Source organism: Devosia sp. Soil_C_22, from assembly GCF_057657195.1.
Genome location: NZ_JBDGIY010000001.1, coordinates 2,662,758 through 2,887,255, shown reverse-complemented (window position 1 = coordinate 2,887,255; position 224,498 = coordinate 2,662,758). Strand labels below are relative to the sequence as shown.

207 protein-coding genes, 1 tRNA gene and 2 pseudogenes (1 of these 210 only partly in view) are annotated in these 224,498 nt (G+C 65.1%); 125 read left to right on the top strand and 85 right to left on the bottom strand.

Translation table 11 applies throughout. The features are described from left to right. Together AC3A6I_RS14065 and AC3A6I_RS14060 are read right to left on the bottom strand one after the other, a co-directional pair. On the bottom strand, positions 1 to 4 hold the 5' end (the start) of the coding sequence (locus AC3A6I_RS14065) for a putative quinol monooxygenase (RefSeq protein ID WP_487544339.1). Its footprint begins 281 nt before the window's first position; only the first 4 of its 285 coding nucleotides appear in the window; the start codon lies at positions 2 to 4; its stop codon lies off the left edge, out of view. A gap of 23 nt (positions 5 to 27) precedes the next feature. Then, complete coding sequence (locus AC3A6I_RS14060; RefSeq protein WP_487544338.1) at positions 28 to 408, bottom strand: nuclear transport factor 2 family protein; 381 nt, start codon at positions 406 to 408, stop codon at positions 28 to 30. A gap of 78 nt (positions 409 to 486) precedes the next feature. On the opposite strand from AC3A6I_RS14060, the pseudogene AC3A6I_RS14055 reads away from it, so the two are divergent. Continuing rightward, a pseudogene (locus AC3A6I_RS14055) lies at positions 487 to 618 on the top strand (TetR family transcriptional regulator); the annotation flags it as partial. Between the two features lie 235 nt (positions 619 to 853). After that, complete coding sequence (locus AC3A6I_RS14050; protein ID WP_487545055.1) at positions 854 to 1,063, top strand: hypothetical protein; 210 nt, start codon at positions 854 to 856, stop codon at positions 1,061 to 1,063. A gap of 329 nt (positions 1,064 to 1,392) precedes the next feature. Here AC3A6I_RS14050 and AC3A6I_RS14045 read toward each other — a convergent pair whose 3' ends face one another. Genes AC3A6I_RS14045 through AC3A6I_RS14035 form a run of 3 tightly spaced genes read right to left on the bottom strand, consistent with a single transcriptional unit; the run spans position 1,393 to position 4,392 of the window. Then, entirely contained in the window at positions 1,393 to 2,280 is an 888-nt protein-coding gene (locus tag AC3A6I_RS14045) for a dienelactone hydrolase family protein (RefSeq protein ID WP_487544337.1), read from the bottom strand. A 2-nt stretch (positions 2,281 to 2,282) separates the two neighbouring features. Next, the gene (locus AC3A6I_RS14040) at positions 2,283 to 3,368 is read right to left on the bottom strand and encodes a Gfo/Idh/MocA family protein (protein WP_487544336.1); all 1,086 of its coding nucleotides are present in this window, start codon (positions 3,366 to 3,368) and stop codon (positions 2,283 to 2,285) included. Between the two features lies 1 nt (position 3,369). Continuing rightward, positions 3,370 to 4,392 (bottom strand): Gfo/Idh/MocA family protein, encoded by a 1,023-nt coding sequence (locus AC3A6I_RS14035; RefSeq protein ID WP_487544335.1) that lies wholly within the window; start codon positions 4,390 to 4,392, stop codon positions 3,370 to 3,372. Positions 4,393 to 4,639: 247 nt separating this feature from the next. Here AC3A6I_RS14035 and AC3A6I_RS14030 point away from each other — a divergent pair, with 247 nt between their 5' ends. The 5 genes from AC3A6I_RS14030 (at position 4,640) to AC3A6I_RS14010 (ending at position 10,335) form a co-directional block, all read left to right on the top strand. Continuing rightward, positions 4,640 to 5,914 carry an ABC transporter substrate-binding protein gene (locus tag AC3A6I_RS14030; RefSeq protein ID WP_487544334.1) on the top strand — a complete coding sequence of 425 codons (1,275 nt, stop codon included), beginning with the start codon at positions 4,640 to 4,642 and terminating at the stop codon, positions 5,912 to 5,914. Between the two features lie 96 nt (positions 5,915 to 6,010). Beyond that, positions 6,011 to 6,976 (top strand): carbohydrate ABC transporter permease, encoded by a 966-nt coding sequence (locus tag AC3A6I_RS14025; RefSeq protein WP_487545032.1) that lies wholly within the window; start codon positions 6,011 to 6,013, stop codon positions 6,974 to 6,976. After that, positions 6,966 to 8,042 (top strand): carbohydrate ABC transporter permease, encoded by a 1,077-nt coding sequence (locus AC3A6I_RS14020; protein ID WP_487544333.1) that lies wholly within the window; start codon positions 6,966 to 6,968, stop codon positions 8,040 to 8,042. Before AC3A6I_RS14025 ends, AC3A6I_RS14020 begins: the two co-directional genes overlap by 11 nt. Further along, entirely contained in the window at positions 8,042 to 9,142 is a 1,101-nt protein-coding gene (locus AC3A6I_RS14015; RefSeq protein ID WP_487544332.1) for an ABC transporter ATP-binding protein, read from the top strand. The genes AC3A6I_RS14020 and AC3A6I_RS14015 overlap by 1 nt, the downstream gene beginning before the upstream one ends. A gap of 2 nt (positions 9,143 to 9,144) precedes the next feature. Further along, positions 9,145 to 10,335, top strand: a complete 1,191-nt coding sequence (locus tag AC3A6I_RS14010; RefSeq protein WP_487544331.1) for a glucuronyl esterase domain-containing protein — start codon at positions 9,145 to 9,147, stop codon at positions 10,333 to 10,335. Between the two features lie 3 nt (positions 10,336 to 10,338). Here the strand turns inward: AC3A6I_RS14010 and AC3A6I_RS14005 are convergent, their stop codons facing one another. From AC3A6I_RS14005 to AC3A6I_RS13995, 3 genes are all read right to left on the bottom strand, one after another. Next, entirely contained in the window at positions 10,339 to 10,734 is a 396-nt protein-coding gene (locus tag AC3A6I_RS14005) for a VOC family protein (RefSeq protein WP_487544330.1), read from the bottom strand. Between the two features lie 7 nt (positions 10,735 to 10,741). Then, positions 10,742 to 11,500, bottom strand: coding sequence for an FCD domain-containing protein (locus AC3A6I_RS14000; protein WP_487544329.1), 759 nt, complete (start codon positions 11,498 to 11,500; stop codon positions 10,742 to 10,744). 68 nt (positions 11,501 to 11,568) lie between these two features. Further along, complete coding sequence (locus AC3A6I_RS13995) at positions 11,569 to 12,660, bottom strand: LacI family DNA-binding transcriptional regulator (RefSeq protein WP_487544328.1); 1,092 nt, start codon at positions 12,658 to 12,660, stop codon at positions 11,569 to 11,571. 395 nt (positions 12,661 to 13,055) lie between these two features. Here AC3A6I_RS13995 and AC3A6I_RS13990 point away from each other — a divergent pair, with 395 nt between their 5' ends. The 17 genes from AC3A6I_RS13990 (at position 13,056) to AC3A6I_RS13910 (ending at position 26,492) form a co-directional block, all read left to right on the top strand. After that, complete coding sequence (locus AC3A6I_RS13990; RefSeq protein WP_487544327.1) at positions 13,056 to 14,306, top strand: ABC transporter substrate-binding protein; 1,251 nt, start codon at positions 13,056 to 13,058, stop codon at positions 14,304 to 14,306. 121 nt (positions 14,307 to 14,427) lie between these two features. Next, positions 14,428 to 15,330, top strand: coding sequence for a carbohydrate ABC transporter permease (locus tag AC3A6I_RS13985; RefSeq protein ID WP_487544326.1), 903 nt, complete (start codon positions 14,428 to 14,430; stop codon positions 15,328 to 15,330). Between the two features lies 1 nt (position 15,331). Then, positions 15,332 to 16,156 carry a carbohydrate ABC transporter permease gene (locus tag AC3A6I_RS13980; RefSeq protein ID WP_487544325.1) on the top strand — a complete coding sequence of 275 codons (825 nt, stop codon included), beginning with the start codon at positions 15,332 to 15,334 and terminating at the stop codon, positions 16,154 to 16,156. A gap of 20 nt (positions 16,157 to 16,176) precedes the next feature. Then, positions 16,177 to 16,563 carry a hypothetical protein gene (locus AC3A6I_RS13975; protein ID WP_487544324.1) on the top strand — a complete coding sequence of 129 codons (387 nt, stop codon included), beginning with the start codon at positions 16,177 to 16,179 and terminating at the stop codon, positions 16,561 to 16,563. A gap of 18 nt (positions 16,564 to 16,581) precedes the next feature. Continuing rightward, a complete protein-coding gene (locus AC3A6I_RS13970) occupies positions 16,582 to 17,331 on the top strand; it encodes an SDR family oxidoreductase (RefSeq protein WP_487544323.1) in 750 nt (249 codons plus the stop codon). Then, positions 17,331 to 18,065 (top strand): RraA family protein, encoded by a 735-nt coding sequence (locus AC3A6I_RS13965; protein WP_487544322.1) that lies wholly within the window; start codon positions 17,331 to 17,333, stop codon positions 18,063 to 18,065. The genes AC3A6I_RS13970 and AC3A6I_RS13965 overlap by 1 nt, the downstream gene beginning before the upstream one ends. Before the next feature lie 10 nt (positions 18,066 to 18,075). After that, positions 18,076 to 19,281 carry a mandelate racemase/muconate lactonizing enzyme family protein gene (locus AC3A6I_RS13960; RefSeq protein ID WP_487544321.1) on the top strand — a complete coding sequence of 402 codons (1,206 nt, stop codon included), beginning with the start codon at positions 18,076 to 18,078 and terminating at the stop codon, positions 19,279 to 19,281. Positions 19,282 to 19,320: 39 nt separating this feature from the next. Then, positions 19,321 to 20,355 (top strand): Gfo/Idh/MocA family protein, encoded by a 1,035-nt coding sequence (locus tag AC3A6I_RS13955; RefSeq protein ID WP_487544320.1) that lies wholly within the window; start codon positions 19,321 to 19,323, stop codon positions 20,353 to 20,355. Positions 20,356 to 20,381: 26 nt separating this feature from the next. Continuing rightward, positions 20,382 to 21,215: a substrate-binding periplasmic protein gene (locus AC3A6I_RS13950; RefSeq protein WP_487544319.1), complete on the top strand. Its 834-nt coding sequence runs from the start codon at positions 20,382 to 20,384 to the stop codon at positions 21,213 to 21,215. A gap of 75 nt (positions 21,216 to 21,290) precedes the next feature. Continuing rightward, positions 21,291 to 21,953, top strand: a complete 663-nt coding sequence (locus AC3A6I_RS13945; RefSeq protein ID WP_487544318.1) for an amino acid ABC transporter permease — start codon at positions 21,291 to 21,293, stop codon at positions 21,951 to 21,953. After that, the gene (locus tag AC3A6I_RS13940; protein ID WP_487544317.1) at positions 21,950 to 22,609 is read left to right on the top strand and encodes an amino acid ABC transporter permease; all 660 of its coding nucleotides are present in this window, start codon (positions 21,950 to 21,952) and stop codon (positions 22,607 to 22,609) included. Before AC3A6I_RS13945 ends, AC3A6I_RS13940 begins: the two co-directional genes overlap by 4 nt. A gap of 53 nt (positions 22,610 to 22,662) precedes the next feature. After that, entirely contained in the window at positions 22,663 to 23,394 is a 732-nt protein-coding gene (locus AC3A6I_RS13935; protein ID WP_487545031.1) for an amino acid ABC transporter ATP-binding protein, read from the top strand. Between the two features lie 26 nt (positions 23,395 to 23,420). Further along, positions 23,421 to 24,446, top strand: a complete 1,026-nt coding sequence (locus tag AC3A6I_RS13930) for a Gfo/Idh/MocA family protein (protein ID WP_487544316.1) — start codon at positions 23,421 to 23,423, stop codon at positions 24,444 to 24,446. An 11-nt stretch (positions 24,447 to 24,457) separates the two neighbouring features. Then, a complete protein-coding gene (locus AC3A6I_RS13925; protein WP_487544315.1) occupies positions 24,458 to 24,865 on the top strand; it encodes a VOC family protein in 408 nt (135 codons plus the stop codon). A 258-nt stretch (positions 24,866 to 25,123) separates the two neighbouring features. Then, on the top strand, positions 25,124 to 25,531 hold the full coding sequence (locus AC3A6I_RS13920) for an XRE family transcriptional regulator (RefSeq protein WP_487544314.1): 408 nt from the start codon (positions 25,124 to 25,126) through the stop codon (positions 25,529 to 25,531). Further along, positions 25,528 to 25,719, top strand: coding sequence for a hypothetical protein (locus tag AC3A6I_RS13915; RefSeq protein WP_487544313.1), 192 nt, complete (start codon positions 25,528 to 25,530; stop codon positions 25,717 to 25,719). Before AC3A6I_RS13920 ends, AC3A6I_RS13915 begins: the two co-directional genes overlap by 4 nt. Continuing rightward, the gene (locus AC3A6I_RS13910; protein WP_487544312.1) at positions 25,719 to 26,492 is read left to right on the top strand and encodes an NYN domain-containing protein; all 774 of its coding nucleotides are present in this window, start codon (positions 25,719 to 25,721) and stop codon (positions 26,490 to 26,492) included. The genes AC3A6I_RS13915 and AC3A6I_RS13910 overlap by 1 nt, the downstream gene beginning before the upstream one ends. 48 nt (positions 26,493 to 26,540) lie before the next feature. Here AC3A6I_RS13910 and AC3A6I_RS13905 read toward each other — a convergent pair whose 3' ends face one another. Continuing rightward, positions 26,541 to 27,458, bottom strand: a complete 918-nt coding sequence (locus tag AC3A6I_RS13905; RefSeq protein ID WP_487544311.1) for a hypothetical protein — start codon at positions 27,456 to 27,458, stop codon at positions 26,541 to 26,543. Positions 27,459 to 28,565: 1,107 nt separating this feature from the next. Between AC3A6I_RS13905 and AC3A6I_RS13900 the strand changes: the two genes are divergently transcribed. From AC3A6I_RS13900 to AC3A6I_RS13865, 8 genes and pseudogenes are all read left to right on the top strand, one after another. Continuing rightward, complete coding sequence (locus AC3A6I_RS13900; RefSeq protein WP_487544310.1) at positions 28,566 to 29,771, top strand: hypothetical protein; 1,206 nt, start codon at positions 28,566 to 28,568, stop codon at positions 29,769 to 29,771. A gap of 242 nt (positions 29,772 to 30,013) precedes the next feature. Then, positions 30,014 to 30,520, top strand: coding sequence for a hypothetical protein (locus tag AC3A6I_RS13895; RefSeq protein ID WP_487544309.1), 507 nt, complete (start codon positions 30,014 to 30,016; stop codon positions 30,518 to 30,520). A gap of 214 nt (positions 30,521 to 30,734) precedes the next feature. After that, positions 30,735 to 31,736, top strand: a complete 1,002-nt coding sequence (locus AC3A6I_RS13890) for a hypothetical protein (protein WP_487544308.1) — start codon at positions 30,735 to 30,737, stop codon at positions 31,734 to 31,736. Between the two features lie 200 nt (positions 31,737 to 31,936). Next, positions 31,937 to 32,368, top strand: coding sequence for a hypothetical protein (locus tag AC3A6I_RS13885; protein ID WP_487544307.1), 432 nt, complete (start codon positions 31,937 to 31,939; stop codon positions 32,366 to 32,368). Next, positions 32,365 to 32,580 (top strand): hypothetical protein, encoded by a 216-nt coding sequence (locus tag AC3A6I_RS13880; protein ID WP_487544306.1) that lies wholly within the window; start codon positions 32,365 to 32,367, stop codon positions 32,578 to 32,580. Before AC3A6I_RS13885 ends, AC3A6I_RS13880 begins: the two co-directional genes overlap by 4 nt. Before the next feature lie 179 nt (positions 32,581 to 32,759). Beyond that, a pseudogene (locus AC3A6I_RS13875) lies at positions 32,760 to 33,515 on the top strand (hypothetical protein); the annotation flags it as partial. Continuing rightward, a complete protein-coding gene (locus tag AC3A6I_RS13870) occupies positions 33,512 to 35,296 on the top strand; it encodes a DNA cytosine methyltransferase (protein ID WP_487544305.1) in 1,785 nt (594 codons plus the stop codon). The pseudogene AC3A6I_RS13875 and the gene AC3A6I_RS13870, both read left to right, overlap by 4 nt. 31 nt (positions 35,297 to 35,327) lie before the next feature. Then, complete coding sequence (locus tag AC3A6I_RS13865; RefSeq protein ID WP_487545030.1) at positions 35,328 to 35,720, top strand: very short patch repair endonuclease; 393 nt, start codon at positions 35,328 to 35,330, stop codon at positions 35,718 to 35,720. A gap of 9 nt (positions 35,721 to 35,729) precedes the next feature. On the opposite strand, the gene AC3A6I_RS13860 is transcribed toward AC3A6I_RS13865, so the two are convergent. From AC3A6I_RS13860 to AC3A6I_RS13840, 5 genes are all read right to left on the bottom strand, one after another. Further along, positions 35,730 to 36,779 carry a DUF6339 family protein gene (locus AC3A6I_RS13860; protein ID WP_487544304.1) on the bottom strand — a complete coding sequence of 350 codons (1,050 nt, stop codon included), beginning with the start codon at positions 36,777 to 36,779 and terminating at the stop codon, positions 35,730 to 35,732. Between the two features lies 1 nt (position 36,780). Next, complete coding sequence (locus tag AC3A6I_RS13855) at positions 36,781 to 37,680, bottom strand: hypothetical protein (RefSeq protein ID WP_487544303.1); 900 nt, start codon at positions 37,678 to 37,680, stop codon at positions 36,781 to 36,783. Further along, a complete protein-coding gene (locus AC3A6I_RS13850; RefSeq protein WP_487544302.1) occupies positions 37,677 to 39,521 on the bottom strand; it encodes a hypothetical protein in 1,845 nt (614 codons plus the stop codon). The genes AC3A6I_RS13855 and AC3A6I_RS13850 overlap by 4 nt, the downstream gene beginning before the upstream one ends. After that, positions 39,512 to 40,438: a PD-(D/E)XK motif protein gene (locus AC3A6I_RS13845; protein ID WP_487545029.1), complete on the bottom strand. Its 927-nt coding sequence runs from the start codon at positions 40,436 to 40,438 to the stop codon at positions 39,512 to 39,514. The genes AC3A6I_RS13850 and AC3A6I_RS13845 overlap by 10 nt, the downstream gene beginning before the upstream one ends. Before the next feature lie 82 nt (positions 40,439 to 40,520). After that, the gene (locus AC3A6I_RS13840; RefSeq protein ID WP_487544301.1) at positions 40,521 to 43,142 is read right to left on the bottom strand and encodes a Z1 domain-containing protein; all 2,622 of its coding nucleotides are present in this window, start codon (positions 43,140 to 43,142) and stop codon (positions 40,521 to 40,523) included. Positions 43,143 to 43,233: 91 nt separating this feature from the next. Between AC3A6I_RS13840 and AC3A6I_RS13835 the strand changes: the two genes are divergently transcribed. From AC3A6I_RS13835 to AC3A6I_RS13820, 4 genes are all read left to right on the top strand, one after another. After that, complete coding sequence (locus AC3A6I_RS13835; RefSeq protein ID WP_487544300.1) at positions 43,234 to 44,958, top strand: SIR2 family protein; 1,725 nt, start codon at positions 43,234 to 43,236, stop codon at positions 44,956 to 44,958. Further along, positions 44,955 to 45,542, top strand: coding sequence for a hypothetical protein (locus AC3A6I_RS13830; RefSeq protein WP_487544299.1), 588 nt, complete (start codon positions 44,955 to 44,957; stop codon positions 45,540 to 45,542). Before AC3A6I_RS13835 ends, AC3A6I_RS13830 begins: the two co-directional genes overlap by 4 nt. After that, complete coding sequence (locus AC3A6I_RS13825) at positions 45,539 to 47,977, top strand: AAA family ATPase (RefSeq protein WP_487544298.1); 2,439 nt, start codon at positions 45,539 to 45,541, stop codon at positions 47,975 to 47,977. Before AC3A6I_RS13830 ends, AC3A6I_RS13825 begins: the two co-directional genes overlap by 4 nt. Positions 47,978 to 48,483: 506 nt before the next feature. Continuing rightward, a complete protein-coding gene (locus AC3A6I_RS13820; protein WP_487545028.1) occupies positions 48,484 to 50,094 on the top strand; it encodes a recombinase family protein in 1,611 nt (536 codons plus the stop codon). Here the strand turns inward: AC3A6I_RS13820 and AC3A6I_RS13815 are convergent. Beyond that, positions 50,051 to 50,127 (bottom strand) — tRNA-Met (locus AC3A6I_RS13815). The two genes, AC3A6I_RS13820 and AC3A6I_RS13815, sit on opposite strands and share 44 nt — an antisense overlap. Before the next feature lie 52 nt (positions 50,128 to 50,179). Then, complete coding sequence (locus tag AC3A6I_RS13810) at positions 50,180 to 52,120, bottom strand: heparinase II/III family protein (RefSeq protein WP_487544297.1); 1,941 nt, start codon at positions 52,118 to 52,120, stop codon at positions 50,180 to 50,182. Between the two features lie 108 nt (positions 52,121 to 52,228). Here AC3A6I_RS13810 and AC3A6I_RS13805 point away from each other — a divergent pair, with 108 nt between their 5' ends. Further along, positions 52,229 to 53,470, top strand: a complete 1,242-nt coding sequence (locus AC3A6I_RS13805) for a glycoside hydrolase family 5 protein (protein ID WP_487544296.1) — start codon at positions 52,229 to 52,231, stop codon at positions 53,468 to 53,470. Between the two features lie 216 nt (positions 53,471 to 53,686). Here AC3A6I_RS13805 and AC3A6I_RS13800 read toward each other — a convergent pair whose 3' ends face one another. The 3 genes from AC3A6I_RS13800 to AC3A6I_RS13790 form a co-directional block, all read right to left on the bottom strand. Continuing rightward, on the bottom strand, positions 53,687 to 55,102 hold the full coding sequence (locus tag AC3A6I_RS13800; protein WP_487544295.1) for a phenylacetate--CoA ligase family protein: 1,416 nt from the start codon (positions 55,100 to 55,102) through the stop codon (positions 53,687 to 53,689). Between the two features lie 11 nt (positions 55,103 to 55,113). Continuing rightward, a complete protein-coding gene (locus AC3A6I_RS13795) occupies positions 55,114 to 56,106 on the bottom strand; it encodes a lipid II:glycine glycyltransferase FemX (RefSeq protein WP_487544294.1) in 993 nt (330 codons plus the stop codon). Between the two features lie 95 nt (positions 56,107 to 56,201). Beyond that, positions 56,202 to 57,299 carry a glycosyltransferase family 4 protein gene (locus AC3A6I_RS13790; RefSeq protein WP_487544293.1) on the bottom strand — a complete coding sequence of 366 codons (1,098 nt, stop codon included), beginning with the start codon at positions 57,297 to 57,299 and terminating at the stop codon, positions 56,202 to 56,204. A 172-nt stretch (positions 57,300 to 57,471) separates the two neighbouring features. On the opposite strand from AC3A6I_RS13790, the gene AC3A6I_RS13785 reads away from it, so the two are divergent. Further along, on the top strand, positions 57,472 to 58,911 hold the full coding sequence (locus AC3A6I_RS13785; RefSeq protein ID WP_487544292.1) for a lipopolysaccharide biosynthesis protein: 1,440 nt from the start codon (positions 57,472 to 57,474) through the stop codon (positions 58,909 to 58,911). 298 nt (positions 58,912 to 59,209) lie between these two features. Here AC3A6I_RS13785 and AC3A6I_RS13780 read toward each other — a convergent pair whose 3' ends face one another. Genes AC3A6I_RS13780 through wecB form a run of 3 tightly spaced genes read right to left on the bottom strand, consistent with a single transcriptional unit; the run spans position 59,210 to position 62,485 of the window. After that, positions 59,210 to 59,989 carry a WecB/TagA/CpsF family glycosyltransferase gene (locus AC3A6I_RS13780; protein ID WP_487544291.1) on the bottom strand — a complete coding sequence of 260 codons (780 nt, stop codon included), beginning with the start codon at positions 59,987 to 59,989 and terminating at the stop codon, positions 59,210 to 59,212. After that, positions 59,989 to 61,338: a UDP-N-acetyl-D-mannosamine dehydrogenase gene (wecC, locus tag AC3A6I_RS13775; RefSeq protein WP_487544290.1), complete on the bottom strand. Its 1,350-nt coding sequence runs from the start codon at positions 61,336 to 61,338 to the stop codon at positions 59,989 to 59,991. The genes AC3A6I_RS13780 and wecC overlap by 1 nt, the downstream gene beginning before the upstream one ends. Continuing rightward, complete coding sequence (wecB, locus tag AC3A6I_RS13770; RefSeq protein WP_487544289.1) at positions 61,331 to 62,485, bottom strand: non-hydrolyzing UDP-N-acetylglucosamine 2-epimerase; 1,155 nt, start codon at positions 62,483 to 62,485, stop codon at positions 61,331 to 61,333. The genes wecC and wecB overlap by 8 nt, the downstream gene beginning before the upstream one ends. Before the next feature lie 273 nt (positions 62,486 to 62,758). Between wecB and AC3A6I_RS13765 the strand changes: the two genes are divergently transcribed. Further along, positions 62,759 to 64,204, top strand: a complete 1,446-nt coding sequence (locus tag AC3A6I_RS13765) for a glucosamine inositolphosphorylceramide transferase family protein (RefSeq protein WP_487544288.1) — start codon at positions 62,759 to 62,761, stop codon at positions 64,202 to 64,204. Here AC3A6I_RS13765 and AC3A6I_RS13760 read toward each other — a convergent pair. Beyond that, on the bottom strand, positions 64,141 to 65,427 hold the full coding sequence (locus AC3A6I_RS13760) for a VpsF family polysaccharide biosynthesis protein (RefSeq protein ID WP_487544287.1): 1,287 nt from the start codon (positions 65,425 to 65,427) through the stop codon (positions 64,141 to 64,143). The genes AC3A6I_RS13765 and AC3A6I_RS13760 overlap by 64 nt on opposite strands. Before the next feature lie 120 nt (positions 65,428 to 65,547). Here AC3A6I_RS13760 and AC3A6I_RS13755 point away from each other — a divergent pair, with 120 nt between their 5' ends. Then, positions 65,548 to 67,104, top strand: coding sequence for a GumC family protein (locus AC3A6I_RS13755; RefSeq protein ID WP_487544286.1), 1,557 nt, complete (start codon positions 65,548 to 65,550; stop codon positions 67,102 to 67,104). A gap of 6 nt (positions 67,105 to 67,110) precedes the next feature. Next, entirely contained in the window at positions 67,111 to 68,229 is a 1,119-nt protein-coding gene (locus tag AC3A6I_RS13750; RefSeq protein ID WP_487544285.1) for a glycosyltransferase, read from the top strand. Positions 68,230 to 68,375: 146 nt separating this feature from the next. On the opposite strand, the gene AC3A6I_RS13745 is transcribed toward AC3A6I_RS13750, so the two are convergent. Beyond that, positions 68,376 to 68,855: a response regulator gene (locus AC3A6I_RS13745; protein ID WP_487544284.1), complete on the bottom strand. Its 480-nt coding sequence runs from the start codon at positions 68,853 to 68,855 to the stop codon at positions 68,376 to 68,378. Between the two features lie 198 nt (positions 68,856 to 69,053). Between AC3A6I_RS13745 and AC3A6I_RS13740 the strand changes: the two genes are divergently transcribed. From AC3A6I_RS13740 to AC3A6I_RS13730, 3 genes are read left to right on the top strand one after another with little or no spacing between them, the layout of a single operon-like run. Next, positions 69,054 to 70,508 carry an exopolysaccharide biosynthesis polyprenyl glycosylphosphotransferase gene (locus AC3A6I_RS13740; RefSeq protein WP_487544283.1) on the top strand — a complete coding sequence of 485 codons (1,455 nt, stop codon included), beginning with the start codon at positions 69,054 to 69,056 and terminating at the stop codon, positions 70,506 to 70,508. A 58-nt stretch (positions 70,509 to 70,566) separates the two neighbouring features. Beyond that, positions 70,567 to 70,824: a type II toxin-antitoxin system prevent-host-death family antitoxin gene (locus tag AC3A6I_RS13735; RefSeq protein WP_487544282.1), complete on the top strand. Its 258-nt coding sequence runs from the start codon at positions 70,567 to 70,569 to the stop codon at positions 70,822 to 70,824. Further along, on the top strand, positions 70,824 to 71,249 hold the full coding sequence (locus AC3A6I_RS13730; protein WP_487544281.1) for a hypothetical protein: 426 nt from the start codon (positions 70,824 to 70,826) through the stop codon (positions 71,247 to 71,249). Before AC3A6I_RS13735 ends, AC3A6I_RS13730 begins: the two co-directional genes overlap by 1 nt. Positions 71,250 to 71,252: 3 nt before the next feature. Here AC3A6I_RS13730 and AC3A6I_RS13725 read toward each other — a convergent pair whose 3' ends face one another. Further along, positions 71,253 to 71,438 carry a DUF2934 domain-containing protein gene (locus AC3A6I_RS13725; protein WP_487544280.1) on the bottom strand — a complete coding sequence of 62 codons (186 nt, stop codon included), beginning with the start codon at positions 71,436 to 71,438 and terminating at the stop codon, positions 71,253 to 71,255. Between the two features lie 229 nt (positions 71,439 to 71,667). On the opposite strand from AC3A6I_RS13725, the gene AC3A6I_RS13720 reads away from it, so the two are divergent. The 3 genes from AC3A6I_RS13720 (at position 71,668) to AC3A6I_RS13710 (ending at position 76,395) form a co-directional block, all read left to right on the top strand. Then, a complete protein-coding gene (locus tag AC3A6I_RS13720) occupies positions 71,668 to 73,518 on the top strand; it encodes an ABC transporter ATP-binding protein (protein WP_487544279.1) in 1,851 nt (616 codons plus the stop codon). After that, positions 73,515 to 75,422 (top strand): ABC transporter ATP-binding protein, encoded by a 1,908-nt coding sequence (locus tag AC3A6I_RS13715; RefSeq protein ID WP_487544278.1) that lies wholly within the window; start codon positions 73,515 to 73,517, stop codon positions 75,420 to 75,422. The genes AC3A6I_RS13720 and AC3A6I_RS13715 overlap by 4 nt, the downstream gene beginning before the upstream one ends. A 136-nt stretch (positions 75,423 to 75,558) precedes the next feature. Then, positions 75,559 to 76,395, top strand: coding sequence for an aldo/keto reductase (locus AC3A6I_RS13710; RefSeq protein WP_487544277.1), 837 nt, complete (start codon positions 75,559 to 75,561; stop codon positions 76,393 to 76,395). Between the two features lie 30 nt (positions 76,396 to 76,425). Here AC3A6I_RS13710 and AC3A6I_RS13705 read toward each other — a convergent pair whose 3' ends face one another. Together AC3A6I_RS13705 and AC3A6I_RS13700 are read right to left on the bottom strand one after the other, a co-directional pair. After that, on the bottom strand, positions 76,426 to 77,526 hold the full coding sequence (locus AC3A6I_RS13705; RefSeq protein WP_487544276.1) for a hypothetical protein: 1,101 nt from the start codon (positions 77,524 to 77,526) through the stop codon (positions 76,426 to 76,428). A 75-nt stretch (positions 77,527 to 77,601) separates the two neighbouring features. Continuing rightward, positions 77,602 to 78,366, bottom strand: a complete 765-nt coding sequence (locus AC3A6I_RS13700; RefSeq protein WP_487544275.1) for a bestrophin-like domain — start codon at positions 78,364 to 78,366, stop codon at positions 77,602 to 77,604. Between the two features lie 299 nt (positions 78,367 to 78,665). On the opposite strand from AC3A6I_RS13700, the gene putA reads away from it, so the two are divergent. Beyond that, positions 78,666 to 82,214: a bifunctional proline dehydrogenase/L-glutamate gamma-semialdehyde dehydrogenase PutA gene (gene putA / locus AC3A6I_RS13695; RefSeq protein WP_487544274.1), complete on the top strand. Its 3,549-nt coding sequence runs from the start codon at positions 78,666 to 78,668 to the stop codon at positions 82,212 to 82,214. On the opposite strand, the gene AC3A6I_RS13690 is transcribed toward putA, so the two are convergent. From AC3A6I_RS13690 to AC3A6I_RS13655, 8 genes are all read right to left on the bottom strand, one after another. Further along, positions 82,211 to 83,284 (bottom strand): ABC transporter ATP-binding protein, encoded by a 1,074-nt coding sequence (locus tag AC3A6I_RS13690; protein WP_487544273.1) that lies wholly within the window; start codon positions 83,282 to 83,284, stop codon positions 82,211 to 82,213. The two genes, putA and AC3A6I_RS13690, sit on opposite strands and share 4 nt — an antisense overlap. A 145-nt stretch (positions 83,285 to 83,429) precedes the next feature. After that, positions 83,430 to 84,509: a Gfo/Idh/MocA family protein gene (locus AC3A6I_RS13685; RefSeq protein ID WP_487544272.1), complete on the bottom strand. Its 1,080-nt coding sequence runs from the start codon at positions 84,507 to 84,509 to the stop codon at positions 83,430 to 83,432. Next, the gene (locus AC3A6I_RS13680; protein WP_487544271.1) at positions 84,506 to 85,525 is read right to left on the bottom strand and encodes a Gfo/Idh/MocA family protein; all 1,020 of its coding nucleotides are present in this window, start codon (positions 85,523 to 85,525) and stop codon (positions 84,506 to 84,508) included. Before AC3A6I_RS13680 ends, AC3A6I_RS13685 begins: the two co-directional genes overlap by 4 nt. Further along, on the bottom strand, positions 85,525 to 85,977 hold the full coding sequence (locus tag AC3A6I_RS13675) for an endonuclease domain-containing protein (protein ID WP_487544270.1): 453 nt from the start codon (positions 85,975 to 85,977) through the stop codon (positions 85,525 to 85,527). Before AC3A6I_RS13675 ends, AC3A6I_RS13680 begins: the two co-directional genes overlap by 1 nt. Positions 85,978 to 86,131: 154 nt before the next feature. Next, positions 86,132 to 86,905 (bottom strand): carbohydrate ABC transporter permease, encoded by a 774-nt coding sequence (locus AC3A6I_RS13670; RefSeq protein WP_487545027.1) that lies wholly within the window; start codon positions 86,903 to 86,905, stop codon positions 86,132 to 86,134. 279 nt (positions 86,906 to 87,184) lie between these two features. Then, a complete protein-coding gene (locus AC3A6I_RS13665) occupies positions 87,185 to 88,132 on the bottom strand; it encodes a carbohydrate ABC transporter permease (RefSeq protein ID WP_487544269.1) in 948 nt (315 codons plus the stop codon). Positions 88,133 to 88,135: 3 nt separating this feature from the next. Beyond that, complete coding sequence (locus AC3A6I_RS13660; RefSeq protein ID WP_487544268.1) at positions 88,136 to 89,422, bottom strand: ABC transporter substrate-binding protein; 1,287 nt, start codon at positions 89,420 to 89,422, stop codon at positions 88,136 to 88,138. Positions 89,423 to 89,698: 276 nt separating this feature from the next. Beyond that, complete coding sequence (locus tag AC3A6I_RS13655) at positions 89,699 to 90,379, bottom strand: TetR/AcrR family transcriptional regulator (RefSeq protein ID WP_487544267.1); 681 nt, start codon at positions 90,377 to 90,379, stop codon at positions 89,699 to 89,701. A gap of 199 nt (positions 90,380 to 90,578) precedes the next feature. Between AC3A6I_RS13655 and AC3A6I_RS13650 the strand changes: the two genes are divergently transcribed. From AC3A6I_RS13650 to denD, 5 genes are all read left to right on the top strand, one after another. Further along, positions 90,579 to 91,733 (top strand): Gfo/Idh/MocA family protein, encoded by a 1,155-nt coding sequence (locus tag AC3A6I_RS13650; RefSeq protein WP_487544266.1) that lies wholly within the window; start codon positions 90,579 to 90,581, stop codon positions 91,731 to 91,733. Between the two features lie 153 nt (positions 91,734 to 91,886). After that, the gene (locus tag AC3A6I_RS13645; RefSeq protein ID WP_487544265.1) at positions 91,887 to 93,056 is read left to right on the top strand and encodes a dihydrodipicolinate synthase family protein; all 1,170 of its coding nucleotides are present in this window, start codon (positions 91,887 to 91,889) and stop codon (positions 93,054 to 93,056) included. 151 nt (positions 93,057 to 93,207) lie between these two features. Further along, on the top strand, positions 93,208 to 94,032 hold the full coding sequence (locus AC3A6I_RS13640) for a sugar phosphate isomerase/epimerase family protein (protein WP_487544264.1): 825 nt from the start codon (positions 93,208 to 93,210) through the stop codon (positions 94,030 to 94,032). An 85-nt stretch (positions 94,033 to 94,117) separates the two neighbouring features. Beyond that, on the top strand, positions 94,118 to 94,873 hold the full coding sequence (locus tag AC3A6I_RS13635; RefSeq protein WP_487544263.1) for an SDR family NAD(P)-dependent oxidoreductase: 756 nt from the start codon (positions 94,118 to 94,120) through the stop codon (positions 94,871 to 94,873). Positions 94,874 to 94,944: 71 nt separating this feature from the next. Beyond that, a complete protein-coding gene (gene denD / locus AC3A6I_RS13630; RefSeq protein ID WP_487544262.1) occupies positions 94,945 to 95,931 on the top strand; it encodes a D-erythronate dehydrogenase in 987 nt (328 codons plus the stop codon). Positions 95,932 to 95,933: 2 nt separating this feature from the next. Here the strand turns inward: denD and AC3A6I_RS13625 are convergent, their stop codons facing one another. From AC3A6I_RS13625 to AC3A6I_RS13615, 3 genes are all read right to left on the bottom strand, one after another. Next, on the bottom strand, positions 95,934 to 96,296 hold the full coding sequence (locus AC3A6I_RS13625) for a hypothetical protein (RefSeq protein ID WP_487544261.1): 363 nt from the start codon (positions 96,294 to 96,296) through the stop codon (positions 95,934 to 95,936). Positions 96,297 to 96,529: 233 nt separating this feature from the next. Beyond that, positions 96,530 to 97,441, bottom strand: coding sequence for an acetamidase/formamidase family protein (locus tag AC3A6I_RS13620; protein WP_487544260.1), 912 nt, complete (start codon positions 97,439 to 97,441; stop codon positions 96,530 to 96,532). A 74-nt stretch (positions 97,442 to 97,515) separates the two neighbouring features. Next, a complete protein-coding gene (locus tag AC3A6I_RS13615) occupies positions 97,516 to 98,139 on the bottom strand; it encodes a hypothetical protein (RefSeq protein ID WP_487544259.1) in 624 nt (207 codons plus the stop codon). An 81-nt stretch (positions 98,140 to 98,220) separates the two neighbouring features. Here AC3A6I_RS13615 and AC3A6I_RS13610 point away from each other — a divergent pair, with 81 nt between their 5' ends. Genes AC3A6I_RS13610 through AC3A6I_RS13595 form a run of 4 tightly spaced genes read left to right on the top strand, consistent with a single transcriptional unit; the run spans position 98,221 to position 100,832 of the window. Next, entirely contained in the window at positions 98,221 to 98,670 is a 450-nt protein-coding gene (locus AC3A6I_RS13610; protein WP_487544258.1) for a hypothetical protein, read from the top strand. Between the two features lie 54 nt (positions 98,671 to 98,724). After that, on the top strand, positions 98,725 to 99,342 hold the full coding sequence (locus tag AC3A6I_RS13605) for a trimeric intracellular cation channel family protein (RefSeq protein ID WP_487544257.1): 618 nt from the start codon (positions 98,725 to 98,727) through the stop codon (positions 99,340 to 99,342). Next, positions 99,342 to 99,701 (top strand): DUF4326 domain-containing protein, encoded by a 360-nt coding sequence (locus tag AC3A6I_RS13600; RefSeq protein ID WP_487544256.1) that lies wholly within the window; start codon positions 99,342 to 99,344, stop codon positions 99,699 to 99,701. Before AC3A6I_RS13605 ends, AC3A6I_RS13600 begins: the two co-directional genes overlap by 1 nt. Before the next feature lie 3 nt (positions 99,702 to 99,704). Continuing rightward, positions 99,705 to 100,832: an iron-containing alcohol dehydrogenase gene (locus AC3A6I_RS13595; protein WP_487544255.1), complete on the top strand. Its 1,128-nt coding sequence runs from the start codon at positions 99,705 to 99,707 to the stop codon at positions 100,830 to 100,832. 138 nt (positions 100,833 to 100,970) lie between these two features. Here the strand turns inward: AC3A6I_RS13595 and AC3A6I_RS13590 are convergent, their stop codons facing one another. Then, positions 100,971 to 101,678, bottom strand: coding sequence for a GntR family transcriptional regulator (locus AC3A6I_RS13590; RefSeq protein ID WP_487544254.1), 708 nt, complete (start codon positions 101,676 to 101,678; stop codon positions 100,971 to 100,973). 67 nt (positions 101,679 to 101,745) lie between these two features. Between AC3A6I_RS13590 and uxuA the strand changes: the two genes are divergently transcribed. Then, the gene (gene uxuA, locus AC3A6I_RS13585) at positions 101,746 to 102,963 is read left to right on the top strand and encodes a mannonate dehydratase (RefSeq protein WP_487544253.1); all 1,218 of its coding nucleotides are present in this window, start codon (positions 101,746 to 101,748) and stop codon (positions 102,961 to 102,963) included. 264 nt (positions 102,964 to 103,227) lie between these two features. On the opposite strand, the gene AC3A6I_RS13580 is transcribed toward uxuA, so the two are convergent. The 6 genes from AC3A6I_RS13580 to AC3A6I_RS13555 form a co-directional block, all read right to left on the bottom strand. Next, the gene (locus AC3A6I_RS13580; protein ID WP_487544252.1) at positions 103,228 to 104,370 is read right to left on the bottom strand and encodes a succinylglutamate desuccinylase/aspartoacylase family protein; all 1,143 of its coding nucleotides are present in this window, start codon (positions 104,368 to 104,370) and stop codon (positions 103,228 to 103,230) included. Positions 104,371 to 104,384: 14 nt separating this feature from the next. Continuing rightward, on the bottom strand, positions 104,385 to 105,122 hold the full coding sequence (locus tag AC3A6I_RS13575) for an ABC transporter permease subunit (protein ID WP_487544251.1): 738 nt from the start codon (positions 105,120 to 105,122) through the stop codon (positions 104,385 to 104,387). Continuing rightward, a complete protein-coding gene (locus AC3A6I_RS13570; RefSeq protein ID WP_487544250.1) occupies positions 105,119 to 105,925 on the bottom strand; it encodes an ABC transporter permease subunit in 807 nt (268 codons plus the stop codon). The genes AC3A6I_RS13575 and AC3A6I_RS13570 overlap by 4 nt, the downstream gene beginning before the upstream one ends. A gap of 59 nt (positions 105,926 to 105,984) precedes the next feature. Further along, complete coding sequence (locus AC3A6I_RS13565; protein ID WP_487544249.1) at positions 105,985 to 106,740, bottom strand: transporter substrate-binding domain-containing protein; 756 nt, start codon at positions 106,738 to 106,740, stop codon at positions 105,985 to 105,987. 85 nt (positions 106,741 to 106,825) lie between these two features. Continuing rightward, the gene (prmB, locus tag AC3A6I_RS13560) at positions 106,826 to 107,752 is read right to left on the bottom strand and encodes a 50S ribosomal protein L3 N(5)-glutamine methyltransferase (RefSeq protein WP_487544248.1); all 927 of its coding nucleotides are present in this window, start codon (positions 107,750 to 107,752) and stop codon (positions 106,826 to 106,828) included. After that, complete coding sequence (locus tag AC3A6I_RS13555; protein ID WP_487544247.1) at positions 107,752 to 108,534, bottom strand: ABC transporter ATP-binding protein; 783 nt, start codon at positions 108,532 to 108,534, stop codon at positions 107,752 to 107,754. Before AC3A6I_RS13555 ends, prmB begins: the two co-directional genes overlap by 1 nt. A gap of 124 nt (positions 108,535 to 108,658) precedes the next feature. Between AC3A6I_RS13555 and AC3A6I_RS13550 the strand changes: the two genes are divergently transcribed. Beyond that, positions 108,659 to 108,859 carry a CsbD family protein gene (locus AC3A6I_RS13550; RefSeq protein ID WP_487544246.1) on the top strand — a complete coding sequence of 67 codons (201 nt, stop codon included), beginning with the start codon at positions 108,659 to 108,661 and terminating at the stop codon, positions 108,857 to 108,859. A 187-nt stretch (positions 108,860 to 109,046) separates the two neighbouring features. Here AC3A6I_RS13550 and AC3A6I_RS13545 read toward each other — a convergent pair whose 3' ends face one another. After that, positions 109,047 to 109,214, bottom strand: coding sequence for a DUF1328 domain-containing protein (locus AC3A6I_RS13545; protein ID WP_487544245.1), 168 nt, complete (start codon positions 109,212 to 109,214; stop codon positions 109,047 to 109,049). Positions 109,215 to 109,347: 133 nt separating this feature from the next. Further along, entirely contained in the window at positions 109,348 to 110,142 is a 795-nt protein-coding gene (locus tag AC3A6I_RS13540; RefSeq protein WP_487544244.1) for a response regulator, read from the bottom strand. 173 nt (positions 110,143 to 110,315) lie between these two features. Here AC3A6I_RS13540 and AC3A6I_RS13535 point away from each other — a divergent pair, with 173 nt between their 5' ends. Both AC3A6I_RS13535 and AC3A6I_RS13530 read left to right on the top strand, forming a co-directional pair. Next, a complete protein-coding gene (locus AC3A6I_RS13535) occupies positions 110,316 to 110,501 on the top strand; it encodes a NepR family anti-sigma factor (RefSeq protein ID WP_487544243.1) in 186 nt (61 codons plus the stop codon). A gap of 4 nt (positions 110,502 to 110,505) precedes the next feature. After that, positions 110,506 to 111,060, top strand: coding sequence for an RNA polymerase sigma factor (locus AC3A6I_RS13530; RefSeq protein ID WP_487544242.1), 555 nt, complete (start codon positions 110,506 to 110,508; stop codon positions 111,058 to 111,060). Here the strand turns inward: AC3A6I_RS13530 and AC3A6I_RS13525 are convergent. Beyond that, the gene (locus AC3A6I_RS13525; RefSeq protein WP_487544241.1) at positions 111,053 to 111,424 is read right to left on the bottom strand and encodes a response regulator; all 372 of its coding nucleotides are present in this window, start codon (positions 111,422 to 111,424) and stop codon (positions 111,053 to 111,055) included. The genes AC3A6I_RS13530 and AC3A6I_RS13525 overlap by 8 nt on opposite strands. Positions 111,425 to 111,594: 170 nt before the next feature. On the opposite strand from AC3A6I_RS13525, the gene AC3A6I_RS13520 reads away from it, so the two are divergent. From AC3A6I_RS13520 to AC3A6I_RS13510, 3 genes are all read left to right on the top strand, one after another. Continuing rightward, positions 111,595 to 112,329 (top strand): Crp/Fnr family transcriptional regulator, encoded by a 735-nt coding sequence (locus tag AC3A6I_RS13520; RefSeq protein ID WP_487545026.1) that lies wholly within the window; start codon positions 111,595 to 111,597, stop codon positions 112,327 to 112,329. Positions 112,330 to 112,417: 88 nt separating this feature from the next. After that, complete coding sequence (locus tag AC3A6I_RS13515; RefSeq protein WP_487544240.1) at positions 112,418 to 113,812, top strand: sensor histidine kinase; 1,395 nt, start codon at positions 112,418 to 112,420, stop codon at positions 113,810 to 113,812. A gap of 54 nt (positions 113,813 to 113,866) precedes the next feature. Continuing rightward, positions 113,867 to 114,805: a diacylglycerol/lipid kinase family protein gene (locus AC3A6I_RS13510; protein ID WP_487544239.1), complete on the top strand. Its 939-nt coding sequence runs from the start codon at positions 113,867 to 113,869 to the stop codon at positions 114,803 to 114,805. A gap of 62 nt (positions 114,806 to 114,867) precedes the next feature. Here AC3A6I_RS13510 and AC3A6I_RS13505 read toward each other — a convergent pair whose 3' ends face one another. The 9 genes from AC3A6I_RS13505 to AC3A6I_RS13465 all read right to left on the bottom strand — a co-directional run bounded on the left by AC3A6I_RS13505 (position 114,868) and on the right by AC3A6I_RS13465 (position 121,953). Beyond that, positions 114,868 to 115,101 carry a hypothetical protein gene (locus tag AC3A6I_RS13505; RefSeq protein WP_487544238.1) on the bottom strand — a complete coding sequence of 78 codons (234 nt, stop codon included), beginning with the start codon at positions 115,099 to 115,101 and terminating at the stop codon, positions 114,868 to 114,870. A gap of 115 nt (positions 115,102 to 115,216) precedes the next feature. After that, the gene (locus AC3A6I_RS13500) at positions 115,217 to 115,672 is read right to left on the bottom strand and encodes a hypothetical protein (protein ID WP_487544237.1); all 456 of its coding nucleotides are present in this window, start codon (positions 115,670 to 115,672) and stop codon (positions 115,217 to 115,219) included. Positions 115,673 to 115,676: 4 nt separating this feature from the next. After that, complete coding sequence (locus AC3A6I_RS13495; RefSeq protein WP_487544236.1) at positions 115,677 to 116,081, bottom strand: ElaB/YgaM/YqjD family protein; 405 nt, start codon at positions 116,079 to 116,081, stop codon at positions 115,677 to 115,679. Positions 116,082 to 116,242: 161 nt separating this feature from the next. Continuing rightward, positions 116,243 to 116,401: a DUF3309 family protein gene (locus tag AC3A6I_RS13490; RefSeq protein WP_487544235.1), complete on the bottom strand. Its 159-nt coding sequence runs from the start codon at positions 116,399 to 116,401 to the stop codon at positions 116,243 to 116,245. Between the two features lie 9 nt (positions 116,402 to 116,410). Then, positions 116,411 to 116,578 (bottom strand): hypothetical protein, encoded by a 168-nt coding sequence (locus AC3A6I_RS13485; RefSeq protein WP_487544234.1) that lies wholly within the window; start codon positions 116,576 to 116,578, stop codon positions 116,411 to 116,413. Positions 116,579 to 116,693: 115 nt separating this feature from the next. Then, positions 116,694 to 117,572 carry a transglutaminase family protein gene (locus tag AC3A6I_RS13480; protein WP_487544233.1) on the bottom strand — a complete coding sequence of 293 codons (879 nt, stop codon included), beginning with the start codon at positions 117,570 to 117,572 and terminating at the stop codon, positions 116,694 to 116,696. A gap of 12 nt (positions 117,573 to 117,584) precedes the next feature. Next, on the bottom strand, positions 117,585 to 119,999 hold the full coding sequence (locus AC3A6I_RS13475) for a circularly permuted type 2 ATP-grasp protein (protein ID WP_487544232.1): 2,415 nt from the start codon (positions 119,997 to 119,999) through the stop codon (positions 117,585 to 117,587). Between the two features lie 170 nt (positions 120,000 to 120,169). Beyond that, the gene (locus AC3A6I_RS13470) at positions 120,170 to 121,267 is read right to left on the bottom strand and encodes an ATP-dependent DNA helicase (RefSeq protein ID WP_487544231.1); all 1,098 of its coding nucleotides are present in this window, start codon (positions 121,265 to 121,267) and stop codon (positions 120,170 to 120,172) included. Continuing rightward, entirely contained in the window at positions 121,267 to 121,953 is a 687-nt protein-coding gene (locus tag AC3A6I_RS13465; RefSeq protein WP_487544230.1) for a fumarylacetoacetate hydrolase family protein, read from the bottom strand. The genes AC3A6I_RS13470 and AC3A6I_RS13465 overlap by 1 nt, the downstream gene beginning before the upstream one ends. A 199-nt stretch (positions 121,954 to 122,152) precedes the next feature. Here AC3A6I_RS13465 and AC3A6I_RS13460 point away from each other — a divergent pair, with 199 nt between their 5' ends. After that, positions 122,153 to 122,341, top strand: coding sequence for a DUF4089 domain-containing protein (locus tag AC3A6I_RS13460; RefSeq protein ID WP_487544229.1), 189 nt, complete (start codon positions 122,153 to 122,155; stop codon positions 122,339 to 122,341). Further along, the gene (locus tag AC3A6I_RS13455; protein WP_487544228.1) at positions 122,338 to 123,735 is read left to right on the top strand and encodes an AtzE family amidohydrolase; all 1,398 of its coding nucleotides are present in this window, start codon (positions 122,338 to 122,340) and stop codon (positions 123,733 to 123,735) included. The genes AC3A6I_RS13460 and AC3A6I_RS13455 overlap by 4 nt, the downstream gene beginning before the upstream one ends. 139 nt (positions 123,736 to 123,874) lie before the next feature. On the opposite strand, the gene AC3A6I_RS13450 is transcribed toward AC3A6I_RS13455, so the two are convergent. Next, positions 123,875 to 124,606, bottom strand: a complete 732-nt coding sequence (locus AC3A6I_RS13450) for an SDR family oxidoreductase (RefSeq protein WP_487544227.1) — start codon at positions 124,604 to 124,606, stop codon at positions 123,875 to 123,877. A gap of 145 nt (positions 124,607 to 124,751) precedes the next feature. Here AC3A6I_RS13450 and AC3A6I_RS13445 point away from each other — a divergent pair, with 145 nt between their 5' ends. The 4 genes from AC3A6I_RS13445 (at position 124,752) to arfA (ending at position 130,104) form a co-directional block, all read left to right on the top strand. Beyond that, complete coding sequence (locus AC3A6I_RS13445; protein ID WP_487544226.1) at positions 124,752 to 125,771, top strand: hydroxyacid dehydrogenase; 1,020 nt, start codon at positions 124,752 to 124,754, stop codon at positions 125,769 to 125,771. Positions 125,772 to 125,911: 140 nt separating this feature from the next. Then, the gene (locus AC3A6I_RS13440) at positions 125,912 to 127,357 is read left to right on the top strand and encodes an aldehyde dehydrogenase family protein (RefSeq protein ID WP_487545025.1); all 1,446 of its coding nucleotides are present in this window, start codon (positions 125,912 to 125,914) and stop codon (positions 127,355 to 127,357) included. Positions 127,358 to 127,431: 74 nt separating this feature from the next. Then, positions 127,432 to 128,358 carry an ArsR/SmtB family transcription factor gene (locus AC3A6I_RS13435; RefSeq protein ID WP_487544225.1) on the top strand — a complete coding sequence of 309 codons (927 nt, stop codon included), beginning with the start codon at positions 127,432 to 127,434 and terminating at the stop codon, positions 128,356 to 128,358. 189 nt (positions 128,359 to 128,547) lie between these two features. Then, entirely contained in the window at positions 128,548 to 130,104 is a 1,557-nt protein-coding gene (gene arfA, locus AC3A6I_RS13430; RefSeq protein WP_487544224.1) for an arabinosylfuranosidase ArfA, read from the top strand. Positions 130,105 to 130,485: 381 nt separating this feature from the next. Here arfA and AC3A6I_RS13425 read toward each other — a convergent pair whose 3' ends face one another. Then, the gene (locus AC3A6I_RS13425; RefSeq protein ID WP_487544223.1) at positions 130,486 to 131,496 is read right to left on the bottom strand and encodes a LacI family DNA-binding transcriptional regulator; all 1,011 of its coding nucleotides are present in this window, start codon (positions 131,494 to 131,496) and stop codon (positions 130,486 to 130,488) included. Between the two features lie 270 nt (positions 131,497 to 131,766). Here AC3A6I_RS13425 and AC3A6I_RS13420 point away from each other — a divergent pair, with 270 nt between their 5' ends. From AC3A6I_RS13420 to AC3A6I_RS13375, 10 genes are all read left to right on the top strand, one after another. After that, positions 131,767 to 133,704 carry an ABC transporter substrate-binding protein gene (locus AC3A6I_RS13420; RefSeq protein ID WP_487544222.1) on the top strand — a complete coding sequence of 646 codons (1,938 nt, stop codon included), beginning with the start codon at positions 131,767 to 131,769 and terminating at the stop codon, positions 133,702 to 133,704. 233 nt (positions 133,705 to 133,937) lie between these two features. Next, complete coding sequence (locus AC3A6I_RS13415; protein ID WP_487544221.1) at positions 133,938 to 136,046, top strand: family 10 glycosylhydrolase; 2,109 nt, start codon at positions 133,938 to 133,940, stop codon at positions 136,044 to 136,046. A 6-nt stretch (positions 136,047 to 136,052) separates the two neighbouring features. Next, on the top strand, positions 136,053 to 137,039 hold the full coding sequence (locus AC3A6I_RS13410; RefSeq protein ID WP_487544220.1) for an ABC transporter permease: 987 nt from the start codon (positions 136,053 to 136,055) through the stop codon (positions 137,037 to 137,039). After that, positions 137,036 to 138,214 carry an ABC transporter permease gene (locus AC3A6I_RS13405; RefSeq protein ID WP_487544219.1) on the top strand — a complete coding sequence of 393 codons (1,179 nt, stop codon included), beginning with the start codon at positions 137,036 to 137,038 and terminating at the stop codon, positions 138,212 to 138,214. Before AC3A6I_RS13410 ends, AC3A6I_RS13405 begins: the two co-directional genes overlap by 4 nt. A gap of 4 nt (positions 138,215 to 138,218) precedes the next feature. Beyond that, the gene (locus AC3A6I_RS13400) at positions 138,219 to 139,967 is read left to right on the top strand and encodes an ABC transporter ATP-binding protein (protein WP_487544218.1); all 1,749 of its coding nucleotides are present in this window, start codon (positions 138,219 to 138,221) and stop codon (positions 139,965 to 139,967) included. A 256-nt stretch (positions 139,968 to 140,223) separates the two neighbouring features. Beyond that, on the top strand, positions 140,224 to 141,000 hold the full coding sequence (gene hyi, locus AC3A6I_RS13395) for a hydroxypyruvate isomerase (protein WP_487544217.1): 777 nt from the start codon (positions 140,224 to 140,226) through the stop codon (positions 140,998 to 141,000). A 248-nt stretch (positions 141,001 to 141,248) separates the two neighbouring features. Continuing rightward, on the top strand, positions 141,249 to 143,354 hold the full coding sequence (locus tag AC3A6I_RS13390) for a beta-galactosidase (protein WP_487544216.1): 2,106 nt from the start codon (positions 141,249 to 141,251) through the stop codon (positions 143,352 to 143,354). A gap of 115 nt (positions 143,355 to 143,469) precedes the next feature. Further along, positions 143,470 to 146,124 (top strand): autotransporter outer membrane beta-barrel domain-containing protein, encoded by a 2,655-nt coding sequence (locus AC3A6I_RS13385; RefSeq protein WP_487544215.1) that lies wholly within the window; start codon positions 143,470 to 143,472, stop codon positions 146,122 to 146,124. Positions 146,125 to 146,452: 328 nt separating this feature from the next. Continuing rightward, on the top strand, positions 146,453 to 147,715 hold the full coding sequence (locus tag AC3A6I_RS13380) for a DUF763 domain-containing protein (RefSeq protein WP_487544214.1): 1,263 nt from the start codon (positions 146,453 to 146,455) through the stop codon (positions 147,713 to 147,715). A gap of 203 nt (positions 147,716 to 147,918) precedes the next feature. Further along, a complete protein-coding gene (locus tag AC3A6I_RS13375; protein WP_487544213.1) occupies positions 147,919 to 148,299 on the top strand; it encodes a DUF2200 domain-containing protein in 381 nt (126 codons plus the stop codon). 296 nt (positions 148,300 to 148,595) lie between these two features. Here AC3A6I_RS13375 and AC3A6I_RS13370 read toward each other — a convergent pair whose 3' ends face one another. Further along, positions 148,596 to 149,798, bottom strand: a complete 1,203-nt coding sequence (locus tag AC3A6I_RS13370; RefSeq protein ID WP_487544212.1) for a mandelate racemase/muconate lactonizing enzyme family protein — start codon at positions 149,796 to 149,798, stop codon at positions 148,596 to 148,598. Positions 149,799 to 149,855: 57 nt separating this feature from the next. After that, positions 149,856 to 150,554, bottom strand: a complete 699-nt coding sequence (locus AC3A6I_RS13365) for a GntR family transcriptional regulator (protein ID WP_487544211.1) — start codon at positions 150,552 to 150,554, stop codon at positions 149,856 to 149,858. Positions 150,555 to 150,790: 236 nt separating this feature from the next. Here AC3A6I_RS13365 and AC3A6I_RS13360 point away from each other — a divergent pair, with 236 nt between their 5' ends. The 9 genes from AC3A6I_RS13360 (at position 150,791) to AC3A6I_RS13320 (ending at position 160,849) form a co-directional block, all read left to right on the top strand. Next, entirely contained in the window at positions 150,791 to 152,251 is a 1,461-nt protein-coding gene (locus tag AC3A6I_RS13360) for an ABC transporter substrate-binding protein (RefSeq protein WP_487544210.1), read from the top strand. Between the two features lie 105 nt (positions 152,252 to 152,356). Then, positions 152,357 to 153,292, top strand: a complete 936-nt coding sequence (locus tag AC3A6I_RS13355) for a carbohydrate ABC transporter permease (RefSeq protein WP_487545024.1) — start codon at positions 152,357 to 152,359, stop codon at positions 153,290 to 153,292. 2 nt (positions 153,293 to 153,294) lie between these two features. Next, positions 153,295 to 154,164 carry a carbohydrate ABC transporter permease gene (locus AC3A6I_RS13350; RefSeq protein WP_487544209.1) on the top strand — a complete coding sequence of 290 codons (870 nt, stop codon included), beginning with the start codon at positions 153,295 to 153,297 and terminating at the stop codon, positions 154,162 to 154,164. A gap of 24 nt (positions 154,165 to 154,188) precedes the next feature. Further along, positions 154,189 to 155,283, top strand: coding sequence for an ABC transporter ATP-binding protein (locus tag AC3A6I_RS13345; protein WP_487544208.1), 1,095 nt, complete (start codon positions 154,189 to 154,191; stop codon positions 155,281 to 155,283). Positions 155,284 to 155,388: 105 nt separating this feature from the next. After that, positions 155,389 to 156,741: a mandelate racemase/muconate lactonizing enzyme family protein gene (locus AC3A6I_RS13340; RefSeq protein WP_487544207.1), complete on the top strand. Its 1,353-nt coding sequence runs from the start codon at positions 155,389 to 155,391 to the stop codon at positions 156,739 to 156,741. Between the two features lie 177 nt (positions 156,742 to 156,918). Next, positions 156,919 to 158,130, top strand: a complete 1,212-nt coding sequence (gene manD, locus AC3A6I_RS13335; protein ID WP_487544206.1) for a D-mannonate dehydratase ManD — start codon at positions 156,919 to 156,921, stop codon at positions 158,128 to 158,130. Positions 158,131 to 158,140: 10 nt separating this feature from the next. Continuing rightward, positions 158,141 to 159,304, top strand: coding sequence for a mandelate racemase/muconate lactonizing enzyme family protein (locus tag AC3A6I_RS13330; RefSeq protein ID WP_487544205.1), 1,164 nt, complete (start codon positions 158,141 to 158,143; stop codon positions 159,302 to 159,304). Between the two features lie 25 nt (positions 159,305 to 159,329). Beyond that, positions 159,330 to 160,100, top strand: coding sequence for a ribonuclease activity regulator RraA (locus AC3A6I_RS13325; RefSeq protein ID WP_487544204.1), 771 nt, complete (start codon positions 159,330 to 159,332; stop codon positions 160,098 to 160,100). A gap of 194 nt (positions 160,101 to 160,294) precedes the next feature. Further along, positions 160,295 to 160,849, top strand: coding sequence for an acyloxyacyl hydrolase (locus AC3A6I_RS13320; RefSeq protein ID WP_487544203.1), 555 nt, complete (start codon positions 160,295 to 160,297; stop codon positions 160,847 to 160,849). Positions 160,850 to 161,181: 332 nt separating this feature from the next. On the opposite strand, the gene AC3A6I_RS13315 is transcribed toward AC3A6I_RS13320, so the two are convergent. Both AC3A6I_RS13315 and AC3A6I_RS13310 read right to left on the bottom strand, forming a co-directional pair. Continuing rightward, positions 161,182 to 164,520 carry a transglutaminase family protein gene (locus AC3A6I_RS13315; protein ID WP_487544202.1) on the bottom strand — a complete coding sequence of 1,113 codons (3,339 nt, stop codon included), beginning with the start codon at positions 164,518 to 164,520 and terminating at the stop codon, positions 161,182 to 161,184. Between the two features lie 365 nt (positions 164,521 to 164,885). Continuing rightward, positions 164,886 to 165,149 carry a hypothetical protein gene (locus AC3A6I_RS13310; protein WP_487544201.1) on the bottom strand — a complete coding sequence of 88 codons (264 nt, stop codon included), beginning with the start codon at positions 165,147 to 165,149 and terminating at the stop codon, positions 164,886 to 164,888. A gap of 149 nt (positions 165,150 to 165,298) precedes the next feature. Here AC3A6I_RS13310 and AC3A6I_RS13305 point away from each other — a divergent pair, with 149 nt between their 5' ends. Next, positions 165,299 to 168,340, top strand: coding sequence for an alpha-mannosidase (locus AC3A6I_RS13305; protein ID WP_487544200.1), 3,042 nt, complete (start codon positions 165,299 to 165,301; stop codon positions 168,338 to 168,340). A 257-nt stretch (positions 168,341 to 168,597) separates the two neighbouring features. On the opposite strand, the gene sseA is transcribed toward AC3A6I_RS13305, so the two are convergent. From sseA to AC3A6I_RS13280, 5 genes are all read right to left on the bottom strand, one after another. Beyond that, on the bottom strand, positions 168,598 to 169,422 hold the full coding sequence (sseA, locus tag AC3A6I_RS13300) for a 3-mercaptopyruvate sulfurtransferase (RefSeq protein ID WP_487544199.1): 825 nt from the start codon (positions 169,420 to 169,422) through the stop codon (positions 168,598 to 168,600). A gap of 332 nt (positions 169,423 to 169,754) precedes the next feature. After that, positions 169,755 to 170,822 carry an ABC transporter ATP-binding protein gene (locus AC3A6I_RS13295; protein ID WP_487544198.1) on the bottom strand — a complete coding sequence of 356 codons (1,068 nt, stop codon included), beginning with the start codon at positions 170,820 to 170,822 and terminating at the stop codon, positions 169,755 to 169,757. A gap of 4 nt (positions 170,823 to 170,826) precedes the next feature. Next, the gene (locus tag AC3A6I_RS13290; protein WP_487544197.1) at positions 170,827 to 171,615 is read right to left on the bottom strand and encodes an ABC transporter permease; all 789 of its coding nucleotides are present in this window, start codon (positions 171,613 to 171,615) and stop codon (positions 170,827 to 170,829) included. Beyond that, entirely contained in the window at positions 171,612 to 172,532 is a 921-nt protein-coding gene (locus tag AC3A6I_RS13285; RefSeq protein WP_487544196.1) for an ABC transporter permease, read from the bottom strand. The genes AC3A6I_RS13290 and AC3A6I_RS13285 overlap by 4 nt, the downstream gene beginning before the upstream one ends. Next, positions 172,522 to 173,628 carry an ABC transporter substrate-binding protein gene (locus tag AC3A6I_RS13280; protein ID WP_487544195.1) on the bottom strand — a complete coding sequence of 369 codons (1,107 nt, stop codon included), beginning with the start codon at positions 173,626 to 173,628 and terminating at the stop codon, positions 172,522 to 172,524. The genes AC3A6I_RS13285 and AC3A6I_RS13280 overlap by 11 nt, the downstream gene beginning before the upstream one ends. A 357-nt stretch (positions 173,629 to 173,985) precedes the next feature. Between AC3A6I_RS13280 and AC3A6I_RS13275 the strand changes: the two genes are divergently transcribed. The 4 genes from AC3A6I_RS13275 (at position 173,986) to AC3A6I_RS13260 (ending at position 179,017) form a co-directional block, all read left to right on the top strand. Then, positions 173,986 to 175,239, top strand: a complete 1,254-nt coding sequence (locus AC3A6I_RS13275) for an imelysin family protein (protein ID WP_487544194.1) — start codon at positions 173,986 to 173,988, stop codon at positions 175,237 to 175,239. Positions 175,240 to 175,338: 99 nt separating this feature from the next. After that, positions 175,339 to 176,844, top strand: coding sequence for a di-heme oxidoreductase family protein (locus AC3A6I_RS13270; RefSeq protein ID WP_487544193.1), 1,506 nt, complete (start codon positions 175,339 to 175,341; stop codon positions 176,842 to 176,844). Continuing rightward, positions 176,844 to 177,917 carry an imelysin family protein gene (locus AC3A6I_RS13265; protein WP_487544192.1) on the top strand — a complete coding sequence of 358 codons (1,074 nt, stop codon included), beginning with the start codon at positions 176,844 to 176,846 and terminating at the stop codon, positions 177,915 to 177,917. The genes AC3A6I_RS13270 and AC3A6I_RS13265 overlap by 1 nt, the downstream gene beginning before the upstream one ends. A gap of 2 nt (positions 177,918 to 177,919) precedes the next feature. Continuing rightward, positions 177,920 to 179,017 (top strand): DUF1513 domain-containing protein, encoded by a 1,098-nt coding sequence (locus AC3A6I_RS13260; protein WP_487544191.1) that lies wholly within the window; start codon positions 177,920 to 177,922, stop codon positions 179,015 to 179,017. Positions 179,018 to 179,195: 178 nt separating this feature from the next. On the opposite strand, the gene AC3A6I_RS13255 is transcribed toward AC3A6I_RS13260, so the two are convergent. Next, positions 179,196 to 179,600, bottom strand: coding sequence for a hypothetical protein (locus AC3A6I_RS13255; protein ID WP_487544190.1), 405 nt, complete (start codon positions 179,598 to 179,600; stop codon positions 179,196 to 179,198). Between the two features lie 385 nt (positions 179,601 to 179,985). Further along, positions 179,986 to 181,008, bottom strand: a complete 1,023-nt coding sequence (locus AC3A6I_RS13250; RefSeq protein ID WP_487544189.1) for a LacI family DNA-binding transcriptional regulator — start codon at positions 181,006 to 181,008, stop codon at positions 179,986 to 179,988. A gap of 470 nt (positions 181,009 to 181,478) precedes the next feature. Between AC3A6I_RS13250 and AC3A6I_RS13245 the strand changes: the two genes are divergently transcribed. The 10 genes from AC3A6I_RS13245 to AC3A6I_RS13200 all read left to right on the top strand — a co-directional run bounded on the left by AC3A6I_RS13245 (position 181,479) and on the right by AC3A6I_RS13200 (position 190,449). Then, positions 181,479 to 182,741 carry an ABC transporter substrate-binding protein gene (locus tag AC3A6I_RS13245; RefSeq protein ID WP_487544188.1) on the top strand — a complete coding sequence of 421 codons (1,263 nt, stop codon included), beginning with the start codon at positions 181,479 to 181,481 and terminating at the stop codon, positions 182,739 to 182,741. A 90-nt stretch (positions 182,742 to 182,831) separates the two neighbouring features. Then, positions 182,832 to 183,812 (top strand): carbohydrate ABC transporter permease, encoded by a 981-nt coding sequence (locus AC3A6I_RS13240; RefSeq protein WP_487544187.1) that lies wholly within the window; start codon positions 182,832 to 182,834, stop codon positions 183,810 to 183,812. Beyond that, positions 183,809 to 184,642: a carbohydrate ABC transporter permease gene (locus tag AC3A6I_RS13235; RefSeq protein WP_487544186.1), complete on the top strand. Its 834-nt coding sequence runs from the start codon at positions 183,809 to 183,811 to the stop codon at positions 184,640 to 184,642. Before AC3A6I_RS13240 ends, AC3A6I_RS13235 begins: the two co-directional genes overlap by 4 nt. 4 nt (positions 184,643 to 184,646) lie before the next feature. Further along, positions 184,647 to 185,654, top strand: coding sequence for an ABC transporter ATP-binding protein (locus AC3A6I_RS13230; protein ID WP_487544185.1), 1,008 nt, complete (start codon positions 184,647 to 184,649; stop codon positions 185,652 to 185,654). Positions 185,655 to 185,820: 166 nt separating this feature from the next. Continuing rightward, positions 185,821 to 186,591: a ThuA domain-containing protein gene (locus AC3A6I_RS13225; RefSeq protein WP_487544184.1), complete on the top strand. Its 771-nt coding sequence runs from the start codon at positions 185,821 to 185,823 to the stop codon at positions 186,589 to 186,591. Positions 186,592 to 186,653: 62 nt separating this feature from the next. Next, positions 186,654 to 187,730, top strand: a complete 1,077-nt coding sequence (locus AC3A6I_RS13220) for a Gfo/Idh/MocA family protein (RefSeq protein WP_487544183.1) — start codon at positions 186,654 to 186,656, stop codon at positions 187,728 to 187,730. Between the two features lie 13 nt (positions 187,731 to 187,743). Further along, positions 187,744 to 188,790, top strand: coding sequence for a Gfo/Idh/MocA family protein (locus AC3A6I_RS13215; protein WP_487544182.1), 1,047 nt, complete (start codon positions 187,744 to 187,746; stop codon positions 188,788 to 188,790). Positions 188,791 to 188,948: 158 nt separating this feature from the next. Next, the gene (locus AC3A6I_RS13210) at positions 188,949 to 189,572 is read left to right on the top strand and encodes a cyclic nucleotide-binding domain-containing protein (RefSeq protein ID WP_487544181.1); all 624 of its coding nucleotides are present in this window, start codon (positions 188,949 to 188,951) and stop codon (positions 189,570 to 189,572) included. Between the two features lie 102 nt (positions 189,573 to 189,674). Continuing rightward, positions 189,675 to 189,926, top strand: coding sequence for a GlsB/YeaQ/YmgE family stress response membrane protein (locus tag AC3A6I_RS13205; protein WP_487544180.1), 252 nt, complete (start codon positions 189,675 to 189,677; stop codon positions 189,924 to 189,926). Positions 189,927 to 189,930: 4 nt separating this feature from the next. Further along, entirely contained in the window at positions 189,931 to 190,449 is a 519-nt protein-coding gene (locus tag AC3A6I_RS13200; protein ID WP_487544179.1) for a GNAT family N-acetyltransferase, read from the top strand. A gap of 201 nt (positions 190,450 to 190,650) precedes the next feature. On the opposite strand, the gene AC3A6I_RS13195 is transcribed toward AC3A6I_RS13200, so the two are convergent. Continuing rightward, entirely contained in the window at positions 190,651 to 192,516 is a 1,866-nt protein-coding gene (locus tag AC3A6I_RS13195) for a bifunctional metallophosphatase/5'-nucleotidase (RefSeq protein WP_487544178.1), read from the bottom strand. 237 nt (positions 192,517 to 192,753) lie between these two features. Between AC3A6I_RS13195 and AC3A6I_RS13190 the strand changes: the two genes are divergently transcribed. Next, positions 192,754 to 193,407 carry a ThuA domain-containing protein gene (locus AC3A6I_RS13190; RefSeq protein ID WP_487544177.1) on the top strand — a complete coding sequence of 218 codons (654 nt, stop codon included), beginning with the start codon at positions 192,754 to 192,756 and terminating at the stop codon, positions 193,405 to 193,407. Here AC3A6I_RS13190 and AC3A6I_RS13185 read toward each other — a convergent pair whose 3' ends face one another. Beyond that, positions 193,408 to 194,046, bottom strand: a complete 639-nt coding sequence (locus tag AC3A6I_RS13185) for an NrsF family protein (RefSeq protein ID WP_487544176.1) — start codon at positions 194,044 to 194,046, stop codon at positions 193,408 to 193,410. Continuing rightward, positions 194,039 to 194,596: a sigma-70 family RNA polymerase sigma factor gene (locus tag AC3A6I_RS13180; protein WP_487544175.1), complete on the bottom strand. Its 558-nt coding sequence runs from the start codon at positions 194,594 to 194,596 to the stop codon at positions 194,039 to 194,041. Before AC3A6I_RS13180 ends, AC3A6I_RS13185 begins: the two co-directional genes overlap by 8 nt. A gap of 152 nt (positions 194,597 to 194,748) precedes the next feature. Between AC3A6I_RS13180 and AC3A6I_RS13175 the strand changes: the two genes are divergently transcribed. From AC3A6I_RS13175 to AC3A6I_RS13150, 6 genes are all read left to right on the top strand, one after another. Continuing rightward, the gene (locus AC3A6I_RS13175) at positions 194,749 to 195,069 is read left to right on the top strand and encodes a hypothetical protein (protein ID WP_487544174.1); all 321 of its coding nucleotides are present in this window, start codon (positions 194,749 to 194,751) and stop codon (positions 195,067 to 195,069) included. Between the two features lie 78 nt (positions 195,070 to 195,147). Beyond that, positions 195,148 to 196,017: a cytochrome b/b6 domain-containing protein gene (locus AC3A6I_RS13170; protein ID WP_487544173.1), complete on the top strand. Its 870-nt coding sequence runs from the start codon at positions 195,148 to 195,150 to the stop codon at positions 196,015 to 196,017. After that, positions 196,014 to 196,811: a molybdopterin-dependent oxidoreductase gene (locus AC3A6I_RS13165; RefSeq protein ID WP_487544172.1), complete on the top strand. Its 798-nt coding sequence runs from the start codon at positions 196,014 to 196,016 to the stop codon at positions 196,809 to 196,811. The genes AC3A6I_RS13170 and AC3A6I_RS13165 overlap by 4 nt, the downstream gene beginning before the upstream one ends. A gap of 495 nt (positions 196,812 to 197,306) precedes the next feature. Next, a complete protein-coding gene (locus AC3A6I_RS13160) occupies positions 197,307 to 198,854 on the top strand; it encodes a DEAD/DEAH box helicase (RefSeq protein ID WP_487544171.1) in 1,548 nt (515 codons plus the stop codon). Between the two features lie 63 nt (positions 198,855 to 198,917). Then, positions 198,918 to 199,115: a hypothetical protein gene (locus AC3A6I_RS13155; protein ID WP_487544170.1), complete on the top strand. Its 198-nt coding sequence runs from the start codon at positions 198,918 to 198,920 to the stop codon at positions 199,113 to 199,115. A gap of 254 nt (positions 199,116 to 199,369) precedes the next feature. Continuing rightward, positions 199,370 to 199,498, top strand: a complete 129-nt coding sequence (locus AC3A6I_RS13150) for a hypothetical protein (protein ID WP_487544169.1) — start codon at positions 199,370 to 199,372, stop codon at positions 199,496 to 199,498. On the opposite strand, the gene AC3A6I_RS13145 is transcribed toward AC3A6I_RS13150, so the two are convergent. The 6 genes from AC3A6I_RS13145 to AC3A6I_RS13120 form a co-directional block, all read right to left on the bottom strand. After that, entirely contained in the window at positions 199,485 to 199,667 is a 183-nt protein-coding gene (locus tag AC3A6I_RS13145; protein WP_487544168.1) for a hypothetical protein, read from the bottom strand. The two genes, AC3A6I_RS13150 and AC3A6I_RS13145, sit on opposite strands and share 14 nt — an antisense overlap. 87 nt (positions 199,668 to 199,754) lie before the next feature. Further along, on the bottom strand, positions 199,755 to 200,378 hold the full coding sequence (locus AC3A6I_RS13140; RefSeq protein ID WP_487544167.1) for a nucleoside deaminase: 624 nt from the start codon (positions 200,376 to 200,378) through the stop codon (positions 199,755 to 199,757). 53 nt (positions 200,379 to 200,431) lie between these two features. Beyond that, complete coding sequence (locus AC3A6I_RS13135; RefSeq protein WP_487544166.1) at positions 200,432 to 201,256, bottom strand: META domain-containing protein; 825 nt, start codon at positions 201,254 to 201,256, stop codon at positions 200,432 to 200,434. A 99-nt stretch (positions 201,257 to 201,355) separates the two neighbouring features. Then, complete coding sequence (locus tag AC3A6I_RS13130) at positions 201,356 to 201,850, bottom strand: ureidoglycolate lyase (RefSeq protein WP_487544165.1); 495 nt, start codon at positions 201,848 to 201,850, stop codon at positions 201,356 to 201,358. Between the two features lie 2 nt (positions 201,851 to 201,852). Continuing rightward, positions 201,853 to 202,674 (bottom strand): bifunctional allantoicase/(S)-ureidoglycine aminohydrolase, encoded by an 822-nt coding sequence (locus tag AC3A6I_RS13125; RefSeq protein WP_487544164.1) that lies wholly within the window; start codon positions 202,672 to 202,674, stop codon positions 201,853 to 201,855. Positions 202,675 to 202,898: 224 nt separating this feature from the next. Then, positions 202,899 to 203,222, bottom strand: a complete 324-nt coding sequence (locus tag AC3A6I_RS13120) for an ArsR/SmtB family transcription factor (RefSeq protein ID WP_487544163.1) — start codon at positions 203,220 to 203,222, stop codon at positions 202,899 to 202,901. A 45-nt stretch (positions 203,223 to 203,267) separates the two neighbouring features. Between AC3A6I_RS13120 and AC3A6I_RS13115 the strand changes: the two genes are divergently transcribed. The 3 genes from AC3A6I_RS13115 to AC3A6I_RS13105 are packed head-to-tail and all read left to right on the top strand — an operon-like array spanning position 203,268 to position 204,207. Further along, the gene (locus AC3A6I_RS13115) at positions 203,268 to 203,726 is read left to right on the top strand and encodes an SRPBCC family protein (RefSeq protein WP_487544162.1); all 459 of its coding nucleotides are present in this window, start codon (positions 203,268 to 203,270) and stop codon (positions 203,724 to 203,726) included. Positions 203,727 to 203,785: 59 nt separating this feature from the next. Further along, a complete protein-coding gene (locus AC3A6I_RS13110) occupies positions 203,786 to 203,977 on the top strand; it encodes a hypothetical protein (protein WP_487544161.1) in 192 nt (63 codons plus the stop codon). Beyond that, on the top strand, positions 203,977 to 204,207 hold the full coding sequence (locus AC3A6I_RS13105; RefSeq protein ID WP_487544160.1) for a hypothetical protein: 231 nt from the start codon (positions 203,977 to 203,979) through the stop codon (positions 204,205 to 204,207). The genes AC3A6I_RS13110 and AC3A6I_RS13105 overlap by 1 nt, the downstream gene beginning before the upstream one ends. On the opposite strand, the gene AC3A6I_RS13100 is transcribed toward AC3A6I_RS13105, so the two are convergent. The 6 genes from AC3A6I_RS13100 to puuE form a co-directional block, all read right to left on the bottom strand. Then, on the bottom strand, positions 204,204 to 204,920 hold the full coding sequence (locus AC3A6I_RS13100; protein WP_487544159.1) for a DNA alkylation repair protein: 717 nt from the start codon (positions 204,918 to 204,920) through the stop codon (positions 204,204 to 204,206). The genes AC3A6I_RS13105 and AC3A6I_RS13100 overlap by 4 nt on opposite strands. Positions 204,921 to 204,924: 4 nt before the next feature. Next, the gene (locus tag AC3A6I_RS13095; protein ID WP_487544158.1) at positions 204,925 to 205,392 is read right to left on the bottom strand and encodes a VOC family protein; all 468 of its coding nucleotides are present in this window, start codon (positions 205,390 to 205,392) and stop codon (positions 204,925 to 204,927) included. Between the two features lie 97 nt (positions 205,393 to 205,489). Continuing rightward, positions 205,490 to 205,972 (bottom strand): SRPBCC family protein, encoded by a 483-nt coding sequence (locus tag AC3A6I_RS13090; RefSeq protein ID WP_487544157.1) that lies wholly within the window; start codon positions 205,970 to 205,972, stop codon positions 205,490 to 205,492. Between the two features lie 11 nt (positions 205,973 to 205,983). After that, positions 205,984 to 206,340 carry an ArsR/SmtB family transcription factor gene (locus AC3A6I_RS13085; protein WP_487544156.1) on the bottom strand — a complete coding sequence of 119 codons (357 nt, stop codon included), beginning with the start codon at positions 206,338 to 206,340 and terminating at the stop codon, positions 205,984 to 205,986. A 98-nt stretch (positions 206,341 to 206,438) separates the two neighbouring features. Next, positions 206,439 to 207,620 carry a hypothetical protein gene (locus AC3A6I_RS13080; RefSeq protein WP_487544155.1) on the bottom strand — a complete coding sequence of 394 codons (1,182 nt, stop codon included), beginning with the start codon at positions 207,618 to 207,620 and terminating at the stop codon, positions 206,439 to 206,441. A 33-nt stretch (positions 207,621 to 207,653) separates the two neighbouring features. After that, the gene (gene puuE / locus AC3A6I_RS13075) at positions 207,654 to 209,072 is read right to left on the bottom strand and encodes an allantoinase PuuE (RefSeq protein ID WP_487544154.1); all 1,419 of its coding nucleotides are present in this window, start codon (positions 209,070 to 209,072) and stop codon (positions 207,654 to 207,656) included. A gap of 209 nt (positions 209,073 to 209,281) precedes the next feature. Between puuE and uraH the strand changes: the two genes are divergently transcribed. The 11 genes from uraH to AC3A6I_RS13020 all read left to right on the top strand — a co-directional run bounded on the left by uraH (position 209,282) and on the right by AC3A6I_RS13020 (position 224,376). After that, entirely contained in the window at positions 209,282 to 209,638 is a 357-nt protein-coding gene (gene uraH, locus AC3A6I_RS13070) for a hydroxyisourate hydrolase (protein WP_487544153.1), read from the top strand. Between the two features lie 135 nt (positions 209,639 to 209,773). Then, positions 209,774 to 211,237 carry a xanthine dehydrogenase small subunit gene (gene xdhA / locus AC3A6I_RS13065; protein ID WP_487544152.1) on the top strand — a complete coding sequence of 488 codons (1,464 nt, stop codon included), beginning with the start codon at positions 209,774 to 209,776 and terminating at the stop codon, positions 211,235 to 211,237. Between the two features lie 151 nt (positions 211,238 to 211,388). Further along, positions 211,389 to 213,713 carry a xanthine dehydrogenase molybdopterin binding subunit gene (gene xdhB, locus AC3A6I_RS13060; RefSeq protein WP_487544151.1) on the top strand — a complete coding sequence of 775 codons (2,325 nt, stop codon included), beginning with the start codon at positions 211,389 to 211,391 and terminating at the stop codon, positions 213,711 to 213,713. A 154-nt stretch (positions 213,714 to 213,867) separates the two neighbouring features. Then, complete coding sequence (gene xdhC / locus AC3A6I_RS13055; protein ID WP_487544150.1) at positions 213,868 to 214,740, top strand: xanthine dehydrogenase accessory protein XdhC; 873 nt, start codon at positions 213,868 to 213,870, stop codon at positions 214,738 to 214,740. Beyond that, positions 214,730 to 216,265 carry an ABC transporter ATP-binding protein gene (locus AC3A6I_RS13050; protein WP_487544149.1) on the top strand — a complete coding sequence of 512 codons (1,536 nt, stop codon included), beginning with the start codon at positions 214,730 to 214,732 and terminating at the stop codon, positions 216,263 to 216,265. Before xdhC ends, AC3A6I_RS13050 begins: the two co-directional genes overlap by 11 nt. Beyond that, on the top strand, positions 216,255 to 217,331 hold the full coding sequence (locus AC3A6I_RS13045; protein ID WP_487544148.1) for an ABC transporter permease: 1,077 nt from the start codon (positions 216,255 to 216,257) through the stop codon (positions 217,329 to 217,331). The genes AC3A6I_RS13050 and AC3A6I_RS13045 overlap by 11 nt, the downstream gene beginning before the upstream one ends. Continuing rightward, entirely contained in the window at positions 217,328 to 218,254 is a 927-nt protein-coding gene (locus tag AC3A6I_RS13040; RefSeq protein ID WP_487544147.1) for an ABC transporter permease, read from the top strand. Before AC3A6I_RS13045 ends, AC3A6I_RS13040 begins: the two co-directional genes overlap by 4 nt. A gap of 46 nt (positions 218,255 to 218,300) precedes the next feature. Then, a complete protein-coding gene (locus tag AC3A6I_RS13035) occupies positions 218,301 to 219,383 on the top strand; it encodes a BMP family ABC transporter substrate-binding protein (RefSeq protein ID WP_487544146.1) in 1,083 nt (360 codons plus the stop codon). Positions 219,384 to 219,570: 187 nt separating this feature from the next. Continuing rightward, positions 219,571 to 220,791 carry a urate hydroxylase PuuD gene (locus AC3A6I_RS13030; protein ID WP_487544145.1) on the top strand — a complete coding sequence of 407 codons (1,221 nt, stop codon included), beginning with the start codon at positions 219,571 to 219,573 and terminating at the stop codon, positions 220,789 to 220,791. Next, positions 220,788 to 222,110, top strand: a complete 1,323-nt coding sequence (gene guaD, locus AC3A6I_RS13025) for a guanine deaminase (RefSeq protein ID WP_487544144.1) — start codon at positions 220,788 to 220,790, stop codon at positions 222,108 to 222,110. The genes AC3A6I_RS13030 and guaD overlap by 4 nt, the downstream gene beginning before the upstream one ends. A gap of 106 nt (positions 222,111 to 222,216) precedes the next feature. Continuing rightward, the gene (locus tag AC3A6I_RS13020) at positions 222,217 to 224,376 is read left to right on the top strand and encodes a malate synthase G (RefSeq protein WP_487544143.1); all 2,160 of its coding nucleotides are present in this window, start codon (positions 222,217 to 222,219) and stop codon (positions 224,374 to 224,376) included. The last annotated feature ends 122 nt before the right edge of the window (positions 224,377 to 224,498 follow it).

The following is a 224,498-nucleotide window of genomic DNA, read 5'->3' as shown; positions in this document are numbered from 1 at the left end:
TCATCTCTTCCTCCTTGGTGTGATTGGTCATTCGGGCAGAGGCGCTAGCCGACCCGGCACCTTCGCGTAGGCGAGTGCCTCGGCGATGCGGCCCTTCTCGACACGGACCAGACTGACGCCGCGCAGCGACTCTCCGTCGCCAAAGTGGTAGCGCCATCGAGTGATTGCGCGATCACCCATCACCACGGCGTCCTCGGGCTCGAAGTAGTTGACGCGATCCGCCATCATGGCCTGCCAGAACTTGAGGTTCGCTTCGTACCCTTCGTAACGCGTGCCGTTTGGCGCAGGCTGGATCGACTCCATTACGCAGTTTGGAGCAACAAGGTCCTCCAAGGCAGAAGGGTCATTGTCTGCGAATGCTTGGTTAAAGCGGCGCAGTACCTCGGCGGTTTCTTCGGTGGTGATCATTTCTCATCTCCTTACGAACAGACAGGTCTGTCTGTCTATGTCGTTGCTATAGACAGACCTGTCTGTTAATGTCAACCGATGAGAGTGAAAACTTTACCAGCCGTGCCAGAGGAGGTTTCTCCCCGGCGGCGGCTCCTCGATACTGCGACGCGGCTCTTTTATGCGGAGGGGATCCGCGCGGCAGGCATCGACCGCATCATCGCGGAAGCAGGCGTCGCAAAGGCGACGTTCTACAACCACTTCCCATCGAAGGACGACCTCGTCCTTGCCTATATCGAAGAGCAGGACCAGATCGGGCGCGACGCGGTTGCGGCGTTCCCTAAACAGGAGCCTCGCAAGATGATCGCCGCGATTGTCGGTCGCATCAGCACGGCGGCTGTCGCGGGGGACTTTCGGGCTGTCCGTTTCTCACGCGGCAGCCGAGTACCCGAACCCCGAGAGTCCGGTGCGGCGCGCTATCGACGCGCGGCGCACTTGGTACCAGGGCGTCCTCCGCCAGCTGCTCGTCGCGGATGGCGATCCGACGCCCTCGGTTACCGCATCGCTGCTCGTCGCACTGTCCGATGGCCTCCTAGAGATTGCCTACCTCGATGACGCCAAGGCTGTGCCGTCCCTCCTCCAGGAAGGGCTCGCACTGCTGCTGACCCCCGGTTGATCCCATGGCGTCATTGATGCCGATAACGTTGGGGCGACCACACATGGTGCACAGCGGACATGGCCAGCCCAAGATTTCTTACCCACAGCGGACCCTCGCCATTTCACGTGGCAAGGCAATCCAAAGCTAACCCAAAGGTAACCTGAAGCCACCGATGGAGGGTATCGCGAAGCACGACATAGCCGTTGACTTTCGCGCCTAAACGGGGAGGTCAAATTTTTGCAGGTTTCCCTCTCGCCTTGACGGCCGTGAGAGGAGTCAAGCGGTGGGCCATTCGGATATGCAACCTTGGTTGCCCCCCCGCACATCGAGATTGAGGGAGTATTTCGCTAAACCGTGAGCCTTGCCGAGATAAAGGCATACGCAGTCTTGCGCATCTCACCGGTAAATTGGTGGCCGCCCGGGTACATACGTAAGGCCAACTCCCCCGTCGGGAATGCGTCACGCGCGTAGTCGTAGATAAACTGCGCATTGCTAGACCAGACGTCCTCCGTGGTGGCCTGGATCAGTAGCGCGCTGGGGGCGACGAGGCGCACGATGTCCTCGATGTCGCCGTGCTGCATGATGGCGGGCACGCAGAACTCGGCCTGGACGCCCGACTCGTGGCGGAGTGAGTTCTTGTAGTTGACGCAGCCGCAGTTGGAGACCGAGACACGGATGCGCCGGTCCCAGGCGGGGGACCACAGAGCCATGCGGCCGCCATAGGAATGGCCGATGAAGCCGATGCGGCTCGCGTCCACCTCGGGGCGGCTCACGGCATAGTCGATGCCGCGCGACATGTCGCTGAGGATCTTGGCCAACAGCGTGCGGCCCTGCACCAGTCGGGCGACAAGCTCGAAATATTCGGCATAGCCGCTCGGGCTCGACCAGTTGCGATCCTCGAAGGCGATGGCATCGGGGGCGATCACGGCATAGCCGCGCTGCGCCAGTTCAGCTGCATAGGCCTGGTCGGCATGGCCGGCGAGCCCCACCACCTCGCTCTTGCCGATATGGAATTCGGCATTGTGCTGGTGGTGGGCAAAGATCAGCGGCACCGGGCCGTCGCGACGGTCCGGCACAAGGAAATAAGCCTTGATGCGCTCGCCGGGTTCAACCGAGTATTCGACCAGCTCACGCACATAGCCATCGCACTGGACGGCTTCCAGTATCACCGGCTCGAGCGGGGCGGCCTTAGGAAGCGGCCCCAGTAGTTCGACCAGGCGGTCGCGGTCCAGCATGCTCAGCTCGCCTTGGCGAAGGTCTCGGGCAACCATGAGTGATACAGCGGATGGTCGGGTCGGATCGGCAGCGCGGCCGGTTGGCCGGTACGGGCCGAGTGGTAGGCGGCGGTGACCAGCTCCAGAGAACGGCGGGCATCGGTGAGCGTCACCGGCAGTTCACCGCCGGTCACCACGGCTTGGTGGAACAGCTCGAACTGGCGGGTGTAGCCATCCTCAGTCTGTTTCACTTCGGCCAGCGCTTCGTCGATCCGCTTCTGCAGGGTCTCGTCGTTGGTGGTGAATGTCCACGGGTCGCGCGACATGGTGTAGGGCTCGAGGATGCTTTCAGCGACGAGATTCTCGTAACAGAAGCGCAGCCGCGAGATCTCCTGGCGCGAGCCCAGCGTCATCGAGAGTGTTGCGAGCGAGCCATTCTCCATGCGCACGGCGGCCGCGACATTGTCCTCGACCTCGATGCGGTTGACGAGCGTCGCATCGAAGGCGAACACGCTCCTCGCCGCCCCATGCACGTAGTTGAGCATGTCGTGGGCGTGGATGGCGTGACCGAGGAAACCGCCACCGAGCTCGGTGGCCCATTTGCCGCGCCATGGCACTTCGTAATAGGCGGCGGGGCGCCACCAGTGCGTCTCGATGGTGGTCATGAACGGCTTGCCGGTCAGCCCTTCGGCGACAAGGTGCTTCAGCTTTTGCAGGCCCATGCCATAGCGGTACTGGAAGATCGGCATGTAGCTCCGGTCGGTGTTGGCGACGACCTTTTCCATCTCATCGACTTCGGCGACCGAGCCGAAGAGCGGCTTTTCGCAGATCACGTGCTTGCCGGCGAGAATGGCGGCTTTCGACTGCTCGAAATGCAGGTTGGGCGGGGTGGCGATGTCGATGACGTCGATATCGTCACGCTCGAGCAGGGACTCGAAGCTCTGCGTGTATTCGAGGATATTGAATTCGGCGCAAAGCGCCCGGCCGCGCTCCTCGTCGAGCGAGCACAGGGCCTTGACCTCGAACAGATCGGGCCGCCAGCGATAGCCGATGAGGTGGCGGCTTTGGATGCCGGCGCCGACGAGGGCAACGCGCAAAGGTTGTGCCATCTCAGTTCCCCTTCTGCGCCGGCCGCAGCCGTATGGCCTGCCGCTGCGCCTCAAGCGCGAGGCGGGTGGTCTCGAAGACATGGTGCTGGCTCATCGCTGTCTCGGTGCGGTTCTGCACGTCGGCGATGAACTTGACGAAATAATCGAGCGGCTCATTGCTGGCATCGATATACCGTGTCGTCGCGCCATCGGCGATGAACAGGTGATTGCCGCCCGGACGGCCGGCGATATCGACATATTTGCGCAGCTCGATATAGCCCTTGGTGCCGAGAATGGTGAGGCGGCCGTCGCCCCAGACGGGCAGGCCATCCGGGGTGTACCAGTCGACACGGATAAAGCCCGATGCGGTGGCAGAGCGCACCAGCATTTCGCCAAAGTCCTCGAAGTCCGGGTATTCCGGGTTGGCGAAATTGCCCACGCTGGCCGCGACGACCTCGGCGGTGGTCGAGCCCGTGTAGAACAGGAACTGGTCGACCTGGTGCGAGGCGATGTCGTTGATGATGCCACCGATCGCCCTAGGCTCGAAGAACCACGACGGGCGGACCGGGCGATTGATGCGGTGCGGTCCAAGCCCAACGGTTTGCACCACATCGCCTATCGTGCCGTCCATCACCAGCTTGCCGGCAAGCACGGCCGAGGGGACGCAAAGCCGCTCGGAAAAGCAGATCGAGTAGATGCGGCCCGTCTCGGTGACGGTGCGCCGGATATCCTCGAGCTGCTCGAGGCTGGCGCAGCCGGGCTTGTCGGCCATCACGTCCTTGCCACGCTTCATCGCTTCGATGGCGACCGGCCCGCGATCGACGGGGATGGCGGCCGTGCAGATGACATCGATCGACGGATCGTCGAGCAGCTTTTCGCGCGGAACCTCGGGAATGTCGGGGAATTGCTTGCGGAAGCCATCGAGCACTGCAGGATCGGTAGTCGCTGGATCGAAGCCGACGCATTCGGCGCCGGCGGCGCGCAGGCCGCGAACGTGGTCGAAGATATGGGCATGGTCGAGCCCGATTGCGGCGAAGCGCAACATGGCAGTCTCGTTTCGTTGGCTGGCGGCAGAGCGCCAAGAGAAGGGTCGTGCGAGGCCATTGGCATTCGCTGGTCTTACCAAACACCAGGCAAACATCGCCCGTCAAGTCGCCGCAAGAGACCAGATCTCCTTACGTATCCGGTATATCGGCTTATACTTTTGGCCTATGCGAACCAAGCTTGACAGTTTGGTCAGACCATACCTAGCGTTGTCCTCTAGGGGCTTGGGTGCCCTTGGAGGGAACATTATGCAACGCTTCAACGGTCTGCTCGCGATGCTGGCCACGTCCCTGCTGCTCGGTGCCTCGGGTGCCGTGGCGCAGGATCAGGTCGAGCTCCGCTTTTTCTGCACCAGCGACACCGGCGGCTGCGACGTCTGGAACGAGCTGCTGACGAAATTCACCGAGACCAATCCGACCATCCACGTCACGGTGGATCATCTGCCCTACAAGGCCGAGTTGGAGACGCTGCCCGTGCAGCTTGCGGCGGGCGAGGGCCCCGATATCGCTGCGGTGACCGACCTTGCTGGCCTCAAGCGCTACTATCTCGATCTCACGCCCTATGTAGATACGGCCAAGTTCGAGGCGGACTACGCTCCCTCGCTGCAGTGGCTGCGCGGTGACGACAAGGGCAAGGAAATCTACGGCTTCGGCTCGAGCCTGACTGTGGGCGGCGGCTATATCAACAAGACGCTGTTCGAGCAGGCCGGCGTCGCCATTCCGGCCGAAGGTGCGACCTGGGAAGACTGGGTAACCGCGACCAAGGAAGTGGCGGAAAAGACCGAGACCCCCTACGCCATGTCGATGGACCGCTCGGGCCATCGCTTCGCTGCGATCGCCACCAGTTATGGCGCCCAGCTATTCGGCGAGGACGGTCGTCCAGTGGTCGATGACGGCCTGCGCAAGGCGGCCAACCTGTTCGTGCAGTGGCACAAGGACGGGATCATGCCCAAGGAGCTGTGGGGGGATATCGGCGGTACCACCTATGCCGAGTTCTTCGACCAGTTCCGCAACGGCCAGACGGTGTTCAACTTCGCCGGCTCGTGGGCGCTCGGCCGCATGAGCGAGATCGGCGAGCTGTTCGAATGGCAGGCCGTGCCCTCGCCCTGTGGCGATGCCGCGTGTTCGGTGATGCCGGGCGGCGGTGCGATCGTTGCCATCAATACCACCAAGCATCCGGAGGAAGTGGCCAAGGTCATCGCCTACATGGCCCAGCCCGAGGTGATCGGCGAGGTGCTGGCGCGCACGGCCGAGATTCCGCAGAACGCCACGCTGGTGAAGACCGGGATCAAGTACCAGAATCTCGATGCCGCCCAGGCTACCGGCCTCGAGCTGTTCACGGCCCAGATCCCCAAGATCGCACCGGCCGCCTACCGGCTGCAGGGCTCGTCCTACATGATCGCCTATATCAACGCCTTCGCCGCGCGTCTGTCGCAGGCCATCAATGGCGAGCTGACCGTGGACGAGGCGCTGCAGCGGGTGGTCGATGACGTCAACCTCGCCATCGACTCTGCCGGCAAGTAACCTTCCCGTAGCTGACTCGAACCGGGGCGCCTCGCGCGCTCCGGTTCCGCTTTGAACGAGGCGGCATTGGCCAATCCTGCAACCTGGGCTCTCGGAATGGTCGGCGGCGTAATCGCCAGCCTGATCGAGCCGGCGATGAGCGCGATCCAGCGCCTGATCGGCATCCGCCGCATGCCCTGGCTCTTCCTCACCCCGAACCTGATCGCGGTGGCGGTGTTCGCTCTGTTCCCGGTGCTGCTCAACATCTTCTATTCGGTGACCGGCAGCGACCGGATCTATCCGGTCGACCGGCCCTTCGTCGGCGCCGAGAATTTCCGCATCCTCTTGAGCTGTGGCGACTACACGAACGTATCGACCTGCACGCGTGACCTGTTCTGGCGCGCGCTCTACAACACCGCGGCTTTCGTGCCGGTGCAGGTGATCGCGCTGACCGTGATCTCGCTGGTGACCGCGCTGGTGCTGAACCGGCCGATCAAGGGGCGCGGCTTTTTCCGCGCCATGTTCTTTCTGCCGGTAATGTTGTCGCCGGTGGTGGTGGCGTTGGTCTGGCGCTGGATTCTGCAGCGGCAGGGGCTGCTCAACGGCATCGCCGACGCGGCCGGCCTCGACCCGGTCGACTGGCTGGGCACGCCGTCGATGAGCTTTTTCTGGTCGGTGTTCGTCACCGTGTGGTCGCGCATGGGCTTTTACACGCTGATCCTGCTCGCCGGCCTGCAGGCCATCCCGCGCGACGTCTACGAAGCCGCCAAGATGGATTCGGCCTCGCCCTGGCGGGTGTTCTACAAGATCACGCTGCCGCTGCTGCAGCCGACCATCCTTGTGGTTCTTGTGCTCGGCACCATCGGGGCGGTGCAGACCTTCGACGAGCTCTATGTGCTCACTGGCGGCGGACCCGGCTCGGCGACGCTGCTGCTCATCCAGCACATTTACGAGACCGGCTTTGCGGCGAGCCCGCGCAATCTTGGCCTCGCTGCCGCCGCCTCGCTGCTGGTGGGCGTCGTATTGCTGCTGCTGACGCTACTGCAGTTCAAGTTCTCAGGGAAAAGCTACGATGGCCAGTGATCTCGCCGTGGCCCGGCCGGGCCTGCTCACCCTGCGTCGCGGCCGCAGGGGCCCGGACTGGACCGACTGGGTGAGCTATCTCTACCTGCTCATCGGCGTCGTTGTGATGCTCGGGCCGGTGGTCTGGCTCACCGTGTCTTCGTTCAAGAGCCCCGGGAACCTGTCGGAATTTCCGCCTACACCGCTGCCCTACGCGTTCCGCTCAATTGCCGTCGAGGGCTATGACAAGCCGCTCAACCTCTATGACGTCCGTCAGGAAGATGGCAGCGTGAAGCGGCTGGCGCAGGTGCGGCGGGTGGGCATCCAGGCGCAGATGGTCGACCCGGAAGACCCGAGTGAGCTGCTCAAGGTCTCGACGCGCGACGCCACGCCGGTGCGCGACCTTTCGATCAGCTGGTCGAACTACACCGACCTGTTCGAACCCTCGCGCAACATCAACATCGAAAAATACGCCTTCAACAGCGTGTTCATCACCGTGGTTGCGACCGCGATCACCCTGATCATCAACGCCATGGCGGCCTTCGCGCTGTCAAAATACCGCTTCCCCGGCCGCAATGCAGCGCTGGTCGCCATCCTCTCGACGCTAATGGTGCCGGCGACGGTGCTGCTCGTGCCGGTCTTCATCATCGTTGCCGAGATGGGGCTGGTAAACAACCTGTGGGGCGTGATCCTGCCCACAGTGGCGACGCCGACCGGGGTGTTCCTGCTGCGCCAATACATGCTGACCATTCCCGACGAGCTGATCGAGGCAGCGCGCATGGATCACGCCAGCGAGTGGCGTATCTTCTGGCGCATCATCCTGCCGCTCTCGGCGCCGGCGCTGGCGGTGGTGGCGATCTTCTCGATCATCTGGCGCTGGAACGACTTCCTGCTGCCGCTGATCGTGTTGAGCCGCGAGAACGTCTTCACGCTGCAGCTCGCCCTCAACTCGTTCAAGGGCGAGAACATCGTCCACTACGAGTACCTGCTGTCGATGACGGTGATGACGGCGCTGCCGGTGGTCTTCGTCTTCATCTTCCTCCAGCGCTTCATCACCAGCGGCATCGCCTCGACGGGAATCAAGTAATGGTCGGCCCCAGCCTCCAACTGAGCAACATCACCAAAAGCTTCGGCACTACGCAGGTGATCCGCGACGTGAGCCTTTCCGTCGAAGACGGTGAGTTCGTCGTCTTCGTCGGCCCATCAGGCTGCGGCAAGTCCACTCTGCTGCGCATCATTGCCGGGCTCGAGGAGGCGACGGGTGGTGACATCGCCATCACCGGCCAGCGCGTCAACGACGTGGCGGCGGCCGACCGTGGCGTCGCCATGGTGTTCCAGTCCTACGCGCTATATCCGCACATGACGGTGCGCGAGAATCTCAATTTCGGCCTGCAGAACATCCGGATGGCCAAGCCCGAGATCGAGCGGCGGGTGGGCCAGGCAGCGCGGCTGTTGCAGATCAACGAGCTGCTGGATCGCAAGCCACGCCAGCTGTCTGGTGGCCAGCGCCAGCGCGTCGCCATCGGCCGGGCGATCACGCGCGATCCCAAGATATTCCTGTTCGACGAGCCGCTCAGCAATCTCGATGCCGAACTGCGCGTGCAGATGCGGGTGGAGATCACCAACCTGCACGAGCGGCTCAAAAACACGATGATCTACGTGACCCACGACCAGGTCGAGGCCATGACGATGGCGGACAAGATCGTGGTGCTGCGTGCTGGCCGGATTGAGCAGGTGGGCAGCCCACTCGAACTCTACAACCATCCGCGCAACCGGTTCGTTGCCGGTTTCATCGGCTCGCCGCGCATGAATTTCGTCGAGGGCAGGGCGGGTGCGGTGAGTGCCGACAGCGTTGAATTTGTTGCGGACGAACTGCCGCCGCTGGTGCTGCCGGCCACCCGACATGCAGTCGCGGCCGGCGATTCATTGACACTGGGCGTACGCGCTGAGCACCTGAGCCTGGGTCAGGGCCCGTGGTGGGCCGAAGTGGAGGTGGCCGAACAATATGGCGCGAGCAGCTATCTGCATGGGCGCCTGCCGGGCGGCGCTGCCTTTCTCATGCATGAGGCGGGGCAAAGCACGGCGCGGCGCGGCGACCGGCTGCAGCTCACGGTGCCGGCCGAGCGCTGCCACCTGTTCGATGCGTCCGAGGCCACCGTGCCGGCGGGCGCCAATGTCGGGGTATGATGATGTCCAATGTCGCTCCCGCCAACTACGACGAAGCGCTGGTCGGCGACTATGTGTTGCCACCGCTGGCGCTGGGTCCTTCCCTAGCGCCAGTAACCACCGCCGACAACGCACGGGCGGCGCAGGCGCAGTGGCGTGAGATCTTCGCGCAAGGGCTGTTCGGCGAGCTGCCAGCGGACCCGTCAAAGCTGGAGGTGACGCGGCGAGCGCTACCCGATGCCAATTGCGAGCAGGTCACCATCCGGCTGGAGGTGGACGGGCGGACGTTTTCCGTCGATGCCGCGTTGTGGTTGCCGCCGAAGGCCACCGGTCCGATGCCGGTGATCGTCGGGCTCGATTTCCTTGGCCCGTTTGGAGCCTTGCCGTCGCAAAACTACCCGCTTGATCCAATTGCCAGGGTGGCGCTGCCACGCTGGGTCGGGGAGGGTGAAGGGCCGCTGCAGGAGGTGATGCGCGGTACCGCTGCGCACCGTTTCCCGGTGCCGCTACTGCTCGACGCCAGTTATGCCGTGCTGACCAGCTGCTACGGCTCGTGGGTACCGGACGATCACGATACCTATCGCAGCCATGGCCTGTGGCCGCTGCTCGGTCTCGACGCCTCCAATGCGGCGCCCGGCGTCGTCTGCCTCTGGTCCTGGGCGCTGCAGCGGCTGGTCGATGTCGCAGCGGCGCTGCCCGAGATCGACGCCACGCGGATCGTTGCGGCCGGGCACTCCCGGCTGGGCAAGGCGGCGCTTTGGGCTGCCGCCACCGATGCTCGCATCTCGGCCTTGTTCCTCAACGAATCCGGATGCGGCGGAGCGGCCCTGTCGCGGCGCAATTTCGGTGAGACTTTTGCCCATAATCGCGATCGCTTCCCGCACTGGCTGCTGCCCGAGGCGCGGGCCGATGCAGCCGGACTGGATGCCCTCGACCAGCACCAGCTGCTGGCCCAGCTGGCGCCCCGTCGGCTCTACGTCGCCTCAGCGGCGGCGGACCTCTGGTGCGATCCACGCGGCGAATATCTGGGGCTGAAGGCCGCAGCGCCGCTCTGGGCCGCATTCGGGAAACCTTCGGAACTGCCAGAGGCGGACGAGGTATTCGTGCCGGGCAACGGCCTCGTCTCAGGTGCTGTCGGATGGCACCTGCGTGCCGGCGGGCACGAGCTCACGCCCTATGACTGGCAGCGCTTCCTCGCCTTCATGGCGGGCTGAGGCTCAATCGCCGAGGAACTCGATCAGGATGTCGTCGGGATCGCGGCAGAACGCCACCCGGCGCGCCATCGCGCGGTTATAGGCGTCGCGCGGTTCCTCGACGATCTTGGCGCCGGCGGCCCGCACGGCATCGATCGCCGCGTCGACGTCGTCGACATGGAAGGTGAGGTGGAGCAGGCCGGCCCGGCCGACGGCCACGTCCTCTGCCGATAGTGCTCCCGTCGAGGGACCGATTAACTCGAGCATGCAGCCACCGCCGTCGACGAAGGCGACTTCGTCGCCCTGCGTTCCAGGCCGGCGGTCGATCAGCCGCAGTCCGAGCAGGTCGACATAGAAGGCGAGGCTGAGGTCGATGCTCGAGACCGTCATGCCGATGTGGGCGAGATTTCTGATCTTCATTGGTCGCTCACTTGTCGAATTGACCCAGCGCCTCGTCCTCGAGATTGCTCGCTTCGAGCAACTCGTTGGCGACGCTGGAAATGTGCTGCCACATAGCCTTGTAGGCAGCGTCCGCGTTGCGCGCCTTGAGGGCCGCCAGAATTCCGTAGTGTTGGCCGATCCAGATCGGGTGCATGTTTTCGGTGTGGCTGCGGCGATGGATGGCCTGCCACATGCGCGAGGCTTCCTGCTGCGTCCACAGCGCATCGACCATGCTGATGATCACCGCGTTGCCGGTCATGGTGGCGATGGCGCGGTGGAATTCGCGATCCACAGGGTCCTTACCGTTGCCCGCAACAGGCCCGCTGGCCTGCATCGTGGCGATGTTCTCCTCGAGCTGCAGGAAATCGTAGTTGGTCGCCTTACCCGCCGCGATGGCCGCCGCACTCGCCTCGACGGCCATGCGGGCCTCGAGAATCTCGAACGGGCCAGCGCCCGCATCGGTGTTTATTGAGTCGAAATTGATCAAGCTAAGTGGGGTCGGCAGCACAACAATGCCGGCGCGCCCGCGCACCTCGACAATGCCTCTCATCTCCAGCGCGATCACGGCCTCACGCACGGACGGACGGCTTACCTTCAGGTCATCTGCCAGTTCGCGCTCGGACGGCAATCGCCAGTCAGGGTTGCTGCTATTCTCCTCGATCAGGCGTGCGATCCGACGGGCCACGACCTGGTAGAAGCGCTTGCCCTTCAGCAGTCGGGCCTCGCCGTTAGGTTCCTGCTGCAAAATGCTACCAATACCTTCCTGCCCAAACGCCGACGTGTCACCGCCAAGCGCTCGCCACGCGCAACTATCTATATGGGCTCACCTCTTGCAAGTTCGGACCCATTTTCCACCCGGAACCGTGTGGTCGAGGCGCGGACGACCAACTGAGGCTCGATAAGAATGCTCACCGCTTGGCCAAGCTCGGAATTGGCGTCCAGTAAAGCCATGATGCGGGTCACGGCGTGCTGACTCACGCTGCTGGTCGAATAACTGACCGTAGTGAGGGGCACCTCCAGGTAGTCACCCGTCTCGATGTCATCGAAGCCAGCGATTGACAGTGAATCTGGCACGCTGATGCTGTGTTCGCGGCACCAGCGCATGACACCAATAGCGATGGGGTCCGACGAGGTCATTATGGCAGAGACCGTCGGCTTCCCGTCGGTGAAGAAATGACTCGCGGATCGGTAGCCGCAGGCCGGAGTACTTTTGTCGGGGGGGCTGAGCACCAACGTGGGATTTAGTGGTACGCCCATCGTTTCGTGGGCTTGCCGATATCCGGCGACCTTGCGCGTGTTCCCGGCGGCGGAGCTGACATCGATGAAGCCGATGCGGCGATGACCCAACTGGAGCAAGTGGCTAGCAAGCTTAAACGTACCTGCTCGGTCGTCTATTGAAACCAGGTCGATGAACTCATTCGAGCCGCCGGAGAGCATAACAATGGGGAAGCCAGAGTTACGAAGTGCGCTGATGTATTCGAGGCGTTGCTGATTGGCAGGATATACGAGTATTCCCTCGACTTGAAATTCCCGCAGGGAATCTATCGCAAGCTTCTCCCGCTCAACATCTCCTTCGCTAGATACCAGCATCATGCGATATCCATGCTGTTCGAGCTGTCGCTCGATCATTTGAGCGCAGTTCGTAAGGGTCGGGTTCAGCAGGTTACTGAGGACCACTCCGATAGTGCGTGACCTTTTGCGCGCCAGCGAACGCGCCAGCGCGTTGGGAAGGTAGTGTAGTTCCTGGGCCGCAGCGAGGATGACCTTTCGTGTTGCAGGAGGCACTTTTTCGCCGCCGCGAAGGGCAACCGACACTGTGTTGATCGAAAAGCCTGTCCGCTCAGCGATGTCCTTGAGGCGAACGCGTCCCCGCCTGAGATCCCCTACGCGGTTTGCCCGATCCATCTATCTGTCCTTTTTGTCGTAAGCGGCAGTTCGGGCCATAACACACGTTGATCGAACGTACAGACCTTCAAGTGCGTGTAATGGAGTAACGATAATCCAAACGGTGGCGATACCCTCCTAAAGGAATGAGCAGAAGTGGCGCATTCTGGCGAATATCTATCGACCTAAGGAGGAGTAGCGTTAATCCAAAACTCGTTGCGGAGTCCACTTCGGTCCGATAGGGTTCTTGGTATCGGATGCATGGCAGCAGCCGGTGTGGCGAGGGAGGTGAGTGGCAGTATGCCGAACACCGGCCACGAGACGCAGGGAAAGACCGGCCGGTAAGGCTGGCAATCTGTGGGTGCCAAAGGGAACGGGCTGCAAGCCAAAAAGGTCGTGCGGCGAAGGAGGAAAGAGTGACGATTGCCAGATTTCGTGCGCCCTTTGGCGCACTGCTTTTGGTTGGGGCGAGTCTGCTCGCTTCCAACATCGCGGCTGCTCAGGAGGTGACGCTGACGTTGCTATCGTCGGCGACTGCTGCCCCCGCACTTACTGATGCGATCAACAAGTTCCAGGCCGAGAACTCGGGCATTAAGATCGAGATGTCGACGGCGCCCGACGCGAACATGAATGTGCTGTTGCCGCAGCAACTCGCCGCGGGCAACGCGGCCGACATCTTCGTGGACTGGCCTGGCATCTATAGCACCCAAGCCGCCGGTACGCTGGCTAAGAACGGCTTTACGCTCGACCTGTCGGAAGAGCCCTGGGCTCAACAGCTCGACGGGACGCTCAAGACGCTTTCGGGCCTTGACGGCAAGATTTACTTCGCACCGCTGGTGAAACTCGGTTTTTCGACCACTTACAACCAGACCGCGCTGGAAAAGGCCGGGCTCGCCGTCCCGCAGACCTGGGACGAGGTGCTCGCCTTCTGTGCCGCGGCCAATGACAAGGGCCTGATTCCCTTCGCTCTAGGCGCGCAGACCGGCTCACAGAACCAGATGCCCGCCATGGCAATGGGTGCGACGGTGATCGATCGCGACCTGAGCTGGACTGAGGAGCGGACCGCCAAGCGTTCGACCTTCGCCACTTCGGGCTGGCTCACCGTCTTCGAGAAGTTCAAGGAACTCAGCGATGGCGGTTGCTTCAACAAGCCGCTTGGCGCCAGCGAGGACGTCGCCCGCCAGCTCATCGCCTCGGGCCAGGCGCTCGGCTTCTTCGGGCCCTCGAGTGCTTTCAAGATTATCCAGGGGATGACGCAAGATACGCTGGTTTTCGTATCCTTCCCGGCCACAAACGATCCCAGCGAGACGCTGCTCTGCGTCGGTGTTGGCTCCGGCCTCTCGGGCAACGCGGCAACGCAGCACCCCGCGGAAGTGAAGAAGTTCCTCGCTTTCATGATGGAACCCGAGAACCAGGCGGCCTACGCGACCACGACCAGCCAGGTGCCGGCGACGCCCAACGATGTCTACAAGCCCAGCGACGCCGCGACCACGGTGATTGTCGATGCGATCGCCGCCGGCAAGACGGCGCCGCTCACCAACCAGCTCTGGCCCAACCCGACCATCGTCCCCGAGCAGCGCAAGCTGACGCAGATGATGCTTGGCGGTGAGGCGAGCCCCAAGGATGTGGCCGACGCGATGGACAAAGCTTGGGACGCCGGCTCCTGAGCCAACCTCCGGCTAGAGGAGCCTCCCGCACCTGTAGCCAAGACCGCGCCCTTTCCTTGGCGCGGTCCCCCGACCTCCGACGGCGACCGATATGTCAATCAGCACCGAACGAACCAGAGCTATGACCGAGGCAGTTCGGTCTGATGCGCGACATGCTCCGTTCGACGTCAAGCGCTTCGCCAGCGTCTGGTGGTTCATCGTGCCGGGTCTGCTGTTCTACCTGTTGGCGACGATCTACCCGGCCATCTCGGGGGCAACCCAAGCCTTTACCGAGTGGGACGGGTTCTCGCCCAACCGCCGGTTCGTCGGCTTCGATAACTTCCTCGCGATGTTCGAGGACCGCGCCGTAGTGCGGGCACTGATCAATACCTTCACCATCGCCATCACGGTGACGATCCTGCAGAACGCCATCGGCCTGCTGCTGGCGCTTGGCGTGAATAGCCGCATACGGACCCGAAAGTTTCTGAGCGCCATCTTCTTTGCCCCGGCCATCGTGATGCCGGTGGTTGTCGCCTTCCTGTGGCAGTACCTGTTCGCGCCGTTCGGCGTGCTGTCGAGCATCGTCGAGGCCACGGGCCTCGAAGCGCCCGACTGGCTGGGCGACCGCAATATTGCCCTGTGGTGCGTCATCGCGGTGTTCATCTGGCAGTTCGCCGGCTATTCGATGGTGATCTTCCTCGCGGGGCTGCAGGGTATCCAGCCCGAGGTGATCGAGGCGTCCGAGATCGACGGCGCAACGTCGCTGCAGAAGCTCATCTATGTGCAGATCCCGCTGCTGGGGCCGGCCTTCATCGTCAATATCATCCTGACGCTGATCCACGGACTCAAGGTATTCGACCTCGTGTGGGTCATGACACAGGGCGGTCCGGGCTTTGCCACGCAGACGCTTTCGACGCTGATCTTCGAGAACGCCTTCGCCTTCAACAAGGTTGGCTACAGTAACGCCATCGCATTGGTGCTCACGATCATCGCGTTGCCAGTGGCGTATCTCCAGTTCCGCGCCACCCGGCCGAGGCAGGGCTGACATGCGATACAACTGGCGCACCGGCATCCTCGAATTCGTTATGATCGCAAGCGCGATCGTCTTTCTGATCCCAGTCTATATTCTTGTAAATCTCTCGATCCGCTCTCACGGCGAGTCCAGTTCGGCCCTCATCCCGACGCAGCAGCCGACGCTCGACAACTTCATCAAGGCCTGGCAGGCGGGCGGCATCGACCGGGCGATGTTCAACACCGGCTACATCGTCTTCGTCAGCGTGCTGCTGCTCGTGGTCGTCGGCGCGCTGGCCAGCTACCCGCTGGCGCGGGTGACGACGCGCTTCTCCCGCTGGACCTACATGCTGTTCATGGCGGGGTTGCTGCTGCCCTACCAGCTGATCTTCGTGCCCCTATACCAGACGTTCAGCGCACTCGACCTGCTCGGCCCGCTGGCGCCGGTTGCGCTCATCGTCTTCTATGTCGGCCACCACCTGCCATTCACGGTGTTCCTGTTCACGACCTTTCTCAGGGCTGTGCCGCGCGACTATGACGACGCGGCGAGCATCGACGGGTGCACTCGGCTGCAAGTCTTCGCCTATGTGCTGTTCCCCATGCTGGGGCCGATCACCGGCACGGTCGTTATCCTCAATACTATCTCGATCTGGAACGACCTGATGACGCCGCTGCTGTACCTGAGCGGCAGCCGCAACCTCACGCTGCCGGTCGCCATCTACAGCTTCGTGGGCGAGTACGCGTCGGACTGGCCAACCATATTCGCCGGCCTCGTGGTCAGCATGATCCCGGTCGTGATCGCCTATGGCTTCCTGCAGAACCGGATCATGCAGGGATTTGCCGCGGGTCTGAAGGGCTAGCTCAAACACAAGGAGAGACGATGATTGCCTGGTCGGTTTCTGAAGCCATACCCGATGGTGATCTGCAGCGCATGTTCTCGATCGTCTATGGGCGTGAGAACCGCGTTCCCTTCCACACGATCCTCGAGAACTGCTTATTTTGGGTTTCGGCACGCGATGACGGCAAGCTCTGTGCCTTCGCCAACGTCATCTGGGACGGGCTCTACCACGCGCTGATCGTCGATCGCGCCGCACTGCCGCATGCCTCGGGGGATCTCAAGCACGAAGTGCTGATCAAGGCGTGCGAGGTCCTCAAGGAGCGCTATCCGAGCGTCAACAAGATCCATGTCGAGTGCGAGGAAGACGAGATCGAGCGGCTGACGCCACTCGGTTTCCAGCGCCGGACCTACGGGCGGCTGCTCTGGTAGGAGGGGCGAGGGCGTAAGATGAAGGTTCAAGAAAAGACTGCAATCATCACCGGTGCCAGCAGCGGTCTAGGCAAGCGCATGGCCGAGCGTTTCGCCATGGCCGGTGCCAACGTGGTCGTCTTGGGACGCGACGCGGCCAAGCTCGAGGACACCGCGAGGCTTTGCCGACAGGCCGGCGCCGACGTCCTGGCGGTATCGGGTGAGATCGCCGACGAGGTACATGTCACCGACGCTTTCGCCAGCGCCGAGCGGGCCTTCGACTCGGTCGATATTCTCGTCAACTGCGCCGGCATCAGCCTCTCCACACGCCATAAGGTCGAGGAGATTGACCCCGAATTGTGGGATCGGATGATCGAGACAAACCTGCGCGGAACTTTCCTCGCCTGCCGGCGAGCACTGCCGGGCATGAAGTCGCGCGGCACCGGAGCCATCGTCAACATCGGCTCGACCGGTTCGCACGTGGCGCGGCCCGGCGTCTCGGTCTATGCGGCGAGCAAGTTCGCGGTGCGGGCGCTGACCGACTCGCTGATCGAGGAATGCGACGGCAGCGGCGTGCGTATCTGCCTCGTCAGCGCTGGGCCAATTAACACGCCGTTCTGGGACACGTTCACTGGCACCCCGCCGATGCAGACGGCACAGATGCTGCAGCCCGACGATCTGGCGGATGCGGCGCTGTGGCTCATCGAGCGACCGGCCAATGTGCGGATCGATGAGATCCTATTGCGACCCCACACGCCCACGCCACAGACGGCACGGGAGAGCTCGTGATGGCCGACCAGGTGGTCGATCCCGAGGTGATCCAACAGCTGGCGCTCGTGAGCACCAACACGCTCGCAGGGCTGATGATCAAGCTCGCGGGCATGCGAACACGCACCGTGCTCGGGGCGCGCCCGCTCAACCATGGGGCTGTGCGCTTCGTCGGTCCCGCCTTCACGCTGCGCAACGTGCCGGTGCGGGAGGATCTGACCGACCGGGCCAGTATCGTCAGCCGGAAGAGCCCATTCCACGGCACCGTCGACCGGATCCCAGCCGGCTCCGTTCTGGTGATCGACACGCACGGCGACAAGACGTGCGGTGCGTTGGGAGACATCATGGTCGCCGCGCTTATCGCGCGCGGCGTCGTCGGCCTCGTTACCGACGGCGCGGTGCGCGATGGGGAGGCGATGGCAGGCGACCGACTGCCGATCTTCTGCGACGGCGTCTCCCCCGCTCCAAGCAACCGGGCCCTGCTCGCCGCAGGCGTGCAGGAGACCATCGGGTGCGGTGGGGTGTTGGTTGAACCCGGGGATATAGTGGTGGCCGATCCGGACGGTGTCGTGGTCGTGCCGCACTTCCTCGCGGCGCAGCTTGCGCACGAGGGTCGGGCTCTCGAGGACGCCGAGGCATGGATCAAGGAACAGGTCGAAAGTGGCGTGCCACTCGCCGACCTTTATCCTCCCGACGATGCCGTGATCGCCCGTTTCCGCGCGGCCACCTCCATTGGCAATACCGACCGCGCATAGGGACAAAGCCATGAAAATCACCCATGTAGAAAGCTTCCTCTTCAACCCGGGCGAGACGCGTAACCTCCTATTCTGCCGCATAGAAACCGACACCGGCCTGTATGGCTGGGGAGAGGCGTACTGCACCGCGGAGAAGGAAAAGGCGGTCGACGAGTACCTCAAGGCCATGATGCCGCATCTGATCGGCCGCAGTCCGTTCAACATCCGGCATACCGGACAGGTGCTGTTCGATGATTTCGTCATCCGGCGGTCCTCGATCGGCTTTCTCTCGGCCTGGGCGGCCATCGAGATGGCGATGTGGGACATTGTCGGCAAGCAGGCGGGGCTGCCGGTGTACGACCTGCTGGGCGGGCGCTCGCGCGAGAAGATCCGAGTATACGCTAACGGGTGGTCGGACGAACCGGGTACCGTCGACCAGGTGATCGAGCGGGCCCTCGCCGTGAAGGCCCAAGGTTATACGGCCCTGAAGTTCGATCCACTGCCGGGTCCGTGGCGGACCTTCATCGACTATCAGGACGAGCGCTTTGCCGTGGACTACGTGCGCCGCATGCGTGAGGCACTAGGCCCGGAAATGGAAATCCTGATCGAGATGCATCGGCGACTGGCGCCCTCGCATGCCATTCGTCTGGGAAGGCAGCTTGCCGAGTTCGATATCCACTGGTTCGAGGAACCCTGCCTGTCAGACAATATCGATCTCGTGGCCGAGGTGCGCAGCGGCCAACCGATCCCTGTTGTGACCGGGGAAACGATCTACACTAAAGAATCCTATGCCCAGCTGTTCGAGAAGAGGGCCGCGGACATCCTCAACCCGGACATCTGCGCGATCGGCGGCATCACGGCGCTCATGGACATCGCGACGATGGCGCAGCCGCATGCGGTAGCGATCGCGCCGCACAACAACAACAGCACGCTCGCCGGTCTCGCCGCCACGCTTCACGTCTGTGCCGTGATACCGAATTTCACGATTGCCGAGTGCTTCATCAACCGGCTCGAGTCGTGCGACGACATTGCCATCAGTTCAATCAAGGTCGAACAAGGCTGGGCGGAACTCCCGACGGCACCGGGCCTCGGAATCGATATTGACGTCGACCGGCTGCGTCGCCGGCCCTACCGGCAATATCCCCCGCGCGGCCTGCGCCAGTACTGGGAAGAGTTTCCGCGTCAGAACTATCGCGTCGCAAATTACCTTCAGGGCGCAACTGGTGCCGCCAAATGAGCGGGCAAGCTCGACATCCGGCAAAGCGGAGAAACATTGATGCCTGAAAGGCCAGTTACGGTCGCCGTTCTCGGCATCGACCACCGCCACGCATTCGGCATGCTGGAAGGGATGCAGCAGGCGGGAGCCAAGGCCAAGGGTTGGTGGACCGAAGGTTCGCCCATTCCGCTCGACGGCTTCGTCAAGCGCTTCCCCGAGGTACCGCGCATCGCCGACCATCGCAGCATCCTCGACGACCCAGAGGTCGACATGGTGCTGATTTCCTCGATTCCGAGCGATCGTGCCCGCCTTGCTATCTCAGCGATGGACGCGGGCAAAGATGTAATGACGGACAAGCCAGGTTGCGTCAGCCTTGAGGAGCTTGAGCAGATCAAGGCGACCGTGATGCGCACCGGGCGCAAGTGGTACGTCAATTTCGGCGAGCGCTTCGAGGTGCCAAGCGTGGGCAAGGCCGGCGAGCTGGTGGCGCAGGGCGCCATCGGCAAGGTGGTGCATACGACGGGGTTCGGGCCGCACCGGGTCAACCCGCCGTCGCGGCTGCCGTGGTTCTACGAGCCGCGCCACTATGGCGGCATTCTTGCCGATATCGGGTCGCACCAGATCGACCAGTACCTGTTCTTCACCGGCTCGGAGACCGCGGAGATCGTCGCCTCGACGGTGGGCAACTACGCCCATCCCGAGCACGGCAACTTCGAGGATTTCGGCGAGATCCTGCTGCGCTCGAAAAACGGCCACGGCTACGTCCGGCTCGACTGGTACACGCCGGACGGGCTGCCGACCTGGGGGGACGGCCGCCTGACCATCGTGGGCACCGAGGGCTATATCGAACTCAGGAAGTACATCGACATCCTCGGCCGGCCGGGGACGGACCACCTGTTCATCACCAATGGCACGCGGCACGAATACATCGACTGCTCGAACGAGCCGCTGACCTATTTCAGCCGCACGGTGCATGACATCCGGCACCGCACGGAGACGGCGATGACACAGGCCCACTCGTTCGAAGTGACACGTCTCGGCCTTACGGCCGAGGCGAAGGCCCTGCGGGCCGGGCATCCGGCCCGGGCGCAGTGAACAGGCTTAACCTAGGGAGGACTAACATGAGAGTGCATTCTGCCTTGCTTGCCGCGGCCGTCGTGGTAGGCGGCCTCGTCGCGGCGACCTTCGCGTCGGCCCAGGATATTCCCGCCGCGCCGGAGCCCGGCGTGTCGGCGCGCGTCGACGCCATCCGCGCCTCGGGCGTGCTGCGCGTGGGCGTGCAGAACAACGACCCGTGGCTGGTGCAGAACACCACGGGACAGGGGGACCCGTGGAGCGGCCCGGCGCTGCTGCTCGCCAAGACGCTGGCCGACCAGATGGGGGTGAAGCTCGAATACGTGCCGACCTCCAACGAGACCAAGATCACGCTGCTCGCCGCTAACCAGGCCGACATGTCGATCTCGGCGCTGGGCGTGAACCCCGACCGCGAGAAGGTAGTAGACTTCATCATCTACTCGGCCAACTCGACCTGTCTCGTCTATCGCAAGGACAATCCGAAGTTCGCCAACGTGGAGACGGTAGAGGACCTGAACGCGCCGGAGTTCGACCTTGTCTACGGCATCGGCTCGCCCGACCAGCCCTATCTCGAGGCACGCTTCCCCAACGCCAAGATCCGCGGCGTCCAGGTGCATATCGACGAGGTGATCTCGGGGCATGCCGACTCGACACCCTATAACCGCATCCAGGCGGCGCGGCTCCTGAAGCGGCTGCCGGAAATGGCGGCGCTGCCCAAGGAGAACAACTGCCAGGGCTCGACCGAGCAGTCGCTGCCGATCGGCATGGCCGTCGACAAGAACCAGCCGGAGTTCCTCGAATGGGCCCGGGCTGTCGCCGCGGCGATGCAGACGCAGCTGGACGACGAGGAAAAGCGCGTTGTCGAGACGATGGTGCAGTAACCGCACTGCTTTCACCACTGCCGGCGGATGGGGAAACCGGCCGCCGGCACGAGGCCCTCTTCGCGGGATGGCAACATGAGCTTCGACTTTTCAGTGCTGGCGAGCCTGCCCTTCATCCTCGAGGGGCTGAAGATCACGCTGCTGTTGGCACTGACCACCGCGGTGACGACGACCGTTGTCGGGCTTGGCCTGGCGCTGGCGCGGCTCTATGGGCCACGCTGGCTCTCGATCATCGTCACGTTCTACATCGACACGATGCGCGCCATCCCCGAGCTGGTGGTGCTGATCTGGATCTTCTTCTCGGTGCCGATCCTGATTGGGATCTCGATGCCGCCGTTCGTGGCGGCGCTCGTGGCGCTGACGGTGCAGGTTTCGGCCTATGCGGCCGAGGTATTCCGCGCCGGGCTGTCCTCGATCCGAAAGGGGCAGACGCAGGCGGGGCTGACACTGGGGATGTCGCAGTGGCAGATCCTGCGCAAGATCCTGCTGCCGCAGGCGATCGTGCGCATGCTGCCGGCCTATGGCTCGTTCCTCACCATGATCATCAAGGACACGGCCATCGCCTCGATGGTGGCGGTGCCCGAGATGATGCGCAACGCCGAGGTGGTGGCACAGCAGACCTATCGCAGCGTGGAAGTCTACACGATCACCATGATCCTGTTCTTCTGCGTGCTGTTTCCAACCACTCGGATCGTTGAGTTCATCTATCGCCGAGTAGCGCATCTGGGGCGATCATGACTTACGATTGGTCCGTCGTCTGGGAGCATTGGCCTGAATTCCTCGGCGGGGTTTGGATGACGATCGTCCTCGCCGTCGTCACCATGGCTATCTCCATTCCGCTGGGCATCGTGGTGATGCTGCTGCGCCAGTCTGGCACTAAGCCGGTGGAAGCCGCAGCGACGGTGTTCGTCGAACTGTTCCGCAACGTGCCGCTGCTGCTCCTGGTGTTCTGGGCATACTACGCGATCCCGCGCTTCTCGGGCACGTCGATGACCAACCTCACCACAGGCATCATCGCTCTGGTGCTGAACACCACGGCTTACAACTCCGAGAACTTCCGGGCGGGCGTCAATTCGATCCGCAAGGGCCAGATGGAGGCTGGGCTGGCGCTGGGGATGAGCTGGTGGGAGGCGATGCGCAAGATCGTGCTGCCGCAGGCGATCCGGCGCATCATCCCGGTGCTCGCTTCCACCTGGGTATCGCTGTTCAAGGCGACTTCGCTGGTCTCGGCCATCGGCGTTGCCGACCTCGCCTATGTAGCGCTCGACCTGCGCGGGGCCACGTTCCGGGTGCTCGAAGTGCTGACAGCGCTGGCGGCAATCTACTGGGTGCTCGGCTATCCGCAGGCAAAGCTGGTCGACTGGCTGCACCGCAAATACGGACATACCGAATGAACGCTATCAACCAGTCTGCGCTCGCATCCCGCAAGGGCGAGGGGACGACGCCGATCATCGCCTACCTAGACGTGGTCAAATCCTTCGGGGCGCTAACAGTGCTGCACGGGGTTACCGCGCATATCAACAAGGGCGAGGTGGTTTGCCTGATCGGGCCCTCGGGTTCGGGCAAGACGACACTGCTCCGCTGCACCAACGCGCTCGAGACGATCAATGGCGGCTCGATAGCCTTCGACGGTAACGCGGTGCCGGACGATCCATCGCAGATCCGGTTAGTGCGGCGGCAGATGGGGATGGTGTTCCAGAGCTTCGAGCTCTTCCCGCATATGACGGCGCTGGGGAACATCACGGTGGGGCCGATGACAGTGCTCGGGACCGACCGCGCAGAAGCGGAGCGGCGGGCGATGGCGCTGCTCGCGAAGGTAGGGCTGGCCGACAAGGCGCAGAGCTATCCCTCGCAGCTTTCGGGGGGCCAGCAGCAACGTGTCGCCATCGCGCGGTCGCTCGCCATGGACCCGCAGGTGATGCTGTTTGACGAGCCGACCTCGGCGCTCGACCCCGAGACGATCGGCGAGGTGCTCAACGTGATGAAGGCGTTGGCGGAGGAGGGAATGACGATGATCGTCGTCACCCACGAGATGACCTTCGCCCGCCGGGTGGCCGACTGGGTGCTGGTGTTCGACAAGGGTGACATTATCGAGCAGGGGCCGCCGGCGCAGGTCTTCGACGCACCGCTGGTCGAGCGCACGCGCGACTTCCTCAGCCATCTGGGCTGGGTCGGCTGACACTATCGAAACTACAGGACAAGACCATGGCCGCACCTACGGACAAGATTGGATTTGGCGTCGTCGGCGTCGGCTTCGGCAAGGGACGCGCCGAGCTGATCAAGGAGACGCCGGAGGCGCGGCTGGTAGCGGTATCGAGCCGCGACTCTGGGAAGGCGGAGGCCGCGGGCGACGAACTGGGCTGCGACGCCTATGGTGATTATCGCCGGATGCTGGAGCGCGACGACATCCACGTCATCGCCGTCTACACGCCGTCGGCGCAGCATCGGGACATCGCCATCGAGGCCGCGGAGGCGGGCAAGCACCTGATCGTCACCAAGCCGATCGAGATCACGCTCGAGCGTATCGACGCGATGATTGAGGCGGCCGAGCGCAACAGGGTGAAGCTGGCGACGGAGTACGTGGTGCGCTACGAGCCGGCTAACTACGCGCTCTACCGGGCGGTACACGATGGCGGGCTTGGCCGGATGATCCTCGGGGAGTTCACCGAGAAGCTCTACCGGCCGCAATGGTACTACGAGCTCGACGGCGGCTGGCGTTCGCGCTGGGCGACGGGCGGCGGTGGCACGGTGATCAACCAGGGTATCCACACGCTGGACCAGATGGTCTGGCTGATGGGCGAGGTGGAGAGCGTCACCGCCAAGGCGGGGGCGTTCGCTTCGCAGATCGAGTCCGAGGACACGGCGGTGGTGCTGGTGAAGTTCCGGTCCGGCGCGCTCGGCACGTTTATCGCGACGACGACGTTCCACAACCTTAAGCCGGGCGGGCGCTATGGGGGCGGCACGGTGCGGCGGATCGAGGTCAACGGCGACAGGGGCAGCGGGCGCATCGACGACGAGGCGCTGACGATGCTGCATATCGACGGCGGTGCGGAACTGCCCCGGCAGGTCACGCCGCCGGCGATCAACGTGTTCCAGGACATGGCGCGCTGGGTGCGCGACGACGCCTATACCTCACCAACGCTGGTGGATGCGGCGGGCTCGCGCGCCTCGATGGCGCTGGTGCTCGCGATCTACGAGTCCGCGCGCACCGGCAAGACCGTCGAGCTTTAAAGGAGAAGATGATGCTGCAGGGTTTCGAACATATCGGCATGGCGGTCAGCGACCTAGACAGGAGCATCGCCTTCTATCGCGACCTGATGGGGATGAAGCTGCTGCTGCGCAAGGCGATGCCGCGCGGTAACGGGGAGCTCGCCTTCATGGATACGGGCAATGGCCAGCTCGAACTGATCTGCCCCGCTCCGAGCGTGAAGGGGCCAGCGAGGCAACTCCCCAACGACGAGGCTGGGGTGCGGCACCTGACCTTTGCGTTCGAGAACATTGAAGAAACGTACCAGAAGATGATGGATGCTGGAGTGACGCCCTACGAAAAGCCGCGTGACGCCCTCAACAAGGAAATTGTTGCCCGAGTGGCCTTCGTGCTCGATCCAGACGGGATTGTGATCGAGCTGGCGCAGCGCAACGTCGGGTGACGAAGGTTCCAGCTACCAGCTGTGATCGTTTGATGCCCTAGAATGCCTGACGCTGAACCCATGATATTTGGTGGGCGCGCACAAAGATGATAAATACTAAGTAAGCACTTACTTAGTATAGTGGTTGGCCATTGGGTTCTCTTATAAGGTGACGCCCTCTCAGGCGTCAATAGCTGCTGTTTTTCGCGGAGAATGTAGCTTTCCCAAGCATGCCAATTCAATAGTGATGTCTGTGTCAGTTCTAACGCAGGTGTGACTATGAAGCGTGCAGGCCTACCTTATGCCAGCTCCCGGTTGGCGCATTTCGTCGAAAAGTGGGTGCTCGAGCACAGGGGGAAGACGTCTCAGCTAGAGATATCGGCGTTGGCTGGCTTTACCCAGCCCAGCATGTTGGCGATGATCAAGCGCGGCGCCTCGAAGCTGCCACTTGATAGGGTGCCCGGCCTCGCCGGTGCGCTCGGCGTTGATCCGCGCTTTCTGTTCTTGCTCGCCCTTGAGCAATCGTATGGCGACACCGTGGCTCGCGCCATCATGGAAATTTTCGGGACTGTGGTCACTCGCAACGAAGTGCCATGGCTGATGGCAATCCGGGAGTTTTCGGAGGGGAGTGATCCCCGCCTGACTGCCCGGGCTCGTGTGGCCCTTAGGGGGATCTTTGGCAAATGAGCGAGCGCGATATCGAGCGCCTACGCGCCAATCGCCCTTGGGCGAAGCCGATCACCGCGAACGAGAAAGCCTGGATCGAGTTCATCCGGCTTGCAAGCTACGACACTGATCCGACGCCGACGCTGAAGACGGTGCAGGCGCTCCGGGAGATTTTCATGCCGCGCGCATCCGGCCGGGACCAGGCCTGATGTACCTGCTCAAGTTCAGGCCGCAGCTTGGTTGTATCGGCGATCGAATAAAATCGGTGCTGCCGATCGAGCGGCGCGTCCCACGGGTCGCGCTGCTTATTGATGGAGATAATGTCAGTTCCAAGGTTCTGCCACGCGTGCTCGAGCAAGTGTCGCGTCTGGGAAAGGCTACGATCAAGCGCGTTTACCTGAACGTTGCTGGCGGAGGGCGCACCTGGCTCAATACTGCGCCTGTGCGAGCGATTGTTCCGGTGCACGTTCAGTCCGTGAGCGCTGGGAAGAACGCTGCAGACATTGCCCTCGTAGTAGACGCCATGGACATCCTGCACTCGGGGAGCGCGGACGCGTTTGTGATCGTGAGCAGTGACGCTGACTTTACGCATCTCGCTACCCGTATCACCGACAGCGGCCTTAAGGTCCATGGCTTGGGAACCCGGCAGACTCCGAAAGCCTTTCAACGTGCTTGCAGCAGCTTCAAGTTCACCGAAGAGCTTGAGCTGAAGGGGGTAGGGGGCGCGCTAGCGGCTAGTCGGTGGATGCTGGAACCATCTGACGCGGAAGCTCTGCTCGTCCTCGCAGTTCTGCGGATGGGTGGAGGAGGCAGCCTCGTTCCCCTGTCGGACCTTGGGAACCACCTTCAACGATTTGAACCGGGGTTCGACCCAAGGGTGTTCCGCCGCCGAACTCTCAAGGAGCTCCTGATGAGCCTCGAATCGATGGAGGTACTCGCCATGCACCAGGGATTCGGAGTGCGCTTGCGTATCCAGGGGTAGGAACGGCTCGACTTCCTGTGCCGCCTGACCAGGGATCCCATCGAAGTCTTAGAAGGGGGGTGCTGGGGCATGGGGATGCCTCGGGTGTCCACCGACTTCCGGGAACGTAACCTCCGCTCCAAGGACGCTATAGCTGGAGGCGATGACCGCTGCTGCCTTGCAGTCTGCCGACTGAGGGCAGCCGGAGCATGGTGCTTGGGTGGATGCTCCAGCCCTCTGCCAGCCAAAGCAACTCTGCAGGAAGCTGCTGTCACCCAGCTCGGGGGCAGGGTTCCTAGTGAGGTAGCCACTCGCCGCTTCCTCCCTTAGGCGCTGAACGACCTCCGACCGAAGTTCTGGGTCTTTCAGGTCGTTCAGAAGGAAAGCCACCGGCACCATGTTGTGCGTTATGCAGACCGAGGCGATATGGCGCCACTGCTTGGTAGTCCGAGCAAGGTGCCGCGCGTAAGCTGCGATGCTGTTCTGAGCTGGTAGTCCGAGATAGTGCTCACGGCGAAACTGGGGCATCTGGGAGAGCCGCGTCAACGTCGAAGACCAGCGTTCGCGCATCGCGCGATGAAGCTTGTTGCTCCAGCTCATCGACTCGGAGAGCCGGTGAAAGTGCATGTGAGGGCGCCGAAACTTCTCGGCGTTCCTGCGGTTGAAGCTGAAGCAGATTTCAAGGTAGAGCGGGTACGGCACAGGCCATTGGTCGGCGCTCTGCCGCATGGACCAAAGGACAGCGAACTCAATGGAGCCGATCTCGGGTTCGAAGTCGCAGCTGATGCCAAACGTCGCTCGAAACGCATCGCGGTAGTCTCGGCCAAACTGCCGGGTGCATTCCAATGGGCTCATGAACTTGTAGCTCAGCCACCGCCTCATTGCCGAGGAGGGTTCGGCCTCTAGCATGTCCTTCGGCAGAACCCTCAGGAGCTCCGCTTTCTCACGTGTGCGGTTTTCGATATGGGTCGCCATGTCGCTCTGCATAGTCGTTTCCGATCCTGATCAATCGAAACACTATTGCGGACACTCGTTCGGGACTGCGTAGGCTGAAGCAGAAAAATCATTGCGTTGCGTCGAGAGCTCATGCCGGGAGGTTGACACCTGTCAACCTGGAGGCCGAATTCCGTCAGTCCGAGGCGCTAAATCGGTCGGTTCAGGTTGACGCAGCAGTGTGGGTGTCAACCAATTCCGTAGCCGAAATACGTAATTGGTTGACACCACTTTACGAATGGTTGACGAATCGCACCCGAAATCGACTTTTTGCCCAATCCGTCAACTTGGAGCGGATGGGCGATACGGCAAGCGCCGAAGTCTTCGCGCCTCAAGGAGCGTCCCACAGGCTGCGGTGACCGAATACCGCTCGCAGGTATTTCCTGCATGGCGCTGGTAGGCACTGCAGGGATCAGGGAACCAAGGTACGCCTTGCGGGACAGGTATTCACGGGCTCGCACTGATTAGCAACTCTGCAGGTAGTCCCGATCCGGGAAGCAGGTCTGAACATGTGCTTCCGGTCGTCCTGTGCGCAACCCTCTACCGCTCACCACGGCTGCGGCGAATAGATGGATGTGTTCCTGGACGTCGTGGGGAATGAGCGCGGCAGGAGTGCAAGCTTTCCGCTGCCCGCACCAAGCCTCCTTCCAAGCACGCAGGCACGTCGCAGCCGGATGATGCACAGCACCGCGGTGAAGCCCTACGTGCAGCCGGAGCAGTTCATCCTGATCCTCAGGTCGTCCATTATTCTATCTCTTAAAACTACAAGATACATATATGACGACCTGAGGACGGGAACGGGTGTCTTCCGGCTGCAAGATCCGTCCTCGAGCGTGATTGCCTTCTGCAGCGCCTTGTTCCTGCGGCTTGCGCTTAGACCTTAGGATGGTGGACTTTGTGCGGTCCGTTCGGAAGCGTCGCAGGACGCTCACAGGCCGCGTGGTTTCGGTTCCTGGTGTCACCCTAGCTTGAGACGCCACGGCGGCTGCCCTGACGCATCCCTGAGTCATCCAGACACTATCCAGGATGCGCTCGTCGCTATCGATCGCGCGCATCGCAAAGATGGGCTGTCTATAACGGCGGATCGAAACGAGATTCGCCGTGACCACTACTACTTGGCGGGCAGAGCTGCCCTACATCAAGACTCTTCGAGCACCGCAGGTGCTGGGCTATGTCGTGAAGCCTCAAGAGGCGACGCAGGCTCGATTCCGCAACCGGGTGGTGGGCAAGCCCGATATCAATCTCAGGGACTATCGCGTCCGAGCGGTCATCGACTGGCTGGACGTGACGGTGACGCTTCGGGAACGAACTCAGTTCCAGCACTTGCAGAAACCCATCCTCGAGCGCACCGGGCTACTTCCGTTCATTGCACCGCTTGAGAAGGTTCCCGGTGGAGCAACCACGATATTCCGGATCAGGTTTCAGGAAGCCCGGTTGGCCATCGTGACCGACTGCCTGGACGATATCAGGAAAGCCTATGGCTTCGTGGAGGAGCCCAGTATCGCGGGGATTGAGATCAGCGTGGACTTCACGCCGAGAGTGCCATCCGAGCGAGCGCGCCACCGGATGGTCGGGGTGCTGACACACCATCTGTTTCCGAAGGTCGATATCATCACAAGCCCCTACGACCGGCCGCGGTTCAAGTGGGGCCGAGGCACGTCGAGAACGCGGTACCTCATAGGTGATCGCAAGCGGTTGTCCCAAGGGCTGGATCTGCTGCGGTGGCCACTCGCGGACTTGGCTGCCCCAGTAGACGCCACCTTCTACGTTGGTCGCCAGCACGGCCGGTCGCAATGGAAGGTCATGGACAAGATACTCGACCGGCAGAACATCACCGCCGGCACCCAAGTTCTGCTGCCGGAGGAGAGCAGGCGAGCACGGCTCGAAGTGACCCTCAACGGGGAGGAACTGCGCGATCTCAAAATCGGGACGATCGACAGCCTGAGACGCTTTCGGTTCGCGACACTCCAGGGGCGCTACTTCCAGTTCATGCTGCCGACGTTCGCGACCAGGTCAGATCGCCTTTCGAAGGCGGTAGTGGAGTTCTGGGAGAGCAACCGCAAGCGGCGTTTTCTGACTGCCGGAATTGTCGGGCTGATGATCATGGATCATGCGACGGCCGGTTTTCGAACCGTGCGGCGCAAAGAGGTCGTTCACACACTCGGGTTGATGGGTCGCAAGGTCGCCACCCCTGATAGGTCCGGCTCCGGATTGGCGGGGGCGTTCGTTGCCTACGAGGAGCTGAACCGGCAGGTATCGCGCCAGTTGGAGAAGCTTGGAGAGAGGGAAAGCAGGGGGCTGTCGTAGGGAAGGGCATGCACAAGGTGGGTCGGATATCTGAGGCGCTATCACAGTTATTAGGCCGCCTTGATCTTCGGCGCACGCTAACGCCCACAGCGCCTAGCTCTCCGGGCTGCATTCGGAGTTCGCCCTTCGTGGCGGGAGGGTGGGAAAAACCTGCAGCGCTGCATTGGCCAGACGCACCAAAAGCCTCTTGACAGTCGTGAATGTGAAGTCTACATTCACAATCACAAACGGAGAGTGAAGCGATGGCGATGACAGCCCTGGAGCGCAAACAAAAGCAGTTGGCGCGCGAAGCCGAAGAGCGTCGTCGGATGGCCGACGCTAGCTACCCGTTCCTGCGCACAGCTTTCTTCGAGTACCTTCAGGAGGACCCGAACTGGTCCAATGTCGAGCTGAATTTCGACCTCATGGGACTGCCGGCCCCTGTGTTCGAGAACGACCGCGGGCCTGCCTCGCAGTCGGGCCAGGTCGATGAGGACGATGTCTACGCGGGCTACGCCGGCTCCATCGGACGTGCCGAGATCATGATCGACCAGCTTCTCGATGCGGCGACCGAACTGGCCAGCATCGTCAACAGGTACAAGCTTCGCGAAATTGAGGCCAGGATCGGCGAACTGAAGGAGCTGGACTTCGCGGACGCAGAGCAACGCCAAGTTGCTCTCGACCAGGCCGTTAGGCTCAGCCAGCTCCGAGACCATCTCGAAAAGCGCGTTAGGCGAACGCTGCCGGAGTGGTCCCTCAAAGGGGTCTAGCGACGCAGACGCCTGGCCCACAACGCCAAGACAATTAGACGCCCCTGATGAGGCACCCAAGCCATCTTGGCCGGTGCTCGGCGTAGCCTTGCCTGAATTCAAAAGATTGGCGGTCGGCCTTTGGCCGGACGTCCAGTGAAGGTCGTTGCGACAGCATATCGTGACGACGAACCCTCATGCCTCGACGACATTAGCCAACCAAGAAGGAAAACACATGAACCACCATCTCGCCCCGCATTGGATCGAGGAAGCCGTTGGTCAGCACGAGCAGTGGCACACCACGAGCCATGAACATCGCGAGCTGATCGCTGCGATTGATGCATATGATGGTCCGCTTCCTATGAAGAACGCGAAGACGTTGCTCGCTGGTCCCCCTCAGATCACGGAGTGCAGTCTGGCTACCATGGATCGCTGGGTGCGGATCGTCTATACGCACCGCGCGGCGGCTGAACTTGGCGAGTTTGGGTTTTTGATCCCCGTCAGGAAGCTTCTCACTTGGCTGGCCAAGGATGCTTCTACCGAGCCCAACCACGCAAAGTACTACAAGGCTCTTGCTGAAGCGCTCGGCGACAGTGACGGTGACCGTCCTTCGCTAGATAGCCCCCGCCGCACGAGCGTTGCGATGTTCGAGGCGTGTGCGGAGGCAATCACCCTAGCAAGCGCGACCAGCAGCCGGATGAGCGACGAGGCACGAAAACACGCCCACACCATCTTTCAACTTGCGTTGGACGATCTGCTCGAGGGCGGAAGCGGCGACATGGTGTTTGTACGTCATCCGATCGACTATCCGCCTCCTCCGTCGGCTGCCGCAAGCGTCAGCGACATGTTGATGGTGCCGGTGGGGCTTGTTCTGACCTTTGCGGCGGAGGAACTCGACGCTACCGATCCCGCCGCTGCGGCACAGCTCCGCTCGATCACCGACCGGTACTACCCGGACCCGGGACGGCAAATCGAAGTGAATACTGGTGCTGATCAGTTTCGGCTGGGCGAAATCGTCAGCGAGAAGCAGGGCTGGCTGGTGGGCGAGGTCGATCGGCTGGAGCCGGTGCCCGGATCCGTCCGGGTCGTGAACTTCGCCCGCGGCTCTGCCTACTCCCGGAACAGTTCGCAGTACAACTACAAGCCCTTCCGGTTCTGGGATGACGGCGACGACACCGAGCGGTGTCTCCTTGTCTCCGACGATTTGGTGCTGCGGGCCACCATCCTGGGCCGCTAGAGCTAGATCATTCACGCCGCCACTCGACCAGGCTGACTGCGAATGGGCCACGGTGCTGCCGCCGATGGCGCAGCCATGCCCAATGTCAAGGCTGCACTCCAAAGGCAAGGGGCACCCCAGAAGGTCGCACCGCTCCATAGCGAGCGCGCAGCTTGGAAGCCGAGCGCTCATTACTCCACTCAATCCCCTGAAGGACCAAGATGCCCAAGAATACTATCGCCCGCCCGAAAGCGTCCATCACTGGCCGCGACAATTACATCGCGAACCAGGCGATGCTCTACGCCATCGCTCACATCCAATCGCTACCCAGGGATCGGCAGGAATTCAGCAATATGCTCGATATGTGTTCGCTCGTGCTCGCATATGCGTCGTTCTTCACCGTGAGCCAGCTCGTCGGCGTAGAGGCTCACACCGGCCGGACCGTCAACCTTTGGCCGGTGGACGATGACAGCTATTACACCCCTGAGCAGTTGCGGCAGAAGGCCGAGCTGAGTGCCGAGATCGAGCGTGGGCGCATGCAGCGGCTCGCGTGGTTAGTAAGCAAGGGGGATGTCACCAGCAGCGACCCCGTCGTTCTCAAAAAGGCCGCCGAGATTGCGGCTGAGTTGGCTGAAATGGAAGTGGCGGCATGACCATCAGCACTAGCGAGCCCTACGAGCCGACTGAACGTGATTATCTTGTGTTCAGCATCATGTCGTTGATGGACGACTCCGCCCTGTCGGAAGAGCTTGTTCCCACCTATGAGCTGGCCGAAGAGATCGTCGATCTGGTGGAGCACCTGCTCGAGAAGCCCAGGGTGCGTGTGCCGGCACGTATCGCAGAGCAGCGCCACCAACTGGAATAGCGGCCGAGCTATCTCGACGTGGCGCCGTGTGAATCGCAAGCATCGCGTCCGGAGGTCACCTTTCGGGCGCCTCATTTCATGTAACGTGGCACGCTAGGATCAGCTACTAAGTCGTTGCTCGCAGTGCTCTTAAACGCCGACCGCAGTGCCTGAGTACCCGGACACACGGGTAGGTGGTCAGCCCTGTTGGCGAGTATCGGCGAATCACCGAGGAAGTGCTTCGGTACATGCCCGACGAGCGGCTCCATCCGCGGCCGGCCGCCGAGGCGGTGCGCTCTTTCCTCATGCTCAGGATCGGACTGCACACCGGCCTGCGGCAGAAGAACCTGCGCGAACTTCGCATCTGTGCGCCCGGCCGCGTGCCAACGTCGGAGCGACACCTTGAGGACATGAAGTGCGGCGAGATGCGCTGGAGCGCTCGCGACCAAGGCTGGGAGATCCTGATCCCGTCGATCGCCTTCAAGAACGCGAACTCATCGTTCTTCGGGCAGAAGCCGTTCAGGCTGATGCTGCCGGACATGGCGCAGCTCTACGAGATGATCGACGCCTATGTGGATCGGCATAGGGCACGCCTGCTGGGCAGCGGCGAGGACCCCGGGACCTTCTTTGTGAAGACCGTGAAGCAGCGCAGCACGACAGCGCGGTACGACCAAACGACGTTCTACGAGGCTTGGCGCTACGTCATTCAGCGGCACGGCATCTACAATCCCTACACTAACCGCGGTGCCATCAACGGGCTGCTGCCGCACGGGCCGCACAACATTCGCGACGTGCTTGCGACCCACATCCTCAAGAAGACCGGCAGCTTCGAGCAGGCGTCATACGCGATCCAAGACACGCCCGAGATGGTAGCCCAGCACTATGGACGCTTCCTGCCGCAAGATAAGTCGGCACTGGCGGCTCAGGTGCTCAACCGGGTCTGGGATGCGACATGACCGGCTCCCACGACTTGAGTGCGCGGCAGATGCAGCAATGTCGCGGCAGAGACTTGAAGTCCCCCGCAACATCCTCCATTCACTCGACCATGGCCAAAACTGTTCCCGTGATCGATCTCTTCGCCGGACCCGGGGGTCTGAGCGAAGGCTTCAGTCGGCATCACAAATGGTCCGGCTCGAACATCGACTTCCGCAGCGTGCTCAGCATTGAAAAGAGCGCCCCGGCTTCCCGCACGCTGACGCTCCGAACCTTCTTCCGCAAGTTCGCCGATCGCGATTTGCCGGCACAGTATTGGGACGTCGTCGCGGGAAGGCTGCCCGAAGCCGCTCTTCACGAGTTTCCCGAGTGGACCGCCGCCGTGGAGGAGGTTTGGATGGCCGAACTGGGAGTTGTTCCAATCTCCGAACTTCACGGGCGAATTGCAGAACGTCTTGGCGAAACGGACGACTGGCTACTGCTGGGAGGACCGCCCTGCCAGGCCTACTCTCTCATGGGTCGCGCTCGAATGACCGGGATCGGCCATCGGGCGCGTTCTGCTTTAGATCCTGAGATCTCTGATCAGGTCCGAGAGGCTCGCCTCGAAGCGTTCGGTAAGGACGTCCGGCACAAACTCTACCAAGAATACCTTCGGATCATCGCGGTTCATCAGCCTGCGGTTTTCGTGATGGAGAACGTGAAGGGCATACTTTCTGCAAAGGTCCCAGGGACCGATGATCTGATGTTCGATCGGATCAGAGCGGACCTCATGGACCCCTGGACGGCACTTACTGAGGATGCCAATCGCGAAGAGCTGGAGCGGCTCGCGAAGCCGGAGCGCCCAAAGTACCACGTGTTCGCGTTCACCTTGGACGGGACGCTTGGCAAGGACGCCGATCTGGCCAACCGGGACTTCCTGATCCGGTCTGAAGATTTCGGCGTGCCTCAGAAGCGACATCGGGTGATTGTCCTCGGCATTCGCCACGGTATCGACGTTGCACCGAAATCTTTGCAGCCATCCGCACATGCGACAGTGAGAGATGCTATCGGGCGACTACCCCGCGTGCGCGGCGGCCCCTCGAGCAAGCGCATTCCAGAGGCCGAATGGAAAGCAGAGCGTGACCTTTTGGCGGCGGAGGCTGCAAAGCTGGCCGAACCAAAGGTTGCTAGGGCCATTCTGAAAGCGATCGAGGAAAATCGGGACATCACGGATCAAGGTGGTCGACTGGTGGCGGCAGAGATCAATTCGGCGGATACTGACCTCGAGCGCTGGCTTCGGTCGGATGATGCTGAGGGAGTCCTGCAGCACGAGCCCCGTGGACATATGCCATCCGACCTTGCTCGCTACCTCTACATGTCAGCATCAGCCGCGGAGCTGAAGCGCAGTCCAAAGCTCGAGGAGTGGCCCAAGGCATTGCTTCCGGCCCATCGAAACGTCGCTTTCAACGTGAAGACCGGACAGGCTGAGGCTTCAGGGTTCAGTGATCGATTCAAGGTCCAGGTATGGGATTCGCCATCCTCAACGGTGACCTCCCACATCGCAAAGGACGGTCACTATTTCATTCATCCAGATGCCGCGCAGAACCGCAGCCTGACAGTCCGAGAGGCCGCAAGGCTACAGACCTTTTCGGATGACTACTTCTTCTGCGGCAATCGCACTGAGGTCTTTACACAGATCGGCAATGCGGTGCCCCCTTATCTGGGCGTGCAATTGGCAGATGTAGTCGCCGAGGTATTCAGGCGAATGGCGCAGCCGGCTGCGGTTCCCGCCAAGGACAGCGAGGTGGTGGAGACCGTTGGCTGACGTTCATACGAAGGAACAACGAAGCCATAACATGTCTCGGATTCGGGGGCAAAACACCGGACCCGAGATGAGGCTTCGGTCAGCGCTGCACGCAATGGGGCTCCGGTTTCGTCTGCACGTATCCAATCTTCCCGGGCGTCCTGACATCGTCTTGCCCAAACACAGGCTGGCCGTGTTCGTACATGGCTGTTTCTGGCATAGGCACGCCGACTGCAAGTACTGCACAGTACCTGCTGCCAATGCCGAATTCTGGAAGGAAAAGTTCTCCAGGAACGTAGAGCGCGACATGGAGAACTCCAACAAGCTCGTCGAAGCCGGCTGGCGCATCTACGTCGCGTGGGAGTGCGACATCAAGCGTTCGCCGACCGCGGTCGCCGAAGCTATCCAGCTATTTGCCATGTCGACTGGCGCCGTCGCGCACTGAACGGCGGCGTTAGTTCTTTTTCCAAAGACTCCATCGCTTCTTAGCTGCCGGTTCCGTGGTCTTGGCCTCGGGGGCAGCGAGGGCATCGCTGATGGGGTTGGTGCCGCTCTGTGAAACGCGAAAATGGCGCAACCTCTCGATCAGATGCTTCAGAGCGTTGCGGTCGCTTTCGGATAGAGGGGAACCAGACTTTAGGCTGTCCAAGGCTGAACGGGACTTTGGCGACAACAGTGCATACTTGGCGGCCTCGGCTTCGATCAGCTCAACGCTCGACAGAAGGTCGGCCGGCGTCGCTGGGCCTTCGGGGACAGCCTCCGTTGTCTCGGGAATCTCCATTGCAGCGTCCATGATTGCCGCCAGTTCGGATTGTGGCAGGGAGCTGAGGGTACGAAGTTCGTTCCATATTCGCGTCCGCAACGCCGCTCGGCGCATCACTGCTTCCATTGCACCACGGCCATGCACCTTCGAGCCGCGGACCCAAGCTTCCGCCAGCGCCGACGCCAATATCGCGTCGCCACCAATGCTGGGGCGTTCTGTTATCTGGACGAGGGCATCTTCGGTGAGCTGATCGACAAGATGCCAACGGTCGGCGTAGCCGACGCCGCGGTCGAGTGCCTGACCTCGCATCCAAAGTCTCTGGAACGTGTTGCGGATGCCACCAAGGTAGCGCTCCGAGGATGTTCCGAAGCGCCAATGAACGATGTCGGGCGCCAGCACGACACCCACGAAGGCCCAGACATCGTCGCGCAGGGCTTCTCCGCTTCCAAGAAGCGGATGGTCCGCCAGCCATGCGGAAGCCGAGGCGTCAAATCCTGCATGGCCCGAGCGGCTACTGCCTTGAGCGCCGAAGCCATGTTGTTCAGCCATCGCAAGCAGCCCCAACCGAAACTCGGCTAGTTCGGCAGCACTGACACGGGACCCGCCCGTTGCGGCAAACCTGGCAGCATCGGGAAGTTCATCTGCGTCGAAACCTGACCATGCCTTCGCGCCGGCGCGGATGAATTCTTCGAGCAACAGTTCTGCAGGTGGTCCTGACAAGCGGGGGAGAAGCTTGACCATGCTAGCTCTCACTCTGCTCGGCTAGAGCCAGGAGCGTGGATCTAAAGGCTCCGGGCCGATTTTCCAGTATTGCCCTGATGTGCGCTACGTCCCTGTTTGGCCAAGCCTCGCGCAGCCAGGCGGAAGCTTGCGCAGCAAGGGTTCCCGGCTCAGAGTTTGCGATCAAGTCGGCAGCAGATGGATCGGAGACCAGCCTCTCGCAGACTTGGCCAATGACATCCCCCAGTATGGCTTGGAGGATGTGCGTATCCTGTGCCTCGATCTTGGACACGAACTCAGGTTCGGCCTCGCTGAGATATAGCCTTATCGCGCCGTGGAAGTCCCGCGTCCAGTCTCGAGGCGACCAGTGCAGATACCAGGGCGCAGATGCAGCAAGAGCATTTCCAAGCAGTCTGGACAGGTCTGCCACCTCGATGGGGAATCGAGGCTCTTCTCCCTCAAGCCGCAGCCGACTGCGATCCTGCCAGAGTCGATCACCGGCCCGAGACGGAGCGAGCTGATCAGCTCGTGCAGGCGGAACGGCCAACACGATCTCGGTGCTGATATCGATCATGGCGGAAAGGCGCTCACCGGTCAGCGCGAACGATAGCTCCACAGTTTCCTGGCCGAGCTCTCTGGCCTCTCGATGAATGATGGTGCGGGGAATGCGCCCCTGACCGGTGCCAACGCGCATCGCAATTGCTAGTCGCAGCTCTTCGCGGGGTATGCCCAGGTCACTGGCGGAAGCCTCAGCATCGAGCGAAACCTGTCGACGAAACCACAGGGTCGATGCCGGATCCCAATCCGGGACGAACTCATCGTGCGTCGTCCAGTCATCGCCGTTGAACGACAACTCCCACGGAGAGGCATTCACCGTGGACTCTCGAAGAGTGAGGAACGGCAAGGCGATTCGGGTGTTCAAGAAGCAGGCTCCGTAAGGACGTCTGCGTCAACGAGAACAGCATAGTCGCCACGCATCCGCACCCCGATTTCGAACAAGCCTTCGTCGCCATCGAGCGCTATGGAATCGGCCCACGCCACCTCACCGTCCTCCATGCGTACAATGTACGCGACTGACGGTTGAAGGCCCAACTCGTCGGTGGCAGCTGCATTGCCGCCCTCAACGGAGACCGATGCGCGCGTGGTGAGAGCAACGCCCGACTGCTGGCTGTCCTGCTGCACTCGCGTTGTGAAGATGGCCAGCGTGCCGTTGTTGTCTCGGGCTAGTCGACTAAATACAGGCTTCGATGCACGTGCGCGAGTTGGCCCACCACCGCCACCACCACCAGCACCGCGCCGTTTTCCGGCACCGTCTCCACCGACGCTCTCAAGCGACGCGCCAAGCCGACCGGCCACGCGGGCGAGAGGGGGAACGGAGGTGCTTGTTAGGCTGGAAGGGGTGCGTCCGGCGCCGCTAATGTCCAGCGCATGTACTTTCAGCCGTTGGAGCGCAACGTTGACGTAGGTCTTCGAATGTCCCCGGGGGAGGTTGTCTGGTATCCAATCGTCGTGCGCAGGCGGCTCTGCATCGGCGAAGGCGCGCTCGATCTCGTCATCATCATTGACCAGAAACACGCCCGCCCATTCAAGCCGCTCGTCGGGCAGAGGGTTACCCTCGAGATACTTCACTACCAGTTCGACCGGTCGCATAAGGGCAATGTGGTGAGAGGCAGCAGGGAGCAGGCTTTCTGTGGCGACTATGGGGCGCCTTGGCGAACGCAGGCCCTTCTCGACCGCGAGACAGCCGAGCTGTCGAATTGGGCGTTGGCTCGCGATGTGCCGCACGTCGTTTCCCGATCCTGACCTGGCTCCGCGCATGGCCTTGGCGAACAGATCAAGCGGCGGCAAGTCGTCGGGCAGGGGTACTGAGAGGCGCGTGCCCTCAGCCTCGATGGAGCAATGGAAGCGTCGGGCGTCCGGAGTGTCGCTCATCATTCGGGGCCAGAAATTCCACAGAAGTGTCTCGATCACTCTTTGGCCGGCGTCCTCGACGGTCTCGCCTTCGGTGTCGAAGTCGAGGATCATGATGGACGTACCTGTTCGGCCGACACCTCTAGGGAGGAAGCCAAGCGCTTCTGCAAGCGCCTCCGCGTCAGCTCCAACCGCAGGGTCTGCAATCCCATCGACTGGATCGGGGACGCCAAACCAATGACGCCCGGTGAAGCGGCGACGCATTCCGGCGTCGGGCAACGCGAACGATGGTCCGATGTGACAGCCCATCAGTCGCCTGGGGGAACCATCAGCTGGCAACGTGTCCACCAGGATCGTGCTGCACCTGCTCACGCGGTAGAGGGCGACCTTGCCGAAGCCGTACGTGCCGCCGCCATGCTGCGTGTCGCGCGGGGTTCCAATGTTCCGCAGGAAGTCGACAAAGTCGGTCCGTTTGGCGTCAAAGGGAATCCTGTCCGCCCTTGTCGGTCCGCCGAGGCCGGTTGTCCCGAAATCGCAGATCTCCATGACGACGGGAGCCGACCGAGACAGGAACGCACTGAGTTGACCCCGAGAATCCGCCTGCGCGGGAAGGTCGGTGAGGACATGTTCCTTGAGGCATCGAATCTGCTCATCGGTCAGGGTTCTGATGCGGATCTCGATCTCGGGGCCGCTACCCAGTTGAGCGGCGTCGGCGATGTTCTGAACGGACTCCCGGACCACGGTCTGCAACGCATCCAACGTTGGTGCTCCGAGCAGGCGACGGAAATTCTCTCCTATGTTTCCCGTGCTTCCATATGGTTCAGAATGCAGGTGCAGCGACGTCAGAGGCATTTTACGAGCTCGTCCTCGATGGACCTCTGCCGCACCTGGTCCCGAAGGCATGAAGACGCTGTCGCAAGATCAACATTATACGCGACGGTGGACACGCCAACGGGCGCCTGACCACCTATCAGCGATGCTGGGACCAAACGCGGAAACTCATCGCTGACCTCATAGAAGGCCTCTGACTCCAGATTGAACTGCTGTCTGTTCCATTGGGCCGAACCCGGATCTTGGCAGCCGGCATCTGCGAACGTGGCCTGGAGCTGACTGGGATCGTCGGCCCTGGAGAGGGCGCGATGGGCAAGAGCGCCGATGGATAGGAGCCCCCCAGCCGAGGGCTCCAACGTCAGGTGGCTTAGGTAGAGACTGCCGCCCGTGTTCGGTTCGAGCTGATTGAGGCCGTGCACGACGATCGTGGACTTCCCTTGCTTGAGCGTCGTCTTGACTTCCAATGATGTCGAGCCGCTTCGAAAGTCGTGTCGGTCTCCAGCGGGGCCCCTCCATGCTCTCCACGCCGCCGAAGATTGGTCTATGAGGCGGTTCAGGATGAGCAGTTCACCGGCCAGCCCAGCCATCCTCTCGATAGTGGGGCCGGTGTTTGCCTGCTCCAGCAGGAGGCTGCGAAAGTCCTCTAATGTTGTCCACGCCGCCTCGAGGCTCGAGAGGCCTTGCTCGACGCGCAAAAGTATCGCGTCGACGACATCCGCGAATGCGCCCTCCAAATGCTTGGCCGTGCACATGATGTCTAGAAAACGAAGCTGCTTTGCGCCTTGGGTCAGATGCGTGACTACGATGCGCAGCGACGGAGCCTCGACGATTGCTCGCACTGGATCACGTTCTCCCAGTGGAAGCAGAACACGGGGCTCACCAATTGGGCCGACAGCCAATCTGACCGGCCCCGCAGGCGAGTTTACATCTGTCCGCACCGTTGGGATCTCGAGATTGTTCGAGGCTGCAACGCCGGCGCGGAGGATGGTCCACCCGTCCGTCGCTGCATAGGCTTGGCCCTCAGAGGACACCAGCAGCCTCCGCCTGAGCCAGTTCTTCGGCCTCAATGTTCTCGATCTCGTCCGCGGACAGCGGACGCAGTTCCACAGATACGTAGTCGCCTCCTTCTGTCACTGAGCCAGGGAATACCACGCCGTAGCCCAGGACATCCGTGACTGCGTCCAAAGCTACTCGTGCGCCACCCTCGGTTTGGGGACGAGAGGTTCGGTCAATCGGATAGAGCAGCAACAGGGGCACCTGAGCGCCCAGCGCTGTGGATCTTGCGCTCTTCAGATCCTCCCATCCCAGATCCGAGGCACCCGCGACTTCGCAATCGAAGACCACGTCCTGCTTCGACATCAGCGCTTTGATGTCCGCAACGGGACTGTCCTTCAGGCGCGCGCGGCGGACCATGTTGACTGTTCCCGCCTTCCCGAGCGGAAGCGTCGACTCATCACCCTTTTCGGCCTCGATAATGCCGACGTTCCATTTCGAGAGGCGCGGATCGCTCTTCGCAATGAAGTCGAGGATGATTCTGCGATCCAGGTCAGCGTGGGAAGGGTGCGCCTGATACTCCTCAAAAAAGCGCGCGATCGACGATTTCGGGACGGCGCGCCACAGCTTCGCAGCACCGGTCTGCCTCAGCCCTAGCGCGTCAGCGCGGCTGACAAGCTCTGCACCGGCCTCCCAGTTGGCATCGAGCAAGACAGAATTTCGATGATCAAACCGGAAGGTCTGGCGATGCGTCCCCCAGAAGCTGATGGCGCACTGGCGAGCCGCCTTCATCTTGTTCGCCGCGGTAATGGCCATTCCGGGGATCGCTCGGATACGAACGGCGATATCCATGGGTGACAGGTCGCGCGCACCGTACTCGGCTATGTCGTCGCGGATCTCCTGCTCGACTGTCGCCATCGACCGGAATTTTGATTGGAGATCCTCCGGCATAGCGATCCTCGGTAAGTCCTCATACTGAGGTCTGTACCCGAACCAGCGTCCCATCTGCAGCAGCGTGTCGTACTGATTAGCGGTTCGAAGGAAGTAGCTCATCATGAGTCCCTCAAGCGTGAGCCCGCGGGCAAGGATCGAACCACCCACGATCACATAGGTCTTCGGGCCCTTGGTGTAATCGATGCGGTCATCGCTCGCACCGTTCTCCACCGCGACCTCCAAGGCGTCCAGCACGTCCGGCAGGAACCCGCGTATCTCCTCCAGATCGATTTTCTGGGCATCGGTGATGTCGCTAGGCAGCCGGCCCTGTTCATCGGCCCAGACGTCGGCGAGTTTTTGACCCAGCTTAGAACTCGCGTCGCGAATGGCATCGTCGTTGACTTCGAGCCAACCGCGTATCAGGGAGGCCAGCCGTTCGTGAGCGGAGACATATGCCGATGTATGTACCAGCATCGACATGTGCTCGTCTGCGTCGCCTCGCGCGCGTCGCACCGCGCAGCAAGCGACGAAATAGAGTAGCGACCGTTCTAGGCTATCCGTCATGGCCGGCTGGAAGGTATTGCGAGCCTGACGCGTGGCTGGTTGCAGCAGCTTCTCATCATCCTCCGGGACAGGGCGGATCATGTCGAGCCCGTCTTCCTCCGGCGTGACGTTGGCGGGGTCAACCGGTGTTCGGCCGAACAACTGCTCGGTGCCGAAATAGCGCTGTGGCCGGGGCAGAGCGGTGATGAAATCGCGCGGATACAGGTCGTCCAGTTCCTGACCCTGCTTACGGTATGGGTCGATGAGGACGTTAGCGAACGGAGTGGCAGTGTAGCCGACGTACGTTGCGGCCGGTAGCATCTGCAAGAGCTCGCGGATGCGCTGGTTGATGGCCGTCATGTTTAGCTCGCCACGGGCCGAGTTAACGCTGCCCTGATCGCACTCGTCGTCGATCACCAGAATTCTCAACCGGTCCAGAGCCGCCGGCAGAGTCCTTTCAACGGCATCGCGGAGTTGTCCCAACGGCGACACGTTCTTCTTGATAACCGCAAGCTGGGCTTTGTCAGTATGAGAGAGGAAGCCGCCCTGGGGAGGAGCCTTGAAGTCCCTATTCTCTTCGTTTGGGGTCAACACCTGCCAATGGAGCGGGTTGCGCTCCACGAGATCCTTGTAAAGCCGCAGTTGGGTCTGGAACCTCAGCTTGTTAGTAAGACCCGCCAGCACGATGATCGTGTTGTAGCCCGCGTCGAGCGCCTTGGAGATCACGCCCGTCATATTAGCAGTTTTGCCTGACTGCACATAGCCCACTACCAAGCCGCGGTTTGAGAATCGCTTCTGCCCTGGATTGCCCAGCAGCGAAACGACTTCGCTGGCAGCTTCGTCGATAGCCTTGACGTCGTCAGGGTGCCAGTCCTTCGCATTGGTCAGATAGTCCTTGACCGCGGGCCAGTGCAGATCAGTCGGCCGCGAGCCGAAGTACCATCGCTCCCGTTTGCGGATGAGCGAGTGCGTGTGCAGTATCTCGATAGAATCAAACTGCTTTGCGACGATGGCCTTTGCCTCGTCAATTTCGCCCGCCAATAGATTCGACAGTCCAATGTTTAGGTTGTCGAGATCCGATTTTACCTCTGCGACCGCTGCCTCAAGGTCCTTCGTCCGAGGCAGTTTCTGCTGAATCTGACGAACAAGCGTCTCTATTTGCGGTCCCGGCAAAGAATCCCCCAATCATTCCTGCGCCAAGCTCCGTGTATCGGACCACGAACGATCTATGGGTTCAAGCCGCCGATACCGTTGAAAAACCGTCATGGTCACAGATAAGGTATTCTTGCTTGGGGGAAGCAAGTTGCCTACTGCGAACGACATTTCCATTTCAGAGACAATAGAGCTCCTCGACGGACCGCTGAGTGCTTTCTCAGGTGGCTTTGCCGATGGGCTGTACGCACTTTGGCTGGGCTCAGCCATTTCAAAGGAGCGTGTGGTTGGCCTCGACGGGGTGTTGGCCAAGCTTCTGGAAAACCTGCGGCAGAGGATCACCGGCTCGACTTGCGTCCACAGGGCGGCCTTGGATCAGATTCTCGATCTTGCCGACTTGGCGGTCGATCAGAGGGCGCAAATCGATCTGACTCAGCCCGTGTCGTCGTGGGCTATCCGTGATGACCTGATCAACCGCCTATGGGGTAAGTATTCGAAGGTCTTGGGAATAGATGTACCTGGGATGCCACTGGATTACCTCTTGTGGGATGTGCTCGACTTCCGCAACACATTCGGGTCCCAGAGGGCAGATGCCGAGCACCTCGCCATCGGTATACTGGTGCTCGAAGGCGTCATCTCTGACCTTGCAACTGCGAACTGGGACGCTCTCCTCGAAGGCGCGATGCTGGAGTTGGGTAGGCCAGATGAAACCTACACTGTTGCCGTGACCGGGGGCGACTTGCGAGGCCCGGCTGGCATCGGGACACTGCACAAGTTCCATGGTTGCGCGAAAAGGGCGATCGAGAACGAGCAGGACTACCGTCCTTTGCTGGTCGCACGCGAACCGATGATCGTGCACTGGGGGCAAAACCCTGACTTTGCTCAGATGCGCGAGCAGTTGCACGCGCTCGTCATTCGAAAACGTACCCTGATGATCGGCCTCTCGGGTCAGGACCCTAATATTCAGCAGCTCTTCGGAGGTACCGGATGGGATTGGGACAGCACGCCGGCCCCGATTATCTTTTCGGCCGAGGAGCTTTCGGCAGGGCAAAAATCTATCCTCGAGGGCGCGTACCCGAACCATTATGAGGCGAACCGCCAGCAAATCTGGGACGACGCAAGATTGCGAGCCTTCTCCAAGCCTCTCCTCTTGGCCCTCGTGCTGAACACTTTGTTTGGCAAGCTCGCGGCCCTTGCTTCCCTAGTCCCGGCGCCGGGCTTGGATGCGGCGGGTCGGCAAAACCTAACGCAAGGGCTCAAGGCGCTGGAGATGGCTGCGGCACGTGCGGGTGACGCCGATCGCTACGGTTGCGCGCGAACCATCGCGGCGCTCGTGGGCAGGGTATCGGAGCAATTGCTCGGCGGGCGAAGCGAACCTGGTCGTCGTCCCTATCTCTCGATTAGCACCAGCAACGCTCGTCTGATGCAGCAGGACCCGGGCGTTCGCTTCGGTGGCCGCCCGGAGGCGGCGGCAGCGCTGGGGCTGATCGGCAAAGGCGTTGAGGATAGCAGGTGGACAGTGGCAATCGGCGACCCTGAGCAGGCGACCTGCGGAGCCGTGACCTTGGTAGCACCTAGCGCCGAGGCGCGTGTGTTCCTTGCCGCCAGTGACGACAATATCAATCAGCTCATCGCGGCGGGTGCATTTGACGAGACCGATGCCGACGTCGTTGTCATGTGCTCGCGCAAGGTCACGCCCCGACAGCAGCGGAGCCCTTCCAAGTCGTGGCGGACAGGCAAGGCGCCGCCGCGCTATGTTAGCGTCAGTGACTTGCTCGAGGGCTCGGCATCGTTTGACGAGGTCCAGAGCAGGTTCAACTCTGAGGTCGGACTATGACGACAGCGGAAACGGTCTTTGATATCCTGACCAAGGAGGGCGGCTACCGGCCGCTCAGCAAGCCGATCAGGATCGGTTCGCAGGCTTTCGATTTCACCCATGTGTTGGTGGCCGGCGAACGGGCCAACGACCTTGTCGTCGTGATCGAACTCACCGGTGCGTCCGAAGACGCACAGGTCACGCGGTCGGTCCTTGCCTTTACCCGTGCGCTGGATGTGTTGGGCTCGAAGCGATCGGTAACCGCCGTTCTGACCTCGGGCCAGGCGGACAACGACCTGGTGAACTCGATCAGTCGCGTCTGCCGCGTGCTGCCGGTCGGGGCACCGATCGGGCCGATGGCGGAAGAAATGGTGCGGGATTGGCTGGCAGTGCTACTGCCGCTGAAGAGCCCGCCGCCGGTCGAGCACCTGGCCGACTGGAAGGGCAACCTCGAGAAGCGGCTGCAAGACACCGATGACGAACAGTCCGTCGGCAGGTTAGTGCGGCTGGCCGAGGGTGGCAAGGAGGCCGTGGAGGCGGCGCTTGCCCTCGAAATCTCAACGCTTGCCGACAAGGTGCTCGAGGACGGAGAGGCGCAGTCATGAACCCGCGCTTGAAGTCGCTCTCGATCCATAATTTCCGTTCGATGCGCGGATCGGTGGTCATTCCGCTCGATGCGCAGGTGGTGCTGGTTCACGGCACTAACGGCATGGGCAAGACCAGCCTGATGTCGGCCATCGAACTGGGTCTCACCGGATCCATCGCACATCTCGAAGAACAGCCGAAGTATCACGACTTCCTCACCCATATCGACACGGCTGGTGGTTCGATCCAACTGGCCGTTGAAGGGATGAATGGTCGTTCGTCCGGGGCCGGCCAGGTTACGTTCGCTCCGGGTTCGTTCGACGCGACGCCGGCACTTAATGCGGCCGATGCCGATTTCTTTGCGGAGCGTTGTTACCTGCCGCAGGCAGTGCTGGGTCGCCTGCTGGACATCTACGATCAGAAAAAGACCACGAACTCGCGGCTGACGGAGTTCGTGAAGGAGTTGCTGCGCCTCGACGCGCTCGACGCCTTGGTGGACGGCCTCGACCATGCGTTCAACGTCACGCGGATACGGAAGCTTGCTCCGGTCTACAAGCAACTGGAAGACGCTCGTGATCTGCTCGACAAGCAGCTCGAGCGCGAAAGGTCGAACGTCGAGACGGCCCGGCAGGCGACAGCCCAGCGCATCGTGCGCCTAAACGAACTGCTGGCCGTTCTAGACTCCACTGCAGCGCCGGTCGACGCCGGTTTCGATGTCGTCGCGCTGCGAGCCCGGGTTGGAGACAGGGACCGAAACCAGACCGAACTCGCGAGCGTCACCCAGCAGGGCTCGGAGGTGAGCTCGTTGCTTAGTCGTCTGGAGCAGACCTCAGAAGGGAGTCCAGACGCCGAGATCGCGTCGTTGGAGCGGGATGCTGCCGCCATCGGGACCGAGTACGAGGCGTGGCTGAACGGTACCGGAGCGCAGATCGCCCAAGCGCTGGACACCCTCCGAGAGTTTCATTCCGAGCTGTCGCCACTCGATAGCGCCAGCGTCGAGGATCAGGTCAGGGATGCGCTGAGATGGTGCGTGGTCGAGGTCGATCGCTGCCAGCGGTTGCTGGATCAGCACGGCACGGCGAGCCAGCAGCTGACGGCAGCTAGAACTACAATCCAGAGGACGACGACGCGCATTGGTGAGATCAACCAAGCTCTCGAGGCGGGCGCGAAGGATGCCCGCACGCTCGCCGCCGCGCTTGCGGGCATCGCACCGCATGTCGAAGGGGACATGTGCCCGGTCTGTAACCGCGACTACGCGGAGCTAGATCGTGGCTCCCTGACCGCACACATTGCGGCCACGATAGCGAACCTTACGTCGGAGGCAGGGCGCCTGCAGGCGCTCTCGACGGAGCGGGCATCGGAGAGCGAGCGGCTGACGACGGCGCGGCGGGATGAGTCGACAGCCGAGCGGCTGGTGCTGCAGCCCGACTCGCTCGTCGATCTGCGCCGACGCCAGTCCGCGATCGCCTCGATCAGGTCGAGGCTTGAACCGCTGCAGGTGGATGCCGCTAACGGGCAGGGCCTCTTCGTGCGCCTCAACGGTGCTCACCGGAGCCTCGCCGCCACGAGACGGGCAGGGCTACAGTCGGCGTCCCTGCTTCCCGAGATCAATGATGCGGTGAAGCGAGCAACCGGCCAGCCGACGACGAACTTTTCGAGCCTGCGAGATGCCCTCGGGGCGGCGACCGAAGCGCTTTCGGGCCGTCTTAGAGCCGTCCAGGCGACACTGTCGTCGCGCGTCTCGGTCGAGACCGAACTCGATCAGTATGCCCGCGAGGCACAGTTGCTGTCGGACCGCGTTGCGCGGGCCACCGAGCTCGAAGGGCGCGTTGCGACGATGAAGGCGACTTTTTCGTCGATTGGAGAGGTCCGGGAGCGGGCGAAGACCATCGCGAACGCGGCAACCCAGGTCCGTTCGGGGATTGTCCGTGACGTTTTCAGCGGGTCGCTCAACAAGGTCTGGCGCGACCTGTTCGTCCGGCTCGCTCCCAATGAGCAGTTCGTTCCTCAGTTCCGGCTTCCCGATCAGGGTGACGGCAAAGTGGAGGCGGTGCTCGAGACGTTCCATCGTTCGGGACAGGCCTCCGGCCCTCCGGGAGCCATGCTTAGCCAGGGTAACCTGAACACTGCGGCTCTCACTCTGTTTCTCGCGTTGAACCTGTCGGTGCCGTCGCAGTTGCCATGGTTGGTGCTTGACGACCCCGTGCAGTCGATGGACGACGTGCACATCGCCCAGTTCGCCGCCCTGTTGCGAACTTTCTCGAAGGGCCTCGGCAAGCAGGTAGTGATAGCGGTGCACGAGCGTGCGCTGTTCGAGTACCTGACGCTTGAACTGAGCCCAGCCTTTGCTGGCGACAGTTTGATCACCGTGGAGATCAGTCGGAATTTCGCTGGCGATGCCGTGGCGGACCCGCACTTCTATGCGTTTGAGGACGATAAGGCTGTAGCTGCCTGAGTCAGGTCCGGCGTCTTCAGGACAAAGGCCTTAGAATCTGGGGGCCTTTGTCTGATCTTATGGGGCTGAGGCTTACTGTTGATAGGCGATGAGGCAAATTGTGACTGTCGATCAAAGGAGCGTTACGCTGGCCTCGACTCTCACAAGGTGGCCGCCCCGCAATCGTCGCATGTTGTGCAGTAGCCGACACTCGCGTGGTGCCTTAGCTGCCCCGGTCAGCTTGAGAACAATCTGACGCATCCCGACGATGGCCTGTCTATAAACTGAAAAGATCGACGTCGTTCACTCTGCTGACTCCTCAGCGCGACAAAACCTCGATCACTCGGTTGATTTTGTGTCGGATGCTGCGAGGCAGAATCGAAAGTTGGATCGGGCGAGTCGTGATCGGCCGCCGGTTGCCGACAATGATGATGATCTGCCCCAGGAGATCTGTTTCATCGTCGATGCGTTGGCTCGTGCTGCAGCCAAGCGTGACCATCAAGCAGCACTAAGGGAGCGCGCACAACGTGACTAGGGTTGCCATCTATGCCCGGTATTCGACCGAGTTGCAGAACGATCGTTCGATCGAGGATCAGGTCGCCTTGTGTGCACGCTTCGTTGAGCAACAACGTGGCTGGCGACAGGTGGCCGAGTTCTCTGATCGGGCGAAGTCCGGCGCGTCGACGGTCGGGCGTGATGGCTTGACGTCCCTGATGACGAGGGCGCGTGCTGGCGACTTCGATGTCGTCGTCGTAGAAGCCTTGGACCGCATCTCCCGCGATCAGGAGGATCTTGCCGGCATCTATAAGCGGCTCAAGTTCATCGGCATCGAAATCCACACGGTACACGAGGGCAAGGCCGACCAGACCCAGGTCGGCATCCGAAGCCTTGTCGGCGCTCTCTACCTGGAGGATCTTAAGCACAAGGTCCATCGCGGGATGCACGGGGTAGTGCTCGATGGACGTCACGCAGGCGGGCGCGCCTACGGCTATCGTCCCAAGCTAGGCTATCCTGGCGAGCTTGAAGTCGTGGAGGAGGAGGCCGCGATCGTTGAGCGCATTTTCGAGGAGTATCTGTCCGGACAGTCGCCACGCGATATCGCAAAGGGCCTCAACGCTGACCGGGTGCCGCCGCCGCGTGGCTCTGTCTGGTCTGCCTCGACCTTGAATGGAAATGCACGAAGGGGTCACGGCATTCTCGTAAATCCGATCTACGGTGGTCGTATCGTCTGGAACCGGGTGCGCATGGACAAGAACCCCGATACGGGCCGCCGTGTTTCGCGGCCAAACGATCCTGCACGATGGTTGGAGGCTTCTGCTCCTCACCTCGCGATCGTTTCCCCGGAGCAGTTTGACGCTGTGCAAAGGAGGAAGGTCGGTCGGTCAAACGGACCTCATGCGATGCGGCGCAAGCCCAAGCACCTGTTTTCCGGCCTGCTGAAGTGCGGCTGCTGCGGCGGTGGGCTGTCCGTCAAGGACCGTGACCACGGCCGGATCAGGCTCATCTGCACGAGGTCGAAGGAGAGTGGATCCTGCAGCAACCGTCGGCACTTCTACCTCGATGAGATCGAGGGAAGGGTCTCGAAGGGGTTGCGACGCACCCTCGGAAGCCGGTCGGCCATCGAGCGCTTCCTAAAGGTCTATGCGGACGAACGCCGGCGCCTCGCTGGCAACAAGGCCGACTTGCTCGAAAAGTTGGATCGTCGGTTGGCGGTCGTCGAGGGAGACCTCGACAGGGCCACGAAGCTCCTCATCAGAGGCATCCTCGACGAGGAAAAGGGAGCGTCGCAGATCCAGGAGTTGAAGCAGGAGCGATCTTCGCTCCTCGCAGAGCGCAGGGCAGCCGAAGACGTCACGCCGGACCTGACCATCCATCCGGGCATCACCAACTCGTATCTCTCGTCCCTAGGCAGTCTGGAAGCCGCCCTGAGGGGACCGGTGGGGCCATTGGAGGCGGAGGAGTTCGACGCGGTAAGGAACTTGATCGAGAAGATCACGGTCACTCCCGGCGATGCGGCGTCGCACAACGCGATCGAACTTGAGGGCGATCTCGCGCGCTTCCTGGCGCCCACTCAGACTTCGTCGGGGGGTATGGTGGTAGCGGAGGAGGGATTTGAACCCCCGACACACGGATTATGATTCCGCTGCTCTAACCAACTGAGCTACTCCGCCCCAGGTGCGGGCGGGACGGGCCGGCCGGCGGGGCGCTATGCGCGGCGCCTTATTAGGTTTGGTGGGGGTGGGTGTCAAGCGCAGGTTCGGGGCGTTCCCGCATCAGCGGTGTCAGCCAGGTGGTGACGGCGCCTTCGCCGATCGGACCGCGCCAGGAGAGCCGCGTCGCTGGGACCTTTTCGCCGAAGCGCGGGGAGACCCAGCCGCCGTCGGGGCGGTCCGCGCCGGTGGTGGCGGTGATGGCCTCGGTGGGGAAATCGATGCGGAGCAGGATGTCGCCGCCGCGCGCCACATGTACCGATTTGCCGGCGATGGTGGCGACGAGGCCGGGAGCCAGCTGCAGTACCAGTTCCGCGTCGCTTGGGGGGCCGCCGACCAGCTGGTCGGTGACCGCTATCTGGCCGGCGAGGATCTCGACGCTGCGCTGGTGCAGGCGGCCGAAGCGCTTGAGGTAGCCATCATGGCTCAGGCGCAGCCACGGGCCGTTGCGCTCGCCGGTCTCCTCGAGCCTGGCCATCGCCTTGTGCGACCAGTTGAAGGCGCCCGACATGACGCTCTGGCTCGCGCCCTCGATGTTCAGCGTGTTGTGCGCCGGGGTGGAGCGGAACCAGCTGCGCCAGGCGCCGCCCGAGCCGTAGAGATAGGTGCCGGGGTCGACCAGTACCGGCTGGCCATCAAGGCTCAGGGTCAGCGCCAGCGCGTCGGCATGGCCATGCGCGGCGATGGCAAGATAACCGAGCGGGCCGTGATCGAGCGTCAGGCGCGCGTCGCGGCCGCTGGGGAGGCCGTGCCAGACGCTCAGCCCGCCATGCGGGAAGGTCACGAGGCCCTTGTCGGTGGTCGCAGGCCGAAGAGGTCGGCCGAAGATCAGGCCGCGCAACTCCGAGGGTGCGGCCGGGCCAGGGCGGCCGAGGAAGCCGGCGATGCCAGCCGCCACCGAGGCCGCATAGTCGGTCTCGCCGCCCAGCGTCAGCACGCGGCCTTCGTCGTCGTCGCCATAGGCCGGGGTAGGGGCCCCGAGCGCGGTGATGAAGCCGGCGAAGGCGCCGAGCCGGTCGAGCGCGGCCTGCGGGAAGGGGTGGCTGGTGGCTTTGCCGATATAGGCGGCGAGCAGCACCATCTCGGCGGTGAAGGCGCCATAGGTCGGGGTCTGCTCGGCGGGCGCGCCGTCCGGAAGGATCTGGCGGAAGGTTTCGGCGACGAGCCCGGCTTCGGCCTTGCGCACGGGGCGGCCGAGGGCGTGGGCGAGCACGTATTCGCCGGTCAGTTCGGCGACGAGATGGTTGTTGGCCGACGAGTATTTTGACGGGTAGCGCGGCAGCCAGAAGGCGCTGGCGTTGAGGATTTCGCCGAGCTGCCGGGTCGCCTCGCGCGAGAGCCGGTGGCCGACGAGGCTGAACACCAGCACGAGGCTGATGGCGCGCAGCGCGACTTCGATGCCAGAGGCCCAGCCGACGCCGCGGAAGGGCGGGTTGGCGCCGTGCCAGCTGGCGATTGCCGCTTCGATGGCGCTCAGCGGTGCCGGCGCGCCGTCCAGCAGGGCCTCAAGCGCCAGCGGAACAAGGAACTGCAGCCGGTTGCTCTCCCAGACATATTTGATGTCGCCGCGACTGCCGTCATGGCGGAAATCGATGTCGAAGGCATAGGTCTCGGCGCCGGGCCAGAGTCCGCCGGTCACCGGGTCGAGCCGCCAGAGCTCGGCCGGGAACAGCGCGCCGGGCGCCCGCTCCGGCCAGTTGCGGCCAAGGGCGGAGAAGCGGCCGGCCAGCGTCGCGCTCGCCACAGTGGCAATGGCTGTGCGCATCTCGGCGTCCGCCGTCAGTACACGCTCGCGCAGGCCCGGGATCGGCACGATGCGGTCGGGGGCAGGGTACTGCGCCCAGCCTTCGTGCCGGCCACGCGAGGCGCGTTTCTTCGCCGCCTCGCCGAGGCGATGCACCACCTCGGCCGGCTCCATGCTGCGCAGGCGGTTGATGTACCAGCCGAGCTTCATTGCCCCTTCCACGTTTGACGTCTGATACACCATCCGGGCCAATTTCACGGAACCTGAAACCTGCCTTTTGCGTCAGGCGGTTAACATGGGCGGCTCATGGAGAGAGTCATGCTGCCGCTGATCCGCATCGCCATCGCCCTCGTGCTGCTGACCGCGCCCGCGCTCGCCGCACCGCCGGCCCTGCATCGCGGCGTGGGGTTGCATGAATTGCTCAACTGGTCGCCGCTCGATGCCGATGGCAGCTATCGCTGGCCGCCCTATCGCAGCGTCGAGGAGTGGCTCGGCCAGTACCGGCCGGCGAGCGACTGGCCGGAAGGCGATCCGTTCGCCGCCATCCGTGCGCTCGGCTTCGATTTCGTGCGCCTCACCGTCGATCCCGGCCCGCTGCTCGCCAGCGAAGGGGCCGAGCGGCAGCAGGCGCTGGCGGTGCTGTCTGATGCGGTGGAAAAGCTGCTCGCCGCCGATCTCAAGGTGGTGTTCAACCTCCACTCGGTGTCGCAGGTGCCGCAATATAGCCGCGACGTCATCGACGCGCCGGCCGATACGCCGGGTGTGGCGCACTACATCGCGATGAGCGCCGATGTCGCCGCCATGCTGGCGCCGCTCGGCACGGACCGGGTGGTGTTCGAGCCGTTCAACGAGCCGGCACATTATCCGTGCGACGCGAGCGGCAGCGAGGACTGGCAGACCATCATGGCCAATACGGTCGCGGCGGTTCGTGCGGTCTCGACCGAGCTGGCGATCGTCGCCACCGGCGCGTGCGGGGGCAGTATCACGGGGCTCACCGACATCGTGCCCAGCTTCGACGACGCCAACCTGCTCTACAGCTTCCACATGTACGAGCCGCACCTGTTTACCCACCAGCGCAGCGATATCGAGGGCGATTTCGCCTCGGGCCTGCCGTGGCCGGCGAGCATGGGTTCGCCCGAGGCGGTGGTCGCCATGCTGGAAACGCAGATGGATGTGGCGGGGCTCGACGAGGCGGCGAAGGCTCGCAACCTGCAGGCGGTCGCGCCCTTCATCGCGCAGTATTTCCAGGAGGGCTGGGGCGAGGCGCAACTCGTCGCCCGCATCGGCGAGGCGGTGAGCTGGGCGGGCGTCCATGCCGTCCCCACCGAGCGGCTGTTCATGGGCGAGTTCGGCGCTATCCTGATGTCGCTCGACGGCCGCATGGGGGCGTTCGATGCCGACCGGCTGCGCTACCTCGCGGCGGTGCGCACCGAGGCGGAGAAGCACGGCATTCCGTGGGCGGTGTGGGAGTATTCCAACCCGTATGGGATGAGCGTGATCGAGCCGAAGGGGCCGGCCGTGGCGGATGGGAAGATGCTGGAGGCGCTGGGGCTGCGTTGAGGCGCAGCGCGTGGGGCTACCCCCACCCACCCGCTACGCGGGTCCCCCCTCCCCACAAGGGGGAGGGAAACCCGACTGAGAGTGTTGGGATCGTGGCGGAGGGGTTCGGTTCTCGCACGGTCTCCCTCCCCTTGATGGGGAGGGCTAGTGGAGCTTGGCGGCTTTGCCGCCTAGCGGAGCAGGGTGGGGTGGAGCGATACGCTCAGGCCTTGCCGATCAATACTGCGAAACATCCAGCCGCTGGTCGATGAACGTGCGCTTGCCCGCCCGCCCGCCGGCTAGCTTGTCCACCTGCCGCACGTCGAACTGAATCTGCCCATGCGTGCGCTCGCCAAGGCCCGTCGCGATGCGCTGGGCGTCCTCGGGCGAGCCGTCGGCCGTCGGGATGTAGCGGATGGTGCAGAAGCCCGGCTTGTCCTGGAAGAACTGGTATTCCTCGATGCCGCGGAAATAGCGCGGGTTCTCGGGGGTGAAGTCGATGGTCACCACCCGGTTGCCGGTCGAGGAGACGAGGAAGTCGGGCTTGCGGCGCGGGATCAGCCGCTCGACCTTCAGTCGCTGGCCGTTGGCCTCCGAGGGCAGCTCGATCAGCGTGGCGCGATCCTCGGTGTCGTAGCGCAGGAACGGCATGGCCTTGGCGGTCAGGCTGGTGCCCACGAGGCGCCCCTCCCGGCCCGGTTCGGTGATCAACCGGCCGTCCTCGTCCACCAGCTCGGCGACGCCATAGAGCGGGTCGAACTCGTAGCGGCCCTCGTCGTCGATCTCGCGGGCGAACAGCACCTTTTCGCTGAGGCCGTAGAAATTGGCGATAGGCACTGGACCAAACACCGCCGCGATGCAGCGACGCTGGTGCGGATAGAGCGGCTCGGAGATCGGCATCAGCCCCTTGAGCGGCAGCTTCGGCGTCCGGCCGATGCGCGACATGTGGCGCGCCATCAGCTCCATGGCCGAGGGATAGCCGTAGAGGTAGCGGATCTTGTAGCGGTCGATCAGGTCAATGTAGTAGCCGACATCGTCGTGGGTCATCGGGAATACCGACAGGCGCAGCTCGCGCAAGGCCGGCTCCCACTCGGTGAGGTACTTGCCCTTGGGATCGAGCCCGAAGCCGCGCAGCACCGCCTTGGGCGTGTTCTCGTTGAAGCCGACGCGGCTCCAGTTGTCGTAGACGAAGGCCATCTCGCGGGCCGAGCGGTCCTTGTCGAGATAGAACGAGAACGGCTTTTCGCCGTTCGAGCCGCTGGTGTCGCCGCTATCGGCCTCGCCCTTGGGGACGGTCAGGGCGCCATCGCCGGCCGCGCGCATCTCTTCCTTGCGCAACACCGGCAGGCGCTGCAGGTTGGCGAGCTCGAACGTCGAGAGGTCGAAACCGCGGCCGAGATGCTTGTCCAGCAGGTCGCGGTAGAACGGGCTCAGCTGGTGGGCACGCTGCAGAGTTGCGCGCAGGGCGCTCAGGTGCTCGGCGGCGGCCCAGTTGGCGTCGGTATTGGCGCGTGCGATGCGCTGGCGCCAGGCCTGGTAGGTGCGGCCGAACTTCAGCTTGGTCGGCACCAGCGAAACCAGCGGCGCCAGCGAGCGCCGCACCATGGTGGGGCTCCGCACATACGCGCCACGCGCGACATCCATCAGGCTCATGTTCTGGTCCCTCAGACGCTTATCCACTCGCCGCCGAGCTGATACTCGGCCGGCTTCATCGTGCGCTTGAAGCGCGTATAGCCATCGCCGGGCTTCAGCCCGCCGACATCGAAGCTCGCCACGCCACGGCGCTGCAGCTCGCACATCACGTGCCACATCAGGAAGTTGCCGGCGTTAAGCTTGCGCCCTTCCGGGCCGAACCAGCCGATATGATATTCGGCATGGTTACCGAAGCGGACCACCGACATGCCGGCGACCGCCGCGTCCTCGTGCAGCAGCTGGAACACGGTGACATTTTCGGGCGATGCGTCGCGCAGGCCACGCAGCAAAGCGGGGCTCGCGGCGGAAAAGCCCTTGTCGTCCATGTTCTCGAGATGGCGGGCGATCATCCACTCATAGGTCTCGGCGTCGTCGGCAATGCGCAGTTCGGCCCCAGCCTTTTCGGCGCCGCGCAGGCGGTTGCGGAAGGTGGAACTCATGTGGGCGAGCAGCGCCTCTTCGCCGACGGTGAGGTCGATGCGGCCCGATTGCCAGGATTGCGCCGTGCGCAGCCGGTAGCCGGCGCGGCGCAGCAGCCTGTGGCTATGCTCGGTGTCCGGCAGGGCCGGGGCGATCGCCAGCGGCGCGGTCCAGATGCGGCCCCAGCGGTTGCGGATGGCGCGGTGGACTTCGACGACCTGTGCGTCGGTCGGCTCGATCAGGAAGATCGGGCCACGGTTGATGCGGTTGATGAGCCGCAGGCCGAAGCGGCGCAGATGCAGCACGGTGGCGAAGGCGATGGCGCGGCCGCCGGTCTCGAACACCACGCGGGTCACGGGCCAGCCCGAGGCGGCCTTGCCGGCGCCATAGGCATAGTCCTGCGTCAGGTGCGGCACGGGGGCAGCAGCGACGAGGCGATCCCATTCCGCCTTGTCGGTCACCACCCGCAGGCCGATGCCAGCGATCCGGCGCCCGGTGGCCGCAATGGGCCGCGTGGCTCTGGATGGCGTAGCTTCGATGGTCATCGGTGGTATCCCCAGGGCGCCGGAATATCGACGGCGCCTACCAATCCTTGGTAGTGCGGGGCAGGGGCACTGGAAACCGAAAGGTTACCTTAGTGTTAACGCGCGGCCTCGAACCACACCTGCTCGATCGCCGCCGTGAACGGGGCGAGATCGAGCCGCTCGCGATGGAAGCGCAAGGCAGCGGCGCCAAGCTTTCGGCGTAGCTCGGGATCGGCGACCAGCCGGCTCAGCGCCGCGGTCAATGCGTCGACATCGCCGGGCTCGACCAACAGGCCGGTTTCGCCGTCCTCGATGATGTCACGCACCGCGCCGACCGGGGTCGCGACCACGGCAAGGCCCGAGGCCATGCCCTCGATGATCGACAGCGGCAGGTTCTCGATGAATGAGGGCAGCACCAGGATATCGGCGTTGGCGATCAGCTCGCCGACGCGCTCGCCATCGACCCAGCCGGGGACATCGACACGGTCGGCCAGCCCCAGCTCCACGGCCTTGGCGCGGGCCGCCTCGACATTGCCGTCGCCGGCAATGGTGGCGCGCCAGCCGGGCAGGTCGCGCATGCGGGCCAGAGCCTCGCCCAGTTGCGGCACGCCCTTCATGTCGTTGATGCGACCGAGGAACAGGATATGCGCCGTCTCGCCGCCGCCGACATGCTCACGGGCCGGTTGTGCGGCGGCGTTGGGCACCACGACGACACGGTCGGCGATCTCGGGGGCGCGGCTGATGACGAAGCGGCGCCAGGTGCGGCCCAGCACGATGACGCGCTGCGCGCCGCGGAACATCTCGAGGATCTTCCGGCTCAGGGCGCTGTCGTCGGCCTTCCAGAAATTGGGGTAGTCGCCGCCATGCAGATGCAGCACGTAGGGAATGCCGAGCAGCCGCGCCAGCCGCGCGATCTGGAGCTTGCGATAGGTGCTGCCATTGCTGGCGAGGTTGATGTGGACCACGTCGATCCGGCCGATGAAGCGCGCGCCCAGCATCCGGGCGAGAAAACCCAGCAGGTAGAGCGGCGACAGGGCTACGTGGCCCGGCCCGCGCGTCGCGGCAAAGGTCGCGGCCAGCCGGCCCGGATCCTGCTGCTCGAGCCCGTCGCGCAGCGTCGCCATCACGCGGTCGATGCCGCCCTGGCCCGTACCGCCCGAAGGGGTGGCGACGAGCACGTTCAGCGATTTGTGCGGCAGGGTGCGGTGCAACATGGGGCATGGCATAACCGCGTCCCGGGGCGGGTCCAAGCAAAGCCTTTCGGAAAGGTTTACGGCTGACCCATTTCGATACAATTGCGTGGATTCACCCTTACCGGGCAAAGCGCTGGAGCGGCCGGCGCTGCGGGTCTATGGGACGCTGAACCCAGCCACCGGTGGCCGTCTCTTGCTTCTTCGTTCTACGCTCATCTATGCCCCGGCGATCCTGCTGACGCGCGTTTCGGCGCTGCTGCTGCTGGTCATCGCGACCCGGCTGCTCAACACCACCGAATATGGCCTGCTGACGCTGGTCGTCACCGTGGGCGAGCTCACCGACGCCGCGGTCACCAATTGGCTGCGCATCGCGCTGCTGCGGCTGGGCGGCAAGGGCGAGATCAGTCGCGGCAGCGTGCTGCTCGCCGCCCGCGTGCTGCTGATCACCACGGTGATTGGGCTCGTCATCTCGACACTGGCGGCCGGGCTTGTCGTCCCCGAGCGCTGGGCCGAGTTCGCCACCGCCGTCGGGGTCTATCTCGCCGTCGGCGCCGTGGCCCGCTTCGGGCTGACCCTCCTGCAGATGCAGCAACGGCACAGTGCCTATTCGATGCTCGAGTTCCTGCGCGCCGTGCTGCAGCTGGTGCTGCCCGCCGCCGCCATCGCCATCTTCCACGACAGCTTCCTCATGGTATCGCTGGCCTCGAGCGCCGGCACGCTGGCCGCCGGGCTGGTCAGCCTGTGGTTTGCCGCCGGTGGCGTCGTCGCCGGGCCGGCGCGCTTCACCCATCGCGAGCTGCTCACGCTGGGCGTGCCGCTCATCGCCATGGCGGTCATCGGCTTCGGCATCAACAGCACCGAGCGCATCCTGCTCAAGGTCTACTACGATGCCGGCGCGGTCGCGGTGTTCGCCGCCACCTACGCGCTGGCGCGGCAGCCGATCGATACCGTCGCCAACGCCATCAACATGGGCGCCTTCCCCGAAATGGTGGCGCGCTTCGATAGCCAGGGGCCGCAGGCGGCGGCCGAGTTCATCGGCCGGCAGATGGCGCTGATGGCGCGGCTCTGCTTCCCCATCGTGGCGCTGCTCGTCGCGCTCAGCCACGAGATCGGCATGCTGCTGCTGCCGCCGGCCTACCACGCGCATGTGGGCGAGCTGTTCCCCATCGTGGCGCTCAGCGTCTTGGCCAGCAACTTCGCCGCCTTCGGCTTCGAGAACATGTTCCACGCCCACAAGCGGCCGATGTTCCTGATCTTCGGCATGATCCCAACCGCCATCGTCTCGATCGCGCTGTCGATCATCCTCGTGCCGATGCTGGCCGAGGTCGGGGCGGCGCTGGCGCTGCTCGGCGGCGCGGTGACCGGGCTCGTCATCAGCATCTTCCTCAGCCGCCTGCTTACCCCGATCCCGCTGCCCTATGGCGAACTCGCCATCGCGCTCGGCACCGCCTGCGCCACCGGCATCGCCGCCTGGATCGGCAGCGCACTGCTCGGCGATGCCTGGCCGGTCTTCAAGCTCGCCGCCGGCAGCCTGTGCGGCGGGCTGGTGTTCCTCGGGCTGCAGACGCTACTGCACCCGGCGGAGACGCGCGCGATCGTCGGCCAGGTCCGCGCCAAGCTGGGGATGGCGTAACCAGCCGCATCGGCGCAAGCAGACCCCCCACCCTGTCCCTCCCCCGCAAGGGGGGAGGTGACCTGCGCTCGCAGGTCTTCGTCCCACGACTACCGAGAGCCGTTCGAGGGTCTCCCTCCCCCTTGCGGGGAGGGGACAGGGGTGGGGGTATCTTCCCGCGCCGGCCTTTCCGAAATCCTCCCCCGTTCACGGGGGAGGGGGACCGCCGTAGGCGGTGGAGGGGGCAGCGCCAAAACCAGCCCACAAACAAAAGACCCCCGCCAACGGCGAGGGCCTTTTCCCGACTAACCGGGATTCGTCACGCCGAGCGGCGGCGGCCCCAGAATTCGCGCCAGAGCAATCCGGCGTAAGCGGTGTTCGTCTCGAAATAGCGCCGCCACAGCCGACCCGGCTCCTGCAGCACGCGAAAAGCCCATTCGAGCCCCAGCTTCTGCACCAGCACCGGCGCCCGCGCGACCTTGCCGCCATAGACGTCGAAGCTGCCGCCCACGCCCATCACGAAGCTCGGGTTCAGCGCATCGCGATACTGCTTCAGGAACCGCTCCTTGCGCGGCGTCGGCATGGCGACGAACAGGCAGTCGGCGCGGCTCGCGTTGATCGCGGCGACCACGTCGGCCTCGTCGGCCGGCTTGAAATAGCCGTCCTGCATGCCGGCGACCACCAGCCCGGGATAGTCGCGCGCGAGGCGCTGGTCCACGGCATCCAGCACCGACTTTTCGGCGCCCAGCAGATAGGGGCGGAAGCCGCGCTCGGCGCAGATGCGGAACAGCTCGGTCATGATGTCGACGCCGGCCACGCGCTCGGGCACCTCGATGCCGAACAGCTTCATGCCGAGCACCACGCCCGCGCCGTCGATGTTGATGACGTCGGCAGTCGCCACGTCCTCCATCAGCTCGGCGCTCTTGCGCATATTCACGAGCTTGGAAACGTTGATCACCGTGTGATGCAGCGGCTGGCGCTCAGCCATGGCGCTGGTCGCAAGCGCCAGTGTCTCGGCCATCGTCAGCGCATGCATGGGCGCGCCGAGGAATTCCCGGCGGCGCGCCTTGAGCAGCGGATGGTCGGACCAGCCGGCCATCAGGCCGCCACCCGGTCCGAGGCGCGGCGCAGCGGGTGGCCGCGTTCGCGATCCTCACGGGCCTTGCGGCCCTCGATGCGGGCGTCCGGACGCTGCGACTTCTTCCAGGTCCACAGCCCGCGGGTGTCGACCAGCTTCTTGTCCTCGAGCGCCTTGGGATCGATCAGGCCAAGCTGGCGATGATCGACCAGCAGCACCACGATATCGGCGCGGTCGATGGCGCTGAGCGCATCGGTGAAGATGATGCCCTTGCCGTGCAGTTCCTCGGGCAGCGCGCTGATATGCGGCTCGGCCGTGATCAGCTTGATATTTGGCACCTCGGCCAGTGCCTTCACCACCTCGACTGCCGGGCTCTCGCGCACGTCGTCGATATTGGCCTTGAAGCTCAGTCCCAGGCAGGCCACCGTCTGCGTCTTGCCCGGCTCGAGCAGGGCGACGATGTCGTCCACCACCGTATGCGGGCGGGCATTGTTGATCTTGCGGGCCGCGCTCATCAGCGTCGTGTGCTCGGGCACCGCGTCGATGATGAAGTACGGGTCGACCGCGATGCAGTGGCCGCCGACGCCGGGGCCGGGCTGCAGGATGTTGACGCGCGGGTGCTTGTTGGCGAGCTCGATCACCTCCCACACGTTCAGCGACAGCTCCTGGCACACCGCGGCCAGTTCGTTGGCAAAGCCGATATTGACGTCGCGGAAGGCGTTTTCGGTCAGCTTCACCAGCTCGGCGCTCTCGGCCGAGGTGATGTAGAGGTCGCCGGCGATGATCTTGGAATAGAGGTCGACCGTCCGGATCGAGGATGCCTTGGAGAGCCCGCCGATCGAGCGGTGGTTGTTGATCAGCTCGCTCAGCACCTTGCCCGGCAGCACACGCTCGGGACTGTACGCCACCAATATGTCCGCATCCTCGCCCGCTTCGATCGGGAAGGTGAGGTCGGGCCGGACCTTGGCCATTTCCTCGGTCATGCGGCGCGTCGTGCCGACCGGCGAGGTCGATTCCAGCACCACCACGTCGCCCTTCTTGAGCACCGGCGCCACGGCGCGGGCGGCGGCCATCACGTAGCTGACGTCCGGCTTGTGATCGCCCACGAACGGGGTCGGCACCGCGATGATGAAGGCATCGGCCGGCTGCGGCGTGGTGAAGGCGCGCAGGAACCCGTTGGCCACCACCTTGTGGATCAGGCCGTCGAGGTCGGGCTCGACGATATGGATCTCGCCGCGGTTGACCTTCTCGACCACGGAGGGGTTCACGTCGACGCCGACGACGTTGACGCCGCGGCTGGCGAACATGGCGCAGGTGGGCAGGCCGATATAGCCCATGCCGATGACGGAAACGGTGGTGATGTCAGACATTGCGCGCAAGCTCCTCGACGATACGGGCACTGGCCCGGCCGTCGCCATACGGGTTGTGTCGCTCGGCCATGCCCCGGTACTGGGCCGGGTCGTCGAGCAGGCGATTGGCATTTGAAGTAATGAGGTCGATGTCGGTGCCGACGAGGCGCGCGGTGCCGGCCGCGACGCCTTCGGGGCGCTCGGTGTTCTCGCGCATCACCAGCACGGGCTTGCCCAGCGAGGGCGCCTCTTCCTGCACGCCGCCGCTATCGGTCAGCACCAGGTAGCTGCGCTTCTGCAGGTACAGGAACGGCAGATAATCCTGCGGCCCGATCAGGTGGATGTTCGGCGTTGCGCCCAGCTCGGCCTCGACCACGCCACGCACGTTGGGGTTGGGGTGCACCGGGTAGACGATCTGCACGTCGCCGCGCGTCGCCAGCACCTTGAGCGCAGTGCAGATGCGGCCGATGCCGCCATCGTGGTTCTCGCGCCGATGGCCGGTGACGAGGATCAGCTTCTTGCTGTCATCCAGAAAAGGGAAGCGGGACGCCATTTCCTCCGACAGCAGCCGGTCTTCATCGAGCGTGCGGGAGAAATGCAGCAGCGTGTCGATCACCGTGTTGCCGGTGACGAAGATGCGGCTCTTGTCTTTGCCCTCGGCGATCAGGTTGTCGCGCGCCTCGGTAGTGGGCGCGAAGTGCCAGGTGGCGATGTTGCCGGCGACGAGCCGGTTCAGCTCCTCGGGGAAGGGGCTGTCGATATTGTGGCTGCGCAGGCCCGCCTCGATATGGGCGATGGGGATGCGCTTATAGAAGGCGGCGAGCGCGGCGGCCATGGCGGTGGTGGTGTCGCCCTGTACCATGACGATGTCGGGCTTGCAGTCCTCGAGCACCTTTTCCATGCCGGTCAGCACGCGGGTGGTGACATCGAACAGGGTCTGGCCCGGCGACATCACGTCGAGGTCGTAATCGACCGGCATGCCGGTCAGCGCGATCACCTGGTCCACCATCTCGCGATGCTGGGCGGTCACGCAGATGCGGGTGTCGAAGTCAGGGCTGTGCAAGGCGGCCTGGGCCACCGGGAAGCACTTGAGCGCTTCGGGCCGGGTGCCGAAGACAATAAGGAGGCGTTGCCGCTCGGGTCGCCGAGAGGGAGAAAAGTAGTTCATATCGAAAACCGCACCGCATAGTTTTCGCGCGTCCACAGCGCGTGTGATGGCTACATACTACCGCGGGCCGCTGGTCGTCTCCTCCACGCTTAAGATATAATTAATCTGCGTGCGGAATTTACCGAGTTACGATTTAGCGATTGTACAGGCTCTTCAGTCGCCACTATCTCGACTGCATGGCCTACCTGCCGAGTTATTAAATTGAATACAATTTTAATCATATGCGATCCTGCAGACTGGCGCCAATGGCAGTCGGAGTTACTTTATCGCCTGATGCGCGCCGGTCATTGCGTCGGCGTCAGCCACACCTCCGCAGGCCACCCTGATCGCTCTCTCGATCGCATCCTCGGCTTCGAACGCTCGCGCGCCGCGGGCTCGCTGGCCCGCCGGGATGCGCCGCCGGTCGAAGCCGATGCCGGCACGCCCGACCTGGTGCTCGATTTCACCGGCCGGGCCGAGGGCAGGGGGGCTCCGAGCCTCACCCTCGAATTCAACGGCCAGCACGATCTCGCGACCGGTCTCGCTTCGCTGCTCGAGCATGAGATGGACGCCAATCTCCTCGCCCGGCTCGACGGCGTCGCCGTGGCCGAGGCCCGCCCGATGCTGGGCGATCGCGTCTGGCTCGGCCGCGCCGCTTCCGACCTCCTCGCAAGCGCCGTGACGCTGGTCGAGATGTGCCTCACCCGCTTTGCGCTCGGCACGCTGCGCTCCATCGGCCCGCGGGCGCGCGCCACCATCGCGCCCGGCCGTCTCGGCGCGCTCTATGCCCGACATCTGCCTGTCGCGCTCGGCCAGCGGGTCTGGCGCAAGCTGACCCGCCGCCGGCCGTTCTACTGGCGCACCGCCTATCGCTTCATCGATGGCCCCGGCATTGCCGATACCGGCCGGCTCGGCGGCACCGCCTTCACCGAGCTGCCCGATGACGGCCAGCGCTTCTACGCCGATCCCTTCGCCTTCGAATGGCAGGGCAAGCCCTACCTGTTCGTCGAGGAATATCCCTACGCCACCGGCCGCGGCATCATCTCGGTTGCCGAGCTCGGCGCGGATGGCCGCTTCGGCACGCCGCAGCCGGTGATCGTCGAGGGCCACCATCTCAGCTACCCGCAGGTCTTCGCGCATGCGGGCGAGATCTACATGATCCCCGAAGCCAGCGCGGCACGGGAGCTGGTGCTCTACCGGGCCATCGAATTCCCGCTCAAGTGGGAGCGCGCTGCCGTGCTTGCCCGCGGCCCCCGCCTCAACGACATGACGCTGGTCGAACGCGCCGGTCGCTTCTGGCTCATCGGCACCGAGCAGATCGGCGCCGGCTCCGCTTCCGACACCATGGTCGCCTGGTCGGCGCCCGCCATCACCGGCCCGTGGGCGCCGCACAAGCTCGGACCCATCCGGATCGATCACAGCGCTGCCCGTCCGGGTGGCCGCTTCATCGCCCGCGGCAAGCGGCTGCTGCTGCCGCTGCAGGATGGTTCGGCCAGCTATGGCGGCGGGCTCGGGCTCGCCGAACTGCTGACGCTCGACGAGAACGAGGTCCGCTTCGGTCGGGTCGAGCCCATTGGCGGTGGCGAAGCGTGGCCCGGCCATGCGGTGCATACGCTCACCCGCGCCGGCCGGCTCGAGGCCGTCGACAGCGCCAGCGTGCAGCCTGGCGGTCGCGGTCAGCCGGCGGCGACGCCGTCCCGGCCGGCGGCGGCGCGGGGCGCCGTCCGTCTCGGCACATAGGCGAGGATCAGCACCACGAACAGCGTCAGCACTGGCGTCTTGCTCGACACCGTGTTGTTGGAGAGCGCCGAGGCGAGGAACACGGCGATGCCGATCCAGGCCGGCCGCGGCATATGCTGCAGCAGCCGCCAGTAGATCCAGAACAAGAGGCCAAACACCACGATGGCCAGCGGCGCGCCGAGCAGGAAGGTGAAATAGACCGGCGAGCTCTCGATGAAGGGCAGGCCGATCTTGTCGTTCACGATCTTGAGGATCGCCTCCATGTCGGTGCCGAACATGATGTCCTGCCAGCGCACCAGCCCGAAGATCGAGTAGATGTTGGTGCGGGCGAAAAAATTCTCGTCGACGATGCCGCCCTCGAAGCGCTGCAGCGCCCCGCCGGCGGCAAGGATCGCGAACAGCCCGAGACCGCCGACCACCACCAGCACCAACACGCCGAGCTTGGCCTTGCGCTCGGTCTGGGCCGGCATGCCCCAGGGCACGAACAGCACCAGCGCCAGCACTTCGAGCACCGCGAGCACCAGCGAGAAGCGCGCTCCGGCCGCCGCCGTGCCGACGAGGAACAACAGCATCACCGATACCTTGGCCCACGGCTTCCACGTGGTCAGCGGCACGAAGGCGAGCGAAGCGGCCGAGATCATGCCGAGGTTGAGCGGGTGGCCGGCGAGCCCGTTGGGGCGAAAGGTCAGCTCGACCAGCGGGCTCGGCAGGAAGCGCGTCCGTGTCGCGAATTCGAGAATGCCGACAATGGCGCTCAGCAGGTTCAGCAGCAGCAGCGCATCGCCGATGAAGCGCCGCCCATCGCGCGGCAACGCCAGCATGATCAGCCCGGCCGCGCCGGCGACGAGGTAGGTATCGACCAGCAACCCGCCGGCGCTCACACGTCGCATGAGGATCAGCAGGACGATGAGCGCAATCAGGACGAGGCAGAAGCGCACCAGGTCCTTGAACCGGCGGATGTCGTGGCCTTCGAGGTAGATCGGGCGGCTGAACAGCGCCACCGGCAGCAGCAGCAGGATGGCATAAGTGCCGAAATGCAGCTTCTCGTAGAAGGCGCCGCCTTCGCTGGTGTACTCGACGAGATGGTTCATCATCTCGTCGTTGACGAGCACGCGGACGATGAAGGCGAACAGCACCGCGAGGGTGAGGACCAGCGAGATGGCATTGTGCCGCCGGGCCTCGCCCGCCGCCCGATCGTCAGGTCCGGAGGCGGAGTAGCTCACGGCGTAAAGGCCTTTCCCGGCGGCGATTTACCAAGAAAGCCCATTCCCGGACCATCCGGCGAGGGCTGGTATATAAAGCCCTAACATTAGGCCTGTTTCGACAACGAGATATTAACGCCCATGTCCAGCCTCACCGACCGGTCGCAGCCGGCCAGCACGATTTCTGGCGCCCGTCAGCTGGCGCGGCTGGTCTCGCGCGGCGAAGCTCCAGCCAACGATACGGCCCCGGCTCAGGCTCCCGCGCCGGCCGCGGCGCCCGTCGAAACCGTGACGCTGGGCAAGATCGGCGATTTCCTCGAGCTCGATTTCGGGCGGCTGTTCACCTGGCTGCGCCAGGGCCTGTGGTTCGCGCTGGCGCTGGCCGTACTCGGCGCCGTTGCCGGCGGCGCCTATGCCGTGCTCACCCCGCCGCGCTACACGGTGTCGACCGACATCCTCATCGATCCGGCCAACCTGCAGGTCGTCAACGACGACCTATTCCAGCAGCCGGGCCAGGTCGATAGCGCGCTGCTCAATGCCGGCAGCAAGCTGCGCGTCCTGACTTCGGGCAACGTGCTGATGCGCGTCGTCGACGGGCTCAACCTCACCGCCGACAAGGAATTCTACGATCCCGAGCCGGCCGGCTTCTCGTTGAGTGCGCTGCTGCCGAGCGGTGGTGGCGACGCCACCGAGGCCGATCCGCGCCTCGCCGCCCTTGCCAGCCTCTCGGCCAAGGTCAGCACTCGCGCGGACGAGACCTCGTTCGTGGCGACGCTCTATGTCTCGTCCGAGGAAACCAGCAAGGCGATCCGCATCTCCGATGCTGTCGTCGAGGCCTTCAAGGCCGAGCTTGCGACCGCCGAGGCCGATGGGGCAGGGCGCACCGCGACGGCGCTCACCAGTCGCCTCGACGAACTCAAGGCCGAAGTGAAGGCCGCCGAGGAAGCCGTTGAAACCTATAAGCGCGAACACAATCTTGCCGATGTGCAGGGCGAGCTGGTCTCGACCCAGATCATGACCCAGCTCAACCAGCAGGTGGTCGAAGCTCAGGCCCGCGTCATCGCGCTCCAGACCAGCTATGATGAACTGATCGCCGCCGGCGCCAATGCGACCACGGCCGACACGCAGGCCTCGACGACGCTCGCCTCGCTGCGCGCCACCGCGGGCAGCCTGCGCCAGCAGCTCGATGCGCAGGCCACCGTCTACGGTCCACGCCACCCCATCATCGTCAAGCTGAACACCGAGCTTTCTGCGGTCAACGCGCAGCTCGCCGCCGAAGTCGGCCGCATCGCCGCTGCCGCCAAGACCAGCCTCGATGAAGCCAGCGCCAACCTTGCCGGGCTCACTGCCAAGGCCGAGGATCTGCGCTCGTCGATCTTCACCGACAACGCGGCCATGGTGACGCTGCGCGAACTCGAACGCGACGCCACCTCCAAGGCCGGCATCTACGAGTCCTTCCTGTCGCGGGCCCGCCAGGTCACCGAGCGCGAGCAGCTCGACACCACCAACGTGCGCGTCATCTCGACCGCCGTGCCGCCGCCGGCCCGCTCGTGGCCGCCGCGCACCGTCGTCATGCTGATGCTCGGTGCTGTCGGCGGCATGATCGCCGGCCTCGGCATCGCGGTCGTCGTCGGCATCCTGCGCGACCTGCGCCAGCCGCCGCGTCGCCGGATGGTGGCGGCCACCGCCGCCGCCTGATCGCGCATGGGCAAGCATCTCGTCTTTCACGTCCCCAGCCTCATGGGGGGCGGCGCCGAGCGCGTCTTCGTGCTGATGGCCAACGAGATGGCGCGGCGCGGCCATGACGTCACGCTGTTCACCTGGAACAGCGATGGCCCCAATGCGGCGCTGCGCGACGACGCGGTCAAGCTCATCGACCTGGGCATCCCGCTGCGCGGCGACGGCTTCGGCAAGCCCGGCACCATAGCCGGACTGCTGCGCAGCGCGCGGCTCTACAGCAAGCTCCGGCCCGACGCAGTATTTTCCGGCCCCGAGTTCGCCAACCTCGTCACCGCGCTCGCCCTCAACCTGGCGCTGAGCCCGGCGAAGTTCTTCCCGAGCTTCCACGCCGCCGCCGCCATCAATTCCGACACCACCGGCTCACGCCTCGCCGTCATCCTCGCCGGCATCACCGGCGCCCGCGCCACCCGTGCCATCGCCGTGTCCGAAGGGGTGCGCGGCGATATCGTCAAGCGCGGCATCCCGGCCAAGAAGGCCGCGGTGATCCACAACCCGCTCCCACCGGCCATCGCCCGGCCATCTGCCGAGACCTATGCGTGGCAGGCCGACCTCGCCGCGATGGGCGAAGGGTCAGTCGTTGCCACCGCCGGCCGGCTGGTGCCGGTCAAGGACCACAAGACCCTGCTGCGCGCTTTTGCCGGGCTGCTCGATCGTCGCCCGACGGCGCGTCTCGTCATCTTCGGCGAGGGTCCGCTGCTGGCCGAGCTGGAGGAGGAAAGCCAAGCGATCGGAATCGCTTCGCGTGTCCTCTTCGCCGGCTACGTGAACGATCCCGCCGCGGTCTACGCCGCCGCCGATCTCTTCGCGCTCACCTCGCTGACCGAGGGTTTTGGCAACGTCCTCATCGAAGCCATGGCCGCCGGCGTCCCGGTGGTCTCCACCGACGCCCCGCACGGCCCGCGCGAAATCCTCGCCGGCGGCATTTACGGCCCGCTCGTTCCCGTCGGCGACGCCGAAGGGCTCGCCACCGCCATGGACGAAGTCCTCGCCAACCGGCCGTCGGAGAACGTGCTCAAGTCGCGCGCCGCCGATTTCGCCATCGACCGCATCGGCGGCAGATATGAAGCTTTGCTGAAGGATTGACAGGGAGGCCCCCTCCCATCCTCCCCCATGAAGGGGGAGGTGCCGATCCAGTGTGAGGCACAATCGAAGCCAGGGCCGGGACTCTTCACCTCCCCCTTCATGGGGGAGGCCGGGAGGGGGCCGTCATGGATTGGAGGTCTCGCGGACTACCGCGCCACGCGCGGCATCCGCCCCTCGCCGAACAGCGGGATCACGTTGCCGACCCGCTCGAGCGGCAACGGCCGGAACTCCGGCCGCACCACCTCGGCCGAGATCGGCGCGATCCGGCGCAGCAGCGCGGAGAGCTCGCCCGGGGTGACGGGCTTATGCAACACCGCATCGATCCCGGCCGCCAAAAGCGGCTGGTGGAAGGCCGGGCCGGCTCGGGTCAGCGCCACGATCAGGAAGTTCTCACTCTCGGTCTGCACGTATTGGCGCAGGCCGCGCGCGATGTCGACTGCCGGTGCGCCCGGTACATCGGTGTCGAGCACCACCACATCGACCGTCGAATACTTTAGATAAGTCGTCAGTTTGCTGATGCTGGTGAAGCTCGCGACCTCATAGCCGTCACTGGTCAGCGTCTGCGACAATATCGCGCCAAAAGCCGGATTGCCGGCAAGCATGAAGACAGACTTGGACGGAAGCATTCTGCGGAGCCCTCGCCTACGGGTTAATAGTTCCCTAACATGCACCTGGACATTCCCAGCAAGCGAGTTGGGAACATCCTTAACTAGGCTCAGGTCCGCGCATTAACCCCATCTTAACCAGCTACTTTGGCGCGCGCCAGTCACATGTTACGTCGCCCACCGAGGGATCACACCCTGCCAACACAGAGGCAAGCAGCCGTGGTGCAGGACGAGTTGAGCTATACCGGTATAGAACGGCGGCGCGCCCGCCGCTTCATCGCCAATCCTGCTGCCGTGTGCACCGCCTTCGGGCTGGCCGAGGGCGCACTGGCCGGGCTGGTCGTGCTGGCCTTGGCTGCCATCTACCATCTCTTCGTCATGCAACTCGAGCCGGCAGAAGTCCCGCTCGTGCTGCACGGCGCCTATGCCGCGCTGGTCGCCGTGCTCTATGGCGCCTTTTCCGCCATATCGGTGGGCCGTCTGCTCGAGCGCAACCGCCACCCCTTCATGTCGCTGGCCGAAAGCGGGCTCGGCTGGACGGCGGCATTTGCCGCTGCGCTGTTCATTGCCTTCATCGTCGGCATTGCCGGCGACCTGTCGCGCGTGTCGCTGCTCTCGGCCTATGTCGTCGGGCTGCCGCTGCTGCTCTTTGCGCGCAGCGCCGCCTATGCCGTGCTCACCGCCCGCATCCAGGCGGGCCAGCTGCAGCTGGAGAAGGTGGCCATCATCGGTCAGCGCACCGATACGGTCCGGTTCTTGCTCAACGGCAACCTGTGGCGCGTCGGCTACCGGCTGACCGGTACGCTCTATCTCGAGGATGTGCTCGCCGCCGACGGCACGCCCGATCGCCGCGCCATCATCGAGTTTGCTCAGCAGCGCGTGGCGAACGGGGCGGAGTCGGTGGTCATCGTCGGCGATCTCGGCGATCTCGATGCGCTCGAACGCATCGCCAACGAGCTCAAGCGCTACGCCATCAATGTCGTGTGCGTGCCGGCCACCGGCAATACCAGCTTCAAGTTCATCGACGTGGTGCCGATGGGCCCCAACAACGCCGTGCGCCTTCTCAAGAAGCCCATGGGCGATGGCTCGGTGCTGATGAAGCGCGCGCTCGATCTCGCCGGGGCCGGATTCGGCCTGTTGCTGCTGCTGCCGCTGTTCGCGGTGGTCGCGCTGCTGATCAAGCTCGAAAGCCCCGGCCCGATCATCTTCCGGCAGGAGCGGCGCGGCTTCAACGGCCGCATCTTCCATATCTGGAAGTTCCGCTCGATGACGGTCACCGAGTCCGGCCGCCAGATGACGCAGGTACGCGTCGGCGACAAGCGCATCACCAGGGTCGGCGCCTTCATCCGCCGCACCTCTATCGACGAGCTGCCGCAACTGGTCAACGTGCTGCGTGGCGAAATGAGCCTCGTCGGCCCGCGTCCGCACGCCCTGATGCATGACGACGAGTTCGGCGAGCAACTCGCCAGCTATGCCCACCGCCAGCGTATCAAGCCCGGCATTACCGGCTGGGCTCAGGTCAACGGCTTCCGCGGCGAGACCTCGACCATGGCGCAGGTCGAAGGCCGTACCCGCCACGACCTCTACTATATCGACAACTGGTCGATCTTCCTCGACTGCTGGATCATCGTGCTGACGGTGTTCTCCGCCAAGACGCGCCAGAACGCAGTTTGACGCGTGGTTGACGAAAGCTCGTGGTCTACGTATTTTACGTAGATTACGGAGATGTCTGATGGTATTCGTAACTGGTGAGCAGCTGCAGAAGAATAGCGGCATGGTCCGAGCGGAAGCTAGGCGGCATCCGGTGACGGTCACCTATCACGGCCGGCCGGAGCTGGTGGTGCTTTCGGTCGAGGAGTACGAGCTGTTGCGATCGCTCCGAAAGATTGCCTATGACACGTCGAACATGCCTGACCCATCCATAGAACGGATCGCGGGCAATCGCATGGACAGCCGGCACGATCACCTCGACGCATTGCTGGATGAGTGATGCCGCTACCGTTCCCCGAACTCGGTTTGGTGGTGCGGTATGGCTTTGTCTGGAAATCGTCAGATCGCAAGCCGCCGCCTGATGCCGGCAAGGACAGGCCCTGCCTGATCGTCGATATTCATGAGGCCGACGGAATGCAGCGTGTCACCTACCTGCCGATCTCCCATGTGGCGCCGCGGGAGGGAGAGCACGCGTTCGCGCTTGGCGATGCGCTTCGCCGTCATCTGCAGTTCGACTGGGCAGAGTCTTATCTCTACACTTCCTATGCTTGCGAAGATGACTGGCCATATGACCTGGCCAAGCGGCTCGGCACGGATCAGTTCGACTACGGCTTCATCCCGCCCAAGCTGTTCCAGAGAGTTGCCGAAGAGTTTGGGAAGCGGCTGGTTGCCGATCCCGGCTTTCCCACCAAACGGTCTGGTTGAGCCTCACTCCCCCTTCGGCTCATCCTCCAGCCAGCGGTCGAAGCGTCGCTCGCGCCGGTGCTGCTCCAGCGCCCTAAGGTAATATTCCTCGTGCCGCCCGTGCGGGCGTCCGTCCTGCTCCCACAGGAAGTAGGCCGTCTTGCGCACGGACTCGTAGAACGCTTCGTCTTCGACCGGTTGGTTGTTCATCTTGCCTCGCCGTCGCTGAACGTAGCCGGCACTTGCCGGTTGCATTCCTGCAACAATGTACGATCCGACCAAGGCGATCATACGAAAGGCGGTAACTTTGCTGGCATAACTGCCTTGAACCGAACGCAAATCAGAGCCAAGGGATAGGCCTTCCTACTGGTTCATTTCGGGCCTGCCTGCACGCTGAGGAGGCGAGGGCAGCTCCTCAATTCATGTCTGGACCCACAAATTGAGCTCGACTGCTCCGCGCAGCGCCTATTCGCCCGGCGACGCAATGTCACACGTGGTGGCGGCACAGCAGGGAAGGGGGCTCACCACCTTGTGGCGCATCCTGCTGCTCACCTGGCGGCACCCCGTGCAGGTGACGATCACGATCATCTCCTGCCTCGTCGCCAGCGGGTTGCAGCTGTGGGTTCCGCGCCTGCTCGGGCAGGCCGTGGATCAGGCCGAGGGCGTGCTCGATGGCGGCGCCGGCGCCGTCGATGCATTGTGGCTGACGGCGATCATCCTGCTCGTCGTCTCCATCGGGCGCGGCATCTTCACGATGTCGATGAACTATTTTGGCGAAGCGGTCGGCCACCACACCGCCTATGAGCTGCGCCTCGCGGTCTACGAAAAGATCCAGCGGCTCTCCTTCAGCTATCACGACAAGGTCCATACCGGCGATCTCATCACTGTGGGCATGCTCGATCTCGAGGGCGTGCGCATGTTCTTTGCCACCGGCGTGCTGCGCGTGATCCTGCTCGGAACGCTCATCGGCGTCGGCGCTTACATGCTGCTCACCACCGATTTCGTGCTTGGTCTCCTCGCCCTCAGCTTCGCACCGTTCGTCGCGTGGAACTCGTCGATGACACAGCTCCGGCTGCGTGCCACCTGGCTCACCCTGCAGGAGATGCTGCAGAACCTCAGTCGCGTGATGGAGGAGAACCTTGGCGGCATCCGCGTGGTGCGCGCCTTTGCCGGCCAGAAGCACGAGCTCGAAAAGTACCAGCACGCCTCCGACGCCGCGCTCGAGCTTGCGCACCAACGTGTCAATATCCGCGTCAACTCGACCTCGCTCATGAACATGAGCTTCTTCGTCTCGATGGGGCTGGTGCTGTGGGTCGGCGGCGAAAAGGTCATGGCCGGCGAAATGACGGTGGGTACGCTCGCGGCCTTCCTCACCTTCATGACGATCCTGCAGATGCCGGTGCGTCAGCTCGGCCTCATGGTCAACTCGTTTGCCCGCGCCTCCACCTGCGGCAACCGCCTGTTCGCCTTCCTCGACCTGGACATCGAGATCAAGGACGAGCCGGGCGCCACCCCGCTCAAGGTTGTCGAAGGCACGCTGCGCTTCGAGAATGTCGATTTCGCCTATCCGTCGGCGCCGTTCCGTCCGGTGCTCTCGGGCGTGTCGTTCGAGGGCCGCAAGGGCGAGACCATCGGCATCGTGGGACGGCCCGGCTCGGGCAAGTCGACCATCGCCCACCTCATTCCGCGCTTCTACGATGTCACCGGCGGCCGCGTGACCATCGACGGGCAGGACGTGCGAGCGGTCACGCTCGACAGCCTGCGCCAGTCGGTCGCCGTGGTGCAGCAGGATAGTTTCCTGTTCACCACCAATATCGAGAATAACATCGCCTATGGCGATCCATGGGCCAAGGAGAGCCGCATCGCGCGTGCCTCCGAGTTCGCGCAGCTGCATAACTACATCATCGGGCTGCCGACCGGTTACGACACCGTGGTGGGCGAGCGCGGCGTGTCGCTGTCGGGAGGGCAGCGCCAGCGTCTCAACATCGCCCGCTCGCTCATGCTGCGCCCGGCCGTCATGGTGTTCGATGACTCGACCGCTGCCGTCGACGCCGGCACCGAGCAGCGTATCCGCACTGCCATGAAGCGCTTCGCCAAGGACCGGGTGACGATCATCATCTCGCACCGCCTGTCCTCGCTCATGCATGCCGACCAGATCCTGTTCGTCGACGAAGGCAAGATCGTCGAGCGCGGCACCCATGCCGAGCTGCTCGAGCTGGGCGGCCGCTACCGTGCCCTTTACGACCTCCAGGTCCGCCCCGGAGACGACCACCTCGAGGCCGCAGAATGACCGACACCGCAGTCCTGCCCGACGACGAGAGCGAAGACCGGCGCCAGCGCCCGCCACGCGCCGTGGTCGGCTCGAGCCTCGACAAGGAAGAAGAGGTTTTCGGCAAGGCCTACGATCCCAAGATCGTCCGGCGCATCTGGGCGTTCGTGAAACCCTATCGCGGCCAGATCTATCTGTCGGTCGCGGCCGTGCTCGCCTTCACCCTCACCCAGCTCGCCTTTCCGCTGGTCATCCGCTTCGCCATCGACAACGGCATGGCGCGGGGCGGCGGCGGCCGCGAGATCCTGCTCTGGTGCATCGCCGGCTTTGCCGGTCTCATCGCCATCAACTTCATCGCCTCCCGGATCCAGGAAACGGTAGTCGGCAAGGCCGCCGAGAACGTGCTGTTCGACATGCGCCGCGCCATGTTCGCGCGCCTGCAGCAGGTCTCGCTGGGCTGGATGGACAAGACCGAGGTCGGCCGCCTGATGTCGCGCCTGATGGGCGACGTGAACTCGATGCAGGAATTCCTCGAGACCTCGGTGCTGTCGGTCGGCGATATCGTGCTGCTGTTCGGTATCATCGGCGTGCTGCTCTGGCTCGATCCGCTGCTGGGCGCCATCACCATGGCCACCATGCCGATCCTGTTCATCGTGCGCCTGTTCTGGCTGCCGCCGGCCAAGCTCAGCTTCATGGCCGCGCACCACACCAACTCGGCCGCCAACGGTGCCCTCGCCGAAGGCATCAACGGCGTGCGGACGGTGCAGAGCCTCGATCGCCAGCAGGTGAACTTCCACCTCTACGAGGAGAAATCGCGGGTCAACCTCAAGGCCCACCTGCGCGCCGCCAAGTTCGCGCAGGTCATGGTGCCCATCGTCGACACGCTCACCGGCATCTCCATGGCCACGGTCATCGTCGTCGGCGGCCAGATGGTGCTGGGCCGCGAGCTCGATGTCGGCGTCATGGTCGCGTTCCTGTTCTACATCCAGCGCTTCTTCGATCCGATCCGCTCGCTCACCATGCAGTATTCGGTGTTCCAGCGCGCCATGTCGTCCGGCACCCGTATCGTCGAAGTGCTCGATGTGCCGGTGACCATCCAGGACAAGCCCGATGCCGTGCCGCTCACCCGCGAGATGGATGGTTCGGTCGAGTTCAAGGACGTCACCTTCGGCTATCGCAAGGGCCTGCCGGTGCTGAAGAATGTCAGCTTCCGGGTCAACCCGGGCGAGACGGTCGCGCTGGTCGGTCCCACCGGCTCTGGCAAGTCGAGCTGCATGTCGCTGGTCCATCGCTTCTACGATGTGTGGGACGGCGCGGTGACCGTGGGCGGGCACGATGTGCGCGACGTCACCCAGGATTCTCTCGGCGAGCAGGTCGCCATGGTGCTGCAGGAGCCGTTCCTGTTCACCGGCACTGTCATCGACAACATCCGCTACAACAAGGCCGACGCCACCCGCGAGCAGGTCATCGAGGCCGCGAAAGCCGTCGGCGCGCACGAGTTCATCTCGACCCTTGCGGACGGCTACGACACCAAGCTCGAGCAGCGCGGCGGCAACCTGTCGCTCGGCCAGCGCCAGCTGATCAGCTTTGCCCGCGCCCTGGTGGCCGATGCAAAGATCCTCGTCCTCGACGAGGCGACGGCGAATATCGACAGCTACACGGAGATGCTGATCCAGAAGGCGCTGAAGCGCCTCCTCGAAGGCCGCACCGGCCTCGTCATCGCCCACCGCCTCGCCACCATCCGCGGCGCCGATCGCATCATCGTGCTGCAGAACGGAGAGTTGCTGGAATCGGGCAACCACGATCAGCTGATGGAAAAGCAGGGCCTTTACTCGCGCCTCTACACCATGAACTACTCGAGCTTCGACGACCTGCCCGACAACGTCGAAGACATGGCCGCCACCGCCGTCGGCAAGGCGACCTGAGCCTCGGGCTTCCCGCCCACACGGAGTGTCATCCCTGCGCAAGCAGGGATCCATTTCACAGCCCGCGCCAGCGGCGAGTTGGATCCCTGCTTTCGCAGGGATGACAGCCGGTGGTGTCGCACAGCAGAGGAAAAGCATGTCCCTCCCGAACCACACCCTCAACGACGGCACCACGCTCCCGGCCGTCGGCCTCGGCACCTACGCCCTGCGCGGCATTCCCGGCGCCGAAGCCATGGCTGACGCGCTGCGCGCGGGCTATCGCCTGCTCGATTCCGCCGTGAACTACGAGAACGAGGGCGCCGTCGGCAAAGCCGTGCGCATGTCGGGTGTGCCGCGCGAGGAGGTTCGCGTGACCTCCAAGCTCCCCGGCCGCCACCACAAGAAGCCCAACGTCACCTGGGCCATCGAGGAGTCGCTGCTGCGAAGCGGCCTCGACTATCTCGATCTCTACCTGATCCACTGGCCCAACCCGAGCCAGCAGCTTTTCGTCGAAGCCTGGGAGGGCATGATCGAGGCACGTCAGCGCGGGCTCGTCCGCTCCATCGGCGTCTCCAACTTCCTGCCCGAGCATCTCGATCAGCTGATCCAGAAGACCGGCGTCACGCCCAGCGTCAACCAGGTCGAGCTCCACCCGTATTTCAACCAGCCCGAGCAGCGCGCCGCCGACAAAGAGCGCGGCATCCTCACCCAGGCCTGGACCCCGATCGGCAAGGGCACGGCGCTGCTCTTGGAAGCTCCGATCGTCGAGATCGCGAACAAGCACGCCCGCAGCCCGGCCCAGGTCGTGCTGCGCTGGCACTATCAGCTCGGCGTCCTGCCGATCCCGAAATCGGCCAATGCCGCCCGCCGCGCCGAAAACCTCGATATCGCCGGCTTCGTGCTCGACGCTGTCGACATGGCCGCCATCAACGCGATGACCCGCCCTGCCGGCCGCCTGTTCGACGGCGATCCGCGCACGCACGAAGAGTTCTGATCGACGGCGAGCAGGGGCGGCCAAGGCCCGCTATTCGATCTTGCCTTCCAGCTCTTCCGGCGCGGCGATGGCGCGCATCCACTTCACCGATTTGATCTCCCAGGCCGGGTCCTTGGCCTGGAGATCGGCCAGCAGTCCGGGCAGGTGCCCGGCGCCATAGGTCATGTAGATCTGCTCGCGCGGGTCGGCGGCAATCCGGTCGGCCAGTGCCCGGTTGCGGAAGTCGAGGATCACCTTGTCCATCTGGGTCGGCTCGGCATCGCGCGATAGCGTGTAGGTGAAAAAGCCGCGGCAGGCATAGCCGGCGAGCTTGCGCTGCTCCGGCGTTCCCGCCTGCAACCAGCCCAGCAGGTCGCCGAACCCGTCGGCGCTCTCATCGCCGCCATCCCTCGCGGCCGGCACCTGGGCCGCGGCAAAGTCCGGGTCTGACTGCATCAGCCGTTCGTATTCGTGCATCATGTCGGCCGTGCTCACATCGGCGGTGACATTGCGGTCCGGGCGCGCCGCCATGTCGGCCTGCAGCAGCGTGAAATAATCGAGCTGGAACTGCAGTCCGCACAGCTCGCTGATCGTCTTGTAGTTGGCCGACAGGTCGCCGCCGCCGGCCAGTGTCTTGTTGAACCACGCATCCCCGTCCGGCGATGGCTGTACGCCCTCGTAATAGATGACATAGCCGTCCACGAGCGCCTTTTCGATGTCGTAGACGACGCTCTTGTAGAAGCCCTCCGAGCCCACATGCGCCATGCCTTGGAACACCACGGTCTTCGTGCCGTTGGAGAGCGTCGCCTGTGGCACCGTCACCGGCCTCAGGCTGGTCAGCAGCGCCGCGAAGTAGATGGGCGCCGCCGCAATAGTACCGATCAGGAACAGCAGCGCGAGGAAGGCCTTGAGCACGCTTACGCCGAAGCCGTGCGTCCGCTGCCCCCGGAACAGCAGCCGCACCAGCCATGCTCCCGGCAGGCTGAGCACCAGCGCCACCAGCGCGATCGCCGCCACCGCCAGCCACGAGATATCGAGCAGCACCGGCAGGCTGAGCAGGAAGGTGGCCAGCAGCACGAACCAGATCACCGTCGCCAGGCGCAGCTTGAAGCGTTCGCCAGTCGTGCCGCGTGGGATAGTGGTGTCCGCCATGCCCGCCTCCCTGTTTGCCGCATCCAGCCCGCGGGCAATTGCAGTGTCAATCCGTGCGCCAGTCGGCGGGGAACTTCAGTTCACAAGTTGTGACTGCAATCGCTGCAAGGGCGCCGGCGACAGTTCGGCCGGCGGCGCGTAGGGATTGGCGAAGCCATAGATCAGGAACAGGATCGCGCCGGTATAGGCGGAAAACAGCGACAGCAGGATGAGGTTCTGCCGCTCCGGTGCATAGATGTAATGGCCCGCAGCGATCAGGATCACACCCGAGATGGCCGCCAGCCAGAAAAAGCCGACCAGCGAAGTCACCGCCTCGGCCTCGCGGATGTTGCGGGAGGCCGAGATGGCGTGCAGGTCGGCCAGCATGTGCTCGCGCAGGCTGGTCTCGCGCGGCGTGGTGGGCACGAGGTTCAGCACCACGTCGTAGGCGGCTTCCCACTCGGCCCACGCCTTGACGTCGAGGCCCTTGCCCCGGCCCAGCAACGCCCATTCGGTGCCGACCACGACATCGAGATAGTTGCGCATCAACAGCTGCAGCGGCTCCTTTGCTGCTGGTCCATAGCGCCCCGCGTCGTTGTAGACATCGGCTATCGCGGTGGCCTCGGCCGCCGTCTGCCCGTCGAGCCGCTGGTAGGCCGCCATTTCCTGGGCGAACACCAGCGCCAGGATCAATCCGTGCAGCGCCGCCGTGCGGGTCACCATGGCGCTCGCCATGTCCCTGTGCCGCTCGTAGCCAGCCGGTCCGGCCAGTCGCCGCGTCAGCCAGTAGACCGCCAGCGAGAAGCCGACGGTGCCGAACACGAATACGAGGCCGATCGCAATGTCGACAGCAAAGTTCACACGGCGACTCCGGCATGTTGCAGCGGCGATACGGGCCGAACATGGCGCGTTTTCGCCTTGGGCCGCAATCCGACCCCAGCCGAATCCCTGCAGCTTGGGCCCTTGCCCACTGCGATCTTTCCAGAGCCGCTCAAGCCCGGCGACCTCGCCCGCTTCGTCTCGCCGCCCCGCACGACAAAATGGAGGAGCGTCACCAGTCGCGTCATCGGGGCAAGGATGCCGGTCGCGGGATAGCGGTGGCCATCACATTTTCCCCACACAAATCAGCCAGCCGTGAGGTCCAGGCAGCGGGGGTAGCAATGGCCGATCTTGACGAACTGCGCAGCCGCATCCGGGGTGCCATCCTCGCCGACGAGGCCGAGGCCGTCGCCCGGCTGGTGGCCGACGCCGGCCTCTCGGACGGCGATCGTAGCGCCATCGGCGTGCAGGCCGCCGGGCTGGTCGACAAGGTTCGCGCCGCGCAGTCGGCCGGCATGCTGGAATCCTTCCTCGCCGAGTATTCGCTGTCGACGCACGAGGGCATCGCGCTCATGTGCCTCGCCGAGGCGCTGCTGCGCGTGCCCGACACCTCCACCATCGACGACCTGGTCGAGGACAAGATCGCCCCGTCGCGCTGGCACGAGCATCTCGATCGCGCCAACTCGCCGCTGGTCAACGTCTCCACCCTGGCGCTCACCCTCACCGGCGAAGTGCTGCGCGATCGCGAGGGCATTGCCGGCATCGTCCAGGGCTTCGTGCAGCGTATCGGCGAGCCGGTGATCCGCTCGGCAGTGATGCAGGCGATGAAGATCCTCGGTTCGCAATTCGTGCTTGGCCGCGACATCGAGGAAGCGACCACGATCGCCCGCCGTGCCGAAAAAGAGGGCTTCACCTATTCCTACGACATGCTCGGCGAAGCCGCCCGCACCGAGGCCGACGCCAAGCGCTATCGCGCCGCCTATGCCGAGGCCATCGCCGTGCTCGCCACCCGCTCCACGGCCGGCTCGGTGCGCGAGAACCCCGGCGTCTCCGTAAAACTCTCCGCCCTCCACCCGCGCTACGAGTTCATGAAGCGCGAGCGGGTGATGGACGAACTGGTAGAGCGTACCCTGGCCCTCGCCATGATGGCGCGCGGCGCCAATATGGGCTTCAACATCGATGCCGAGGAAGCCGACCGGCTCGATCTCAGCCTCGAGGTCATTGCCGCCGTGCTCGCCGACGAGCGTCTGGCCGGCTGGGATGGGTTCGGCGTCGTGGTGCAGGCCTATGGCCAGCGCGCCAGCCACGTCATCGACTGGCTCGAAGCGCTCGCCGAACAGCACGATCGCCGCCTGATGGTCCGGCTGGTCAAGGGCGCCTATTGGGACAGCGAGATCAAGCGGGCCCAGGTGCTCGGCCTCAAGGGCTTTCCGGTGTTCACCCGCAAGGCGGCCACCGATATCAGCTACATCGCCAACGCGAAGCGCTTGTTGTCGAAGACCGCGCGTATCTACCCGCAGTTCGCCACCCACAACGCCCACACCGTCTCGGCCGTACTGCATCTCGCCGCCACCCTCGGCGTCGGCACCGATGCCTACGAGTTCCAGCGCCTGCACGGCATGGGCGAGCGGCTGCACCAGATCCTGCGCACCGCGCACGGCACGCGCACCCGTATCTATGCCCCGGTCGGCCGCCATTCCGATCTCCTCGCCTATCTCGTCCGGCGCCTGCTCGAAAACGGCGCCAATGGCAGCTTCGTCAACATGATCGCCGATCGCGACGTGCCCGCCGCCGAGGTGGTGCACGATCCGTTCGATGCCATCGCCACGGCTCGCGCCAAGGTCATCGCCCCCGCCGACCTGTTCCAGCCGGCCCGCGAAAACTCGGCTGGCCGCGACATCACGGACCCGCTCGAGGTCGACTACATCCTCGCCGACCGCGCCCGCTTCCGGCCGAGCGAGAAGCGCTGGCACGCCGTGCCGGGCTCGCTCGTTTCCGGCTCGGAGTCGGAGAAGTTCGCCATCGTCAGCCCGGCTACCGGCGAGCCGGTCGGCGATGCCATCGGCGCCAGTCCCGAAACGCTGGAACTCGCCATCGTCACCGCTCGCGACGCGGCGCCCGAGTGGGCCGCCCGCAGCGTCGCCGAGCGCGCCCTGCGGCTGCGCCAGGTCGCCGATCTCTATGAGCAGAACAGCGCCGAATTCTATGCGCTTTGCGCCCGCGAGGCCGGCAAGACGCTGGCGGACGCGATCAGCGAAGTCCGCGAGGCCGTCGATTTCCTGCGCTACTATGCCAGCGAGGCCGAGCGCAGCGAGCCGCGCCAGCCGCTCGGCGTCTTCGCCTGCATCTCGCCGTGGAATTTCCCCCTCGCCATCTTCAGCGGCCAGGTCGCCGCCGCGCTCGCCGCCGGCAATGCGGTGCTCGCAAAACCCGCCGAAGCCACCCCGCTCATCGCCGCGCTCGCCGTGCGCCTCATGCATCAGGCCGGCATTCCCGAGGATGTAGTGCAGCTCGTCCCCGGCTCGGGCGCGGTGGTCGGCACGGCGCTCACCTCCGATCCGCGCATCGACGGCGTCGTCTTCACCGGCTCGCTCACCACGGCCAAGGCCATTGACGGCAAGATGGCCGACAACCTCGCCCCCGGCGCGCCGCTGATCGCCGAAACCGGCGGTCTCAACGCCATGATCGTCGATTCCACCGCGCTGCCCGAGCAGGCGGTACGCGACATCCTCGCTTCGGCCTTCCAGTCGGCCGGCCAGCGCTGCTCGGCCCTGCGCATCCTCTACGTCCAGGAGGAGGCCGCCGCCCGCACGCTGGAAATGCTCTACGGCGCCATGGACGAGCTCAAGCTCGGCGACCCGTGGGATCTCTCGGTGGATGTCGGCCCGGTCATCGACGCCAAGGCCAAGGCGAAGTTCGAGGCCTACATCGAAGACTTCGCGGCCCGCGACGCCGTGCTGCACCGCCTACCAACGCCGGAGCAGGGCACCTTCGTCGCTCCGGTCGTGCTCAGGGTCTCCGGCATGGTCGACATGAAGGAAGAAATCTTCGGCCCCGTCCTCCACGTCGCCACCTTCAAGGCCGAGGAGCTCGACGCCGTCGTCACCGCCATCAACGCGTCGGGCTACGGCCTCACCTTCGCGCTTCACACCCGCATCGACGGGCGTGTCGAGGATCTGTCGGAGCGCATCCGCGCCGGCAATATCTACGTCAACCGCAACCAGATCGGCGCCGTGGTCGGCTCGCAGCCCTTCGGCGGCGAAGGCCTCAGCGGCACCGGTCCCAAGGCCGGCGGCCCGAACTATTTGCGCCGTTTCTGGCGTCCGCTCGAAGCCTTCGTGCCTTCGGTCGGCGTCAACCCGCTCTCCGGCCTCTCCATCGGCTTTGCCATCGCGGCGGTCGATCAGGTCAAGATCGGCATCGAGCGTGTCGGCATCGAGCCCGCCGCCGAACTGCTTCCCGGTCCCACCGGCGAGCGCAACACGCTCTACACCTGGCCGCGCGGCATCATCCTCTGCCTCGGCCCCGACGCCGACAGCGCCTTCGCGCAGGCCCAACTGGCGCTCGACCAGGGCAATGGCGTCCTCGTCTGCGCCCCCGGCGGCAGCAAGATCGCCGAGGCCCTCGGCGCCAATGGCGAACCGATCGGCGGCCTAGACAAGAAGCTGTCACCCGCCGCCATCGAAGCGGGCCTCCAGGTCGATGCCGTCATGCACTTTGGCGTCGAAACCGAGCTCAAGCCCTGGCGCCAGGCCCTCGCCCGCCGCGAAGGCCAGATCATCCCCCTGATCACCCGCCCGTCCGATGCCGAGCACCTGATCCGGGAACGCCACGTCTGCATCGACACCACCGCCAGCGGCGGCAACGCGGAACTGCTGGCGGGGTTCTAGATCGCCCGTCCATCCCCGGCGAACACGTGATACTTCGCCGGGTCCACATACGCCGTCAGCGTCTCGCCCGGCGCCAGCGCCCGCTGGCCGTCCACGGCAATCGTCAGCGCCTGACCGTCGCCGGTCGTGGTGTAGACCATGGTCTGCCCGCCCAGCTGCTCGACGAGGTCGACCTTCACCTGCGCCAGCGGCACGCCGGAACCCTCGGTGATGCCAATATGCTCCGGCCGTACGCCGAAGGTCACCTTGTCGCCGCCCGCCACCTGCCGGTTGACCACGATCTCGCTGCCGCCCGCGCGCAACCTGGCGCCCGCGCCATCGGCGCTTTCCACCGTGGCAGCGAGGAAGTTCATCTTGGGCGAGCCGATGAAGCCGGCCACGAACCGGTTGCGCGGATTGTTGTAGAGCTCGAGCGGCGCGCCGACCTGCTCGATGATCCCGGCCTGCAGCACCACGATCTTGTCGGCCATGGTCATGGCCTCGACCTGGTCGTGCGTCACATAGATCATGGTGTTCCCGAGATCCTGATGGAGTTTTGCGATCTCCACCCGCATCTGCACGCGCAGCTCGGCATCGAGGTTGGAGAGCGGCTCGTCGAACAGGAAAATCCGCGGCTCGCGCACGATGGCGCGGCCGATGGCGACGCGCTGGCGCTGCCCGCCCGAGAGCTGCTTGGGCTTGCGCTTCAGCAGCGGCTCGATGCGCAGGATCTCGGCCGCCCGCTGCACGCGCTTTTGGATCTCCGGCCGCGGCATCCTCGCGGTCTCGAGCCCGAAGGCGAGGTTCTGATACACCGACATATGCGGGTAGAGCGCGTAGCTCTGGAACACCATGGCGATGCCGCGCCGCGCCGCCGGCACCTCGTTCATGCGCTCGCCGTCGATCAACAGGCTCCCGCCCGAGATCGGCTCCAGTCCGGCGATCATGCGGAGCAGGGTGGATTTGCCGCAACCCGAGGGACCGACGAACACGGTGAACTCGCCCGGATCGATGGTCAGGTCGACGCCGTGGATCACCTCCACGTCGCCATAGCGCTTCACGACTTGCTGCAGAACGACGCTTGTCGACATTGTCAGCTCCTCCTCGCGCACCGGGGGCGCGTTCCTTCACCGGCGTCATCCCCGCGAAGGCGGGGAACCAGCGCCCCACGCACCAGCGGTGCAACTGGGTTCCCGCCTGCGCGGGAATGACGATGGTGGCTGGGCCTGCTCCCCATCACGCCACCCCCTCCGGCAGCCAGCTGAGATATTTCGGGTGGTCCGGCCCGATCGGGAACGAGACCTCGGTGTGGGTCTCGCTCGAATGATAGAACGCCGTCACGATCTCGAGAGCCCGGCGTGAGTCGGCGCTGGTTACCGGCAGCGGTCCGCCGGTTTCGAGCGCGTCCCAGAAGCGGCGCATCTGCGTATTGAACCGGGATGGCACGTCCTGCCAGCCGGCGAGCAGCGTCTCGATTGCCGCCTTGGTCGCGTCGTTGCGCGGCAGGATCTTCCACAAGGCCTTGCCCGGATCATAGGGCTCGTGGTCGCTTTCGATGGTCACATTCTCGAAGGCCAGGCGTATGCGGGTGATCTCGTCGGCCGAGCCGAGCGAGGCGGTAAAGCTCGCCAGCGCGCCGCTCTCCATCTCCAGCGAGGCCGACACGCAGTCTTCCACCTCGATCGGGTTCACCCGCGTCGCCACCCGGCCGAACAGGCTTTTGGGCGCGCCCATCAGGTAGCAGAAGATATCGTGCGGGTGGATGGCATGGCCCATCAGCACGCCGCCGAGCTCGGTCTTCCACTTGCCGCGCCAGGGCACCTCGTAATATTTTGCCTCGCGCCGCCACAGCGTCTCCACCGTGCCGACATAGGGCTTTCCCGCCAGCCCGGCATCGATGATCGCCTTGGCCTGCTGGATGCCGTTGCCGAAGCGGTACTGGAACACCGGCATCAGCCGGCCCTTGCTCACCTTTTCCTGCGCGATGACCTCGTCCACCTGCGCCAGCGAGCCGACCAGAGGTTTTTCGCAGATCACGTGCTTGCCGGCCTTCAGCGCCGCCATCACCATGGGGTAGTGCACCATGGGCGGGGTGCAGACATCGATGATGTCGAGATCGTCCATTGCCAGCAGGTCGTCGAAATTCTCGACCCGCCGCTCGATGCCGAACTCGTCCGCCAGCCCGTCGCGCCGCGTCTGGTCGAGATCGCACACCGCGATCACGCGGAACTGGTCCTTGTTGGGCTCATAGCCCTCGATGATATGGCTGCGCCCGATGCCGCCGCCGACAACAGCGACTGTGTAAACTCTGCTCATTGCTGCCAAACCGTCCCGACTTCAGCCATTTTCTGCGCTGTGAGCGCCAGTTCCATCGCCTTGAAGGCGCGCGCCTGCGGCATGGCCGTCTCGGAGCGGTTCAGGATGTCGTCGATCAGCTGCCGGCCATAGGGCAGGGCGACGCCCGAGCAGTCGATGCGCTGCGTGCCGCGCTTGTCGACGAGGAACAGGTGGTCCGTGCCGGGCGCCCCGGCGATGTCGATATACTTGCGCACCTCGATATAACCCTCCGTGCCGAGCAGCGTCAGCCGTCCGTCGCCCCAGGTGCCGAGCCCGTCCGGGGTGAACCAGTCGACGCGCACATAGCCCGTCGTATCGGGCGAACGCAGGTGCATATCACCCACGTCCTGCAGCCCCGGCCGGTCCGGATTGCCGCGGTTGTTCACCGTCGCCGATATCACCTCGGCATCGGTGTCGGTGCCCGAAAAGAACAGGAACTGCTCGCACTGGTGCGAGCCGATATCGGTGAGAATGCCGCCATAGCGCTGGCGGTCGTAGAACCAGTCCGGCCGCTGGTTGTTGCGGATCTGGTGCGGCCCCAGCCCCAGCGTATGCACCACCTTGCCGATGGCCCCGGCCGCCACGAGCTCGCCCGCCTTCACCGTCGACCGCGTCTCGAAATGCTCGGAATAGCACACCGAATAGATCCGCCCGGTCGCCGACTGCACCCGCTTGATCTCGCCCAGCTGGTCGAGCGTGGTCATGCCCGGCTTGTCCGACATCACGTCCTTGCCGTGCTGCATCACCTCGATGGCAACCCCGGCGCGCTCGTTCAGGATCGAGGCCACCAGCACCAGCTGGATCGCCGGATCCTCGAGGATCGCCCGCTTGTCGGCCACGCGCCTGGCCTGCGGAAATTTCTCCGCAAACGGGATGGCGAGTTCATCCTCGGGCGCATGAAACGCCACGAACTCGGCGCCCTCGCGCAACAGCAGGTTCACCTGCCCGTAGATGTGATTGTGATTGAGGCCGATGGCGGCGAACTTGATGGGCATTAGCTAGGGTCTTTGTGGTCGGAGGGTGCGGAGTGGCGAAACGGCGCAGCCGTCGTTTCACCTCCCCCCTTGTGGGGGAGGCCGGGAGGGGGGAGCCCTAAGCGCCGACGCTTCGGACGATCGCGCAGCTGTTCGGAGATCACTCGGAACACACCTTCCGGATTTCGTCCCACTTCGTCGTTGGTGAAGCGCAGAACCGTGTAGCCCTCATCCCGCAGAAAGGCGTCGCGTCGCGTATCGCGTTCCTGGGCGCCCTCGGCGTAGTGGGTCTCGCCGTCGACCTCGATGATCAAACTCGCGTGGTGGCATACGAAATCGACATAGAACGGACCGATCTGCTCCTGCTTGCGGAAGTGGTAGCCACCGGCCCGGAACGGGTAGAGCAATCGCCACAACCGGCGCTCAGGCGTGGTGGATTGAGCGCGAAGCCGCTTTTCGACATCTGTGCTCACCGCTCCACCCCCTCCCAACCTCCCCCATCAAGGGGGAGGTGCCGTTCCGAGTCTGGGGCACGATCGAGCCAAATGCACCAGCCCCACACCTCCCCCTTGATGGGGGAGGCCGGGAGGGGGTGGGGCCACAGGCGCGAGCTCAAAGATGCGGCCTTCACCGCTTCATCCCCGTCGTAGCAATCCCCTCGATCAGCAGCCGCTGGAAGAACAGGAAGAACAGGAATATCGGCACCAGGCTCAGCACGCTCATGGCGAACAGCCCGCCATAGTCGCTCTCGCCGGTCGAATCCACGAAGGTGCGCAGCCCGAGCATCACCGTGTATTTGTTCATCTCGTTGAGATAGATCAGCGGCCCGAAGAAATCGTCCCAGGTCCAGATGAAGGTGAAGATCGCCGCGGTGGTCAGCACCGGCAGGCTGAGCGGCAGCATGATCTTCCAGTAGATGCGCCAGGGCGAGCAGCCGTCCATCTGCGCCGCTTCGTCGAGCTCGCGCGGAATGCCGCGGAAGAACTGCACCATCAGGAAGATGAAGAAGGCGTCGACGGCGAGGAATTTCGGCGCCACCAGCGGCAGGATGGTGTCCACCCAGCCGAGGTTCCGGAACAGCACATATTGCGGGATCAGCGTCACCTGGTAGGGCAGCATGAGCGTCATCAGCATCATGGCGAACCAGAAGTTCCGCCCGCCGAACTTCAGCCGCGCAAAGGCGTAGGCCGAGAGCGAGCAGGTGATCAGGTTGCCAGCCACTGCCAGGATGGCGATGACGAAGGAATTGAGGAAGAAGGTGCCGAAGCCGACGCGCAGGCCGTTCCAGCCGCGCACATAGGCATCGAGGCTCCATTCGCTCGGCCAGATACTGGCCGAGGTGAAGATCTCGTTCTCCGGCCGCACCGATGCCGCGAGCATCCACAGCAGCGGATAGAGCATCAGGACCGACGCGCCGATCAGCAGCGTGTGCGCCACGACCGACTTGATACGCGCCCGCGTCTTCCAGCCGGCGTCGCGCGCCTCGACCACGGTGAGCTTGGTGCCTGCGGACATGGTGCTCATGGTTCCACCCCCTCCCATCCTCCCCCATCAACGGGGAGGTGCCGTCCGGAGTATGGGGCACGATCGAGCCAGATCCACCAGCCCAGCACCTCCCGCTTGATGGGGGAGGATGGGAGGGGGTGGGGCAACACGCCCGAAAGCCGCGAAGGGCGCATCTCAATCCTCATAATGCACCCAATACTTGCTCGTCAGGAACGAGAACGCCGTGAACACCGCCACCATGGCCAGCAGGATCCAGGCCAGCGCCGAGGCATAGCCCATGCGGAAGAAGCCGAAGGCCTCCTGGTAGAGATAGAGCGTGTAGAACAGCGTCGAGTTGATCGGATTGCCGGTGCCGCCCGAGATGATGAAGGCCGGCGTAAAACTCTTGAATGCCTCGATGGTCTGGATGATGGCGTTGAAGAACACCACCGGCGTCAGCAGCGGCAGGGTGATCTTCCAGAACTGGCGCCACTTGGATGCACCGTCGAGGCTCGCCGCCTCGTACATGTCCTGCGGAATCTGCCTGAGCCCGGCGAGGAAGATGATCATGGGTGAGCCGAACTGCCACACGGCGAGGATGATGATCGTCCACAGCGAGTATTGCGGGCTCGAGATCCAGCTCGGCCCGACGATGCCGAAGATGGCGAGGAAATCGTTGACCAGGCCCTCGCGGGCGAAAATCGTGCGCCACAGGATGGCGATCGCAACCGATGCACCGAGCAGGCTGGGCAGGTAGAACAGCGCGCGATAGAGCGGCAGCCCGCGCATGCCGCGGTTGAGCAGCAGCGCCACACCGAGCGCGAAGGCCAGCTTCAGCGGCACCGAGAAGATGACGAAGAAGATCGTCACCCGCATCGAGGCCAGGAATTTCGGGTCGGCCGTGAAGATGCGGATGTAGTTGTTGAGCCCCAGCCATTCCGGCGTGGTCAACAGGTCGAAATCGGTGAAGCTCAGGTAGAGCGAGGAAATGATCGGCCCGATGGTCAGGCCGAAAAAGCCGATGAACCACGGCACCAGGAAGAGATAGCCGGCCGAATGGTCGCGCCACAGGCGCTGCCAAAGGCCGGGAGAGGCCGCGCGCTCCGTCACCGGGTCGCCGGATGCGATGGAGCGCGCGGTCATCTGTTACGCCCGGGCGAGGATTTCGGTGGCGCCCGTGACGAGCTCGGCGCCGGCCTGTTCCGGCGTCTTGGCGCCGAAGCCGACTTCCTGGCCCAGCGTGCGGATCAGCGAGGAGTCCACTTCACCGGCAGCGGCCGGCGGCGGCGGCGGGAGCGGCCCGAGCAGGTCGCCGAGGTTGGCCACGAAGTTGAGCGCGATCTGGTTCTGCTCGTCGAGGGTCGGGGCGACGATGTCGCGGACCGCCGGCAGGCAGGGAATGCCGCGCTCGACGCCGAGCGCCTTGACGGCTTCCGGGTCGGAGATGAAGAAGTTGAGGAAATCGGCTGCGGCTTCCTTGTTGGCCGACGAGCCGGCCACCGAGAAGAACATCGAGGGCTTGCGGTAGTGACCGCCGCCGACGCCGGCGCCGATGCGGGCGTAGCCGATCATGTCGAGCCGGTCCTGCACCAGGGCCTGGAAGCCGACGAGCTGGTTGGAGTTGGACGGCATCAGCGCCGACTTGCCGGTCACCAGCATGGTGGACTCGAGCGGGCCGGTGTCGAGCGCCTGGTCGTCGGGCGTCACGCACACGCCGGCCTCGCGCAGCTTGGCCCACAGCTGGTACCACTCGACCGCGTCCTGCTCGTCGAAGCCGATCTTGCCTTCGGCGGTATAGAGCGCCTTGCCGCGCTGGCGCAGCCAGTTGTCGAGCGAGGGCTCGTTGTAGGAGCTGTCCGAGATCGCCCGCATGCCGCCGCGGATATTCTTGGAGTTGAACGCCTCGCCGATGGTCATCAGGTCGTCGTAGGTCCAGGCGTTGGTCGGCGCCGCGATGCCCACTTCCTCGAAGGCCGCGGTGTTGATCAGCGTCGCCACCGAGTTGGCGCCCAGCGAGATGCCGTACAGCGCACCGTCGACCTTGCCGCCATCGAGCTGATCCTGATCGAAGCTGTCGAGCTTGAGCACGCCGCCGACGAACTCGTCGAGCGGCGCGATGGCGTTACGCTTGGCGTATTCGACGATGTAGCGGTAGTCCATCTGGATGATGTCGGGGGCATTGCCGCCGGCAGTCTGGGTGGCGAGCTTGGGCCAGTAGTCGTTCCAGGCGAGGAACTCGCCCTCGATGTCGGTGCCCTTGGCCGCCTTGTAGAGGTCGGTCACCTGGTAGGTGCGGTCGGCGCGGGCCTGGCCGCCCCAGAAGGTCAGGCGCATCTGCGCCGCCTGGGCCCAGGCGGTAGCCGGCAGGGCGCTGGCGCCCAGCAGAGCCGTCGAGCCCATAAGGAACTGACGGCGGTCGAGCCTAAATGTCATGGTTATCCTCCCGTTGACATCGACGGGCGGCCTCCACCGCCCGGATTCTCCTCAGTCGCGCTCTTGTCGGCGCTAAATAACTAACTGGTTACAACCATGGGCCGTGACGGGCAGGCTGTCAAGCTGCCCAAGTCTGGCAGAAGTTCATGGACTTCAGGCCAGTTTATGCCGGGATTAGCCCGGTATGGAGAGCGTTCATCCATAGGGCAGCGGCGGGGCGCCAGTATGGCGGCGGAGGCGACTGGGGCGTCGACTCGACAGTGCCTGCGACCGGGCCTACCGCCGCGTCCGCAGGTAGTCGACCACCATCTGCACCGCCTGCGCCTCGCGGTCCTGGATCAGCGCGAACTGGCTCAGGTCCTTGCCGAACACCACGCTCAGCGTCGCCATGTTGGAGACGTAGAAGTAGCACAGTGCGATGATCGAGATGTAGAGCTGCATCGGGTCGACATCGGTACGGAACAGGCCCTCGGCGTGGCCGCGCTTCACGATCTCCTGCAGCTCGCCGACGATGGGCGAGCGGATCTCCTCGACATTCCTGATCTTCCTGACAAACCGGGCGTTCTGCAGGTTTTCCACCGAGAGCAGGCGGGGGAACCAGGGGTTGGCGAGGAAGTGCCGGAATGTGAACCGGATGATCCGGTCGACTGCCTCGATCGGATCATACTGGCTGATGCGAAGCTCGCGTTCGCCGCGCCGGATCTCCTGATAGGCGTCCAGCAGCACCGCCTCGTACAGCGCTTCCTTGTTGCCGAAATAATGATAGAGCAGCCGCTTGTTCGCCTTGGCGCGGGCCGCGATCGCATCCACCCGCGCGCCGTTGAAGCCCTGCTCGCAGAACTCGTCGCGCGCCGCCCTGAGGATCGAGGCCTTGGTCTTTTCGGCATCGCGCGGGCGCACCGAAACCGCGACTTCCGCCGCTGTCCGCTTCACCTTCACCGCCGCCACACCAGCCATCGAAATCGATCCTCCCACCGCCCCGTTGCGGTACATTATCTGCACGTAGTCCACGGTTGGTCCGCGAACTTCTGCCAGCCCGCGGGAAGTTATCCCCGCTCCCGGCAAGCGAAATCCGCCCCGACCTTGACGTGTCATACTAGCGACGTGTATCCAAGTAACCAAGTAGTTACAAAGAACAGGGTCGAGGGAGGGGAGTATGGCCGAGCGCAGGCTGGGGCTGATCATGCATGGCGTGACCGGCCGGATGGGGTACAACCAGCATCTGGTGCGCTCCATTCTCGCCATCCGCCAGCAGGGTGGCGTCACCCTGTCGAACGGCGACCGGCTGCAGGTCGACCCGATCATCGTCGGCCGCGATCGCGACAAGATTCAACGGCTTGCCGAAAAGCACGGCATCGCCCGCTGGTCCACCGACCTCGAGGCCGCGCTGTCCAATCCCGACGACGAAGTCTTCTTCGACGCCGGCACCACGCAGATGCGTGCTGGCCTCCTCGGCCGCGCCATCGATGCAGGCAAGCACGTCTATTGCGAAAAGCCGGTCTCGGACGATCTGCACTCCGCTATCGCCTTGGCCAAGAAGGCGAAATCGGCCGGCATCAAGCATGGCGTGGTGCAGGACAAGCTGTTCCTCCCCGGCCTCATGAAGATCAGGATGCTCAAGGATGCCGGCTTTTTCGGCCGCATCCTGTCGGTGCGCGGTGAGTTCGGCTACTGGGTGTTCGAGGGCGATTGGGGCCAGCCGGCCCAGCGCCCGAGCTGGAACTACAAGGCGGCCGAGGGCGGCGGCATCATCCTCGATATGCTGTGCCACTGGCGCTATGTGCTCGACAACCTGTTCGGCGAGGTGCAGGCGGTAAGCTGCCTTGGCGCCACGCATATTCCGAGCCGCGTCGACGAGCGCGGACAGACCTACACCGCTGACGCGGACGATGCCGCCTACGCCACCTTCCAGCTCGAAGGCGGCGCCGTGGCCCACATCAACTCGAGCTGGGACGTGCGCGTCCGCCGCGACGATCTCGTGACATTTCAAGTGGATGGCACGCACGGCTCGGCCGTCGCGGGCCTCCACAAATGCTTCACTCAGCACCGCGTGAACACCCCCCGTCCGGTGTGGAACCCCGACGAGCCGCAGACCATCGACTTCTTCGCCAACTGGGAGGAAGTGCCCGACAACTACCCGCCGCAGAACGGCTTCAAGGCGCAGTGGGAAATGTTCCTGAAGCACGTTGCCGAGGACGCCCCCTGGCCCTACGGCCTCGAAGCCGGCGCCAAGGGCGTGCAGCTTGCGACGCTCGGATTGCAGAGCTGGAAGGAACGCCGGTGGCTCGATGTTCCGGCGCTGGGGATTTGAGGGTGATGGCGCAGGGCACAAGGCTAGCGCTCCCCTCCCCCTTGCGGGGAGGGGCCGGGGGTGGGGGTCCATCGGCGGTCACCGCACCACCCCCACCCTCGATCCCTCCCCGCAAGGGGGAGGGAGGCCAGATCGAGTCTGGAGTGTCCATTCATGCCTGAACTCCGTCTCCCCACCCCCTCCCGCACGCTCGAGACCTACCGCCTCACCGGCACGCCGATCCCGTTCGAGCGCCATGCCGCTACCGATTTCCCGCGCATCGCCTACGCTGCCGCCCACGTCGTCGCCGACCCGCTGGCGTCGAACGACCCCTGGCTCACCCCCGCGATCGACTGGGACACCACGCTCAAGTTCCGCCACCGCCTGTGGGATCTCGGCCTCGGCGTCGCCGAAGCCATGGACACCGCGCAGCGCGGCATGGGCCTCACCTGGACCGAGGCACAGGAACTGATCCGCCGCTCGCAGGCCGAAGCGCGCACCCGCAGCGACGGCCTCATCGCCTATGGCGCCGGCACCGATCACCTGCTGCCCGGCCCGAATGTCAGCATCGACGACGTCATCCGCGCCTATGAGGAGCAGGTCGGCTTCGTCGAGGGGCAGGGCGGCCGCGTCATCCTGATGGCGTCGCGTGCCCTCGTGGTCGCGGCAGAATCGCCCGACGATTACGCCCGCGTCTACGCCCGCATCGTCAGCCAGGTGAAGCAGCCGGTGATCCTTCACTGGCTCGGCGAAATGTTCGATCCGGCGCTGGAAGGCTACTGGGGCCGGTCGGACCACGACGCAGCCATGGATGTCTGCCTCGACGTCATCGCCGCCCTTGCCGACAAGGTCGACGGCATCAAGATTTCGCTCCTGAGCAAGGAAAAGGAGATCGCCATGCGCCGCCGCCTGCCGGCTTCGGTGCGCATGTATACCGGCGACGATTTCAACTATGCCGAGCTGATCGCCGGAGACGAACAGGGCCATTCCGACGCGCTGCTCGGCATTTTCGACGCCATCGCCCCGGCAGCGTCCGCAGCGCTCGCGGCGCTGGGCCGTGGCAGCGACAAGGAGTTCTTCGAGCTGCTCGAGCCCACCGTGCCGCTCAGCCGCCACATCTTTGCGGCGCCCACCCGCTTCTACAAGACGGGCGTGGTGTTCCTCGCCTATCTCAACGGGCTGCAGGACCATTTCGCCATGATCGGCGGCCAGCAATCGACCCGCTCGCTGCAGCATTTGAGTGAACTGTTCCGGCTCGCGGACAAGGCGCGGGTGCTGGCCGACCCGGGGTTGGCTGTGGAGCGGATGAGGCGGGTGCTGGCTGTGCATGGGGTGGTGGTGTGAGTGCCTCAACACCCCTCATCCGGCGCTACGCGCCACCTTCTCCCCGACGGGGAGAAGAATACCGAAGCATCGGTGATCACCCCTGTTCCTCTCCCCGTCGGGGAGAGGGTGGATCGGCCGAAGGCCGAGACGGGTGAGGGGCTTGGTCACGATGCCTAGTTCCCAACTCTCCATCAACCTCGCCACCCTGCGCAACGGCGACAGCTTTGCGCAGATGGTCGATACCTGCCTCCGCTACGGCATCACCGCCATCTCGCCCTGGCGCGACCAGGTTGCGGTCGCCGGCCTTGCCGAAGCCGCCAGTATCGTCCGCGCCAACAAGCTGCGCGTCACCGGCCTCTGCCGCGGCGGCATGTTCCCCGCCGATACGCCGGCCGGCTGCCAGGCCAATATCGACGACAATTTTCGCGCTATCGACGAAGCCGCCACTCTGGGCGCCGATTGCCTTGTCCTCGTCGTCGGCGGCCTGCCGGGCGCGTCGAAGGACCTGCCCGCGGCCCGCCAGATGGTCGCCGATGGCATCGCCGCCATCCTGCCGCACGCCCGCGCCGCCAACGTCCCACTCGCCATCGAGCCACTGCACCCGATGTATGCCGCCGACCGGGCCTGCGTGAACACCATCGACCAGGCCCTCGATATCGCCGCCCAACTCGGCGATGGCGTCGGCATCGCCATCGATGTCTACCACGTCTGGTGGGACCCCAACCTTGCCGCCGCCATCGCCCGCGCCGGCCGCGAAAACCGCATCCTCGCCCACCACATCTGCGATTGGCTGGTCCCCACCACCGACATGCTGCTCGATCGCGGCATGATGGGCGACGGCGTCATCGACCTCAAAGCCATCCGCACCATGATCGAGGCGGCCGGCTATCACGGCCCGCAGGAAGTCGAGATCTTCTCGCGCGACAACTGGTGGAAGCGCCCCGGCGACGAAACCATCCGCACCTGCGTCGAGCGCTTCGAGACCGTTTGCTGAGCGCCGACGCGCCGGCTTGATCGAGGTCAAGGCGCGGCTGCCCGCGAGCGGCGAAATAGCTCCATCACAGCCATGGAGAGACACGATGGGCTTCGATTTCACGGGTAGGGTCGCGATCGTCACGGGCGGCGCTTCCGGCATCGGCGAGGCCATCGCCAGGACGCTCGCGGCCGGTGGCGCCAAGGTCGTGGTTGCCGATCAGAATGCCGATGCGGCCAAGGCCACCGCCGAGGCACTAGTTGCGGCCGGCGGCACCGCGTCCGCCTTCGCCGTCGATGTGTCCGAGGCCGATCAGGTCGAAGCCATGGTCGCCTTCGCCACCAGCAGCTATGGCGGGCTGCACCTGGCGGTGAACAATGCCGGCATCGGCGGCGTCGCCGCGCCCACCGGCGAGTATCCGATCGATGCCTGGCACAAGGTCATCGACGTCAACCTCAACGGCGTCTTCTACGGCCTGCGCTACGAAATCCCGGCCATTCTCGCATCCGGTGGCGGTTCCATCGTCAACATCGCGTCTATCCTGGGCAGCGTCGCCTTCGCCAATTCGCCGGCCTATGTCGCGGCCAAGCACGGTGTTCTCGGCCTGACCAAATCCGCCGCCATCGAGTACGCCAAGCAGGGCATCCGGGTGAACTCCATCGGTCCCGGCTTCATCGACACCCCGCTATTGAGCAAGAACCTGCCGTTCGACGCGCTCACCTACATTGCCGGCCTCCACCCCATCGGCCGCCTCGGCACCTCCGAGGAGGTCGCCGGCATCACCGCCTTCCTCCTCTCCGAGCAGGCCAGCTTCATCACCGGCAGCTATCACCTCGTCGATGGCGGCTACACGGCACAGTAATTGAACCAAAGCGCCCCTTGCATGGGGCGTGCCGATGGCTAATCTCCGCGCCGAAACGCGAGGAGACGACATTGCATATCCTGATCATCGGGGCGGCCGGCATGGTCGGCCGCAAGCTCACGGCGGGCCTGATCAAGGCCGGACAGGTTGGCGGCAAGACGATCGAGAAATTCACGCTGGCCGATGTGATCGAACCGGCCAAGGTCGAGTTTCCCGGCGCCGTCACCACCGTCGCATCCGATCTTTCCGCTCCCGGTGAGGCGGCCAAGCTGATCGCCGGCCGGCCCGACCTGATCTTCCATCTCGCCGCCATCGTTTCGGGCGAGGCCGAGGCCGATTTCGACAAGGGCTATCGCATCAACCTCGATGGCACGCGCTACCTGCTCGAAGCCGTCCGCCAGGAAGGGCTGAAGCAGCCCTACAAGCCGCGCGTGGTGTTCACCTCGTCGATCGCCGTGTTCGGCGCGCCGTTCCCGGAGGCCATCGGCGACGAGTTCTTCAACACTCCGCTCACCAGCTATGGCACGCAGAAGGCCATCGGCGAGCTGCTGCTCAACGACTACTCGCGCAAGGGTTTCCTCGATGGCGTCGGCATCCGCCTGCCCACCATCGTCATCCGGCCGGGCAAGCCGAACGCCGCCGCGTCGGGCTTTTTCTCCAACATCCTGCGCGAGCCGCTGGTCGGGCAGGAGGCGGTGCTGCCGGTGTCGACCGATGTGCGCCACTGGTTCGCCAGCCCGCGCGCCGCGGTGGGCTTCCTGATCCATGCCGCCGAGCTCGACACGAGCCTCCTGGGCTGGCGCCGCACCCTGTCTGTGCCGGGCCTCTCGGCCACGGTGGGCGAAGAGATCGAGGCGCTGCGCCGCGTTGCCGGCGAGCAGGCGGTCAAGCTGATCCGCACCGAGACCGATCCGAAGATCGTCGGCATGGTCGATGGCTGGCCGCGCAATTTCGCCGCCAAGCGCGCCGAGGGGCTGGGCTTCAGGGCCGAGAAGAGCTTCGACGAGATCATCCGGATCCACATCGAGGACGAACTCGGCGGCAAGATCGGCGGCTGAGGCTAGAAGCGGCGGGAGCGGCGGGTCTGCGGCCAGTTGAGGCCGGGGATCAGCGGCGCCCGCCAGCTCAGCGCGATGCCATGGTCATCGACGGTGAGACGCGGCTCCGCGGCGCCATCAATCCTTGCGCTGCGGTCTTCCACCACCGCGTCGTCGGCGAAGCGCACACGTACGCTCACCCGGCTGCCGGCATAAGACAGCGTCACCAGCTTGGTCACGTCCCGGTCGACCGTGAAGGCGAAGCTCTGCTCGCCGGGCGGCAGTTCGAGCTGCCGCGGCGGCGTACCGGGCGCTACCGGCTGCGCTGTTGCCGCGGTGGCGGTGAACTCGCTCCATGTAAGTGCGGACGCACCCGGCGCTGTCATCGGACAGCTCCCGGTGCAGGACGAGTCTTAAGCAGGACAGGCTCCCCGTAGGCCACTAGTCTAGTTCGTTACCCCAACCTGCATATAATTGCAGTCGAGGCCGCTCGGCAATCGGGAGTCGTACGAGTGGTTATCACGTAGATGTGGTACGGATACTATCCCGGCTCGCAGGAAGTTCTTGCAGTGTCATGGCGCGCACAGCAACGGCGCGCGCCTGAAATGTCCGCTGTAACTCAGCGCTGCGGCAGCCATTTCTTGGCGATCTTGCACACCATGGTGTAGGCGGGATCGTAGACATTGCCGACCTCGTAGCGCACGACCTGGCCCATCAGGTGGCTGGCGGCAGTCTTGGATAGCCCGTAGTCGCTCTGCAGCCAGTTGAACATGTCGGTGGTGGCGTGCTGCAGCGCCTGGTCGAGCGGGCGGGCATTGCCGACCGAGAAGATCTCCTCGGCATTTTCGCCGCGCGGCCACACCAGCTTGCGGTTCTTTTCGACGGTCAGTTTCAGCTCGACCTCATAGCTCGTCTCGATACCGGTGCCGACGATCTCGCCATCCCCCTGCACGGCGTGGCAATCGCCCACGAAGAACAGCGCGCCTTCCACCGCAACCGGAAAGGATACCGTCGCGCCCGGGCCGAAGCCGCGATAATCCATGTTGCCGCCGTTCTCGGCGCTGGTGGCGGTGGAAAAGGCCTGGCCGAGGCGCGGTGCCACGCCGAAGCAGCCGATCATCGGCTCGAGCGGGAGCACGAAATCCTCGAGCCCCTCGACCGGCGGTTGCAGCTGCGCCGTGCCCGCCTGTCGATCGATGGCCCAGGTGACCTGATCGCTGGGGGGCAGTCCGCGCACCGCCTCGGGGTCGATCACGTTGCCCGCCAGCGACGAGCGGGTCCAGCCGGTGGCGCGGTTGGGCGTCATGCGGATGATCTCGACCTTCAGCGCGTCGCCCGGCTCGGCGCCTTCGACGAAGATCGGCCCGTTCATCGGGTTCGGTCCCGGCCGGCGCTTCACGCCGTCCTTGTCGGCACCGCCGGCATCGAGCGTCTCGGTGATCACAGTGTCGCCCGAAGCCACGCGGAACGCGGGGGGCAGGGTGCCGAGGACATTGTGCCATTCGGTGGCGACGAAACGGTGCGTGGTCATGGTGGTCCCTCTGTTTCCCAAGCCGTAGCCGCTGCGTCAAAACTTGTCACTTGCGGCTAAGGGCGAAGGCGGCTTTAGACGTTGAGGCTCGCCAGCCACTCGGCATATTCGCCATCGTGCCGGCCCTCGAAATTGGCCATGCCTGGTTTGGTCAGCAGCCCACGCCGGGGCGGAATGAACGAGTAGATGCGGCCGCGCCGGTGCTCGCGCCAGTTGATGTTCACCGCCGCGAGCTTGGGGAAGAATTCGAGGTCGTCATAGGGCAGGTGGTCGTGGATCCACCAGCCGAGCGCCTCCCAGTGGCCGGTGGCCTGATAGTAGGGCAGGAAGGCGTGCACCACCACGCAGGCGGTCGCCCCCATGCCGCCCATCGCGTCGCGGCGGTCCCAGATATGGCCGGCGAAGTTGGTCTCGTTGCGCCCGCAATTGAGGTCGTGCTCGTTGCCGAAGCGGTTGACCTCGACCGAGCGGAAGGCCGAGCGGATAGAGATGCGCCCGAACCGCTCCCACAGCGGCTCGAGGCAGTCCTCGCACAGCCGCCGGCCGGCCGCGATGGCGAGGTCCGGATCGTCGGGGATGTTGGGGATGCCGTAAAAGCTCGCGATCTCGGAATGAAGGAAATCGCGCATGAAGAAATTCGGGCTGAGCCGCACCCGGCCCAGTTCCTCCAGCGCCTTCATGCTCTGCGGCTTTCGCATGACATGCTCCATTGTCCAAAGCCGTGTTAGTGTGCCCCATCAATATGTTGGCGGACCACCCGGTTCTTTGAGGAGACGCTCATGTCGAAGCTATTGATGGCCATCATTGCGGCCCTGACCCTGATTGCAGCGCCCGCACTGGCGCAGACCGATGCGGATGTCGATGCGCGGATCGATATGGTGCTCGGCGATCATGCCGCCTATCGCGAAGCCTTCGACGCCATCCAGGCCGCAGTCGCCGCCAAGGATGGCGCCGTCTTCGCCGCCTGGGTCAGCTACCCGATTACCGTGGTCGCCGACGGCGAGGAGATGGTGATCGGCAGCGCCGAGCAGTTCGCCGAGCATTTCGACACCATCGTCACCGACGAGATCGCGACCGCCATCTCCGGGCAGAAATGGGCGGACCTGTTCGTCAACGACCAGGGCCTCATGTTCGGCAATGGCCAGGTCTGGGTGAACGGCATCTGCAAGGACGAGACCTGCGCTACCTTCGACGTCAAGGTGATCACCATCCAATCAACGTCGAACTAGCGAGCATACGGGCAAACCTGCTCTAGTCGGGCAGGAGGATTCCCGGGGGACGCCATGCTGCTCCAGATCGTGTTCTACGTCGCCATCACCGCCGAGGCGATGACGGCCGCGCTCGCCGCCGGCCGGCGCAAGATGGACTGGTTCGGCGTCTGCGTCCTCGCCTGTGTCACTGCGCTGGGCGGCGGCACGATCCGCGATTTCATCCTCGGGCACTATCCGCTGGTCTGGGTCGAGAACCCCTATCTGCTGGTCATCTGCTGCGTCGCCGCCTTCGTCACTATTGCGCTCGCCCGCTATATGGCGGCCCTGCGCTGGCCCTTCCTGCTGCTCGATGCGGTCGGGCTCGCGGCCTTCACCATCATTGGCTGCAACGTGGCGCTGGAGATGGGCCAGCAGCCCATCATCGTCATCGTCTCGGGCCTGGTCACCGGCATTGTCGGCGGCGTCCTGCGCGACGTGCTGTGCAACGACGTGCCGCTGGTGTTCTCGTCCGAGCTCTATGCCACGGTCGCGATCGTCGCCGGCACGCTCTATTATTTCGGCCATACCATGGGGCTGCCGCACGACATGGTGGTGATCGGCACCATCGTCGTCGGCTTCACGCTGCGTGTGCTGGCCATCGTATTCAAGCTCGAGATGCCGAAATTCGTCTACGACAAGGAGCTGCGCTGATGGTCCGCCCGCAACGCATGCAACTCAGCCGCCGCGCCGGCTACAACCTGCAAGACGCCTCCCACGCCCTCAACGGCCTGCCGGCCAAGCGCATCACGCGACCCGGCCCGTGGGGTAATCCCTTCACCATCGAGGAAACCGGCAAGCGCTACGGCCTCGATCGCGATGCCGCGCAGGCCAAGGCCGTCGAGCTCTGCGGCCAGTGGCTCACCGGCACGCTTGACCCAAAACTCTCGCCCGGCCCGCCGCCTGCGCGCGAAACCATTCGCGCCGAGCTCGCTGGCCACAATCTCGCCTGTTGGTGCAAACCCGGCACTCCCTGCCACGCCGACACCCTCATCGCCCTCGCAAACGGATAGCCCATGGCCCGCATCACCTACCTCACCACCATCGAGTTCGGCGCCGGCGTCGTCTCCACCCTGCCGCAGTCGCTGGCCGAGCTCGGCATTACCAAGCCCCTGCTGGTCGCCGACAAGGGTATCGCCGCCTCGGGCATCCTGTCGGTCGCGACCGCATTGCTGCCGGCCGGCACGCCGGTGTTCCTCGATACGCCGTCCAATCCGACCGAGGGAGCGGTGCTCGCCGCCCTCGAGCAGTACCGCGCCAATTTCTGCGACGGCATCATCGCTATCGGCGGCGGCTCGCCCATCGATCTCGCCAAGGGCGTGGCGCTGCTCGCCACCCATGCCGGCGCGCTCGAGCAGTATGCGGTCATCTATGGCGGGCTCGATCGCATCACCGGCAGCGTTGCGCCGCTGATCGCGGTGCCGACCACCGCGGGCACCGGCGCCGAGGTCGGCCGTGCGGCGCTCCTCACCCTCGAGGATGGCCGCAAGCTCGGCTTCATCTCGCCCCACCTGATCCCCAGGCGCGCCATCTGCGATCCCGAGCTGACCTACGGCCTGCCGCCGGGCCTCACCGCCGCGACCGGCCTCGATGGGCTCAGCCACTGCATCGAGACGCTGTGCTCGCCGCGCATCAATCCGCCGGCCGAGGCGATCGCGCTCGACGGGGCAGGGCGCATCTGGCGCAACCTCGAGACCGCGTTCAAGGAAGGTGGCAACCGCACCGCCCGCAGCGAGATGATGATGGGGGCGCTGATGGGCGGCCTCGCCTTCCAGAAGGGGCTCGGCGCGGTGCACGCGCTCAGCCATGCCTTGGGCGGGCTCAAGGACGTATCGCTGCATCACGGCACGCTCAATGCCATCCTGATGCCGCCGGTGCTGCGTTTCAACGCCTCCGAGATCGCCGACAAACTCTCCCGCCTCAAGGCCGCCATGGGCCTGCCGCCCGCCGCCGACGTTGCCCGCGAGCTCGACGCCCTCAACCGCCGCTTGGGCATCCCCGAAGGCCTGCGCAAGCTCGGCGTGCGCGAGGACCACTTCGACTGGGTGATCGAACGCGCCCTGGCCGACCACAGCCACGCCACCAACCCGCGCGACGCGACGGCGAGCGAATACCGCGAGCTGCTCGAAGCGGCGATGGATTGAGGCGTAGCACTCTCACAGCCACCGGGGCATTCCGGCGCAGGCCGGAATCCATCCCGAGGTCGAAGCGCCAAACGCGGTTGGCCGAGATATCTCAGGATGGACCCCGGCCTTCGCCGGGGTGACATCGTGGGTAGGGCACTAACGCGACGGCTCGAACAGATCCGGATGGATCGCCGCTAGATGCGGCATCGAGGGCACGATCTCGTTCAGGTGCTTGAACATCGTCGCCGCCGCCTCGTCGCCGTCATGCGCTTCGAGCGCGTCGACGATCCTGGTGTGCTGGGCCACCACGAACGGCCGCGGCGTTGCATCGGGGAAGCCGAGGAAGCGCACGCGGTCGAGCTGCGCCTTGAGGCTGACGATCAGCCGCCAGGCGTGTTCGCAGTCGGCCATGCCGGCAATGGTGGAGTGGAACTCGTCGTCGAGCCGCATGAACTCGCTGAGCTGGCCCGACAGCGCGATCTCCTGGGCCGCGAGGTTGCGACGCAATTCGCCGATGCCGACCCGATCCGACTCGGTCGCGGCCTTGCGCACCACGGCCAGCTCGATCGCCTCGCGGATGAAGCGGGCGTTGTCCACCTCGCGGATCGAGATCAGCTTGACGAAGGTGCCACGCTGCGGCCGCACTTCCACCAGCCCCGCATCGGCGAGCTTGATGAAGGCCTCGCGCACCGGTTGCCGCGACACGCCGAGCTGCCGGGCCAGTTCGGCTTCCGACAGCAGATGGCCCGGCCGCAGCTGCAGCTGCACGATGGCGGCGCGCACCGCATCATAGACACGGACGGCCATGCTCGAATGGCGCACCCGCGTCGGCGGTAGAGCCGGCAGCTCCAGTTCAATCGTCATCGTTGACACCCCTCAGCTGCCATACTAGCACCGCCTAGCACACTTGTAAGTGCTGGGAGGACACAAGATGCGGCAAACATGGCGTTGGTTCGGACCAGCCGACCTTGCAAAGATCGACGATGTCGTACAGGCCGGCGCCGAGGGTGTCGTCACCGCCCTGCACCATGTCCCCAACGGAGTGGTCTGGTCGCCCGAGGAAATCACCAAACGCCAGGAGCAGATTCGCGTGCGCTTCGACGGCAAGCCCTCCGGCATCGAGTGGGAGGTGATCGAGAGCCTGCCGGTGTCGGAAGACATCAAGAAGCAGAAGGGCAGCTGGCGCGAGCATATCGCCAACTACAAGCAGAGCCTGCGCCACGTCGCGGCGGCCGGCCTCAAGGTGGTGTGCTACAATTTCATGCCGGTCATCGACTGGACCCGCACCGACTTGCGCTACCAGGTCGCCCATGGCGGCACCTGCATGCGCTTCGACATCAACGATTTCGCGGCCTTCGATATCCACATCCTGAAGCGCCCCGGCGCCGCGGAGGATTTCTCGCCTGACGTTGTCGCCGAAGCTGGCCGGCGCTTCGCCGCAATGGACGAGGCGACCCAGAAGCAGCTCGCCCGCAACATCACCTTCGGCCTTCCCGGCTCGACCGAGTCGATGACCCTCGACGATGTGCGCGCCCATCTCGCCGAGTACGGTCACATCTCCACCGACCAGTTGCGCCAGCACTTCGTGGATTTCCTCTCGGAGATCGTGCCGGTCGCCGAGGAAGTCGGCGTGCGCCTCTGCTGCCATCCGGACGATCCGCCGTTCGCGCTGCTCGGCCTGCCGCGCATTATGTCGACCGCCGCCGACTACCGGCAGGTGCTGGGCGCCGTCGACAGCCGCACCAACGGCATGACGCTGTGCTCCGGCTCGCTCGGCGCCCGGCCGGACAACGACCTGCCCGCCATCATGGACGAGTTCGCCGCCAAGGTGCACTTCATCCACCTGCGCAACGTCCGCCGCGAGAGCGACGCCATCGCCGGCTCGTTCTACGAGGACGAGCACCTCGCGGGCAGCACGGACATGGTGCCGCTCATCGCTGCGATCCTGCGCGAGGAAACCCGCCGCGCCAGGGAAGGCCGCGAGGACGCACAGATTCCGATGCGTCCCGACCACGGCCAGGACATCCTCGACGACATTGGCCGCCGGGCCCAGCCGGGCTATCCAACCATCGGCCGGCTCAAGGGCCTCGCCGAGCTGCGCGGCGTGATGGCGGCGCTCAGCCACAGCGAGTTCGGCATCGGGGCCTAATCGCTTCGAGCGAGCTCGGAGCCACCCCCACCCACCAGCTTCGCGGGTTCCCGCTCCCCACAAGGGGGAGGGAGATCGTGCCTCATCCTACCGCCTCAGGCCTCCCTCCCCATCATGGGGAGGGAGGCGATGGTGCACGATCCCGCCTTGCAAACAGAGGTTCCCGCTTTCGCGGGAATGACTCCGTGCAGGATGGCATCTCCGAGAAGCAGTCCAACCTGAGTACTTGCCGTAAAGGGCGAAAGCGATCGTCGCGGCCCCAGCTCAATCCTCCAGCAGGTACGCACCCTTGCGACCCGCCAGCACCGTGCTCCCGACGATCTTCATGATCGAGGATCCGCGCGGCGCGTATTTCGCCATCGAGCGAGACAGCACGAAGCCGTCCGTGCCGGCAAATACCGGCGTACGGGCCATGAACGCCTCCGGCCCGTCGAGCGCGATCAGGTCGGCCACTGGCTGGCCCTTGGTCACCCGATCGCCGAGCTCGACCCGGTAGGCTATCAGCCCCGGCCGGTCGACGCGGATGATCTCGGTGGCCTCGAACGGCGTCGCCGATGCAGTCGGGGCGGGGCGTTCGCCCGGATCGGCGTCGATCAGGTTGCGTTCGCACAGGAAGCCCCACAGGCGGCGCGCGTCGTCGGCGCCGATGTGGTCGAACACATCGGCCTGGCCGCGATATTCCAGCGTCGCCGTGGCGCTTGCCATCGGCACGGGCTTGCCCGGATTGGCCGCGGCCACCTTGCGGTAGAGCTGCGGCAGCACTTCGTCGAACGAGCCGCCGCCGGAGTCGGCGGCGGTCAGCGTCGCGGCCGCGCCCATCCAGTCGGCGAGGTCCTGCAGCTCGGGCATCAGTTCGGGCGAGGTGAAGATGTGCAGCAGCGAGTCGTCGTCGCAGTGGAGGTCGAGCACGAACTCGGCGTCATGCGCCTCCTTCAGCACCAGGAGGCGCAGCTGCTCATTGGCGTTGCGCGGGGTCTGCCCGTCGATCCAGTTGCTCACCGCCTTGCGGATCAGGTTGACGTTGAAGCGCTCGTCGTCGCCCAGCCGGCCGTTGATCTGCTGGCGCACGGCCTGGAACAAGTCGGGCCAGCGGCGGTTGAAGTTGATACCCGAGTTGACGTCGTAGCGGCCGATATGGCGGCGCAGCGAGAAGGTCGCGAGGCCGAGCGGGTTCACCGCCGGCATCACCGTGAAACGGGCGCGCAGCAGTCCCTGGTCGTCGGCCTGCCGCAGCATGGGCAGCAGATGATGCAGCAGCATCGTGCCGGGGTGCTCGTCGGCATGCAGCGCCGCCTGCAGGTGCACCTTCTCGGGCGCGTCCTTGGGGCCGATCACGTAATAGGTGAATTCGGTCACACTGCCGGGCGCGTCGCCGCGCAGCGGCACCACCTTGCGTTCAAAGCTCACGGGTCAACCTCAAGTCAGGCGCGGGTCAAGCTGAAGCGGAGCGGCTTCACGCCCGGCATGTGCCGGGTCAGATGGCGGTACACGAGTCCGAAGACGAAGAAAACGGACATCGAGACGGCGAGGAAATACATCGCCGCCACCGAGTAATGCAGCACCGCATTGTAGTCGCGCTGGAACAGATCCTCGGCCTGGCTCATCAGGTCGCGCTGCCCGTCGATCACCGGCAGCGTGAAGTAGACCAGCGCAGTGGCGTGGAACAGGAACACCACTTCGTTGGTGTAGGCCGGCCAGGCCAACCGGATCAGGTGCGGCCAGGTCACGCGCCGGAACTGCTCCAGCCTGCTCATGCCATAGGCCCGCGCCGCCTCCTGCTCGCCCCTGGGCACGGCGAGCAAGGCGCCATAGAAGATCTCGGCGGTGTAGGCGGTGGTGTTGAGCGCCAGGATAAACGGCCCGAGAAACAGCGGGTTCAGCACGAACCAGTCGATGCCCCACGGCTTCCACACGCTGACATTCAGCGCCAGCGCCAGCGAATAGAACATGAAGAGCTGGATGAAGAAGGGCGAGCCGCGAAAGGCATAGATGTAGCCGCCGCACAGGTTGGCGACGAGCTTGTTCGGCGATCTCCGTCCGAGCGCCACGAGGATGGCCAGCACGAAGCCGACCGGGATCGAGGCGAAGGCGAAGTAGATGTTGAACAGCGTGGCGCGGGCCAGCAACACGACGTCGGCGAGGATGGCGTCCAGCATCATGCCCGCCCCGCCAGTGGCATGCCGCGCGAGGCCCAGCGGGTGACTGCCGCAAAGCCCTTCTCGGACAGGTAAGTGACGAGAATGTAGAAGATCAGCAGCGCCAGGTAGTAGCCCCAGCGCCAGTCGCCGTGGATCACGCCGGCGCTACGGGAAAAATTCGGCGAACCCAGCAGGTTGGCGCCGCGCACGATGTCGGAGATCTGCAGCAGCGACAGCAGCGAGGTCGCCTTGACCAGCAGCAGCCAGCAGTTGGACAGGCCGGGCAGGGCGTAGACCCACATCTGCCGGATATGGACGCGCCACAGCACCTGCCAGCGGCTCATGCCGAAGGCCCGCGCCGCCTCGAGCTGGCCGGGCGGCACGGCGCGCAGCGCGCCGTAAATCACGTTGGCGGTGAAGGCGCCGTAGACGATGCCGAGCGAAACTGACGCGAGCAGCAGGTACTCGGTCGTCCCCAGATACCAGTTGGCCTCGGGGCAGGGTGGCCAGATGCCCGGCGTGCCGGCGCCGGGGGGGCATACCCCCTTGGCGAGGAAGAGCTCGACCAGCTGCTCGAAGGCGAGCGGGAAGAAGATGAAGAACAGCACGTCCGGGATGCCGCGGACCATGTTGATGTAGATGCTGCCGGCCAGGCGCACGGGCGGCATGGTCGAATTGCGCATGGCGGCGCCGCCGATGCCGAACAGCAACGCAAATGCGCCGCCCAGCAGGGCGGCGTACACGGTATACTGGAAGCTCATGTACCAGTTCAGGTGCCTGCCATTGGTCAGGTAGGAGGCCCAGAACTCAAACGTGTCAGTCATCGCGCTCCTGCGCGTTTAGAGCGGTGGCGGGTCGACCAGGGCGCCCGCCACCGTCCGGGTCATTCCACGTAGAACGGGCCCTGGCGCTCGGGGAAGTGCTTGGCGATCAGGGCGTCGATCGTGCCGTCGGCCTTGGCCGCAGCGAGCGCTTCATCGAGCTTGGCAAGCAGTTCCGTGTCGGCCTTGCGCAGGCCGGCGCCAACACCGCCGCCGACTTCCACCAGCACGTCGCCGGCCTTTAGGGCGCCGCCCGAATTGGCCACCGCCTCATCGACGTAGGAGCTGTCGGCGAGCACGACGTCGACGTTGCCGGCCATGAGGTCGGCCAGCGCGTCCGGTGCGGTATCGAAGTTCAGCAGGGTGTTGCCGGTTGCGAGGTTCGCAGCGGCATAGTCGGCCTGGATGGTGCCGGACTGGGTACCGATCTTGATGCCGGTCGGGTTGTTGAGTTCGGGCGTGCTGCCGGCGAGCATCATATAGGCGGACTGGTCCGGCGGCGAATAGTCGGCAGTGAAGGCGATCGACTGCTTGCGCTCGTCGGTGATCGACATGCCGGCGGCGATGACGTCGTAGTTGCCGGCATTGAGGTTGGGGATGATGGTATCCCAGGCCGTCTGGACGAAGGTGCACTCGAGCCCGGCGCGCTTGCACAGCTCGTTCATCACGTCGATATCGAGGCCGGCCAGGTTGCCGTCGGCATCGACATAGTTCCAGGGCTCATAGGCGCCTTCGGTGCCGATCCGGATCGGCTGCGCATTGGCAGCGGTCGCGAGCAGCGCAAAAGCGGCAGCAGCCGCAAATACGAGCTTCTTCATACGTCTCTCCTGCAAAGGCCGGTTGGAGCTCCGGCCAGGTTGTCGTGTCCGCTCCCAGCGGACCTGATGGCAACGCTACCGTTTTTTACCGACTGGTCAATACTTGGTCATTTTGCAGGTGTACCGCCGACAGCCAGAACAGTTCACCCTCGCTTTCTTCTGTATCAAGCCAGAGGAAGGGGAGTTCGGGAAAGCTCTGCTCCAGTAGGTCGCGCCCGGTGCCGATCTCGCAGATCAGCCCGCCGTCGGGGTTCAGGTGGCCGGCCGCCTCCTCGATGATCCGGCGGACGAGGTCGAGGCCATCGTCGCCCCCCAGATGCGCCATTGCCGGCTCGCTCGCGTATTCGGGCGGAAAGGCCTCGACCTCGGCTGCCGCGACATAGGGCGGATTGGTGATGATCAGGTCGTAGGTCGCATCGCCCACCGGGCCGAACAGGTCACCCTGCAGCAGCCGGATGCGGTCTTCGACCTCGTGGTTGGCGACATTCAGCGCCGCGACTTCAAGCGCATCGGGGCTCAGGTCCACCGCGTCGATGTCGGCATTGGGCAGGCACATGCTCGCGATGATGGCGAGGCACCCCGAGCCGGTGCAGAGATCGAGCGCGCTGCCGATCAGCTCGGGGTCCGGGATGAGCCCCAGCCGCTCCGGCCCCAGTTCGCCGCCGAGCAGCAGCTCCGCGATGAAGGAGCGCGGGATGATGACGCGCTCATCGACGCGGAAGGGAATGCCCTGGATGTAGGCTTTGCCGACGAGGTAGGGCGCCGGCTTCCGCGTCTCAATGCGGGCATCGTACAGCCCGATCAGGTGGCGGCGCTCCTCGAGCGTCAGCCGCGCGTCGAGCCACGGATTGATATCGTCGACCGGCAGGTGCAGGCCCTCGAGCGTCAGGAAGGCCGCTTCGTCCAGCGCGTTGCCGGTGCCGTGGCCATAGGTCAGTTGCGCGGCATTGAAGCGGCTCACCGCATAGCGCAGCAGGTCGCGCACCGAGATCAGTTCGTCGGCGACCGGCATCAGGCGTGGCTCGCGGCCGAGAGGAACTGGCGGAGGCGGTCGGACTTGGTCGCCCCGAACACCTCGGCGGGCGTCCCCTCCTCCTCGATCTTGCCCTGGTGCAGGAATACCACCTTGGAGGCGATCAGCTTGGCGAACTGCATGTCGTGCGTCACGAGGATCATCGTCCGCCCCTCCTGCGCCAAAAGCTTGATCACCCGCAGCACCTCGATCTCGAGCTCGGGGTCGAGCGCCGAGGTCGGCTCGTCGAACAGCATCACCTTGGGATTGATGCACAGCGCCCGGGCGATGGCAGCGCGCTGCTGCTGGCCGCCGGAAAGCTGGGCGGGATAGCTCGAGGCCTTGTCGCGGATACCGACCTTGGCCAGCATCTCGACCGCCTCGGCGTGCACCTCGTCCTTCTCGCGCTTCTGTACCCGCAGCGGCGCTTCCATGACGTTCTCGAGCACCGTCATGTGGCTCCAAAGGTTGAACGACTGGAACACCATGCCGAGCTCGGAGCGGATGCGGCGAATCTGTGCCTCGTCGGCCGGGCGCCGATGCGCGCCGGTGCCCGTGAGCTGGATTTCCTCGCCGGCTATCCGCACGATCCCGTCCTCGGGGACCTCGAGCATATTGATGCAGCGCAGCAAAGTCGATTTTCCCGAGCCCGATGAGCCGATCAGGGCGACGACTTCACCCTCTCGGGCGCTCAGCGAGACGCCCTTCAGCACCTCGAGCTGACCGTAAGACTTGTGGATGGCGGTGAGTTCGACGACGGGCTGGGACGAGGTTGGCTGCATCGCGGCACAAAAGCCCGAAGCAGTAGCCAAAGGCAAGCGGATTGCGGAACTGCCGCGGTGCCCCGTGCGTTGGTCTGGCAGGAGCTAAGAGGCTCATTTCCCAGCAGATGAAAGGAGATAGGCGATGAATTGGAACCAGATGGAAGGCAACTGGGAGCAGTTCAAGGGCAAGGTGCAGACCCAGTGGGGCAAGCTCACCAACGATGATCTCGACGTCATCAAGGGCAACCGCAAGCAGCTCGCCGGCAAGATCCAGGAACGCTACGGCAAAGCCCAGGAAGAGGCCGAGCGCGATGTCGACGACTGGTTCAACCGTCTCAACTGACCTGCCCGACACCAATGAGAAAGCCCCGCTTCGGCGGGGCTTTTTCTTCGCGCTGAGTGCCCGAGCGTACCTCTCGCCACCGTAGGGCCGGACAGAACTGCGAACGGCCCCGCTCCACCTGGAACGGGGCCGCCGCCACCTCGAAACCGCGGACCCGGCAGGGACGGTTCGAGTTCTCTGTGTTTCGTCAGGTCGAGCGCCTGAACAGGCCGATCAGCAATGAGATCACGAGGAAGGCGAGGAACAGGAAGAACAGAATCTGCGCGATGCCGGAAGCGGCACCTGCAATGCCGCCAAAGCCGAGCACGCCGGCAATGATGGCGACCACCAGGAAGATCAGTGCGTATTGAAGCATTTCGGACACTCCGTTTCACGCGGGGGATGCAGCAATAACGGCGAACCTGGGGCGCCGGTTCCTGCCGAAAACGCAGAAGGGCCGGGCACTTGGCCCGACCCTTCGTTCATCGCGTGGCCTCGATGTTGGGGGATCAGGCTGCCGCGCGCGAACCCTCGTCGAAGAACAGCGCCTGGCTGATCAATGCCTTCACCATGTCCGGGTTGAACGGCTTGGTAACCAGGAAAGTGGGCTCCGGGCGTTCGCCCGTCAGCAGGCGCTCAGGGAAGGCGGTGATGAAGATCACCGGGATGGGATGGGTGTGCAGGATGTCGTTTACCGCATCGATGCCCGACGAGCCGTCGGCCAGCTGAATGTCGGCGAGGATCATGCGCGGCTGGGTCTTGTGGTAGAGAGCCAGCGCTTCCTTGTGGGTACGGGCAATGCCGACCACGTTGTGGCCCAGACCCTGCACCATCTGCTCGATATCCATCGCGATCAGCGGTTCGTCCTCGATGATGAGGATGTCGGTGGCGACCTGCTTGGAGATATCGGCGGATGCTTCCGCCAGCAGCTCTGCGAACTCGTCGGCGCCGGCGCTCAGCACCTCGGCCGCTTCGTCCTGGGTGAAGCCTTCGACCGCAACCAGCAGGAAGGCCTGCCGGGCGCGAGGGGTCAGGTTGGCCAGGTTGGTGGCGGCTCGGCTTTCCCAAGGGAAGGCAGAGCTCGGTTCCGGCACGCGTACGGCCGAACTCGAGAACAGGGTGGAAAACAGCTTGTAGAGGGAAATGCGGTCGTTCGAGCCTTCCGGAAAGATCGAAAGGTCGGCGATAAGGGCCTCGAGGGCCGCTGCCACGTAGGCATCGCCAGACGTCTGCGAACCGGTCACAGCACGTGAAAACCGGCGCAGATAGGGCAGATGCGGCGCGATCCGCGTGGAAAGAGACATCGAAATTCTACTCCCGTGACGCTTGTAGAGCTTACCATGGCACCGAACGGAGCCACGGAAAAAAGGTTCCGGCGCTTTTGGAACTATTTTTCCGGCGACGCATTAAACTGGCCCAGACGGGCGCAGGGCGTACGCCGATTTGGGGGCAAATGTTAATGCGAGACAAGAAGACAATGAGTGATTTGGGCATGCTGAGGCGGAGCCGGGACGATGGTCTCGGTCCCAACTCCGACATCGGCAAGAAGCTGCGCGCGCTGTACGGGGCCGTGCAGAATGAAGACATTCCGTCCAAGTTGCTCGACCTGCTCGAACAGCTCGACGCAGTGGAAAAGCGCGGCAAAACCGACAAGGGCGAGTGAGCAGATGAACGCGGAGAAGCCAAGCTTCAAGCGCGAGTTGCTCGCGACTTTGCCTAGCCTCAGAGCCTTCGCGGTGTCCCTGTCGGGCCGCCACGACAAGGCTGACGACCTGGTGCAGGACACCGTGATGAAGGCCTGGGCGAAGCAGGAAAGCTTCGAGATGGGTACCAACATCAAGGCGTGGCTGTTCACCATCCTGCGCAACGAGTTCTACAGCCAGATGCGCAAGCGCGGCCGCGAAGTGCAGGACAGCGAGGGTGTGTTCACCGAGCGCATGTCCGTGCATCCCTCGCAATATGGCGCGATGGACCTCAACGATTTCAAGGCGGCGCTGGACAAGCTGCCCGACGACCAGAGGGAGGCGATCATCCTGATCGGCGCTTCCGGCTTCTCCTATGAAGAGGCTGCGGAGATCTGCAAATGCGCTGTCGGCACGATGAAGAGCCGTGTCAGCCGGGCTCGTACGAAGCTGCAGGAAATCCTGCAAGTGGCGGGCGAATCCGACTATGGCCCCGACGCCGTCTCCACCCAGGTCACGACCACTCCGCGCTTCAGTTGAGATCAGCCAAGGTCGAGCGACCTCTCGCCGCGGTGCACGCGGCGAGCAGGCTGGCCGTGTCGAACGGCTTGTCGAGCGGGATCGCCCCTTCGAACAGGGTCTGGATGCCGCGGTCGGCCGACGATACGACCACTGCGACGCCGGCCCGCAGCAGGTCCTGGGCGAACGAGATGACTTCCGGCTGGCCGAGCTTTGCCTCGACGACGGCAATGTCGAAGCCTTCGATAGTGGCCGGATGCTGGTGCAGCTCGGCGATGTTGCGGAACACCGTCACCTCGCTCGCGCCTGCCGAGCGCAGGGCCTGTTCGATATCGGCGGCAATAAGGTACTCTTCCTCGATCACGAGGGCATTCAGGCTGAGCACGCGGGATGTTCCATGACGGAGGTGGACAGCATGCCATCTACTGCCGGGCAGTCGGTCACAGCAATTAACTTTGACATGTCAGCTCGCACGAAACGTCGCGCCGGGTGCTTGTGCGGCGGCGGAGAAGCGACATGCTCGGGGGGTATCCAACGTTGAGCGTCACCACTGGCATGCCCCCCGTCGTCAAGCGCGTCCCCTGCGAGATCTGTCCTCTCAGGGCCAAGCCGCATTTCCGCGATTTCACCCCTGAGGAACTGGCCTTCGTTTCGCGTTTCAAGCGCGGCGAACTGGTGATCGAACCCGGCGGCACGATCCTTTCGGAGGGCTCGCGCAACGAACAGCTCTTCACCTTGCTGTCCGGCTGGGCCTTCCGTTTCAAGACGCTCGAGGACGGCCGGCGCCAGATTCTCAACTACCTGCTGCCGGGCGATCTTGTCGGTCTGCAGGGTACGATCCTGGGTGAGATGGAGCATTCGGTCGAGTCGCTCTCGCCCGTCGTGTTGTGCGTGTTTCGGCGCGACCAGCTGAACACGCTGTTCGAGAACCATCCCGGCCTCGCGTTCGACGTTACCTGGCTCGCCTCACGCGAGGAACGCATGCTCGACGAGCACCTGCTCAGTATTGGTCGGCGCAGCGCCACGGAGCGCGCCGCCTATCTCATCGCGTTCCTCGCGCAGCGGGCCGAGCGTACCGGCCTGGCCGGCACACCGATCCCGATTACGCAGCAGCATGTCGCCGACACGCTGGGGCTGTCGATCGTCCACACCAACAAGACCCTGCGCAAGCTCGCCGCGCAGGGGTTGATCCGCTGGCATGGCCGCGCCTGCGAAGTGCTCGATCTCGACGGGCTCGCGAGCCTTGCCGGATGGAGCGGGCTGGGCGAACGGAGGCGGCCCCTGATATGAGCCGGGTCGCATTGTTGCCACTCACGTTCGCTAAACGCGTCGACCCCTACCAAGGTGCTCGCCGGGCACCTGAAGGGAGACCGGGCGAATGACTGTGGAAGCAAGCCGGCGTCCGATCACCTATACGCTTCCGCGACGTGCATGGACACGTCGCGTCGCGATTACCGTATCGCTGTTGCTCGTGCTGGCGGCGATCGTCGCCTCGCTGTTCGTGCTGCGCAGCGTCGACAACCAGCTGGCCGAGATTGGCAATGCCTACGAGGTCCACCGCCAGGCCCGGGAGCTGATGATCGCGCTGGTCGACGCCGAAACGGGCCAGCGCGGCTACATGATCAGCCGCGATACCGCCTATCTCGAGCCCTATAACGCCGCCGTGGCACGGCTCAGCGGCACCTACGAGGCGCTGGTGGCGCTGCTTCAGACCAATCCGTCCGAGCTGGCCCGGCTGGAAAGCATCGTGCCCGATCTCGATGCCAAGCGGGCCGAAATGGCGGGTAGCATCGAATTGGTCTCGCAGGGACGCGTCAGCGACGCCTTTGCGCTGCTGCGCACCGACACCGGCCTCGAGTTGATGGATCGCATTCGCGGTACCTTGCGCGCGCTCATCGCCGACGAGGATGCCCGGCTGGTCTCGCGCAATGCCGAAGTCGGGGTCTATCGCCAGTGGCTGTTTGCCAGCATCCTCATCGCGCTGGTGGGCTCGGCGGTCCTCGCGCTCGGCCTCTTCTCGCGCACCCAGCGCAAGGTCACGGCGCTGTTCGAGGAGCGCACCCACCTGCAAAGCGAGAACAAGGAACTCGAGGAGCACATCGCGGCCCGGACCCGCGAGGCCGAAGAAGCGCGGGCGCATGCCGAGCGCGAGCGGGCCCGGCTCGAAACGCTGCTGCAGGACACCAACCACCGCATCGGCAACTCGCTCGCCACCGTCTCCTCGCTGCTCGGCCTGCAACTCGGGCGGAGCGGATCGGACGAGGTCAGGCACGCGCTCGAAGCGGCGCAGAGCCGCGTACAGGCCATTGCCTCGGCGCACCGTCGGCTGCGGCTGGGCGCCGATCTGGAAACCGCGGATGCGGCTGAGTTTCTCGAGGATGTCGTTGCCGACATCGCCGCCACATCGGTCCAGCCCGTCAGGGTCGAGACCGATATCGAGCCGATGGTGCTGCCGGCGCGCGATGCCACGACGCTCGGCATCGTGGTCAGCGAGCTGGTCACCAATGCGCTCAAGCACGCGTTTCCTGATGGGCGTAGCGGCACGATCCGGGTGAGGTTCCGCCGCGCCGGCTCCGTCCCGGTGCTCTCGGTCGAGGACGATGGTGTCGGCGTCGATCCGAGCCAGCCGCAGTCGGGGCTTGGCGCGCTGATCGTCAAGCAGCTGGCGCGGCAGTTTGGCGGCGAGGAGCCGGACTACCAGCCTCGTCCCGATGGCGGCACCGTGGTCGCCGTGCAACTGCCCAAGCTCAACGTTGCCGACAGCGAGAACTGAGCGGAACCTCGCACCACCGACAGCCGTTGCAGCGGCGGTCTGTGCGGAGGGCACATGCATTTCATCGGCGTTCTCAACCGCGACGGCGGCACGTTTCGCACCACCGACATGGCGGCATTCATTGCCGCGGCCGAGGTGATCTTTGCGGAAGCCGGGCACACACTCGATTGCCGTCTCGTCACGGGCGATGCCCTCGAAGCCGAGCTGCAACGCGCCGCACGCGATCCTGCCGATGCCCTGCTGGCGGGTGGCGGCGACGGCACCATCTCGGCCGCCGCATCGGCATGCTTCGCCGAGGGCAGGGCGCTGGCCGTATTGCCCGCCGGCACCATGAACCTGTTCGCCCGTTCGCTCGGCGTGCCCCTGCAGCTCGAGCCGGCGTTGCGGGCCCTTGCCAACGGCACGCCCGGCGCTGTCGATATCGCCACTGCCAACGGCCGGCCGTTCGTGCATCAGTTCTCCGTCGGGCTGCATTCGCGCCTCGTCCGCATCCGCAATGGGCTCGCCTACAAGAGCCGCTGGGGCAAGATCGTCGCGAGCCTCAGAGCCGTGACGTTGGCCCTGTCGCGGCCGCCGGTGTTCGATGCGGAGATCGACACGGCACAGGGCAGGGAGCACCGCGAGGCCACCGCCATCGCGGTCTCGAACAACGTGCTCGGCGAGTGGCATGTGCCCTATGCCGAGGCGGTCGATCGCGGGGTGCTCGGAATCTATGTGGTCGAGCCCATGCCCCGTCGCGAACTGGCGCGGCTCGCCATGTCGCTGGTGTTCGGCGCCTGGAAGGCCCATCCGCTGGTGTCGGAGAAGGAAGTGACGCGGGTCCGCCTGAGCTTCCCAAGACGCAAGGCCAGCGCCCGCGCGGTGATCGACGGCGAGTTGATCCCACTGGCGCGGACCGTCGATCTTGCCATCCATGCCGGCGGCCTCAACGTGATCCTGCCGGGCAGCGAGAAGCCGGCCGAGGCGCCGCCGACGCAGGAAGTCGCGGCGTGACAGAAACCCCGCCCGGATCGCTCCGGACGGGGTCCAAAAGGGTTCTCGATGTAGCTACGCGGTTACATGCTGGCGGCACCGGCCTCGACCGGTTCCTGGCCGAGCTTGCGCAAGGCATTCTCAATGGTCTTCAGATCCTCGCCGTCGTCGCCGTCCACCGCGAGCATGCCCTCGGTGGCGCTGCGCTCCTTACTGAGGGAGTCCGCTTCGAGCTGGCGCAGGATGGTGATCTTCTCGGTCTCGCCGAGATGATCGTCTTTCAGGATCGTCACGATTTTCCGCTTGATGTGGGTCATAGCTCACACTCCTGGAAATCCTTAGCTTTCCTTCGATGGCGTCCGCCCGGAAAGGCATCCGGGCGGATCGTGCCAGTTAACGCGAGGGGGAAAGCGTGGGTTCCGCAAGCAGCAGCTAATCGTGATCCGTCGTCTCGTCGTGGTGCCCGCCGGGCTTGGACAGCAGGTAGGCTGCTGCCAGTGCCCCGCCGACCGGGATGCCGATCCTGCGCATCAGGTCCGACTTCATCAGCAGCGGCACAGCCGTCAGTGCCGCGGTCGTCACCAATGCGGTCTTCTCGGCCGAGTTCCGCCGCTGCGCCGCCCGTCGCCTGGCGATCGAGTCGGTGATTGCGATCGCGGCCCAGATGGCAGCGGCCACCACAAGCGCGCCACAGCCGATTGCCAGCGGAGCGATGATCGGCCCCCACATGGCGGCAAACCAGGCGTGAAGTGCCACCAGCAGGAAAACCGCGCCGATCAACGCAAAGAGCGCCACGGCCGACCAGGCCATGACGTTCTTGCGGAAGTGATCGAGCAACTCATCGACCTCGATCCCGAGGACCGAGGCCGCCAGCGCCAGCAGGTGCATCGCGCTACCTCGAAACGACCGCGAGGATGAAGCCGAGCGCGATCGCGCCGGCTACCGCAGTGAGCGGCTTCTCGCGGATGGTGTCCTTGATCTGCTTTTCCAGCTGGCCGAATTCGTCCTGCGCATCTTCGACGGCCTGCTGCCCGGCGTTGGCCAGATGGCGCGCCTCGCGCTTGGCCATCGAACGTGCCTCGCCGACCTTGTCCTCGGCCATGGTGGCGAGGGTCGCAGCTATGGTCTTGAGGTCGTCCTGCAACTGCTGCACCTGCGTCGACAGATCGTCGTCACGCGCGGCGCTGGCCCGCGAGGATGCCGACGAGCGCGAGGCGCTGCGACGCGTGCCGTTGGCGCTGCGGCGAGTTGGGGTCGAAGACGAACGGCCGGGGGCCATATCGGTGGTCGAAGCCATGGCAATGCTCCTGGGTTGAAGTTGCGACATCAACGCGTTGGGATGCCTCGAAGTTCCGGACCCGGCCGGCCGGGAGTTCCACAAATGAGAGCCCCCCGGTTCGGGCGCGAACCGGGGGGCATTGGCGAGCCTGAAGGGGGGCGACCTCGGCTCGCAGCTCGTCAGAATACGCGCATCAACACCAGGATGATGACGATGACGAGCACGACGCCGAGAATACCGGAGGGGTAAGCTCCCCAGGAGCGGGAGTAGGGCCAAGCCGGTATGGCGCCGATCAGCAACAGGATCAGGATGATGATGAGGATGGTGCTCAAGGTCATGCGACGCTCCTAGAGAATGGCGAGCAACAGGGTGACGGCGACGGTCAGGATGCCGATGGCAGGAACCAGTGCTGCCAATACGGCTCCGTAATGGGTGCGGCCGTCATAACCTTCCGGGGTCCAGGCAAGAGCCGACCTGCCGGCATGCTCGAGTGTGGCGATCTCGTGATAAGTCATCGCTCTCATTCCTTCTGTGGGAGCCGGCGGGAGGGCCGGCTGGACACGCCGCAGAGTGTCTGGCCACTACAATGGTGGCTGCCACAATTGGTTCCGCGAGGGCGAAGAATTCGGGCTACTCGACCCGGATGACGTCCACCGACTGCTTGGCCGTGTGTTCGCCGCTGGTGCGCAGCACGCCGACGATCGGCGACACGTCGGAATAGTCACGGCCATGGCCGATGGTGATGTGGTCAGCGCCCGCCAGCATGGCATTGGTCGGGTCGAATTCGACCCAGCCCGAATGCTGGCCGCACCACACCCGCACCCAGGCATGCATCGCGTCGGCTCCTTCGAGCCGCGGCTTGCCCTTGGGCGGCACGGTGCGGAGGAACCCCGACACGTAGCCGGCCGGAATGCCGAGGCCGCGCAGCCCCGCAATCATCACATGGGCAAAATCCTGGCAGACGCCGCGCTTCAGCGCGAAAGCCTCGAGCGGGCCGGTGTCCACCTTGGTCGCGTCCTTGTCGTACTGGAATTCGCGATGAATGCGCAGGCACAGGTCGAGCGCCGCGGCATAGACCGACTGTGTCGTCTGTACGGAAGGTCTCGCATACGCCGTCAGCGCCAGATCGATCGGGATGCGCGGCGAAGCGGCGAGGAAATGCTGCGGCGAATCCGGCGCCACCGACCAGAGCGTTGCGAGTTCGCTCTTCAGCCCGGCCAGCGTCGGCGAGAGGTCGGCATGGTCGTGGATGTCCTCCACCTGCACCCGGGCCGACAGCCGCACATCGAGATGGTCGTGATAGCCCGCATAGGCGACGGTGGTTACGAGATTGCCAAAGTAGTCGGCGAAGGTCGTCTCCTGCTCGGGCCGCGGGTCAAAGGACAGCGAGGAAGCGATGACGCGTTGCACATTGGGGATCGATACCGGCGCCACGCGCACCAGGTGTCGGCCACCGCGCGCGCTGGCCTCGTAGTCGTAGTGCAGTTCGAGCCGGACGTCGTAGAGCACGGCCCGTCCTCCTCAGGCAAAATACGCGTCGGCGATGAGGCCGGCGAGATTGCCGACATCGATGCCGAGCCGGTTGAGTTTCGGCGTCGTCCAGTCTTCCGGGTCGCTGATCCGCAATTCGGTATCGAGTTGCAGTGCGGCCCGCGCCGCCGCCGAGAGCTGACCGTCCTCGAGGCCGCCCGGCAATCTTTCGAGCTGCTGCTGCAGGTCGTCGATCTGGAAACGCACCGAGCGCGGGTTGAGCGCATCGAGCACCAGCAGATCGATATAGGAATCGGGCCCGGCGCTCACCGAGTAGCGGCGGCGATGCGCCATCACGCTGTCGCCGATCTCGAGCAGCAGGTCGAGCGAGCCTTCCGGCGCCTGCTTGCGCGTGCACCAGGCCACCGCGCCGGCAATCTGGATGCCGCGTTCGAGCCGGCGGCCGATCTCGAGGAAACGCCAGCCGGCGAAACGGTACATGTTTTCGTGCACGAGGCCGGAAAAGCCGGCGAGCTTGCGCAGCATCACCGTCATCGCCCGCGTCGCGTCGTCGCCGGGCTGCACCCGCTGCGCAAAGGCGCGGGCGGTCTTGCGCAGGTCGGTGAGCGCCAGCCAGCCATCGGGCGAGAAGCGGTCGCGCACCTGGCTGGCGCTATGCACGGAGCTGTCGATGGCGGCGAGCAGGCCTTTGGGAAAAGCCAACGCTGCGTCTACCCCCAGCCCATCGAGATAGGCGCGGGTATCCTTGAGCAGGGGCAGGTCCGGGTTCGAGCTTTCCGCCAGCCGCGCGTTGTAGGCGCGCAGGATGCGCACCGTGGCTTCGCAACGCTCGGCATAGCGGCCGAGCCAGATCAGGTTGTCGGCGGCCCGGCTGGGCAAGCTCCCGGCCGAGATGCGGACCAGTTTCTCGCCTTCGCTCGGCAGCAGCGTCACGCGCTCCACCGGATGCGGGCTCACCACCCATACGTCCGCCGCCTGTCCGCCCCGCTGCATCGCGATGGCGCTCGCATCGGGGGTCGAGCCGATGCGGGCAAACCCGCCCGGCATGACGGTCCAGCCATCGCGGGTGCGGGCGGCATAGACGCGCAGCGTCATCGGCCGCGGCTCCAGCCTGCCGCCGATATAGGCCGGTGTGGTGGACAGATGCACCTGCTCCTGGCCGACGAAGCTGCCGCCATCCGCATCGAGCCGCGCCAGCATCTCGGCGCGGCGGGCGGCGGACAGCGTGCCGCCGACCAGGGTGCCGTGCTCGTCCTCGATGGCGAGGCCGGTGGCGAATGCCGACCCGACCATCATCGTATCGAAATTCTCGATCACGTGTCGCCGCTCGGCCTCGCCGCCGCACCACCACGTGGCGATGCCGGGCAGTTCGAGATCGCTGCCCGTCAGCGCCCGGCAGAGGTTGGGCATGAAGGCGGCGAAAGCTCGCGTTTCAAGAATGCCCGACCCGAGCGCGTTGACAATGGAGATCGAACCCTGCCGCACCGCTTCGGTGAGGCCGGGCGTGCCGATATGGCTGTCGAAGCGCAGTTCCAGAGGGTCGGCGAAGCTCGCATCCATACGGCGCCACAGCACACTGACCGGCATCAGGCCGGACACGGTGCGCACCATCACCCGGCCGTTCTCGACCACCAGGTCTTCGCCCTCGAGCAGCATGAAGCCGAGATAGCGCGCGATATAGGCATGTTCGAAATAGGTGTCGTTGTGCTGGCCCGGCGTCAGGATGCCGACCCGCCCATCGCCATCTCCCGCGCTGGCAAGGCCGGTCAGCGTGTCGCGGAAATCCCGGAAGAAGCCAGCGAGGCGGTGCACGGGCATCTTGCCGTAGATTTCCGACAGCGCCCGCGTCGTCGCCACCCGGTTCTCGATGGCAAAGCCGGCGCCCGACGGGGCCTGGGTGCGGTCGCCCAGTACCCACCAGTTGCCGTCGGGGCCGCGGCCCAGTTCGAAGGCGCAGAAGTGCAGGAAATGTCCGCTCGCCGGCTGGACCCCGACCATGGGCCGCAGGAACTCGGCGTTGCGCGCGATCAGTTCGGGCGGCAGCAGCCCACGCTGCACCAGTTCGTTGCCGCCGTAGATGTCGGCGACGATGGTTTCGAGCAGCTCGGCGCGCTGGGTCAGTCCGCGCGTGATCGCCTGCCACTCGCCTTCCTCGATCACCAGCGGCACATGCGCCAACGGCCAGGAGCGCTCTTTACTCTCGGCCCCATCGTATTTGCGGTAGTAGACGCCGGCATCGCGCAGATACTGGTCGGCGCGCTCGAAGCGGCCGGCCAATTCCTCGGAGCCCAGGTCGTCGAGCGCGTTGATCAGCTGGGTCCAGCTGGCGCGCACATTGCCCGCCGCATCGACCATCTCGTCCGGCACGCCGGGCAGGGGCATGTAATCGGCGACGAGGCTGGGTGCCCCGTGCTTCCTTGCCCGCCGCTGGTTCCGTCTATCCATATGAAAGCGCTAGCGGATGCTGGCAGGGCAGTGAAGAGGATTTCGACTGGATGGTCAAAAACGCTGGTGCCTTTCCATAAATGGATTGCTGCAGGGCAGGTCCACCACGCACCGGGTCATTCCCGCGAAAGCGGGAACCTCTGTTTTCGATGCGTGCGGCCAAACGGAGATCAGGTGACAACCGTTATCCGCTCGCTGGCCCGGGTCACGCCGGTGTAAAGCCAGCGCGTGCGGTCCTCGCGGAACACGAAGCTCTCGTCGAACAGGTAGACATTATCCCACTGCGACCCTTGCGCCTTGTGCACGGTTAGGCAGTAGCCGAAGGTGAACTCGTCATACTGCCGGCGCTCGGGCCAGCTCAGCGCGTCTTCCTCGCCCGAAAAGAACGCCGCATGTGTCACCACCTTGGCCTGGCTGGCCTTGGCGCCGGTCGGCTCGTCGGGGTCGAGCGTCATCGAGTAGCGCGCATTCGAGCGCTTCTTCACCTCGGCCGCGGTCCAGATCTGCCCGTTGAGCAGCTTTTTCACCGGATTGTTCCTGAGGCAGACGAGCCGATCGCCGGCCACCGGCTCGTGGCTGGGCAGTTCCTTCAGCTCGCGGATGCGGTCGTTATAGGCGACGCGCGTCTTGTTGCGGCCGGCCAGCACCTGATCGGCCAGCATCACCTCGCCACGGTCGACATCGGCGCGAGGAATGACGAGCGATTCGCCGTAGCGCCCATGTTCGAGATAGCCGCCCTCGCGAATATCCATCGACATGCGGATGATCGGGTTGTCCGCCGCCTGCCGGTGGATTTCGGTGAGCATGTAGTCGGGCTCGTCGGCGGTGAAAAAGCCCGCGCCCTGCACCGGCGGCAGCTGGAACGGGTCGCCCAGCACCAGCACCTTGGTGCCGAAGCTGAGCAGGTCGCGACCGAGCGCCTCGTCCACCATCGACACCTCGTCGATGACGATGAGGTCGGCCGTGATCGCCTCGCTCTCGGGGTCGAGCGCGAATTTCGGCTCGCCTTCCTTGTCCGACACCAGCGTGTAGATCAGGCTGTGGATGGTCGAGGCGCCGCGTGCGCCGTACTTGCGCATCACCATGGCGGCCTTGCCGGTGAAGGCGGCGTATTTCACCGACTTCACCCCCTGCGCCAGATGCCGGGCGAGTGTCGATTTACCGGTGCCGGCCCAGCCGAACAGCCGGAACACCTGCTTGGCGCCGGGATCCTTGAGCCAGGCGGAAACGGCCTGCAGCGCTTCGTCCTGTTGCGGCGACCATTCCATCAGACGATCGTGGTCACCACCGTGCCGACGCCGGCGACAGAGCCCTCGAGCCTGTCGCCCTTGCTCACCGCCGAAACGCCGGCCGGCGTGCCGGTGAAGATCAAGTCGCCCGGGAACAGCTCGAAATAGCGGCTGAGTTCGGAGATCACGTGCGGCAGATCCCAGATCATGTCGGAGATGTCGGCCGACTGACGCACCTGGCCGTTGACCTTGAGCTCGATGGCGCCCTTGAGCGGGGTGGCGAGGTTCGATGCCGGCACCAGGGTGCCGATCGGCCCGGAGCGGTCAAAACCCTTGGCGGTCTCCCACGGCTTGCCGGCCTTCTTGGCCCAGGCCTGCACGTCGCGCCGGGTCATATCGAGCCCGACGGCATAGCCCCACACGTGGTTGAAGGCATCGGCAACCGCGATGTTCCTGCCGCCGGTACCGATGGCCGCGACCAGCTCGATCTCGTGGTGATAGTTGGCCGACTCGGACGGGTAGGGCGTATCGGCGCCATTGGTTACCAGCGCGTCGGCGGGCTTCGAAAAGAAGAAGGGCGGCTCCGCGTCCGGGTCATGGCCCATTTCGCGGACGTGCTCGGCATAGTTGCGGCCGACGCAATAGACGCGGCGCACCGGAAACAAGCCGCCGCCGGCAACGGGAACGGCAACCTGCGGCGGCGGGGCAATGACGTAATCGGACATGGGCTTTCCCTGAGCGTGAGCGGGCGGACACTAACCGAATCTGTTCTGGGACAAAATGAGAACTTTGCTCATCCACCCCTACGCGTCCGTGACTTGCCGCATGGGTCGGTCTCATGGGAAGGGTAAGTATTGACCGAACTCGGGCCAGCCGTGGGGGCTGCTGCCTTGAGGCCAGGGCATTTTGGGAGCGTCGCCCGATATGGCTTACAAACCTTTCGATGCCGATGCGTTGATCGACGCCGCGGCCCCGCTGCTGCAATTGCGCATCGAGCCTGAGTACCGTGCGGGCATCCGGCAGAACCTCAAGACGGCGAGCAAGATGGCGGCGCTGGTCGAGCAGATCAAGCTCGACGACGATGCCGAGCCGGCGCCGGTGTTCCGCGCATGAAGGCCAGCGCAACCGCGGCGGAAATCGCCGACGAGGTGAGGGCAGGGCGGGTCAAGGCGCGAGCGGTCGCGGAAGCCGCGCTGGCCCGCATCGACAAGCATAATGCCATGCTCGGCGCCTTCACCGATGTCACCGCGCAGCGCGCGCTCGACGCCGCCGACGCGGTGGACGGCAAGGTGGGCAACGGGCTCGATCCCGGTCCGCTCGCCGGCGTGCCGTTTGCGGTCAAGAACCTGTTCGACATCCGCGACGTCGTCACTCGCGCGGGTTCGAAGATCAACCGCGACAACCCGCCCGCCAGCCGCGATGCCACGTTGGTCACCAAGATGGAGGGGGCGGGCGCGCTGCTCGTCGGCGCGCTCAACATGGGCGAGTACGCCTATGACTTCACCGGCGAGAACGCCCATGACGGGCCGTCGCGCAACCCGCATGCTCTCGACCGCATGACCGGCGGCTCCTCGGGCGGATCGGCGGCGGCGGTCGCCGGCGGGCTCGTGCCGATCAGCCTCGGCTCCGACACCAATGGCTCGATCCGCGTGCCGTCATCGTTCTGCGGCCTGTTCGGGTTGAAGCCGACTTATGGTCGGCTCAGCCGCGCCCATAGCTTCCCGTTCGTTGCGAGCCTGGATCACCTCGGCCCGTTCACGCGCTCGGTGAAGGACTTGGCGCTGACCTATGATGCGCTTCAGGGTTTCGACGATGCCGACCCGGCGCAGACGAAGCGCCCCAACGAGCCGACGGCGGCCCGGTTGAAACATCCGGTACATGGGCTGAGGATCGGCATTGCCGATGGCTATTTCGCCGGCGACGCGATGGCGCAGGCGCATGTGAAGACGGTGGCCAAGGCGCTCGATGCGAGCCGTGTGATCAGCATTCCCGATGCGCAGGCGGCGCGTGCCGCAGCCTTCATCATTACCATGGCCGAAGGGGCAGCGCTCCATCTCGACCGGTTGCGTGAGCGGCCGCAGGACTTCGACCCGGATACGCGCGACCGATTGCTGGCCGGCGCCATGCTGCCCGCCGTATGGGTGGAGAAGGCGCAGAAGCTGCGCCGCGTCTATCGCGAGAAGGTGCTGCGGGTGTTCGAGGAGGTCGATGCCGTGCTGGCCCCGGCAACGCCGATGAAGGCGCCGCTGATCGGCCAGAAGACGGCGACCTTCGGCGGCATCGAGCTGCCGGTGCGCCCCAACATGGGCATCTTCACCCAGCCGATCTCATTCATCGGCCTGCCGGTTGCAACCGTCCCCGTCTGGCTAGACACGGACGGCCTGCCCCTCGGCGTGCAGGTGATCGCCGCGCCCTGGCGCGAGGACATCTGCCTCCGGGTCGCGCATCAACTCGAGGCCGCCGGCACGTGCACCGCGCCAGTGGCCAAGGGGTTCGCGGACGATTGAGTCCGGTGCGCGCGTAATCACGCGCGGAGTCATTCCCGCGAAAGCGGGAACCTCCGTTTTTGGATGGCGCTGCGAACAGAGATCCCCGCTTTCGCGGGGATGACCCGGTGAAAGGGGACGGGCTCTGCGTCCGTCGGTCTTACGCCGTCCAGCCGCCGTCGATGACGTGCACCTGGCCGGTCGTGTAAGTGGCGCCGGCGAGATAGACGGCGAGGTCGGCGACTTCCTCGGGCTGCGCAATCCGCCCGATCGGCTGGCGGGCGATGAAGGCCTTCTTCGCACCCTCGAAGTCGCCGGTGGCGCGCCAGCGCTCGTGCAGCGACGGGCTGTCTACTGTGCCCGGCGCGATGGCGTTCACGCGAATGCCCTTGGTGGTGTAGTCGGCGGCGATCGACTTGGTGAGGCCGATCACGGCGGCCTTGGAGATCGAGTAGGCGGCGCGGTTGGGCACGCCCTTCACCGAGCTGGCGACGGTCGCCATGTTGATGATGGCGCCTTCGCCGCGCTCGAGCATCTGCGGCAGGATGGCCTGGATGGTGCGCACCTGTGCCCAGACATTGAGGTCGAAGGCGAACTGCAGGTCCTTCTCCGGCATCTCGAGGATCGAGCCGTTGTGGACGACACCGGCGCAGTTGAACAGCACGTCGATGCGACCGATTTCCTTGATCGCCTGGTTCACCGCCTCGGTGTCGAGCACGTTCAGCACGCGCGTCGTGACGTTCGGCTGGCCGTCCAGTTCCTTGAGCTTTTCGGCATTGATGTCGGTGGCGATCACCTTGGCGCCGGCCTTCACGAAGGCGCGCACGGAGGCTTCACCGATGCCCTGGGCGGCGGCGGTGATGAAAACGATCTTGCCGCTGAGGTCGGCCATGGGACTATCTCCTTACGCTGTCGCGGGAGCGCGTGATCCGCGCTTGTTCTGCCCGAGCGAGAACGACTATGCGTGAGTAAGCGGGCATGCCCGATGGCGTCAACTGCGCCGAATGGGTGAACGCGTCCCGTGAGGAGGAGCATCGATGACTCATCGGCCACGGCTCAAGCTGGCCTTCGCCCATGATCCGGCCCGCACCGAGCGCGTGTTTTCCGTACGCGACCTCACTCGCCTGCGCGAAGTCGCCGACATCGTGCGCGACACCCCGTTGCCCCGGCTCGACACCGATGAAGCGCGCGCCGCCATCGCCGATATCGACGTGCTGGTCACCGGCTGGGGCGCGCCGGCGATCAATGAGGCAACGCTCGCCGCCGCGCCACGGCTGAAGCTCATCGCGCACTCGGCCGGCACAGTGAAATCTTTCATCGACCGCGCCGTGTTCGAAGCCGGCGTGCAGGTGATCACGGCCGCCGCGGCCAATTCCATCCCGGTCGCCGAGTTCACGCTGGCGGCGATCCTTTTCGCCAACAAGCGCGTGCTCGAGTTCCGCGACATGTATCGGCAAACCCGCACGCGCGATGGGCTTGCCCCGATCATGGCCTCGGGGTTCGGCAACTACCGCAAGGTCATCGGCGTCATCGGCGCCTCGCGCATCGGCCTCAAGCTGATCGAGATGCTGCGCCCCTTCGATTTCGAAGTGATCCTCCACGCGCCCCGCATGAGCACCGAGCAGGCGGCTGCGTTCGGCGTCGAGCTGGTGGGACTCGACGCGCTCATGTCGCGCTCGGACATCGTCACGCTGCACGCCGCCTCGGTGCCCGAGACCCAGCACATGCTGGGCGCGCGCGAGTTCGCCCTGATGCGCGATGGCACGACCTTCATCAACACCGCCCGCGGCGCCATCGTCGACCACGCGGCGGTGGAACGCGAGCTGGTCTCAGGCCGCCTCTCGGCAGTGCTCGACGTCACCGATCCCGAGCCGCTGCCGCCCGACTCGCCACTCTACGGCCTCGGCAATGTGCTGCTCCTGCCCCACATCGCCGGAGCGGCCGGAGTCGAGCGCGAACGGCTCGGCGCGCTGGTGGTTGATGAGGTCATCCGCTTCGCTCGCGGTGAGCCGCTGAAGCACCTGATCGACTACAGCCGCTACGACCGGCTGGCATAGCCGGCGGGCTCCGCTAGTATGGCGCCAATGAGAGTGGCCATTGAGGGATGGCTGCCGAGGAGGAGTTTGTCTTGAACCAGCACCTGCCGTTCACGCCGCCCCGCATGTCCGACCCGCGCCTCACGACGCGCCGCTACCAGATGCTGGTCGGTGGCAAGTCGATCGATGCCGAGTCGGGCGACACGATCGAGCGCGAAAGCCCGGCCTATGCGGGCCTCGTCGCCGGCGTGATCCCGCGCGCTTCGCTCGCCGATGCCGAGCGCGCCATTCTCGTAGCGCGCAAAGCCTTCGACGAGGGTCCGTGGCCGAAGATGAGCGGAGCAGAGCGGGCCAAGATCCTGCACCGCATCGGCGATGCCATCACCGCCAATGCTGAGGAACTGGCGACCATCGAGGCGCTCGAAGGCGGCAAGGCCATTGCTGGCGTGCGCGGTGAAATGAGTTTTTCCGCCGAGCTCTGGCACTTCGCCGCCGGCCATACCCAGGGCCTCACCGGCGAGACCCACAATGCGCTGGGCGAGAATGTCCTCGGCCTGATGCTGCGCGAGCCGATCGGTGTCGTCGGCATCATCACGCCGTGGAACTACCCGTTGCTGATCGGCTCGGAGCGGCTGCCATGGGCGCTCGGCGCCGGCTGCACCGTCGTGCTGAAACCTTCCGAGTTCACCTCCGGCTCCTCCATCCGCCTTGCCGAGCTGGCGCGCGACTGCGGCCTGCCGGATGGCGTGTTCAATGTCGTCACCGGTTATGGCGACCCGGTGGGGCAGGCCTTTGCCGAGCATCCGGCGACTGATTTCCTCAGCTTCACCGGCTCCTACCGCGTCGGCCAGATCGTCGGCGGGCTCGCCGCCGCCCGCATCAAGCGCGTCGGGCTCGAGCTCGGCGGCAAAGGCCCGCAGATCGTTTACGCCGACAGCGACATGGCGGCGGCTGCCGACACTATTGCCAGCTCGGTGTTCGGCAATTCCGGCCAGACCTGCATCGCCGGCACGCGCATGATCGTCGAGGAGCGCGCCCGCGACGAGATGATCGACCGTCTCACGGCGATCGCGAAGAAAGTTCCGATCGGCGATCCTCTCGACGACAACGTCAAGGTCGGCTCGCTCATTCACCGGCCGCATCTGGAAAAGGTCGAGAAATACGTCGCGGACGGCCGGCAGGAGGGCGCCGAGATCGTCACCGGCGGCGAGCGGCTGGGCAATGTCGGCAACTACTACTCGCCCACCATCTTCCGCGGCGTCACCCCGACCATGACCATCGCCAGAGAGGAGATTTTCGGGCCGGTGCTCTCGACCTTCAGCTTCTCGAAGCCCGAGGAGGCGATCCGGCTCGCCAACGACACGCACTATGGCCTCTCGGCCCATGTGTGGAGCCGCGACCTCGACAAGGCCATCTCGACCATCCGGCAGGTGCGGGCCGGCCGCACCTGGATCAACGGCTCCGGCGCCGGCACGCCCGAGATGGGAATCGGTGGCTACAAGCAGAGCGGCATCGGCCGCGAACTGGGCAAATACGGCTTCGACGAGTACTCGGCGTTCAAGAATGTCTACGTGACGCTGAGGCCGCGGGCAGGGTGGCTGGGGTGATCCCCAACCGCTTTTGACTATGTACCAAAAATCCTGATACGGATTCCCTTTGCTTTGTTTGGGGCGCTGGGGCCATGAGCCGGAATTTTTTGCTGGTCGATCCGGAGGAGAGGCCGGAGGTGCTGAAGGCGCTGGCGTCGGAAGTGCGGGTGGCGATCTTGAAGCTGCTGCATATCGAGGGGCCGATGAACGTCAACGACATCGCGGCCAAGCTCCACCAGCCGCAGTCGACGGTGTCGTCCAACATGCAGACGCTGGTGGATGCAGGGCTGGTGCGGACCGAGACGCAGAAGGCGCGCAAGGGCAACCAGAAGATCTGCCACAGCCTGTTCGACGAAGTGCTGGTGATGTTCAAGGAGGACATTCGCCCGCTCAAGGCCAACGTCATCGAGGTGGCGATGCCGCTGGGGCTCTACACCAGCTGCCAGGTCGCGGCGCCGTGCGGGCTGTGCTCCACAGAGGGCATCATCGGGCTGCTCGACGTGCCGGACACGTTCCTCGACCCCGACCGGATGAAGACGGGTTTGATCTGGTTTACAAGGGGTTACGTCGAGTACCAGTTCCCCAACAACGCGCGGCTGGCGCAGCAGAAGATCACCTCGATGGAGTTCTCGCTCGAGCTGAGCTCGGAGGTGCCGGGGACCAGCGCCGACTGGCCCAGCGACATCACCATCTCGGTCAATGGCCACGATGTCGGCACCTGGACCTCGCCGGGTGATTTCGGCGACAAGCGCGGCGTCTACACCCCGGACTGGTGGAAACTGAAGGGCAGCCAATACGGCAAGCTCAAGGGTTTTCGGGTCAACAGCACCGGGACCTATGTCGATGGGGTGAAGATCTCGCCGGTCTCGCTCAAGGACCTCGATACCGACATCCACCACTCGATCCGGCTGCGCATCGGGGTCAAGGAAGACGCCAAGCACCCGGGCGGCATCAACATCTTCGGGCGGGGCTTCGGCAACTACGACCAGGACATCGTGCTGCGGCTCGAGACGGAATAGGCCGGCTTAGGGCGGACTATTCCGGCCGATGGTCCGGGGTTCGTGCATGAACTTCTGCCGGTCTATGGGTGCTGTGCCGAGGCCCGTTCCACTCTGCGGGATGCGCCGTTAGACCACTTGACGCTCCCACAGGTGTTTCATATCAACTTGGGCGATATAAATCACCAAATCTGGTGGCGGGAGGACTGCATGCGGGCGACGGTCACGGCGCACAAGGACTACACCATTTCGAAGATCGACGACCGGGTCTACGGCGCGTTCCTCGAGCATCTCGGCCGCGCCATCTACACCGGCATCTACGAGCCCGATCACCCGACTGCCGACAAGAACGGCATGCGCGGCGACGTGGCCCAGCTGGTGCGCGACCTCAAGATCCCGATGGTGCGCTATCCGGGCGGCAATTTCGTTTCGGCCTATAACTGGGAAGACGGCGTCGGCCCGCGCGAGCAGCGTCCGACCAGGCTCGATCTCGCCTGGCACACCTCCGACAGCAACGCGGTGGGCGTGCACGAATTCGCCGACTGGTGCGATGCGGTCGACACCGAGATGATGCTGGCCATCAACCTCGGCTCGCGCGGCCTCGATGACGCGCGCAACTTCCTCGAATATGTCAACGGCCCGACCGGTTCGTACTGGGGCGACCTGCGCAAGAAGAACGGCCGTGCCGACCCGTTCGACGTCAAGCTGTGGTGCCTCGGCAACGAGATGGACGGTCCCTGGCAGGTCGGTCACAAGACCGCCCAGGAATATGGCCGGCTCGCCAATGAAGTGGCGAAGACCATGCGCGCCTTCGACAAGAAGCTCGAGCTGATCGTGTGCGGTTCGTCGCACTCGAACATGCCGACCTATCCCGATTGGGAGCGCGAGGTGCTCGAGCACACCTACGACAATGTCGACCACATCTCGCTGCACATGTATTTCGCCAACCGCGAGAACGAGCAGGCGCTGCTTGACGGCGCCAGCGCCGACGTGCTGGCCAAGAATACCGCCAACTACCTGGCGCTCAACGAGAAGCTCGACAGCTATATCGGCACCGTGGCCTCCACGATCGAGTTCGTGAAGTCCAAGAAGCGGTCCAAGCACAACGTCTATATCAGCTTCGACGAGTGGAACGTCTGGTACCACTCGAACAAGCAGGATCGGAAGATCCTCGACGGCAAGGATGGCTGGCCGCACGCGCCGCGCCTGCTCGAGGACATCTACAACTTCGAGGACGTGCTGCAGGTCGGCCTGATCCTCAACACCTTCATCCGCCGTTCCGACGTGGTGAAGCTCGCCTGTATCGCGCAGCTGGTGAACGTCATCGCCCCGATCATGACCGACCCCAAGGGCGCGGCCTGGCGGCAGACGATCTACTATCCGTACTATTTCGCCTCGATCTATGGCCGCGGCAACGCGCTGAACCTGTCGGTCAGCTCGCCCGGCTACGACGCGGTGCATGGCGACAATATCGGTTATGTCGACGTGTCGGGCGTGCACAACGAGGAGGAGGGGACCGTCACCTTCTTCGCGGTGAACCGGCATGCATCGGAGTCGATCGATGTCGAGCTCAGCCTCGAGGGTTTTGGCGCCGCCTCGGTGATCGACCACCAGGTGATGACCCACGCCAACCTGCGCGCCGTCAACACCGGTGCCGACCAGAACCAGGTCGCCCCGACGAAGGGCACCGGCGCCAAGGTCGACGGAAAGGTGCTGAGCGTGAAGCTGGCCCCGTACTCCTACCAGATGGTGCGGGTGAAGGTTTGATCGAGGCTCCGGGGTGGCGCTGAGCGCTGTTCCCACACTCGATGTCATCCCTGCGAAAGCAGGGATCCAGCGCTCCACCGGCGCGGGCTGCAAGATGGATCCCAGCTTTCGCTGGGATGACAGCCGGTGGGTGGGGAGTTCGCCCGCCATCCTCTCCGCCCTCATCCGCGGGCTTGACGCGCGGACCCATAGGCAGGCTGCAGCTATGCATGGGTGGCCGGGTCAAGCCCGGCCATGACGACCGGGGGAATAGGTGATGGTTTCCCAACCTCGATGTCATCCCTGCGAAGGCAGGGATCCAACTCTCCATTGGCGCGGGCCGCGAGATGGATCCCAGCTTGCGCTGGGATGACAGCCGGTGGTTGGGTGAGTGTTCGTTGCCTACCGCCCCACCGCCCGTAGCACCGGTGGCGTCGCTCGCGCCGGGCCACTGCTGGCGCGTTCGATGATCCTTGCAGTCATGAGCACGCGCACCGCCACATCCGGCGCGATGCGGCCCTGGGCGCGGTCGTCGAGCAGGCGCACCAGGCCCGCGCCGATGTCGATGCCGTGCACCTTCACCGTGGTGAGGTGCGGGGAGATCTGCGTCGCCGCCGAATAATCGCCGAAGCCGACCACGGTCATGTCCTCGGGCACGCGATAGCCGAGCCGCAGGAGCTCGGAAATCGCCATCACGGCCAGCCCGTCATGGGCACAGAAGAAGGCGGTCGGCTCGAAGCCTTCGGCCTTGGCCTTGAGGTAGTGCTCGGTGAAGGACATCTCGGTCTCGAAGCGCATCTCGCGGAACTCGACATCCGGGTGCTTTTCCAGCACTTCGCGCATCCCATAATAGCGCTCGATGCGGCCGCGATAGCCGGGCGTGCCATGCACATAGGCGATGGTGCGGTGGCCGAGGCTCAACAGGTAATTCGCTACGGCCGAGCCGGCCTCGTGGTCGGTTCCGGCAACGATGTCGAAGGGGTCGAGCGCGTCCATCCAGCTATTGCGCGCCACCGGCACGCCCAGGGTGCGCACACGCTCCATGGCCTCGCGCGAATGCGGGCCGACCATCGCAACGCCGCTCAAGTGGCGCGCAAAGCTTTCCACCTCGGCGGGCTCATGCGTCCACAGCATGTGGATCTGGTAGCCGCGGCGCTTGGCCTCGGCCTGGAAGCCGGACTGGATCAGCAGATGCAGCTCGGAGTTGATGAGATCGGTATCGTGAAAGACGACACCCAAGGCCGGCGGCTCGGCATCGTTGACCGGCCGGACATAACCGAGCGCGGTGGCTGCTTCGCGGACGCGGCGGCGGGTTTGCTCGCTCACTCCGTCCTTGCCGGAGAGGGCGCGCGAAACTGCGAATTTCGACAAGCCTGTGTGCTCGGCGATGGTAGTGAGCGTGACCCTGGCCATGCGGCGGTTTTCCCTTCCTGTTGTACCTACCTAGAGCCGAAAAACACCATAACGCAACCTAACGCGTTCATGTGCCTGTGGAAGTTCGGACGATCGGCGATGAGGCGATCCGGTAGATTTAGGTCATAAATACTGTCGATTCGACGCCATAACCTAAACCAAAGTCGGATGCCACATAACACTTTACCTAACAAATCGTCGGTGCAAGCTAGACGCCAGCTAACGAGCGAGCGCTTAGCAATCAGCCGCTCTAGCCTGGAGGAGAGATCAATGGGACGTATCAGCCGCAGGGCTTTTATTGCCGCGAGCTCGGCTTTTGCCGGCACGCTGGCCTTTACCGGTCTGGCGCGGGCGCAGACCAAGGAATCGGCGTTCCTGCAGTCGCAGGTCGATAGCGGCGCACTGCCGCCGGTGGCCGAGCGGCTCCCGGAAAACCCGCTGGTCATCACGCCGTGGGAGCGGGTGGGCCAGCAGGGCGGCGACTGGAACCATGCGCTGGTCGGCGGCGGCTCCGCCTCGATGCTGGTCCGCTATCAGGGTTATGACGGGCTGGTGCGCTATACGTCCGACTGGTCGGGCATCGAGACCAACGTGGCCGAGAGCTACGAGGTCAATGCCGACGCCACCGAATACACGATCAAGCTGCGCAGGGGCCACAAGTGGTCGGACGGCCAGCCGTTCACCACCGCCGACGTGCAGTTCTGGTACGATGCCTATTTCACCGATGCCGAAACCAACCAGGGCGGCAACGTCTGGTGGTCGGCCGGTGGTGAGCCGGCCAAGCTCGAGATCGTCGACGAGCAGACGTTCAAGGTCATCTTCGCCGAGCCGAACGGTTTCTTCCTGCAGCAGATGGCCTGGGCCGACCAGGACCAGTTGGTGCGCTGCCCCAAGCACTACCTCGAGCAGTTCCACATCAAGTACAACCCGGAAGCCGACGCGCTCGCCAAGGCCGAAGGCCTCGAGAGCTGGATCGCGCTGTTCCAGCGCGAAGTGGGCTATCTCGACACCAACACCTATTTCCAGAACACCAAGCGGCCGGCGCTGACGGCCTGGGTGTTCACCCGCGAGGGCGCCAGCGCCCTGGGTCAGAACACCGAAACCTCGATCGCGGTGCGCAACCCCTTCTACCACAAGGTGGATACCGAAGGGACGCAGCTGCCGTATTTCGACCGGATCGTCTACCAGATGGTCGCTGATCCCGAAGTGCTGCTGCTCAAGACGCTGCAGGGCGAAGTCGACATGATGGACCAGTACATCGCCACCCCGGCCAACAAGCCGGTGCTGTTCGATGGCCAGGAAGCAGGCGGCTACGGCTTCTATACGCTCAAGGAGACGGCCGCCAACGTCATGGCGTTCCAGCTCAACCTCAACCATGTCGACGCGACCAAGCGCGAACTGTTCAACACCATGGAGTTCCGCCAGGCGCTGTCGAGCGCCGTCGACCGGCAGGCGCTGATCGATGCGGTGTTCGTGGGGCAGGGCGCTCCGGCGCAGGCTTCGATGCGTGAGGGCGATCCGCTCTACAACGAGCAGTTGGCCAAGCAGTGGACGGAGTTCGATCCGGACAAGGCCAACACGATGCTCGACGCGATCATCCCCAACAAGGACGGCGAAGGCTATCGCACCGACAAGGAAGGCCGCCGCGTCTCGATCATCTTCGAACTGGACCAGACCCGGACGACCTTCCTCGACATGTTCGAGCTGGCCATCCCGATGTTCCAGGCCGTGGGCATCGATGCGCAGATGCGCACGATGGATCGCTCGCTGTGGGAAGAGCGCGTGCGTCGCGGTCGCGAATACGATGCGACGGCGCACCAGTTCGGCGCCAATTCCGGCATCGCCGCGATGCTCGATCCGCGCTTCTACGTGCCGATCAACAATAACTGCTTCTACGCCCCGGCCTGGTCGCTCTACTACACCAAGCCCGAGGATCCGGCGGCGGAAGAGCCCCCGGCAGCGGTGAAGGCCCAGCAGGACCTCTACCGCCAGCTCGTCGGCACCGCCGATGCGGCCAAGCAGCAGGAAGTGATGGCGCAGGTGCTGCAGAACGCGGCCGACCTGTTCTTCACCTTCGGCGTCAGCCTCCCCGCGGATGGCTACGGCGTGGTCAAGAACAACATGGTCAACGTGCTCAAGGAAATGCCGAACTCGTTCGGTTGGCCGACCCCCGGCCCGGCGCGTCCCGAGCAGTTCTTCAAGGCCTGACGATCCGGGGGTCGGGTCTGACGCCCGGCCCCGCCCTCCCGCGCGATGTCACCCCTGCGCAAGCAGGGGCCATCTCACGGCCCGCGCTGGCGGCGCCATGGATCCCTGCTTTCGCAGGGATGACAGCCGGTGGGTGGGGCGCTCAGTGACCTGCATCACCCGGTGGGCGAGCCCACAAACTCAACATCCTCAGGCGACCCACGGGCCGCCGCCATCCAGTCCAAGAGACCGTCATGCTCGAAGCCAAGGCCCAGGCCGCTGCCAATCTCCGTACTCCCGACTGGTACAAGTCGGCGACGCGCTGGACCCAGCTCACGCTGGCCGAGGATGATCCGGTCAAGTTCGATCCGGCCTTCTGGATCGACGTGTTCAAGAAGACGCAGTCGAACGCCACCTGCCTCAGCGCCGGCGGCTATATCGCCTACTACCCCTCCAAGGTGCCGCTGCACTATGTGAGCAAGTTCATCGGCGACACCGACCCGTTCGGCGTCCTCGTGGACGGCGCCCGCAAGCTCGGCATGCACGTGATGGCCCGCGTCGACCCGCACGCCATCCACCAGGATGCCGCCGATGCGCACCCGGAGTGGATCGCGGTCGACAAGGATGGCAACAAGCGCCGTCACTGGGCCTTCCCGTCGGTGTGGGTCACCTGCGCCTACTCGGACTACAACTTCAAGTTCATGCCGAAAGTGCTCGAGGAGCTGACGGCGAACTACGATATCGATGCGATCTTTGCCAATCGCTGGCAGGGCCACGGCGTCTGCTATTGCGAGAGCTGCAAGACCAACTTCAAGGCCGCCTCGGGCTTCGACCTGCCGCGCGATTCGAGCGTCGACAATCCGGCGTGGCTGGCCTGGACCGCTTGGCGCCGCACCACGCTCAGCCGCCTCGTCGTCGAGTGGGACGAGGTGATGAAGAAGATCAAGCCGCATGCCAGCTTCATCCCGAACATGGGTTCGGTGTCGCTGATGGAGTTCGATCTCAACATCATCGAAAAATACTGCCCGTTCCTGTGCGTGGACGACCAGGGCCGTCGCGGCACCGAGCCGGTGTGGATGGCGGGCCGCAACGGCAAGCGCATGCGCGCCACGTTCCGCGAGCGTCCGGCCATCCTGATCACCTCGATCGGGCCGGAAGAGGAATATCGCTGGAAGGATTCGGTCACCACCGGCGCCGAGATCCGCGCCTGGATGGATGACGGCACCACGCAGGGCCTCTTGCCGTGGTTCACGAAGTTCAACGGCGTCGTGCCGGATACGCGCTGGGTCGCGCCGGTGGCCGAGAGCTTTGCGCTGCATGCCGATCTCGAGCCGGTGCTGTCGGAGATGAGCCCGGTGGCGGAGATCGCCATCCTCGATCCGGCGACAACGCTGCGGCATCACGGGCAGGATACGCGGCGGGCCGCCGAGGCCAACGATCTCGGGTTCTACCAGGCGCTGGTGGAAGCCAAGCTGCCGTTCGAGATGCTGTCGGACCAGGCGATGACGCTCGACAGCCTCAAGCAGTTCAAGGTGGTGATCCTCGCCAACTCGACCTGCCTCAGCGACGAGCAGGTGAAGCTGCTCGAGGCCTATGTGGCGGCGGGCGGTTCGGTGGTCGCGGCGTTCGAGACCTCGACACGTACCGCCGACAACAAGCCGCGCAATGCCATAGCGCTGGGTGACCTGTTGGGCGTGAAGCTCCGCAAGGGCGCGCGGGGCGTGGTCAAGAACACCTATGTGTCGATCAACGGGGCCCATCCGGTGTCGGAGGGGTTCGAGGGCGCCAAGCGCATCATGGGCGGGACGTACCTGCTGGCGGTGGAGCCGGCGGCGGGGACGCAGTCGCCGTTCCTGTACGTGCCGGATTTCCCGGATCTGCCGATGGAAGAGGTCTATCCGCGCGAGGAGCCGAAGGGCTCGGCGGTGGTGACGCGCGAGCATGCCGGTGGCGGGCGAACGGTCTACATCCCGTGGAATATCGGCGGCATCTTCTGGGAAGTGCTGGCGGCGGACCACGGCAGGCTGATCGCCAATGCGGTGCGCTGGGCGCTGGGCAAGACCCCGGACGTCACGGTCACCGGCAAGTCGGTGCTCGATCTGGCCGTGCGGGCCAATGGTGGCGGGACGGCCGTGGTGCTCAACAACATCTCGAACCCGATGATGATGAAGGGCCCGACGCGCGAGAGCTTCCCGGTCGGGCGGCACGAAGTGTCGGTAGTCATCCCCGAGGGCAAGACGCTGGGCAAGGCCGAGCTGCTGGTCGCGGGCGGCGCCGCCAAGGCGACGCAAGCGGCGGGCAGGGTGGTGGTCGAGGTCCCGAGCATCGATACACTCGAGGTCGTGCACCTCACCTGGGCCTGATCCAATATGGTAAGTTATGTCATCAAGCGATTGATCTACATGGTGCCGACGCTGTTCGGCATGTCGATCATCGCCTTCCTGATCATCCAGCTGCCGCCGGGTGACTACGTCACCTCGATGATCGCCTCGATGTCGGATAGCGGCCAGAATGCCGACCCGGCGCAGATCGAGGCGCTGCGGCGGGCCTATGGCTTCGACGATCCGATCTGGCTGCAATATTTCAAGTGGATCTGGGGCATCGTCACTCGCGGTGACTTCGGCTATTCGTTCGAGTGGAACCGGCCGGTCGCGGAACTGATCTGGGAGCGCATGGGCTCGACGCTGGCGATCTCGGTCGCCTCGCTCGGCTTCGTGTGGGCCGTGTCGCTGCCGATCGGCATCTATTCGGCCATGCGCCGGCACTCGGTGGGCGACTACACCTTCACCTTCCTCGGCTTCATCGGCCTTGCGGTGCCCAACTTCATCATGGCGCTGACCCTGATGTACGTGGCCTACCGCTACATGGGGCTGAGCGTGGGCGGGCTGTTCTCACCCGAATACCAGAACGCGCCGTGGAGCTGGGGCAAGTTCCTCGACCTGCTCGGGCACCTGTGGATCCCGATCATCGTGATCGGCACCAACGGCACGGCGGCGCTCATCCGCATCCTGCGCGCCAACCTCACGGACGAGCTCAACAAGCCCTACGTGATCACCGCCAAGGCCAAGGGCCTGCCGGAATATCGCGCCGTGCTGAAATATCCGGTGCGCATCGCGCTCAATCCGTTCGTGTCCGCCATCGGCTGGGTGCTGCCCGAGCTGATCTCGGGCGTCACCATCACGGCTATCGTGCTCAACCTGCCCACGGCCGGCCCGCTGCTGCTGCGCGCGCTGATCAGCCAGGACATGTATCTCGCCGGCAGCTTCATCCTGCTGATGGGCGTGCTGACGCTGATCGGCATGCTGATCTCGGACCTGCTGCTCGCCCTCCTAGACCCCCGGATTCGTTTCACATGACCGACCACACCTTCATCGAGGGCGCGGCGGAGACCGGGCCGGCCACCACCGCCATCCGGCGCGAAGGCGGCAAGCTCGAAAACGTCGCCGTCGCCGGCCAGTGGACGCTGATCTGGTACCGCTTCACCCGTCACAAGGTGGCGGTGGTCGCGGGCGTCATCATCCTCGCTCTCTACCTTGTGGGGCTATTCGCTGAATTCCTCGCGCCGGCATTGCCGGACGCGGCCAAGCCGCAGTTCACCTATGCGCCGCCGCAGGAAATCCGCCTGTTCACCACCGATGCAGATGGCAACAGCAAGTTCCAGCTGCACGTCACCGGCTACTCGATGACCGTTGACCAGGCTTCGCTGCGCCGTAGCTATGTCATCGACGAGGAGAAGGTGGTGCCGATCGGCTTTTTCGTCGAAGGCCCGGCCTACAAGATGTGGGGCCTCTTCCCCATGACCACGCATTTCATCGGGCCGCTCAAGAAGACCGACACCATGTATCTGCTCGGGACCGACAAGCTCGGCCGCGACCTGCTCAGCCGGCTGATCTACGGAACGCGCGTGTCGATGTCGATCGGCCTGATCGGCGTCACCATCAGCCTTTGCCTCGGCGTCATCCTCGGCTCGCTCTCGGGCTTTTACGGTGGCGCCGTCGATCTCGTGATCCAGCGCATCATCGAGGTGATCTCGTCGATGCCGACTATTCCGCTGTGGCTCGGCTTTGCCGCCGCCATCCCGCTGACCTGGTCGCCGCTGACGGTGTATTTCCTCATAACGCTCATCGTGTCGCTGTTCGGCTGGACCGGGCTGGCGCGCGAAGTGCGCGGGCGCTTCTTTGCCCTGCGCAGCGAAGACTTCGTCACCGCCGCAAGGCTGGATGGGTCGGGCGAGCGCCGGCTGATTTTCCGGCACATCCTTCCCTCGCTCACCAGTCACATCCTCGCGGTGGTGACGTTGGCGCTGCCCACCATGATCGTCGCCGAAACGGCGCTGTCGTTCCTCGGCATCGGCCTCAAGGCGCCGGTGGTGAGCTGGGGCGTGCTGCTACAGGACGCACAGAACGTGCGCACCATTGCCACCGCACCGTGGCTGCTCATCTGGCCGTCCGCCGCCGTGGTGGTGACCGTGCTGGCCTACAACTTCCTCGGCGATGGCATGCGCGACGCCGCCGATCCGTACCAGAGCTGACGCCATGGCCATGCTCACCGAAGCGGATTTCAAAGCCGCCAAGCCCGCCCGCAACGCCGATGTCGTGCTCCAGGTCGAAGACCTGAGCCTCGACTTCAACCTGCGCACCCATGTGCTGCACGCCGCCCGGCAGGTCAGCTTCACCCTCGAGCGCGGCAAGACGCTGTGCCTCGTGGGCGAAAGCGGCTCGGGCAAGTCGGTCACCGCGCGTGCCCTGCTGCGCATCATCGATACCAATGGCAAGATCGCCGGCGGCCGCATCCTGCTGCACGGCAAGACCGGCAAGCCCATCGACATCGCGCAGCTGCCCGAGCGCAGCCCGGAACTGCTGAAGATCCGCGGCGGCCGCATCGGTCTGATCTTCCAGGAGCCGATGAGCTCGCTGTCGCCGGTGCACACCATCGGCAGCCAGATCGTCGAGGCACTGCGCCTGCACCGCAAGATGACGGCGGCGGAGGCACGAGCCGAGACCATCGAGCTGTTGCGCCAGGTCGAAATCCCCAATCCCGAAAAGCAGATCGACCGCTACACTTTCGAGTTCTCGGGCGGCATGCGCCAGCGCGCCATGATCGCCATGGCGCTCGCGGCGAACCCGGAAATCCTGATCGCCGACGAGCCGACCACGGCGCTCGACGTGACCACGCAGGCCGAGATCCTCGATCTCATCAAGCGCCTGCAGGTTTCCCGCGGCATGGCCATGCTGCTGATCACCCACGACATGGGCGTGGTGGCCGAAGTCGCCGACGACGTGGCGGTGATGCGCTATGGCCGGATCGTCGAAAGCGGCAGCGTCGACGACATCTTCCACGATGCGCGGCACCCCTATACGCAGCGGCTCCTCGCCTCGACGGTGAAGCTCGAGCAGAACCGCCGCGCCGTGACCCGCCCCGCCGACGTGCCGGTCGCCACCCAGCCGGTGCTGACGGTGCGCAACCTCACCAAGGTCTATGGCGGCGGCCGGACGATGTTCGGCAAATCGAGCGCCGGCCTCAAGGCCGTCGACGATGTCAGCTTCGATCTCTATCCGGGCGAAAATCTCGGCATCGTGGGCGAAAGCGGCTCGGGCAAGACCACGCTCGGCCGGCTGATCCTGCGCACCGTCGAGCCCACTTCCGGCACCGTGACCTATCATGGTGACAACAGCACGCCGATGGATGTCACCGGGCTCAGCAAGCGTGGGCTGCGCGCCTTCCATCGCGATGTGCGGCTCGTCTTCCAGGACCCGTTCGCCTCGCTCAACCCGCGCATGACCATCAAGCAGATCGTCGGCGATCCGCTCTATGTCTCGGGCAAGGCCAAGGGCGCCGCGCTCGAGAACCGGGTCGGCGAACTGCTGGAACTGGTCGGGCTCGAAAAGCAGGCGATGGAGCGCTATCCGCACGCCTTCTCGGGCGGGCAGCGCCAGCGCATCGGCATCGCCCGCGCGCTCGCGCTCGACCCCAGGATCATCATCGCCGATGAGGCGACGGCGGCGCTCGACGTGTCTATCCGCAGCCAGATCCTCGACCTATTGCTGGATATACAGAAGCGGCTGAACCTGAGTTTCCTGTTCATCTCGCACGACATCTCGGTGATCCGGTATTTCTGCGACCGCGTGGCGGTGATGCATCGGGGCAAGCTGGTCGAACTGGGCACCGCAGAGCAGATCTGCACGGCGCCCAAGGAAGCCTACACGCAGAGCCTCATCTCCGCCGTGCCCAACCCCGACCCGCGCAACAAGCGCATGCTGCACCGGACGAGGTTCAAGGCGTGATGATGCTGGGTGTCCGCGAGAGCGCTGAGCGTGGGGCCTACCCCCACCCCCCCGCTGCGCGGGTCCCCCCTCCCCACAAGGGGGAGGGAGATCGGTGCGTCTCGGAGAAGCTTGAGCTCCGTCGCCCCCGCATACTCGGTGTCATTCCCGCGAAAGCGGGAATCCCGGTTTGCCATGGGCATCGGCGCTGCCAAAAACAGAGTTCCCGCTTTCGCGGGGATGACATCGTGCTTTGGTCATTCATTCAGGTAGAACAATGCTGAAATTCGCCGCCAACCTCTCCTTCATGTACACCGAGGTGCCCTTCCTCGAGCGCTTTGCCGCTGCGGCGAAGGACGGCTTCAAGGCGGTCGAATACGTCTCGCCCTATGTCGCGCCGCCCGAGGAGATCGCCGGGCTGCTCAAGGCCAACGGGCTCGAGCAGGCGCTGTTCAACCTGCCGGCCGGCAACTGGGATGGCGGCGAGCGCGGGATTGGCTGCCTGCCGGACCGCGTGAGCGAGTTCGAGGAGGGGGTGGCCACCGCCATCCGCTACGGCCAGGCGCTCCACTGCAAGAAGATCAACTGCCTCGCCGGCATCGCGCCCAAGGGCGTCGACGCCGACGTGCTGGAATCGACGCTGGTCGCGAACCTGCAATATGCCGCGCCGCGGCTAAAGGATGCCGGCATTGCGCTGGTGCTCGAGCCGATCAACCTGCGCGACATTCCGGGGTTCTACGTCTCGACCAGCGCGCATGCCGAGCGGCTGCTCGACGCGGTCGGTTCGGACAACCTGACCATCCAGTACGACGTCTACCACATGCAGGTGATGCAGGGGGACCTGATCCCGACCTACGAGCGCCTGCGCCATCGCATCGGCCACATCCAGATCGCCGACAATCCGGGCCGCAACGAGCCCGGTACGGGCGAGATCAACTACGCCTTCGTGCTGCGTGAACTCGACCGGCTCGGCTATGACGGCTGGATCGGCTGCGAATACAAGCCCAAGGCCGGCACCAGCGCCGGGCTGGGCTGGATGAAACCGTATCTGTGAGGAGCACCGAATGAAGGTTCGAGGCTCCGGCCCTTCTCACCTCTCCCTCGGGGGAGAGGTCGGATCGCGCAGCGATCCGGGTGAGGGGGCCTTCCGCCGACGCCCAGTTCTGTAGCAAGGCCCCCTCACCCTGACCCTCTCCCCCAAGGGAGAGGGGACGAGGTGGCAAGGCCAGAGACCCACCACTAGCCGATCCCGACGGCGCCTCGGCGCCGAACGCTACCCTATTGCCAAAAGGACGCCCTGCCATGCCTCTCGATAAGTTGCCCCAGACGCCGTACGGCGCCGTCTATTTCCGCAAGTCGAACCCGCCGCGCGAGGATTGGGAGCGCGACTACGGCGTTGCCGCCGAGGACGGGCTCAACGTCTTCCGCCACTGGTTCATCTGGGCCGCGATCGAGCGGGCGCCGGGCGTCTACGACTGGGACGACTATGACCGGCAGTTGGATCTCGCCGCCAAGAACGGCATGAAGACCGTCATCGCCGAACTGACCCACGCCGCGCCCGACTGGGCCTATCGCAAGTGGGCGCATGCCCGCCAGATCCGTTCCGATGGCCGGCCGCTGCGCTCGGTGGTGGGCGTGAGCGCCGCTACCGGCGGCTTTGCCAATAATGGCGGCGGCGCCGGTACGCTGACCATGAATTGCCCCGAGGTGAAGGACGCCGCCGGGCGGTTCCTCACCGCGCTCGCCACCCGCTACAAGGGCCATCCGGGGCTGCTCGGCTATGACGTGTGGAACGAGGTCAACTACGCCGCCGATGTCGACTACTCGGAGTGGATGAAGACCGATTTCCGCGTCTGGCTGAAGGCCAAGTATGGCGATCTCGACACCCTCGCCAAGGCCTGGCACCGCTATTCCTACGCCGAGTGGGACGACATCGAGCCGCCGCCGGATGTGGCGGCCTATAACGAGAACCTCGACTGGCTCGAGTTTAAGAAGCAGAACTACTACGACCAGATGCAGTACAAGATCGACACCATCCGCGGTATCGACAAGGACTGCATGATCGCCGCGCACGGCGTCGGCGGCGCCATTCCCAACATGGCGGCGCTCGGCATGGACGACTGGCTCGCCGCATCCAAGGTCGAGCTCTATGGCCTCACCTGGGTGCCGAGCCGGCGCGGCTTCAAGCCGTGGCAGAACTTCTTCGGCCCCGACATCACCCGCGCCGCGGCGCGCGGCAAGAAGTGGTGGCACGCCGAGCGTCCCGCCGGTCCGCTGTGGCTGCAGCCGCAGGTGCTCGGGCACGACAAGGAAGACGGCCGGGTGATGGACCCCGAGGACGTCCGCATGCTGACCATGACCTCGTTCGCCGCCGGCGCCACGGGTGTGCTCAACCTGCGTTATCGTCCGCTGCTCGATGGTCCGCTGTTCGGCGCGTTCGGCGCTTATGGCATGGACGGCTCGCGTACGCCGCGCTCGGAAATGCAGAGCAAGATCGGCAAGTGGGCCAACGATCCGGCGCAGGAGAAGCTGTTCTCGGCGCGGCCGGCCAAGGGCGATATCGGCATCCTGGTGATCCCCGAGGCGCAGGCCTGGGACTACCTGCTCAATGCCAAGCATCTGCCCGAGACCTATCGGGAGGCCATGTGGGGCGCCTATCGCGGCTTCTTCGACAACGGCATCCAGGCCGACTGGGTGCATATCGACGATATCGGCGAATACGACGCGATCTATGCGCCATACCCGATCATGCTCACCACCGAGCATGCGGCGGCGCTGAAGAAGTGGGTGGAGAAGGGCGGCAAGCTGATCTCGGAAGCAACGCCCGGCTATTTCGGCGATCGCGGCCATGTCGGCACGGTGCAGCCCAATAACGGGCTCGACGAGATGTTCGGCGCCCGCGAAGCGGAGGTCGAGTTCATGCCGGATCTGGGCGACCGGATCAGCTTTGCGCTCGACGGCAAATCGGTAAAGGGCGGCGGGTTCCTGCAGGCCTATACGCTCACCACCGGGCGCGAGCGCGGGCGGTTCAGCGATGGCCGGCTGGCGGTGGTGGAAAGCCGGTTCGGGCAGGGGCATACGCTGCTGGTCGGCACGCATCCGGGCATTGCATACTTCAAGACCAGCAATGCCGATAACCTGCGCTACTTCGCCGAGGCCTTCGCCTGGACCGGCAAGACGCAGCACGTGAAGGTGTCGGACAACGCCGTGCAGGCCCGCCTGCATGAAGGTCCGGACGGGCGCGTGCTGTGGGTGCTGAACCCGACGCGCGAGGCAAAGACCGTCACCGTGAAGCTCGGCAGGGCCGGCACGCTCGGGGCGACGCACTGGGCCAATGACGGCGCTTCGGCGTCGGACGAGAGCGTCACCGTGCCGCCGCGCGACCTGGTGATCGTGCGCATCGGGTAAGGGGGCAAGGCGGGACAGAGTCCCGAATTACCCTCAATTGACCTGAACCGCGGGCTCGCGCGAGCCCGCGGTGTCCCCCAGCCTCCCGGTGCGGCTGTGCTGGTTGGGGGTAGTGATGTCGAGTTCGGGGAAAGCCGCGGCCGCAAGGCGCGCGGTCGCCATTGGTGCGGCGGTCACACTGTCGCTGGCGGCGATGCTGCCGCCTATCCTCGCCGCCGATGTGAACATCACGGCCAATATGCCGGGCGGGATCGATCTCGATACTTATGTCGGCGCCACCGTGGATATCGCGGCCGGGGTGACGGTCAGCAACGGCATCGGCAGCACGGGGACGTGGGCGGTGACCAATAACGGCACGGTCAGCGGTGTCACGCGGCTGCGCGGGGCGGGCTCGAGCGTCACCAATACCGGCTTCATGTCGGGTGCCAATGTGATCACGCTCGATGCCGGCGGCACGGTGATCAACGCGCTGGGCGCGACGCTGTCGTCGAATGGCAGCGCCATCAATATCGGCAAGTTCCCGAGCGGGGGAAATCCCGGTGTCGGGCCGGGCGTCGTGACCAATTCGGGCACGATCGTGCAGGTGAGCACGGGCGGCGATCTGGTGCTGCTGCAGTTCGGCGGCACGGTGACCAACAACGCGACCGGCACGATCACGGCCAACAGCTCGGGCAATGCGGTGTCGGTGGGCCAGGGCAGCAACCGCGAGGTCTACAATTACGGCAGCATCATCAACCTGGGGCAGGGCGGGTTTTCGACCGGCGTGCTGATCCAGGGCGGGCCGAGCGTGCTGTTCAACGGGCCGAACGCGGTGATCAAGGGCGGCTATAACGGCATCTACGCCTCGGTGACGACGCCGCTGACCTTCACCAATCACGGGACGATCGAATCGACCGGCGCCAATGCGAACTCGAAAGCGGTGGAAGCGACGGGGGGCGGCACGTTCATCAATACGGGGACGATCAAGTCGGCAGCGGGCGACGGACTCTACATGACGCGCGCCGGCACCGTCACCAATTCCGGCACCATTACCGGCGCGACCTACGCCATGCGCTTCACCGGCGCCTACGACCGGACCGTGAACCTCTCGACCGGTTCGGTGCTGAACGGGCTGGTGCAGGGCGGCACGGCCGTCGACAATCTCGTCCTCCTCGGTACAGGCACCGAGGATGCGTCGAAATTCCTCAACTTCGAGACGCTCTCCATGCAGGGCGAGGCGTGGACGCTGACCGGGCTCGGCACGTTTGCCACCGGCGGCGAGGTGCAGGCCGGGGTGCTCGACCTCACCGGCACGATCACCACGCCGGCCTTCAATGTACGCACCAACGGCACGTTGCGCGGCACCGGTACGGTGGTCGGGGCGCTCAGCAATGCCGGCACGGTCGATCTCACGGCGGGGACGCTCAATGTCACCGGCACGTTTGCCAATGTGGCGGGCAGCCTGTTCCGCGTCGCGGTCTCGACCGGTGGTTCGGCCGGGCTGCTCGATGTGTCGGGGGCGGCGACGCTGTCGGGCGGCACGGTCGGCGTCGTGGTGGCGAGCGGCGCCTATGCGGTGGGCGATGCGTTCCAGATCCTCGATGCGGCCTCGGTGACCGGCGATTTCGCCGGCGTCATCGACGACTCGCCCTTCATGCAGTTCGTGCTCGACGACAGCATCGCCGGGCAGGTGTGGATCCGCATCACCGACATTGCCAACCTGCCCGAGGGGGCCGAGACGCCGAACCAGCTGGCGGCGGCCGTGGCACTGCAGGATCTCGGCGCGGGTGACGCGTTCGATGCGGCCTCGCTGCTGATAACCGACGAGGCGCTCGAGGCCTTCGACGAGTTGTCGGGCGAAATCCATGCCGCCGTGCTCACCAGCCTCGCGAGCGCCAGCCGCTATCCGCGCGAGGCGGCGCTCGATCGGATCGAAGCCGGGCTCGGTTCGGACCAGCCGGTGGAGGGCGCGCGCAATATCTGGGTCCGCGCCTATGGCGGGCGCGGCACGGTGGAAGGCGACGGCAACGCCGCCGCCATGGATTTCGGGGCCGGCGGGCTGCTGTTCGGCGCCGACGGGCTGATCGCGCCGGACGTGTTCGCCGGTGTGCTGGCCGGGTTCGGCGGACAGAACGTCGATATCCCCGAACGCGCCTCGGAAGCGGAAATCCGCAGTTACCATCTCGGGCTCTATGGCGGCGCGGCCATCGGGCAGGTGCGGCTTGCCGGCGGTGGCGCAGTCAGCGCGCACGATGTGGCGGTGGCGCGCAACCCGGAGTTCACCGGCTTCAGCGACGAGCTCGAATCCTCCTACGGCGTCACCACCGGCCAGCTGTTCGGCGAACTGGGCTATGCCTTCGATCTCGGCCAGGCCGAGTTGGTGCCGTTCGTCCAGGCCGCGGTCATCGGCCAATCGGGCGGCGACTACGGTGAATCCGGCGGCGATGCGGCGCTTGAGGGCAGCTCCGACGCGCTCGGCAGCACGGTGTTCGCCGTGGGTCTGAAGGCGACCACCGACATCGCTATCGGCGAGGGCAAGAGCCTCACGGCGCACGGCCTCGTGGCGCTGCAGCACAGTAGCGGCGATGCCCCGACCGCCACGCACGCTTTCCCTGGCGGCACGCCGTTCACCGTCTCGGGCGCCGATCCGGACGACACGGCCCTGCTGCTCGAAGCCGGTATTGGCGGCGAGCTGGCGCCGGGCCTCAACCTCGATCTCGGCTATCGCGGCGCCTTCGGCAGCTCGGCCAGCAATCACGGGGTGAAGCTGACGGTGTCGGGGCAGTTCTAGGCTGGACCCTTGCCGCAAGGCAGATCACGGTGGTGGGCACCCTCTCCCCCTTGGCGGGGGAGACGCGAGACTTGTGAGCGATAGCGAACTAGTCGCAGCAGAGAGGGGGTGCGATGGCGCGCCGTGCCCTCCACGACCCCCTCTCTTGCGAAAACTAAGGACTTAGCTACGCTAAGCCCAAGTTTTCGCTTTCTCCCCCGCCAAGGGGGAGAAAGCCTCCCACGAGCACCGAGTCCTGCAGCAACGCACCCTGTCCCCTCGCAGGGAGGCGCACCCGTTTGTTTCCTCTTTGTTCCTGTGCTACGCTGCATGCGAACAGGGGAATCCGATGGGTAGTCGTGCCGGAAGCGCCGACCTGCCGCTGCATGGCGGGCGGGTGCCAAAGTGGTTGAGCGAGCGCATGGCGCGGCTCGGGGCTGTCATCTGCCAGGCCATCGCGCATGAGTATGGCCGCGACGAGCTGTTGAGCCGGCTTGCCAACCCGTTCTGGTTCCAGTCCTTCGGCGCCGTGATGGGGATGGACTGGCACTCGTCGGGCATCACCACCAGCGTTATCGGCGCGCTCAAGGGCGGGCTGAAGCCGATCGAGCGCGAGCTCGGACTGCATGTCTGCGGCGGTCGGGGTCGGCACTCGCGCAAGACGCCGGACGAGCTGGTGGCCATCGGCAATCGCGTCGGCTTCGACGGTGCCGCCTTGGCCCGCGCCAGCCGGCTGGTCGCCAAGGTCGACAGCGCGGCGGTGCAGGACGGATTCGAGCTCTACCTCCACGGTTTCATCGTCGCCGATGACGGCAAGTGGGTGGTGGTGCAGCAGGGGATGAAGGGCGACGCCAAAACGGCGCGGCGTTACCACTGGCAATCGGCCGGGCTCAAGAGTTTCGTCGAGACGCCGCACAGCGCCATCGAGGGCGCGGGGCAGGGGACGATCGTCAACCTCACCGATATCCGCGCCGCCCGATCGCGCGAAACCCAGGTCGACCTGCTCGGCGGCATGGGGCCGGATGCGATCGTGCGCGAGGTCGGCCGCATCGAGGGCATCGTCGAGCCGGCGCCGGTCGAAAGCGACCAGCCGCTGCTGCCGCATCTGGTGATGCCCTCGCACCACGATATCCGCCCCAAGGACGTGATGCTGCGGCGCCTGCACGGCAGCCTCGCCGCCGCCGCCGAGCGCGCGCCTGACGATTTCTCCGAGCTGCTGCTGGTGCCCGGGGTCGGCGCCCGCACGGTGCGTGCGCTGGCACAGGTGGCCGAAGTGGTCCACGGCGCGCCGCACCGCTTCGCCGATCCGGCCCGCTATGCCATGGCGCATGGCGGCAAGGACGGCCACCCGTTCCCGGTGCCGCTCACCGTCTACGACGAGACCATCCGGGTGCTGAAATCGGCCGTCGGCAAGGCCCGCCTCGGCGCCGAGGAAGAACTGGGCGCCATCAGGCGCCTCGACCGCCAGGCCCGTGCGCTCGAGCCCGGCGCCACCGGCCCGAGCTTTTACGCGTTCATCGACGAGGAACGCCGCCGCTCGCCGGAATATGGCGGCCGCACGGTGATGGACGACATGCCGAACGCATATCTCAGGGCTAAGATGCGGGTGTAGCCGGGAGGGCACGGTGTGCCGCCGCCACCCCCTCTCTGCTGCGACTAACTCGCTGACGCTCGTAAGTCTCGCGTCTCCCCCGCCGAGGGGGAGAGGGTGCGTCGCTGCGGGCTTGGAGGTTGGGTGCTGAGCGTGCGGGAGCTTTGCACCGGTTGCCTTGACGGGAAGCCCGGCTAGGATGTGCTCAACTCGCGGAGGTCAACATGCAGCCGACCAAGGGCGGTGCCAAGCATCGCATCTATTCGATCAGCTTCGCCAAGGTCTATCCGCTCTATGTCGCCAAGGCCGAGAACAAGGGGCGGACCAAGGCCGAGGTCGATGAGATCATCCAGTGGCTGACCGGGCATAGCGAGACATCGCTGGCCGAGGTGATGGCGGCGGGGACGGGGCTCGAGGCGTTCTATGCCACGGCGCCACGGCTGAACCCGGCGCGCGAGCTGATCACTGGCGTCGTCTGCGGCGTGCGGGTCGAGCAGATCGAGGACCCGGTGATGCGCGAGATCCGCTATCTCGACAAGCTCATCGACGAGCTGGCGAAGGGCAAGGCGATGGAGAAGATTTTGCGCCAGCCGGTGGGGGCTTGAGGTTTTCGCGCGGGTGGGGCTTCGGTGCGTCGCTGAGGCAGACGCCCCCCTCCCGGCCTCCCCCACAAGGGGGGAGGTGAAGGGGTGCTTGTGGCGCATCATTGGTCCCAACCACAGGGTCACCCCGGCGCAGGCCGGGGTCCATCCTGGGATCTCTCTACCCTCACCGATCGCCTCAGGATGGATTCCGGCCTGCGCCGGAATGACATCGGGACTGGGGTAAGCTGTCGGGCTAAAAAACAAAGGCCCGGCGACAGGTTGCGTCGGGCCCTTCATTCAGTGATTCAGCCGAGAACTCAGTCGAAGAAGCCGGCGTCCTCCTCCTTGAGGTACTGCTTGGCGGCCTTGGCGTCGATGTCGAGGCCGAGGCCCGGGCCGGGGAGCAGGTCGACGTGGCTGTTGTTGACGATGCGGCCGGAGGGGAGGCCCGTGACGATGTCGTTCCAGAACGGATCGGAGGCGGACGGGTACTCGAAGGCGATGTAGTTGGCGGGCAGGGTGGCGCACATGTTGATCAGCGCGCCGAGGCCGAGCAGGCCGTTGGCGGTGCCGTGCGGAGCCATCATGATCGAGTGCATGTAGGCGTGCTCGGCCACCCACTTGAGCTCGGCGATGCCGCCGATATCGGCCGGATCGGGGCCGACGACGCGCACGGCCTGGGTTTCGATCAGCTCCTTGAAGTTGTGGCGCAGGTAGATCTGCTCGCCGGTGTGGATCGGCGTCGTGGTCGAGGTGGTGAGCTCGCGGTAGGCCTGCGGATTGACCCACGGCACGTAGTCGCCGGTGAGCATGTCCTCGAGCCACATGATGTTGTACTTCTCGACGGCATTGGCGAACTTGATGGCATCGTTGAGGAACCAGCCCGGGCCGCAATCGAGGGCCAGCGAGACCTTGTCGCCCAGCGCTTCCTTCATCGCCTGCACGCAATCGAGCATGTAGTTGAAGCCGTGCTCGGAAATCTGGCCCTGGTCCATGGCGCCGTGATAGCCGGCCTTCTTCTGCCGCGGGCCGTAGTGGAAGTCGTCGTAGCTGTCCTTCTGCGACGAGTGGAAGCCGATGCCCTGCTTGACCATGAAGAAGCCTTCCGGCTGCTCGGCCATCCACTTGACGTCGGCGGCAAAATCCTCGGGGCGGTCGCCCTCGCGCTTGCGCCGGACCGAGCCGTTATAGACGCGGACCTTGTCGCGCACCTTGCCGCCGAGCAGCTTGTAGGCGGGGACGTTGGCGGCCTTGCCGGCAATGTCCCACAGGGCGTGCTCGATCACCGACACGGCGGCGCCATAGGGCTTGAACGAGCCGCGCTGCCGAATCTTCATCATGCAGCGCTCGACGTCGGTTGGGTCCTCGCCGATCAGCGCATCGCGGAAATGCAGGATGAAGGGCTTCAGGTAGGTCTTGGTGTACTCGACTTCGCCGAGGCCGTAGATGCCTTCGTCGGTGACGATGCGCACGATCGGGTGCTTGCCGATGACGGCAACGCGCAGGTCGGTAATCTTCATGATGCTCCCTTTGGCCTCAAGGCCATCCTCTTGAAATCAAAAAAACTATCGGATTTGTCAGCGTCGCAGCGTGCCGTTCCGCTGGGCCACGCCCATCTGCTCGATGATGTGGCGGCCCGAGCCCTCGACATGGCGGGCGACCACGGCGGCGGCGCCGTCGGCATCCTGGGCGCGGATGCGTTCGATCAGCTCGCGATGCTCCTTCAGCACCGAGACGCGGCGGCTGAGCGACGTGGGGAAGCGCCGGCTGATGGCGCGCAGGATCTCGCGGTGCTTCCACCACAGCTCGGCGGCGTGGCGGTTATAGTGGCGGTCGTAGATGAACTGGTGGAAGCGGGTGTCGAGCTGGCCGTGGCGCAGCTTGTCGTCGAAATTGTTCTGCTCGATCTCGGCCTGGATGGCTTCGAGCTCGACGATGTCGGCGTCGTTGGCGATGGAGACGAACCAGCGGGTCAGCGCCGCCTCGATCATCACCTCGATCTCGATGATGTCGCGCACGAAGTCGGCGTCGATTGGCCGCACGCGGGCGCCGCGGTTGGGCTCCATCAGCACGAAGCCCTCGCCGCGCAGCTGCTGCAGGGCTTCACGCACCGGATTGGTCGAGGTACCGTAGCGCTCGGCGAGATCGGCGACCTTCAGCCGCTCGTTGGATTCCAGCCGGCCGGAGATGATGTCCTCGCGGATCATCTCGTAGACGGAGGCCTGTTGCTCGAGCGAGTCCTCGGGCCGGTCCATGCTGGTGGTATCCTGACTCATGTTCCTTGTTTATGCATGTTTTTTGGGCAAGCCAAGTCCCGTTTGCACGTGAAAACCGGCAAACAATGTATAATTTCATCCATGTTGACATACACATGGATGTCTGAAAATCTGCCATACCAGTCAGGGAGAAGCCGGCGCCAAGTCCGGTCCCGTAAGAGGAACAGCATTCGCTGTAGGCGTCCGTCGCAGTCGGCCTTTGGTCGGACGACGCTTTCTAACTAGGAGGAAATTCCATGCGTGTTGTACGCGCACTCGCCGCTTTGTCGGCTGCGAGCCTGATGATGACCACCTCGATGTCGTTCGCGCAGAGCGTCGACCTGTCGCAGTGGTCGCCCGAATATGTAAAGTCGATTGCCGGTACCGAGACGTTCGACACCGCAGGCACCTGCGGCAAGGTCGTGCCGAACGACTACGCCGGTCGCGTGACCTACTGGTACACCGGCCCGTTCGAAGCCGATCCGAAGATTTCGCACGAGCAGGACGCCGCGTTCTGGGAAGCCTTCAAGGCCGCTTACCCGAACATCCAGGCCGACGTGCAGTCGATCACCTATAACGAGCTGCTCGACAAGTTCCGCACCGCTCTGCTCGGCAACGCGGCCCCGATGGTCGTGCGCCTGCAGATCCTGGGCGGCGTCGAATTCGCGGCCAAGGGCTATCTCAACCCGCTGAAGCCGGAAGACGTGGGCTATTCGTCGGCCGATTTCTGGCCGGGCGCGCTGAAGTCGGTGACCTACGAGGGCACGGGCTACGGCATCCCGACCAACAACGAGACGATGGGCTTCATCTGGAACGCCAAGATCTTCGCCGATGCCGGCCTCGATCCGAACAGCCCGCCGGCGACCTGGGATGACGTCGTCACCTATTCCAAGACCATCAAGGACAAGCTCGGCATCTCCGGCTTCGGCCTCGTTGCCCGCCAGAACGCCGGCAACACGCCGTTCCGCTTCATGCCGCAGCTGTGGGCATACGGTGGCGGCGCGCTCGACGAAGCCTCGGACAACCCGGGCTACCAGGACGTGTGGATCAACAACGACGGCTCCAAGGCCGCGCTGCAGGCTGCCGTGGACATGTATGTCCGCGACAAGTCGGTGCCGACCTCGGCGCTGACCAACACGCAGGCCGAGAACCAGGCGCCGTTCATCGCCGGCCAGCTGGCCATGATGATCTCGCACCCGGCCGAATATGCCCGCATGCTCGATCTCGCCAGCCAGGCGACCGGCGCCGACAAGGCGGTGGCCGACGAGGTGGTAGCCAACATGAAGTACGGCCTGATCCCGGAAGGTCCGGCGCGCCGTGCGGTGGTGTTCGGCGGCTCGAACATCCACGTGGTCAAGTCCGACTATGTCGAGGGCGGGCAGTATGACGAGCAGGCCGTCAAGGCGCTGATCTGCATGTATACCAGCCCCGAGTGGTCGACCAAGCTGAGCTGGGTCGGTTCGAACCCGGGCAACCTCGGCGGCTTCAAGACCGAGTGGATGAAGGAACGCCTGGACACGATCCCGTTCCTCGATGTCACGACCTCGATGCTGCCGAGCGGCATTCCGTTCCCGGTCATTCCGGAAGCGCCCGAGATCATGAACATCATCGTCCCCGACATGATGCAGAATGCGCTCACCGGCGCGATGACCGTGGATCAGGCCGTTGAAGACGCGGCCCAGAAGATCCAGGGCGTCGTCAGCGGCGGCGGCATCTAATCGCCCATAGCGGGCAAACATGTTCGACCGGCGGCGTGACGTCGCCGGTCTTTTGATCTCCACCAACAGGGTATGACCGCCGTGAGCACTGTTCAGGGTCAAGCCATATTCCGCGACGAGCCCGCGCCCAAGCGCGCGAGCTTCATCGAGCGGGTCTGGAACCATCGCACCGACTATCTTTATGTGCTGCCGGCGCTCGTCGTGATGCTGATCGTCATCGCGTATCCGATCTACTACACGATCGAGCTGAGCTTCTTTAATACGCCGGCCAGCCTCCAGCTGAACCAGAAGCAGTTCAACGGGCTGGACAACTACATCACCATCCTCACCAGCCCCGTGTTCTGGAAGGTGACCTGGCAGACGGTCGTGTGGACCGTGCTGTCGACCATCTTCGCCTTCGCGCTCGGGCTGGGCGCGGCGCTGTCGCTGCATCGCGAGTTCGTGGGGCGTGGCCTGCTGCGCGGCCTGCTGCTGATCCCGTGGGTGGTGAGCGCGGTTGCCGCCTCCTATGTGTGGAAGTGGCTCTATCACTCCGATTTCGGCGCCATCGGCGCGCTGGCCGTACAGCTCGGCCTCACCGATCGGCCGATCAACTTCATCGACAACACGCAGACCTCGCTCTACGCGCTGATCGTCGTGAACGTGTGGAAGGAATTCTCCTTCGCCATGATCATGCTGATGGCCGGCCTGCAGACCGTGCCCGATACGCTGCTGCGTGCGGCGCAGGTGGATGGCGCGAGCCCGTGGCAGCGCTTCTGGCACGTCACCTGGCCGCATCTGTCGGGCGTGTCGACCGTTACCGTGCTGCTGCTGGCAGTGCAGAACTTCAACTCCTTCATCATCCCGTGGATCATGACGGGCGGTGGCCCGGCCGGTTCGTCCGACATCTGGATCACCCATATCTACCAGCTCGCCTTCGGGCGGCAGCGCTGGGGCGTGGGCGCGGCCTACGCGGTGATCCTGTTCATCGTGATGATGGTGCTTGGCTACTTCTACGTGAAGGCACTGACCAAGGGCGACGATTCGAGGGCTGGCGCATGACCATGGAATCTTCTGCAGGCGCCGCCCGCGGCGTATTCGATGGCTGGCGCTGGGCCGGACGCATCTTCCTCACGCTGCTGCTGATCTTCACCGCCATGCCGATGGTGTGGATGTTCATCACGTCGCTGAAGACGGGTTTTGCCGCCATGCAATACCCGCCGCAGTGGTGGCCGGCCGAACCGACGCTCGCCAACTACTGGAAGCTGATCAACCCGGCCGACAGCATCGGGCGCGACTTCGTCCAGTATTTCTGGAACTCGATGTGGGTCTCGACCCTCACCACCATCCTGGCGGTGGCGGTGGCGGTGCCGGCGGCCTACGCCTTCTCGCGCTTCCGCTTCCCGGGCCGCACGTTCCTGTTCTTCGCGGTGCTGCTGCGCAACATGTTCCCGGCCGTGGTGTTCCTCGTGCCGCTGTTCATCCTGATGCGCCTGCTCGGGCTGGTGAATACGCACGGATCGCTGATCCTCACGTACCTCACCTTCGGCCTGCCGCTCGCCATCTGGCTGCTCAAGGGGTTTTACGACAACATCCCGATCCAGCTCGAACAGGCGGCGCGCATCGACGGCGCCACCCGCTTCAAGGCGTTCCTGCTGATCGTGATGCCGCTGTCGACCCCGGGCATCATCGCCACCTCGATCTACAGCTTCATCGGCGCCTGGAACGAGTACATCTATGCCTACACGTTCCTTACCCGGCACGATCAGATGACGCTGCCGGTCGGCATCCAGCGCTTCTTCTCGGAGAACGCCACCGACTGGCCGGGCCTGATGGCGGCCACTTTCATGATGAGCATCCCCGTCGTGGTGCTGTTCCTCGTCCTGCAACGATACTTTGTGCGCGCGCTGACCGAAGGCGCGGTCAAGCACTAGCCCTACCCGAAGGAAAGCTCAGTTATGGCTCAGGTTGTCCTGAAAGACGTGGTCAAGAACTACGGCCCGGTCTACGCCGTGAACCACGTGTCGCTGACCATCGAGGATGGCGAGTTCGTCGCGCTGGTCGGGCCCTCGGGTTGCGGCAAGACGACGACACTCAACCTCGTCGCGGGTCTGATCCCGATGTCGGGCGGCAGCATCAATATCGGCGATCGCGACGTCTCGGGGCTCGACCCCAAGGATCGCGACATCGCCATGGTGTTCCAGAACTACGCCCTCTACCCGCAGAAGTCGGTGTACAAGAACCTGGCGTTCCCGCTGCAGATGCGGAAGCTGCCGGCGGCCGAGATCGACAAGCGCGTGAAGGCCGCGGCCAAGACGCTCGACATCACGCACCTGCTCGACCGCAAGCCGCGCGAACTGTCGGGCGGCCAGCAGCAGCGCGTGGCCCTCGGGCGAGCGCTGGTGCGCGAGCCGCGCGCGTTCCTGATGGACGAGCCGCTGTCGAACCTCGACGCCAAGCTGCGCGTGCAGATGCGCTCGGAGATCAAGCGCTTCCACCAGGACCTCAAGGCGACCATCATCTACGTCACCCATGACCAGCTCGAGGCCGTGACCATGGCCGACAAGATGGCGGTGATGAATGGCGGTTTCCTGCAACAGTACGATACGCCGGCCAACGTCTTCAACAACCCGGTGAACATGTTCGTCGCGAGCTTCATCGGCTCGCCGGCGATGAGCCTCGTGCCGCTCAAGGCGGTGACGCGCGGCACCGAAGTGGCGCTGGCCAGCCCCGAGGGCTGGGAGTTGCCGCTGTCGGCCGCCAACGCCAAGAAGGCGCTCGGCGCCAAGTCGGACAAGATCGTGGTGGGCGCGCGCCACTCGACCATCAAGCTGACCAAGGACCAGGTGGCGGGTTCGGTGCCGGCCAAGGTCTACACCGTCGAGCCGACCGGCGACGTCACCTATGTGCAGGTGTTCCTCAGCGGCTCGCCGGTCAATATCAGCCTGCCGCCGACCATCCAGATCAAGCCGGACGAGCAGGTGTTCCTGAGCTTCGATCAGGAGAAGCTGCATCTGTTCGACGGCGAGACCGAGATGGCGCTCACCGCCTGACCCTGACGCATTCCGAGCGGCGGGCCCGGTTCGCCGCTCGTTTCATCACGTCCTTCCCTTCGGCGGGCCATCAATGGCCTGCCAACAACCCAGACAGCGCCAGCGATGACCAACACTCCCGAAGACGCGCTCAACCGCGTCAACACCAGCTCCCGTCCGTCCGATCTGCGCATCACCGATATCAGGGTGGCCGAGATCACCGGCGCGCCGTTCCGCTCGGCGCTGCTCAAGATCTACACCAACCAGGGGATTGTCGGCCTCGGTGAAGTCCGCGACGGCGCCAGCGCCACCTATGCGCTGATGCTGAAGTCGCGCCTGCTCGGCGAGAACCCGTGCGACATCGACCGGCTGTTCCGCCGCATCAAGCAGTTCGGCGGCCATGGCCGCCAGGGCGGTGGCGTATCGGCAGTCGAGATCGCGCTGTGGGATCTGGCAGGCAAGGCCTATGGCGTGCCGATCTACCAGATGCTGGGCGGCAAGTTCCGCGACAAGGTGCGCTGCTACTGCGATACCGATGCCGACCGGCCGAGCGGTACCGAGATGGGCAAGCGGCTCAAGGAGCGCATGGACAAGGGGTTCACCTTCCTCAAGATGGACCTGGGCCTGATGGAAATCGCCCACATCCCGGGCGCTGTCGTCGGCCCGGCCGGCGTGATCGACGCCTTCCACCAGCATGCCGGCGGCATCCGCGCCACGAACAACGAGGAGCGCAAGGCGCGCAACCTGATCTACGACGCGCAGAACGTGATGCACCCGTTCACGGGCCTGCACTTCTCCGAGAAGGGGCTCGACCTGCTCGACCAGTACATGGCCGAAGTCCGTGCCGAGATCGGGCCGGAAATCCCGCTCGCCATCGACCATCTCGGCCACATCTCGCTGCAGGACGGCATCCGTCTCGCGCAGCGCATCGAAAAGTACACCCCGGCCTGGCTCGAGGACGTGATCCCCTGGCAGCATGCCGAGAGCTATCGGCGCCTGCAGGAAGCCACCTCGGTGCCGATCTGCACCGGTGAGGACATCTACCTCAAGGAAGGCTTCGAGCCGCTGTTCAACGCCGGCATCTCGGTGATCCACCCGGACATCCTCACCAGCGGCGGCATCCTCGAGACCAAGAAGATCGGCGACGCGGCGCAGGACCACGGCATCGCCATGGCCATCCACATGGCCGAGAGCCCGATCGCCGCGATTGCCGCTGCCCATATCGCCACCGCCACCGAGAACTTCCTCGCGCTCGAGTATCACTCCGTCGACGTGCCGTGGTGGGACGATATCGTCACCGGCTTCGACGGCCCGATCGTCCAGAACGGCTTCATCGAGCTCAGCGACAAGCCGGGCCTCGGCATCGACGACCTCAACGACGAAGTACTGATGGCTCACCTGCAGCCGGGCGTCACCGGCATCTGGCAGCCGACCGATCAGTGGGACAACGACATGTCCTGGGACCGCACCTGGAGCTGACGTCGATGTCTCTGCGCGCCTCCACACACTCGGTGTCATTCCCGCGAAAGCGGGAATCTCCGTTTCGGAGCGCGCGGCCAAACAGAGATCCCCGCTTTCGCGGGGATGACGCCGGCGGGGAGGCGCACTTCGCGCGAACGCCCACACGTTGCGACGGATTGATCTGAGAAAAGCGCCATGAAAATCACCGAGATCAAGGTCATCGTCTGCTCGCCGGGGCGGAACTTCGTGACGGTGAAGATCATCACCGACGAGGGCGTTTACGGCATCGGCGACGGCACGGTGAACGGCCGCGAACTGGCGGTCGTCTCGTACCTGCAGGATCACATCGCGCCGACGCTGATCGGCAAGGATCCGCTCAGGACCGAGGATATCTGGCAGTATCTCTACAAGGGCGCCTACTGGCGCCGCGGGCCGATCACGATGGCGGCGATCGCTGCCATCGACATGGCGCTGTGGGACATCAAGGCCAAGGTCGCCAACATGCCGCTCTATCAGCTGCTCGGCGGCCGGTCGCGCGACAAGGTGATGGTCTACAAGCATGTCGGCGGGCTCGATATTCCCGAGGTCGTGGATGGCGTCGCGAAGATGCGCGAGCAGGGGCTCGACGCCATTCGCGCGCAGGTCTCGATCCCCGGTCTGCCGCCGATCTACGGCACCGGACCCGGCGCGGTGCAGACCAATGGCGGCATGGTTCGCCAGATGCCGGTCGAGGAAGTGTGGGCCACGCACAAATACATGCCGCTGGTGCCGAAGCTGTTCGAGGCGCTACGCGATGCGGTGGGCTGGGACGTGCACCTGCTGCACGACGTGCATCACCGCCTGACCCCGATCGAGGCGGCGCGGCTGGGCAAGGATCTCGAGCCCTACCGGCTGTTCTGGCTGGAGGACGCGATCCCGGCGGAGCTGCAGGAAGGCTTCCGGCTGATCCGCCAGCACACGACGCAGCCGCTGGCGGTGGGCGAGATCTTCAACTCGGTCTACGACACGACGACGCTCATTTCCGAGCAGCTGATCGACTATATCCGCGTTACCGCCGTGCATGCCGGCGGCGTGACCGGCATCAAGAAAATCTTCGATTTCGCCTCGATCTACCACGTGAAGTCGGCCTGCCACGGCCCGATGGACATGTCGCCCGCCACCATGGGCGCGAACATTCACGTCGACACGGCGATCTCGAACTTCGGCATCCAGGAATTCACCGGCTACACGCAGGAGACGTACGACGTCTTCAAGTGCGACTGGCGCTACGACCGTGGGTATCTCTACCCCAACGAGACGCCCGGCCACGGCACGGACATCGACGAAGCGCAGGCCGCCAAATATCCCTATGCCGCCGCCTACCTGCCGGTCGCCCGGTTGGAAGACGGCTCCATGACGAGCTGGTGAGGAGAGCGTCGTGAAGATTACCGCCATCAAGCCGTACCCGGTCTGGGTCGGCCACCGGAACCAGCTGATCGTCAAGGTCGAGACCGACGAAGGCATCTACGGCTGGGGCGAAAGCGGATTGTCGGGCCGCGAGAAGGCCGTCGTGGGGGCGCTGGAGCACTATGCGCAGTTCCTCGTCGGCAAGGACCCGTTCCGGATCGGCGCGATCTGGCAGGAGCTCTACCGCAGCCAGTATTTCGAGGGCGGCCGCGTGCTGCTGGCGGCGCAGTCGGCGCTCGACATCGCGCTGCACGACATCAAGGGCAAGGCGCTGGGCGTGCCGGTGTACGAGCTGCTCGGCGGCAAGCATCGCGACGTGATTCCGACCTTTGCTTCCACCGGCTCGATCACCGAGGATGGTAACGAGACGCTGGCGAGCGCGCGCAACCTGATCGAGCGCGGCTGGTCGACGATCCGCTTCTTCCCGGCGGCCTGGGACAACGGCAACGGCATTTTCGAACCGCGCGAGTCGATCGGCAAGACCGCGAAGTTCCTGATCCGCGCCCGCGCGGAGCTGGGCGAGGAGGTCGTGCTCGGCATCGACTACCACCACCGGCTCAGCGTCGCCGAGACCGCCAGCTTCTGCCAGAAGATGCCCTCGGGCACGCTCGATTTCCTCGAGGAGCCGATCCGCGACGAGACGCCGGAGGCCTACGAGTCGCTGCGCACGCTTACGGACGTGCCCTTCGCCATCGGCGAGGAGTTTTCGTCGAAGTGGCAGTTCCTGCCTTACATCGAGCGCGGCATCCACCAGTATAACCGGCTGGATCTCTGCAATGTCGGCGGCTTCACCGAGGCGATGAAGGTCGCCGGCTGGTCGGAGGCTCACTATGTCGACCTGATGCCGCATAACCCGCTCGGTCCGATCTGCACCGCGGCGACGATCCATTTCTCTGCGGCGGTGGCGAATTTCTTTGCCCTCGAGGTCCGCGCCAACGCGACCGACCTCTATGCCGGCACGCCGACGGCCGACCTGTTCCCGCAGATGCCGAAACTCGATGGCGCCGTATACAAAGTGCCAGATGGCCCCGGCCTCGGAATCGAGCTCAATGAAGCCATGCTCGAAGAGAGCAGCTTCAAGTTCTGGGAGGCGCCCCACCTGACGCGCCGCGACGGTTCGGTCACCAACTGGTAGACCCACTCACTCTGGAGGAGACAAAATGGCCACCACTATCCAAAGCAAGATCCCGCCCTTCAAGCGTCCGTCCAAGGACGTCATCGACGCGCTCAAGGACATCGGCACTGCGACCGTTGCCGGCTCGCTCGGCCATGCCGGCTTCCGCAACCCGCACATGCTCGGCCCGGTGACGCAGAATCCCGGCGCCTCGATCGTCGGCGTCGCCCAGACCCTGCAGTTCCTGCCGCAGCGGCCGGACCTGTTCAGCGAGGGCGAGTATTCCGATCCCGAGACGCAGCTCCACCGCCACGTCCTGTACGAGATCGAGGAAGGCGACGTGGTCGTGGTCGATGCGCGCGGCGACATGAGCTCGGGCGTGTTCGGCGACATGATGTCGACCTATTTCAAGGGCCGCGGCGGCGCCGGCATTGTCATCGACGGCGTGATGCGCGACCGTCCCAACGTGCAGAAGCTCGGCCTCAACACCTGGCTGCGCGGCTGGACCCCGAACTACCACGTGCAGGTCTCGATCTTCCCGTCGGCGGTGAACGTGCCGATCTCGTGCGGCGGCGTCACCGTCATTCCGGGCGACATCATCATGGCCGACGACGACGGCGTCGTCGTGCTGCCGCAGTCGATGGCGGAGAAGGTCATCGAGGATTCCAAGAAGCATGCCGAGTGGGAAGTGTTCAGCCGCGAGAAGCTGATGGCCGGCGAGTCGCTGCGCCGTTACTACCCGCTGCACCCCGATGCCGAGGACGAATACCAGGCCTGGCGCAAGGCCAAGGGCCTGCCGCCGAGCCCGAGCCGTTAAGTTCGGAGCTATGCATTATGAGGGCGCCCCGTGGGGCGCCCTTTTTGTTTGCGGCGGAGTTCACGGCGAGACGGGTTACTTGGGTGGCCGCGAGTGGTTTTTATGCTGCACAATCAAAAGACTCCGCGTCCGCCCGGTGACTGTTGTGCGGCCGTACGCTATAAGCCCGTGACTTGGGATGCGGGGGCTTTTCGATGTTGCGTGCTTGGGGTGCGTTGGCGCTTGCAGTAATCGCGTTGGCAGGGACGGCAGCCGGCGTGCAGGCACAGTCGATCCATGCCGACGAAATCCGTGGCGGTCTTTATTGGCACTCCGCCGACTCGGGCGATTTCGATGCATCACGGCTTGAAGACCTGAATGTCGAACTATTGTTCGCCATTCCCACGCTCGATGAAGCGCTCGCCATTGGGCGGCTGCGTCCGCATGTCGGCGCCACCATCAATTTCGGTGGGCTCGAGAGCATGGTCTATGGCGGCATCAGCTGGACGGTGCCGATCGGCGATACGCCGTTCTTCGTCGAAGCGGCCTTCGGCGGCACGGTCCACAACGGCAAGCTCGATGGCGCCGACAAGCCCTACCGCAATCTCGGCTGCTCGGTGATGTTCCACGAGTCGATCAGCCTGGGCTACGAGATCACCGAACAGGCCAGCATCATGGCCACGGCCGAACACGCCTCGCACGCGAGCCTGTGCGACGGCCCGAACCAGGGGCTCACCAATGTCGGTATCCGGCTGGGGTGGAAGTTCTAGGTTCGGCCGCTTCCGGGCCCCATTCCCGCGCTTTCCCACGATGTCATCCCCGCGAAAGCGGGGATCTCTGTTTTCGGTGCGCTCCGCAAACGGAGATTCCCGCTTGCGCGGGAATGACTCGGTGGGTGGGACGGGTCTTTGGGCCTACGCTTCGCTCCCGGTGGGTGGGGTGAGCATGGAGCAGGGCGCGAACCTCGCCTCCGCGCCCCCTCTCCCTTCGGGGGAGAGGCTGGGGTTAGGGGGCTTGCCGCGAACTCGGTGCTTGGGGAAGGCCCCTCACCCGACGCTTCGCGTCGACCTCTCCCCCAGAGGGAGAGGTGGTGCTTGCCGCCCTACAGCGGCATCCGCAAATCCAGCGTCAGCGGGAACTCCGCGCTGCGGAGCTCGGTCGGCGGCACGTAGCCGCCGGGCGTGTGGCCGTGCGGCACGAAGCGGGCCAGCCGTCTTGCTTCGGCTTCATTGCCATTCACGGGAAACGTCTCGTAGTTCCGGCCGCCCGGATGCGCTGTGTGATAGGTGCAGCCGCCGATCGCGCGGCCCGACCACGTGTCGTAGATATCGAAGCGCAGCGGCGCGTTGGTGGGCAGCACCGGATGCATGCCGGAGGCCGGGTGCCACGCCTTGAAGCGGACGCCCGCGACCGCCGTGCCGCCTTCGCCGGTGGCGGTCAGCGGCACCAGCCGGCCATTGCAGGCGACCTGGAAGCGGCCCGGGTTCAGGCCTTCAAGCTTTACCTGAAGCCGTTCGACCGATGAATCAACGAAGCGCACCGTGCCGCCGATGGCGCCGGTTTCGCCCAGCACGTGCCAGGGCTCGAGCGCCTGGTTGAGCGTCACCTTCATGCCTTCGAGCTCGACCTCGCCGCAGAAGGGGAAGCGGAACTCGAGCTGGGCGGCGAACCATTCCGGATCGAGGTCGAAGCCGTTGGCCTTGAGATCGGCCAGTACGTCGAGAAAGTCGGCCCAGACGAAATGCGGCAGCATGAAGCGATCGTGCAGCGTGGTGCCCCAGCGCACGAAGCTGCCCTGCTTGGGTGCGGCCCAGAAGCGCGCGATCAGCGCCCGTACCAGCAGCTGCTGGGCGAGGTTCATGCGTGCATTGGGCGGCATCTCGAAGCCGCGAAACTCCACTAGCCCGAGCCGGCCGGTCGGGCCATCGGGCGAGTAGAGCTTGTCGATGCAGATTTCCGAGCGATGAGTATTGCCGGTGACGTCGACGAGCAGGTTGCGGAACAACCGGTCGACCAGCCAGGGGAGGGGCGCCGGACCCTGATCGGGCGCCGGGACCTGCTGCATGGCGATCGCGAGCTCGTAGAGGCTGTCGTGCCGGGCCTCGTCGATGCGCGGCGCCTGCGAGGTCGGCCCGATGAACAGGCCGGAGAACAGATAGCTGAGCGAAGGATGCTGCTGCCAGTGCAGCACCAGCGATTTCAAGAGGTCCGGCCGGCGCAGGAAGGGCGAGTCCGATGGGGTCGCGCCGCCCACCACGACGTGGTTGCCGCCGCCGGTGCCGGTGTGCTTGCCGTCGATCATGAACTTGTCGGCGCCCAGCCGGCTGGCCCGCGCCTCCTCGTAGACGGCGGTGGTCGTCGCGACGCATTCCTCCCAGCTCGCGGCCGGGTGGATGTTGACCTCGATCACGCCGGGGTCGGGCGCGACGCGGATGACGTTGAGCCGCGGATCATAGGGCGGGGCATAGCCCTCGACGTGGATGGGCAGGCCGAGCGTCTTCGCCGCTTCCTCGGAGGCCGCGATCAGCTCGAGATAGTCCTCGACCGTCGAGACCGGCGGCAGGAACACGCAGAGCCGGCCCTCGCGCAGTTCCACAGTGATGGCGGTACGCACGGCGCTGTCGATCTCGTCGAGCACCTGCTCGTTGATCTGCTGGGCCTGCGTGGGGTCGGCGGTAAAGGTCGAAGGCTGGGCATGATGGCCGATCGGGACTTCGACCGGCTGTTGCAGCAGTTCCTCGACCTCGGGCAGATCGGCCACCGCGATCAGCGGATCGCGCGGCACCACGTGCGGGTAGGCCGTGGGGCTGAGGTGCTTCAGCGAACTGAGCGGCAGGCGGTAGCCGACGGGGGAATCGCCGGCGGCCAGGAACAGCTTGCCGCGCCGGGTCTTCCATTTCTCGGTGATCCAGCGCCTGTCCGAGGCCTGCGCGTTCCAGCGCTGTACCGGCAGCACGTAGCCGGTCGCATTGTTCAGCCCGTGGTCGAACACCTTGGCCATGCGGGCCCGGGCCTCCGGATCGGCGAGCTCGGGGTTGGCCGGATCGACATTCTCGGGCAGGCGGGATTCCTTCACCAGCCAGTCGCCGGGGTCCTCGTAGGCGGCATCGATGGTCTCGGTGCCGATGCCGAGATTGCCGGCAATCTCGGTCAGCAGCCGCTGGTCGTCGCCCGGCTTGGCGTCGGTCTTGATGCCCTCGCGCGCCACCAGCTGCTCGTCGCGCCAGATCGGCTGGTTGTCGCGCCGCCAGTAGAGCGAAAAGGTCCAGCGCGGCAGGGTTTCGCCCGGATACCATTTGCCCTGGCCGTAATGCAGCAGCCCGCCCGGCGCGAAGCGCTCGCGCAGCCGGCGGATCAGCGCGTCGGCCTTGCCGCGCTTGGTCGGCCCGACCGCATCAGCGTTCCATTCGCCGGCCTCGAAATCGTCGATCGACACGAAGGTCGGCTCGCCGCCCATGGTGAGGCGCACGTCGTGCCTGACCAGCTCCTCGTCGACCCGGCGCCCGAGCGCGTTCAGCCGTTCCCAGCTCTCGTCCGAGAAGGGTTTTGTAATGCGCGGGTGCTCGGCAACGCGGCTCACCTTCATGTCGAAGGCGAACTCGACATTGGCAAAGCTGGTGAAGCCGCTGATCGGCGCGGCATTGCGATAATGCGGTGTTGCCGCTAGCGGAATGTGGCTCTCGCCGGTCAGCAGGCCCGAGGTCGGATCGAGCCCGATCCAGCCGGCGCCGGGCAGGTAGACCTCGCACCATGCGTGGAGGTCGGTGAAATCGTGGTCGGTGCCGGCGGGGCCGTCGAGCGAGACCAGATCGGGTTTCAGCTGGATCAGGTAGCCCGAGACGAACCGGGCGGCAAAGCCGAGATGGCGCAGCACCTGCACCAGCAGCCAGCTGGAATCGCGGCACGAGCCCTGGGCCCGCGCCAGCGTCTCTTCAGGCTCGAACACCCCGGTCTCGAGCCGCACGATATAGCCGACCTGCTGCTGGACGCGGGCATTGAGCCCGGTAACGAAGGTCACGGTGTTCTGCGGGCTGCGGTCGATGCCGGCAAGGAAGGTGGTGAGCAACGGCCCGGCCGGCTGCGGCTTCATGTAGATGGAGAGATCGTCGCGCAGCTCTTCGGGATACTCGAAGGGCCAGGTCTCGGCCCGTTCCTCGACGAAGAAATCGAACGGATTGTAGACCGTCATGTCGGCGACGAGATCGACCTCGATCTTCAGCTCGGTGACCGGCTCGGGGAAGACATGGCGGCTGAGGTAATTGCCGTAGGGGTCTTGCTGCAGGTTGACGAAGTGTTTTGCCGGTGAGACCCGGAGCGAATGGCTCAGCACCTTGGTCTTGGATTGCGGGGCAGGCTGGAGCCGGATGATCTGGGGCTGCAGGATGACCGGACGGTCATATTTGTAGTGCGTCAGGTGATAGACGGCGGCTTTGATCGACATACGGTCGGTCGCTCACTGAGGCACAGAAACTTCCCGACGAGGACGATAGCAGATGTGGGGAGGGGGGATAGGGGGATTTGGCGTGGGGGAGGAGGGCCTGTGACGATCACCACGAGCACGCTGTCGGCAGTAACGCGCCCTCTCCCCCTTGGCGGGGGAGACGCGAGACTTACGAGCGTGAGCGAGTTAGTCGCAGCAGAGAGGGGGTGCGGTGGCGCACCGTGCCCACCACGACCCCCTCTCTTGCGAAAACTAAGGACTTAGCTGCGCTAAGCCCAAGTTTTCGCTTTCTCCCCCGCCAAGGGGGAGAAGACCACGGCAGGCATCAGCGTTCTCTTGCAGGAAGGCCCATCGCCCATCCCCCGCTACTTCTTCTTCTTCCGATCCGCGTGCATGGCGTCGCGCGATTCCGTCAGGAATTCCTCGACTTCCTCGAGGCTCGCGGAGAACTCGTAGCCCTTGTTGCCGAACACGATCTCGAAGGTGTCGTCGTCGCGCAGCATGTAGCCGCCATGGGCGTCGATCTTGGGGTTACGCTTCTGGGCGACGAGCAGGCTGACGCCGAACGGCCGGCCCATGCGGCGGACGCGGCGCTCGATCGCGGTCTGGGTGTGGGCGCGGCTCGACATGGCTGGCTCCTGTTGCAGGCCTCCACATAGCGAGCGCCGGCGCGTGATGCAAAGGGCACAGATTCCCCTTTCCTCCGACTAGGCACCCCGACCGCTTTGTGATTTGGTCCGCACCGAATTGTAACGTTGCAAAAGACACGAGCGGGCTCATGACTCTCAATCTTTCCCAGCGAATCCGGCGCATCGAGGTGCGACTCGACGAGCTGACCTATTGGCGGGAGCGCGAGAGCGTGCCGGTGACCGGCTGGACCGCCAACGGCGCGCCGATCGCACCCGGCGCGGCCTGGCCGACCAAGGAGGGCGTGGTCAGCTTCACGGCGCAGGTGAACGCGAGCGCGAACTGGCCGCTGGCCGAGACGCGGCTGTTCCTCGACCTGGGCGGCGAGGGGCTGGTGACGCTCAACTATGGCGACGGCAGCGCCAGCTTCGGTAACGACCCCTATCACAAGGAATATCCGGTCAAGGCGCTGAGCTTTGCGATTGCCGCCGAGGCGACGGCGCGGCTGCCCTTCGGCCAGCCGGTGCGCAACCCGGTGCTGGTCGGTGGGCGGCTGAGCCTCGTCGACCTCGCGGTGCATGAACTGCAGCTGCGGCTGCGCCAGATCGTCGAGACCTGCCAGCTGCTCGAGGGTCACGATGTCGTGCCGCATCTCGTCGCCGCCGCCGAGGAGGCGCTGCATGCGCTCGACTGGCCGTCGGGCACGGCGGACTATGTCGCCCGCTTCGCGTCGCAGGATGGCCAGCAGCGCATCTGGCAGCTGCCGCCGCTGAAGGAGAACCCGGCCGGCCTCACGCAGGCGCAGCACGACAGCGTCGAGGCGGCCGATGCGGCACTGGCCGAGCGGCTGCGCGAACTGCAGCAGCGTTTCCCGCAGCAGGGCGAGGTGGCGCTGACCGGCCACGCCCATATCGATCTTGCCTGGCTCTGGCCCTATGCCGAGACGCGCCGGAAGATGCGGCGCACCTTCTCCACGGCCGTGCAGCTGATGGAGGGGAGCAACGAATACGTCGCCAAATCCGGCTTCCACTTCAACCAGTCGACCGCCCATTACTATGCGCAGATCGAGGAAGACGATCCAAAACTGTTCGACCAGATCCGCGCCAAGGCGGCGGGCGGCACCTGGGAGACGGTGGGCGGCATGTGGGTGGAGCCCGATACCAACATGCCCACGGGCGAGAGCCTGGTGCGGCAGGTGCTCTACGGCCAGCTCTATTTCGAGCGCAAGTTCGGCAGGCGTCACACGGTGTGCTGGCTGCCCGACTGCTTCGGCTTTTCGGGCGGTCTGCCGCAGATCCTGAAGCAGGGCGGCATCGACAGCTTCTTCACCATCAAGGTGAACTGGAACGAGACCAACACCATCCCCGCCGACCTGTTCTGGTGGGAAGGCATCGACGGTTCGCGGGTCCTTGCGCACACCTTCAACAACCCGCGCGGCGGTTATAACGGGCAGCTCGGGCCGGAGGCGGTGCTCGCCACCTGGCAGAATTTCAAGGACAAGCACCTGCACGGCCAGACGCTGCTCGCCGTCGGCTATGGCGACGGCGGCGGCGGGGTGACGCCGGACATGATCGAGCGCGAGATGCAGCTGCGCGATTTCCCGGTGTTGCCTAAGGCCAAGTGGGGAACGGTGGCGGACTATTTCGCCGGCGCCCACCAGACCGCCGCCGGCACTGAGATGCCGGTATGGTTCGGCGACATCTACCTCGAACTCCATCGCGGCACGCTGACCACGCAGAGCGCGGTCAAGAAGCTGCACCGGCAGGCCGAGCGGGCGCTGATCACCGCCGAGACGCTGGGCGGGCTCGCGACATTGCTCGGTGCCGACCAGCCAGAGAGCCTCGAGCATATCTGGCGCGTGGTGCTCAAGAACGAGTTCCACGACATCCTGCCCGGCTCGTCCATCGCCGAGGTCTATGACGACGCCGAGCGCGAGCTCAACGACGCCATCGGCCGGGCCATCTCGCGCCAGCAGTTCGCGCTGTCCGCCATTGTCGGGCAGATCCCCGATGGCGACGTCGCCGATGCGGTGGTGGTGGTTAACCCCTCGCTCAGCCGGCGGCCGCTGCGCGTCACGCTTAGCGACGGCACGCAGTTCTCGACCGCCGACGTGATCGCGCCGCTCGGCATCAAGGTGTTCACCCGGGCCCAGCTGACCCCGCTGGAGGGGCTGTCGGTCAGCGACACGCATCTCGAGAACGCGCATATCCGCGCGACGATCGGTGCGGACGGCACGGTCACCAGCCTCGTCCACAAGGCCACCGGCCGCGAGGCGCTGGCGGGTCGCGGCAACCAGCTCTGGGTCTATCCGGCCGACAAGCCGCGCAACTGGGACGCCTGGGACATTGAGGACGACTATGCCAGGTCGGGCATCGAGCTGACCGAGCCCGAAAGCATCAAGGTCACCGAGAACACGCCGACGCGCGCCGCCATCCGTGTCGTCCGCCGCTTCCGCGCCTCGACGGTCACTCAGACCTACACCCTCGAAGCCAATGGCACGCGGCTCGATATCGCGACAGAAATCGACTGGCACGATCGCCACGTGCTGCTGCGCACGCTGACCCCGGTGGATGTGCGCACGCCGCACGCGACGTTCGAGCATGCCAATGGCGTGGTGAAGCGCACCACGCACGACAATACCAGCTGGGACCAGGCGCAGTTCGAGGTGCCGGGCCACCGCTTCATCGACATGAGCGAGCCGGGCTTTGGCGTGGCGCTGCTCAACGACGCCAAATACGGGCATTCGGCCAAGGGCAATTTGCTCGGGTTGAGCCTCGTGCGCTCGCCGCTCTATCCCGATCCGCTCGCCGACGAGGGCGGCCAGCGCTTCACCTACGCGCTCTATCCGCATGCCGGCGACTGGCACGAGGGCCGGGTGCGCGAGGAAGCCGAGGACCTCAACCAGCCGCTGCTCGCGGCGGTGGCGAGCGGGGTGGCGGCGGGCAGCTTCGAGCCGATCGGCACGACCGGCATCCCGGCGGCGCTCTCGGGCCTGAAGCCGGCCGAGGACGGCAATGGCCTGATCCTGCGGGTGTACGAGCCGTCCGGTCGGCGCGGCGATTTCGGCGTCTCGGTGCCGCAGGGATGGACGCTGGGTGGGAGCCTCAGCATCATGGAGGAGCCGATGGAGCGCGGGGCAGGGGCGGAGCTGCGGCCGTTCGAGCTGCGGAGCTGGCGGGTGAGTAGGAGGTAGGGCGCAGACGGTCTCGTCGTGGCCTGCCGCGCCACAGCACCCCCTCTCTGCTGCGACTAACTCGCTTGCGCTCGTAAGTCTCGCGTCTCCCCCGCCAAGGGGGAGAGGGTGCGTTGCTGCGGGACTCGGTGCTTGTGGAAGGCTTCTCCCCCTTGGCGGGGGAGAAAGCGAAAACTTGGGCTTGGCGCAGCCAAGTCCTTAGTTTTCGCAAGAGAGGGGGTCTGCGATGGCGCGGGGGCGGGGGCCTATCGGTTGCCCTACCCCTTCACCACTTCAGTATCGTCCCGCCCGCCCCATTCGGCCCACGAGCCGTCATACAGCACCACGTCCGTCGCGCCGGCCTGTTCCAGCGCCAGCTTCAGCGTCGCGGCGGTGACGCCGGAGCCGCAGGTGGTGACGATCGGTTTGGTCACATCCACCCCCGCCGCCTCGAACTGCGCCCGCAGCGCCTCGGGCGATTTCATCACGCCATCCTCGGTGAGGCTCGACGACGGCACGTTCAGCGCCCCCGGCATGTGGCCCGAGCGCAGGCCGGCGCGGGGTTCCGGCGCATCGCCGGTGAAGCGTGCCGCCGGCCGTGCATCAACCACCTGTCGCGCCGGAGCGCGCATGTCGGCAAGGCCCGCCACGGCGCCGGGTGTCAGCCGGGCGGTGAAGATCTTCGGTGCCGGGCCGACCGGGCCGGTTTCGAGCGGGCGGTCCTCAGCCTTCCACTTGGGCAGGCCGCCTTCGAGCAGGAAAACCTCCCTGGCACCCATCACCATGAAGGTCCAGCGCACGCGCGGGGCCGAGAACAGGCCGTCGCCGTCGTAGACGACGATGCGCTTGCCGTCGGCGATGCCGAGATGGCCGGCGATGCGGCTGAACTCGGCTTCGCTCGGCAGCATGTGCGGCAGGCCCGACGAGGTGTCGGCCATCTCGTCGACGTCGAAGAACACGGCGCCGGGAATGTGCCCGGCGAGAAATTCCGCCTGCGGGTTGCGGTTAGCGGTCGGCAGGTACCAGCTGCCATCGACGATGCTGAGGTCGGTGTCGCGCAAATGCGCGGCCAGCCACTCGGTGGAGACGAACGGGTCGGTCATCAAGGAATCCTTTTGGGGCAGCATAGCGGGGCCCGGGCATGTTGCCACCCCCGCCGAGTTCCGCTACGCGCCGGAGCTGGACATTCTCACCGGCTGTCATCCCTGCGAAAGCAGGGATCCATCGCTCCACCAGCGCGGGCTGTGAGTTGGACCCCCCGCTTTCGCAGGGGTGACAACCGGTGGTGGGCGAAAGCGGGAACCTCTGTTGGGTGCGTGCCATCAAAACGGAGATCCCTGCTTTCGCAGGGATGACCCGGTGGGCGATTGCGTGCGAGATGAACGCTCCGAGGAGGGGCGTGCAGCCTGCCGGTTCAGCCCGTCAGGCGCCGCCCTCAGTTGCCCAGCACCAGCACGTCGCTCGAGGCGATACCCACGCGCACCGGCGCTCCGTGGGCCGGGGGCGGGGTGCGCTGGTCGTTGAAGGTGTCGAGGCTGATGGCGTTGCCGCCCAGATCGACCTTGAGCCGGATGACCGAGCCGAGGAAATGCACCTCGGCCACCTTGCCGTCGAGCACGATGTCGCGCGCTTCGCCATTCGCCAGCGACACCGCTTCGGGCCGCATGGTCAGCGCGATGGCTTCGCCGTTGCGGGCCGAGCCGGGCAGGGCGGGCAGGGCGAAGGTCGCGGTCCCGACCGATACGGTCTTGGCCGCGGCATCGGCGACGGTCGCGTTCAGCGTGTTGAGCTGGCCCACGAAGGTCGCCACGAACCGGGTGGCCGGGCGATTGTAGATCTCGAAGGGCTGGCCGAACTGCTCGACATTGCCGGTGTTCATCACCACGATCCGGTCGGAAATGGACAGCGCCTCTTCCTGGTCGTGCGTCACGAAAATGGTGGTGATGCCGAGCTCGCGCTGGATCTCGCGGATCTGCTCGCGCAGGCTCACGCGGATCTTGGCGTCGAGCGCCGACAACGGCTCGTCGAGCAGCAGCATGCGGGGCGAGGGGGCGAGGGCGCGGGCCAGCGCCACGCGCTGCTGCTGGCCGCCCGACATCTCGAACGGGAAGCGCTTTTCGAAGCCGGGCAGGCCGATCAGCTTCAGCATTTCCTCGACGCGGGCATCGCGCTGCGGCTTGGCCATGCCGGCAATGCGGAGGCCGAAGCCGATATTGTCGCCCACCGTCATGTTGGGGAACAACGCATAGGCCTGGAACACCATGCCGATCTTGCGCTGGTTAGGCGGCAGATGGGTGAAATCGCGGCCTTCGACGGTGATCGAGCCGCTGGTCGGGCGCTCGAAGCCGGCGATCATGCGCAGGATGGTGGTCTTGCCGCAGCCCGATGGGCCGAGCAGCGAGACGAACTCGCCCTTGTTGAAGCTCAAATCGACGCCCTTCACCACCTGATTGGCGCCAAAGGCTTTGACCAGCTTTTCGATGCGGAGGAATTCTTCGGCCATGGCCTTAGTCCTTGCGGGCCGTCTTGGGCGCGAAACGGCCGAGCACGTTGATCATGCCCATGGCAGCCCAGGTGACGAGGAGGGAGATGATGGCGAGCGCCGACGGCTCATAGGCGCGGTTGGTGCCGACGCCGACGAGATAGGGGCCGAAGGCCGGACGGTTGAGGAGGCTCGCGATGGTGAACTCGCCGATGACGATGGCGAGGGTCAGGAAGGCGCCCGACAGCACCGCGACGAGGATGTTGGGGAACACGACGCGCGAGATGATGGTCCACTGGCTGGCGCCCAGGATCTGCGCCGCCTCGGTGAGCGTGCCGATATCGATCGTGCGCATGCCAGTATCCACCGCCCGGTACATGTAGGGCAAAGCCAGCGTCATGCAGGCGCAGATGAGGAGGATATCCGTGCCGAGCGTGGTCTCGGTGAAGGGGATGATCGAGCTCGAATTATAGAGCCGGATATAGCCGTAGACGAGCACCAGCGCCGGGATCACCAGCGGCAGCAAGGTGATGAACTCCATGATCGGGCGCAGCCAGGGCATGCGCAGGCGGACATAGTAAACCGCCGGCACGACGACGAGGATGCCGAGGATGATGGTGAACACCCCGATGGTCAGGGAGTAGCCGAAGCTGCCGAAGAATTTAGGGTCCGAGAACACCGAGGCGTAGGCATCGAAGCTCAGCTCGCCGCGGCGCATGCGCAGCGAGAAGATGAAGGTGGCGATCAGCGGCACGAAGAAATAGAGCGCGCCGACCGCGATGATGGCCCAGGCCCAGACGCGGCTCTGCTTCATTTCATCCACCTCTCGGCGCGCTTGGCCACGACCAGGTAGATGATGTTGGCGATCGAGGTGATCACCACCATGCCGACGGCCAGTGCGGCGCCGAGGCCGGGGTTCTGCAGCGCGTCGCCGCGGATCTGGTTGTAGAGCAGCACGGTCACGATGTTGAGGTTGGAGCCGGTCAGCGCCCAGGCCGTGGCGATGGCGCCGAAGGCATTGGCGAACAGCAGCGACAGGGTGCCGAGCACCGGCGGCCACAGGATCGGCAGGCCGATATAGCGCCAGAAGTCCCACTTGGACGCGCCCAGCGTCTGCGCCGCCTCGTTCCACTCGCGCTTCAGCCCGTCGACGGCCGGCGCGATAATCACCACCATCAGCGGGATCTGGAAGTAGAGGTAAGTGATCGTCAGGCCCCAGAAGCTGAACAGGTTGAAGCCGGCGCGGTACATGTCGAAGTGGAACACGTCGCGCAGCAGCAGGGTGACGAGGCCGAGCCGGCCCAGCGTCGCGATGAAGGCAAAGGCCAGCGGCACGCCGGCGAAGTTGGAAGCAACGCCGGAAAAGGTCATCACCGCATCGCGCAGGCCCTGCGGCAGGCGGCCACGGATCAGCGCCAGCGCGATCAGCAGGCCGCCCAGCGCGCCGAGGATGGCGGAAGCTGCCGAGACCTGGATGGAAATGGTGTAGGCGCGAACGATCTGCTCGCTGCCCAGCCCGACGAAATTCTCGAGCGTGAAATTGCCGGCCTTGTCGGTGAAGGCCTGGGCGATCAGGGTCACCGTCGGCGCAGCCAGGAACATCAGCGCGAAGACGATGAAGGGCACGATGCTCAGCCATTGCAGGCTGAACGGGCGGCGCCAGATGGCAACCGGCCCGGAAAGATCCGGGCCGGCCTTGGTCTGCGCTACGGTCGTGCCGTCACTGGACATTGGCGCCGACGACCGAGTCCCACTTGGACGTGATCGCGGCCTTGGCGGCGTTCTGCTCGTCGATCGAGGGGAACACGGCCTTGGCGTAGTTGGCGGCGTCCGGGAGCTTCGCCATCAGGTCGGCCGGGAGCTTGCCGGCTTCGGACAGGGCGTTGAAGCGGATCGGGTGGCAGTAGCCGGCGAGCCAGCCGAGCTGGCCTTCGTCCGAGTAGAGATATTCCATCCAGAGCTTGGCCGCGTTCGGGTGCGGGGCGTAGGCCGAGATGGCCTGCACATACACGCCGGCCAGCACGCCGTCGGACGGCACGACGATATCGAGCGGCGGGTTGCCGTTCATGCCGTCGCGCTGGGCGAGGAGGTTATAGTCCCAGTTGATCGCGATCGGGGTCGTGCCCTGGGCGATCGGGGCGGCTTCGGCATCGACCGGCACGAAGTTGCCGGCGGTGGCGAGCTGCTTGAAGAAGTCGAGGCCGGCATCGGCGGCGCCAGCGGCGTCGGCACCGGTCGCGAGACCTGCGGCGTAGACCGACAGGATGGCGTTGTTGGCGGTGCGCGGGTCGCCGGCGAGGGCAACCTGGTTGGCGTAGTCGGACTTCAGCAGGTCGGCCCACGAAGCCGGGTTGTCGCCGGTGACGACGTCCTTGTTGATGCCGAAAGCCAGCACGCCGTAATAGTCGCCGTACCAGTAGCCGTCAGCATCCTTGGCCTCGGCCGGGATCTCGTCCCAGGTCGAAACCTTGTACGGCTGCAGCAGGCCCTCATCCTTGGCCTGCGGGCCGAAGGCGAGACCGATGTCGAGGGTGTCGGGGGCCTGCGGGCCCTTGTTGTCCTTGTTGGCGCGGACGGCTTCGAGCTCGTCGGCCGAACCGGCGTCGGGGTTCAGTTCATTGACGGTGATGCCCGGATACTTGGCCTTGAAGGCCTCGATCACGGCACCGTAGCCGCACCAGGTGTGGGGCAGCGCGATGACGGTGAGCTGGCCCTCGGCCTTGGCGGCCTCGTAGAGGGCGTTGATGTCGGTCTGGGCATAGGTGAAGGTCGAAGCGGTCAGCGCCACGACCGAAACCGTAGCGACCAGCGCGTTCTTGAGGAACATTCTGCGTCTCCCTGGGAATTCTGGCTTGTCCTGGTTCGGGAGGAGCCCCGAAAGCCGCGCATCACCTATTTTGGCCGCATGACAGGCAAGTGACACGCCTCCCTGCCGTGCACAGTCCCGTCAGTCGGCTGATCGCGGAAAACATCCGCACTACAGGCATTTGCGCTTCCGGAACGCCTCCGCGCCCAATTGTGACATTTGTGACAGTGCCCCTTTTGACTGGGCGAGTCGAGATGTGGCGCAAGACGTTGCAGTTTAGAGCGGTTCCAGCCTGCGTCGATATTTCTTGAACGGGTATGTCCACTTTGATAGTTGCCGCGCGAAGGGCGCGGGGCCCGCGCCTCAGGAGACCCCCAAATGAAGACGATCAGCACGCTTGCCCTTTCCATCGGCATGGCGGCGATGAACGCCGGCTTCGCCAACGCCGCCGAACCCACCGCCGACGAAATCCTCAAGACCTACGCGGATATCGCGCTCGCCGGCTACGAGGATGCGCTCACCACCGCCAAGGCGCTGGACGCGGCCACCGACGCGCTGATCGCCAACCCGTCGGAGGAGACGCTGGCCGCCGCCCGCGAGGCCTGGCGCGCGTCGCGTCCGAGCTACCAGCAGACCGAGGCGTTCCGCTTCGGCAATGCGATCGTCGATGAGTGGGAGGGCAAGGTGAATGCCTGGCCGCTCGACGAGGGCCTGATCGATTATGTCGATGCCGGTTACGGCACCGAGAGCGACGAGAACGGGCTCTACACCGCCAACGTCATCGCCAATGCCAAGCTGACCATCGACGGCACCGAGGTCGACGCGGCCGAGATCACCCCGGCCTTCCTACAGGACACGCTGCAGGAAGCGGGCGGCATCGAATCCAACGTTGCGACCGGCTACCACGCCATCGAATTCCTGCTCTGGGGTCAGGACCTGCACGGCACCGAAGCCGGCGCCGGCGAGCGTCCGTTCACCGATTATTCGACCGACGCTAACGCGACGCGCCGGGCCCAGTATCTCGATGCCTCGACCCACCTGCTGGTCACCGATCTCGAGGAAATGGTGGCCAACTGGCAGGAGGGCGGGGCGGCTCGCACGGCGCTGGCCGAGAGCGGGCTTGCGACCATCCTCACCGGCATGGGTTCGCTGTCGTTCGGCGAGCTCGCGGGCGAGCGCATGAAGCTCGGCCTGCTGCTGCACGATCCGGAAGAGGAGCACGATTGCTTTTCGGACAACACGCACGTGTCGCACCTCAATGACGGCATCGGCATCCGCAATGTCTACCTCGGCAGCTACACCCGCGTGGATGGCTCGGTGGTCGAGGGCCCCTCGATCTCCGACCTGATCGCGGCGCGCGACCCGGCGCTCGACACCGAGCTCAAGGCGCAGCTCGACGACAGCGTCGCCAAGCTGCAGGCGATCGCCGATCGCGCCGCCGGTGGCGAGGCCTATGACCAGCAGATCGCCGAGGGCAATGACGAGGGCAACGCCGTCGTCCAGGCGGCGATCGACGGGCTGATCGCGCAGACGCGCGGCATCGAGCGCGCCGTGGCGCTGCTCGAACTGGGCGATGCGGTGACCATCGAGCAGTCGGACAGCCTCACCAACCCGGACGCCGTGTTCCAGTAAGCGCCGGTTTTCCCAAGCTTTATCGGCGCCGCGGATTTACAGAATCTGCGGCGCCATCCTTTCTTCCCGGCATGGCCGGGAGTGCTTAGAGTGCGAGACATGCACAAGCGCTTGACCGCAATCCTGGTCATGACTCTCATCGCGGGTCTCGCCATCGCCAGTGATGGCGGGACCCGCACTGACTTGACGCCCAAGGATCTGGCGCGCGTCCGCGCCGTAACCGCCCCCACCACCGATTTCGAGCACGCCGAGAATTTCGAGCAGCTGCCGGGCGGGGCGGCGAGCGTCAAGAAGCGCGTCAACCAGGACATTTTCTCGTTCTCGTCGGCCAATATCAGCTTCGAACAGGAAGAGCAGTTCAAGCTCGGCAATGCGCTGTTCCGTAAACTCTGGGTGTCGTCACCGTCCTCCACCGAGGCGTCCGACGGGCTCGGGCCGTTCTTCAATGCCCGCGGCTGCCAGAACTGCCACCTGAAGGACGGGCGCGGCCATGTGCCGGTGGGGACCGAGGAAGCCGTCTCGATGTTCCTGCGCCTGTCGGTGCCGCCCAGGACCGAGGCCGAGCATGCCGCGCTCGCCGCCGGCGCCAATGTCATCCCCGAGCCGACCTATGGCGGCCAGCTGCAGAATTTCGCCGTGCAGGGTCTTACGCCCGAGGGCCGCATGGTGGTCGAGTACGCCGACGAGCCGGTGACGCTGGGCGACGGCACTGTCGTCACCCTGCGGCGGCCGACCTACTCGGTCGCCGACCTGGGCTATGGCCCGATGGCCGATGACATGATGCTGAGCCCGCGCATCGCTCCGCAGATGATCGGGCTGGGGCTGGTCGAACAGATCCCCGACGCCGATATCCTCGCTCATGCCGATCCGGACGATGCCGATGGCGACGGCATTTCGGGCCGGCCAAACGAAGTGTGGGATATCGCCTCGCAGAGCTGGCGGGTCGGCCGCTTCGGCTGGAAGGCCGGGCAGGCCTCGATCCGCGCGCAATCGGCCGAGGCCTTTGCCGGCGACATGGGGATCAGCTCGCCGCTGGTGATGAAGCCGCATGGCGATTGCACCGCGGCGCAGGCCGCCTGCCTTGCCGCGCCAACCGGCGAGCAGGCTCGGCTGGGCCCGTCGGAAGCGCCCGATCCGGTGCTCGATCTCGTCGAGTTCTACTCGCAGAACCTGGGCGTGCCGCAGCGCCGTAATGTCGACGACCCGCAGGTGCTGCGTGGCAAGCAGGCGTTCTACGAGACCGGCTGCGTTTCCTGCCACACGCCGAAATTCGTCACCTCGCGCAAGGCCGAGGACAAATCCAAGCAGTTCCAGCTGATCTGGCCCTACACCGACCTCCTGCTGCACGACATGGGCGCCGGGCTCGCCGACCACCGCCCCGAGGGCAAGGCCGATGGCTATGAGTGGCGCACGCCGCCGCTCTGGGGTATCGGGCTCACCGAAACCGTCTCCGGCCACACCGAATTCCTGCACGATGGCCGGGCGCGCAACCTCACCGAGGCCATTCTCTGGCACGGCGGCGAGGCGCAGGCGGCGCGCGACACGTTCGCGGAAATGTCGAAATCGGAGCGCGATGATCTCATCGCTTTCCTGGAGTCGCTGTGATGCGCCGTCTGTTTGCCGCCGCCCTGTTTGCCACCCTTGCGCTGCCCGTGTTCGGGCAGGAGCCGGCGACGCCGCAGCAGGTGGTCGAGCTGGCGATCACCGAGGTGTTCCGTCCGGCCTTCGCACAGTTCGCCGAGGAAGCTGGCTCGCTGCAGACCAATGTCGCGGCGCTGTGCGACACGCCCTCGGCCGATACGCTGGCGACGGCGCAGAACCAGTTCCGTTCGACCGTCACCGCGTGGTCGCGGATCGAGCTCTACCGCTTCGGCCCCCTGATGCAGGACAACCGCACCGACGCGATCCTGTTCTGGCCCGACCGCAAGGGCATCGCGCTGCGCCAGGTACAGGGAGCATTGGCCGACCAGGACCCGACCGCCGCGAGCGCCGACACGCTCGAGGGCAAGAGCGTTGCCATGCAGGGGCTCGGGGCGCTCGAATTCCTGCTGTTCGGCACCGACTACGAAACGCTCGGCAGCGCCGCCGGCGCCTATCGCTGCAGCTATGCCGAGGCGATCACTGGCCTCGTCAGCCAGCGCGCCAAAGCCATGTCGGCCGAGTGGGCCGATCCGGCCGGCATCTCGCAGCGCCTGCTGCAGCCGACCGAGGCCGACCCGGACTATCGCAGCACCCGCGAAGTGCTGGAGGTGCTGGTCGGTACGCTGGCGCATGGCACCGAGGCCATCCGCGACCAGCGGCTGCTGCCCTTTCTCGGCCGCGATGACGCGGCGCCCAAGCCGAAATCGGCGCTGTTCTGGCGTTCGGGCATGACCTTGCCCTCGATCGCCGCCAATTTCGATGGGCTCGAGAGGCTGCTGGAGGGCTCCCGCATCGGCGAGGCGGGCGGCGCGGACGATGCCTGGGTGGCCAACAGCGCCGCCTTCGAGATGGGCAATGTCGCGCGGGCCGTCGGGCTCGTCACCGAGCCGGTCGAAGCCGCCCTGGCCGATCCGAACCAGAAGCAGGCGCTCGACTATCTGGTGATCATCACCCAGTCGCTCGACACGGTGTTCGGCGAAAGCCTTTCGGCCGCGCTCGGCCTGTCTGTCGGCTTCTCCTCGCTGGATGGAGACTGAGCATGTGGCGGCGTCGCGCTTTCCTCAAGGCTGCAGGGGCGGGGTTCGCCGCATCGCTGCTGCCGCGCCGGGCCGAGGCGCTGGAGCGGGCCGAGCTGGTGTTCGCCTCCTCGATCCAGAAGCAGACTGGAGGCTATGCCGCGGCTCTGGTCACCGAGGCGGGCAGCCTCGTCACCACCGTCGACCTGCCGGATCGCGGGCATGACATCACCTTCTCGCCGGTGACGGGGCAGGGCGTCGTCTTCGCCCGCCAGCCCGGCACTTTTGCCCTCGTCTTCGACCCCACTGGCGCCACCCCGCCGCAGACGCTCACCAGCGTCGAGGGCCGGCACTTCTACGGTCACGGTGCGTTCTCGCCCGACGGCAAGCTGCTCTATGCCACCGAGAGCGATTTCGAGAATGCGCGCGGCGTGATTGGCATCTACGACGTGGCGGGCGGCTTCAAGCGCATCGGCGAGTTCGACACGTTCGGCACCGGCCCGCACGAAATGCTGCTGATGCCGGACGGCGAGACCTTCGTCGTCGCCAATGGCGGCATCGAGACCCACCCGGACTACGGGCGCACCGAACTCAACCTCGACACGATGGATCCCTCGATCGCCTTCGTCGATCGCCGCACCGGCTCGCTGATCGGCCAGTTGCGGCTCGATAGCGGCCTGCACCAGCTCTCGATCCGGCACATGGCGTTCGACCACAAAGGCCGCGTCTGGTTCGGCTGCCAGTTCCGCGGGCCTTCGACCGACCAGCCGCAGCTCGTCGGATACGCCACCCGCGACGGCGAAATCCACCTGATCGAGCTGCCGCCCGACATGCTGGGCGATCTGCGCAACTATATCGGCTCGGTCGCCGCCTCGGCCGACGGCGCGCTGATCGGCGTCTCCTCGCCGGAAGGCAACACCATCCTCGCCATCGACCCTGACAAGGGCGCGGTCGTCGCCTCCATGGTCATGGACAATGTCTGCGGCGTCGCCGGCGACGGGGCAGGGCTCCTGGCCTCGAGCGGCGAAGGCGCCATGGGCGGCTTCGCCGGCTCACCGGCGCCGCTCACGACATTCGAGCTGAATTTCGACAATCATTTGCGGCTGTTGCGGGCGGTGTGAGGCACCGCTCTTGTCTTCCCCTGCGAAGCGGTGGAGGGGGACCGCCAAAGGCGGTGGAGGGGGCGGCCACAACCACCGGCTGTCATCCCGGCGAAAGCAGGCATCCAACTCTCCTCCGCGTTGGCGGCGCCATGGATCCCGGCTTTCGCCGGGATGACAGCCGGTGTTTGGTTCAGCCTCACTCCGCCGGTGCCCTCTCCACTTCCGTCTCAATCCAGAAGATCGCCGTACCGCTGACGTCGCCATAGGGCTGGCAGGCTTCGATCGCCGCCTGGTAGCCCTCGGCCATCTGCTTTTCGAATGGCGTGGCTTCTGGGTTGGGGGTGCTGATCCGCACCCCGACCGGCTTGCCGTTGTCGAGGGTCAGCCGCACCACCATGGTGAAATCGGCCGGCTGCCCCTCGGCTTGTTCGGGGAGCGTCTGGCAGGGGGCGATCCGCGCCAGCACATGCGCGCCCAGCACGCAGGCGTAGGGCTCCTCCACGCAGGTCTGACGCATGTCATCGATGGACATGTCCTGCGCGTAGCCGGGGCCGGGGGCCAGCGTGGATGCAACGATCAGCGCGGCAGGCAGATACTTCAAGGAGACGCTCCGCAACGGTCCCTTGTGTAACAATACACCCTTAAGGGTGAAATGAGTTCTTCGGAGTCGGTCCGCGGACGCGGATGGTGCGGCCACCGTCGGGGCTGGTGGGTGGGGGTGGCCAAGTGCGCCGAACCGTCGTTCATCCGCCGTCAATGAGCGGTTCAGAAACGGCCGTTCATCACGTCAGCGCTGCTGGCCCGGTCCGGGCGCAGCCATTGCCGACCCAGCGCGGCCGATCCAGAAAAGTCCATTCCGCTCAGCGGTTTACGGCCACTTGTCCCCACACCGATTCAACGGCGCAGACTCATGCCTCGATAGCGAGGAGACACGCCGATTACCCGGAAAACCGCTACCCCTGCTGAACGAATCCGGCCTCAGGCGTTCACTTGGGCGCGGGACCGGTGCTTTCGCGCAGCACCAGTTCCACCGGCCAGAGCTCGTGGATCGAGCCGGCGGGCTTGCCTTCGAGCAGTTGCAGCAGCAGCTCGCCGACACGGGCGCCGGCCGCGCGGATCGAGGAGCGAGTCGTCGACATGGAGGGGACCATGTTGTCGGCGTTGAGATAGGGGAAGACGTCGTCATGGGCGATCATCGACACGTCCTTGCCGAGCTCGAGACCGGCGGCGCGGATGGCGCGGAAGACGCCGAGCGCGGTCATCATCGAGCCCGCGAGGAAGGCGGTCGGCCGCGGTCGGCGCTCGAGGAAGGCCTGGGCGAGGCGGAAGCCGTTTTCGTCGGTGAAGCGGCCGCCGCCGATCACCTGCGGGTCGGGCACGAGGCCGCGGCTGGTCAGGGCCTGCCGGAAGCCGCGCTCGCGGTGGATGGCGAAGGTCTGGTCCTGCGGGCCGTTGATCATGGCGATCCGGGTATGGCCGAGGTCGATCAGGTGGCTGGTGGCGCGGCGGAAGGCGCCTTCGTTGTCGATGTCGAGCCAGGCATGCGGCACCGCTACGTCGGGGGCGCGGCCATGCAGCACGAAGGGCAGGCCGAGCTCGGTCAGCGCGGCGATGCGGTCGTCGTCGGGGGTGGGGGAGGAGATCACCACGGCGTCGACGCGCTTGCTGGCAGCGAGGCGGCGGAACACCGGCACTTCGTTGTCGGCATCGAGTGGGGTCACCACGATGTCGATCTCGAGCTGCGCCATGCGTTCGGAAATGCCGGAGAGGAATTCCGAGGTATGGGGGCCGAAATGCAGCGATCTCTGCAGTGGCAGGGTGATGCCGATGGCGCCGGCGCGGCCGGTGGCGAGCCGGCGGGCGCTGACATTGGGCCGATAGCCCAGCCGGCGCGCGGCTTCACTGACGCGTTCGCGGGTCGCCTCGTTGACCTCGGGATAGCCGTTCAGCGCACGACTCACCGTCGTCTGCGACAGCCCCAGCTCCGCGGCCAAGTCTTTGAGTTTCATTACCAAATTCGTTTTTGCGCCCAACGGGCGTCGCACTGTCCCAAACAGCGCGCGCCAAGCCCCGAGGGACCATATCGCGAGGCGTCCTCCTCCACCAAGAGAGTTATTCAAAGCGATTTGGAAAGCAAGCGCAAGTGTCGCTGTCCGGACGGGCAGGGCTGAGGTTCGTACCTCAGGGCAAGAGCCGCGCAGCGAGCGTTGTTAATGTTCCGTCCTCATCAACCACTTGAAATTTCACATAAATCTGCGTCGCTCCGTCGAGCTGTTAAGGTTTGCTGTCCGAAACCCGCTTGACAGGCTTTCGCTCCTCTGGATAGCTGTACTTCAAAGCGCTTTGGAAGTTCGGCAGGGCCGTCAGTCGCCCGGTTCCGCAGCGCTTTGGTGGGAGGATGCATGCGGGGAGGGCGCCTTGTCGGGCGCCGTCCGCTCATGGCTGCCTCCCGGTCATAATGTCCCTTGGGAGGAAGATAATGAAATTGAAGTCCCTGATGCTCGGCCTGCTCGCCGGCGCCTCGGCGATCGCCACCGTGCAGGCGGCAGACCTGCAGATCGTGCTCGGCGATACCGGCACCGGGCTGCAGTTCCTGCAGACGCAGATCGATCGCTACGTGGCGCAATACCCGGACGACAAGGTCACGATCGTGCCCATGCCGTCCTCGACTACCGACCAGTTCGGCCAGTACCGCCTGTGGCTCGCGGCCGGCAACACCGACATCGACGTCTACACCACCGACGTGATCTGGGCCCCGCAGCTGGCCGAGCACTTTACCGACCTCACCGAGGCGACCAAGGACATCATCGGCGGCTACTTCCCGGCGATCGTCGAGTCGCAGACGGTGGATGGCAAGCTCGTCGCGCTGCCCTCGTTCACCGACGCGCCGGCGCTCTACTACCGCAAGGACCTGCTGGACAAGTACGGCAAGACTGTCCCGACCACCTGGGATGAGCTGGCGGCTACCGCCAAGGAAATCCAGGATGGCGAGCGCGCCGCCGGCAATGCCGACATGTGGGGCTTCGTGTTCCAGGGCAACGCCTACGAGGGCCTGACCTGCAACGCCCTCGAGTGGGTGAAGTCGAACGGCGGCGGCCAGATCGTCGAGGCCGACGGCACCATCTCGATCAACAACCCGCAGGCGGCTGCCGCCATTGATCGCGCCGCGACCTGGGTCAACAACATCTCCCCGCCGGGCGTGCTGGCCTATACCGAGGAAGAAAGCCGCGGCGTGTGGCAGCTGGGCAATGCCGTGTTCATGCGCAACTGGCCCTATGCCTACGCGCTCGGCAACGGCAGCGACTCCGCCATTGCCGGCAAGTTCGACGTCTCGACACTGCCGATGGGCGATGGCGAAGGCGCGCGGTCGGCGGCAACGCTGGGCGGCTGGAACCTCGCGGTTTCCAAGTACTCGCCGGACCAGGAGTCGGCGATCCGCTTCGTGAAGTTCCTGTCGTCGCCCGACGAGCAGAAGCGCCGCGCCATCGAGATCACCAACCTGCCGACGCTGATGGCGACCTACGATGATGCGGAAGTGGCCGAGAAGGCTCCGATCATCCCGTTGTGGAAGGAAGTATTCCAGAACGCTGTGCCGCGTCCGTCGGCGCCGACCGGCACCAACTACAACGAGGTGAGCTCGCTGTTCTGGTCGGCCGTGCACGAGACGCTGTCGGGCAACGGCTCGGCTGCCGAGAACCTCGAGGGTCTCGAGGCCGACCTGCAGGACCTGCTGGGTCAGTAATCTCCTCCCAAGCCTGGCTTCCGGGGCCTTACGCTCCGGAAGCCGCCGCTTCCTTGGGTGCTGGCGGGCGCCCGATCTCGCGAGGACAAGATGGCGATAACAGAGGCTGCAGGCACGGTCGCTCTGCACAAACCTGCGAAGCGTTCCGATCTCATGCTGCAGCGGCTCGCGGCCGCGCGCTGGTTCCTGCTGCCCATGCTGGCCGCCTTGATGCTGGTTGCCGGCTGGCCGCTGCTGCGCTCGATCTGGTTCTCGTTCACCGACGCCAAGCTCAATACGCTCTATTCGGCCGAGTGGATCGGCTTCGGCAACTACCTGCGCTGGCAGACGCTTTCGAGCGGCGCCATCCGCTGGCGCGGCGTGCTCGCCGATCCGGACTGGTGGAACGCGGTGTGGAACACCCTGCGCTTTGCCGCCATATCGGTGTCGCTCGAGGCCGTGCTCGGAATGCTCGTGGCGCTGGTGCTCAATGCCGAATTCAAGGGCCGCGGCATCGTCCGCGCCGCCATCCTCATTCCCTGGGCCATCCCCACGATCGTTTCGGCCAAGATGTGGCAGTGGATGCTGAACGACCAGTTCGGCATCATCAACGACGTGCTGATCCGGCTCGGGCTGATCAGCCAGAAGATCGCCTGGACCGCCTCGGCGGACACGGCGATGACCGCGGTGCTGATCGTCGACATCTGGAAGACGACGCCGTTCATGGCGCTGCTGATCCTCGCCGGCCTGCAGATGATCCCGCGTGACATCTACGAGGCGGCCAAGGTGGACGGCATCCATCCGGTCAAGGTGTTCTTCCGCGTGACGCTGCCGCTGGTGCGGCCGGCGCTGATGGTGGCGATCATCTTCCGCCTGCTCGACGCGATGCGCATCTTCGACCTGATCTATGTGCTGACGCCCAACAGCAAGGCGACCAAGACCATGTCGGTGCTGGCCCAGGAGAACCTGTTCCAGTTCGATAATTTCGCCGAGGGCTCGACGCAGTCGACGCTGCTCTTCGTGCTCATCCTCGTCCTGACCACGCTGTATATCTGGCTGGGCAAGGTCAATTTCGACGGAGAAGCGAAATGAGCGCCTGGGCCATCACCAAGCGCGCCGCCTTCTACCTGGCGGTGCTGGTTATCATCTTCATCTCGGTCTTTCCGTTCTACTACGCGATCCTGACCAGCTTCAAATCCGGCACCGACCTGTTCCGGATCAGCTACTGGCCGGAATCGTTCAGCCTCGACAACTATGTGTCGGTGCTGAGCGTGGGCAGCTTTCCGCGCAACCTGCTGAACTCGATCTTCATCGCTTCGGTCACGGTGCTGCTGGCGCTGTTCCTCGCCATCACCGCCTCCTTCGCGCTGGCCCGCGTGCGGTTCCGGGGCAGGGGGCTGCTGCTGATGACCATCCTTGCGGTGTCGATGTTCCCGCAGATCGCGGTGCTGGCCGGCCTGTTCGAGCTGATCCGGTTCCTCGGCATCTACAACACCCCGTGGGCGCTGATCTTTTCCTACACGATCTTCACGCTGCCCTTCACCGTGTGGGTGCTGACCACCTTCATGCGCGACCTGCCGATCGAGATCGAGGAAGCGGCCATCGTCGATGGCGCCTCGCCGTGGATCATCATCACCAAGGTGTTCCTGCCGCTGATGTGGCCGGCGCTGGTGACGACGGGCCTGCTCGCCTTCATCGGGGCGTGGAACGAATTCCTGTTCGCGCTGACCTTCACCGTGTCCAACGAGACGCGCACGGTGCCGGTCGCCATCGCGCTGCTCTCGGGCGGCAGCCAGTTCGAAATTCCGTGGGGCGCGATCATGGCGGCCTCGGTCATCGTCACCGTGCCGCTGGTCATCCTCGTCCTCGTTTTCCAGCGCAAGATCATCTCCGGCCTGACCGCCGGCGGCGTAAAGGGTTGAGCCAATGGCGCATATCGAACTCAAGAACATCAAGAAGTCCTTCGGCCTCGTCGACGTGATCAAGGGCGTCGACCTCGAGGTCTTCTCGGGCGAGTTCATGGTCTTTGTCGGCCCCTCGGGCTGCGGCAAGTCCACGCTGCTGCGGCTGATGGCCGGGCTCGAGGACATCACCTCGGGCGAGATGACCTTCGACGGCACGCTGGTGAACTCGCTGGCGCCGAGCAAACGCGGCATCGCCATGGTGTTCCAGAGCTACGCGCTCTACCCGCACATGACGGTGTACGAGAACATGGCCTTCGGCATGCAGCTGGCCAAATCCGACAAGGACGCGATCAGGAAGCGCGTCGAGGCGGCGGCCGAGATGCTGCAGATCACGCCCTATCTGGGGCGCCTGCCCAAGCAGCTGTCGGGCGGCCAGCGCCAGCGCGTCGCCATCGGCCGCGCCATCGTGCGCGATCCCAAGGTGTTCCTGTTCGACGAGCCGCTGTCGAACCTCGACGCCGCGCTGCGCGTCGCGACCCGGCTCGAGATCGCCAAGCTCCATCACCAGATGACCGGCTCGACCATGATCTATGTCACGCACGACCAGGTCGAGGCGATGACGCTGGCCGACCGCATCTGCGTGCTGCGCGACGGCAATGTCGAGCAGGTCGGCACGCCGCTCGAGCTCTACGAGAGCCCGCAGTCGATGTTTGTCGCCGGCTTCATCGGTTCGCCCAAGATGAACTTCCTCAACGGCCAGATCGCTTCGGGCTTTGGCGCCAATACCATCGGCATCCGGTCCGAGCATATCGAGATCACCGATCGCGACGGCGCCTGGAAGGGCAAGGTGGTGCATTCCGAAAATCTCGGCTCGGACAGCTACACCTATGTCGATATCGGCGGCGAGGAGCCGGTGATCGTGCGCGAGGAGGGCACCAGCCGGCATAATCCGGACGATGCGATCTCGATCGCGCCGATCCCGGACAAGGTCCATCGCTTCGACAAGGCCGGCAAGCCGCTCAAACATTAGGCTGAGGCGACGGAATTGCCGCCGGCCCACCCGATTTTTGCCGCACACGCTTGCCAAGCGGAGACACCCGCGGCACTGAGGTAGCGTTGCTCGCCAAAGCGCTTTGAATTGAGACCCGACGGGCCGGAGATCATCCGGCCCTTTCTACGACATCAAGGAGACCATCATGCCGATCAGAGCCACCGTGTGGGGCGAGAATGTCCACGAGCAGAAGAACAAGGCCGTCGCCGAGAACTACCCCATCGGCATGCACGGGCAGATCGCCAAGCTCCTGGGCGAGGACGGCAATATCGTCGCCACGACCGTGACGATGCAGGATCCCGAGCACGGCATGACCGAGAAGAAGCTCGACGAGACCGACGTGCTGCTGTGGTGGGGCCACGCCGCGCACAAGGACGTGGATGACGCCATCGTCGAACGCGTGGTCGAGCGCGTGTGGCAGGGCATGGGCCTGATCGTGCTGCATTCGGGCCACCACTCCAAGGTGTTCAAGCGGCTGATGGGCACGCCGGCGAACCTGCACTGGCGCGAAGCCGGCGAGCGCGAGCGCATCTGGGTGGTCAATCCCGGCCACCCGATCGCCAAGGGCCTCGGCCCCTATTTCGAGCTCGAGAACGAAGAGATGTACGGCGAGCCCTTCTCGGTGCCGGAGCCGCTCGAGACGGTGTTCGTCTCGTGGTTCCAGGGCGGCGAAGTGTTCCGCTCGGGCCTCACCTATCGCCGCGGCGCGGGCAACATCTTCTACTTCCGCCCCGGCCACGAGACCTATCCGACCTATCACGACAAGAATGTGGGCCTCGTGCTCCGCAACGCCGTGAACTGGGCCTTCAATGCCGACCGCCACGCGCACCTGATGAAGGCGCCGAACACCCCGGTCGACAAGGCGATCGAGAAGATCGTCGAGCGCGGCGCGAAGCTGACGCATCACCCGAAGTAAGCCATCAAGCGTGCCGGGCGGCAATGCGGCCCGGCTTTCCTCCGTCCAACTCCAGAACAACGATGCGGCTTCTCATTCTCGGCACCGGCCGGATGGCCAATAGTCACGCCAAGGCGTTCCAGACCATCGAGGGCGTCGAGATGGTCGGCGCCGTCGACACGATCCCGCAAAATCTCGCAACCTTCTGCGACACGTATGGGATCGCGCGGCGCTTTGCCTCGATCGAGGAGGCGCTGGCCTGGGGCGAGTTCGACGCGGTCGACAACATCACGCCGGACTCGATCCACCACCCGACGACGCTGAAGGCCATTGCGGCCGGCAAGCACGTGTTCTGCGAAAAACCGCTGGCGCCCAACTACGCGCTGGCCGCGCAGATGGTGGAGGCCGCTGAGGCCGCCGGCCTCATCAACATGGTCAACCTGACCTATCGGAACGTCGCCGAGCTGCACAAGGCGCGCGAGCTGATCGCGGCGGGGGTGATCGGCGAGGTGAAGCATATCGAGGCGAGCTACCTGCAGCACTGGCTGGCGCTACGCGATTTCAACGACACCGCCAACCTGTCGGGCACGTGGCTGTGGCGGCTGAGCAAGGGCCACGGCTCGAACGGCACGGTCGGCGACATCGGCATCCACATCCTCGATTTCACCACCTTCGCCATCGGCCAGCCGATCACGGCGATGAACTGCCGGCTGCAGACCTTCCGCAAGGTCGACGGCGACCGGATCGGCGAGTACGTGCTCGATGCCAATGACAGCTTCATCATCTCGGCGGAGTTCGCCAACGGCGCCATCGGCACGATCCACTCGTCGCGCTGGGCCTCGGGCCATTCCAACGACCAGAGGCTGCGCGTCTATGGTAACAAAGGCGGGCTCGAGCTGAGCCACGGCCACTGGGGCTCGCTGCTGCGCGTGTGCGCCGGCGAGGATGTCGCGACCTCGACCTGGCGTGAGATCAAGGCCGAGCCGGTCAAGACCAACTACCAGCGCTTCGTCGAGGCGGTGCGTTCGGGCCAGCAGCAGGACCCGGATTTCCGCCACGCTGCGGAGCTGCAGAAAATTCTGGATCTGGCGCTGGTCGCCGATCTCGATCGCAAGGAACACAAGGTCCAGCAGGGCGCGGCCGGACCGGTTCAGAACTGAAGGAACATCACTGATGCGTTTGCTCATCCTCGGCACCGGCGGCATGGCCGCCCAGCATGCCAAGCATTTTTCGGCCATTGACGGCGTGACCCTGGTCGGCGGCGTCGACACTGATCCGGTCCGGCTGGAAAAGTTCAACGCCACGCACGGCATCCCGAACGGCTTCGCCTCGCTCGACGCGGCGATCGCCTGGGGCGAGTTCGACGCGGTGGCCAACGTGACGCCCGACTCGGTACATCACTCGACCTCGATTGCGGCGCTCAAGGCCGGCAAGCACGTGTTCTGCGAGAAGCCGCTCGCCACCGACGCCACCAAGGCGTTCGAGATGGTCGAAGTGGCCGAGGGCTCGGGCCTGATCAACATGGTCAACCTCACCTACCGTAACGTCGCGCAACTGCAGAAGGCACGCGAGATCGTCACGTCGGGGCAGATCGGCATCGTCCGTCACGTCGAGGCGAGCTACCTGCAGAGCTGGCTCGTCTCCAAGGCCTGGGGTGACTGGCGCACCGAGAGCCAGTGGCTGTGGCGCCTGTCGCGCAAGCATGGCAGCAACGGCGTGCTCGGCGATATCGGCGTGCACATCCTCGATTTCGCCTCCTACGGCTCGGGGCTCGACATCAGCCACGTGTTCGCGCGGCTCAAGACCTTCGACAAGGCGCCGGGCAACAAGATCGGCGACTACGATCTCGATGCCAATGACAGCTTCACCATGGCGGTCGATTTCAACAACGGCGCGCTCGGTGTCATCCATGCCAGCCGCTGGGCCACCGGGCACATGAACGAGCTGCGCCTGCGCGTTTATGGCGACAAGGGCGCGGTGGAAGTGCAGCACCGCCATGACGGCTCGCGCCTGCGCGTGTCGCTGGGCGACGACGTCGAGACGGGCACGTGGACGGAAGTCGACGTGCCGGCAGTGCCGACCAACTACCAGCGCTTCGCCGAGGCGGTGAAGACCGGCGTGATGCAGGAGCCGAGCTTCCGACATGCGGCGGAACTGCAGAAGGTGCTCGATCTCGCGAGTGTCTCGGAGCTGCAGCGCAAGGAACTGGCGACCGCCTGATCCGGCACCGGCGGTTATCCGATGGGCGCTCCCTCAGACGAAGGGGCGTCCATTTGTTTTTCTGTCACGCGTTAACACGCGTCGAACAATCACGAGAGACAGCATCAGTCCCGATTGCTAAGCTCGGCACATAATGCAGTGCAGATGTGCGTGATGCTATGGAACAATTGTGGATCGATGTGGTCGGCTATGGTGGAACGGCGTTCACCATCGCCAGCTATTCGATGCGGACAATCATTCCGTTGCGCGTTGCCGGAATCCTCAGCTCGATTTTCTTCATCGGCTACGGACTCATCATTCAATCCTGGCCGATCCTCATCACCGAATGCATCATCCTGCCGCTCAATGTTATTCGGCTGATGCAGGTGCTGGCGCTGCTCAGACAGGTCGAGGCGGCGGCGTCCACCAGCGAGCTGTCGCTGGTATGGCTAAAGCCCTTCGGGCGCCGGCGCCGCTGCAATGCCGGCGATGTGCTGTTCGCGCGCGGCGATGCAGCCGACTATCTACTCGTCCTCGAAAGCGGCGAGTTCGAGCTGCGCGAGGCGGGCATTCATCTCGGGGCCGGCGACGTTGTGGGCGAGATGGGCTTTCTGTCGCCCGGCAACCGGCGCACGATGACGCTGGTCTGCCGCGAGCCGGGTACGATCAGCGCGGTGAGCTACAGCAACGTCAAGCAGCTCTACTTCTCCAACCCGCGCTTCGCGTTCTATTTCCTGCGGCTGGTCAGCGACCGGCTGTTCGACAATCTCGATCGCGCCGAAAAGGCCCGGGTCGTTGCCTGAGGCAATCCGGCAGTCGCGCCCGCGTTTTTCGGCCTTTGCGGCCGGCGCCATTGCAACCGGCGGCCCGGAGCGCCATTTATGGAGCGGGCATGGAGGGTTAGCATGGGTATTCTAGGCGCCATCATCATCGGGTTCATTGTCGGCATCATCGCCAAGCTGATCACGCCGGGCGACCCGAAGCCGCGTGGCTTCATCCTCACTACCGTGCTCGGCATTGTCGGCGCGCTGCTCGCCACCTGGCTCGGGCAAGCGATCGGCTGGTACCAGTCGGGGGAGCCGGCCGGGTTCTTCGGCGCCATCGTCGGCTCGATCATCGTGCTGCTGATCTGGCGGCAGCTGGCGAGACCGCGCTGACGTCATGGATATTCCGACCATCGAGACCGAGCGACTGATCCTGCGCGCCTATGCGCCGGACGATTTCGAGGCCTTTGCCGCCATGTGGGCCGATCCCGACGTGGTGCATTTCATCGGCGGGCGCGTGTTTTCACGCGAGCAATCCTGGCAACGCTTCCTGACGCGCGCCGGCGGCTGGCAGCACATGGGTTTCGGCTTTTTCGCGGTGATCGAGAAGGCATCGGGTCACCTGGTCGGCGAGGCCGGCTTTCACGAAGCGCGGCGGGTGATCGAGCCGCCGCTCGAGGGTACGCTGGAAGCCGGTTGGGCGCTGATGCCGGTGGCACAGGGCTGGGGCTATGCCACCGAGGCGATGAACGCGGCGATCAGCTGGGCCGGCGGCGCCTTTCCAGGCCGGCGCATGACCTGCCTGATCAACGTCGACAACCTCGCCTCGATGCGGGTGGCGGCGCGACTGGGATTCACGGAGTTCGCCCGCACTGTGTACGCCGACGACAAGGTGGTGCTGTTCGAGCGGAGCTGAGCCTCCCGCTCGATGTCATTCCGGCGGAGGCCGGAATCCATCCTGCGGTAGAAGCGTCCGCGACGAGTGCCGAGACATCTCAGGATGGGCCCCGGCCTGCGCCGGGGTGACCCGGTGGGGTGGATACTCGGCGCCTGAACCGAAGGATCCAACAAAAAAGGGCGCCCTGGGGCGCCCTTTTCGTATGCGGTGTCGAGCCGGTTACTGCGCGGCGGGAGCGGCCGGAGCCATGGCGGGAGCTTCCATGGCCGGAGCCATTGCCGGGGCTTCCATCGCGGCCGGAGGCGCAGGGGCGGCGGCGGGAGCTGCCGGTGCAGGCGTAGCGGGAGCCGGGGCAGTGGTCGGTGCAGCCGGAGCCGTAGTGGCGGGAGCTGCCGGGGCGGCAGGCGCCGTCGCCGGAGCGGCCGGAGCCGCGGCTGGAGCAGCAGGCGCCTCGGCAGGAGCCGCCGGTTCGGCCGGCGAGGCGTCGGTGATGCGGCCGTCGGTGTAGGGGGTGTACTCGCCGCCCTGCTTGGCGACGAAGTCGGCCAGCACCTGCTCCAGTGGCGGGCCGAAGTCGTAGGCGTTCATGCCGTTGGAGTCGAACAGGGCATAGCCGTCGCCGCCGGTGCGCATGAAGTTGTTGGTCACGACGCCATAGGTCGCTTCCGGATCGATCGCGGTCCAGGCATCGCCGTCCTGCACCTCGACGTCGCTGATGCGCTCGCCGGCGGGCTTGGACTTGTCGAACGTGTACTTGAGGCCGGCGACCTGCGGGAAGCGGCCGGCGCCGTTCTCGATGTCGGACACGCCGTTCTCGAGCGAGGCGACGACGTCGGCGCCCTTGAGCTGGAAAGTGGCGAGCGTGTTGGAGAAGGGCAGCACGGTCAGCACTTCGCCCATGGTGATCTCGCCGGCATCGATCGAGGCGCGCAAGCCACCGCCATTCTGGATGGCGATGCTGACGCCCTGGTCCTTGACGCGGTCGAGCATGGCGTCGGCGACGAGGTTGCCCATCGTGCATTCCTCGGCGCGGCACACGGTGCGGTCGCCATTGATAACGTCGGTGGCGTTGCCGATGACCTCGGACTTCAGCTCCTCGAGCGGAGCGGCCTTTTCGGCAAGCCGGTCGAGGAAGCCCTGGTCGGGCGTGACCGACGCATCGAGCAGGATCGGAGCGCCCTCGGCGGAGGTGACGTTGCCGTCGTCGTCCCAGGTGACGGTCAGCTCGCCCAGCACCTTGCCGTACTGGCCGGCCTGCACGATCGGCACGTCGACGCCGTCGGGGTTCTTGACGAGGGTGGGGTAGGGGCCGGCCTCACCTTCGCCGGTGCCGAGGAAGGTGTGCGAGTGGCCGCCCACGATCACGTCGACGCCGGAGACGGCCTTGGCCAGTTCCTGATCGACGGTGTAGCCGAGGTGGCCCAGCACGATGATCTTGTCGATGCCGGCCGATTCGAGGCCGCCCACGGCGCCCTTGACGTATTCGGTGGCGCTTTCGAAGGCGACGTTCGGGCCGGTCGAGGCGATGGCGGGCGTTTCCTCGGTCGTGGCCCCGATGATGCCGACCTTCTCGCCGGCAATGTTCAGCACGATCACGCCCGGCGGCAGGCCCTTGAGGTCAGCGTCCTTGGTGGTGTCGTAGTTGCCGCCGATGATCGGAAACTTCGCCGAAGCGAGGAATTTCGCGAACTCGCCCGGACCATCGTCGAACTCGTGGTTGCCGGTGGCGACCACGTCGAAGCCCATGTCGTTCATGAAGTCCGACACGATATCCGACTTGTACTGGGTGAAGAACAGGGACCCCTGGAAGTTGTCGCCGGCCGACAGCAGCACGACGTTCTTGCCGGCAGCTTCCGCCGCGCTGCGCTCGGTATCGATCGCGGTCTTCAGCCGCGCGATGCCGCCGAAGCATTCGCCGGCGGCCTCGCCCTCGGCGTCACAGGTCGAATCCGTCGCGGTGATCGACTCGAAGCGCGAGTGGAAATCGTTGATGTGCAGGATGGTGAGCGAGAATTCGGCCTGCGCCGCACCGGCGAAACCGGCCGTAAGCGCCAGCGCCGAGGCGCCGAGCAAGAGCTTCTTCATTATCCCTGTCCTTTGCTTTCAATCCGGTTGGCCCGGACCCCTTCTCGCACTGGATTGCAACGCCGGTGTAACAGGTGCTCAGTCCCCCAGACCGCCGTCCGCAACTCCAGTGGAGGGACGAGTTAACTATAGTTCGGCGCTTTGCGGAAGGTGGGTGGGCTGTCGCTTTTGGGCTTGGCGTGGCGGCCCGATTGGGTAAATCTCCAGCCCGTTTTTGCGGGTTGCGGGAGTCGTCTTATGCGTAGTGCACTTATCGTCTGGGGTGGTTGGAACGGGCATGACCCGGAGGAGTGCGCGGCGATCTATCGGCGCTGGCTGCACGAGGACGGCTATTCCGTCCGCGTCGAGACCGATCTCAGCGTGCTGGCCGACCCGGCAATCCACGAGCTCAGCCTGATCGTGCCGATCTATACGATGAGCAAGATCGAGAAGGAGCCGGTGCAGAACCTGGTCAAAGCCATCGAGGGTGGCGTCGGGCTCGCCGGCCACCATGGCGGCATGTCGGACGCGTTCCGGGACTCGGTGGATTACCAGTTCGTCGTCGGCGGCCAGTGGGTCGCCCATCCGGGCAACATCATCGACTACACGGTCGACGTGACCAAGCCGGAGGACCCGATCATGGCCGGCATCCCGGCGTCGTTCCCCTACACGTCCGAGCAGTACTACATGCACATGGATCCCTCGGTCGAAGTGCTCGCCACCACCACCTTCTCGGGGCAATACGCGCCCTGGACCAAGGACGTGGTGATGCCGGTGGTGTGGAAGCGCATGTATGGCGCCGGCAAGGTGTTCCACTCGACGCTCGGCCATCGCGCCAGCGAGTTCGAGAACCCCAACATGGCGACCATCCTGCGGCGCGGCATCAACTGGGCGGCGCGGGCGGAGGCCTGATCACCAGCGGAGCGCGAAACGCCCGATGAGGGCGCCGAGCCCCGCAACGATCAGCACACCCAGCGTGTACCAGATGGTAACGAAGGGCATGCCGCTTTCCGTGCAGTGGAAGGCATAGACCCAGGTGGCAGCGCCGCCGGCGAGCAGGCCGGCGGCAAAGCCCGCGAGCGTCGGGTTGGTCGGCGCCGCGCGGCGCATCGCGAAGGCCACCGCGGCATAGATTGGCGCCGACAGCGCGACGATATAGAGCGGGCAGACCAGGGCGGAGCCGCCAATGGTCAGCGTGCGCACGTGATCAGGACCCATCAGCAGCATCTGGACGATGCCGGCGATACCCATCAGCGCCACCAGCCCGACGATCCAGGCGGCGACACGCGCCATGCTGCCGCCGGGCCGGGCGAGCCTGAGGGCTGCAAGCCCGCCGAGCAAGGCGAACAGGCTGGTAAAGGCGAACTTGCTCCAGAACATCATGGTGCCGGCGGCAGCCATCACGTCGGGGCGCAGGCCGAGCCACGCGAGCATCAACGTGCCGGCGCCGGCGACCCCGAGCGCCGTCCAGCCGAACAGCCGCATCGGCAGGGCCGTGCGAGGCGTCGGCTTCAGGTCGTCCGTGAGGCGGTCGATCAGGTCGTCAGCCATCGAGCTTGCCTCCGAACCGTGCCGCCAGCGATTTCAGGCCGCGATGGATGGAAACCTTGGCGGCCGTCTCGGTCATGCCCAGCCGCGCGGCAGCATCTGCGACGGAAGCGCCCTCGAGCTTGACCTGGCGGATCAATGCCGCCGGCTTTTCGGGGATGGTGCCGAGCGCCGCCTCGACATCGATGCGGGCAGTGGTCGCCTCGCTCACGTCATCGGCGAAGATGGCCGCATCCTCCTCGAGCGGCAGGGTGGCGCGCAGCTTGTGGCGGCGGAAATGGTCGATGAGCTTGTAGCGCGCGATAGCGTGCACCCAAGCGGTGAAGGGCTGGCTGCGATCGTAAGTCATGCGCTTGGCGTGGACGGCCAACAGCGTCTCCTGAACCAGGTCATCGGCATTGGCTGCCAGCGACGGCGCGAGCCGACGCGCGAAGTAGCGCAACAAGTGCCCGCGTAGGTCGGTGAGCAGCAGGCGATAGGCTGCGGCATCGCCGTCGAGCGCCTTCAGCATCAGCGGGCGCAGGCGCGCTTCCATATCCCCGGCGATGCTCATTGTACCTGTGTTCGTTCGACTGGCAGACGAGGTTACATCGCCCGCCCCCGGCTGTCTCGCGATCACTTGCCTGTGAGCGCGTAACCGGTCGTAGCGCCGCCCCGAACTCCCTGATCGTAACCGCCATCGCGGCGGCCAACGGGAGAATCTCGATGAAATCCACCTTGCTTGCCCTTGCCCTGACTGTCGCCGCGCTTGGCTCGGGCGCCGCCATCGCACAGGATGCGATGTCGTCGCCCATGCAGAGCGACGCGATGGGCAGCGACATGATGATGTCGCCCGACCAGATGATGAGCATGTGCCTCGAGAAGGCCGCCATGGCGACCGATGCGATGATGAAGGCCGACAACGAAAAGGCGTGTCACACCGTGCACGACCTGCTGACGGGCGACGCGACGATGTCGCAGCCGATGGCGCCCGACGCCATGGCGCCCAATGCGATGTCCGGTGGCGCGATGGCTCCGGCGCAATAAACTGTCCGTGATAGGCTGCAATCTGCTCCCGAACAGTCGTTGCTTCGGCGATTGTTCGGGGGCGAACAGGGGATTTGGATGACGGACCAGGCCATCGATAGTCTCGTGCCGGAAAGGCCGACCAAGGCGAAGGGACCGCTGGTCTATCGTCAGTCGATCTTCACGCGCGTCACTCACTGGGTGTGGGTGATCGCCATGTTCTTCCTGCTGCTCTCGGGGCTGCAGATCTGGAACGCGCATCCGGCACTCTATGTCGGCCAGGAATCGGGATTCGCCTACGACAACGCGATCCTGCGCATCGGGGCCGAGAACACCGATGCCGGCCCGCGCGGCTTCACCACGATCTTCGGCCAGAAGTTCGACACCACCGGCGTGCTCGGCATGAGCGGCAGCGAGGCGCGGCCGCAATATGTGGGCTTTCCGGGGTGGGTCACGATCCCGTCGGTCCGCGATCTCGGGACGGGACGCGTGGTGCACTTCTTTTTTGCCTGGGTGCTGGTCGGGACGCTCGCCATCTGGGCCATTGCCAGCCTGCTCAACGGGCATCTGTGGCGTGACGTCATCCTCAAGCCGCGCGATCTGCGAGCGCTGCCGCGCGACATCATCGAGCACCTGCGCTTCCGCTTCCATCACGGCCGCAGCTACACGCCGCTGCAGAAGTTCGCCTATTTCGGCGTGTTCTTCGTGCTGTTTCCGCTGATCATCCTCACCGGACTTTCGATGTCGCCGACGATGAATGCGGGCTGGCCGTGGCTGGTCGACGTCTTCGGCGGGCGACAGACGGCGCGCACCATCCACTTCATCGTCATGGTGCTGCTGGTGCTGTTCTTCGTCGTCCACATCGCCATGGTCGTCCTCGCTGGGCCTATCAACGAGCTGCGCTCGATGATCACCGGCTACTACCGCACCAGCCCCGGTGCCGAACCGGACCAGGAGAAGCCGGAATGAGCAAGCTGATCCTCAATCGCCGGCGCCTGCTCGGGTTGGGCGCCGCTTCGGGCGCCTCGCTGATCCTCGCCGGCTGCGACCAGTTCGATTTCCTCGTCCGCCGCGACGATCCGGTGCGCGATTTCCTCGAGCGCGCCAACAGTCTCACCTACGCGGCGCAGCGGGCGCTGGTCGGCGACCAGGCGCTGGCGCGTGAGTTCTCGATGAGCGAGATCCGGCAGGGTCAGCGCCCCAATGGCTCGACCGATCCGCGCACCAATGTGCCTGAATATCAGCAGCTATTCGACACCGGCTTTGCCGACTACCGGCTGAAGGTCACGGGTCTGGTCGAGACGGAGAAGTCCTACTCGCTCGCTGAGCTGCGCAACATGCCGGGGCAGAGCCAGATCACCCGGCACGATTGCGTCGAGGGCTGGAGCTGCATCGCCAAATGGACCGGCGTGCGGCTGAGCCGGCTGCTCGACGAAGCGAAGGTGAAGCCGGGCGGGAAGTTCCTCGTGTTCCATTGCTTCGACCAGCTCGGCGGCGGCCTCTCGGGCGCGGTGCCCTACTATGAGAGCTGCGACCTGATCGACGCCTTCCATCCGCAGACGATGGCGGCTTTCGGGCTCAACGACCAGACGCTGCCGGTCGAGAACGGCGCCCCGGTGCGCGTCCGCATCGAACGGGCGCTCGGCTACAAGCAGCCGAAATACGTGCACACGATCGAGGTGGTGGACGGGTTTTCGCAGTACGGCCTGGGGCAGGGGGGATATTGGCCTGACCAGGGATATGACTGGTACGGGGGGATTTGAGGCGGCGCATCTCGCGATGAAGGACGATGACTGTCTGACAGCTCGGTGCCGACAGATACCCCCCACCCTGTCCCTCCCCCGCAAGGGGGGAGGTGACCTGCGCTCGCAAGTCGTCATGCAACAGGCACCGGCGACAGCGTTGGCGTCTCCCTCCCCCTTGCGGGGAGGGGACAGGGGTGGGGGTATCTTTAGCGCCGATGCTGGACCACCAATTCGGGCCGCATACCAGCCCCGCCCTTGCCAAATGCCCCGCCTTGGCCCATATGCACGCCATTCGCCCAACGCGGCGATGGACTTCTCTTCTTACTGGCCAAAACGGTGAGCGGCGAAGTGCCCCGGGAATGTACCCCACGAGGGTGGGACCACCGGGAGACAGCGTAACCGTGCGGCAATCCAGCTGCCATTGCATCGAATATTCATCCTGCGCGCCGGGACCATCGGGTCCGACGGCGCGACTTACGCGCCGTTTGGCCGGCGCCAATGAAAGACAACGACTTGACCAAGACCTTTTCCGAACTCGGCCTTTCCGCGCAGCTCGTCAGCGCGCTGACCGCTGCCGGCTTCGATACGCCTACTCCCATCCAGGCCAAGGCCATCCCGCCGCAGCTCGAGCGCCGCGACATCATGGGCATCGCCCAGACCGGCTCGGGCAAGACGGCGGCGTTCGGCCTGCCCATCCTTGCCGGCATCGCCCAGCTCGGTGGTCGCCCCAATCCGATGACGACGCGGGCGCTGATCCTTGCGCCGACCCGCGAGCTCGCGGTGCAGATCGACGAGGTGCTGCACAAGCTCGCCGGCGCCAAGCTGACCACAGTGCTCGTCCTCGGCGGCGCCTCGCGCGCCGGCCAGATCAACAAGATCGCTCGCGGCGTCGACGTGGTCATCGCCACGCCCGGCCGCCTAAAGGACCTGATCGACGATCGCAAGCTCAAGCTCACCGAGACGCGGTGGCTGGTGCTCGACGAGGCCGATCGCATGCTCGACATGGGCTTCATCAATGCGGTGAAGCAGATCGCTGCCGCCATCGGCCCGCGCCGGCAGACGGCGATGTTCTCGGCCACCATGGCGCCCGAGATCGCCGATCTCGCCAAGGGCCTGCTGAACGATCCAGTGCGCGTCGAGGCCAATCCGCCGGCGCAGACGGCCGGCACCATCGAGCAGCGGGTGATCCTATCCGGCTCGAAGGAAAAGCGCGGCGTGCTCAACGAGCTGCTGAAGGACCCGGCGCTGAGCCGCGTCATCATCTTCTCGCGCACCAAGCACGGCGCCGATCGCGTAGCCAAGAACCTCGAGGCCGACGGCCATGTCGCCGCGGCGATTCACGGCAACAAGTCCAACAATGCCCGCCAGGCGGCTCTCAAGGGCTTCTCGTCGGGGCAGGTCCGGCTGCTGGTCGCGACCGATATCGCGGCGCGCGGCATCGACGTGCAGAACATCACGCACGTGATCAACTACGAGCTGCCCGACGACGCCGAGAACTACGTGCACCGCATCGGCCGCACCGGCCGTAACGGCGCCTCGGGCGCGGCGATCACCCTGTGCGACGGCACCGAGCGCGGCAAGCTGCGCGATGTCGAGCGGTTGATCCGGCGTACGCTGCCGATCTCGGGCGAGCTCAAGGGCGCCGGCGGCGAGGTCATCCCGGCCGCCGAGGTGGCGAAGCTGCCGATCCCCAAGGCGGCGCCCAAGCAGGGCCAGTCGCGTGGTGGTGCCCGGCCGGAAGGTCAGTCGCGTGGCGGTGCGCGTTCGGATGGCCAGCGCAAGCAGGCCAATGCCGGCCGGCATTTCTCGGGCGCGAAGAAGGCGGCGATCATGGATGGCCGCCGCGGCCATGGCGGCAACGAGCAGCAGGTGCGTGGCGGTGCCGGCACCGGCAGCAACGTGTCGCGCAACGGCGGCGCTGCGGCCACGGCTCCGGGCTGGTGGGAGAAGCCGACCGGCTCGGGTCCGGCCACCCCGCCCAAGGCGAACAAGCAGCGCTGGAACAAGAAGCAGAAAGACGCCGGGCGCGCGCGTCGTGCCAACGTCGCCAGCGCCGGCTAACTCCGGAACGAACCCGTCCCGGCCTCCGTTGACCCACGGCAAAGCCAGTCAACGGAGGACGAGATGACGACCGATCCGCACAAGCCGCTCCCGCCTGCCCACAAGCAGCCGGACGAGGTTCCCTCCGACACCCCCGACTCCGGTGCAAGCACCAAGGTGCCGCCCAACGAGGGGCCGTTTCCCGACCTGACGCCGACCACCGATCCGCTGCTGCAGCCCATGCCGCGGCCGGCGCCGCGCGAGGTTCCGCCCCAGGATTGAGGGCAAAACGTGATCAACCTGAACCGCAGATAAACGCCGGATTCCGGGAACGTTCAACGTGATGGCCGCATTGTCGCCAGCAAGATGAACGTCAGGCCAGCGCCAAGGCGCCGGCTACCGGGGTCCCAAATGATCAAATTTGCGCTTGTTGCCCTCTTCGCCATGTCGATGGCGACCCTCGCCCTCGCAGCTTCGGCACTGCCGGTCGACACCGCCGTCCCGGCGACCATCGCCAGCGTCGGCTGAGGCTCGGCATGAGCACCGAACCCGGCCAACGCCCCCGGCCGACGAGTACGGCCACGCAGATTCTGCTTGTCGTGCTGTTCGCCACCATTCTCGCGATCCTCGCCTTTGCCGCCGCGAGCGTGATCAACCTAGGATGACGCCCATGGGTGTCTCGTCGGCGGCCTCATGGGCAGGGCGCAGCTGTTTCAGCGTCGCGAGCACCTTGTCCAGTTGCTCGGCCACCCACGCCGCCTCACCCTCGGCGGAGAAATGAACCTCTGCTGCATTCAGCTCGACGCGCGCCGACCTCTCTTCCTCTTCCTGCATTGCAACCAGCCCCTCAGGCCACTCGAGACCTCAGGGGCATGGATGCGCAGCGGCGCCGGCTACGCCACTTCGGAAAACTACGGACGATCAGCTGAGCGGGATGCCCTTCTTGCCCTTGTCCGCCTGGTAGGTAGCCGACAGGTCGTTGTAGGCGGCGTTGAGGTCGTCGACGCGGGCGATCAACCGCTCCTTGGACGAGCGGTCCATGCCGGCGATCATCTGCTGGATGTCGTGGGCAGTGAAAAACGCATTCTTGCGATTGTAGAGCGGGCGCTCGGCCGGGACGTAGCCGCGATCCGGATCCGGCACGGAGTAGACCTCTTTGAGGATGCGAATGTCGTGCGGAATGCCGAAGGCGTCGCGCGTGTCCTCGTAGCTGAACAGGTAATAGAAATTGTCGAAGCCGCTCCAGGTGATGCCCGAGAGGCAGAGCGAGCAGGGCTCGTGCGTGGCGAGGAACAGGCAGTCGCGCGGGGCGGGGCGCTCGGCCGCCGGGATCTCGTAGAAGCGGCGAATGGCGTGCATCTCGCCGTGCCAGATCGGATTCTCGGTCTCGTTATTGGTCTCGGCAACGACCAGCGACAAGTCGGATTTTTTAAGGATCGCGGCGCCGAACAGCTTGTTGCCGCCGCCGACGCCTCGGCGAGTCAGCGGCAGGAGGTCTTGCTCGGTCACATCGAGCAGGCGTGAAACGAGGTCGGGCGTATCCATAATTGTCTCCGCGGGCACTGTCCTAGCAGAGGCGAGGGCGGCGCCGGCGTCAACTAGAACGGCGACTTCTTCAGCAGGGCGAGCGGCGCGTTCGCGCTATCGAGCAGGGTGAGGGTCTCGCCTTCCAGCCGCCAGGAGCGCGTTGCGGCGAGGGCGGCGAAGAAGGCGTCCTCCTGCGCGGTCGCCGCGTCGGAAAGACAGGCCATGCGCGTCGCGGCCACTGCAGAAAACAGCAGGCGGGCTTCGCTCAGTTCGGCCTGCGCGAACCACGAATTGCAGCCGCCCTTGCCGCCGGCGCGCATATCCTGCGCGATGGAGAGCGAGGAGACGACGTTGCGCGTCACCGGGTTGCCGCCAATGCTGACCGCTTCCCAGGTGATGTCGAGGATGGGCGGCAGCGGCGGGGGCGGGGCGATGTCGGTTGCATCGGCCGACGGTGGCTCCACTGCCTTTGCCGGCTGCTCCGGCGCTGTCACAGGTTCGGCCGGCCGATCGGCGCGGTTGAGGACGATCATGATATCGGCGGCGGGCGCCAGCGGGTCGATGGCGAAGGGCTCGGCGGTGGTGAACCATACCGTGCCGTCACCCGCCGAGATCGAGGCGGTCAGCGCATACTGGTGACCGGGCAGCACGACGCTGTCCTCGAAATTCAGCGTGAAGGTGAGCGGCACCTGGCCGGGCGTCGCGATGGCGCCCTTGGCCGAGACGCGAGGTTGTCCGGGCGCGGCGAGATCGACGAGGCCGATATTCAGCGTGCCGTTCGGCGGCAGCGCGATGCGCTCGCGATAGGTTACCTGGCCGGTGATGGTGACACGTTCGGCGAGAGCCGAGCCGGTCCAGGCCAGCAGAATGGCCAGCATCGCAGCGATGATGCGCATGAGCGTCCTCCGAGCCTCCGCCCGCAATAGGGCGATGCTGATAATTATAGAGGAAATGCAACGCTCAAGCGACGTTTCGATGCCGGTCCGGTAAACGGATCAGTCGCGATCGACTATGAGATAGGGCTCAGGGAAGACATATTCCTCGAGATTGTTGCCCTCGCCGCCGCGATCGACGATCAGGAAATCGGTGATTTCGCCGAGCGGGGTCAGAACGCCATGCCAGGTGTTCATGGCCATGTTGATGCCCTGGCCGGGGGCGCACAGGAAGGCGCGCGGCGTGCCGGGCACGCCACCTTCATCGGGGCAGACGATGGACAGGAAGGGGCGCTGCGCCAGCGGATAGAAGGCCTGGCTGCCGAGCGGGTGGCGCTCGACCATCTTCAGCGTCAGCGGCAACGCATAGGGTTTTCCGCGCGCGATCGACACCAACGGGCGGGCATGCACGCCACCGAGTTCGACCCGGGCGAGGTCGTGGTAGCGCTCGGTCATACCGGCATTGATCGGATAGTGGTGCGCCCCCGCGATCTCGATCACCTGCCCGAAAGGGGCGTAGGCCTCGCGCGTCAGCGGCTCGATGACGATGGTCTGCATCGTCACAACTCCAATTTCGCGTGGCGGTTGACGTCCTTGTAGAGCAGGTAGCGGAAGCGGGCAGGGCCGGCGTAGCAGGCCTGCGGGCAGAAGGCGCGCAGCCACATGAAATCGCCGGCCTCGACCTCGACCCAGTCGCGGTTCAGCCGGTATACGGCCTTGCCCTCGAGCACATAGAGCCCGTGCTCCATGACGTGGGTTTCCTCGAACGGGATCACTGCGCCGGGCTCGAGCGTCACGATGTTGACGTGCATGTCGTGCCGCACATCGGCGGGATCGACGAAGCGGGTGGTGCCCCAGGTGTCGTTCGTGTCCGGCATCCAGCGGATCGGGGTCTGCTGCTCGTTGGTGACGAAGGCCTCGGGCACTTCGACGCCGTCGACTGGCTCGTAGCGCTTGCGGATCCAGTGGAAGCGGACAGGCGCGGTCGAGCGGTTGGTCAGCGTCCAGTCGCAGCCGGGGGGCAGGAAGGCGTAGCCGCCGGGCGTCAGCGCGTGCGCCTCGCCTGCGATAGTCAGCGAGGCCTGGCCCTCGGTGACGAAGATCACGCCTTCGGCCTCGGGGTTTGGCTCGGGCTGGGCGCTGCCGCCGCCGGGCGCGACCTCGACCACATATTGCGAGAAGGTTTCCGCAAAGCCGGTCATCGGCCGGGCGATGATCCAGGCGCGGGTGTCGCTCCAGTGCGGCAAATAGCTGGTCACGATGTCCCGCATCACGCCACGGGGGATTAGCGCGTAAGCCTCGGTGAACACGGCGCGGCCGGTGTGGAGCGCGCTCTGGTCGGGCAGTCCGGCAATCGGGCCGGCATAAGTGGAGGAGGCCATGGGACTCTGGGGCAATCGCGGATGAGCCGTCTTAGCGCAGATGGGATGGGCGGGGAAGTTGGGCACTGGCGGTGCAGCAGTGATCCTCCCCTGCGAAGCGGGGGAGGGGGACCAGCGCAGCTGGGGGAGGGGGCGACGGGAAACGCCGGTGTTTGTGGCCGCCCCCTCCACCGCCTTCGGCGGTCCCCCTCCCCCGTAAACGGGGGAGGACCACGGTGTCCCAATCAGCCCTCCAACCCGCGCTGCAACTGCAGCAGGCGATCCGCGGCGTGTTCCGCATAACTCCCGATCCAGCGCTCGTGCAGTTGCTGGATCGGGATGGCGTTGAGGTGATTCCAGCGTTCGCGGCCCTGACGCTTGACGATCAGCAGGTCGGCGTCCTCGAGCACCTTAAGATGTTGCATGACGGTGCAGCGGTCGAGCGCGGGGAAGGCCTCGCATAAGGCACCGGTTGTTTGCGGTGCATTCTTCAGCCGATCGAGCATGGCACGACGCACCCGGTTGCCCAAGGCCTTGAAGATCCTGTCGTTATCGTCGTCGGTTGACATGTTATATTTTTATAACATAATGGCCGAAAACACAAGGAGGACGTCATGGTAATCAAGCTCAAGGTGTCGGGCCGGATCGCCAAGCCGGTGCACGAGGTGTTCGAGGCGGTGGTCGATCCGAGCAAGCTGTCGAACTACTTCACCACCGGCGGGGCCAAGGGTCGTCTGGCGACCGGGGCAACGGTGACGTGGGACTTCGCCGATTTCCCCGGCGCCTTTCCGGTGCAGGTGGTCGAAGTCGTTGCCGACAAACGCATCGTGCTCAAGTGGGGCGCGGCCGATGGTGGCGATGGCGCCGGCGCCTACGACACCACCGTGACCATGGAGTTCGAGCCGCTCGAGGATGGCCGCACGCTGGTGACGATTGCCGAAGCGGGCTGGCGCGAGACCGAGGCGGGGCTCAAATCCTGCATTGGCAATACGGAGGGGTGGACCGGCATGCTGTGCGCGCTAAAGGTCTGGATCGAGCACGGCATCAACTTGCGAGAAGGTTTCTACAAGTAGGTGAATCCGCGGCTCGGCTGTCAGAAAGCCTTCAGGAATCCGGCGCACAGTCGCCAATCATGACCAGTCCCATGCCGCAACCGAACCGCCCGCTGCTCGATCCGGACCAGCTCGAACAGGCTGGCCGCCGCTTCCGCCAGTGGCTCGAGCGGCTCGGCGCGCCGCAATCGGCGGCGTCGCAGGACGACATCGCCTGGGAAGACGGCGAGCCGCGTGACGACACCCGGCCGCCGGATCTGACCGAGCGTTGATGGACTGGCTGCCTTTCGCCATCGCGGCCGCTGCTATCGCCTTGTTCGGGCTCGGCTGGTTCGCTTCCAGCCAGTTTCCACCAAGCGCGCGGCGGCGCCGCGGAAACGACGACAGCGGCGCCTCGGTGGGTGCGTCGGATGGCAGTCCGAGCCAGCGCGACAATGATGGGCGCGAAGCTGCCGATGCCGGAAGCGACAGTGGCGGCGATGGGGGCGGCGGCGGCGACTAGCCGGCGCGTGTTTTCGCCAGCCCCATGTAGCGCGCCCGCTCCTCGGGCGCGTAGTGCTCGAGCGCGTTGCGCAGCATCACCCGCGGCATGGTCGCGGCGTGGGTGTCGAGGAAGGCGCTGAGCGCGGCGCGGTCGCCGATCGAGCGCAGCATCCAGCCGACCGCCTTGTGGATCAGGTCCTCGGGATCGGCCATCAGCTTTTCGGCGATGGCGAAGGTATCAGCGTACTCGCCGCGCCGGATGAAGGCGAAGGTGGCGAGGATGGCGGTGCGCCGCTCCCACATGCTTTGCGACCCGGCCAGCCGATAGAGCAGGTCGCGCCCGCCCGGCACGAGATGCGGGCCGATCACGTGCCAGGCTCCGAGATCGACGAGGTCCCAGTTGTTGATGCGGTCGTGCCGGCGCAGGTAGAGTTCGAACAGCTCCTGCCGGCGCTCCGGTGTGGTTTTCCTGGCGGCGTACTGTTTGGCCATGACGCTGACCGCGGCGGCGCGCGCCTCATGGAAATCGGCCTCCATGAGCGTCTCGATCTCGTCGGGCGGCAGCAACACGAATTCCTTGGCGAGGGCGAAGACATGGCCCATGCGCACGCCGATGAAGCGGTCGCCATGGGCGTATTCACCCTCGCCGAACTTGAAGTAGCGCTCGTACTTCCGCAGTTCCTCGTCCGACTGCAGCGCGTGCAGCCGGGCGAGGACGGTGGCAGCGGTCAATTGGTCACTTGCCGGCATAGGCCTTCTCGAGGTCGGCGATCACGAGCTTGCGCATCTGGAACATGGCCTGCTGGGCGCGCGCTGCGCCTTCGGGGTTCTTGGGGTCCCAGACGTAATTCATGATGCCCGCTGGCACGATCTGCCAGCTGAGGCCGAACCTGTCCTTGAGCCAGCCGCACATGGATTCCTCGCCGCCATCGGCGGTCAGGATGTCCCAGTAATAGTCGACCTCGGCCTGGTCCTTGCAGTCGACGGTGAACGAGACGGCTTCGTTGAACTTGAAGTGCGGGCCGGGACCGCCGTTCAGGGCCATGAACTCCTGATCCTTGAGCCGGAAGGTGATGGTCAGCGTGCCGCCGTCAGCTCCGGGCGTCTTCTCGCGGATCTCGGCGTCCTTGAAGGTCTTCACGTAGAAATCGACCATCTCGTCGATGCGGTTGTCGATCCACAGGCAGGGCATGATCTTGGGCATTCGAGGTCTCCTCGTTGGGGTTGAGTTTCCCTGTCCCCGGCACGTAACGCGCCGGCGGCCGGGGCAGTCGCAGTCGAAACGGTCCCGTTGCTGCGGGTCAGTAGTCCGGCATGTCGGCGAGCAGCTCATCGAGCCGCTTGAAGCCGGTTTCCATGCCGTCGGCCATCGGCGTAGCGCGGGCGCCGTCCCGAGCCTCTTTGCTCGGGTAGAGAATGGTCACCACCGAAGTGGCGATGCCGTCATGCTCGGAAATGGAGTTGGTGACGATGGTCTCGCCGCCGGTCCAGTCCTGGTCGTAGAGCTCGGTGGTCTTGATCCAGTCGGGGCGGGTGAGCTCAAGCACTTCGCCGCCCGAGCCCATCTCGAAGCCGTTCGGGCTGCGGGTGACGAAGCGCCACTTGCCGCCCACGCGCGCATCGAACTCGCAGGTGACAAAGGTCCAGTCGGCAAAGCCGAGCCAGCGCTTGATCAGCGCCGGAATGGTCCAGCAGTCGAACACCAGTTCGGCGGGCGCCCTGAAAGTGCGGGTGATCTCGATCTCGCGATCCGAGGGCAGGGCGATGGTCAGCGGGGGCATCATGGCGCGGGTCCTCAGTTCTTGTTGCCGGACTTGGGGGCGAGGCTTTGCAGTTCGGCCAGCAGACCATCGAGCCGGCCGTAGCTGTGCTCCCAGAACTTGCGGAACTCCTCGAGCCAGCCGACCGCGGCCGCCATCGGTGCCGCCTCGATATGCACCGGCCGGCGCTGCGCATCCTTGCCACGGGAAACGAGACCGGCGGCCTCGAGCACCTTCAGGTGCTTGGAGATCGCCGGCTGGCTCAGGTTGAACGGGGCAACGAGTTCATTCACCGTCGCATCGCCTTCCGCCAGCCGGGCAAGGATGGCCCGCCGGGTGGGATCGGACAGTGCCGCAAAGGTGAGATCGAGCTGCGATTGGGTCGGGGCCATTTTCTATAACCAATTTTGTATATAGCGATATGGTTATAGACAATGACCAGCGATGTCAAGCGGTGGCGTGAGGTGCACCGATGGGGCGATGGTTCAGGTCAGGAGCCGATCGGGTAGCGCCGGCCGAGATATCGGCGGACCCGGTCGAAACTCTGGAAGTCGAGTTCGCCGTAAGGATAGAGCCCCGCCTGGTGCATGCGCGCCAGCACGTGGTTTCGCATGGTCGGCGGGATGTGCGAAATGAAGCTGGGATTATACTTCACGTAGAAATCGAGATTGGCGGCGATGATGTCTCTGAGGTCATCATCATCGGGAATGTCCGAGATGAAGGTCGACACGTAGTCCCGGCCGAGGCGCTTGATGAAATAGAGCGCAAGGAAATCGATGGCGAAGGCGGTGCCGAAGGCGACCGGCTGGCGCGGGGGCTGACGTTCGCCGATGGCCGGCAGCGGCAGCGCCAGCAGCTCGGCGGCGAGCTCGACCAGGAGCTGTTTACGCAGGAATTTCTCGCTGCCGGGTGCGGCGAGCGAGGTCAACGAGGGAATGATCGTATCCGGCTTGAGGGCGAGCATGGCCATCGCTGTGCCGAATTCGGTCAACCCGCGCACCCACGAGCTCTGCTCGAGCCCGACGGCACGGAGCAGGAAATCTCCCGGTCGCTGGTAGCCGTAGTCGGGGCGAAAGTTCCAGGCTGATGCCTCGAGTACCGCGCCAAAGCCGGCTATGCCTGCGTCCAGCATGTCGGCCAGCAGCAGCGAGCCGGTGGCCATGAAGCGCCAGTCGTTGTGAAACCCCTTCTGGCGCAGGTCAGTGCGACATATGACAGTGTCGAAGGTCCGGAAATAGGTTTCCTCGCGCTCGAAATATCCGCCATAGTCCATCGACAGCAGCCGCAGCGGCTGGCCCTCGGCGAGTGCCAATGCGGTCATTGAGTCGAATCCACCGGAAAAGTTCAGCACCGCCCCGTCACCGGCCTGGCGCGGCGGCGGCGCCGCGCCCCTGAACTCGAGTGCCACGCCATAGGCGGTGGCAATGGCCTTCTGTACTCGCGGTGAGGCGGCGAAATCGAACGCTACTGTTGGATACTTCCTGCCGGCAAGCGTTGCGAGCGCAACGCAGACGAGATCGGGATGAGCCTGGAAATTGTCCGGGACGGTGAAATAAACGGTCTCGGCGCGCTTGCCGCCGTCTGCCTCGTCGATCTCGATACCTATCCGCAGCGCGCCGTCGGTGACGCTCCAACTGGAGTCAGTGGTGGCAATGAAGCTGATTCGCGACATACCTGCCAGTAAAGGGGGCTTTCGCGATCCGTGTCACTGGACAAATATTGTTCTGATCCGCAACTCCGCTATTCGCTCTACTTGCCGGCAGGCCGTGGCGAATTCGTTCTCGCGAGAATTGTTCAGCCGCTTTTCGAATGCGGCGAGGATCTGGGCCTTGGTGTTGTCGCGGACGGCGATGATGAAGGGGAAGCCGAATTTCTCGACATAGGCGGCGTTGAGGGTGCCGAATTTTTCGCGCTCGGCGTCGGTGAGCGCGTCGAGGCCGGCGGAGGCCTGTTCGGCTTCCGAGGAGGCGGTGAGGCGCTTGGCGGCGGCGAGCTTGCCGGCGAGGTCGGGGTGGGCGTTGAGGACGCCGAGCCGCTCTTCATCGCTGGCGGCGCGGAAGACCTGGCACATCAGGGCGTGGAGGCCTGTGGCGGTGTCGTGGACGGGACCCATTTCGCGCTTGAAGGCGCGCTCGGCGACCCATTCGGAGTGCTCGAACACGTTGCCGAAGAGCTGGGTGAAATCGTCATAGGCGAGCTCGCTCGGGACGAGCTCCGGCTTTTCGAACGGATGCGTCTTGATCCAGTGCTCGGCGATGTCGATGCGCCTGGCGATCCAGACCTTGTTCTTGCTCAGCACATAGTCGACGAAGCGCTTGAGGCCGGCGAAGCGGCCGGGCATGCCGACGAGGCGACAGTGCAGCCCGATCGACATCATCTTGGGCGAGCCGGTTTCGCCCTCCTCCCACAGGACATCGAAGGTGTCTTTGAGTAGCTGGAAATATTCCTCGCCATTGGCAAAGCCCGACGCGGTGGTGAAGCGCATGTCGTTGGTGGCGAGCGAATAGGGGATGATCAGCTGCGGCGCGCCGAGGTGCTCGCGGTAATAGGGCAGGTCGTCGTCATAGGTGTCCGAGACATAGGTGAAGCCGCCTTCCTCGCTGGCGAGATCGACGGTGTTCACCGAGGTGCGGCCGCAATACCAGCCGGTGGGGCGGGTGCCGACCACTTCGGTGTGAAGCTTGATCGCTGCGTGCAGGTCGAGCCGCTCGTGCTCGATGTCGTGGTCGCGATAATCGATCCACTTGAGCCCGTGGCTGGCAATCTCCCAGCCTGCATCGAGCATCGCCTTCGTCTGCTCGGGTGCGCGCTGCAGGGCGGTGGCGACGCCGTAGACGGTGACGGGCAGGTTGAGCCCGGTGAACAGCCGGTGCAGCCGCCAGAAGCCGGCGCGAGCGCCGTACTCGTACATCGACTCGACGTTCCAGTGGCGCTTGCCCTGCCACGGGGTGGCGCCGATCACGTCGACGAGGAAGGCCTCCGAGGCCGCGTCGCCGTGCAGGATATTGTTCTCGCCACCTTCCTCGTAGTTGAGGACGAACTGCACTGCGACATTGGCACCGCCCGGCCACTGCGCATGCGGCGGATTGGGGCCGTAGCCCTGCAGGTTGCGGGGATAACGCATGGCGAGCACCTCGAGCTTGATCCCCGATTTATCGCCGAGCCAGACACCACGACGCAAGGCGGCAGAAAGTGGACCAATTGGTAAAAAACTGTCGCGCACCCCCTTGGAACCGCGGTAGATTTGCTCAATAGTCAGCCAATCTAGACGGAGTGCCTCATCGGCAAGCGGCGGCCGGGGCGGGCCTCGCGGCCCAGGCGAAGGATGAGTTTATGGCGGGTGCAGCACGCCTGACGACGCATGTTCTCGATACCACGCATGGCAAGCCGGCGGCCGGCATGCGGCTCGATCTGCTGATGGTGCATGGGGACCACACCCATCACATCTGGTCGGGCCACACCAACGCCGATGGCCGGGTCGACCAGCCACTGCTCGACGGCGATCGCTTCCATCTCGGCGGCTACGAACTGATCTTCCACGTCGGGCAGTATTTTGAGCGGATCGGCGTCGAGCTCGATGCGCCCTTCCTCGATACTGTGCCGGTGCGCTTCACCATCAGCGAAGCCGCGCATTACCACGTGCCGCTGCTGGTTTCGCCCTACGGCTACTCGACCTATCGGGGCAGCTGATGCTGAGGGCACGCGCCACCACCGCAATCTGCACTGGCGTCATTCCCGCGAAAGCGGGAACCCAGTGCCGGATTGTCGACATCCCACTAGTTTCCCGCCTTCGCGGGAATGACGTCGTGGGCGTGGAGACATAGCATGGCTGATGTCCGCCGCGAGCTGCGCTTCATCCTCAACGACGAAGACGTCGTGCTGACGGATATCTCGGCGACGCGGACGCTGCTCGACTATCTGCGCCTCGACCGCCGGATGACCGGGTCGAAGGAAGGCTGCGCCGAAGGTGATTGCGGGGCCTGCACGGTGCTGGTCGGGCGGCTGCGCGGCGATGATCTCGTCTATGAGAGCGTCAATGCCTGCATCGCCTTTGTCGGCAGCCTTGATGGCACGCATATCGTGACCGTGGAGCATCTCAGTGCCGCCAATGGCCCGCTGCATCCGGTGCAGCAGGCGATGGTGGATAATCACGGCAGCCAGTGCGGGTTCTGCACACCGGGCATCGTGATGTCGCTCTATGGGCTGTGGATGCAGGATGCGGACCCCTCGGTTGGAGCCATCGAGACGGCGCTGCAGGGCAATCTTTGTCGCTGCACCGGCTATACGCCGATCATCAAGGCCGGGCAGGCGATCTCGGCTTATGGCAGCGTCGGGGCCGATCCGCTGGTGCTGCATCGCGCGACGATGAAGGCGCGGGTGATTGCGCTGCGCGACGGCAAGCGCGTGGATATCGGGTCGGGCAAGGACCGGCTGATCGTGCCGGCCTCGGTGGACGACCTGGCCGAAATCTACGAGCAGAACCCCACCGGCACGCTGGTGTCGGGCGCTACCGATGTCGGCCTTTGGGTCACCAAATTCATGCGCGACATTGGGCCGATGATCTTCATCGGCGAGGTGCCGCAAATGCACCGGATCGAGGAAACCAGCACCGCCCTCATACTGGGCGCCGCCGTCACCTATACCGAGGCGGCGGCCGCCATCGGCCGCAACCTGCCGCAGCTGAGCGAGCTGTGGGACCGCATCGGCGGCAGGCAGGTGCGAAATGCCGGGACGATCGGCGCCAATATCGCCAACGGTTCGCCCATCGGCGACACGCCGCCGCCGCTGATCGCTCTCGGTGCTTCGATCACGCTGCGCAAGGGCGAGGTCCGGCGCACGGTGAAGCTCGAGGATTTCTTCATCGCCTATGGCAAACAGGACCGGCAGCCGGGCGAGTTCGTCGAGGCCGTCACCATTCCGCTGCCCGCCGCCGACGAGCAGGTGGCGGTCTACAAGATTTCGAAGCGCCGGGATGAAGATATCTCGTCGGTATGCGGTGCGTTCCGGCTGAAGGTGTCCGACGGCAAGGTCGAGGCGCTCACCATCGCCTATGGCGGCATGGCGGCGACGCCGAAGCGGGCCAAGGCGGTGGAAGCGGCATTGCTCGGCAAGCCGTGGACGAGTTCGACGGTGGAGGCGGCGCTGCCGGCCTTTGCCGAGGACTATCAGCCGCTCACCGACATGCGCGCTTCGGCTGAATATCGGCTGCTCGTGGCGCAGAATCTGCTGCGCCGGTTCTTCCTCGAAACCACCGGCGCCGGCGAACGGCTGACGCGGGAGGTGGCGTGATGGCGGACATCGGCGCGCGCTGCACCCCCCTCCCATCCTCCCCCACAAGGGGGGAGGTGCCGTTCTGCGATTGTGGCCTGGCCTGTGCCATGGGCACCTTCTTCACCTCCCCCCTTGTGGGGGAGGCCGGGAGGGGGGAGGCCGCACGCACATGAACAAGCAGTCCCCCATCACCGCTTCGCCGCTGCACGTCTCGGTCGCGCACGATTCTGCCGCGAAGCAAGTGGCTGGGCGGGCCGACTATATCGACGACCTGCTCGAGCCCGAGGGGACGCTGCACGCCTATCTCGGGCTGTCGACCAAGCCGCATGCCGATATTGCCTCGATCGACCTCGACGCCGTGCGCAAGGCGCCGGGCGTCGTCGCGGTGCTCACCGCCGATGACGTGCCGGCCGAGAACGATATCAGCTCGGTGCACAAGCATGACGAGCCGGTGTTCGCGACGACCCGCGTTGTCACCTGGGGCCAGCCGCTGTTTGCGGTGATTGGGACTACGCGCGAGGCGGCGCGGCGCGCTGCGAAGCTGGTGCAGATCGAGTATCGCGAGCTGCCGCACATCACCGATGTCGACGCGGCCATTGCGGCCGGTGGCAAGCTGGTCACGGAGCCGCTGAAGCTCGAGCGGGGCGATGTCGAGGCCGGGCTGGCTGCGTCGCCGCGCCGGGTGAAGGGGCGGGTGCGGATCGGCGGGCAGGAGCATTTTTACCTCGAGAGCCAGGCGGCCTTGGCCGTGCCGGGCGAGGATGACGAAGTCACCATCCACTGTTCGACCCAGCACCCGACCGAGATCCAGGTGATGGTGGCGCAGGTGCTCGGCATCCCGCACGCCGCGGTCACCGTGAACATGCGGCGCATGGGCGGCGGCTTCGGCGGCAAGGAGACGCAGGGCAATCTTTTCGCAGCAGTTGCAGCGCTTGCGGCGAAAAAGCTCAACCGTCCCATCAAGATCCGGCCCGACCGCGACGACGATTTCCAGATCACCGGCAAGCGCCACGATTTCACCGTCGACTACGATGTCGGCTACGACGACACGGGCAAGATCCAGGCGGTGAACGCGACCTACGCGGCGCGCGCCGGCTACTCGGCCGACCTCAGCGGGCCGGTAACCGACCGGGCGCTGTTCCATGCCGACAATGCCTATTGGTACCCGGCCGTCCGCGTGAACTCGCTGCCGCTGTTCACCAACACCGTGTCGAACACCGCCTTCCGTGGCTTTGGCGGGCCGCAGGGGATCATCGCGGCCGAGCGCTGGATCGAGGATATCGCCTACGCGCTGGGCAAGGATCCGCTGGAGATCCGCAAGGCCAATTTCTACGGCACCGACACGAACAACATCACGCCCTACCACCAGGAGGTGGAGGACAATGTCATCCACCGCGTGATCGCCGACCTCGAAGAGAGTTCCGACTACCAGGCGCGGCGCGCTGCCATTCTCGCGTTCAACCGGCATAACCGGGTGCTCAGGAAGGGCATCGCCATGGTGCCGGTGAAGTTCGGCATCTCGTTCACGGCGACCTGGCACAATCAGGCCGGGGCGCTGGTGCATGTCTATCGCGACGGTTCGATCCATCTCAGCCATGGCGGCACCGAGATGGGGCAGGGGCTGCACATCAAGGTGATGCAGGTGGTCGCCGACGCGTTCGGCGTGCCGGTCGAGCGGGTGCAGATCACCGCATCCAATACGAGCAAGGTGCCCAATACCTCGGCCACAGCCGCCTCGTCGGGCACCGATCTCAACGGCATGGCGGCGCTCGATGGCGCCAACCAGATCAAGGCGCGCATGGCGGCGCACGCGGCCTTCATCTACGAGGTCGAGCCGAGCGAGGTGCAGTGGGAATTCGGCGGCATCCGCGCCGGGCAGCAATTCGTGCCGTTCGACGAACTGGCCACGTCGTGCTGGATGAACCGCGTGTCGCTGTCGGCGGCCGGCTTCTACAAGACGCCAAAAATCCACTGGGACCGCACCACCGGCCGCGGCCGTCCGTTCTACTATTTCGCCTATGGCGCGGCGGCGTCGGAAGTCACCATCGACACGCTGACCGGCGAGTATGTGGTCGATCGCGCCGATGTGCTCGAGGATGTCGGCCGCTCGCTCAACCCGGCCATCGATATCGGCCAGGTCGAAGGCGGCTTCATCCAGGGCATGGGCTGGCTGACGACCGAAGAGCTGTGGTGGGACCAGAAGGGGCAGCTGCGCACGCACGCCCCCTCGACCTACAAGATCCCGGTCACCTCCGACGTGCCGCGCATCTTCAACGTGCGGCTGGCCGAGTGGAGCATCAACAAGGAGCCGGCGATCGGGCGGAGCAAGGCCGTCGGCGAGCCACCGCTGGTACTGGGCTATTCGGTGGTCGAGGCGCTGTCGATGGCTGTGGCGTCGGTGGCGGATTACCGGATCGCGCCGCGGCTCGACATGCCGGCAACGCCAGAGCGCGTGCTGCTGGCGGTCGAGCGGATGCGGAAGGGTGTCCAATGACACCAGCGCGTGGCAACCCCTCATCCGGCGCTACGCGCCACCTTCTCCCCGACGGGGAGAAGAATGCGGAGAGCGTGGTGGCCACCACTATTCCTCTCCCCGTCGGGGAGAGGGTGGATCGGCCGAAGGCCGAGACGGCTGAGGGGTGTTGGGCATGACCCTCTCCCCGACCCAACTCCAAACCTTCCTCACCGCCCATCCCGCGGCCATTGTCGCCGAACTCTCCGCCGTCCGCGGATCATCCCCCCGCGCCGCCGGCACGTTCATGCTGATCTCGCCCGAGGCGATCATCGGCACTATTGGCGGGGGCGCGCTCGAGTACATGGTGATCGACCGGGCGCGGCAGGTGCTCGCCTCGGGCGAAGAGGCCGACGATCTCGACATTCCGCTGGGCCCCGAGATCGGTCAGTGCTGCGGGGGCAGGGTGGAGGTCGCACTCCGTCACGTCACTTCCGAGATGGCCCGCACACTGGCGGCCCGGCTGGCCGCCGAGCTCGACGCACGGTCGGATGTGTTCCTGTTCGGCGCCGGCCATGTCGGGCACGCGCTGGCCCGGGCGCTGTCGCCGCTGCCGCTGAAGGTGCATGTGGTCGATACCCGGCCCGATGAGCTCGCGGGGCTGCCCGACAATGTCGCGGCGCACGCGGTGGCCATGCCCGAGGCTGTGGTGCGCGCGGCGCCGTGGGGCAGCACCTATGTCGTTCTCACCCACGACCATGCGCTCGATTTTCTGATCTGCGCCGAGGCGCTGCAGCGGGCGGATGCGCCGTATGTCGGCATGGTTGGTTCGAAGACGAAGAAGGCGCGTTTCCGCAGCTGGTACCTGGGCGAGGGCTATCCGGCCGATCGGCTCGAAAAGCTGGTGCTGCCGATTGGCGGGGCGGCTTTTCCCAACGGGCTTGGGGACAAACGACCCGAGGTGATTGCGGCGCTGGCTGCAGCTGAGCTTTTGGTTCACATTGGCGGCCGGGAAGCATCTGCAGAGCGGCCGGTTTCGACACAGTCGGGAGCCGTCGTTGGAGAATAGCCTCATTGCCCGCCTCGAGCTGAGGGGCATCACCAAGCGCTTTCCCGGCGTCCTCGCCAACGACAATGTCGGCTTCTCCGTGCTTCCGGGCGAAATCCACGCGCTCCTGGGCGAGAACGGCGCCGGCAAATCGACGCTGGTGAAGATGATCTACGGGATCATGCAGCCCGATGCCGGCGAGATTCGCTGGAACGGCACGCCGGTGACGATCCACAACCCGAAGGCAGCGCGAAAGCTCGGCATCGGCATGGTGTTCCAGCACTTCTCGCTGTTCGAAGCGATGACGGTGCTGGAGAACATCGCGCTGGGCATGGATGCCAAGATCCCGGCCCGCGAGCTCGAGGCGCGCATCCGCGCCGTGATGCAGCAATATGGTCTGGCGCTCGATCCGCACCGCACCGTGTCGACCCTGTCGGTGGGCGAGCGGCAGCGCATCGAGATCGTGCGCGCCTTGCTGCTCAACCCGCGCCTGCTGATCATGGACGAGCCGACCTCCGTGCTCACACCGCAGGAGGTCGACCAGCTGTTCGTGGTGCTGCGCCAGCTGGCCAAGGAAGGCTGCTCGATCCTCTACATCTCGCACAAGCTGCACGAGATCAAAGCGCTGTGCGATACGGCGACGATCCTGCGCGGCGGCAAGCTGGTCGATACGTGCGATCCGAAAGTCGAGACGTCGCGCTCGATGGCCGAAAAGATGATCGGCGCGGGGCTCAAGGACATCAGCAAGCCGGCCGGCCGCACCATGGGGCGCGAGCGGCTGGTGGTGAACCGGCTGTCGCTCCCGGGCGCCGGGCCGTTCGGCATTCCGCTGCGCGACATCACCTTCACGGTGCGCGAGGGCGAAATCTTCGGCATCGCGGGCGTCGCGGGCAATGGCCAGAACGCGCTGCTGCTGGCGCTCTCGGGCGAAGAGTTGTCGGACGATGCGGCCTCGATCACCATCGATGGGGCGCCGGTCGGGGCGCTGCCGGCCAAGCAGAGGCGGCTGAAGGGACTTGCCAGCGTGCCCGAGGAGCGGAACGGCCATGCCGCTGTGCCCGAGTTCACGCTGGCCGACAACACCATCCTCACCGCCCGCGACCGGCTCGGCATGGTCTCGGCGGGGATGATCAGGTCGGGCGCGGCCAGGACCTATGCGGGCGAGGTGATCACCGCCTTTGCGGTCAAGGCGCTCGGCCCGTCCTCGACGGCGGGCTCGCTGTCAGGCGGCAATCTGCAGAAATACATCATGGGCCGCGAAATCCTGCAAAAGCCCGGCGTGCTGGTGGTGAGCCAGCCGACCTGGGGCGTCGATGCGGGGGCGGCCGCCGCCATCCACCAGGCGATCGTCGATCTCGCGGCGGCCGGTTCGGCCGTGCTGGTGATCAGCCAGGATCTCGATGAGCTGCTGTCGCTGTGCGACACGCTGGCAGTGATCAACGAGGGGCGGTTGTCCGAGCCCATGGCGGTCTCGGGGGCGGATATCGAGGAGATTGGGCTCCTCATGGGCGGCATTCACGGCGAGGGGGTGGTGCATGCAGCTTAGGCTGGAGAAGCGACCCGAGCCGAGCAAGCTGCTGCAGGTCATTGCGCCAGTGGGCGCGGTGCTGCTCACCATCGTGCTGGGCGCCATCATCTTCACGCTGCTCGGCTATGACGGGCTCGGCGCGGTACGCGAAATCTTCCTGACGCCGCTGGTCACGTCCTACAAGTGGCAGGATCTGGCAGTGAAGGCCGCGCCGCTGATCATCATCGCGGTGGGGCTGTCCATCGCTTATCGCGCCAATGTCTGGAACATCGGCGCCGAGGGCCAGTACATCGTCGGCGCCATCGCGGGCACCGGGGTGGGCATCCTCACCAACGACATGACCGGCTGGTGGATCATGCCGCTGATGATGCTGGCCGGCGCGGCGGGTGGAGCGGCTTATGCGGCGGTCCCGGCCTTCCTGCGCGTGCGCTTCCAGGTCAACGAGATCCTGACCACGCTGATGCTCTCCTACGCATCGGTGTACCTGCTCAACTACCTGCTGGCCGGGCCGTACAAGAGCCCGATGTCGATGGGACAGCCGCAGACGGTGCTGTTCAGCGCCGACCAGGCGCTGCCCTATGTCATCCCCGGCACCATCGTGCAGCTCAACGCGCCGATCGCGCTACTGGTGGCGCTGGTGGCCTGGCTGGTATTCTCGCGCTCGGTATTCGGCTTCCAGATCCGGGTCGTCGGCACGGCGCCGAATGCCGCGCGGCATGGCGGTTTTTCGGCTGATCGCACGGTGTGGCTGGCGCTGCTGATCTCGGGTGGGCTGGCTGGCTTTGCCGGCATCCTCGAGGCGATGGGACCGGTGGGCCGCTTGATCCTGCAGTTCCCGGCCAATTACGGCTTCACCGCCATTATCGTCGCCTTCCTCGGGCGCCTGCATCCGCTCGGCGTGGTGCTGGCCGGCATCGCCATCGCGATCACCGCGGTGGGTGGCGAGGTGGCGCAGATCACCATCGGACTGCCGTTCGCGGCGGTCGGCATCTTCCAGGCGATGATGCTGTTCCTGCTGCTCGGCAGCGACATCCTGGTGCGCTACCGCTTCCGCACCTTGCGCCAGGGGGAGATCGCGGCATGAGCGGCGATATCGTCATTGCCTTCGTCATGGCCATGATCGCGGCGGCAACGCCGATCCTGCTCGCCGCGCTGGGCGAACTGGTGGTCGAAAAGAGCGGCGTGCTCAATCTCGGCGTCGAGGGTATGATGCTGATCGGCGCGGTGATCACCGTGGCGGTGATGCTCACCACGGGCAATCCGCTGCTCGCCATTGTCTGCGCGGCGGTGGCCGCCGCTGCGTCATCGCTGATCTTCGGGTTCCTTACCCTTACGCTTTCAGCCAATCAGGTGGCGACGGGCCTCGCGCTCACCATCCTCGGCACTGGCTTTTCGGCCCTGTTCGGCAAGCCCTATACCGGTCAGAGCGTCCCGACCATGGGCTCGCCCTTTCCGCCCGGGCTTGCCACTGACCCGATCCTGCGGCTGTTCTTCGGCTATTCGCCGCTGGTCTATTTCGCCCTGTTCATGGTGGTCGCCGTCTGGTGGTTCCTGCAGCGCACGCGCTCAGGGCTGATCCTGCGCGCCGTGGGCGAGAACGACCTCAGCGCCCATTCGATCGGCTACAATGTCATCGGCGTGCGCTATCTCGCGGTCGCGTTCGGCGGCGCTATGGCTGGGATCGGCGGGGCATGCTTCCCGCTGTTTCTCACCCCGCAATGGGTGGAACGGCTGACGTCCGGTCGCGGCTGGATCGCGCTGGCGCTGGTGGTGTTCGCGGCCTGGCGCCCGTTCCGGCTGCTCGCCGGCGCGTACTTCTTCGGGTTGATGATGATCCTCGAGGTCTACGCCAAATCCAACAGCGCCTTCCGCGTGCTGCCGTCCGAATTCTGGGCCGCGCTGCCCTATCTCGCGACGGTCGTCGTTCTGTTGCTGATCTCGCTCCGGCGGGCCGGCAACACATCCGCTCCCGCCTGTCTCGGCAAGCCTTTCATCGCAACGGGCTGAGCGCGGGCTCTTTCACCAGGGACGTCAAAAACAGGAGACTCCGCATATGACCCAGTTCAACAGACGCATGATGCTCAAGATCGGCGGCGCCGCGGCAGCGCTGCCGCTGCTCGGCTCGCGCGCTTTCGCACAGGAAAAGCTCAAGGTCGGCTTCGTCCTCATCGGCTCGCCCGACGACAATGGCTGGAACCACGGCCATGATCGCGGCCGGCTGGAAATGCTCGAGGCCATCGGCGAGGACAAGGTCGAGACCACGGTCGTGACCAATGTCGCCGAGGGGCCGGACAGCGAGCGCGTGTTCCGCGAGCTGGCCCAGCAGGGCCACCAGCTGATCTACGGCACCAGCTTCGGCTTCGGCGACTACATGCACAAGGTCGCCAAGCAGTTCCCGGACGTGAAGTTCGAGTGGGCCACCGGCAATGTCAGCGCCCCGAACCTGTCGCTCTACAACGCACGCTTCCATGAAGGCCGCGCGGTGCTGGGCACGGTGGCCGGCATGATGACCAAGACCAACAAGCTCGCCTATGTCGGATCGGTGCCGATCCCCGAAGTGCGCATGGGCGCCAACGCGTTCGCCATCGCAGCCCGCAAGGTGAACCCGAACGTGACGGTGAAGGTGGTTTATATCGACAGCTGGTTCGATCCGCCGAAGGAAGCGGAGCAGGCGCGCGCGCTGATCGACCAGGGCATCGATATCATCGCCCAGCACACCGACGGGCCGGTGATCCCGCAGATCGCCGAGGAGCGCGGCATTGTCGGCGTGTTCGGCCAGGGCGCCGACATGAGCCAGTTCGCGCCCAACACGCACCTGACCTCGATCATCGACCGCTGGGGCCCGCACTACACCCGCTCGGTGCAGTCGGTGCTCGACGGCACCTGGGTCGAGAGCAGCGTGTGGGACGGCCTCGCGTCGGGCGAAGTCGAGATCGGGCCCTATAACGCCAAGGTCCCGGCCGACGTGGTCGCCGCCGCCGACAAGGTGAAGGCCGAGATCATCGCCGGCACGCTCCACCCGTTCGCCGGCCCGATCAACGACAATACCGGCGCCGAGCGCGTCGCTGCCGGCGACGTCATCGACGACGGCGAGTTCTGGGCCGTCGACTGGTATGTCGAGGGCATCGAGGCGTAAGCTTCGACAGTCAAGCGAGGGACGGGCCGAAAGTCCGCTCCATCTGAACTGAGGCCGCCCCTCACCCCAACCCTCTCCCCAGCGGGGAGAGGGGGCGGTGTGGTACCGTCCGTGCAAAGTGCGTCCCCTCTCCCCGCTGGGGAGAGGGCCAGGGTGAGGGGCAGCAGCTGATGGCAGGGGCAGCCGAATGACCGATTTCGCGATCTTGTGGGAATGGCTGAGCTTTGCCGTGCGCTGGACGCATGTGATCACGGCCATTGCCTGGATCGGCTCGAGCTTTTACTTCATCGCGCTCGACCTCGGCCTGCGCAAAACCCCGAGCCTGCCGCCGCTCGCGCACGGCGAGGAGTGGCAGGTGCACGGCGGCGGCTTCTACCACATCCAGAAATACCTCGTGGCGCCGGACTTCCTCCCCGAGCACCTGACCTGGTTCAAGTGGGAGAGCTATTTCACCTGGCTGAGCGGCTTCCTGCTGCTCGTCGTGGTCTACTATTTCGGCGCCGATCTCTTCCTGATCGACCGCAACGTACTCGACATCGCGAGCTGGCAGGCGATCCTGATCTCGCTCGGCTCGATCGTGCTCGGCTGGGTGCTCTACGACACGCTGTGCAAATCGCCGATCGGCAACTCGACCACCGGTCTGATGCTGGTGCTGTTCGCGATCCTCGTGGCGATGAGTTGGGCCTACACGCAGGTGTTCACCGGGCGTGCCGCGATGCTGCACATGGGCGCGTTCACCGCGACCATCATGGCCGCCAATGTCGCCATGATCATCATCCCGAACCAGAAGATCGTGGTCGCCGACCTCAAAGCCGGCCGGGTGCCCGACGCCAAGTATGGCAAGGTGGCCAAGCAGCGCTCGCTGCACAACAACTACCTGACGCTGCCGGTCATCTTCTTCATGCTCTCGAGCCACTATCCGCTCGCCTTCGCAACGCAGTGGAACTGGATCATCGCCTCGCTGATCTTCCTCGAAGGCGTGCTGATCCGGCACTTCTTCAACACCCGCCACGCCAAGAAGGGCAGCCCGAGCTGGACCTGGGCGCTAGCCATCGTGATCTTCATCCTGATCGCCTGGCTGTCGAGCGGTCCGAAGCTGCCGACCGGGGCCGAGAGCGTGCCGTCGCCACAGGCGAGCCTGATGATGCAGAGCCCGCATTTCGAGGCGGCGAGCCAGGCGGTGCTGACCCGCTGCTCGATGTGCCACACTGCCGAGCCGGCCTGGGAGGGCATTCTCGAAGCGCCCAAGAACGTCATCCTCGACAATCCCGTAGCCATCGCCAACCATGCGCATGAAGTCGCCATCCAGGCCGGCTATTCGCACGCCATGCCGCCCGGCAATGTGACCGAGATGACGCCGGAGGAGCGCGCCGTGCTGGTGCAGTGGGTGCGCGAGGGGGCATCGTGACCGTCCGAATCCTGCGCGGCCGCGTCCTGACCTTCGTCAGCGAACCCCAGGCGCGCGACGATCACGGGTCCTACCGCTACATCGAGGACGGCGCGGTGGTGATCCGCGACGGCCGGATCGTGATGGTCGGCGAGTACAATGAACGCGCCGCTTCGCATCACGATGCGGCTGAGATCATCGACCATCGCCCGCACCTGATCCTGCCGGGCTTCATCGATGCGCATATCCATTTCCCGCAGATGCAGGTGATCGGCGCTTACGCAGCCGCACTGCTCGAGTGGCTGAACACCTATACCTTTGTCGAGGAGCAGCGCTTCGCCGACCCCGCGCATGCCGAGCGTATCGCCTCGCGCTTCTTCGACGAGCTGATCCGCCACGGCACCACCACGGCCGCCGCCTATTGCTCGGTGCATCCGCAATCGGTCGACGCCTATTTCGGCGAGGCGGCCAAGCGCGACATGCTGGTGGTCGGCGGCAAGGTGATGATGGACCGCAACGCGCCGCCGGGGCTGCTCGATACGGCGCAATCGGGCTATGACGACACCAAGGCCGGCATCGCCAAATGGCACGGCAAGCGCAGGGCGCACTACGCTATCACGCCGCGCTTCGCCATCACTTCGACGCACGAGCAGATGGCCATGGCCGAGGCGCTCGCCAGGGAGTTCCCGGATCTCCACATCCAGACGCATGTGTCGGAGAACCTCGCCGAGATCGCCTATGCCAACGAGCTGTTCCCGAATTTCGGCGACTATGTCGGCATCTACGAGAAATTCCATCTGCTGGGGCCGAAGACGCTGCTGGGCCACTGCATCCACCTGAGCCACCGCGAGACCGAGGTGCTGGCGGCGACGCGATCGGTGGCAGTGTTCTGTCCGACCTCGAACCTGTTCATCGGCTCGGGCCTGTTCGACTATGAGCGCCAGCACGAGCGCGGCGTGCGCATCGCCACCGCCACCGATGTGGGCGGCGGCAGCTCGTACTCGATGTTGCGCACCATGGACGAGGGCTACAAGGTGATGCAGCTACGCGGGCAGCGCCTGACCCCGTTCCGCTCGTTCTATCACCTGACCCTCGGCAATGCCCGGGCGATGAGCCTCGATGATCGCATCGGCACGCTCGAACCGGGCAAGGAGGCAGATATCGTCGTCCTCGACGCCCGCGCCACCCCGCAAATGGCGCTGCGGATGGAGACCTGCCTGTCGCTCGAGCAAGAGCTGTTCCTGCTGCAGACCTGCGGCGACGACCGCGCCATTGCCGAGACCTATGTCATGGGCAGGCCGATGAAATCGGCGCTGGTGCCGCATGCTGCGGAGCGGTGAATTCCACCAAACGGAAAAACTACGTTCGGAGCATTGCGCCGACGCCGGAAAACGGTGATGCCGCTGGCGTGGCGCTGATACGGTTTGCTTAGAGAAGGGTTTGAGAATGGCTGACTACGTCGAGAAATCCGGCCTGAAGGTCGACAGGCTGCTGGTGGATTTCGTCGAGAAGGAAGCCATCCCGGGCACCGGCGTCGCGCCGGGTCAGTTCTGGTCGGGTCTTGCTGGCCTCGTCGCCGAATTCATGCCGCGTAACCGCGCCGCGCTCGCCCTGCGCGACAAGCTGCAGACCCAGATCGACGACTGGCACAAGGCCGACGGCCCGGTCGGCGCCGATCCGGCGAAGTATCAGTCCTTCCTCAAGTCCATCGGCTATCTCGTTGGCGAGCCGGCCGATTTCACCATCGAGACGGAAGGGCTCGATCCGGAAATCTCATCCACCTGCGGCCCGCAGCTGGTGGTGCCCGTCTCCAACGCCCGCTACGCGCTCAACGCTGCGAACGCGCGCTGGGGCAGCCTTTACGACGCGCTCTACGGCACCGACGCGATCGCCCGCGACGGCGACCTGACCCCCGGCAAAGGCTACAACCCGGCGCGCGGCAAGGCCGTGTTCGCCCGCGCCGCCCAGTTCCTCGACGAAGCCGTGCCGCTGGCCGGCGCCAGCCACGCCAACGTCACGGGCTACCATGTGGTGAAGGAAGGCGAGCGCCGCGTCTTTGCCGCCGACACCGCGAGCGGCCGCGTTGCGTTGAAGGACCCGGCGGCCTTCGTCGGCTATGGCGGCACGCAGGAGGCCGGCGAGCTGGTGTTGAAGCACAACGGCCTGCACATCGTGCTGGTCATTGCGCCAGGCACACCCATCGGCAAGGAGCATCCGGCCGGGCTCAGCGACGTGGTCGTCGAAGCGGCGCTCACGACCATCCAGGACTGCGAGGATTCCGTGGCGGCCGTCGATGCCGAGGACAAGGTCGGCGTCTATCGCAACTGGCTCGGGCTGATGAACGGCACGCTCGAGGACACGTTCGAGAAAGGCGGCAAGCCGATGACGCGCCGCCTCAACCCCGATCGCACCTACAAGGGCGTGAACGGCCAGCCGCTGGTGCTGAAGGGCAGGGCGATCCTGCTGGTGCGCAATGTCGGGCACCTGATGACCACCAAGGCGGTACTCGATCCGGCCGGCCAGCCGATCGGCGAGGGCCTGATGGATGCGGCGCTCACTGCGCTCTGCGCCATGAGCGACAAGGTCAACTCGACGACCGGGGCCATCTACGTCGTGAAGCCCAAGATGCACGGGCCGGACGAGGTGCAGCTCGCCTGCGATATCTTCACCGGCGTCGAGAAGGTGCTCGGCCTCAAGCCCAACACCATCAAGATCGGCATCATGGACGAGGAACGCCGGACCTCGGCGAACCTCAAGGCCGCGATCTATGCCGCGCGCGCCCGCGTGTTCTTCATCAACACCGGCTTCCTCGATCGCACCGGCGACGAGATCCATACCTCGATGCTGGCCGGCCCGGTGCTGCGCAAGGACGATGTGAAGGCCGAAAAGTGGATCCAGTCCTACGAAGACCGGAACGTGCTCATCGGGCTCGCCGCCGGCTTTTCGGGGCGAGCGCAGATCGGCAAGGGCATGTGGGCCCGGCCCGACGACATGGCCGCGATGATGCAGGCCAAGATCGGCCATCCCAATTCCGGCGCCAACACCGCCTGGGTGCCGTCGCCGACCGCGGCGACGCTGCACGCGCTGCACTACCACCAGGTCGACGTGTTCGAAGCGCAGAAGCGCCGGCACAACCAGGCTACGCCGGGGCTCAATGAGCTGTTCTCGATGCCGGTGCTGGCCGAGGGCAAGCTCGGCAAGGCCGAAATCCTGCGCGAGCTCGACAATAACGCGCAGGGTATCCTCGGCTATGTCGTGCGCTGGGTCGACCAGGGCGTCGGCTGCTCGAAGGTGCCCGACATCAACAATGTCGGCTTGATGGAGGACCGCGCCACGTGCCGCATCTCCTCACAGGCAGTCGCCAACTGGCTGAAGCACGGGCTGGTCAGCGAGGCCGAGGTCCATGCGTCGTTCCAGAAGATGGCGGCGGTGGTCGATGGCCAGAATGCCGGCGATCCGCTCTACCGCCAGATGGCCGGTCATTTCGACAGCTCGATCGCCTACCAGGCGGCGTTGGCCCTCGCGCTCGAAGGGGCAACCCAGCCTTCGGGCTATACCGAGCCGATCCTCCACGCCGCCCGCGAGCGCGTGAAAGCAGCCGCTTAGACGGCTCATCGGCGGAGGCTTTTGCGCCTCCGCCGATGGTTCCCCAAGCTCACGATAAGGTGCACAGCGGCAACCATTCGCAGCTCTCAAAGTTCGATTTCACAGGCCATTCCTCCCGGCCT

Excerpts from the sequence above, each read along its gene's own strand:
- AC3A6I_RS14060 (WP_487544338.1), bottom strand. The coding sequence starts at position 408 with ATGATCACCACCGAAGAAACCGCCGAGGTACTGCGCCGCTTTAACCAA.
- AC3A6I_RS14045 (WP_487544337.1), bottom strand. The coding sequence starts at position 2,280 with ATGCTGGACCGCGACCGCCTGGTCGAACTACTGGGGCCGCTTCCTAAG.
- AC3A6I_RS14040 (WP_487544336.1), bottom strand. The coding sequence starts at position 3,368 with ATGGCACAACCTTTGCGCGTTGCCCTCGTCGGCGCCGGCATCCAAAGC.
- AC3A6I_RS14035 (WP_487544335.1), bottom strand. The coding sequence starts at position 4,392 with ATGTTGCGCTTCGCCGCAATCGGGCTCGACCATGCCCATATCTTCGAC.
- AC3A6I_RS14030 (WP_487544334.1), top strand. The coding sequence starts at position 4,640 with ATGCAACGCTTCAACGGTCTGCTCGCGATGCTGGCCACGTCCCTGCTG.
- AC3A6I_RS14025 (WP_487545032.1), top strand. The coding sequence starts at position 6,011 with ATGGTCGGCGGCGTAATCGCCAGCCTGATCGAGCCGGCGATGAGCGCG.
- AC3A6I_RS14020 (WP_487544333.1), top strand. The coding sequence starts at position 6,966 with ATGGCCAGTGATCTCGCCGTGGCCCGGCCGGGCCTGCTCACCCTGCGT.
- AC3A6I_RS14015 (WP_487544332.1), top strand. The coding sequence starts at position 8,042 with ATGGTCGGCCCCAGCCTCCAACTGAGCAACATCACCAAAAGCTTCGGC.
- AC3A6I_RS14010 (WP_487544331.1), top strand. The coding sequence starts at position 9,145 with ATGTCCAATGTCGCTCCCGCCAACTACGACGAAGCGCTGGTCGGCGAC.
- AC3A6I_RS14005 (WP_487544330.1), bottom strand. The coding sequence starts at position 10,734 with ATGAAGATCAGAAATCTCGCCCACATCGGCATGACGGTCTCGAGCATC.
- AC3A6I_RS13995 (WP_487544328.1), bottom strand. The coding sequence starts at position 12,660 with ATGGATCGGGCAAACCGCGTAGGGGATCTCAGGCGGGGACGCGTTCGC.
- AC3A6I_RS13985 (WP_487544326.1), top strand. The coding sequence starts at position 14,428 with ATGACCGAGGCAGTTCGGTCTGATGCGCGACATGCTCCGTTCGACGTC.
- AC3A6I_RS13980 (WP_487544325.1), top strand. The coding sequence starts at position 15,332 with ATGCGATACAACTGGCGCACCGGCATCCTCGAATTCGTTATGATCGCA.
- AC3A6I_RS13975 (WP_487544324.1), top strand. The coding sequence starts at position 16,177 with ATGATTGCCTGGTCGGTTTCTGAAGCCATACCCGATGGTGATCTGCAG.
- AC3A6I_RS13970 (WP_487544323.1), top strand. The coding sequence starts at position 16,582 with ATGAAGGTTCAAGAAAAGACTGCAATCATCACCGGTGCCAGCAGCGGT.
- AC3A6I_RS13965 (WP_487544322.1), top strand. The coding sequence starts at position 17,331 with ATGGCCGACCAGGTGGTCGATCCCGAGGTGATCCAACAGCTGGCGCTC.
- AC3A6I_RS13960 (WP_487544321.1), top strand. The coding sequence starts at position 18,076 with ATGAAAATCACCCATGTAGAAAGCTTCCTCTTCAACCCGGGCGAGACG.
- AC3A6I_RS13955 (WP_487544320.1), top strand. The coding sequence starts at position 19,321 with ATGCCTGAAAGGCCAGTTACGGTCGCCGTTCTCGGCATCGACCACCGC.
- AC3A6I_RS13950 (WP_487544319.1), top strand. The coding sequence starts at position 20,382 with ATGAGAGTGCATTCTGCCTTGCTTGCCGCGGCCGTCGTGGTAGGCGGC.
- AC3A6I_RS13945 (WP_487544318.1), top strand. The coding sequence starts at position 21,291 with ATGAGCTTCGACTTTTCAGTGCTGGCGAGCCTGCCCTTCATCCTCGAG.
- AC3A6I_RS13940 (WP_487544317.1), top strand. The coding sequence starts at position 21,950 with ATGACTTACGATTGGTCCGTCGTCTGGGAGCATTGGCCTGAATTCCTC.
- AC3A6I_RS13930 (WP_487544316.1), top strand. The coding sequence starts at position 23,421 with ATGGCCGCACCTACGGACAAGATTGGATTTGGCGTCGTCGGCGTCGGC.
- AC3A6I_RS13925 (WP_487544315.1), top strand. The coding sequence starts at position 24,458 with ATGCTGCAGGGTTTCGAACATATCGGCATGGCGGTCAGCGACCTAGAC.
- AC3A6I_RS13920 (WP_487544314.1), top strand. The coding sequence starts at position 25,124 with ATGAAGCGTGCAGGCCTACCTTATGCCAGCTCCCGGTTGGCGCATTTC.
- AC3A6I_RS13915 (WP_487544313.1), top strand. The coding sequence starts at position 25,528 with ATGAGCGAGCGCGATATCGAGCGCCTACGCGCCAATCGCCCTTGGGCG.
- AC3A6I_RS13910 (WP_487544312.1), top strand. The coding sequence starts at position 25,719 with ATGTACCTGCTCAAGTTCAGGCCGCAGCTTGGTTGTATCGGCGATCGA.
- AC3A6I_RS13905 (WP_487544311.1), bottom strand. The coding sequence starts at position 27,458 with ATGCAGAGCGACATGGCGACCCATATCGAAAACCGCACACGTGAGAAA.
- AC3A6I_RS13895 (WP_487544309.1), top strand. The coding sequence starts at position 30,014 with ATGGCGATGACAGCCCTGGAGCGCAAACAAAAGCAGTTGGCGCGCGAA.
- AC3A6I_RS13890 (WP_487544308.1), top strand. The coding sequence starts at position 30,735 with ATGAACCACCATCTCGCCCCGCATTGGATCGAGGAAGCCGTTGGTCAG.
- AC3A6I_RS13885 (WP_487544307.1), top strand. The coding sequence starts at position 31,937 with ATGCCCAAGAATACTATCGCCCGCCCGAAAGCGTCCATCACTGGCCGC.
- AC3A6I_RS13880 (WP_487544306.1), top strand. The coding sequence starts at position 32,365 with ATGACCATCAGCACTAGCGAGCCCTACGAGCCGACTGAACGTGATTAT.
- AC3A6I_RS13870 (WP_487544305.1), top strand. The coding sequence starts at position 33,512 with ATGACCGGCTCCCACGACTTGAGTGCGCGGCAGATGCAGCAATGTCGC.
- AC3A6I_RS13865 (WP_487545030.1), top strand. The coding sequence starts at position 35,328 with ATGTCTCGGATTCGGGGGCAAAACACCGGACCCGAGATGAGGCTTCGG.
- AC3A6I_RS13860 (WP_487544304.1), bottom strand. The coding sequence starts at position 36,779 with ATGGTCAAGCTTCTCCCCCGCTTGTCAGGACCACCTGCAGAACTGTTG.
- AC3A6I_RS13850 (WP_487544302.1), bottom strand. The coding sequence starts at position 39,521 with ATGCCTCTGACGTCGCTGCACCTGCATTCTGAACCATATGGAAGCACG.
- AC3A6I_RS13835 (WP_487544300.1), top strand. The coding sequence starts at position 43,234 with ATGGTCACAGATAAGGTATTCTTGCTTGGGGGAAGCAAGTTGCCTACT.
- AC3A6I_RS13830 (WP_487544299.1), top strand. The coding sequence starts at position 44,955 with ATGACGACAGCGGAAACGGTCTTTGATATCCTGACCAAGGAGGGCGGC.
- AC3A6I_RS13825 (WP_487544298.1), top strand. The coding sequence starts at position 45,539 with ATGAACCCGCGCTTGAAGTCGCTCTCGATCCATAATTTCCGTTCGATG.
- AC3A6I_RS13810 (WP_487544297.1), bottom strand. The coding sequence starts at position 52,120 with ATGAAGCTCGGCTGGTACATCAACCGCCTGCGCAGCATGGAGCCGGCC.
- AC3A6I_RS13805 (WP_487544296.1), top strand. The coding sequence starts at position 52,229 with ATGCTGCCGCTGATCCGCATCGCCATCGCCCTCGTGCTGCTGACCGCG.
- AC3A6I_RS13800 (WP_487544295.1), bottom strand. The coding sequence starts at position 55,102 with ATGAGCCTGATGGATGTCGCGCGTGGCGCGTATGTGCGGAGCCCCACC.
- AC3A6I_RS13795 (WP_487544294.1), bottom strand. The coding sequence starts at position 56,106 with ATGACCATCGAAGCTACGCCATCCAGAGCCACGCGGCCCATTGCGGCC.
- AC3A6I_RS13790 (WP_487544293.1), bottom strand. The coding sequence starts at position 57,299 with ATGTTGCACCGCACCCTGCCGCACAAATCGCTGAACGTGCTCGTCGCC.
- AC3A6I_RS13780 (WP_487544291.1), bottom strand. The coding sequence starts at position 59,989 with ATGGCCGGCTGGTCCGACCATCCGCTGCTCAAGGCGCGCCGCCGGGAA.
- wecC (WP_487544290.1), bottom strand. The coding sequence starts at position 61,338 with ATGTCTGACATCACCACCGTTTCCGTCATCGGCATGGGCTATATCGGC.
- wecB (WP_487544289.1), bottom strand. The coding sequence starts at position 62,485 with ATGAACTACTTTTCTCCCTCTCGGCGACCCGAGCGGCAACGCCTCCTT.
- AC3A6I_RS13765 (WP_487544288.1), top strand. The coding sequence starts at position 62,759 with ATGCGCGCCGGTCATTGCGTCGGCGTCAGCCACACCTCCGCAGGCCAC.
- AC3A6I_RS13755 (WP_487544286.1), top strand. The coding sequence starts at position 65,548 with ATGTCCAGCCTCACCGACCGGTCGCAGCCGGCCAGCACGATTTCTGGC.
- AC3A6I_RS13750 (WP_487544285.1), top strand. The coding sequence starts at position 67,111 with ATGGGCAAGCATCTCGTCTTTCACGTCCCCAGCCTCATGGGGGGCGGC.
- AC3A6I_RS13745 (WP_487544284.1), bottom strand. The coding sequence starts at position 68,855 with ATGCTTCCGTCCAAGTCTGTCTTCATGCTTGCCGGCAATCCGGCTTTT.
- AC3A6I_RS13735 (WP_487544282.1), top strand. The coding sequence starts at position 70,567 with ATGGTATTCGTAACTGGTGAGCAGCTGCAGAAGAATAGCGGCATGGTC.
- AC3A6I_RS13730 (WP_487544281.1), top strand. The coding sequence starts at position 70,824 with ATGCCGCTACCGTTCCCCGAACTCGGTTTGGTGGTGCGGTATGGCTTT.
- AC3A6I_RS13725 (WP_487544280.1), bottom strand. The coding sequence starts at position 71,438 with ATGAACAACCAACCGGTCGAAGACGAAGCGTTCTACGAGTCCGTGCGC.
- AC3A6I_RS13715 (WP_487544278.1), top strand. The coding sequence starts at position 73,515 with ATGACCGACACCGCAGTCCTGCCCGACGACGAGAGCGAAGACCGGCGC.
- AC3A6I_RS13710 (WP_487544277.1), top strand. The coding sequence starts at position 75,559 with ATGTCCCTCCCGAACCACACCCTCAACGACGGCACCACGCTCCCGGCC.
- AC3A6I_RS13705 (WP_487544276.1), bottom strand. The coding sequence starts at position 77,526 with ATGGCGGACACCACTATCCCACGCGGCACGACTGGCGAACGCTTCAAG.
- putA (WP_487544274.1), top strand. The coding sequence starts at position 78,666 with ATGGCCGATCTTGACGAACTGCGCAGCCGCATCCGGGGTGCCATCCTC.
- AC3A6I_RS13690 (WP_487544273.1), bottom strand. The coding sequence starts at position 83,284 with ATGTCGACAAGCGTCGTTCTGCAGCAAGTCGTGAAGCGCTATGGCGAC.
- AC3A6I_RS13685 (WP_487544272.1), bottom strand. The coding sequence starts at position 84,509 with ATGAGCAGAGTTTACACAGTCGCTGTTGTCGGCGGCGGCATCGGGCGC.
- AC3A6I_RS13680 (WP_487544271.1), bottom strand. The coding sequence starts at position 85,525 with ATGCCCATCAAGTTCGCCGCCATCGGCCTCAATCACAATCACATCTAC.
- AC3A6I_RS13670 (WP_487545027.1), bottom strand. The coding sequence starts at position 86,905 with ATGCTCTATCCGCTGCTGTGGATGCTCGCGGCATCGGTGCGGCCGGAG.
- AC3A6I_RS13665 (WP_487544269.1), bottom strand. The coding sequence starts at position 88,132 with ATGACCGCGCGCTCCATCGCATCCGGCGACCCGGTGACGGAGCGCGCG.
- AC3A6I_RS13660 (WP_487544268.1), bottom strand. The coding sequence starts at position 89,422 with ATGACATTTAGGCTCGACCGCCGTCAGTTCCTTATGGGCTCGACGGCT.
- AC3A6I_RS13655 (WP_487544267.1), bottom strand. The coding sequence starts at position 90,379 with ATGGCTGGTGTGGCGGCGGTGAAGGTGAAGCGGACAGCGGCGGAAGTC.
- AC3A6I_RS13650 (WP_487544266.1), top strand. The coding sequence starts at position 90,579 with ATGGCCGAGCGCAGGCTGGGGCTGATCATGCATGGCGTGACCGGCCGG.
- AC3A6I_RS13645 (WP_487544265.1), top strand. The coding sequence starts at position 91,887 with ATGCCTGAACTCCGTCTCCCCACCCCCTCCCGCACGCTCGAGACCTAC.
- AC3A6I_RS13640 (WP_487544264.1), top strand. The coding sequence starts at position 93,208 with ATGCCTAGTTCCCAACTCTCCATCAACCTCGCCACCCTGCGCAACGGC.
- AC3A6I_RS13635 (WP_487544263.1), top strand. The coding sequence starts at position 94,118 with ATGGGCTTCGATTTCACGGGTAGGGTCGCGATCGTCACGGGCGGCGCT.
- AC3A6I_RS13625 (WP_487544261.1), bottom strand. The coding sequence starts at position 96,296 with ATGACAGCGCCGGGTGCGTCCGCACTTACATGGAGCGAGTTCACCGCC.
- AC3A6I_RS13620 (WP_487544260.1), bottom strand. The coding sequence starts at position 97,441 with ATGACCACGCACCGTTTCGTCGCCACCGAATGGCACAATGTCCTCGGC.
- AC3A6I_RS13615 (WP_487544259.1), bottom strand. The coding sequence starts at position 98,139 with ATGCGAAAGCCGCAGAGCATGAAGGCGCTGGAGGAACTGGGCCGGGTG.
- AC3A6I_RS13610 (WP_487544258.1), top strand. The coding sequence starts at position 98,221 with ATGTCGAAGCTATTGATGGCCATCATTGCGGCCCTGACCCTGATTGCA.
- AC3A6I_RS13605 (WP_487544257.1), top strand. The coding sequence starts at position 98,725 with ATGCTGCTCCAGATCGTGTTCTACGTCGCCATCACCGCCGAGGCGATG.
- AC3A6I_RS13600 (WP_487544256.1), top strand. The coding sequence starts at position 99,342 with ATGGTCCGCCCGCAACGCATGCAACTCAGCCGCCGCGCCGGCTACAAC.
- AC3A6I_RS13595 (WP_487544255.1), top strand. The coding sequence starts at position 99,705 with ATGGCCCGCATCACCTACCTCACCACCATCGAGTTCGGCGCCGGCGTC.
- AC3A6I_RS13590 (WP_487544254.1), bottom strand. The coding sequence starts at position 101,678 with ATGACGATTGAACTGGAGCTGCCGGCTCTACCGCCGACGCGGGTGCGC.
- uxuA (WP_487544253.1), top strand. The coding sequence starts at position 101,746 with ATGCGGCAAACATGGCGTTGGTTCGGACCAGCCGACCTTGCAAAGATC.
- AC3A6I_RS13575 (WP_487544251.1), bottom strand. The coding sequence starts at position 105,122 with ATGATGCTGGACGCCATCCTCGCCGACGTCGTGTTGCTGGCCCGCGCC.
- AC3A6I_RS13570 (WP_487544250.1), bottom strand. The coding sequence starts at position 105,925 with ATGACTGACACGTTTGAGTTCTGGGCCTCCTACCTGACCAATGGCAGG.
- AC3A6I_RS13565 (WP_487544249.1), bottom strand. The coding sequence starts at position 106,740 with ATGAAGAAGCTCGTATTTGCGGCTGCTGCCGCTTTTGCGCTGCTCGCG.
- prmB (WP_487544248.1), bottom strand. The coding sequence starts at position 107,752 with ATGCCGGTCGCCGACGAACTGATCTCGGTGCGCGACCTGCTGCGCTAT.
- AC3A6I_RS13555 (WP_487544247.1), bottom strand. The coding sequence starts at position 108,534 with ATGCAGCCAACCTCGTCCCAGCCCGTCGTCGAACTCACCGCCATCCAC.
- AC3A6I_RS13550 (WP_487544246.1), top strand. The coding sequence starts at position 108,659 with ATGAATTGGAACCAGATGGAAGGCAACTGGGAGCAGTTCAAGGGCAAG.
- AC3A6I_RS13545 (WP_487544245.1), bottom strand. The coding sequence starts at position 109,214 with ATGCTTCAATACGCACTGATCTTCCTGGTGGTCGCCATCATTGCCGGC.
- AC3A6I_RS13540 (WP_487544244.1), bottom strand. The coding sequence starts at position 110,142 with ATGTCTCTTTCCACGCGGATCGCGCCGCATCTGCCCTATCTGCGCCGG.
- AC3A6I_RS13535 (WP_487544243.1), top strand. The coding sequence starts at position 110,316 with ATGAGTGATTTGGGCATGCTGAGGCGGAGCCGGGACGATGGTCTCGGT.
- AC3A6I_RS13530 (WP_487544242.1), top strand. The coding sequence starts at position 110,506 with ATGAACGCGGAGAAGCCAAGCTTCAAGCGCGAGTTGCTCGCGACTTTG.
- AC3A6I_RS13520 (WP_487545026.1), top strand. The coding sequence starts at position 111,595 with ATGCCCCCCGTCGTCAAGCGCGTCCCCTGCGAGATCTGTCCTCTCAGG.
- AC3A6I_RS13515 (WP_487544240.1), top strand. The coding sequence starts at position 112,418 with ATGACTGTGGAAGCAAGCCGGCGTCCGATCACCTATACGCTTCCGCGA.
- AC3A6I_RS13510 (WP_487544239.1), top strand. The coding sequence starts at position 113,867 with ATGCATTTCATCGGCGTTCTCAACCGCGACGGCGGCACGTTTCGCACC.
- AC3A6I_RS13505 (WP_487544238.1), bottom strand. The coding sequence starts at position 115,101 with ATGACCCACATCAAGCGGAAAATCGTGACGATCCTGAAAGACGATCAT.
- AC3A6I_RS13500 (WP_487544237.1), bottom strand. The coding sequence starts at position 115,672 with ATGCACCTGCTGGCGCTGGCGGCCTCGGTCCTCGGGATCGAGGTCGAT.
- AC3A6I_RS13495 (WP_487544236.1), bottom strand. The coding sequence starts at position 116,081 with ATGGCTTCGACCACCGATATGGCCCCCGGCCGTTCGTCTTCGACCCCA.
- AC3A6I_RS13490 (WP_487544235.1), bottom strand. The coding sequence starts at position 116,401 with ATGACCTTGAGCACCATCCTCATCATCATCCTGATCCTGTTGCTGATC.
- AC3A6I_RS13485 (WP_487544234.1), bottom strand. The coding sequence starts at position 116,578 with ATGACTTATCACGAGATCGCCACACTCGAGCATGCCGGCAGGTCGGCT.
- AC3A6I_RS13475 (WP_487544232.1), bottom strand. The coding sequence starts at position 119,999 with ATGGATAGACGGAACCAGCGGCGGGCAAGGAAGCACGGGGCACCCAGC.
- AC3A6I_RS13470 (WP_487544231.1), bottom strand. The coding sequence starts at position 121,267 with ATGGAATGGTCGCCGCAACAGGACGAAGCGCTGCAGGCCGTTTCCGCC.
- AC3A6I_RS13465 (WP_487544230.1), bottom strand. The coding sequence starts at position 121,953 with ATGTCCGATTACGTCATTGCCCCGCCGCCGCAGGTTGCCGTTCCCGTT.
- AC3A6I_RS13460 (WP_487544229.1), top strand. The coding sequence starts at position 122,153 with ATGGCTTACAAACCTTTCGATGCCGATGCGTTGATCGACGCCGCGGCC.
- AC3A6I_RS13455 (WP_487544228.1), top strand. The coding sequence starts at position 122,338 with ATGAAGGCCAGCGCAACCGCGGCGGAAATCGCCGACGAGGTGAGGGCA.
- AC3A6I_RS13450 (WP_487544227.1), bottom strand. The coding sequence starts at position 124,606 with ATGGCCGACCTCAGCGGCAAGATCGTTTTCATCACCGCCGCCGCCCAG.
- AC3A6I_RS13445 (WP_487544226.1), top strand. The coding sequence starts at position 124,752 with ATGACTCATCGGCCACGGCTCAAGCTGGCCTTCGCCCATGATCCGGCC.
- AC3A6I_RS13440 (WP_487545025.1), top strand. The coding sequence starts at position 125,912 with ATGCTGGTCGGTGGCAAGTCGATCGATGCCGAGTCGGGCGACACGATC.
- AC3A6I_RS13435 (WP_487544225.1), top strand. The coding sequence starts at position 127,432 with ATGAGCCGGAATTTTTTGCTGGTCGATCCGGAGGAGAGGCCGGAGGTG.
- arfA (WP_487544224.1), top strand. The coding sequence starts at position 128,548 with ATGCGGGCGACGGTCACGGCGCACAAGGACTACACCATTTCGAAGATC.
- AC3A6I_RS13425 (WP_487544223.1), bottom strand. The coding sequence starts at position 131,496 with ATGGCCAGGGTCACGCTCACTACCATCGCCGAGCACACAGGCTTGTCG.
- AC3A6I_RS13420 (WP_487544222.1), top strand. The coding sequence starts at position 131,767 with ATGGGACGTATCAGCCGCAGGGCTTTTATTGCCGCGAGCTCGGCTTTT.
- AC3A6I_RS13415 (WP_487544221.1), top strand. The coding sequence starts at position 133,938 with ATGCTCGAAGCCAAGGCCCAGGCCGCTGCCAATCTCCGTACTCCCGAC.
- AC3A6I_RS13410 (WP_487544220.1), top strand. The coding sequence starts at position 136,053 with ATGGTAAGTTATGTCATCAAGCGATTGATCTACATGGTGCCGACGCTG.
- AC3A6I_RS13405 (WP_487544219.1), top strand. The coding sequence starts at position 137,036 with ATGACCGACCACACCTTCATCGAGGGCGCGGCGGAGACCGGGCCGGCC.
- AC3A6I_RS13400 (WP_487544218.1), top strand. The coding sequence starts at position 138,219 with ATGGCCATGCTCACCGAAGCGGATTTCAAAGCCGCCAAGCCCGCCCGC.
- hyi (WP_487544217.1), top strand. The coding sequence starts at position 140,224 with ATGCTGAAATTCGCCGCCAACCTCTCCTTCATGTACACCGAGGTGCCC.
- AC3A6I_RS13390 (WP_487544216.1), top strand. The coding sequence starts at position 141,249 with ATGCCTCTCGATAAGTTGCCCCAGACGCCGTACGGCGCCGTCTATTTC.
- AC3A6I_RS13385 (WP_487544215.1), top strand. The coding sequence starts at position 143,470 with ATGTCGAGTTCGGGGAAAGCCGCGGCCGCAAGGCGCGCGGTCGCCATT.
- AC3A6I_RS13380 (WP_487544214.1), top strand. The coding sequence starts at position 146,453 with ATGGGTAGTCGTGCCGGAAGCGCCGACCTGCCGCTGCATGGCGGGCGG.
- AC3A6I_RS13375 (WP_487544213.1), top strand. The coding sequence starts at position 147,919 with ATGCAGCCGACCAAGGGCGGTGCCAAGCATCGCATCTATTCGATCAGC.
- AC3A6I_RS13370 (WP_487544212.1), bottom strand. The coding sequence starts at position 149,798 with ATGAAGATTACCGACCTGCGCGTTGCCGTCATCGGCAAGCACCCGATC.
- AC3A6I_RS13365 (WP_487544211.1), bottom strand. The coding sequence starts at position 150,554 with ATGAGTCAGGATACCACCAGCATGGACCGGCCCGAGGACTCGCTCGAG.
- AC3A6I_RS13360 (WP_487544210.1), top strand. The coding sequence starts at position 150,791 with ATGCGTGTTGTACGCGCACTCGCCGCTTTGTCGGCTGCGAGCCTGATG.
- AC3A6I_RS13350 (WP_487544209.1), top strand. The coding sequence starts at position 153,295 with ATGGAATCTTCTGCAGGCGCCGCCCGCGGCGTATTCGATGGCTGGCGC.
- AC3A6I_RS13345 (WP_487544208.1), top strand. The coding sequence starts at position 154,189 with ATGGCTCAGGTTGTCCTGAAAGACGTGGTCAAGAACTACGGCCCGGTC.
- AC3A6I_RS13340 (WP_487544207.1), top strand. The coding sequence starts at position 155,389 with ATGACCAACACTCCCGAAGACGCGCTCAACCGCGTCAACACCAGCTCC.
- manD (WP_487544206.1), top strand. The coding sequence starts at position 156,919 with ATGAAAATCACCGAGATCAAGGTCATCGTCTGCTCGCCGGGGCGGAAC.
- AC3A6I_RS13325 (WP_487544204.1), top strand. The coding sequence starts at position 159,330 with ATGGCCACCACTATCCAAAGCAAGATCCCGCCCTTCAAGCGTCCGTCC.
- AC3A6I_RS13320 (WP_487544203.1), top strand. The coding sequence starts at position 160,295 with ATGTTGCGTGCTTGGGGTGCGTTGGCGCTTGCAGTAATCGCGTTGGCA.
- AC3A6I_RS13315 (WP_487544202.1), bottom strand. The coding sequence starts at position 164,520 with ATGTCGATCAAAGCCGCCGTCTATCACCTGACGCACTACAAATATGAC.
- AC3A6I_RS13310 (WP_487544201.1), bottom strand. The coding sequence starts at position 165,149 with ATGTCGAGCCGCGCCCACACCCAGACCGCGATCGAGCGCCGCGTCCGC.
- AC3A6I_RS13305 (WP_487544200.1), top strand. The coding sequence starts at position 165,299 with ATGACTCTCAATCTTTCCCAGCGAATCCGGCGCATCGAGGTGCGACTC.
- sseA (WP_487544199.1), bottom strand. The coding sequence starts at position 169,422 with ATGACCGACCCGTTCGTCTCCACCGAGTGGCTGGCCGCGCATTTGCGC.
- AC3A6I_RS13295 (WP_487544198.1), bottom strand. The coding sequence starts at position 170,822 with ATGGCCGAAGAATTCCTCCGCATCGAAAAGCTGGTCAAAGCCTTTGGC.
- AC3A6I_RS13290 (WP_487544197.1), bottom strand. The coding sequence starts at position 171,615 with ATGAAGCAGAGCCGCGTCTGGGCCTGGGCCATCATCGCGGTCGGCGCG.
- AC3A6I_RS13285 (WP_487544196.1), bottom strand. The coding sequence starts at position 172,532 with ATGTCCAGTGACGGCACGACCGTAGCGCAGACCAAGGCCGGCCCGGAT.
- AC3A6I_RS13280 (WP_487544195.1), bottom strand. The coding sequence starts at position 173,628 with ATGTTCCTCAAGAACGCGCTGGTCGCTACGGTTTCGGTCGTGGCGCTG.
- AC3A6I_RS13275 (WP_487544194.1), top strand. The coding sequence starts at position 173,986 with ATGAAGACGATCAGCACGCTTGCCCTTTCCATCGGCATGGCGGCGATG.
- AC3A6I_RS13270 (WP_487544193.1), top strand. The coding sequence starts at position 175,339 with ATGCACAAGCGCTTGACCGCAATCCTGGTCATGACTCTCATCGCGGGT.
- AC3A6I_RS13265 (WP_487544192.1), top strand. The coding sequence starts at position 176,844 with ATGCGCCGTCTGTTTGCCGCCGCCCTGTTTGCCACCCTTGCGCTGCCC.
- AC3A6I_RS13260 (WP_487544191.1), top strand. The coding sequence starts at position 177,920 with ATGTGGCGGCGTCGCGCTTTCCTCAAGGCTGCAGGGGCGGGGTTCGCC.
- AC3A6I_RS13250 (WP_487544189.1), bottom strand. The coding sequence starts at position 181,008 with ATGAAACTCAAAGACTTGGCCGCGGAGCTGGGGCTGTCGCAGACGACG.
- AC3A6I_RS13245 (WP_487544188.1), top strand. The coding sequence starts at position 181,479 with ATGAAATTGAAGTCCCTGATGCTCGGCCTGCTCGCCGGCGCCTCGGCG.
- AC3A6I_RS13240 (WP_487544187.1), top strand. The coding sequence starts at position 182,832 with ATGGCGATAACAGAGGCTGCAGGCACGGTCGCTCTGCACAAACCTGCG.
- AC3A6I_RS13235 (WP_487544186.1), top strand. The coding sequence starts at position 183,809 with ATGAGCGCCTGGGCCATCACCAAGCGCGCCGCCTTCTACCTGGCGGTG.
- AC3A6I_RS13230 (WP_487544185.1), top strand. The coding sequence starts at position 184,647 with ATGGCGCATATCGAACTCAAGAACATCAAGAAGTCCTTCGGCCTCGTC.
- AC3A6I_RS13225 (WP_487544184.1), top strand. The coding sequence starts at position 185,821 with ATGCCGATCAGAGCCACCGTGTGGGGCGAGAATGTCCACGAGCAGAAG.
- AC3A6I_RS13220 (WP_487544183.1), top strand. The coding sequence starts at position 186,654 with ATGCGGCTTCTCATTCTCGGCACCGGCCGGATGGCCAATAGTCACGCC.
- AC3A6I_RS13215 (WP_487544182.1), top strand. The coding sequence starts at position 187,744 with ATGCGTTTGCTCATCCTCGGCACCGGCGGCATGGCCGCCCAGCATGCC.
- AC3A6I_RS13210 (WP_487544181.1), top strand. The coding sequence starts at position 188,949 with ATGGAACAATTGTGGATCGATGTGGTCGGCTATGGTGGAACGGCGTTC.
- AC3A6I_RS13205 (WP_487544180.1), top strand. The coding sequence starts at position 189,675 with ATGGGTATTCTAGGCGCCATCATCATCGGGTTCATTGTCGGCATCATC.
- AC3A6I_RS13200 (WP_487544179.1), top strand. The coding sequence starts at position 189,931 with ATGGATATTCCGACCATCGAGACCGAGCGACTGATCCTGCGCGCCTAT.
- AC3A6I_RS13195 (WP_487544178.1), bottom strand. The coding sequence starts at position 192,516 with ATGAAGAAGCTCTTGCTCGGCGCCTCGGCGCTGGCGCTTACGGCCGGT.
- AC3A6I_RS13190 (WP_487544177.1), top strand. The coding sequence starts at position 192,754 with ATGCGTAGTGCACTTATCGTCTGGGGTGGTTGGAACGGGCATGACCCG.
- AC3A6I_RS13185 (WP_487544176.1), bottom strand. The coding sequence starts at position 194,046 with ATGGCTGACGACCTGATCGACCGCCTCACGGACGACCTGAAGCCGACG.
- AC3A6I_RS13180 (WP_487544175.1), bottom strand. The coding sequence starts at position 194,596 with ATGAGCATCGCCGGGGATATGGAAGCGCGCCTGCGCCCGCTGATGCTG.
- AC3A6I_RS13175 (WP_487544174.1), top strand. The coding sequence starts at position 194,749 with ATGAAATCCACCTTGCTTGCCCTTGCCCTGACTGTCGCCGCGCTTGGC.
- AC3A6I_RS13170 (WP_487544173.1), top strand. The coding sequence starts at position 195,148 with ATGACGGACCAGGCCATCGATAGTCTCGTGCCGGAAAGGCCGACCAAG.
- AC3A6I_RS13165 (WP_487544172.1), top strand. The coding sequence starts at position 196,014 with ATGAGCAAGCTGATCCTCAATCGCCGGCGCCTGCTCGGGTTGGGCGCC.
- AC3A6I_RS13155 (WP_487544170.1), top strand. The coding sequence starts at position 198,918 with ATGACGACCGATCCGCACAAGCCGCTCCCGCCTGCCCACAAGCAGCCG.
- AC3A6I_RS13150 (WP_487544169.1), top strand. The coding sequence starts at position 199,370 with ATGAGCACCGAACCCGGCCAACGCCCCCGGCCGACGAGTACGGCCACG.
- AC3A6I_RS13145 (WP_487544168.1), bottom strand. The coding sequence starts at position 199,667 with ATGCAGGAAGAGGAAGAGAGGTCGGCGCGCGTCGAGCTGAATGCAGCA.
- AC3A6I_RS13140 (WP_487544167.1), bottom strand. The coding sequence starts at position 200,378 with ATGGATACGCCCGACCTCGTTTCACGCCTGCTCGATGTGACCGAGCAA.
- AC3A6I_RS13135 (WP_487544166.1), bottom strand. The coding sequence starts at position 201,256 with ATGCGCATCATCGCTGCGATGCTGGCCATTCTGCTGGCCTGGACCGGC.
- AC3A6I_RS13130 (WP_487544165.1), bottom strand. The coding sequence starts at position 201,850 with ATGCAGACCATCGTCATCGAGCCGCTGACGCGCGAGGCCTACGCCCCT.
- AC3A6I_RS13125 (WP_487544164.1), bottom strand. The coding sequence starts at position 202,674 with ATGGCCTCCTCCACTTATGCCGGCCCGATTGCCGGACTGCCCGACCAG.
- AC3A6I_RS13120 (WP_487544163.1), bottom strand. The coding sequence starts at position 203,222 with ATGTCAACCGACGACGATAACGACAGGATCTTCAAGGCCTTGGGCAAC.
- AC3A6I_RS13115 (WP_487544162.1), top strand. The coding sequence starts at position 203,268 with ATGGTAATCAAGCTCAAGGTGTCGGGCCGGATCGCCAAGCCGGTGCAC.
- AC3A6I_RS13110 (WP_487544161.1), top strand. The coding sequence starts at position 203,786 with ATGACCAGTCCCATGCCGCAACCGAACCGCCCGCTGCTCGATCCGGAC.
- AC3A6I_RS13105 (WP_487544160.1), top strand. The coding sequence starts at position 203,977 with ATGGACTGGCTGCCTTTCGCCATCGCGGCCGCTGCTATCGCCTTGTTC.
- AC3A6I_RS13095 (WP_487544158.1), bottom strand. The coding sequence starts at position 205,392 with ATGCCCAAGATCATGCCCTGCCTGTGGATCGACAACCGCATCGACGAG.
- AC3A6I_RS13090 (WP_487544157.1), bottom strand. The coding sequence starts at position 205,972 with ATGATGCCCCCGCTGACCATCGCCCTGCCCTCGGATCGCGAGATCGAG.
- AC3A6I_RS13085 (WP_487544156.1), bottom strand. The coding sequence starts at position 206,340 with ATGGCCCCGACCCAATCGCAGCTCGATCTCACCTTTGCGGCACTGTCC.
- AC3A6I_RS13080 (WP_487544155.1), bottom strand. The coding sequence starts at position 207,620 with ATGTCGCGAATCAGCTTCATTGCCACCACTGACTCCAGTTGGAGCGTC.
- puuE (WP_487544154.1), bottom strand. The coding sequence starts at position 209,072 with ATGCGTTATCCCCGCAACCTGCAGGGCTACGGCCCCAATCCGCCGCAT.
- uraH (WP_487544153.1), top strand. The coding sequence starts at position 209,282 with ATGGCGGGTGCAGCACGCCTGACGACGCATGTTCTCGATACCACGCAT.
- xdhA (WP_487544152.1), top strand. The coding sequence starts at position 209,774 with ATGGCTGATGTCCGCCGCGAGCTGCGCTTCATCCTCAACGACGAAGAC.
- xdhB (WP_487544151.1), top strand. The coding sequence starts at position 211,389 with ATGAACAAGCAGTCCCCCATCACCGCTTCGCCGCTGCACGTCTCGGTC.
- xdhC (WP_487544150.1), top strand. The coding sequence starts at position 213,868 with ATGACCCTCTCCCCGACCCAACTCCAAACCTTCCTCACCGCCCATCCC.
- AC3A6I_RS13045 (WP_487544148.1), top strand. The coding sequence starts at position 216,255 with ATGCAGCTTAGGCTGGAGAAGCGACCCGAGCCGAGCAAGCTGCTGCAG.
- AC3A6I_RS13040 (WP_487544147.1), top strand. The coding sequence starts at position 217,328 with ATGAGCGGCGATATCGTCATTGCCTTCGTCATGGCCATGATCGCGGCG.
- AC3A6I_RS13035 (WP_487544146.1), top strand. The coding sequence starts at position 218,301 with ATGACCCAGTTCAACAGACGCATGATGCTCAAGATCGGCGGCGCCGCG.
- AC3A6I_RS13030 (WP_487544145.1), top strand. The coding sequence starts at position 219,571 with ATGACCGATTTCGCGATCTTGTGGGAATGGCTGAGCTTTGCCGTGCGC.
- AC3A6I_RS13020 (WP_487544143.1), top strand. The coding sequence starts at position 222,217 with ATGGCTGACTACGTCGAGAAATCCGGCCTGAAGGTCGACAGGCTGCTG.